188 protein-coding genes, 3 tRNA genes, 1 other RNA gene, 1 pseudogene and 1 riboswitch (1 of these 194 cut by a window edge) are annotated in these 230,686 nt (G+C 62.1%); of the genes and pseudogenes, 73 read left to right on the plus strand and 120 right to left on the minus strand.

What is annotated here, in order from left to right:
• The first annotated feature begins 88 nt into the window (after positions 1-88).
• Complete coding sequence (locus Q5H92_RS12410) at positions 89-439, plus strand: ankyrin repeat domain-containing protein (RefSeq protein ID WP_440137020.1); 351 nt, start codon at positions 89-91, stop codon at positions 437-439.
• 121 nt (positions 440-560) lie between these two features.
• Here the strand turns inward: Q5H92_RS12410 and Q5H92_RS12415 are convergent, their stop codons facing one another.
• From Q5H92_RS12415 to Q5H92_RS12425, 3 genes are all read right to left on the minus strand, one after another.
• Positions 561-2,801 carry a xanthine dehydrogenase family protein molybdopterin-binding subunit gene (locus tag Q5H92_RS12415; protein WP_305011850.1) on the minus strand — a complete coding sequence of 747 codons (2,241 nt, stop codon included), beginning with the start codon at positions 2,799-2,801 and terminating at the stop codon, positions 561-563.
• A 167-nt stretch (positions 2,802-2,968) separates the two neighbouring features.
• On the minus strand, positions 2,969-3,994 hold the full coding sequence (locus Q5H92_RS12420; RefSeq protein WP_305011851.1) for an FAD binding domain-containing protein: 1,026 nt from the start codon (positions 3,992-3,994) through the stop codon (positions 2,969-2,971).
• A 25-nt stretch (positions 3,995-4,019) separates the two neighbouring features.
• Positions 4,020-4,613 (minus strand): (2Fe-2S)-binding protein, encoded by a 594-nt coding sequence (locus Q5H92_RS12425; protein WP_305011852.1) that lies wholly within the window; start codon positions 4,611-4,613, stop codon positions 4,020-4,022.
• A gap of 468 nt (positions 4,614-5,081) precedes the next feature.
• On the opposite strand from Q5H92_RS12425, the gene Q5H92_RS12430 reads away from it, so the two are divergent.
• The 5 genes from Q5H92_RS12430 (at position 5,082) to Q5H92_RS12450 (ending at position 10,564) form a co-directional block, all read left to right on the plus strand.
• Positions 5,082-5,270, plus strand: a complete 189-nt coding sequence (locus tag Q5H92_RS12430) for a hypothetical protein (protein WP_305011853.1) — start codon at positions 5,082-5,084, stop codon at positions 5,268-5,270.
• A gap of 113 nt (positions 5,271-5,383) precedes the next feature.
• Positions 5,384-6,064, plus strand: a complete 681-nt coding sequence (locus Q5H92_RS12435) for a response regulator transcription factor (protein WP_305011854.1) — start codon at positions 5,384-5,386, stop codon at positions 6,062-6,064.
• A gap of 159 nt (positions 6,065-6,223) precedes the next feature.
• Complete coding sequence (locus Q5H92_RS12440; RefSeq protein WP_305011855.1) at positions 6,224-7,618, plus strand: sensor histidine kinase; 1,395 nt, start codon at positions 6,224-6,226, stop codon at positions 7,616-7,618.
• 325 nt (positions 7,619-7,943) lie between these two features.
• On the plus strand, positions 7,944-9,593 hold the full coding sequence (locus tag Q5H92_RS12445; RefSeq protein ID WP_305011856.1) for a SulP family inorganic anion transporter: 1,650 nt from the start codon (positions 7,944-7,946) through the stop codon (positions 9,591-9,593).
• 242 nt (positions 9,594-9,835) lie between these two features.
• Positions 9,836-10,564 (plus strand): carbonic anhydrase, encoded by a 729-nt coding sequence (locus Q5H92_RS12450; RefSeq protein WP_305011857.1) that lies wholly within the window; start codon positions 9,836-9,838, stop codon positions 10,562-10,564.
• 96 nt (positions 10,565-10,660) lie between these two features.
• Here the strand turns inward: Q5H92_RS12450 and Q5H92_RS12455 are convergent, their stop codons facing one another.
• Positions 10,661-13,138: a M1 family aminopeptidase gene (locus Q5H92_RS12455; protein WP_305011858.1), complete on the minus strand. Its 2,478-nt coding sequence runs from the start codon at positions 13,136-13,138 to the stop codon at positions 10,661-10,663.
• Between the two features lie 242 nt (positions 13,139-13,380).
• Here Q5H92_RS12455 and Q5H92_RS12460 point away from each other — a divergent pair, with 242 nt between their 5' ends.
• The gene (locus Q5H92_RS12460) at positions 13,381-15,345 is read left to right on the plus strand and encodes a TonB-dependent receptor plug domain-containing protein (protein ID WP_305011859.1); all 1,965 of its coding nucleotides are present in this window, start codon (positions 13,381-13,383) and stop codon (positions 15,343-15,345) included.
• Between the two features lie 229 nt (positions 15,346-15,574).
• Positions 15,575-15,666: riboswitch (SAM riboswitch) on the plus strand.
• Positions 15,667-15,920: 254 nt separating this feature from the next.
• Positions 15,921-17,375 carry an amino acid permease gene (locus Q5H92_RS12465; RefSeq protein WP_305011860.1) on the plus strand — a complete coding sequence of 485 codons (1,455 nt, stop codon included), beginning with the start codon at positions 15,921-15,923 and terminating at the stop codon, positions 17,373-17,375.
• A gap of 156 nt (positions 17,376-17,531) precedes the next feature.
• On the opposite strand, the gene Q5H92_RS12470 is transcribed toward Q5H92_RS12465, so the two are convergent.
• The 3 genes from Q5H92_RS12470 to Q5H92_RS12480 form a co-directional block, all read right to left on the minus strand.
• A complete protein-coding gene (locus Q5H92_RS12470) occupies positions 17,532-18,005 on the minus strand; it encodes a hypothetical protein (RefSeq protein WP_305011861.1) in 474 nt (157 codons plus the stop codon).
• Between the two features lie 67 nt (positions 18,006-18,072).
• Positions 18,073-18,570, minus strand: a complete 498-nt coding sequence (locus Q5H92_RS12475) for a hypothetical protein (RefSeq protein ID WP_305011862.1) — start codon at positions 18,568-18,570, stop codon at positions 18,073-18,075.
• Entirely contained in the window at positions 18,567-21,215 is a 2,649-nt protein-coding gene (locus tag Q5H92_RS12480; RefSeq protein WP_305011863.1) for a T9SS type A sorting domain-containing protein, read from the minus strand. Before Q5H92_RS12480 ends, Q5H92_RS12475 begins: the two co-directional genes overlap by 4 nt.
• A gap of 218 nt (positions 21,216-21,433) precedes the next feature.
• Between Q5H92_RS12480 and Q5H92_RS12485 the strand changes: the two genes are divergently transcribed.
• Positions 21,434-22,138, plus strand: coding sequence for a hypothetical protein (locus Q5H92_RS12485; protein WP_305011864.1), 705 nt, complete (start codon positions 21,434-21,436; stop codon positions 22,136-22,138).
• Positions 22,139-22,416: 278 nt separating this feature from the next.
• Here Q5H92_RS12485 and Q5H92_RS12490 read toward each other — a convergent pair whose 3' ends face one another.
• Positions 22,417-23,136: a hypothetical protein gene (locus Q5H92_RS12490; protein ID WP_305011865.1), complete on the minus strand. Its 720-nt coding sequence runs from the start codon at positions 23,134-23,136 to the stop codon at positions 22,417-22,419.
• 284 nt (positions 23,137-23,420) lie between these two features.
• Here Q5H92_RS12490 and Q5H92_RS12495 point away from each other — a divergent pair, with 284 nt between their 5' ends.
• The 3 genes from Q5H92_RS12495 to Q5H92_RS12505 all read left to right on the plus strand — a co-directional run bounded on the left by Q5H92_RS12495 (position 23,421) and on the right by Q5H92_RS12505 (position 25,891).
• Positions 23,421-24,206, plus strand: a complete 786-nt coding sequence (locus Q5H92_RS12495) for a hypothetical protein (RefSeq protein WP_305011866.1) — start codon at positions 23,421-23,423, stop codon at positions 24,204-24,206.
• A 165-nt stretch (positions 24,207-24,371) separates the two neighbouring features.
• Positions 24,372-25,094, plus strand: coding sequence for a GAF domain-containing protein (locus Q5H92_RS12500; RefSeq protein ID WP_305011867.1), 723 nt, complete (start codon positions 24,372-24,374; stop codon positions 25,092-25,094).
• Positions 25,095-25,252: 158 nt separating this feature from the next.
• Positions 25,253-25,891, plus strand: coding sequence for an HD domain-containing protein (locus tag Q5H92_RS12505; RefSeq protein WP_305011868.1), 639 nt, complete (start codon positions 25,253-25,255; stop codon positions 25,889-25,891).
• Between the two features lie 78 nt (positions 25,892-25,969).
• Here Q5H92_RS12505 and Q5H92_RS12510 read toward each other — a convergent pair whose 3' ends face one another.
• On the minus strand, positions 25,970-32,935 hold the full coding sequence (locus Q5H92_RS12510; RefSeq protein WP_305011869.1) for a GEVED domain-containing protein: 6,966 nt from the start codon (positions 32,933-32,935) through the stop codon (positions 25,970-25,972).
• A gap of 327 nt (positions 32,936-33,262) precedes the next feature.
• Here Q5H92_RS12510 and Q5H92_RS12515 point away from each other — a divergent pair, with 327 nt between their 5' ends.
• The gene (locus Q5H92_RS12515; protein ID WP_305011870.1) at positions 33,263-35,827 is read left to right on the plus strand and encodes a type IA DNA topoisomerase; all 2,565 of its coding nucleotides are present in this window, start codon (positions 33,263-33,265) and stop codon (positions 35,825-35,827) included.
• Positions 35,828-35,842: 15 nt separating this feature from the next.
• Here Q5H92_RS12515 and Q5H92_RS12520 read toward each other — a convergent pair whose 3' ends face one another.
• From Q5H92_RS12520 to Q5H92_RS12580, 13 genes are all read right to left on the minus strand, one after another.
• Entirely contained in the window at positions 35,843-36,565 is a 723-nt protein-coding gene (locus Q5H92_RS12520; RefSeq protein WP_305011871.1) for a peptidase associated/transthyretin-like domain-containing protein, read from the minus strand.
• Between the two features lie 31 nt (positions 36,566-36,596).
• Positions 36,597-38,480 carry a prolipoprotein diacylglyceryl transferase family protein gene (locus Q5H92_RS12525; protein ID WP_305011872.1) on the minus strand — a complete coding sequence of 628 codons (1,884 nt, stop codon included), beginning with the start codon at positions 38,478-38,480 and terminating at the stop codon, positions 36,597-36,599.
• Between the two features lie 179 nt (positions 38,481-38,659).
• Complete coding sequence (locus Q5H92_RS12530) at positions 38,660-40,159, minus strand: SDR family oxidoreductase (protein ID WP_305011873.1); 1,500 nt, start codon at positions 40,157-40,159, stop codon at positions 38,660-38,662.
• Between the two features lie 182 nt (positions 40,160-40,341).
• The gene (locus Q5H92_RS12535) at positions 40,342-42,057 is read right to left on the minus strand and encodes a T9SS type A sorting domain-containing protein (protein WP_305011874.1); all 1,716 of its coding nucleotides are present in this window, start codon (positions 42,055-42,057) and stop codon (positions 40,342-40,344) included.
• A gap of 169 nt (positions 42,058-42,226) precedes the next feature.
• Entirely contained in the window at positions 42,227-42,991 is a 765-nt protein-coding gene (locus tag Q5H92_RS12540; protein ID WP_305011875.1) for a slipin family protein, read from the minus strand.
• 132 nt (positions 42,992-43,123) lie between these two features.
• Entirely contained in the window at positions 43,124-43,825 is a 702-nt protein-coding gene (locus Q5H92_RS12545; RefSeq protein ID WP_305011876.1) for a carboxypeptidase-like regulatory domain-containing protein, read from the minus strand.
• Positions 43,826-43,991: 166 nt separating this feature from the next.
• Positions 43,992-45,350 carry a M20/M25/M40 family metallo-hydrolase gene (locus Q5H92_RS12550; protein WP_305011877.1) on the minus strand — a complete coding sequence of 453 codons (1,359 nt, stop codon included), beginning with the start codon at positions 45,348-45,350 and terminating at the stop codon, positions 43,992-43,994.
• A gap of 165 nt (positions 45,351-45,515) precedes the next feature.
• A complete protein-coding gene (locus tag Q5H92_RS12555; protein ID WP_305011878.1) occupies positions 45,516-46,454 on the minus strand; it encodes an enhanced serine sensitivity protein SseB C-terminal domain-containing protein in 939 nt (312 codons plus the stop codon).
• A 231-nt stretch (positions 46,455-46,685) separates the two neighbouring features.
• Positions 46,686-47,084 carry a c-type cytochrome gene (locus Q5H92_RS12560; RefSeq protein ID WP_305011879.1) on the minus strand — a complete coding sequence of 133 codons (399 nt, stop codon included), beginning with the start codon at positions 47,082-47,084 and terminating at the stop codon, positions 46,686-46,688.
• Between the two features lie 143 nt (positions 47,085-47,227).
• Entirely contained in the window at positions 47,228-47,926 is a 699-nt protein-coding gene (locus Q5H92_RS12565; RefSeq protein ID WP_305011880.1) for an SCO family protein, read from the minus strand.
• An 8-nt stretch (positions 47,927-47,934) separates the two neighbouring features.
• Positions 47,935-48,393 (minus strand): hypothetical protein, encoded by a 459-nt coding sequence (locus Q5H92_RS12570; protein WP_305011881.1) that lies wholly within the window; start codon positions 48,391-48,393, stop codon positions 47,935-47,937.
• 52 nt (positions 48,394-48,445) lie between these two features.
• Positions 48,446-49,045: a class I SAM-dependent methyltransferase gene (locus Q5H92_RS12575; protein ID WP_305011882.1), complete on the minus strand. Its 600-nt coding sequence runs from the start codon at positions 49,043-49,045 to the stop codon at positions 48,446-48,448.
• A gap of 287 nt (positions 49,046-49,332) precedes the next feature.
• The gene (locus Q5H92_RS12580) at positions 49,333-50,781 is read right to left on the minus strand and encodes a diadenylate cyclase (protein WP_305011884.1); all 1,449 of its coding nucleotides are present in this window, start codon (positions 50,779-50,781) and stop codon (positions 49,333-49,335) included.
• A gap of 190 nt (positions 50,782-50,971) precedes the next feature.
• Between Q5H92_RS12580 and Q5H92_RS12585 the strand changes: the two genes are divergently transcribed.
• On the plus strand, positions 50,972-51,244 hold the full coding sequence (locus Q5H92_RS12585; protein ID WP_305011885.1) for a hypothetical protein: 273 nt from the start codon (positions 50,972-50,974) through the stop codon (positions 51,242-51,244).
• Positions 51,245-51,387: 143 nt separating this feature from the next.
• On the opposite strand, the gene Q5H92_RS12590 is transcribed toward Q5H92_RS12585, so the two are convergent.
• Positions 51,388-52,614 (minus strand): BaiN/RdsA family NAD(P)/FAD-dependent oxidoreductase, encoded by a 1,227-nt coding sequence (locus Q5H92_RS12590; RefSeq protein ID WP_305011886.1) that lies wholly within the window; start codon positions 52,612-52,614, stop codon positions 51,388-51,390.
• A 115-nt stretch (positions 52,615-52,729) separates the two neighbouring features.
• Here Q5H92_RS12590 and Q5H92_RS12595 point away from each other — a divergent pair, with 115 nt between their 5' ends.
• Positions 52,730-53,920: a cation:proton antiporter gene (locus Q5H92_RS12595; RefSeq protein ID WP_305011887.1), complete on the plus strand. Its 1,191-nt coding sequence runs from the start codon at positions 52,730-52,732 to the stop codon at positions 53,918-53,920.
• 86 nt (positions 53,921-54,006) lie between these two features.
• Here the strand turns inward: Q5H92_RS12595 and Q5H92_RS12600 are convergent, their stop codons facing one another.
• The 6 genes from Q5H92_RS12600 to Q5H92_RS12625 all read right to left on the minus strand — a co-directional run bounded on the left by Q5H92_RS12600 (position 54,007) and on the right by Q5H92_RS12625 (position 62,208).
• Complete coding sequence (locus Q5H92_RS12600) at positions 54,007-55,794, minus strand: chloride channel protein (protein ID WP_305011888.1); 1,788 nt, start codon at positions 55,792-55,794, stop codon at positions 54,007-54,009.
• A 213-nt stretch (positions 55,795-56,007) separates the two neighbouring features.
• Positions 56,008-56,550 carry a TetR/AcrR family transcriptional regulator gene (locus Q5H92_RS12605; protein WP_305011889.1) on the minus strand — a complete coding sequence of 181 codons (543 nt, stop codon included), beginning with the start codon at positions 56,548-56,550 and terminating at the stop codon, positions 56,008-56,010.
• A 600-nt stretch (positions 56,551-57,150) separates the two neighbouring features.
• A complete protein-coding gene (locus Q5H92_RS12610; RefSeq protein ID WP_305011890.1) occupies positions 57,151-57,612 on the minus strand; it encodes a nucleoside deaminase in 462 nt (153 codons plus the stop codon).
• Positions 57,613-57,646: 34 nt separating this feature from the next.
• The gene (locus Q5H92_RS12615; protein ID WP_305011891.1) at positions 57,647-58,663 is read right to left on the minus strand and encodes a hypothetical protein; all 1,017 of its coding nucleotides are present in this window, start codon (positions 58,661-58,663) and stop codon (positions 57,647-57,649) included.
• A 20-nt stretch (positions 58,664-58,683) separates the two neighbouring features.
• On the minus strand, positions 58,684-61,704 hold the full coding sequence (locus Q5H92_RS12620) for a PD-(D/E)XK nuclease family protein (RefSeq protein ID WP_305011892.1): 3,021 nt from the start codon (positions 61,702-61,704) through the stop codon (positions 58,684-58,686).
• 51 nt (positions 61,705-61,755) lie between these two features.
• Entirely contained in the window at positions 61,756-62,208 is a 453-nt protein-coding gene (locus Q5H92_RS12625) for a BLUF domain-containing protein (protein WP_305011893.1), read from the minus strand.
• A gap of 155 nt (positions 62,209-62,363) precedes the next feature.
• On the opposite strand from Q5H92_RS12625, the gene Q5H92_RS12630 reads away from it, so the two are divergent.
• Positions 62,364-63,308 (plus strand): DUF3078 domain-containing protein, encoded by a 945-nt coding sequence (locus Q5H92_RS12630; protein ID WP_305011894.1) that lies wholly within the window; start codon positions 62,364-62,366, stop codon positions 63,306-63,308.
• A gap of 68 nt (positions 63,309-63,376) precedes the next feature.
• On the opposite strand, the gene Q5H92_RS12635 is transcribed toward Q5H92_RS12630, so the two are convergent.
• The 9 genes from Q5H92_RS12635 to Q5H92_RS12675 form a co-directional block, all read right to left on the minus strand.
• A complete protein-coding gene (locus Q5H92_RS12635) occupies positions 63,377-63,868 on the minus strand; it encodes a TlpA family protein disulfide reductase (RefSeq protein ID WP_305011895.1) in 492 nt (163 codons plus the stop codon).
• 36 nt (positions 63,869-63,904) lie between these two features.
• The gene (locus Q5H92_RS12640) at positions 63,905-64,939 is read right to left on the minus strand and encodes a Gfo/Idh/MocA family protein (RefSeq protein ID WP_305011896.1); all 1,035 of its coding nucleotides are present in this window, start codon (positions 64,937-64,939) and stop codon (positions 63,905-63,907) included.
• Between the two features lie 172 nt (positions 64,940-65,111).
• Positions 65,112-66,260 carry a DegT/DnrJ/EryC1/StrS family aminotransferase gene (locus Q5H92_RS12645; protein WP_305011897.1) on the minus strand — a complete coding sequence of 383 codons (1,149 nt, stop codon included), beginning with the start codon at positions 66,258-66,260 and terminating at the stop codon, positions 65,112-65,114.
• A gap of 41 nt (positions 66,261-66,301) precedes the next feature.
• Positions 66,302-67,195 (minus strand): glycosyltransferase family 2 protein, encoded by an 894-nt coding sequence (locus Q5H92_RS12650; protein ID WP_305011898.1) that lies wholly within the window; start codon positions 67,193-67,195, stop codon positions 66,302-66,304.
• A 54-nt stretch (positions 67,196-67,249) separates the two neighbouring features.
• Positions 67,250-67,933, minus strand: coding sequence for a cell division ATP-binding protein FtsE (locus Q5H92_RS12655; protein ID WP_305011899.1), 684 nt, complete (start codon positions 67,931-67,933; stop codon positions 67,250-67,252).
• A gap of 5 nt (positions 67,934-67,938) precedes the next feature.
• On the minus strand, positions 67,939-68,142 hold the full coding sequence (locus Q5H92_RS12660; protein ID WP_196288256.1) for a fructose-6-phosphate aldolase: 204 nt from the start codon (positions 68,140-68,142) through the stop codon (positions 67,939-67,941).
• Positions 68,143-68,251: 109 nt separating this feature from the next.
• Entirely contained in the window at positions 68,252-68,908 is a 657-nt protein-coding gene (fsa, locus tag Q5H92_RS12665; RefSeq protein ID WP_305011900.1) for a fructose-6-phosphate aldolase, read from the minus strand.
• Between the two features lie 93 nt (positions 68,909-69,001).
• Positions 69,002-69,099, minus strand: an RNA gene (gene ffs / locus Q5H92_RS12670) — signal recognition particle sRNA small type.
• Positions 69,100-69,249: 150 nt separating this feature from the next.
• Positions 69,250-70,086, minus strand: coding sequence for a T9SS type A sorting domain-containing protein (locus Q5H92_RS12675; RefSeq protein ID WP_305011901.1), 837 nt, complete (start codon positions 70,084-70,086; stop codon positions 69,250-69,252).
• 159 nt (positions 70,087-70,245) lie between these two features.
• Between Q5H92_RS12675 and guaA the strand changes: the two genes are divergently transcribed.
• From guaA to Q5H92_RS12690, 3 genes are all read left to right on the plus strand, one after another.
• The gene (gene guaA, locus Q5H92_RS12680; protein ID WP_305011902.1) at positions 70,246-71,781 is read left to right on the plus strand and encodes a glutamine-hydrolyzing GMP synthase; all 1,536 of its coding nucleotides are present in this window, start codon (positions 70,246-70,248) and stop codon (positions 71,779-71,781) included.
• 155 nt (positions 71,782-71,936) lie between these two features.
• The gene (locus Q5H92_RS12685) at positions 71,937-74,150 is read left to right on the plus strand and encodes a T9SS type B sorting domain-containing protein (RefSeq protein ID WP_305011903.1); all 2,214 of its coding nucleotides are present in this window, start codon (positions 71,937-71,939) and stop codon (positions 74,148-74,150) included.
• Positions 74,151-74,227: 77 nt separating this feature from the next.
• Positions 74,228-74,959, plus strand: a complete 732-nt coding sequence (locus tag Q5H92_RS12690) for a type 1 glutamine amidotransferase (RefSeq protein WP_305011904.1) — start codon at positions 74,228-74,230, stop codon at positions 74,957-74,959.
• Here the strand turns inward: Q5H92_RS12690 and Q5H92_RS12695 are convergent.
• From Q5H92_RS12695 to Q5H92_RS12710, 4 genes are read right to left on the minus strand one after another with little or no spacing between them, the layout of a single operon-like run.
• Entirely contained in the window at positions 74,952-75,290 is a 339-nt protein-coding gene (locus tag Q5H92_RS12695) for a hypothetical protein (RefSeq protein ID WP_305011905.1), read from the minus strand. The genes Q5H92_RS12690 and Q5H92_RS12695 overlap by 8 nt on opposite strands.
• 29 nt (positions 75,291-75,319) lie before the next feature.
• Positions 75,320-76,687: a dGTP triphosphohydrolase gene (gene dgt, locus Q5H92_RS12700; RefSeq protein WP_305011906.1), complete on the minus strand. Its 1,368-nt coding sequence runs from the start codon at positions 76,685-76,687 to the stop codon at positions 75,320-75,322.
• Positions 76,688-76,700: 13 nt separating this feature from the next.
• Positions 76,701-76,973 (minus strand): hypothetical protein, encoded by a 273-nt coding sequence (locus Q5H92_RS12705; protein WP_305011907.1) that lies wholly within the window; start codon positions 76,971-76,973, stop codon positions 76,701-76,703.
• Positions 76,974-76,997: 24 nt separating this feature from the next.
• Entirely contained in the window at positions 76,998-80,009 is a 3,012-nt protein-coding gene (locus tag Q5H92_RS12710; protein ID WP_305011908.1) for a M1 family metallopeptidase, read from the minus strand.
• A 278-nt stretch (positions 80,010-80,287) separates the two neighbouring features.
• On the opposite strand from Q5H92_RS12710, the gene Q5H92_RS12715 reads away from it, so the two are divergent.
• Both Q5H92_RS12715 and Q5H92_RS12720 read left to right on the plus strand, forming a co-directional pair.
• Entirely contained in the window at positions 80,288-80,713 is a 426-nt protein-coding gene (locus Q5H92_RS12715) for a DUF1810 domain-containing protein (RefSeq protein ID WP_305011909.1), read from the plus strand.
• 86 nt (positions 80,714-80,799) lie between these two features.
• Positions 80,800-81,315 (plus strand): DUF1648 domain-containing protein, encoded by a 516-nt coding sequence (locus tag Q5H92_RS12720; protein WP_305011910.1) that lies wholly within the window; start codon positions 80,800-80,802, stop codon positions 81,313-81,315.
• Positions 81,316-81,446: 131 nt separating this feature from the next.
• On the opposite strand, the gene Q5H92_RS12725 is transcribed toward Q5H92_RS12720, so the two are convergent.
• Complete coding sequence (locus Q5H92_RS12725; RefSeq protein ID WP_305011911.1) at positions 81,447-82,124, minus strand: DUF1361 domain-containing protein; 678 nt, start codon at positions 82,122-82,124, stop codon at positions 81,447-81,449.
• Between the two features lie 144 nt (positions 82,125-82,268).
• Here Q5H92_RS12725 and Q5H92_RS12730 point away from each other — a divergent pair, with 144 nt between their 5' ends.
• The 5 genes from Q5H92_RS12730 (at position 82,269) to Q5H92_RS12750 (ending at position 87,905) form a co-directional block, all read left to right on the plus strand.
• On the plus strand, positions 82,269-84,005 hold the full coding sequence (locus Q5H92_RS12730; RefSeq protein ID WP_305011912.1) for an ABC transporter substrate-binding protein: 1,737 nt from the start codon (positions 82,269-82,271) through the stop codon (positions 84,003-84,005).
• Between the two features lie 155 nt (positions 84,006-84,160).
• Positions 84,161-85,462, plus strand: coding sequence for a glutamate-1-semialdehyde 2,1-aminomutase (hemL, locus tag Q5H92_RS12735; RefSeq protein WP_305011913.1), 1,302 nt, complete (start codon positions 84,161-84,163; stop codon positions 85,460-85,462).
• 162 nt (positions 85,463-85,624) lie between these two features.
• Positions 85,625-86,521, plus strand: coding sequence for a hypothetical protein (locus Q5H92_RS12740; protein ID WP_305011914.1), 897 nt, complete (start codon positions 85,625-85,627; stop codon positions 86,519-86,521).
• Positions 86,522-86,683: 162 nt separating this feature from the next.
• A complete protein-coding gene (dcd, locus tag Q5H92_RS12745) occupies positions 86,684-87,223 on the plus strand; it encodes a dCTP deaminase (protein WP_305011915.1) in 540 nt (179 codons plus the stop codon).
• A gap of 133 nt (positions 87,224-87,356) precedes the next feature.
• Positions 87,357-87,905: a DUF4890 domain-containing protein gene (locus tag Q5H92_RS12750; RefSeq protein ID WP_305011916.1), complete on the plus strand. Its 549-nt coding sequence runs from the start codon at positions 87,357-87,359 to the stop codon at positions 87,903-87,905.
• Positions 87,906-88,028: 123 nt separating this feature from the next.
• Here Q5H92_RS12750 and gldC read toward each other — a convergent pair whose 3' ends face one another.
• Positions 88,029-88,364: a gliding motility protein GldC gene (gldC, locus tag Q5H92_RS12755; RefSeq protein WP_305011917.1), complete on the minus strand. Its 336-nt coding sequence runs from the start codon at positions 88,362-88,364 to the stop codon at positions 88,029-88,031.
• A 137-nt stretch (positions 88,365-88,501) separates the two neighbouring features.
• The gene (gene dnaN / locus Q5H92_RS12760) at positions 88,502-89,626 is read right to left on the minus strand and encodes a DNA polymerase III subunit beta (RefSeq protein ID WP_305011918.1); all 1,125 of its coding nucleotides are present in this window, start codon (positions 89,624-89,626) and stop codon (positions 88,502-88,504) included.
• Between the two features lie 335 nt (positions 89,627-89,961).
• On the opposite strand from dnaN, the gene Q5H92_RS12765 reads away from it, so the two are divergent.
• The 3 genes from Q5H92_RS12765 to Q5H92_RS12775 are packed head-to-tail and all read left to right on the plus strand — an operon-like array spanning position 89,962 to position 93,009.
• Positions 89,962-90,765, plus strand: coding sequence for an N-formylglutamate amidohydrolase (locus Q5H92_RS12765; RefSeq protein ID WP_305011919.1), 804 nt, complete (start codon positions 89,962-89,964; stop codon positions 90,763-90,765).
• A 46-nt stretch (positions 90,766-90,811) separates the two neighbouring features.
• Entirely contained in the window at positions 90,812-92,146 is a 1,335-nt protein-coding gene (gene hutF, locus Q5H92_RS12770; RefSeq protein ID WP_305011920.1) for a formimidoylglutamate deiminase, read from the plus strand.
• Positions 92,143-93,009: a DUF7003 family protein gene (locus Q5H92_RS12775; RefSeq protein WP_305011921.1), complete on the plus strand. Its 867-nt coding sequence runs from the start codon at positions 92,143-92,145 to the stop codon at positions 93,007-93,009. Before hutF ends, Q5H92_RS12775 begins: the two co-directional genes overlap by 4 nt.
• An 8-nt stretch (positions 93,010-93,017) precedes the next feature.
• Here the strand turns inward: Q5H92_RS12775 and gldG are convergent, their stop codons facing one another.
• The 4 genes from gldG to Q5H92_RS12795 all read right to left on the minus strand — a co-directional run bounded on the left by gldG (position 93,018) and on the right by Q5H92_RS12795 (position 97,387).
• The gene (gldG, locus tag Q5H92_RS12780) at positions 93,018-94,742 is read right to left on the minus strand and encodes a gliding motility-associated ABC transporter substrate-binding protein GldG (protein ID WP_305011922.1); all 1,725 of its coding nucleotides are present in this window, start codon (positions 94,740-94,742) and stop codon (positions 93,018-93,020) included.
• Complete coding sequence (gene gldF, locus Q5H92_RS12785; RefSeq protein ID WP_305011923.1) at positions 94,742-95,467, minus strand: gliding motility-associated ABC transporter permease subunit GldF; 726 nt, start codon at positions 95,465-95,467, stop codon at positions 94,742-94,744. The genes gldG and gldF overlap by 1 nt, the downstream gene beginning before the upstream one ends.
• A gap of 143 nt (positions 95,468-95,610) precedes the next feature.
• Positions 95,611-96,519, minus strand: a complete 909-nt coding sequence (gene gldA, locus Q5H92_RS12790; RefSeq protein ID WP_305011924.1) for a gliding motility-associated ABC transporter ATP-binding subunit GldA — start codon at positions 96,517-96,519, stop codon at positions 95,611-95,613.
• A 175-nt stretch (positions 96,520-96,694) separates the two neighbouring features.
• Positions 96,695-97,387, minus strand: a complete 693-nt coding sequence (locus Q5H92_RS12795) for an SDR family oxidoreductase (RefSeq protein WP_305011925.1) — start codon at positions 97,385-97,387, stop codon at positions 96,695-96,697.
• Between the two features lie 105 nt (positions 97,388-97,492).
• Between Q5H92_RS12795 and Q5H92_RS12800 the strand changes: the two genes are divergently transcribed.
• Both Q5H92_RS12800 and Q5H92_RS12805 read left to right on the plus strand, forming a co-directional pair.
• On the plus strand, positions 97,493-98,212 hold the full coding sequence (locus tag Q5H92_RS12800; protein ID WP_305011926.1) for a GIN domain-containing protein: 720 nt from the start codon (positions 97,493-97,495) through the stop codon (positions 98,210-98,212).
• 15 nt (positions 98,213-98,227) lie between these two features.
• Positions 98,228-98,677, plus strand: coding sequence for a hypothetical protein (locus Q5H92_RS12805; protein ID WP_305011927.1), 450 nt, complete (start codon positions 98,228-98,230; stop codon positions 98,675-98,677).
• A gap of 3 nt (positions 98,678-98,680) precedes the next feature.
• Here Q5H92_RS12805 and Q5H92_RS12810 read toward each other — a convergent pair whose 3' ends face one another.
• Complete coding sequence (locus Q5H92_RS12810; protein WP_305011928.1) at positions 98,681-99,403, minus strand: SDR family oxidoreductase; 723 nt, start codon at positions 99,401-99,403, stop codon at positions 98,681-98,683.
• A 100-nt stretch (positions 99,404-99,503) separates the two neighbouring features.
• On the opposite strand from Q5H92_RS12810, the gene Q5H92_RS12815 reads away from it, so the two are divergent.
• Both Q5H92_RS12815 and Q5H92_RS12820 read left to right on the plus strand, forming a co-directional pair.
• Complete coding sequence (locus Q5H92_RS12815; protein ID WP_305011929.1) at positions 99,504-100,235, plus strand: MlaE family ABC transporter permease; 732 nt, start codon at positions 99,504-99,506, stop codon at positions 100,233-100,235.
• Positions 100,236-100,359: 124 nt separating this feature from the next.
• Entirely contained in the window at positions 100,360-101,175 is an 816-nt protein-coding gene (locus Q5H92_RS12820) for an ABC transporter ATP-binding protein (protein ID WP_305011930.1), read from the plus strand.
• A gap of 142 nt (positions 101,176-101,317) precedes the next feature.
• On the opposite strand, the gene Q5H92_RS12825 is transcribed toward Q5H92_RS12820, so the two are convergent.
• From Q5H92_RS12825 to Q5H92_RS12840, 4 genes are all read right to left on the minus strand, one after another.
• The gene (locus Q5H92_RS12825; protein WP_305011931.1) at positions 101,318-101,854 is read right to left on the minus strand and encodes a YfiT family bacillithiol transferase; all 537 of its coding nucleotides are present in this window, start codon (positions 101,852-101,854) and stop codon (positions 101,318-101,320) included.
• Positions 101,855-101,929: 75 nt separating this feature from the next.
• Entirely contained in the window at positions 101,930-102,562 is a 633-nt protein-coding gene (locus Q5H92_RS12830; RefSeq protein ID WP_305011932.1) for a bifunctional nuclease family protein, read from the minus strand.
• A 219-nt stretch (positions 102,563-102,781) separates the two neighbouring features.
• Positions 102,782-103,759, minus strand: a complete 978-nt coding sequence (locus Q5H92_RS12835; RefSeq protein WP_305011933.1) for an electron transfer flavoprotein subunit alpha/FixB family protein — start codon at positions 103,757-103,759, stop codon at positions 102,782-102,784.
• A 124-nt stretch (positions 103,760-103,883) separates the two neighbouring features.
• Positions 103,884-104,624: an electron transfer flavoprotein subunit beta/FixA family protein gene (locus Q5H92_RS12840; RefSeq protein WP_305011934.1), complete on the minus strand. Its 741-nt coding sequence runs from the start codon at positions 104,622-104,624 to the stop codon at positions 103,884-103,886.
• A gap of 153 nt (positions 104,625-104,777) precedes the next feature.
• Between Q5H92_RS12840 and Q5H92_RS12845 the strand changes: the two genes are divergently transcribed.
• From Q5H92_RS12845 to Q5H92_RS12870, 6 genes are all read left to right on the plus strand, one after another.
• Positions 104,778-105,116, plus strand: a complete 339-nt coding sequence (locus Q5H92_RS12845) for a tetratricopeptide repeat protein (RefSeq protein WP_305011935.1) — start codon at positions 104,778-104,780, stop codon at positions 105,114-105,116.
• A gap of 253 nt (positions 105,117-105,369) precedes the next feature.
• A complete protein-coding gene (locus tag Q5H92_RS12850; RefSeq protein WP_305011936.1) occupies positions 105,370-106,200 on the plus strand; it encodes a DUF937 domain-containing protein in 831 nt (276 codons plus the stop codon).
• Between the two features lie 125 nt (positions 106,201-106,325).
• Positions 106,326-107,627: a TolC family protein gene (locus tag Q5H92_RS12855; RefSeq protein WP_305011937.1), complete on the plus strand. Its 1,302-nt coding sequence runs from the start codon at positions 106,326-106,328 to the stop codon at positions 107,625-107,627.
• A 129-nt stretch (positions 107,628-107,756) separates the two neighbouring features.
• A complete protein-coding gene (locus Q5H92_RS12860; protein WP_305011938.1) occupies positions 107,757-108,836 on the plus strand; it encodes an efflux RND transporter periplasmic adaptor subunit in 1,080 nt (359 codons plus the stop codon).
• Between the two features lie 156 nt (positions 108,837-108,992).
• Positions 108,993-112,157, plus strand: coding sequence for an efflux RND transporter permease subunit (locus Q5H92_RS12865; RefSeq protein WP_305011939.1), 3,165 nt, complete (start codon positions 108,993-108,995; stop codon positions 112,155-112,157).
• Between the two features lie 206 nt (positions 112,158-112,363).
• Positions 112,364-115,507, plus strand: a complete 3,144-nt coding sequence (locus Q5H92_RS12870; RefSeq protein WP_305011940.1) for an efflux RND transporter permease subunit — start codon at positions 112,364-112,366, stop codon at positions 115,505-115,507.
• 126 nt (positions 115,508-115,633) lie between these two features.
• Here Q5H92_RS12870 and Q5H92_RS12875 read toward each other — a convergent pair whose 3' ends face one another.
• The 5 genes from Q5H92_RS12875 to pseI all read right to left on the minus strand — a co-directional run bounded on the left by Q5H92_RS12875 (position 115,634) and on the right by pseI (position 123,055).
• Positions 115,634-117,121 (minus strand): lipopolysaccharide biosynthesis protein, encoded by a 1,488-nt coding sequence (locus Q5H92_RS12875; RefSeq protein ID WP_305011941.1) that lies wholly within the window; start codon positions 117,119-117,121, stop codon positions 115,634-115,636.
• A gap of 89 nt (positions 117,122-117,210) precedes the next feature.
• Positions 117,211-118,719, minus strand: a complete 1,509-nt coding sequence (locus Q5H92_RS12880) for a DUF7033 domain-containing protein (RefSeq protein ID WP_501991676.1) — start codon at positions 118,717-118,719, stop codon at positions 117,211-117,213.
• Positions 118,623-120,680: a LamG-like jellyroll fold domain-containing protein gene (locus Q5H92_RS12885; protein WP_305011943.1), complete on the minus strand. Its 2,058-nt coding sequence runs from the start codon at positions 120,678-120,680 to the stop codon at positions 118,623-118,625. Before Q5H92_RS12885 ends, Q5H92_RS12880 begins: the two co-directional genes overlap by 97 nt.
• 42 nt (positions 120,681-120,722) lie before the next feature.
• Positions 120,723-122,027: a glycosyltransferase family protein gene (locus Q5H92_RS12890; protein WP_305011944.1), complete on the minus strand. Its 1,305-nt coding sequence runs from the start codon at positions 122,025-122,027 to the stop codon at positions 120,723-120,725.
• The gene (gene pseI / locus Q5H92_RS12895) at positions 122,012-123,055 is read right to left on the minus strand and encodes a pseudaminic acid synthase (RefSeq protein WP_305011945.1); all 1,044 of its coding nucleotides are present in this window, start codon (positions 123,053-123,055) and stop codon (positions 122,012-122,014) included. The genes Q5H92_RS12890 and pseI overlap by 16 nt, the downstream gene beginning before the upstream one ends.
• An 88-nt stretch (positions 123,056-123,143) precedes the next feature.
• Here pseI and Q5H92_RS12900 point away from each other — a divergent pair, with 88 nt between their 5' ends.
• Positions 123,144-124,505 (plus strand): hypothetical protein, encoded by a 1,362-nt coding sequence (locus tag Q5H92_RS12900; protein ID WP_305011946.1) that lies wholly within the window; start codon positions 123,144-123,146, stop codon positions 124,503-124,505.
• A 68-nt stretch (positions 124,506-124,573) separates the two neighbouring features.
• Here Q5H92_RS12900 and Q5H92_RS12905 read toward each other — a convergent pair whose 3' ends face one another.
• From Q5H92_RS12905 to pseB, 9 genes are all read right to left on the minus strand, one after another.
• Entirely contained in the window at positions 124,574-125,248 is a 675-nt protein-coding gene (locus tag Q5H92_RS12905; protein ID WP_305011947.1) for an HAD family hydrolase, read from the minus strand.
• Between the two features lie 108 nt (positions 125,249-125,356).
• Positions 125,357-127,285 (minus strand): NAD-dependent epimerase/dehydratase family protein, encoded by a 1,929-nt coding sequence (locus Q5H92_RS12910; RefSeq protein ID WP_305011948.1) that lies wholly within the window; start codon positions 127,283-127,285, stop codon positions 125,357-125,359.
• On the minus strand, positions 127,269-127,859 hold the full coding sequence (locus Q5H92_RS12915) for a GNAT family N-acetyltransferase (protein WP_305011949.1): 591 nt from the start codon (positions 127,857-127,859) through the stop codon (positions 127,269-127,271). The genes Q5H92_RS12910 and Q5H92_RS12915 overlap by 17 nt, the downstream gene beginning before the upstream one ends.
• Before the next feature lie 96 nt (positions 127,860-127,955).
• Complete coding sequence (locus Q5H92_RS12920; protein ID WP_305011950.1) at positions 127,956-128,702, minus strand: class I SAM-dependent methyltransferase; 747 nt, start codon at positions 128,700-128,702, stop codon at positions 127,956-127,958.
• Positions 128,703-128,793: 91 nt separating this feature from the next.
• Positions 128,794-129,543, minus strand: coding sequence for a cytidylyltransferase domain-containing protein (locus Q5H92_RS12925; protein WP_305011951.1), 750 nt, complete (start codon positions 129,541-129,543; stop codon positions 128,794-128,796).
• Between the two features lie 5 nt (positions 129,544-129,548).
• Positions 129,549-130,355, minus strand: coding sequence for an SDR family NAD(P)-dependent oxidoreductase (locus tag Q5H92_RS12930; protein ID WP_305011952.1), 807 nt, complete (start codon positions 130,353-130,355; stop codon positions 129,549-129,551).
• Positions 130,337-131,242, minus strand: a complete 906-nt coding sequence (locus Q5H92_RS12935) for an aldo/keto reductase (RefSeq protein ID WP_305011953.1) — start codon at positions 131,240-131,242, stop codon at positions 130,337-130,339. The genes Q5H92_RS12930 and Q5H92_RS12935 overlap by 19 nt, the downstream gene beginning before the upstream one ends.
• A 1-nt stretch (position 131,243) precedes the next feature.
• The gene (gene pseC / locus Q5H92_RS12940) at positions 131,244-132,431 is read right to left on the minus strand and encodes a UDP-4-amino-4,6-dideoxy-N-acetyl-beta-L-altrosamine transaminase (protein WP_305011954.1); all 1,188 of its coding nucleotides are present in this window, start codon (positions 132,429-132,431) and stop codon (positions 131,244-131,246) included.
• Positions 132,432-132,504: 73 nt separating this feature from the next.
• Positions 132,505-133,524, minus strand: coding sequence for a UDP-N-acetylglucosamine 4,6-dehydratase (inverting) (pseB, locus tag Q5H92_RS12945; RefSeq protein WP_305011955.1), 1,020 nt, complete (start codon positions 133,522-133,524; stop codon positions 132,505-132,507).
• Between the two features lie 185 nt (positions 133,525-133,709).
• Between pseB and Q5H92_RS12950 the strand changes: the two genes are divergently transcribed.
• A complete protein-coding gene (locus Q5H92_RS12950; protein WP_305011956.1) occupies positions 133,710-135,182 on the plus strand; it encodes an MBOAT family O-acyltransferase in 1,473 nt (490 codons plus the stop codon).
• Positions 135,179-136,114 (plus strand): hypothetical protein, encoded by a 936-nt coding sequence (locus tag Q5H92_RS12955; protein WP_305011957.1) that lies wholly within the window; start codon positions 135,179-135,181, stop codon positions 136,112-136,114. The genes Q5H92_RS12950 and Q5H92_RS12955 overlap by 4 nt, the downstream gene beginning before the upstream one ends.
• A gap of 6 nt (positions 136,115-136,120) precedes the next feature.
• Here the strand turns inward: Q5H92_RS12955 and Q5H92_RS12960 are convergent, their stop codons facing one another.
• Positions 136,121-137,848, minus strand: a complete 1,728-nt coding sequence (locus tag Q5H92_RS12960) for a DUF6044 family protein (RefSeq protein WP_305011958.1) — start codon at positions 137,846-137,848, stop codon at positions 136,121-136,123.
• Between the two features lie 33 nt (positions 137,849-137,881).
• Entirely contained in the window at positions 137,882-139,192 is a 1,311-nt protein-coding gene (locus Q5H92_RS12965; protein WP_305011959.1) for a glycosyltransferase family 4 protein, read from the minus strand.
• Between the two features lie 156 nt (positions 139,193-139,348).
• On the opposite strand from Q5H92_RS12965, the gene ffh reads away from it, so the two are divergent.
• The 3 genes from ffh to Q5H92_RS12980 all read left to right on the plus strand — a co-directional run bounded on the left by ffh (position 139,349) and on the right by Q5H92_RS12980 (position 142,645).
• On the plus strand, positions 139,349-140,716 hold the full coding sequence (gene ffh / locus Q5H92_RS12970; protein ID WP_305011960.1) for a signal recognition particle protein: 1,368 nt from the start codon (positions 139,349-139,351) through the stop codon (positions 140,714-140,716).
• Between the two features lie 364 nt (positions 140,717-141,080).
• Positions 141,081-141,809, plus strand: coding sequence for a cytochrome b/b6 domain-containing protein (locus Q5H92_RS12975; protein ID WP_305011961.1), 729 nt, complete (start codon positions 141,081-141,083; stop codon positions 141,807-141,809).
• Between the two features lie 11 nt (positions 141,810-141,820).
• On the plus strand, positions 141,821-142,645 hold the full coding sequence (locus Q5H92_RS12980) for a molybdopterin-dependent oxidoreductase (RefSeq protein ID WP_305011962.1): 825 nt from the start codon (positions 141,821-141,823) through the stop codon (positions 142,643-142,645).
• Between the two features lie 152 nt (positions 142,646-142,797).
• Here the strand turns inward: Q5H92_RS12980 and Q5H92_RS12985 are convergent, their stop codons facing one another.
• Both Q5H92_RS12985 and Q5H92_RS12990 read right to left on the minus strand, forming a co-directional pair.
• The gene (locus Q5H92_RS12985; RefSeq protein ID WP_305011963.1) at positions 142,798-143,106 is read right to left on the minus strand and encodes a hypothetical protein; all 309 of its coding nucleotides are present in this window, start codon (positions 143,104-143,106) and stop codon (positions 142,798-142,800) included.
• Between the two features lie 79 nt (positions 143,107-143,185).
• Positions 143,186-143,359, minus strand: a complete 174-nt coding sequence (locus tag Q5H92_RS12990) for a DUF2256 domain-containing protein (protein WP_305011964.1) — start codon at positions 143,357-143,359, stop codon at positions 143,186-143,188.
• Positions 143,360-143,496: 137 nt separating this feature from the next.
• Between Q5H92_RS12990 and Q5H92_RS12995 the strand changes: the two genes are divergently transcribed.
• On the plus strand, positions 143,497-144,231 hold the full coding sequence (locus Q5H92_RS12995; protein WP_305011965.1) for a class I SAM-dependent methyltransferase: 735 nt from the start codon (positions 143,497-143,499) through the stop codon (positions 144,229-144,231).
• A 147-nt stretch (positions 144,232-144,378) separates the two neighbouring features.
• Entirely contained in the window at positions 144,379-144,807 is a 429-nt protein-coding gene (locus Q5H92_RS13000; protein WP_305011966.1) for an acyl-CoA thioesterase, read from the plus strand.
• A gap of 97 nt (positions 144,808-144,904) precedes the next feature.
• Here Q5H92_RS13000 and Q5H92_RS13005 read toward each other — a convergent pair whose 3' ends face one another.
• The 3 genes from Q5H92_RS13005 to Q5H92_RS13015 form a co-directional block, all read right to left on the minus strand.
• Positions 144,905-145,483, minus strand: a complete 579-nt coding sequence (locus Q5H92_RS13005; RefSeq protein WP_305011967.1) for a DinB family protein — start codon at positions 145,481-145,483, stop codon at positions 144,905-144,907.
• Between the two features lie 255 nt (positions 145,484-145,738).
• Positions 145,739-146,722 carry a pyruvate dehydrogenase complex E1 component subunit beta gene (locus tag Q5H92_RS13010; RefSeq protein WP_305011968.1) on the minus strand — a complete coding sequence of 328 codons (984 nt, stop codon included), beginning with the start codon at positions 146,720-146,722 and terminating at the stop codon, positions 145,739-145,741.
• Positions 146,723-146,805: 83 nt separating this feature from the next.
• The gene (locus tag Q5H92_RS13015) at positions 146,806-148,617 is read right to left on the minus strand and encodes a tetratricopeptide repeat protein (protein ID WP_305011969.1); all 1,812 of its coding nucleotides are present in this window, start codon (positions 148,615-148,617) and stop codon (positions 146,806-146,808) included.
• A 162-nt stretch (positions 148,618-148,779) separates the two neighbouring features.
• Between Q5H92_RS13015 and Q5H92_RS13020 the strand changes: the two genes are divergently transcribed.
• Positions 148,780-148,998, plus strand: coding sequence for a PspC domain-containing protein (locus tag Q5H92_RS13020; protein ID WP_046242767.1), 219 nt, complete (start codon positions 148,780-148,782; stop codon positions 148,996-148,998).
• Positions 148,999-149,004: 6 nt separating this feature from the next.
• Here the strand turns inward: Q5H92_RS13020 and Q5H92_RS13025 are convergent, their stop codons facing one another.
• The 4 genes from Q5H92_RS13025 to Q5H92_RS13040 form a co-directional block, all read right to left on the minus strand.
• On the minus strand, positions 149,005-149,952 hold the full coding sequence (locus Q5H92_RS13025; RefSeq protein WP_305011970.1) for a hypothetical protein: 948 nt from the start codon (positions 149,950-149,952) through the stop codon (positions 149,005-149,007).
• A gap of 60 nt (positions 149,953-150,012) precedes the next feature.
• On the minus strand, positions 150,013-150,324 hold the full coding sequence (locus tag Q5H92_RS13030; protein ID WP_305011971.1) for a hypothetical protein: 312 nt from the start codon (positions 150,322-150,324) through the stop codon (positions 150,013-150,015).
• 136 nt (positions 150,325-150,460) lie between these two features.
• A complete protein-coding gene (locus Q5H92_RS13035) occupies positions 150,461-151,471 on the minus strand; it encodes a glycosyltransferase family 2 protein (protein ID WP_369811143.1) in 1,011 nt (336 codons plus the stop codon).
• A 28-nt stretch (positions 151,472-151,499) separates the two neighbouring features.
• Complete coding sequence (locus Q5H92_RS13040) at positions 151,500-151,838, minus strand: YbaB/EbfC family nucleoid-associated protein (RefSeq protein ID WP_198070429.1); 339 nt, start codon at positions 151,836-151,838, stop codon at positions 151,500-151,502.
• A gap of 117 nt (positions 151,839-151,955) precedes the next feature.
• On the opposite strand from Q5H92_RS13040, the gene Q5H92_RS13045 reads away from it, so the two are divergent.
• The gene (locus Q5H92_RS13045; protein WP_305011972.1) at positions 151,956-152,831 is read left to right on the plus strand and encodes a hypothetical protein; all 876 of its coding nucleotides are present in this window, start codon (positions 151,956-151,958) and stop codon (positions 152,829-152,831) included.
• A gap of 199 nt (positions 152,832-153,030) precedes the next feature.
• Positions 153,031-153,681: a hypothetical protein gene (locus Q5H92_RS13050; protein WP_305011973.1), complete on the plus strand. Its 651-nt coding sequence runs from the start codon at positions 153,031-153,033 to the stop codon at positions 153,679-153,681.
• A 311-nt stretch (positions 153,682-153,992) separates the two neighbouring features.
• Here Q5H92_RS13050 and Q5H92_RS13055 read toward each other — a convergent pair whose 3' ends face one another.
• The 9 genes from Q5H92_RS13055 to Q5H92_RS13095 all read right to left on the minus strand — a co-directional run bounded on the left by Q5H92_RS13055 (position 153,993) and on the right by Q5H92_RS13095 (position 164,414).
• Positions 153,993-156,878 carry a bpX3 domain-containing protein gene (locus Q5H92_RS13055; RefSeq protein WP_305011974.1) on the minus strand — a complete coding sequence of 962 codons (2,886 nt, stop codon included), beginning with the start codon at positions 156,876-156,878 and terminating at the stop codon, positions 153,993-153,995.
• Between the two features lie 3 nt (positions 156,879-156,881).
• Positions 156,882-159,356 carry a hypothetical protein gene (locus Q5H92_RS13060; RefSeq protein ID WP_305011975.1) on the minus strand — a complete coding sequence of 825 codons (2,475 nt, stop codon included), beginning with the start codon at positions 159,354-159,356 and terminating at the stop codon, positions 156,882-156,884.
• Positions 159,349-160,071 (minus strand): hypothetical protein, encoded by a 723-nt coding sequence (locus Q5H92_RS13065; RefSeq protein ID WP_305011976.1) that lies wholly within the window; start codon positions 160,069-160,071, stop codon positions 159,349-159,351. The genes Q5H92_RS13060 and Q5H92_RS13065 overlap by 8 nt, the downstream gene beginning before the upstream one ends.
• Positions 160,068-161,216 (minus strand): AAA family ATPase, encoded by a 1,149-nt coding sequence (locus Q5H92_RS13070; protein WP_305011977.1) that lies wholly within the window; start codon positions 161,214-161,216, stop codon positions 160,068-160,070. The genes Q5H92_RS13065 and Q5H92_RS13070 overlap by 4 nt, the downstream gene beginning before the upstream one ends.
• On the minus strand, positions 161,217-161,852 hold the full coding sequence (locus tag Q5H92_RS13075) for a conflict system bpX4 domain-containing protein (protein ID WP_305011978.1): 636 nt from the start codon (positions 161,850-161,852) through the stop codon (positions 161,217-161,219).
• A 175-nt stretch (positions 161,853-162,027) separates the two neighbouring features.
• Positions 162,028-162,276, minus strand: a complete 249-nt coding sequence (locus Q5H92_RS13080) for a hypothetical protein (RefSeq protein WP_305011979.1) — start codon at positions 162,274-162,276, stop codon at positions 162,028-162,030.
• 478 nt (positions 162,277-162,754) lie between these two features.
• Positions 162,755-163,285 (minus strand): hypothetical protein, encoded by a 531-nt coding sequence (locus Q5H92_RS13085; RefSeq protein WP_305011980.1) that lies wholly within the window; start codon positions 163,283-163,285, stop codon positions 162,755-162,757.
• A 116-nt stretch (positions 163,286-163,401) separates the two neighbouring features.
• Positions 163,402-163,797 carry a hypothetical protein gene (locus Q5H92_RS13090; protein ID WP_305011981.1) on the minus strand — a complete coding sequence of 132 codons (396 nt, stop codon included), beginning with the start codon at positions 163,795-163,797 and terminating at the stop codon, positions 163,402-163,404.
• 83 nt (positions 163,798-163,880) lie between these two features.
• Entirely contained in the window at positions 163,881-164,414 is a 534-nt protein-coding gene (locus Q5H92_RS13095) for a hypothetical protein (protein WP_305011982.1), read from the minus strand.
• A gap of 201 nt (positions 164,415-164,615) precedes the next feature.
• Here Q5H92_RS13095 and Q5H92_RS13100 point away from each other — a divergent pair, with 201 nt between their 5' ends.
• Positions 164,616-164,993 carry a hypothetical protein gene (locus Q5H92_RS13100; protein WP_305011983.1) on the plus strand — a complete coding sequence of 126 codons (378 nt, stop codon included), beginning with the start codon at positions 164,616-164,618 and terminating at the stop codon, positions 164,991-164,993.
• 34 nt (positions 164,994-165,027) lie between these two features.
• Here Q5H92_RS13100 and Q5H92_RS13105 read toward each other — a convergent pair whose 3' ends face one another.
• Positions 165,028-165,366 carry a hypothetical protein gene (locus Q5H92_RS13105; RefSeq protein WP_305011984.1) on the minus strand — a complete coding sequence of 113 codons (339 nt, stop codon included), beginning with the start codon at positions 165,364-165,366 and terminating at the stop codon, positions 165,028-165,030.
• Positions 165,367-165,615: 249 nt separating this feature from the next.
• On the opposite strand from Q5H92_RS13105, the gene Q5H92_RS13110 reads away from it, so the two are divergent.
• Both Q5H92_RS13110 and Q5H92_RS13115 read left to right on the plus strand, forming a co-directional pair.
• A complete protein-coding gene (locus Q5H92_RS13110; RefSeq protein ID WP_305011985.1) occupies positions 165,616-168,003 on the plus strand; it encodes a T9SS type A sorting domain-containing protein in 2,388 nt (795 codons plus the stop codon).
• Positions 168,004-168,505: 502 nt separating this feature from the next.
• Positions 168,506-168,637, plus strand: coding sequence for a hypothetical protein (locus tag Q5H92_RS13115; RefSeq protein WP_305011986.1), 132 nt, complete (start codon positions 168,506-168,508; stop codon positions 168,635-168,637).
• Positions 168,638-168,720: 83 nt separating this feature from the next.
• Here the strand turns inward: Q5H92_RS13115 and Q5H92_RS13120 are convergent, their stop codons facing one another.
• The 10 genes from Q5H92_RS13120 to hutH all read right to left on the minus strand — a co-directional run bounded on the left by Q5H92_RS13120 (position 168,721) and on the right by hutH (position 181,434).
• On the minus strand, positions 168,721-169,584 hold the full coding sequence (locus Q5H92_RS13120; RefSeq protein WP_305011987.1) for a hypothetical protein: 864 nt from the start codon (positions 169,582-169,584) through the stop codon (positions 168,721-168,723).
• 95 nt (positions 169,585-169,679) lie between these two features.
• Complete coding sequence (locus Q5H92_RS13125; RefSeq protein ID WP_305011988.1) at positions 169,680-170,294, minus strand: hypothetical protein; 615 nt, start codon at positions 170,292-170,294, stop codon at positions 169,680-169,682.
• A gap of 427 nt (positions 170,295-170,721) precedes the next feature.
• Complete coding sequence (locus Q5H92_RS13130) at positions 170,722-173,301, minus strand: RCC1 domain-containing protein (RefSeq protein ID WP_305011989.1); 2,580 nt, start codon at positions 173,299-173,301, stop codon at positions 170,722-170,724.
• 603 nt (positions 173,302-173,904) lie between these two features.
• Positions 173,905-174,111 carry a hypothetical protein gene (locus tag Q5H92_RS13135; protein WP_305011990.1) on the minus strand — a complete coding sequence of 69 codons (207 nt, stop codon included), beginning with the start codon at positions 174,109-174,111 and terminating at the stop codon, positions 173,905-173,907.
• 241 nt (positions 174,112-174,352) lie between these two features.
• Positions 174,353-175,036 (minus strand): energy transducer TonB, encoded by a 684-nt coding sequence (locus tag Q5H92_RS13140; protein WP_305011991.1) that lies wholly within the window; start codon positions 175,034-175,036, stop codon positions 174,353-174,355.
• Between the two features lie 626 nt (positions 175,037-175,662).
• Positions 175,663-176,352, minus strand: coding sequence for a hypothetical protein (locus Q5H92_RS13145; RefSeq protein ID WP_305011992.1), 690 nt, complete (start codon positions 176,350-176,352; stop codon positions 175,663-175,665).
• 72 nt (positions 176,353-176,424) lie between these two features.
• The gene (locus Q5H92_RS13150; protein WP_305011993.1) at positions 176,425-176,748 is read right to left on the minus strand and encodes a hypothetical protein; all 324 of its coding nucleotides are present in this window, start codon (positions 176,746-176,748) and stop codon (positions 176,425-176,427) included.
• Positions 176,749-176,817: 69 nt separating this feature from the next.
• Positions 176,818-177,303, minus strand: coding sequence for a hypothetical protein (locus Q5H92_RS13155; RefSeq protein ID WP_305011994.1), 486 nt, complete (start codon positions 177,301-177,303; stop codon positions 176,818-176,820).
• 506 nt (positions 177,304-177,809) lie between these two features.
• Positions 177,810-179,426: a T9SS type B sorting domain-containing protein gene (locus Q5H92_RS13160; protein WP_305011995.1), complete on the minus strand. Its 1,617-nt coding sequence runs from the start codon at positions 179,424-179,426 to the stop codon at positions 177,810-177,812.
• Between the two features lie 520 nt (positions 179,427-179,946).
• Positions 179,947-181,434, minus strand: coding sequence for a histidine ammonia-lyase (gene hutH, locus Q5H92_RS13165; protein WP_305011996.1), 1,488 nt, complete (start codon positions 181,432-181,434; stop codon positions 179,947-179,949).
• A 286-nt stretch (positions 181,435-181,720) separates the two neighbouring features.
• Here hutH and Q5H92_RS13170 point away from each other — a divergent pair, with 286 nt between their 5' ends.
• The 6 genes from Q5H92_RS13170 to Q5H92_RS13195 all read left to right on the plus strand — a co-directional run bounded on the left by Q5H92_RS13170 (position 181,721) and on the right by Q5H92_RS13195 (position 189,041).
• Positions 181,721-182,443: a helix-turn-helix transcriptional regulator gene (locus Q5H92_RS13170; RefSeq protein ID WP_305011997.1), complete on the plus strand. Its 723-nt coding sequence runs from the start codon at positions 181,721-181,723 to the stop codon at positions 182,441-182,443.
• 155 nt (positions 182,444-182,598) lie between these two features.
• Positions 182,599-183,405 carry a hypothetical protein gene (locus tag Q5H92_RS13175; RefSeq protein ID WP_305011998.1) on the plus strand — a complete coding sequence of 269 codons (807 nt, stop codon included), beginning with the start codon at positions 182,599-182,601 and terminating at the stop codon, positions 183,403-183,405.
• A gap of 120 nt (positions 183,406-183,525) precedes the next feature.
• Positions 183,526-184,689 carry an aminoglycoside phosphotransferase family protein gene (locus Q5H92_RS13180; protein WP_305011999.1) on the plus strand — a complete coding sequence of 388 codons (1,164 nt, stop codon included), beginning with the start codon at positions 183,526-183,528 and terminating at the stop codon, positions 184,687-184,689.
• Between the two features lie 50 nt (positions 184,690-184,739).
• A complete protein-coding gene (locus Q5H92_RS13185) occupies positions 184,740-185,744 on the plus strand; it encodes a T3SS effector HopA1 family protein (protein WP_305012000.1) in 1,005 nt (334 codons plus the stop codon).
• Positions 185,745-185,762: 18 nt separating this feature from the next.
• Positions 185,763-187,061, plus strand: a complete 1,299-nt coding sequence (locus tag Q5H92_RS13190; protein ID WP_305012001.1) for a lanthionine synthetase LanC family protein — start codon at positions 185,763-185,765, stop codon at positions 187,059-187,061.
• A gap of 276 nt (positions 187,062-187,337) precedes the next feature.
• Complete coding sequence (locus tag Q5H92_RS13195; protein WP_305012002.1) at positions 187,338-189,041, plus strand: T9SS type A sorting domain-containing protein; 1,704 nt, start codon at positions 187,338-187,340, stop codon at positions 189,039-189,041.
• Positions 189,042-189,047: 6 nt separating this feature from the next.
• On the opposite strand, the gene Q5H92_RS13200 is transcribed toward Q5H92_RS13195, so the two are convergent.
• Positions 189,048-190,193 (minus strand): hypothetical protein, encoded by a 1,146-nt coding sequence (locus tag Q5H92_RS13200; protein ID WP_305012003.1) that lies wholly within the window; start codon positions 190,191-190,193, stop codon positions 189,048-189,050.
• Positions 190,194-190,240: 47 nt separating this feature from the next.
• The gene (gene hisS / locus Q5H92_RS13205) at positions 190,241-191,674 is read right to left on the minus strand and encodes a histidine--tRNA ligase (RefSeq protein ID WP_305012004.1); all 1,434 of its coding nucleotides are present in this window, start codon (positions 191,672-191,674) and stop codon (positions 190,241-190,243) included.
• A gap of 219 nt (positions 191,675-191,893) precedes the next feature.
• Between hisS and Q5H92_RS13210 the strand changes: the two genes are divergently transcribed.
• Complete coding sequence (locus Q5H92_RS13210) at positions 191,894-192,472, plus strand: helix-turn-helix transcriptional regulator (RefSeq protein ID WP_305012005.1); 579 nt, start codon at positions 191,894-191,896, stop codon at positions 192,470-192,472.
• Between the two features lie 66 nt (positions 192,473-192,538).
• Here the strand turns inward: Q5H92_RS13210 and Q5H92_RS13215 are convergent, their stop codons facing one another.
• From Q5H92_RS13215 to Q5H92_RS13240, 6 genes are all read right to left on the minus strand, one after another.
• Positions 192,539-193,156, minus strand: a complete 618-nt coding sequence (locus Q5H92_RS13215) for a hypothetical protein (RefSeq protein WP_305012006.1) — start codon at positions 193,154-193,156, stop codon at positions 192,539-192,541.
• 251 nt (positions 193,157-193,407) lie between these two features.
• Positions 193,408-195,942: a TonB dependent receptor gene (locus tag Q5H92_RS13220; RefSeq protein WP_305012007.1), complete on the minus strand. Its 2,535-nt coding sequence runs from the start codon at positions 195,940-195,942 to the stop codon at positions 193,408-193,410.
• 576 nt (positions 195,943-196,518) lie between these two features.
• Positions 196,519-197,973: a toxin-antitoxin system YwqK family antitoxin gene (locus Q5H92_RS13225; RefSeq protein ID WP_305012008.1), complete on the minus strand. Its 1,455-nt coding sequence runs from the start codon at positions 197,971-197,973 to the stop codon at positions 196,519-196,521.
• 242 nt (positions 197,974-198,215) lie between these two features.
• On the minus strand, positions 198,216-199,400 hold the full coding sequence (locus Q5H92_RS13230) for an acetyl-CoA C-acyltransferase (RefSeq protein WP_305012009.1): 1,185 nt from the start codon (positions 199,398-199,400) through the stop codon (positions 198,216-198,218).
• Positions 199,401-199,539: 139 nt separating this feature from the next.
• Positions 199,540-200,556, minus strand: coding sequence for a tetratricopeptide repeat protein (locus Q5H92_RS13235; protein WP_305012010.1), 1,017 nt, complete (start codon positions 200,554-200,556; stop codon positions 199,540-199,542).
• Entirely contained in the window at positions 200,553-201,518 is a 966-nt protein-coding gene (locus Q5H92_RS13240; protein WP_305012011.1) for a VWA domain-containing protein, read from the minus strand. Before Q5H92_RS13240 ends, Q5H92_RS13235 begins: the two co-directional genes overlap by 4 nt.
• Before the next feature lie 164 nt (positions 201,519-201,682).
• On the opposite strand from Q5H92_RS13240, the gene Q5H92_RS13245 reads away from it, so the two are divergent.
• The 11 genes and pseudogenes from Q5H92_RS13245 to ppk1 all read left to right on the plus strand — a co-directional run bounded on the left by Q5H92_RS13245 (position 201,683) and on the right by ppk1 (position 213,687).
• A tRNA-Ser gene (locus Q5H92_RS13245) sits at positions 201,683-201,770 on the plus strand.
• 80 nt (positions 201,771-201,850) lie between these two features.
• Positions 201,851-201,924 (plus strand) — tRNA-Pro (locus Q5H92_RS13250).
• A gap of 22 nt (positions 201,925-201,946) precedes the next feature.
• Positions 201,947-202,020 (plus strand) — tRNA-Arg (locus Q5H92_RS13255).
• Positions 202,021-202,317: 297 nt separating this feature from the next.
• On the plus strand, positions 202,318-203,811 hold the full coding sequence (locus tag Q5H92_RS13260) for a T9SS type A sorting domain-containing protein (protein ID WP_305012012.1): 1,494 nt from the start codon (positions 202,318-202,320) through the stop codon (positions 203,809-203,811).
• Between the two features lie 227 nt (positions 203,812-204,038).
• Positions 204,039-206,033, plus strand: coding sequence for a DNA topoisomerase (ATP-hydrolyzing) subunit B (gene gyrB / locus Q5H92_RS13265; protein WP_305012013.1), 1,995 nt, complete (start codon positions 204,039-204,041; stop codon positions 206,031-206,033).
• Positions 206,034-206,153: 120 nt separating this feature from the next.
• Positions 206,154-206,564: pseudogene (locus tag Q5H92_RS13270) on the plus strand (RidA family protein).
• An 82-nt stretch (positions 206,565-206,646) separates the two neighbouring features.
• Entirely contained in the window at positions 206,647-207,243 is a 597-nt protein-coding gene (locus Q5H92_RS13275) for a biliverdin-producing heme oxygenase (RefSeq protein ID WP_305012014.1), read from the plus strand.
• On the plus strand, positions 207,225-209,531 hold the full coding sequence (locus Q5H92_RS13280; protein ID WP_305012015.1) for an ATP-binding protein: 2,307 nt from the start codon (positions 207,225-207,227) through the stop codon (positions 209,529-209,531). The genes Q5H92_RS13275 and Q5H92_RS13280 overlap by 19 nt, the downstream gene beginning before the upstream one ends.
• Before the next feature lie 9 nt (positions 209,532-209,540).
• Positions 209,541-209,987, plus strand: coding sequence for a response regulator (locus Q5H92_RS13285; RefSeq protein WP_305012016.1), 447 nt, complete (start codon positions 209,541-209,543; stop codon positions 209,985-209,987).
• 10 nt (positions 209,988-209,997) lie between these two features.
• On the plus strand, positions 209,998-211,218 hold the full coding sequence (locus tag Q5H92_RS13290; RefSeq protein ID WP_305012017.1) for a sensor histidine kinase: 1,221 nt from the start codon (positions 209,998-210,000) through the stop codon (positions 211,216-211,218).
• 114 nt (positions 211,219-211,332) lie between these two features.
• Positions 211,333-213,687 (plus strand): polyphosphate kinase 1, encoded by a 2,355-nt coding sequence (gene ppk1, locus Q5H92_RS13295; protein WP_305012018.1) that lies wholly within the window; start codon positions 211,333-211,335, stop codon positions 213,685-213,687.
• A gap of 137 nt (positions 213,688-213,824) precedes the next feature.
• Here ppk1 and Q5H92_RS13300 read toward each other — a convergent pair whose 3' ends face one another.
• The 7 genes from Q5H92_RS13300 to purU form a co-directional block, all read right to left on the minus strand.
• The gene (locus tag Q5H92_RS13300; protein WP_305012019.1) at positions 213,825-214,814 is read right to left on the minus strand and encodes a Ppx/GppA phosphatase family protein; all 990 of its coding nucleotides are present in this window, start codon (positions 214,812-214,814) and stop codon (positions 213,825-213,827) included.
• A 78-nt stretch (positions 214,815-214,892) separates the two neighbouring features.
• Entirely contained in the window at positions 214,893-218,615 is a 3,723-nt protein-coding gene (locus Q5H92_RS13305; protein ID WP_305012020.1) for a BamA/TamA family outer membrane protein, read from the minus strand.
• A 53-nt stretch (positions 218,616-218,668) separates the two neighbouring features.
• Positions 218,669-219,235, minus strand: a complete 567-nt coding sequence (locus Q5H92_RS13310; RefSeq protein ID WP_305012021.1) for a metal-dependent hydrolase — start codon at positions 219,233-219,235, stop codon at positions 218,669-218,671.
• 173 nt (positions 219,236-219,408) lie between these two features.
• Positions 219,409-219,651 (minus strand): hypothetical protein, encoded by a 243-nt coding sequence (locus Q5H92_RS13315; RefSeq protein WP_305012022.1) that lies wholly within the window; start codon positions 219,649-219,651, stop codon positions 219,409-219,411.
• Between the two features lie 171 nt (positions 219,652-219,822).
• Positions 219,823-220,509 (minus strand): SIR2 family NAD-dependent protein deacylase, encoded by a 687-nt coding sequence (locus Q5H92_RS13320; RefSeq protein ID WP_305012023.1) that lies wholly within the window; start codon positions 220,507-220,509, stop codon positions 219,823-219,825.
• Between the two features lie 203 nt (positions 220,510-220,712).
• The gene (locus Q5H92_RS13325) at positions 220,713-221,129 is read right to left on the minus strand and encodes a pyridoxamine 5'-phosphate oxidase family protein (RefSeq protein WP_305012024.1); all 417 of its coding nucleotides are present in this window, start codon (positions 221,127-221,129) and stop codon (positions 220,713-220,715) included.
• 168 nt (positions 221,130-221,297) lie between these two features.
• On the minus strand, positions 221,298-222,131 hold the full coding sequence (purU, locus tag Q5H92_RS13330; RefSeq protein ID WP_305012025.1) for a formyltetrahydrofolate deformylase: 834 nt from the start codon (positions 222,129-222,131) through the stop codon (positions 221,298-221,300).
• Between the two features lie 273 nt (positions 222,132-222,404).
• Between purU and Q5H92_RS13335 the strand changes: the two genes are divergently transcribed.
• Positions 222,405-223,895, plus strand: a complete 1,491-nt coding sequence (locus Q5H92_RS13335; RefSeq protein WP_305012026.1) for a T9SS type A sorting domain-containing protein — start codon at positions 222,405-222,407, stop codon at positions 223,893-223,895.
• Positions 223,896-223,955: 60 nt separating this feature from the next.
• Here Q5H92_RS13335 and Q5H92_RS13340 read toward each other — a convergent pair whose 3' ends face one another.
• From Q5H92_RS13340 to Q5H92_RS13350, 3 genes are all read right to left on the minus strand, one after another.
• Positions 223,956-224,666: a pirin family protein gene (locus Q5H92_RS13340; protein ID WP_305012027.1), complete on the minus strand. Its 711-nt coding sequence runs from the start codon at positions 224,664-224,666 to the stop codon at positions 223,956-223,958.
• Positions 224,663-225,256: a nitroreductase family protein gene (locus Q5H92_RS13345; RefSeq protein WP_305012028.1), complete on the minus strand. Its 594-nt coding sequence runs from the start codon at positions 225,254-225,256 to the stop codon at positions 224,663-224,665. Before Q5H92_RS13345 ends, Q5H92_RS13340 begins: the two co-directional genes overlap by 4 nt.
• Positions 225,257-225,436: 180 nt before the next feature.
• Positions 225,437-226,153, minus strand: a complete 717-nt coding sequence (locus Q5H92_RS13350; protein ID WP_305012029.1) for a pirin family protein — start codon at positions 226,151-226,153, stop codon at positions 225,437-225,439.
• A gap of 153 nt (positions 226,154-226,306) precedes the next feature.
• Here Q5H92_RS13350 and Q5H92_RS13355 point away from each other — a divergent pair, with 153 nt between their 5' ends.
• The gene (locus Q5H92_RS13355) at positions 226,307-226,969 is read left to right on the plus strand and encodes an HAD family hydrolase (protein ID WP_305012030.1); all 663 of its coding nucleotides are present in this window, start codon (positions 226,307-226,309) and stop codon (positions 226,967-226,969) included.
• 12 nt (positions 226,970-226,981) lie between these two features.
• Here the strand turns inward: Q5H92_RS13355 and Q5H92_RS13360 are convergent, their stop codons facing one another.
• The 3 genes from Q5H92_RS13360 to topA all read right to left on the minus strand — a co-directional run.
• Complete coding sequence (locus Q5H92_RS13360) at positions 226,982-227,848, minus strand: DUF4846 domain-containing protein (protein WP_305012031.1); 867 nt, start codon at positions 227,846-227,848, stop codon at positions 226,982-226,984.
• Between the two features lie 78 nt (positions 227,849-227,926).
• On the minus strand, positions 227,927-228,493 hold the full coding sequence (locus Q5H92_RS13365; RefSeq protein ID WP_305012032.1) for an NUDIX hydrolase: 567 nt from the start codon (positions 228,491-228,493) through the stop codon (positions 227,927-227,929).
• A 99-nt stretch (positions 228,494-228,592) separates the two neighbouring features.
• Positions 228,593-230,686 carry the 3' portion of a type I DNA topoisomerase gene (topA, locus tag Q5H92_RS13370; RefSeq protein WP_305012033.1) on the minus strand. The gene runs 420 nt beyond the window's last position, so only the last 2,094 of its 2,514 coding nucleotides appear in the window; its start codon lies off the right edge, out of view — the gene reads right to left on this strand; it ends in the stop codon at positions 228,593-228,595.

Genomic DNA, 230,686 nt, shown 5'->3' on the forward strand with positions numbered 1-230,686 from the left:
TTTTATGACCCCCACCGAATTTAAACAAGTCGCTTAGCCTCTGCTAACGACTGGCTTACCGAATGGGGAAGCGTACAGAACTGCTCTTATCAGTGCGGTGATTGAATGCAAAGGAGAATTTATAGAGTGGCTACTTCAAAATGGAGCTAACATCAATCATCAGGACAGGATTGGTTATTCAGCCTTGCATTTTATTGCCCAGAACAAGCAGGTAAAAATAGCGGCGAAGTTTCTCAAAAGTGGAGCAAACCCTAATGCGATAGATGTTCACGGAAATACGCCACTTTGGACAGCTATTTTCAACTCAAAGGATGAAAAAGGTGTGGTGAAGTTGCTATTGGAGTATGGAGCCAACCCTAACATCGTTAACAAGCATGGTAAGTCTCCTAAAGTGATGTTTGAAACGTTTTACAAGAACGATATATCCGACATTGTATAGTGCAGCTTGTAGACTGTCTACAACATGACGCCTCTAAAATGTTACTATACAGAAACGCCCCGCAACCAACCGGTTGCGGGGCGTTTCCATGTCACTCTAGCAGCACTAGCCGCCGGAGTTGCTACAGCAGCTTGTCAATTGTCACGGGCAGGTCACGCACGCGCTTGCCGGTGGCGTGGTAGATGGCGTTGGTTACTGCGGCGGCTACGCCCAGCAGGCCCACTTCGCCCAAGCCTTTAATGCCAAGGGGGTTGACTTTGTCGTCTTCCTCGCTAACGAAAATCACGTCGATGTCGTGGATGTCGGCATTCACGGGAACGTGGTATTCGGCGTAGTTATGGTTCATGTAGCGGCCGAAGCGGTGGTCCATCACCGATTCTTCCATCAGGGCCGAGCTAATGCCCCAGACCACCGAGCCGAGCACTTGGCTGCGGGCCGTTTTGGGGTTGATGATACGGCCGGCGGCCACGGCGTTCACCACGCGGGTGACGTGCACGGTCATCAGGTCGGGGTCCACTTTCACTTCCACGAACACGGCGTTGTGGGCGTGCATGGAGTATTTCGGGGGCTTTAGCATTTCCAGCTTGGCCAGCACCGTGGAGTTTTCGGCCTCCATTTTGGGCTCGCCGCTGGCTTGCACGATGTCGCGTAGCACAACGGCCTGGGTGTCGTCGGAGTGCAGGCGCAACTGGCCGTTGGCAAACTGCACGTCGTCAATTTTGGCGTCCTTGAAGGCAGGGTGGTCCATTTTCTGGGCCTGTTTCAGCAGGGCCTCGCCGAGCTTGGTGCAGGCTTCCACCACGGAGTTACCAACGGAGGCGGCCGTCCAGGAGCCGCCTTGCAGCGGCGACTCGGGCAGGGTGGTATCTCCCAATACGAAGGTCACAGCTTCTATGGGCAGGCCCATGCTTTCGGCCGCAATCTGCGTCATGATAGTGTAGGTGCCGGTGCCGATGTCGTTGGTGCCGCTGCTCACGGTGAGGTGGCCGTCGGCGTCGAGGCTGGCTTTAACGGTGGCGGGCATCTTGGAGGCATCCCAAATGCCGCCGCCCATGCCCCAACCGACGAGCATTTTGCCGTCGCGCATCGAGCCGGGCTCGGCGGTGCGCTTTTCCCAGCCGAATTTGGCCGCGCCCTCGGCGTAGCACTTGCGCAGGGCCTTGCTGGAGTAGGGGAGGTCTTGGGCCTGGTCGAAATCGGAGTAGTTGCGAAGGCGGAATTCGAGCGGGTCGAGGCCGGCGGCGTAGGCCATTTCGTCCATCGCAATTTCCAAGGCAATGGAGCCCGAGGCCGCGCCGGGCGCGCGCATGTCGAGCGGTGAAAACACGTCGAGCTTGCTGATGCGGTAGCCCAACTCCACGTTTTTGCAGTCGTAGAGCGTGCCGCTCCAGCCCACCACGTTTTCGGTGAAATCCTCAAACTGCGAGGTTTCGGCCACGGCGAAGTGGTTGATGCCGGTGAGCGAGCCGTCTTCGGCCGTGGCCAGGGCCACGTGCTGCAAGGTTTCGGGCCGGTGGCCGAAGCTGAACATCTGCTCACGGGTGAGCGACACGCGCACCGAGCGTTCCAACTCCAGCGAGGCCAGCACCGCCAGAAACAGCTGATATTGGGGTCGCAGTCCCGAGCCGAAGCCGCCGCCGGTGTACTTCGACACCACTCGCGCCTGCTCCTTACTCAGCCCAAAAATCTTGCTGATGTACTGCTGGCTGTTGAAAACGCCCTGCGTTTTGTCGTACACTGTCAGCTTCTTATCCCCGAGCCATTCCACCGTGGTGGCGAACATTTCCATGGGGTTGTGGTGCTGGGCGTGGTGCGAATACTGCGCCTCCATGTGGGCCACTCCTTCTTTCCAGCCCTTGCCAAAGTTGCCGCGCGACTTCGGCGGCTTGTAGCCGGTTTTGCCGCGGCCAGGCTCGAAGGCGTCGTCGAGGTGCTTGGCCAGCTCGGTTTCGTGCGCTTCCTGCTCGTATTCGATGCGCAGGATGGAGGCGGCGTAGCGGGCCAGTTCAAACGTGTCGGCCACCACTAGCGCCACGGGCTGCATGCTGGATTTGATTTCGGCGTCGTGCAGCGGGCGGAAGGGCGAGCCGCCAGGGGCCACGTCATCCTTGTAGCTGCGGTCGAACCAAGCCAGCGAGGGCACATTTTCGTGCGAGAAAACCTGGTGCACGCCGGGCAGCGCCAGCACGGGCGCGGCGTCGATTTTCGTAATTTTGCCCTTGGCAATGGGGCTGTTCACCACGTAGCCGTACAGCAGGTTGGGCACGCTGAATTCGGCGGCGTACTTGGCGGTGCCGGCCACCTTGGCCGGGCCATCGACGCGGTTGGTGGGTTTGCCGATGTAGTCGGTTTGGTGCGTCATGTGATTTGGAATGGATGTAGAAACGCGACACTTCACGTCTCGGCGTTCGCGTCGCTGAACTTCTTTGCGGGTGGGGTTGCGGCGGGTGTCGTTCAACGGGGAGACGCGAAGTGTCGCGTCTCTACATCGCTCGGCCGCTGCTTAATGGCCGTAGCCGTTTAACTCGGTTACGGATTAGAATTCTGGAAAGCGTTGGTATCAATTTCCTGATTCATCTCGGTGGCTTGTTTAAGGGCGCGCACAATGGCGCGCTTGGCCAGCTCAATCTTAAACGTATTGGCACCGTAGCCTTTGGCGTTTTCCAGCACCTTGGCCGCCACGCGGCGGAAGGTGTCGACGGTAGCGCGCTGACCAATGAGCATGGTCTCGGCCTCTTTGTCGCGCCAAGGCTTGTGGGCCACGCCGCCCAGCGCTAGGCGGGCATCTTTGATGAGGGTGCCTTCAAGCTCCAGTGCCGCCGCCACGCTCACCAGGGCGAAGGCGTAGCTGGTGCGGTCGCGCAGTTTTAGGTAGCTGAAGTTTTTGGAGAAGCCTTTCTCCGGCAGGTCGAGGCCGGTGATGAGCTCGCCGGGCTCCAGGGTGTTGTCGCGCTCGGGGTGGTCGCCGGGCAGGCGGTGGAAATCCTCGAATTTGATGGTGCGCTCGCCGTTGGGTCCACTCACGCGCACGGTAGTGTTGAGGGCAGCCAAGGCCACGCACATGTCGGAGGGGTGGGTGGCAATGCACTGGTCGCTGGTGCCCAGGATGCCGCACACGCGGTTGTAGCCGCCGATGGCCGAGCAGCCGGAGCCGGGCTCGCGCTTGTTGCAGGGCGTGGCCAAGTCGTAGAAATAATAGCAGCGGGTGCGCTGCATCAGGTTGCCGCCGTCGGTGGCCATGTTGCGCAGCTGCGGGCTGGCCCCGGCCAGAATGGCCTGGTTGAGCAGCGGGTAACGCTTTTCTACTTCGGGGTGCCAGGCGGTGTCGGCGTTGGTGGCTAGGGCGCCGAGGCGCAGGCCACCGTCGGGCAGGTTCTCGATGGTGTCGAGGCCCAGCTTTTTGAGGCCGATGAGGTGCGTGGGGCGGGCCACGTTTTCCTTCATCAGGTCAATCAGGTTGGTGCCGCCGCCGATGTAGGCCGAGTCGTCGTGCGCAGCTTTGTCCTGCACGGCGCCTGCCACGGCCGTGGCTTGGGTGAAAGTGAAACTGTTCATCTTTTCTGGATTGAGGCGTGCAGGATTATTTCTTCGGCGGTTCGACCGGGGCCATGTCGGGCTTTGTCGCGCCGGCCGACCAGGCTTTGTCCTCAATGATTAATCCTTCGTTGTTAAGCACTTCCATTACGGCGCTCAGGATGTTGCTATAGGCGCCGCAGCGGCAGATGTTGCCGCTCATCAGCTCACGTACTTCGGCTTCGGTTTTGGCCTTGCCTTCGTTGATGAGGCCCTGGGCCGAGCAAATCTGGCCCGGCGTGCAGTAGCCGCACTGGAAAGCGTCGTGGTCGATGAAAGCCTGTTGTAGCGGGCTCAATTTGTCCTCGGTGCCCAGGCCTTCGATAGTCTGGATGTGCGAATCCTCATGCATCACGGCCAGCGAGAGGCAGGAGTTGATGCGTTTGCCATCGACCAACACCGTGCAAGCGCCGCACTGGCCGTGGTCGCAGCCCTTCTTCGTGCCGGTGAGGTCGAGATACTCGCGCAGGGCATCGAGCAGGGTGGTCCAGGGCGCGATTTGCAGCGTGTGGGCCTGGCCGTTGATGTTGAGGCTGACGGGCTGGGTGGGGGCCAGGGCCACTGGCGGCGGGGCCAGCGGGGCTTGGGTAACTTGGCTCATAGAGAAAGAATAGCTAAGTGTGCAGGTACTGCTACTGCCTACGGGCGCTTTTTCCTTCGTGTTTTGCCAAGGATGATGTTTCAAAGAACTGCCGCCTGACTTAAGCACAACCGAGTTCTGCAGAGATGCTAGCAGTCAGGCGAAAGGAAGCTATAACGTTTTTTTGACACCATTTTAAAAACCCTTGCCGGCGTCAGGTCTTGCAATAATAAATGGTTGTATTGCCAGAAATACAACGCCTTAGCCGTTGAGCTTATTTTTGCGAGCCCATCGGAAATCTGATGCCTTGTGAACCTTGCTTTTTTATGGTTTGGCTGGCCCGTTTCGTTCAACGAGGAATACGCAGGATTCGCCCGGCAAAAATTATAACTAAGCCAGAAATGGCGCCCTGTTGTCCGGGAAAAGGTAATTTTGTATCGAAAAAGCAATAGGCTTCGGAATGGCCCTTATTGCTTTTGGACCTGAACGATGCTTAAAAATTTCCAACGCTACTTCCGTTTCTATCTGGCCACTTTCCTGTTCGGCTTGCTGTTGGTGGGCATCCGCTGGCAGGCGGCACCCCTGGGTGAGAAGCTGGTTCCGCAAGAGACGCCAGACTCTGAGCAGCAGGTGGTTGCGCCGTCGCATCGGGTGACGGGTGATATGGCCATGCGCTAACGACTGCAACCCGGTAGCCGGTCCGGTGCTGTTCTTTCGGCCCCTTTTCCAGCGCTTGCGTTGAAGAAGGGACCGGCGGCTTTTTTCGGTCGGCGGCGCTACCTTCCGGCCCCATGAAAATCCTTTTAGTTGAAGACGAGCCCTCCGTGGCGGCTTTCCTGCACCAGGGCCTGACGGAGCAGGACTACACCGTGGACCTGGCCGCCGACGGCCTGCTGGGCCTGAGCCGCGCCCAAACCACGCACTACGACTGCCTGATTCTGGACCAGATGCTGCCCGGCCTCAGCGGCTTGGAAGTGTGCCGGCAGGTGCGCGCCCACGACCCCGGCGTGCCTATTCTGATGCTCACGGCCCTTGGCGAAACCGACGACAAAATCCGCGGCCTCGACGCCGGAGCCGACGACTACCTCGTCAAGCCCTTCGCCTTCGATGAGCTGCTGGCCCGGCTGCGCGCCCTCGTGCGCCGCCGCACCGAGGCCCCCGCGCCCAAAGCCCCCCTGCGCCTCGCCGACCTCACCCTCGACCCCGCCGCCAAGCGCGTGGAGCGGGCCGGGCAAGCCATTCAGCTCACCGCCCGCGAGTTTGCCCTGCTGGAGTACCTGCTGCGCAACCAGGGCCGGGTGGTGTCGCGGGCCGATTTGCTGGAGCACGTCTGGGATTTGAGCTTTGACACCGGCTCGAATGTGATTGACGTGTACATCAACTTTTTGCGCAAAAAGGTGGATAAGGGTTTTGAGCCCAAGCTGATACACACGCTGGTGGGGATGGGCTACGTGATGAAGACGGAGGGGTGATTGGTGCAGAAGGGCTGGAGAAAACGTCATGCAGAGCGCAGCGAAGCACCTTTACTGTTGTAGTAAATCAATGCAGGAGAACGAATAGGATTTGTGACTGCGGGCAAGATGCTTCGCTGCGCTCTGCATGACGTTCTGCTAATTCGCAAGCCACCACCTATGACCATTCGCCTTCGCCTTGCGCTGCAGTTCGGAACCATTCTGGCCGTTACGCTGGTGCTGTTTGCGCTGGCCATTTATTTCGCCACCCAGGAGTCGCGGCGCGAGCTGTTCACTCAAAGCCTGTTCCGGCGCACGCTGGTGGTGGGCCATGCTTACGTGGCCGGGCAAAACGGCCGCGACAACGCCGGCGACGAAGCATCTTACCGCAACTACCTGCGCCAGCTCTACCGCACGCTGCCCGCCGAGCAGGGCCGGGTGTACGATGCCCAAAACCGGCTGGTGTTTCGGGAAGGACAGGGGAATTCGCGGCCCGTGCCCATTGCCTGGCTGGCCGAAGTGCGCGAAAGCGGCCGGGCGGTGCTGGAGCCCGAAACCAACTACCACGAAACCGTGGGCCTGCTCTACCACGACGCCCGGCTGGGGCCGCTGGTGGTGGTGGCCTCGTCGGTGGACGAGGACAGCCGCCAGCAGCTGCGCGAGCTGCGGCAGCTGCTGGCCGGCGGCCTGCTGGCGGCCGTGGCCGTGATGGGCCTGGGCAGCTGGCTGTTTGCCGGGCAGGCGCTGCGGCCCCTGCGCCGGATGGTGCGCGAGGTCGACGGCATCACGGCCACCGACCTGAGCCAGCGCCTGACCCGCGCCGGCGAAACCACCGACGAAATCGGCCTGCTCACCCTGCGCTTCAACCGCCTGCTCGACCGCCTGGAAGCCGCTTTCGTGGGCCAGCGCACCTTCGTGCGCGACGCCTCGCACGAGCTGCGTACGCCGCTTACGGCCCTCATCGGCGAGCTGGAAGTGTCGCTGCTGCAGGCCGAGCGCCCGCCGGCTGAGTACCGCCGCGTGCTGCAAAGCACCCTCGATTCGGCCCGGCAGCTCAACAGCCTCACCAACGGCCTGCTGCAGATTGCGCGCGCCTCCGACGACCCCTCGCAGGTGCCCATGGCCGACGTGCGGCTCGATGAGCTGCTGCTGCAGGCCCACGAGCAGCTGGTGCGCCGCCACGCCACCTGCCGGGTCGATTTGGATTTTGGCGAAGCCGATTTCTTCACCGTGCGCGGCAACGAGGCGCTGCTGCTCTCGGCCGTGCTCAACGTGCTCGACAACGCCTGCAAGTTCTCAAAGGCTACCGGCGGCACCGTGACGGCCACCCTGGCCCGCACCCGCGAGCACCTCACGCTGCTGGTGAGCGACGAGGGGCCTGGTCTTTCGGCCGCCGATTTGGAGCAGGTATTCGTGCCGTTTTTCCGGGCGGCATCGGCGCGGGCGGTGCCGGGGCACGGCATCGGGCTGCCGCTCACGGCGCGCATCATGGCCCTGCACGGCGGCATGGTGCGCGTAGAAAGCGAGCCCGGCCAGGGCACCCAGGTGTGGCTGGAATGGCCGGTGCCGGTTTGATTAAGAGCGTTATAAAACAACGTCATGTCGAGCGCAGCCGAGACATCTCGCGTGCGTCGTCTGTCATCCTGAGCGCAGCGAAGGACCTTATCACGGCTGATTTGCGCCCCTGACGAACTCAGCCGTGATAGGGTCCTTCGCTGCGCTCAGGATGACAGACGACGCATGTGCCACAACCGGCTTTTTTATCGGATTGAGCTCAGAAACCGCTTTTAATTTCCTTTTAATTCGCCTTTAACTCGGTCTTAATAGGGCTGGGTTAACCTTGTGTCTGTGTTCCCTGTCGGTTCCTTGGTGGGGCTGTGGGGGAATAATCACGCAAGTCATGACCCAGGTAATTTCCTCCCCGTCCCGCACCGGGACGCCCATTGCGGCCCCATCGCCCAGCCCGGCCGCATCCACCCCGCCCAGACCTTCGTTGTTCAGCACCATTGGGCAGGATGCGCCCTCGGGGCTGGTGGTATTTCTGGTGGCGCTGCCGCTGTGCCTGGGCATTTCGCTGGCCTCGGGGGCGCCGCTGCTGGCGGGCGTTATCGCGGGCATTGTGGGCGGGGTGCTGGTGAGCTTGCTCAGCGGCTCGGCGGTGAGCGTGAGCGGGCCGGCGGCCGGCCTCACGGTGGTGGTGCTGTCGGCTATTTCCACGCTGGGCTCGTGGCCGGCGGTGCTGGCGGCCACGGCCGTGGCGGGCGTCATTCAGATTGGACTCGGGCTGGCGCGGGCGGGCATTATTGCCTTGTACTTCCCGGCGGCGGTTATTCGTGGAATGCTGGCGGCCATTGGCATTATCTTGATTTTGAAGCAGCTGCCGCACTTCTTTGGGGCCGATGCCGACTATTTTGAAGACATGAATTTCCTGCAGTTCAATGGCCTGAACACGTTCTCGGCCATTGGCGCGGCCATGAAGGGCCTGAGCCCCGGCTCGGTGCTGGTGGGCACGGTGTCGCTGGTGATTCTGCTGCTGTGGAACACGGCGCCGATTAAGCGGCAGCCGTGGTCGCGGCTGGTGCCGGGCGCGCTGATTGCCGTGTTGGCCTCGGTGGGCATCAACGAGCTGCTGAAAGCCTTCGCGCCCGACATCCAGGTGCGCCCCGAGCACCTGGTGAAGCTGCCGGTGCTCTCGTCGCTGGGCCAGCTGGCCAGCGAGATGACTTTTCCGGATTTCAGCGCCCTGCGCAAGCCGGCCACCTACGGCGTCGCCTTCACCATTGCCGTGGTGGCCTCGCTCGAAACGCTGCTCAGCGTGGAGGCCGTCGATAACCTCGACCCGCAGAAGCGCCACACGCCCACCAACCGCGAACTGCTGGCTCAGGGCGCCGGCAACCTGGTGAGCGGGCTGCTGGGCGGCTTGCCGCTCACGGCGGTTATCGTGCGCTCGTCGGCCAACATTGCGGCCGGCGCGCAAACCAAGCTGTCGGCTTTTATTCACGGCCTGTTGCTACTCACGAGCCTGCTGTTTCTGGGCGCGGTGCTGAACCTGATTCCGCTGTCGGCGCTGGCGGCGGTGCTGCTGCTAGTGGGCTATAAGCTGACGCCGCCGGCCCTCTACCGCAAGCAGTGGAAGCTGGGCCGCGAGCAGTTTGTGCCTTTCATCATCACCATCGTGGCGGTACTGTTCACCGATTTGCTCAAGGGCGTGACCATCGGGCTGGTGCTGGGCTTCTTCTTCATTCTGCGCGACAACGCCAAGGCCGGTTCCTATTTGCGCCGCGACGATGCCGACGACAATGCCGAAACCCCCGACGCGCCGCTGCACCTGCGCTTGCCCGAGCACGTTTCCTTCCTCAACAAAGCCAGCATCGTGACCACGCTGGAGCAGCTGCCCCACAACAGCCGCGTCATCCTCGACGGGTCGCGCTCCGACGTCATCGACCACGACGTGCTCGAAGCCATCGAAGCCTTCCGGCAGGCGGCCCCGGCGCGCGGCATCGCGCTGGAGTTGCGCGGCATCCGGCAGGTGGCGCTGGGCACGCATTAGGCCACAATAGAACGACGTAGGGGCGGGGCTTGTCCCCGCCCGCTCGTTGAACGACTCCAGCATTACGGCGCGAATAGCCGGGCGGGGGCAGGCCCCGCCCCTACACCGATTCCCTCCCAATTCAGGCGGTATTTTAGCCGTCCTCAACCCGTGACCGACAGCCTAATTGGGCCGCGGCGCGTATAGCCTGCCTTCGGCTTCCCGCAGCCGGGTGGGCCCTCAACTTACCCTCTTTCACGCTTATGGCTGGAATCAGCAAAATTCTCGAAAACAATAAAAAATGGGTGTCGGACCGCAATGCGACGGACCCCAACTTCTTTAAAAACCTGGCCAATGGCCAGAAACCCAAGTACCTGTTCATCGGCTGTTCCGATTCGCGGGTACCGGCCTCGGGCATCACCGGCACGGGCCCGGGCGAGATGTTCGTGCACCGTAACATCGCCAACCTGGTGGTGCATTCCGACATGAACCTGCTGAGCGTGCTGCAATACGCCGTGGAAGTACTGGGCGTGCAGGACATTCTGGTGGTGGGCCACTACGGCTGCGGCGGCGTGGCCGCGGCGGCCGCCAACAAGCAGTACGGCCTGATTGACAACTGGCTGGTAAACATCCGCGACGTTATCCGCCTGCACGAGGCCGAGTACCTGCGCATCAAGGACGACGGCCAGCGTGCCCGTCGCCTCGTGGAGTTGAACGTGATTGAGCAGGTGCGTAACCTCGCCAAAACCAACATCATCCAGAACGCCATGCGCGGCGACAACCCGCCTCGTCTGCACGGCCTCGTCTACGACATTGCCGACGGCGTGCTCAAGGACCTCGACGTGCACGGCGACGACATGATGACGGACATGGAACACATCTACGCCACCGAAGCCGTGACCAAGGCCCCCGACAAGGACGCCAGCTCCTACGAAGGTCCCAAGCACGACCCGGCCAAAGAAGCTGCGGCCAAGGAAGCCAAAGCCAAATAATTCTGACGATACCCTTTCTGAGCTACGATAACAAAAAAGGCTCGCATCAATTGATGCGGGCCTTTTTTGTTGGTTGAATAACCGCAGTAGCAAATGCTACTTGGCCGCTTCGATTTCGGCAATGGCTTTGTCGGTTTGCTCTTTGGCCAGGGCGGCGTTGGGGCCTTTGGCTTGCTTGTCGGCAATGGCCTTCAGCTGCTCAATGACGGGCTTGTCGGCCCCGTACATCTTGTATTTCACGCCCATGGTTTTGAGGCGGGTGACGCCTTCGGTGATGGCGGTGGCATCGTTGAGGCGGCCGGCCATGGTGCCAATGGGCTCCATCATCCCAAACTGCGCTTGCGGGCGGGCGGCGTCGAACTTATCGCGCACGTAGGCCCACTCGGCCACCCCGCCGCCCTGGGCGTAGGCCTGCATCACGGCCTGAGCCAGAGCGCCATTGCTTTCTTTTTCCAGGGCTTTGGCACGGGTCAGGGCCTGCGCGGGCTGCACGGTGGCCAGGCCCCGCAACGCGGCGGCCTGCACCGAATAAGACTGGCTGTTAAGATTCTGATTAAACAGCTTCTCGTCTTTCTTGTCCTTCAATTGCGCCAACGACGTAAGTGTTTGGGCCAGCACCATGGTGTTTTTCTCGGTGGCGGCCAGCTTGCGCAGGGCCGGCGCAACGGCTTTGGCCACGGTCTTGTCGTCCAGTTTCATGGCCTGCGCGGCCGCGCCGCGAATGGCGTAAAACTTGTCGTTGAGGGCGGCCAGCAGCACGGCGCGCGAGGCGGCGTTGGTGGCCTGGTCTTTGGCCGCGGCGGCCACGGCCTCGCGGCGGTCTACATACAGCGGCGCGTGGCCGTACTGGTAGGCCAGTTCGGCGGCCGACTTGTTGTCGGTTTTATTCCAGAGCAGCTTCTTACTGGCGTCCACGTTCACCAGCTCGGGCTTGGCCGCGAGGGGCATGGTGAAGGTCTGGGTAGCCTCGGTCATGGTCACGGGCTGGTGCATTATCTTGCCGCCCACGTAGTAGTCGATGGTGAAGGGCAGGCGGAAGGGCGTGCCCGGCTGGGTCTGCTTCACCGTCACGGACTGCACCTTTTTGGCCGCGTCCCAAGCGTAGTCGATGGTCACGACGGGGTGGCCGGGCGAGTAGTACCACTGGTTGTAGAACCAGTTCAAATCCTGGCCCGACACCGCCTCGAACGCCAGGCGCATCTGGTGCGCCTCGCCGTTTCCGAACTTGTTGTCCTGAAGGTATTTCTGCAGGCCAGCAAAGAATACATCGTCGCCCAGGTAGGTGCGCAGCATGTCCACGATGGCGCCGCCTTTCTGGTAGCTCACCAGGTCAAATACTTCTTCCTGCTGGTCGTAGTGGAAGCGCACCAGCGTTTTGGCGGCGTCGCGCGGGCTCATCAGGTAGCGGCGCAGGTAGGTGTAGTAGTGGGCGTCGGCGGCGTCTTTGCCGTACTTGTGCTCGGCGTAGAGACCCTCCGAGAAGTCGGCCATTGACTCGTTCACGGTGATATTGCTCCAGCTTTCGGCCGTCACGTAGTCGCCGAACCACTGGTGAAACAGCTCGTGCGCAATCACCGATTCGCTGCTGTAGGGGCGGTCCAGCAGCTCGCGGTCGGTCATTTGCACCTGCTCGCCGTGCAGGGTGGCGGTGGTGTTTTCCATGGCGCCGCTCACGTAGTCGCGGGCCACAATCTGGGCGTACTTATTCCACGGGTACTCCACGCCGAGGCGGTTGGAGTAGAACTCCAGCATGTCGGTGGTGTTGCCGAAAATCTGCTTGGCGAAGGGCGCGTACTTGGGCTCCAGGTAGTAGCTCACCTCCTTGCCGCGCCAGGTGTCGGTGGTTTTTTTGAAGTCGCCCACGGCCATCATAAACAGGTAGGGCGCGTGGGGCAGGTCCATTTTCCAGGTGTCGGTGCGCAGGCCGGGGCCGGCGGGCGTGCTGCTCACCAGCTTGCCGTTGCTGAGCGTCACGTACTTGGCGGGCACGGTCATCGAGATTTCCTCGGTGGTTTTCTGGTTGGGCCGGTCAATGGTGGGGAACCAGGCCGAGGAGCCTTCCGTCTCGCCCTGCGTCCAGATTTGCACCGGCTTACCGGCGGTGGCCGAGTCGGGATTGATGAAATACAGGCCCTTGGCATCCGTAATGGCAGCTGAGCCTTTCACCTTCAGCTCGTCGGGCTTCGACACGTAGTCGATGTAAATGGTGTACTCCTCGCCCGGCTTAAACATGCGGCCCAGGTTGATGCGCAGGTTCATGCCATCGGCGTAGTCGTACTTGAGCGGAGTTTGCTGGCCGCCGTTCATCATGGCCACGGCCTTGATGTCCATACCCTTCGCGTCGAGGCGCAGCGTATCAGTGGGGTAGGCGTGAGGCTTTAGCGTGACCCACTCTTTGCCGTAGAGGTAGCGCTTTTTGTAGTCGAAGCGCACATCGAGCTTGGTGTGCACCAGGTCGTTGACCTTGGTGGCCGAGGCGCGGTAGGGTGATTCCGGCTTGGCGCCGGGCGCCTGGGCGTAGGCGGCGCTGCTGGCTACAAGGCCGAGCAGGCCCAGCAGGGGAAGGTATTTCATCAAAAAGCAGTGGTGAGTGAAATGGTGAGTTCGCGCGAAGGACCAGACTAGGAGCCGAGGGTTGCGCCGCTACGAAAGTAGCGTGGACTCTGTGAGTCCGCGTCTCGCCGCGACGCGGCGAATGTGGAAATGCGCGACATCCGGGCGACGACGGCAGACGATTATTCGCTGCTTCGCAGCAAGGCGCGGACTCGCAGAGTCCACGCTACAGTAAGTTTGTGGCCTCATCAACTATCCGCTAAATGCGACTTACGCGCTACGCCGCCCCGTTTTTCTGCTCCTTCCTCACCTTTAACTCCCTGGCCCAGACGCCCGCCGACAGCGCCCGCAGCCTGCGCGAAGTCACGGTTTTTGCCTCGCGCCTCACCCAGCCCGGCAACCAGACCGGGCACGCCGTCACGGTCATTTCCGGGGCCAGCGTGGCGCGCTACCCGGTCAATTCCATCGATGATTTGCTGCGCTGCCTGCCGGCGCTCGAGATTCAGAGCCGCGGCAGCTTCGGCGCGCAGGCCGACGTGAGCATGCGCGGCAGCACCTTCAACCAGGTCCTTTTCCTGCTCGATGGCATGCGCCTGAATGACCCGCTGACGGGACACTTTGGCGCTTACATGCCCATCACGCCGGCCGAGATTGAGCAGATTGAAATCATCCGCGGCGCCGGCGCGGCCCTCTACGGCCCCGATGCCGTGGGCGGCGTCATCAACATCGTCACCAAAACCTTCGCCGCCACCGAGCGCCGCCACGAGGCTGAGCTAACCAGCACGACTATGCGCGGCGAGTACAACCTGTGGCACACCAACACCGGCGGCTTTCTGGCCACGGGCAAGCTGCGGCTAGGCGGTGGCATTTTGCTGAACAAGACCGACGGCCAGCTGCGCGACTTCCCCGGCACCCAGCGCAGCGACGTCGACCTGAAAACCTACTCGCTCTCGGCCGCCTACGAGCTGACGCCCAAGCTCAGCGCCGCCGCCCGCGCCAGCCTCGACCGGCGCGACTACAGCGCGCAGTATTTCTACACCACGGCCATCAGCGACCAGGCGCGCGAAACCACCAACAAGGACTGGTACCAGGGCCAGCTGCGCTACCAGCACAACGAGCGCGCCCGCACCGAAGCGCAAGTGTCGGCCAGCCGGGGCACCGACTATTATCTGTTTACGCCCACCTCGGTGGCCAGCGACCACCTCACGCACTACACCAACGTGCTGCTCAGCCACCAGCAGCAGTTTACTGACAAGCTGCGGGCCACGCTGGGCGGGCAGGCCGACCACCGCAGCGTGGTGAGCAACGACCGGGGCACCCACGACCAGTGGCACTACGCTGCCTTCGGGGTGGTGGCCCTCACGCCCACGGCGGGCCTGGCCCTCACCGGCGGCCTGCGCCTCGACCACGACCAGGCCTACGGCACCGAAATCGTGCCCCAGCTCAACGTGAGCCAGCAGCTAGGAGAGGAGTTGACCGTGCGCGGGGCCATTGGCCGGGCCATTCGTGCCCCCGATTTCACGGAGCGCTACAACGCCAACGGCCGGCCCGGCACTGTGCCCAATGGCTTCAACGTGGGCAACGCGGGCCTTCAGGCCGAGCGCACCATGAACTACGAAGTGGGCGCCGACTACCGCCCGCTGCCCGGCTTCACGGTGAAAGCCACCGGCTTTTTGCGCAAGGGCAACAACCAGATTGACTACGTGCCCACGCCCGGCGCCCGCGTCATCGAGGCCAGCGGCCTCGCCAACCTCAACCCAGCCGCCACCTACCGCTACGCCCAGAATCTGTTCGACGTGACCACCCGCGGCCTGGAAACGGAGCTGGCGTATCAGCGCCAGTTCACCGCCACCACCCGCTTCGACGGCAGCGTGGGCTACATGCTGGTGAAGGTGAGCAACGCCGACAACATCGCCTCGCAATACCTCGCCAATATTGCCCGGCAGGTAGTGTCGGGCACGGTCAGCCTCACTTCCAAGCGGGTAAATGGCAGCCTCAGCGGCCTCTGGAAGCAGCGCGACGCCAGCGCGGCGGCGGCCATCAGCCGCGTGAATAATACGGAATACACGGTATTCAACGCCCGGCTGGAAGTGGCGCTGCTGCCCCAGCGCCTCTGGCTCACGGGGCAGGTGCAGAACCTGTTCAACGAGAAATACTCCGACCTGCTGGGTGCGCAGATGCCTACCCGCTGGCTGATGGGCGGCATGCGGGTGGCGTTGCGGCGGTAGAGGCTGGGCGTTCTGCCGAGTATTCTCGCCCAGGGTCGTCTGTCATCCTGAGCAAAGCGAAGGACCTTATCACGTGAGCGCAAGTCGTTCGGCGGTGATAAGGTCCTTCGCTTTGCTCAGGATGACAGACGTCGCCCAATGGCTATTCCAACTTTGCTCGGCATGACGCTCAAGTTCGCGGCATCCGGCCCTACCTTTGCCCCATCAATTCCTCTCATTTGAAGGATTGTTTTTATAAAGAGGCGCTGAGAGACAGGCTCAACGACGCGCCGGCAACCACCCGCAACCGCGGCCCGGTGCCAATTCCTGACCATATAAAAACAAGCTGCCGTGCCTGCTGCCAACCGTTTCCTGCTTCTTCCTGCCACTGTTTCTGCCCGCCACGCTAGCCGCGCGGGCGCCGGCCGGGGCTGTTGTTGCTGTTGCTAGCAGGCTGACGAGGCGGGCGTAGGGCCCGCCACTCGCGGGCGGCGCTGACGGGCGGCTGCCCCGTATTTTTTCATCTTCTGGGTTGGGGCGCGCCTTGTGGCGTGGCTTCGCTTGTGATGCGCCGACGGGGGCATCGGCCAACTTTTATGCTTAAAAAATCACTGGAGTTGCTTCGACAGGAAGCAGCCGAAACGGGGGGGAACACCCTCAAGCGCAGCCTCAACGGCGTGAGTTTGATTGCCATTGGCATCGGCGTCATCATCGGGGCGGGCCTGTTCTCGCTCACCGGCATTGCGGCGGCCAACAACGCGGGGCCGGCCGTGACGCTGTCCTTCGTGGTGGCGGCGGTGGGCTGCGCGTTTTCAGCGCTGTGCTACGCCGAGTTTGCGGCCATGGTGCCCTTGTCGGGCTCAGCCTACACGTATTCCTACGCCACGATGGGCGAACTGTTTGCCTGGATTATCGGCTGGGATTTGGTGCTGGAATACTCCGTGGGGGCGGCCACGGTGGCCATAAGCTGGTCGCAGTACCTCATCAAGTTTCTGGGGAAGTACGGGCTGCACATCCCGGCGCGCCTGGTGATGTCGCCGTTTGAAAGTGCGAAGCTGGCCGACGGCTCCACCGTGAGCGGCTTCGTGAACGTGCCGGCCATGCTCATCGTGCTGGCCATTACGGCCATCGTCACGCGCGGGACCAAGGGCTCGGCGTGGTTCAACGCGCTGGTGGTGGCGCTGAAGGTGGCGGTGGTGCTGGTATTCATCGCCCTGGGCTGGCAATACATCGACCCCGCCAACTACCAACCCTACATTCCGGCCAATACGGGCACGTTTGGCGAGTTCGGGTTGAGCGGGATTCTACGCGGGGCGGGCGTGATTTTCTTTGTTTTCATCGGCTTCGACATCGTGGCCACCATGGCGCAGGAAACCAAGAACCCGCAGCGCAACATGCCCGTGGGCATCCTCGGCTCGCTGGCGGTGTGCACGGTGCTGTTCGTGCTGTTCGGGCACGTTCTCACGGGGCTGGCCAACTACACGGAGTTTAAGAACAGCGCCGCGCCGGTGGCCATTGCCATCGAGAAGACACCTTATGCCTGGCTGTCGTCGGCCGTGATTCTGGCCATTCTCATTGGCTACACCTCGGTGATTCTGGTCGATTTGCTGGGGCAGTCGCGGGTGTTTTTTTCGATGTCGAAGGACGGGCTGCTGCCGCCGGTGTTTTCGCGCATCCATCCCAAATTCAACACGCCCGCGCAGTCCAGCTTGCTGCTGGGCTTGTTCATTGCGCTGTTTGCGGGCTTCGTGCCCATCTCGGTGGTGGGCGAGATGACGAGCATCGGCACGCTGCTGGCCTTCGTGATGGTGTGCCTCGGCGTGCTCATCATGCGCCGCACCAACCCCGACGCGCCGCGCCCGTTCCGCACGCCGTGGGTGCCGGTGGTGCCCATTCTGGGCATTGTGGTGTGCCTCGTAATGATGGCCTCGCTGCCCTGGGAAACGTGGCTGCGCCTCGTGGTGTGGCTGGCGCTGGGTATGCTTATCTATTTCGGCTACGGCCGGAAGCACAGCAAACTGCGGCTGGCGCAGGAGAGGGAGCGAGCTTAGGAAAGAGTTTAAAAAGGAACGTCATGCTGAGCGCAGTCGAAGCATCTCGCGTGTGGTAGTAATCCAATCGACAGGAATTACTGCTGCGGTAGAGATGCTTCGGCTGCGCTCACCATGACGTTCTTTATTTTGATGCCGATACTGATACCAGCGCCGTTAGTGCGTAGTCAGCCCATTATCATCCAACTCGTCATCGTCTCGCACGCGGCTTAGGCTACCTTCCAAATCTACCACGTCGTCGCCCGCGGCGCGGTTAGGCGCTTGCGGCGCGGCTTGCTTATACACATCGATGGCGCCGTTGCTGTCCAGGATGGTGCGGGCGCGGTCGGCTTGCTCGTCGGTGGCGGTATTCGCAGTGACGACGGCGTGGTCGGGGCCGGTGGCGGCGATGTGGGCTTCGGCGTCGTCGTTGTTAGAACCGGCAAAAACGTCGCTGAAAAACCGGACCAGGCCGTCTTCGAAGGTTTCGGGAACCGGGTTGCCAATCTGGCCGGGCAGGTGCTCGGCCCGCAGCGTGTCCTGAGTGGCCAGGTTGAGGTTGGTGCGCTCGAAGCCGGCGGCCAGCAGCCGCTCGATGGCAAACTGGGCTTCGGAGGCACTGGTGAACAAGCCGACGACGGTACGAGGCATGGCAATAGGAGGGACGGTGTGCCGGGTTCTACGGCGGGCCGGGCCCCTGGTTTCCGGGCGGCGTTGGTTACTTCAGCACCTTGCAGCGGGTGGGCAGGCGGCCAGCCACTATCAGAGCGTTCAGGTCGGTGGCGGGGTTGGCGTAGGCCGTGCGCGGGCCGCAGTCGCAGAGGGCGGTGAGTGGGTCGCGGTCCAGAATGAGCGTTTCCAGCTCGGCCAGCGTGGGCGCGGCCGTGAGTTGTGCATAATCGGCATAGGTGAGCTTGAGGAAGGCCACGTGCGGCCCGATGCCCCGGTTGTCGAGCCAGTAGCCGTCGGCCAGCGCCGTGGGCTGCGGCAGGTGCCCCGACACATCGGACGGCGCCGGGTAGCTCACGATGCTGCGGCCATCGGCCGAGAGCAGCACCGGCACCCGGTCGTGGTAGTCGGCGCGGGTTTTGTAGAGCAGCGCGGGCGCGCTGGCCCCGGCGGGCTGGGCCGCCGGGGCCGCTGTGGGCGGCGCGGCCGGGCGGGTGCTGTGGCAGCCGGCGGCGGCGGTCAGCAGCAGGAGTAAAGCAGTTTTCATGGGTTCACGGCAATTTTGCGGGTGATGCGGCCGGCGCTGGTTTCGAACTGCACCAGGTAGAGGCCGGCGGCTAGGCCGCGCAGGGGCAGCGCGAGCGGGGCGGCCGTGCTCAGCCGGTTGGTTTCGTAGGCCACCTGGCCGGTGCTGCTGAGCAGGCGCAGGGCCGTGGCCGTGCCGGCAAAGCCGCGCAAATCCACGTTCACTAGGTCGCGGGCGGGATTGGGGTAGAGGCCGATTTGGGCGGCCAGCGCGGGCGGGGCGGTGGCGCTCACGTTGCTGCGGCTCAGGGCCATGTCGAAGAGGTAGGTGCCGATGTTGCCGGCAAAATAAGGCGCCACTTTCACCATGAGCTGACCGCCGTTGGGCAGCACGATGGGAGCCGGCATCACGTCGTCGTAGGTCGTCGACCAGGTGGTGCCGCCGTCGGTGGAGTAGGAAAACAGGGCGTCGAGCGAGTAGGTCTGGCCGTTGGCACTGTTGTAGGAATCGTGCAGGCGGGCCGTGATGCTGTAGCGGTAGCCAGCCGGCAGGTTCACGGCGTAGTAGTCCACATCGGAGGTGAGGTGGCAGTTGGAGCCGGCCGTGCTGCGGGCGGCGGTGCTGCCGCTGAACGTGACGGGCAGCACCGCGGCCGCCGCGGCCGAGTTGTTGGGCTCAAAGGCATCGGCGGCCAAGGCGGCGGCCTGCACCGTCACGCGCACGGGGTTCTGGAACGTGCCGCTGCCGGTGAGCTGGAAGGCGGTGGCGCCGGCCGGCTTGTGCAGCACGGCCAGCAGGTAGGTGCCCGGCGCGGCCGTCACGGCCGTGGTGCTCAGCGTGAGGTAGGGCGCCGAGTAGGTGTAGCCGGCTGGCAGCCCGGTGGTTTCGGTGTAGGTGTTGATGGTCTGCACGAAGGTGCCGTCCAGGTTGTACAGGCCCACGGCGTACTGCCCGGTGAAGGTGGTGGTGCCCGCGTTCAGGATGTTGAGGTTGACCGCCGCGGCCTGGCCCTGCGTGAAGGTGGTTGGCGTGGGCGTGATGGCTGAATTCAGCCGGACGGCGTTCACGTTGCCCACCGTAATCTGGGGCAGGTTGGTGTAGCTGTTGCGGTCGCCCACCAGCAGCCAGTTGCCGCCGCTGGGGCGGTAGAAAACGCCCACCCGGTAGGTGCCCGGCAGCACGCTGAACAGCCCGGTGGTGCTGAAGCTCAGGTTGCCGGTGTAGGTGTAGCCGGCGGACAGGTTCTGGCCGGTTTTGGTTTCTACGTAGTCCACCAGCGCGTTGTTTAGGTCAAACACCGCCGCGCAGTAGTCGCCGGCAAAGGCGGCCGTGCCGGTGTTGATGAGGTTGGTGCTGATGGAAAACGCCTGCCCGTAGGCCAGCGTGGTGGCCGAGGGCGCCACGGTGTTGTTGAGGGCGATGGTAGCGGTGGGCGTGGTGGTGCCGCCGCCTGGGGTGGTGCCGGCCGGCGGCTGAATGCCGATGATGGCCTGCTGATTGCTGTTGTAGCCGCCGCTACCGCCGCCGGTGCCCAGCCCGGCGGGGTTGAGGGCGTTAATCTGGAAGTAGCCGTCGTAGGCGCCGCCCCAGCCCCAGTTGAAGTGCAGGAAATTGTTGTTGTCGTAGCCGTCGGCCACGAAGCAGTGCCCGCCGCCGGTGCCAAACCCGGCGTACACCACGGGCCGGCTGGCATCGAATTCGGCCTTCATCAGCGCCAGCCACTGGGCGTCGGTGTAGGCCGAGCGCAGGATGCCCTGCATGGTGGGCCGGTAGCCGAAGTAGGTTTTCAGGGCGTATTCGGCGCAGTGGGGCACGTTGGTGGCGGCCGAAATCACGTAGGCGTTGCTCGAATTGGCGCTGTAGCCCATGTCCACGCTCACGCCGGCGTGGTACATGAGCGTGGCCACGGCGGGGTTGGCCGCCGTCACGGCATTGGGCATGGCCGTCCACTGGTAGGTGGTGGTGCCGAAGTTGGCCGAGAGCGTGCCCAGGCTGGTGGTGTTGTAGGAATGGAAGCCCGCGCCGGTGGCCGGGTAGTTCCAGAATTTCATCACCTGGGCCATGGCCGTGGCCACGCAGCCGGTCACGGAGCGGCCGCCGCCGGCGTTGTCGTAGGGGCAGAGGTCGTTGTAGTAGGGCGACTGGTTCCAGCGGGTGGCCACCAGCGGGTTCACGGCGGTGCTGCTGGCCGAGCGCCCGGCCGGGGCCGGCGCCCCGCCCAGCAGCTCCTGCCAGGCGGCGCGGATGTCGGCCGTGGCGGGCACGTGGTTGCTCACCACGCGGCCGATGTCGGCGCGGTAGCCTTCCAGCCACTTGGCCACCTGCGGAGCCAGGCGGGCAGGGTCGAAGCCCGACTGGTCGGAGTAGCCGAGGATGGGCGTCACCTGGTCGTCGCCGGCCACCAGCACGAAGCCGGGCGCCGCGCCGCTGAGGGTGAACACGTAGAAGGCCGGCGCGGGCTTGGGCGCGCCCGGCGCAAAGGCCGCAGGGGCCAGCTCGGCCCGGTAGGCCAAGGCCAGCCCGGCCGCCGCGGGCAGGCCGCGCTCGGTGTGGGTGGCCAGAAACGCGCGGCCCGCGCGCTGGGCGGTGGCCTCGTCGACGGGGGCCGCGCCGGCCCGGCCCAGCAGCGTCAGTAGGGCCCACAGCAGGAGTAAGGTTTTTTTCATCAGAAATGATATGAGGCGGGAACTGGCGCGGAAACTAGCACGCACTTGGCGGCGGCGGCCGGGCAAGTCGAGCGGGCCCCGTGAAAAGTCTACCAGGGCGCCACCGGGTCGGCCAACGCGGAGCGGGGCCGCACCAATGCTGGCCGATTTCGGCTACCTTACGGCCGTGCTGGGCAGGGTGCCCGGCTTCTATTGCCCACCCCCTTATCATCTACCGCATGGCCCAGCCCAAATACGCCGCCCGGTTCGAGAATTTCTTCGCCAACCTGCGCCTCAACCGCGACCAGTTTGCCGACATGGCCGCCTTCACCCTGCAGGCCCTGCAGCAGGAAGCCAAAGGCAAGTACGACGCCGTGGCCGACCCCCTCGAAGTGGCCCTCACCGACTACCGCGCCGCCCACGCCGGCCAGCTCTCGGGCGAGGGCCAGGCCGCCACCGTCACCGTGGCCCAGGCCCTGGCCGACTTCAAGGCCTACGTGAAAAAGGTGGAGCGCAAGGTCATCATTCCCACCTACGACGCGGGCAGCCCCGACCTGCTGGCCATCTTCCCCAAAGGCCGCGGCGCCCTCACCAAGAGCAACCAGGCCAAGGTGGAAGACGCCTTCACGGCCTTCCTCGACGCCCTCGATGCCCGCCCCACGGCCTTCACCTCGCCCGTGCGCGTCGAGGGCCGCAAGGTGCTGGCCGCCCTCACGGCTGCCCTGCGCCGCGCCGACGGCATCGCCAAAACTGCCGACACCCAGCGCCTCGACCTGCACGACGGCCGCGAAGCCACCTGCCTGGCCCTGTTCCGCGCCTACGCCACGCTGCTGCTTGAGTTCGCCGAGAAGCCCCAGCGGGTAGCCGCGTTTTTCGATTTGAGCCAGGCCGATACGGGCTCGAAAAAGAGCAGAACTACCCTGCCCGGCACTTCGAAAGCCTAGCAGAGCTGCTTAAGCCTAGCAGAGCTGCTTAAAAACGAAAAAGCCCGTTCCGGCCCGCCGGAACGGGCTTTTCCATGCGGCGGAGGCTACTCCGGCCTTCTGGAACGAACGTCGCTGAACAGCGAAGAGTACTCCGGCCGGCCGGAACTACTGTTGCCAGATAGCGAAGCCCATTCCGGCCATCTGGAACGGGCTTCGCCACACGGCAGAGGGCGTTCCGGACGGCCGGAATGGGCTTCGCTATCTGGTGGCGGGCATTGCAGCCGTCGGGGAGGGGACTAGGGCACCCGGTCCCATACTTCGCCTGCGCCACTTACCATCCGCACCAGGCCGGCCCGGCGGTCGTAATACAGCTCCTGCATATAGGCGGCTGAAACCGGCTTGCAATCGGGGCCCCGCGAGGTACCGATGAAGGTAACGACATCCGTATAAGTCCGGCCGCGCACGGTTAGCTGCCCGAAAGGGCCATTCAGGGCGCCACGGCTGGGAAATTTCAGGCCCCGACAGCTATAGTAGTCGGTGTGAATGTCCGTGTTGCCCACGAAGTCGTACCATTCGCCGGCGGCGTACAGCTGGCTGGTGCCTTCGTCGTAGCCTTCCGAAATGAGGGTGCCAAGCTGGGCGTGGTCCCTAGTAAAACGAATATCGGCCGCCCCAAGCAAGCTGTCCGTCCGGTTCAGTCGGAGGGTTATCTGGTCGTAATAGCGCTCCAGTTTCGAAGAACTGGGAATGCCTGAAGAGGTGCTTTTGAGGGCACCTTTATTGACGGTAATAACCCAGGCTTTGTACACCCGCTGGTAACCTTGGCGGTTCTCCATTCGCCACACATCGTTGTCGCGGGTTTGCAGCCACGCCCGGTCGTCGTCAGTGAAATGATAATAGGGCACGCCGTCCACGTAGGAAAGCCCTTCCTTGTCAGCGGGGCCGTCTTTCTTACAGGAAGTACTGCCGAAAAGCGTTGCGCTGGCAAGCAGCAGGAGGAAGTAACGTTGGAGCATATAGCTGGGGGAAGTAGTTGCGAAAAGGTAGGTCCTTCCGCTGTCGAAGCGCAAATTGATATTTGGCTTTATCGGACTTCGTGAAGGACTGAAATTGGGCCTTTTTATCCACCGCACACGGGCAACAGCCCACATTTTTAGAGACATTAGGAATTGAAAGTATCTCAATAGATAACAGCCCTGCCAGAGTCGCGAAGCCCGCGCCTCACCCGCGTCAGCCTGTAGCAATACGGCCGTGACAGGGAGGCGGTAGCCGTCGGGGCCGCCCACCGCTATATTTAGCCATGCGATTTACTTCCCTGGCCGCCTGCGCTGCCCTGGCCGCTGGCTTGGCTGCCTGCAACCCCGCCCCCAAGCCGCCCGCCGCCCGCCCCGGCCCCCTCAGCCCCGCGCAGAAGCAAAAGCAGCTCGCGCAGTTGCAGCTGGAGTACGCCGGCCCCGAGCAAACCGACAGCTCGGCCTACGTGATTTACCCGCTGGTGCTCGACAAAACCACCGGAGACGAGGACAGCTACAGCAGCAGCAGCGGCCGCTATGAAGTGAAACGCTACTGGAACCTGGCGTTTTACAACCCCGCCACCCGCGCCGTCCACCTCCTCGATTCGACCCGGCGCATGGCCATTTACGGCTACGAGTCCGCGGCCGGGGAGAAAGGCGCCGCCGTGTCGGGCGCCGTGTTTGCGCGCTACGTGCGCGGCAGCTTCCAGCGCGTCGACAAGCTGCTGTACTACTCCGTGCGCACCCTCGACTACAACCGCGACGGCCAGCTCACCCAGGCCGACCCCAACTACCTGTTCATTTCCGACAAAGCCGGGCGCGGCTTCCGGCAGGTGTCGCCCGACAATTACCACGTGGTAGGCCGGCAGCTACTGCCCGCCACCAACCAGCTCCTGCTGCAGGCGCAGGTCGATGCCAACCACGACCTCCGGTTCGACGACCTAGACCCCACCGTGCAGCTGGTGTACGACCTGGCCACCGGCGGCCCGGCCCGGGCGGTGTTTCCCCCGTCCGTTCAGCTGGGGCTCAAGAAGGCCTTTCAGGCGCAGTGGCCGGCTCCGCCCACCCCATAGGACCGGCCGCGTTCCGGCCGGCCCAGTGGTGTACGCCCCTGACATCTCCGGAGCTTCTTCTCCCGCTGCCGTGCATTCACCCAGCGCCCGCGGCCATTCGCCGGGTCGCCCGAACCATTCGCCAACCACCGCAGTTGGCCGCACGACGCTAGCTATTTTCTTTGCATGATGGATTCTATGAAGTACCCGGGCCTGATACCTTCCAATGAACACAAACGGCTGGAAGCCTTGCAGCCTTACCAAGTGCTGGGTACCCCGGGCCAGGAGGTATTCAACGACTTTGTGAGCGTGGTGGCCCGGCTCTTCGACATGCCCATTGCCCTGGTGAGCCTCGTGCGGGCCGACGACGTGGTGTTCATCGGCAACGAGGGCCTGCCCGAAGCCCTGGTGGTGGCCCGCGAAGACAGCATGTGCTCAGTGGCCATTCTCAACGATGGCCTCACCGAATTCCGCGACGTGGTAACCGACCCCTGCGAACTGGTCAACCCTTTTGTGGCCCAGCAAATGCACCTCGGCTTCTACGCCGGCCAGGCCCTGCGCACCCCCGATGGCCTGGCCGTGGGCAGTCTCTGCGTGATGGACCGCCGTCCCCGCCAGCTCTCCGCCCAGGAAGGCGAATTGCTGAAGGAACTGGCCCTCGTGGCCCAGGAGCTGCTGCGCCTGCAAGCCGCCCATGCCACCAACCCCACCCTGATGGCTACCCTGCGCACCCGCCTCGACGGGCCGGTGCAGCAGTCGCTCAACCGCCTCACCACCCTCGCCGAGCTGGGCCAGTGGGAAGAAACCACCGACACCGCCGACGCCCAAGGCTACACTGCCTCCCGCCTCGACGAAGCCCGCTACCTGGCCCAGACGCTCTACCGCGAGCTGCAGGCCGCCCGGGGGTAGGAAGGCGCGGGTCTAAACAGAAGAACGCCTGCCGTCCTGCGCGGAGCGAAGCACCTTACCACGTCGGCATCACCTGACTTGGCAAGGTGCTTCGCTCCGCGCAGGATGGCAGGCGTTTTTTCAAGCCGCTTCGTTAGCCGCACGCTTATTTAGCAGCTATGAACGACCTCGCCGCCCGCTGGCACCGCCTCACCGCCCCGCTCATGCCCGACGCGGCCCGGCGCGCCGCCGAGTTCCAGCGCTTGAGCGCCGCCTACCAGGCCCCCACGCGCCACTACCACAACTTGCAGCACATCGAAAATCTGCTAAACCGAGTGGAAGCCGCCGACCTGCACGACCCCACCGTGGTGCAGCTGGCCGTGTGGTTTCACGATGCCGTGTACAACGCCCTAAAGCACGACAACGAAGCCCGCAGCGCCGCCGAGGCCATGGCATTTCTTCGGCACTCAACCCTGGAGCCGACCCGGCAGCAGCGCGTGGCCTTCCTCATCGAGCGCACCGCCGACCACACCCAGCCCCAGCCGCCCCACGACGCTGACCTGCTCCTGTTCCTCGACGCCGACCTCAGCATCCTCGGCGCCCCGGAAACCGCATATTGGGCCTACGCCCGTCAGGTGCGGCAGGAATACCGCCTCGTGCCCGACCTGCTCTACCGCCCCGGCCGCCGCCAGGTGCTGGCCAAGATGCTGGCCGCGCCCGTGCTCTTCCGCACCCCCGCCCTGTGCGCCGAGTTCGACGCCCCCGCCCGCCGCAACCTGCAGGCCGAAATCGACGCCTGGGACCGGGGCGGACTGTAATCGGCCTCATTGTACTAAAAAAAGAAAGCCTGCCGCAGTGCGACAGGCTTTCTTTTTAACAAAACCGCAGGTCGTCCGCTATTCGCGCACGATGCGGCGAACATCCATGCTGCCGCTGGCCGTGCTGGCTTGCAGGATGTAGACGCCGGTAGCCAGCGCGCTCAGGTCGAGCGCCTGCTTCTGGCCCAAGGCGTTGGCCGCCACAGTGCCTTCGTACACCCGCTGGCCCACGGCATTGAGCACCCGCACCGTCACCGCCTCGCGGTAGCCGGTGAGCTCTAGCGTGAGGTGGCCGTTGGTGGTGGGGTTGGGGTACACGGTGAGCGAGGTACCGGCCGCCGCCTTGGCGCCCGAGGTCACCACCAGCGGGTTGGAGGGCAGCGAGGTGCAGCCCGGCCCGCTACTGGTCGTTACCACAGTATAAGAACCCAACTGCGATGGCAGGCCGGTGAGCACCAGCGTCTGGCCGGTGGCGCCGGGCACTATGTTGGGGCCCAAGTACCACTGGTTGCCAGTAGTAGCGCTTGAAGTAAGCGTAGTAGTTGTGCCGTTGTAGGTCGCCGAGATAGTAGGCGTAGCTGGCCGAGCGGTGATAAAGAATGGCGCGGTGGCCGTCACCACGCTGCATCCGCTCGAAGCAGCTATTGTATTAGTCACTGTGTAGGCACCAGGAACAGAAGTGCTCAGGTTAACGGCTCCCGTCGCAGCATTAATCACGAGCCCGGCAGTGGAAGTGAACGTGCCCGCAGTAGCGCCCGTAAAAAGAATAGCCGGGATGGAAGCACCGGCTCCCTGACAGTTTGTACCAGTTGTGTAGCCGAACGTAGCCAGCGGCGCCGCCGTGATGGTTACCGTCGTCGTGGCCGTAGTAGCGGCGCAGCCGCCGGCAGCGGCCACCGTGTTGGTCACCGTGTAGGTGCCGGGCGTCGAGGTGGAAAGCACAATCAGGCCAGAGGGAAGAAGCGTCAGGCCCGCTGGGGCCGAATTGAACGTGCCCCGCGTAGCACCTGGGACTAAAATCACCGTCGGGTCTGTGGTGCCGCTCACGCAGAACGTCGATGCCGTGCCGTAGCTGAACGTGGCCACGGCCGGGGCCGTGATGGTTACGCTCTGGGTGCTGCTGCTGCCGCAGGCACCGCTCACCGTGTAGGTCACGGTGTAGGTGCCGGCCGTGCTGCCGCTCAGGTTGATGGCGCCGGTGCTGGCGTTGATGCTCAGGCCCGTAGTCGAGGTGAACGTGCCACCCGTCGTGCCCGTGATGGTAGCGGTGGGGTTGGTGCCACTCAGGCAATACGTAGCCGCCGGGTAGCTGAACGTAGCCGTGCTGGGCGCCGTGAGCGTGAACGTAGCGGTGGTGGTCACGGCCGCGCAGCCGTTGGCGGCGGCTACCGCGTTGGTCACCGTATAAGTGCCGGCGGTGGCTGTGGCGCTTACGGTGACAACGCCCGTGGTGGCGTTTACCGAGAGGCCGGCGGCCGTGGGCAGCGAGTAGGTACCAGCGGTAGCGCCCGTACCCAGCGTGGGCGTGAGCGTAGCGGCGCTGCCCGCGCAGGTCGTGGCCGTGGGGTAGGTGAAGGCAGCAGTGGGCGCGGCCGTAATGGTCACGCTGGCGGTGCTCGTCACGGCGGCGCAGCCATTGGCAGCGGCTACGGTGTTGGTCACCGTGTAGGTGCCGGGCGTGCTGCTGCTGAGCGTGATGGCACCAGTCGTAGCGTTGATGGTCAGGCCCGTCGGTGCGGCTGTGAACGTGCCCGCCGTGGCGCCCGTACCGAGGGCAACGACCGGAGCTAAGGTGCCGCTCACGCAGTACGAAGTCGAGCCGTAGCTGAATGCGGCCGTGGGCGCGGCGTTGATGGTCACGCTAGCCGTCGCGCTCGAACCGCACTGAGTGGCCGTCGCCGGCACCGTGTAGGTTACGGTGTAGGTGCCGGCCGTGCTGGCGCCCAGGTTGATGGCGCCGGTGTTGGCGTTAATGCTCAGGCCCGTGGTCGAGCTGAAAGCGCCGCCCGCCGTGCCCGTGATGGTGGCCACCGGGTTGGTACTACCGCTCACGCAGTAAGGCCCGGCGGCGTAGCTAAACGTGGCTGTTGTGGCCGGCGTCACCGTGAGGGTGGCCGTGGCCGTAGCAGCAGCGCAGCTGCCGCTGGCCGCGATGGTGTTCGTTACCGTGTAGGTGCCGGCCGCCGAGTTGCTCAGGTCGACCACGCCGGTGCTGGCGTTGATGGTCAGGCCCGCCGGGCTGGCCGTGAAAGTGCCGGCCGAGGCGCCCGTGCCCAGCGCAGGCGTCACCGAGCCGGTGCTGCTTGCGCAATTGGTGCCAGCCGGGTAGCTGAAGGCCGCCAGCGGAGCCGCTGTAATGGTGACGCTCTGGGTGCTGCTGCTGCTGCAGGTGCTGCTCACCGCGTAAGTCACGGTGTAGGTGCCGACAGTGGAAGTGCTGAGCGTGATGGCGCCGGTGGTCGGGTTCAGGCTCAGGCCGGTGGTCGAGCTGAAGGTGCCGCCCGCCGTGCCCGTGATGGTGGGCACGGGGTTGGTGGTGCCGCTGGCGCAGAACGTGCCCGCCCCGTAGCTGAACGTGGCCGTGCTGGGCGCCGTGAGCGTGAACGTGGCCGTGCTCGTCACGGCGGCGCAGCCATTGGCCGCCGCTACCGTATTGGTCACGGTGTAGGTGCCGGCGGTAGCGGCTGCGCCCAGCGTCACCACGCCCGTGCTGGCGTTAATAGTCAGGCCGGGAGCCGTCGGCAGCGAGTAGGTGCCAACTGAAGCGCCGCTTGCCAGCGTCGGGGTCAGGGTGGCCGACGTACCGGCGCACAGGGTCGCGGCGGGGTAGGAGAAGCCGGCCGTGGGTGCGGCATTGATGGTCAGGGTTTGGGTGCTGCTGCTGCCGCAGGTGCCGGCCACCGCGTAGGTCACGGTGTAAGTGCCGGGCGTGCTGCTGCTCAATGTCACCGCGCCAGTGGTCGGGTTGATGGTCAGGCCCGACGTTGAGCTGAAGGCGCCCCCTGCCGTGCCGGTGACAGTGGGCGTCGGGTTGGTGCTGCCGCTCACGCAATACGGGCCGGCGGGGTAGCTGAAGGTGGCCGTCGTCTGCGGTGTAATCGTGAACGAAGCCGCGCCTATTACCTGGGCGCAGCCGTTGGCGGCAGCCACGGTATTCGTCACCGTATAAGTGCCGGCGGCGGCCGTGGCTCCGATGGTTACTACCCCGTTGGCGTTCACGCTCACGCCGGTAGCGGCGGGCAGCGAGAACGTGCCCACAGTAGCACCCGTGGTCATCGTCGGCGTCAGGGTAGCGGCCGTGCCGGCGCACAGGGTCGTGGTGGGGTAGGAGAAGCCAGCCGTGGGGGCCGCGTTGATGGTCACCGTAGCCGTGCTCGTCACGGCGGCGCAGCCGTTGGCGGCTGCTACCGTGTTGGTCACGGTGTAGGTGCCGGGCGTTGAAGAGCTCAGCGTGATGGCACCCGTCGTGGCATTCAGCGTCAGACCCGCCGTCGAGCTGAACGCGCCGGCCGTGGCCCCGCCCGCCAGCGTGGCCGTGGGGTTGGTGGCGCCGCTCACGCAGTAGGGGCCGCTGGCGTACGAGAAGCCCGCCGTAGGCGCGGCATTGATGGTGATGGTCGTGGTGGCCGACGAGCCGCACTGCGCGGCGGTGGCCGCTACCGTGTTGGTCACGGTGTAGGTGCCGGGCGTGCTGCTGCTGAGCGTGACGGCGCCGGTGCTGGCGTTGAGTGTCAGCCCGGCCGGGGTGGCCGTGAAGGTGCCGGCCGTGGACCCGCTGGCCAGCGTCACGGTCGGGTTGGTGGTGCCGCTCACGCAGAAGGGCGCCCCGCCGTAGCTGAAGGTGGCCGTCGAGGGCGTGCAGGGGGCTACGATGTTGATGAGGTAGTCCTCCGTTTCGCCGTACCAGGTGGTGGCGCCGCCGGTGCAGGCGTCGGTGGCCGCGAAGCTGCCGTTGCGCCAGCGCACCCGCACGCGGGCCGGGCCCAGCAGCGCCGTGGCCGGCACGGTGACGCTGACCGTCAGCGGCACGTCGGTAGCGAGGGCGCTGGAGGTGCCCAGCAGCGTGTACTCACTAGCGTCGAAGGTGCCGCTGTGGTCGTAGTCAATCCAGATGCCGCCCTGCGAGCCGCCGTTGTTGGAGCGCACTACCACGGTCACCGGGTAGCTCACACCCTGGTTGAGGGTGGTGGTCAGGCCCGGGGCGGTGGTGTAGTCGGCGTAGCCGCCGGGGGTGTTCACGAGCGAGCTGTTGGTGAAGCCATTAAAGCCCGGCACCGTCACGCTCTCGATGTACTCGTTGGTGCCGGTGCTCACCGGAGCGCAGTAGCAGGTGGCCTGCTGGCCCACCGTCACCGGGCTCGACGTAGAGGTGCTGCCGGAGGCCGTGCAGGTCACTACCACGCGGTAGTCGGTGCTGGCCGTCTGGCTGGCCACGGCGTAGCTGGGCGTGGCCTGGGCACTGCCCAGGTTGGTGTAGTTGTTGGTGCCGGCCGGGCTGCTCTGCCACTGGTAGGTCAGGCCGGTGGTGCCGGCCGCCAAGCCTGTCACGTTCAGCGTGAAGCTGGCCGTGGCGGTGCAGGCGGCGCTGGTGGTGGCCGTGGCCGCCGTGGCCGGCAGTGTGCCGCCGCAGGCCGTGGCCGTGCCGATGTTCACCAGGTAGTCTTCCACCTCGCCGTAGTTGCTGCTGCTGCTGGCGGCCGTGCAGGCCTGCGAAGCCAGCAGCACCACGTCGTTGCCGCCGCGCACGCGTATCTTGGTCAGGCCCGTGAGCGCCGAAGCCGGCACCGTAATCGGGATAACCGACGTGCCGCTGGCCCCGGCGTTGGTGCCCAGCGTGAAAAACTCGCTGGCGTCGAAAGTGCCGCTGTGGTCGAAGTCAATCCAGACCCCGCTGTACTGGTTGCTGTCGCTGCCCATCTTCACCGACACCATGGCCGAGCCGCCCGTCGTCAGCACCGGCGTGGGCAGGGCCCCGGTCAGTTGCGCCGACGAGTAGTCGGTGTAGTAGGGCGAGGCGTTGGTAGTCGAGGAGTTATTATTCAGCGCCCCCAGCGTCACGTTGGTGATGCCGTCGGTGCCGGTGCCCGAGGTGACGGGTGTGCAGGTGCAATAGTAGAAGGGGTTCTGGCCCACCGTCAGCACGTTAGAGGTGGCGGTAGCGGCCGAGCCACCGGCCGCGCACAGCAGCAGCACCCGGTAGTCGGTGGCCGCCGTCTGGGTGGCTACCGCGTAGGTGGTGGTGGTTTGGGCGGTGCCCAGGTTGGTGAAGGTATTGGCACCGGCCGGGCTGCTCTGCCACTGGTAGGTGTAGCCGTTGAGGCCAACCGGCGGCATGCTGGCCGTCAGGGTGAAGGCCGTGCCGGCGCACACCGAGAAGGCCGTCGTGGAGATGGAGGGGGCCGGCGGGGCGCTGGTGCAGGGCGTGGCCGTCACCGTCACGGTATAGTCGAGGGCCTCGCCGTACACCGTGGTAGCGCAGGCGTTGGTGCCGGTGTTGAGCACCGTGTTGCTGTAGTAGTCGCTGCGGATGCGCAGGCGCGTGGCCCCGGTCAGGGCGCCCGGCGGCGGCACGAGGGTGGCCGTCAGGTTGCCGGCCGAGGAGCCGTACACCGCCCCGCTGGTGTTTTTCAGGATGTAGAACTCGCTGGCGTCAAAGGCCCCGTCCTGGTTGTAGTCAATCCAGGCCGAGATGCGCTGAAAGGCAATGGCCGCCACCGTCAGCGTGTAGTTGCCGTTGACGCTCAGTGCGGTAGTAGTGGTGCTGGCCGGGTAGATGGCGTAGTAGGGGGCCGCGTAGCCCGGCGAAGTGCTGGTGAGCAGGCCCGGCGCGTTGGTCAGCGTCGCGCCGCCGTCGCCGGGCAGCGTCACAGTCGTCACGCTGGTGTAGCTGGTGCTGGTGCTGCTGTGGGTGGGTACGCAGTAACAGCTCGTGATTGGGTTCTGCGTCACCTGCACCGCCGAGGAGGGCACCGCCGTGCCGCCCGCCCCGTCGTAGAGGCAGCTCACCAGCACGCGGTAGTAGGTGGTAGCCGTCTGGTTGGTAGCCGTGTAGGTGGCGCTGGTGGCGCCGCTGATGTTGGCGAAGCCCGTCGTGGCGCTGGTGGTGCTGGCCTGCCACTGGTAGGTATAGCCGGCCGTGTTGGCCGGCAGGCCCGTCACCGACAAATAGATGCTGGTGCTGGCGCATGCCGACGTGAGGGCCGTGCTGCCGCCGCTGGTGGTAGTGGCCGCGGCGCTCAGGTTGCTGGGCGCGGCCGCGCACACCGGCACGGTAGCCGTCGATACCGCAAACACGTCGATAACGCCCGTAGCCGTCACCGTCTTGCCAAACGTGATGCTGGCAATTGGCTTGGTCACATTGGCCGGCAAAATACTGTAAGCCAGCTGGTACAGGTTAGGCGTGGTGGCGCTGGTGTTGTCGATGCCGCTGGCCGCCGTGCGGGCCACCCGCCCGAAGCCCTGGTAGGCCACCGTGGCCCCGGCGGGCGTAAACCAGTCGGGCAGGGTCTGGCTGGAAAATACCTGCGTGGTACCGTCGCTGAAGGTGATGGTCACGGTCATGCCGTTGGTGATGGCACCGCCGCCGCCCGTAGCCAGCACGTACACCGTGGAGGCCGCCGAGGGCGTGGCAAACGTGATGGTGCCCGCGTCGGCGCCCGTGCCGGTGCCACCGCCCGTGTTGCCGGTGGCCGGCACGCGCAACACGTTGTTGGCCCCGTAGCTGGCCAACTGGTAGGTAAGCCCCGTGGTGCCCGCCGCAATGCTGGTAATGAGGCCGTTGTTGGGGATTTTATTGGTGGCCCCGTTGGCCGCGTTAGAGGGGTTGACATAGTTGGCACTCATGAAGGAGTACCCGGCTCCGTTCGAGCCGTCCACGTCGTAGGTGGTCAGGTTGGGCACCGCGCCGGTGCCCTCGGCTATCACGTCCTGGTTGTAGCCGGTGAGGGCCACCGGGGTGTAGGTCTGGGCCCGGGCTGGCAGGGCAAGCATCCCGACCAGGGCCAGCGGCACCAACCTGGATAAAAAAGTAAAAGGTTTTAGCATAAAAAAGGGGTGAAGGGGAAATAAGGTAATCGGATGAGTAGTCAGCGCTTAGGACGCCGTTGGCATTCACGTTGGAAAGCTATGCATGAAAGACGATTGATTTATACATAGCCTTAGAAAAGAAGTATTTTCCGCTCCGGATGGCTTGAAAAACGCCCTGCGTTCTATTGCTCAAGCGGCCGGAGCTGCGTCACTGCATCGGTGGCAGCGGCTTTAGCCTGGGCCGCAGGGATACCGGCGCAAACGACCTTTTTACCGCGTATTTTTGTTGATTCGACGCGCCCGGCGCATCTTACTCAATCCCAACATCTGCCTAATCTGCGGTCCATGATAGTTTGCATTGCCGAAAAGCCCAGCGTGGCCCGTGAAATCGCCAACGTGCTGGGCGCCACCCGCCGCATGGACGGCTACATGGAAGGCAACGGCTACCAGGTGACCTGGACCTTCGGCCACTTCTGCCAGCTCAAGGAACCCGACGACTACCAGCCCGAGTGGAAGCGCTGGAGCCTGCACAACCTGCCCATGATTCCGGACAAGTTCGGCATCAAGCTCATGCGCCGCGACGAGGGCGTGGTGAAACAGTTCCACACCATCAAAAAGCTGGTGGACGAGGCCACCGAAGTCATCAACTGCGGCGACGCCGGGCAGGAAGGGGAGGTGATTCAGCGCTGGGTGCTGCAGGAGGCCAAGTGCCGCAAGCCCGTGAAGCGCCTCTGGATTTCGTCGCTCACCGAAGAGGCCATCCGGCAGGGCTTCGCCAACCTGCGCGAGGCCAAGGAGTTTGATAGCCTTTACCAGGCCGGCAAGAGCCGCGCCGTGGGCGACTGGCTGCTGGGCCTGAACGCCACGCGCCTCTTCACCCTCAAATACACCACTTACCAGGACAAGCAGCTCCTGAGCATTGGGCGGGTGCAAACGCCCACGCTGGCCCTGCTGGTGGAGCGCTGGCACGAAATCCAGAACTTCCGGCCCGAGCCGTACTGGGTGCTGAAAACCGAATACCGGGGCACGCTCTTCAGCCACATGGCCGCGCCCGACAAGGCCAAAGACGCCGACGCCGCGCCCGACACCAAGAGCCGCCTGCGCGCCCTGGGCTACTTCGTGACCGAAGAAGAGGCGCAGCAAGCCCTGGAAGCCGTGCGCCCCGCGCCGCTGCGCGTGACGGACGTGGAGATTAAGAAAGGCCGCGAATCCCCGCCGCGGCTGTTCGATTTGACCTCGCTGCAGGTGCAGTGCAACAACCAGCTCAGCCTCTCGGCCGAGGACACGCTGAAAATAGTGCAGGCGCTGTACGAGAAGAAGGCCGTGAGCTACCCGCGCGTTGATACCACGTTTCTGCCCGACGACCAGTACGTGAAAATTCCCGGTATTCTGCGCGGCATTGGCTACGACGCGCTGACCAAGCCGCTGCTGGCTGCCAAGATTCCGAAGACACCCAAGGTCTTTAACAACAACAAAGTCACCGACCACCACGCCATTATTCCCACCGGCGCGGCCGGCCCCGGCGGCGGCATGGAAACCAGTGTGTACGACATCATCGCGCGCCGCTTCATCGCCGCCTTTTACCCCGATTGCGAAGTGAGCAACACCACCGTGCTGGCCGAAGCCGCCGAGCGCCCCTTCCGCGTGCGCGGCCGCCAGATTCTCAACCCCGGCTGGCGCGTGGTGTACGGCGACCCCACTCAGCAGGCGGCCCCCAAACCCGCGCCCGCCCCGGGTGCCGCCGGTGCCGCGGCCGAAGCCGATGACGACGCGGTTTCGACGGTGCTGCCCAATTTCGTGAAGGGCGAAAGCGGCCCCCACGACCCGCGTCTGGAAAGCAAGATGACCCAGCCACCCAAGGATTACACCGAGGCCACGCTGCTGCGCGGCATGGAAACGGCCGGCCGCAACATCGACGACGAAGAGCTGCGCCAGGCCATGAAGGAAAACGGCATCGGCCGCCCCAGCACCCGCGCCGCCATCATCGAAACGCTGTTCAAGCGCAACTACATCAAGCGCGAAAAGAAGCGCATCGTGCCCACGCCCACCGGCGTGGAATTGATTGGTCTGATTCGCAACCCGACCCTGAAATCGGCGGAGCTGACCGGCCAGTGGGAGCACAAGTTGCGCCAGATTGAGCGCGGCGAGCTGTCGTCGGAAGGCTTTCTGGGCGAGCTTTCGGGCTTGGTGAAGGAAATGGTGGCCGAAGTGAAGAACGACGGTCGCGGCCGCATGGTGACGTCGGGCAGCGCCGAGCTGGCGGTGCAGGCGGCCCAGGGCGGCAGCAGCAAAGTGCCCGCCGGCATGACCGGAGGCAAGGCTGTCGGCTCGGCTCCGCTGCCCGGTGCCAACGGCCTGGGCTACTGCCCGGCCTGCAAAACCGGCCACGTAGTGCGCGGCAAAACCGCCTTCGGCTGCGTGCGCTTCCGCGAGGGCTGCACCTTCCGGCTGCCGGCCGAGGTGCATGGCAAAAAGCTCAGCGACCCGCAGGTGAAAGCACTGCTCGCCAAGGGTCGCACGCCGGTGATGAAAGGTTTTGTGGGCGCCGACGGCCAAAAGTTCGACGCCGCCATCGGCCTCGACACCGGCTTCCAGCCCATCCTGCTGCAGGTGGCCGAAAGCAAGCCCGGCGCCGCCCCCGACTCGGGTCTGATTCCGTGCCCGGTGTGCAAGCTCGGCACCATGCTCAAGGGCAAGGCTGCCTACGGCTGCTCACGCTTCCGCGAAGACTGCCAGTTCCGGGTGGGCTTCGAGTGGGGCGGCAAGCAGCTCACCGAAACCCAGCTCAAGCAGTTGCTGCGCAAGGGCGAAACCAGCGTCATTAAAGGCTTCATCTCCGCCAAAACCGGCAAGAAGTACGACGCCGCGCTGAAGGTGGAGGAAGGACGCGTGGTGCCGGTATTTGGGTAGAGTAGCAATGCACCGCTACCTCACTTGGATGATAGTGGTGTCACTGTACCCAATAAAACGGTCAAAACCACTCAGTACTTCGTTGCTCAAACTGACACTGCCATTGGGTGCGCGTATCTTATTATAGCGGTTTAGCCAAAACCGATACCTTCGGTTTGGGACTACGCGCACTATCCGTGTTGCCGTTATTCGTTGCCTCGTCCTGACCGTATCCGTCAGAACATATCCCCAAAAACCATCGCCATTATCGGTATATGAATAAATGCTAAAAAAGCTGATATCCAGTGAGGTTTTTCCGCCTTTATTAGTGTCGACTACTACCTGTACAGGAACAAATGGGGTGGCTTCGAAATTTACGTGGTTGGCTTGGCCTAGCACCAGGGAGGCGCCATCGGAGGATGATTTGTAGTCGAAAGGTCGATAATCGGTTAGGTCGAATAAATTACGGTAATCCCGAAACCGTACGCGGTAAGTAGCGCCTTTTTCATTGGCATCGAAAGCCAGTTGAAATCTTCCATCTGCATCAGTTCGTGTACTGATGACTGAATCAACCCTCGTGTTGCCATATAACCCATATCGCCAAAGTTTTAGCTCAATAGGTACGCTGGCTATTGGCTGACGGGTGTATTTGTTGATTAGGCTTCCATCGACCGTCGTCAGAGTTGGGTCTTGCTGTGCCTGACATGCGGTTAGCAAGTTGAGAAAGCCAAGAGCGGCCATGCAAAAAGTATATTTCATCGGTTTAGCCATTTAATTCCATGATGGTGAATTAGCGCCCAAGCCGATAGTTGAGCTTCAGACTGAAGCTGTTGTGCCGGCCGAAATTGGTGGCCACATAGGGCTCCAGGGCGAGTTCGGGGCGGCTGGGCAGGCGCAGCAGGGCGCTGGCAAAGCCCATGCCCGGGGTGGGATTGTGCGGCGAATGCGCGTAGCCCAGCAGCAGCTGCGGTCCGTTGCCGATGCCCAGGCCGGAGCCCAACCCCAGGCGCGAGGTGTAGCCACCCAGCACATTTTCGGCCCCGTAGCAAAAGTCGGCCTGCCCAAACAGCGCCTCCGGCTTGCCCACGCGAACCATAAATTCCGGCATCAAGAAGGCGCTTTCCTTCGACTCGCCGTCGCCGAAATAGCTAAAGTAGCCAAGCTGTCCGAAGTGCAGGCCAAAGCGGGCGTCGACGCTGCGCCAGCCATTTTCTCGATGAATCTGCTTGTAGATGTGAATATCAACCAGCGTGCGGTGGAAAGTTGTGTCCCGGTCGGTGATGGGCGCGTAGCCGTTGGGTTCGGGCAGGGGCTGGGCGTTGACGCGCTGCTGGCCCACCCAGATGCCGCCGCCCCAGGTGTTAATTTTGCCGGTGGGCTGGCCGAAGACGTTTTTTTCGCCGGCTGTTTCAACGGCCACTTCGCCACCCGCGGCTTGCACTTGCTGTTGCAACGCCAGCCGCTGGCTGCCGCTACAGCCGGAGTTGTTGACCAAAATTTTCTGGTCTGCATCGTGATGGTTCTCCAGCACGCCCCCGGTTATCGTCACGGCGCGGGTAGGGCCGGCACCGGGAGGCGGGGTTTGTTCAGGGGCCGGGGCCTGTGCGGTGCTGATGGCAATGAGGCCCACCAGCAGCAGGCTGAGTGGCAGCCTGGCCAAACGCAAGGCGCGGACATTGGCCACCGGCGCCAGGGCCGTGCTGGCTTCCGCCAGCAGCACGGCCAGCAGCAGGGCCTTCACCACCAGCACTTCCGGAAGCGTGAGGGCCGCCGGACCCAGCAGCGCCGTGACGCCCAGCATGCCCGCCACCGTGATGAGCCGCGGCCACGGACCGGAGGAGGAAGCAACGGGTTCGGCCGAAGCGCTCGAATTGCCCGAAGCGCCGCCCCGCACGCGCCACGCCCACAGCCCCAGCGCCAGCACCGCCAGCGTCAGCAGCCACAACTGCAGCTCCAGCCACCGCCCACCCATCACCAAGTGTGCATCGCCCGCCACCGGCTCGCCGGTGGCATCGCGCCAAAAAGCCAGCGCAAAGCGCCCCAGCAGCAGCAGGCCCGTTTGCAGCAGCAGCCACGAGCCCACCGGCCAGCGCCGCCGCCGGGTGGCCAGCAGCACGGTGCCCACTGCCGCGCACAGCGCTAGCGCCAGCACTTGCGTGGGCACCACCGGCAGGCTGTGGGCGGCCGTGGCGGGCAGCAGTCCGGCCTGCACCTGCGCCGCCCAGGGCAGGGTGCCAGCCGCGTACGTCAGGCCCCAGGCGGCACCAGTAGGCTCACCAAAGCAGCAACCCGTGAGCCCGCAGCCCACGCACTGCACCATCAGGGCGGCGCATAGCGGCAAAGCCAGCGCATCAAGCACGGCCCAGCTCAGCCCCAGCCAGCGCCGCAGGGCCACCACTGTGAGCCCCGCCGCCAGCCCACCGCCCAGAATGGAGCGCGCCGTATCGGTTGGCGCGTTGGTGAAAAGCAGGCTGGCCCATCCGCCTATTGGATGGGTAATCAGCTTGGTGCCCAGGATGAGCGCCAAGCTACTCGCAGCCACCAGTGTAAGCCAGGGCCGTAGCGGGAAACCGCGCCGCCAGCCTTCCCACAGCAACAGCAGCACGTTGGTGAGCGTGGCCAGCAGGTAGAACGGGGCGTAGGAGTCGTGACCTGGTGCGTAAGGTATTGTCATCGTCGGTAGGTGTTAGGAAGCGCTGCGGATAGCGGCTCCTAAACCTACCTTCTTGCCCAAAAGGAATGCAAGCTGACTTTTGCGCTTGTCGGACTTCCCTGTCAAGCACAATGCCATTCAATCCTATGTTAATCAGCGAATAAAGATGAACAATTCAGACTTTGAATTGAGCATGAATGTTATTGCTTTGACGGTTCTGGTAGGCCGGCTGGCGTGGCTTCATTTGCCCGATACTCCACAATGTTCTTCACCATTCCCTTGAAGATGATGCCGTGGAAAGGCAGCACCGAATACCAATACAGCCGCCCGGCCAGCCCGCGCGGGCGGTAGGCGGCTAGCTGCTCCAGGGCGTGGGTGCCGTCGGACTGGTCCACGATGCGGAACTGTAGCCAAGCCTCGCCGGGCAGCTTCATTTCGGCGTAGAGCAGCAGGCGGCGGCCGGGCTTGTCGGCCACCAGCACGCGCCAGAAATCGAGCGGGTCGCCGGCGCGCAGGCGGGAGGGCGAACGGCGGCCCCGGCGCAGGCCCGGCCCGCCCACCACCCGGTCCATGAGGCCGCGGATGCGCCAGAGCCAGTCGGTTTTATACCAGCCCCGGTTGCCGCCGATGCGCCAGATATTGTCCAGCACCTCGGCCACGGGCCGGGTGAAGGGCACGCACTGCCGGTCGAAGAACATGCCGTTTTTCGGTATCTGAATGGCATCCATGTAGTTCTGGCGCAGGGTTCCGCTGCTGATGGCGTCGCTCCAGCTGCTCACCACCTCGTTCTGCTCAATGCGCTGGAAGGCCAGGGCCAGCGCCGCTCGGTAGCTCATGCACTCGTGCGGAATCACCTGGCTGATGCTCTTGGCCGGGTCGCACACGGTGTCGTTCTTCAGGCTTTCAACCAGGCTTTGGGCCAATGAAAACGTAGTGCTCGTGACCAAGTACAGCCACCACGACGACAGCCGCGGCGTGAGCACGGGCACCGTCACTATCCAGCGCCGGTAGCCGCGCTCGGCTGCCAAGCCCAGCAGCATCTCGCGGTAGGTCAGCACGTCGGGCCCGCCCACATCGAAGGCCCGGCCGAAACAGGCTTTATTGTCGAGCACCGCCGTGAGGTAAAACATAATGTCGCGAATACCAATGGGTTGGCAGCGCGAGTTCAGCCAGCGCGGCGTCACCATCACGGGCAGCTTCTCTACCAAATCCCGAATAATTTCAAACGACGCCGACCCCGAGCCGATGATGATGCTGGCGCGCAGCACGGTCAGCTTGGCTTTTTGTGACCCGCTTAGCACGTCTTCCACGGCGTGGCGTGAGCGCAGGTGCTTGCTCAGGCCGCTGTCGTTGGCGATGCCGGAAAGGTAGATGACTTGCCGGGCCGGGGTGGTGTCCAAAAACTTGGTGAAGTTTCGGGCCGACTGCTGCTCCTGCTCAAAAAAGTCTTCGCCGCCGCTCATCGAATGCACCAGGTAATAAGCCGCGTCGATATTGGTGGGCACTTCGGCCAGCGAATCTGGCTTGAGCAGGTCGCCCTGCGCCACCGTGACGCGGCTTTGCAGCGCCTCGGGCAGAATGTCGGCCAGCGCGAAGCGGCGGGCGTCGCGCACCAGGCACACCACGTCGTGGTCGGCGGCCAGCAGCGGGAGCAGGCGTTGGCCAATGTAGCCAGTGGCGCCGGTGAGCAGGATTTTCATGCGGTCAGGAAGTGGAACGGTTTCGCAACGGCAGCCAGCGTCGTAATTCGCAATGGCCACCTAACTCAACGGCTACCACCCGCAGTTGTTCGCCCCGGCTTTGCCAAAGCTTTGATTAATAGTAGCAAAAAGCCCCGCTGGATTTCCAGCGGGGCTATCATTGGCGAAGCACAAAGCGGCCGCTACGGCTTCACCCAGCGCCCGCGCCAGAGCTGGCCGGCCACCGTCGTTTCGACCATGTACACGCCGGCTGCCAGCGCGGGCGCCGCCAGCGAAACGGTGGTTTCGCCCGCCGCCGGGGTGGCTTGCAGGTGCACCAGCCGGCCAGTCAGGTCGCGCACCTGCACCGTGAGCAGCTGGGGCCGCGGCACGCTCAGGCGCAGGGCCGGGGCCGCGCCGGGGTTGGGGCTGAGGGCCAGCGGCTGGGCAGCCACGGCGGCGCGGGCCGCCAGCACGCCCAGCGCCCCGTTGTCGCCGATGCTTTGGGCGTAGATGCCGCTGTCCACGCGCTGGTCGGCCCACACGGTCACCAGCTGGTTGTTGGCGTAGGGCAGGGTGGCGTAGTTCTGCTTGCCACTCACCACGCTGCTGAGCGGGATGAAGCCGCTGCCCGTGGGAAAGGAGGATTGGCCCTGGTAGTTCACCTTGGTGGCCCACAGCGCCTGGTTGGTGCCGGCGGCGTTGAGGTTTTCGGTGTACACGATGATGAGGCCCGTGCCCGTATCGCGCAGGCTCTGAGCCGAATAATAGCTGGCGCCCAGGGCCTGCGCCGGCACGCCGCCAGTGCCCAGCTGCACGGCCCCGGTAGCCGGCGCCAGCCGCTGCACCGTGAAGCCCGAGTTGCTTTGGGAGCTGTTCAGCTCGTTCACCACGGCCCACACCTCGTTGCGGGCCGCCACGTATTGCAGCGAGCCCCCGATGCGGGCCGTGGCCGTGCCGGCCAGAATTTCGGTGCCCGTGGTGCCCCAGGGCAGGCTGCCATCGGCCAGCACGCGCTGCGCGTACATGTCGCCCAGAGTCGCGCTGGCCGGGTTGCCCGAGTTCAGCAGCGCGTAGAAGCCGCCGCTGCCGTCGGGCGTGATTTCGGGGAAGGCCGCGAAGCCGATGGTTTTGGTGCTCACCTGCACCGGGGCTGCCCACACGGGCGCGCCGCTGGCGCTGTAGCGCTGCGCATACATCGTCGAAACGCCCAGGCCCGAGCCGGTTTCCTCCACGTACTGCACCACCACGTCTTCCGCGCCCGGCACGGCTACCAGAGTGGGCCGGCTGAAGCGGCGGCTGGGCGCCTCAATGGCCACCGGTGTCGTCCACATGGCCACGCCGGCGGCCGAGTATTTCACCAGCGGCACAGCCTTGGTGCCGCGCGTGGCGCTGGCCGTGCCGCTGGCGCCCCAGCCTATCACCACATTGTTGCCGCTGGTGATGCCGATGGCGGGCGTCAGGCCCGACGTGGCCGCCGCGTCGAGCAACTGGATGCCATTGGCGCCCCACAACTGCTGCCCGGCGGGCGAAATTTTATACACCACGCACTGGTTGCCACCCGTGCGCGTGTCCTGAAACGCCAGGATGGCGTTGCCCAGGTTGTCGGTTTTGAGGTCGTAGCGGTACAGGGCCGAGCCCTGCGGCTGGTTGCTCACCAGCAGACCCGCGGTGCCCAGCTGCGGCCGGCCGTTGGCGTCGAGCAGCTGCAGGCGCATCTGGTAGTTGGTGGTGGCCACGGTTTCAAACCACGACACCCAGGTGCCACCGTTCGGGGCCGGCGAAATGCGGGGCGTGACCTCGCTCGTGCCGGCCGCGTCGCGGATGGCCAGGTTCTGGGCGGGGTTGGCGCTCCACTGGGCGCGCGCCGAAAAGGCGCTGAGCGTGGCGGCCAGCAACAGGAGTATCGGTTGTTTCATGGGAAGGTAAGTTGGATGGAAACAAGATAGAAAAGCAATGCGTGAATGTCGTTGAAAATTATGGCTTTCCCAACGGGGCACACCTACTTGGCTCCTCACGCGCCAAACCGGGCATGAAAAAGCCGCGCCGTGATAAACTACGGCGCGGCTTTCGCTGATTCAGAAACCGTTACTCTTTATCGTGCTCCTCCACCATCTTCGAGAAGCTCTTGGCCGCGTTGGTGAATTCCGACGGGATGAGTACCACCGTCGTCGTGTTGTTGTCGATGCCGATTTCCGAAAGCATCTGCATGCGGCGCAACTCCAGGGCAATGGGGCTTTCCTCCATCTGCTTGGCGCCCTGCGTGAGCTTGATACTTGCTTCCAACTCGGCCTCAGCCTTGATGATGCGGGCGCGCTTCTCGCGAATGGCCTCGGCCTCGCGCGCCATCGCCCGCTGCATGGATTCGGGAATTTCCACGTCCTTGATTTCGACCATCTCCACGCTCACGCCCCAGTTTTCGGTGGCCGCATCCACAATCTGCAGCAGCGCCAAGTTGATTTGCTGGCGTTCGCGCAGCACCTCATCCAGTTGGTGCTGGCCGATGATGTTGCGCAAGGCCGTGACCGACAGCTGGTAAACCGCCTGATTAAAATTGGCCACCTTAATAATAGCATCGGCTGGGTTGGTCACCCGAAACCACAGCACGGCGTTCACCTTAATGGTCACGCTGTCCTTCGTGATGGTTTCCTGCTGCTCCAAATCCACCGTTTTGGTGCGGATGTCGATGGTTTGCTGGCGCTCGAAAAAAGGAATTATCCAGAACAGCCCCGGCCCCCGCGTGCCCGTGAACCGGCCCAGCCGAAACACAATGGCCCGCTCGTATTCCTGCGCAATACGCAGGCCGGAGAGGAGCAGCGCAACAATGATGAGAAGAATGATGGACAGCGACATGATGGGTTGGGGTTGGTTCAGGATATTAATCGAGCCATTTCTGAATACATTACATCAGAGGGGACAATGAGATGAAAGCTGCTTTATAAATGCGCAATAGTATCGTTTAGCTTAGTTTTGATTAACATCTGATTAATCGAAGTTTACCACGCTTGTGTCATTATAGAATATTGTTCTGATTTTAGTTGTCCAGGTGTAATCTTCAAAGTGGTAGCGGTAGCCAAAGTCTTTAACCCGGTTACAAGTCTGTTTGCTAAAACAATACACACGGTTCGGCAATACTTGAATTTGTCGGCTAAAATTAAAATTTTGATTGGCTTTAACAGTGTCATAAAATACTGTGCCTCCGAACCAATCCCCCTGGTCATAATTAACGAAAGAAAAAACGATATCCGTTTTGCCTTTTTTGCTTGAATGAGCATTAATGATGACCGTTTTATACGGCGTCACCTCAAAGTTGACGACAGTGGATGCGCCACGCATAATCTGAAGACCATCGTAGTAGTCGTCATTGTTGCTATACTTGCTTAAATCATATAGTCGCTTATTGTGTCGCATTTTAATTCTGTACTGTCCGCTTTTTGAAGCATCAAATGAGAGGCGATAGCGACCTGCCGAATTAGTGTAGACTGTAATTACCGAATCGGAACTGGTGTTGCCATAACTACCATACAGATAGCGACGCACTGATACTGGAGCACCATCAACGGGCTGCTTGGTGTACTTGTCAGTAACAATACCTTCAACGATGCTTTCGCCCGGCTCTGATACCAGCTGGCAGGAAGCGAATGTGCAAAGGGACACCATCAGGGTTGCAGGAAACGCCGATTTCATAAGTTCGCGTATTTGAAAGTCTGAAGCTACTTCGCATCATCAGACCTGCAAAAGCAAAAAATCAGAACTTTAGACTTTGTTTTAACCTGTATTGTACTGGTAATATGCTTGTTGTTAAGCTTATGTGTGTATTAAATAAGGCTTTATAAGATGATTAAAAAGATAGTTACCGCCCCACCACCGGCAGCACCGCCACGCTCTCGTGCCCGGCCGCATCAATGCTGGCCACGCCGAAAATGAAATTATCCTTGCTGATGGGCAAATCGGCCGTGAGGCCCGAAACCGGGAAGCGTTGCTGCCACTGCGGCGCGCTGGTTTCGCGCACCAGCACCACGTAGCCGCTGGGTTTGGAGCCGGCGGCGGGGGCCTGCCAGCGCAGCTCGGTGCGATTGGTGAGGTTGGCGGTGAGGACTTCGACTTTGGCGGGCGCGGCCGGCGCCTGGGCCAGGGCCACCATGGTGGCGAGGTTGATGCCCGCATTTCGGCGCAGGTAGGCGAAGTCCATACCCTCAATCACGTCGCCGTAGGGGCGGCCTTTTTCGGTACGCAGGTCCTGGTGCTGGTGGGTGAAATCCTCGTTCATTTCGGTGAAGCGGACGGCCGCGAAGCCCTGCTGGTTGAAGGGCGTGTGGTCGCCGCCGCGCAGGAACCGGTCGGGGCGGTATTCCAGGGTGGCTTTGTGGCCGTGGCCGTAGAGCTGGGCCGCGCGGTTGATGAAGCGGGCCAACTGGCGGCTGGGCGCGTCGTTTTCGGAGCTGAGCTGGCGGCGCACGCGGGCCTGCTCGGGCGTTTCGTTGGCCGGCACGCCTTCGCTGAACACCCGCACCTGCGTAGCGTCGCTGATTTCGGGGTCAAAGCCATGGGAGTTGCCCACGATGTCGTTGTTGAGCATCGCAATCAAATTCCAGCCTTCCTTTTTGGCGCGCTCGGCCAGGTGGCCCGAGCCGTAGAGGCCCTGCTCTTCGCCCTGCACGGCCACGAATTTAAGGGTGCACGGAAACCGCTGGCCGGCCAGCACGCGGGCCAGCTCCATTACCAGCACGGTGCCGGAGCCGTCGTCGTTGGCGCCCGGGGCGTCGGCGGTGGCGTTCATCACGTCGGTCACCCGCGAGTCGATGTGGCCGCTCACTAAGATGACGCGGGTGTCCGTAGGGTCGGTCCCGGGTAGGGTGGCCAGCACGTTGGCCATCAGCACGGGCCGGTTGATGCGCCGGCCGTCGGGCTTCACCGTGAAGGTGTCCATCTCCACGGTCATACGGCCGCCGCCGGCTTTGCTGTACTTCAAAAACTCGTCGCGCACGTAGTTGCGGGCCGCCCCAATGCCGCGCGTGGGGCTCTGCGTGTCGCTCAAGGTGTGGCGCGTGCCAAAGGAAACCAGCTTGCGGACGTCGGCTTCGAGGTTTTTGGCTGAAATTTCATCCACCAGCTTTTGAATGGCGGGGTCGGCGGGTGGCAGGAGCGGGGCGGGCTTTTGGGCAAGGGCGGCGAAGGGCGCGAGGGCCAGGAGGACGGCGGCGAGTTTCATGCGGGAAGGTAGGGATATTGAATAAAAAAGAACGTCATGCAGAGCACAGCGAAGCATCTTGCCCGCCACCACTAATCCTAATGATTGGATTACGTTGCGCGGGCAAGATGCTTCGCTGCGCTCTGCATGACGTTCAAGGGAAGTCATGCAAACGCATACTAGCCGTTAGCCTTTCCGATAAAACGGTTCAATCGTTTTGAAGTACGGATTCACGCCCTCTTCCGAATTCAGGTCCAGCAGCATCAAATCCACGAACTGGTATACGTTGGTTTTGCCTTCGAGCACGGGGCCCAGCTCCTGCATGAAGCTCGGGTCGGGGTTGGTGCTGATGAAGGCGAGGAGCAGGCGCGGCACGTCGGGGTTGTCGGCGAGCTGCATCTGGGCCAGGTAGGCGGCTTCGATGTGGGGCTGGGTGGCGGCCCAGGCGGCAATGGCATCGGCCACGGCCTGCGGCGCCTCGGCGGGCTGGCTGAGCAGCACCTGAGCATCGCCGCCGCCGGGCGAAAGCGGGCCGGTGAGCTGCCCGTTGAGCAGGGCGGCCAGCTCGTCTTTGGGCAACAGCTTGCCGGCGGGCGAGAAGGGGTTCAGCACGCAGTCCTGGCCCTGAATCATCTGGAAGAAGGCGTGGCCGGGAATGCGCACGTAGGGCACGGGGCCGTTGTCCTGGCCGCCATCAGTGAGGCGCGGCACCGAGCTAAAAATGGGCAGCTTGCCATCGTTCAGCACCTGCAGCTGGATTTCCTGGCCTTCGCTGAGCACCACTTCGCCGGGCTCAATGCCTTCCATGGGGGCCAGAATCATCAGAATCTCCTCCTGCAGCAGCGCCTGGTAGAACGCGGGCCGGGCGTTTTCGTCCGTAGCGGCTAGCAGCAGCAACTGCTCCAACACGTTTTCGGGCTCGAAAGGCATCGGGAGGGGCTCCGGAATCTGGTAGACCGGCGGGGCCGGGGCCACGGGCTCAACGGGCGCTACGAACTTGGAGCCCTGGTAGCGGGGGCCACCGGCGGGTTTTTCGGCCGGGGCCGCGTTGGGGGCCGCGTTCGGGGTGGGAGGGGTAGCCGGCGTCTCGGCGGGTTTATTTTTCAGGAAGTCTAACAGGCCCATAAAGGATAAGCAAGCAAGTGAAATTGGGAGTGCAATCTACGGCGAAAACCGGGTTTTAAGCGGTTGAAATGCGGGGTGGTGAGGTTGAATTGAAAGAGCGAACCGTCATGCTGAGCTGGTCGTAGCATCTCGAACGCAGGAGTAAATTCAGTCGATTGGATTAGTTGCGCAGTAGAGATGCTGCGACCAGCTCAGCATGACGTTCTTAAGGCACGACGTGCTTCCAATCCTTCAATGGCACTTGTCCAGCTGGGCCTGCACATCGCTGATGGTGCGCGGCGCCGCCTCGTTGCCCCAGTGGCTTTCGATGTAGTTCAGCAAGTTCGTGACCTGGGCGGGGCTGAGGCTTTTGTTGCCGGGCATCACGTTGTGGTAGCCCACGCCGTTCACCACAATCACCTCGTTCTGGCCGTTGCGGAGCAGGCAGGGCAGCTCGGCGCGGTGGTCGGTGAGGTAGTCGGAGCCGGCAATGGGCGGAATGAGGCGGCCCAGGCCCTGGCCCTGCTCGCCGTGGCAGCTGGCGCACTTCTGCGCATAAAGCTTCTCGCCCTGGTGGCGGTTGTTGCTGAAGCAGCCGGTGAGGGTAATGCTCAACGATATGCCTAGCAAAAAGCGGAATTGAATTGACATGAATGGTACGTCATGCGGTGCGCAGCGAAGCATCTCGCGTGTGGCAGTAATTATTTTCTTGCGATTGAGTCACTATTGCACGCGAGATGCTTCGTCCTCTGCTTGATGCGCAGAATGCTCTGCATGACAGTCAGCATGTTCGACTACTGCTTCGCTGCGCCACCCTTGCGGCTGTCAATCTCGGCCAGCAGCACGGGCAGCTCTTTTTGCAGCCGCGCCACTTCGGTGGGGTTCAGGCTGTCGTAGAGGCCGCGGATGTGGCCCTGGTCGTCCACCAGCGCGAATGTGCCGTTGTGGGCGAAGCCGCCGGGGGCCTCTTTATCGGGCTGGGCGGCGGTGAAGTAGGCGCGAGCCAGTTGAAACACCGTGTCGCGGGCGGTGGGCTCGCCGTGGGCGCCGGTGGTGGCGAAGTGCCAGCGGCTGGCATCGGCAATGCCCAGGCGCTGGGCGTAGTCTTTCAGCACCGGGATGGAATCGTGGGCCGGGTCGATGGTGTGCGAGAGGAACACCACGCGCGGGTCTTTCTCAAACTGGTGGTACACCTTCAACAGTTCGCCCTGCATTTTGGGGCAGATGCCGGGGCAGGTGGCGAAGAAAAAATCGGCCACGTAGGCCCGGCCGGCAAAGCTTTGGTTGGTGAGCGGCTGCCCGGCCTGGTCGATGAGGCGGAAGCGGGGCACGGTGGCAAACACCGTATCGGCGGGGCCGCCGTCGGCGCGGGGTACCACGTCGCGCTCGCCCATAATGGGCAGGCGGGCCACTTCCTTGGGTTTTTCGGTGCAGGCTGGCGCGGCCAGCGTGGCCGCCAGCCCGGCCAGCAGCAAAAGGCGATTGAGAAGCATAGCGGTAGTTATTTGGCAGGCGTGGATTGCACTTCGCCAGCGGGCGGGTGCTGAGTGAGGAAGCGAGTAGCCGAGTCGAGCGACGACCGGAACTGCCGCTGCACCCCCAGCAGTAGTTGCTGCTGCTGCCGGAAGTACTCCAGGCGGGCTTCGGGCGTCGCCGTGCTGTCAGACGCCTTGTACTGGTGCATCCAGCTCATCATAGCCGCATCAGCGGCCTTCAGGCCCTGGATGTAGGGCGCCGGGGCCTCCGAGTGGTAGCCCGAGAGCTTGGTTTTGAGCTTGTAGAGCTGGTCGGTTTGGGCCATCAGCGAGTCGTGCTTGCTCATCAGGGCTATTTCGGCGGCGCTTGTCGGCGAGGGCGCGCCGTTTTCCGTGGTGGGCTTGTTGGGCGAGGAGCAGGCGGCCAATAGCGGAATCAGGGCGGCCAGCACCACCCGCAGCGAGTTTTTGCAGGAATTTTTCACGCCCCAAAGGTACAGCCGGCGCGGAGCACGGGCACAGCTGGCCGGCGCCTGTTCAGCTTTTAAACTCAACCAGCCGGTCGGCCCGAATCTCCGCTGCATCGGCGCAGTGCAGCCAGGGTTGCCGGGCCACTTCCAACGTGCAGGGGCCGTAGGTAAAAAGCCGGATTGCGCGCCGACGCGCTTCGGCCCGCAGCCGTTCCAACACTGCAGCCAGCATGCGTCCCCCAAAGGGCGTGTAGAGGAAGAAAACCGTGCCGTCGGCATAATCGGCATAGCGGGCATCGGCTTCCACAAAATTCACTTGTGACAGCCCCAAATCGGCCGCCCAGCCGGTAGCCAGTGCGCAGTAAATAGGCTCAATTTCAATGCCTTGAGCCGGCACGCCGCTGAGCAGATGCACCAGCAGCGCTACGTGCCCCAGCCCCGCGCCCACATCCACCAATACATCGTTGCGGGTGAGAGCCGCACTTTCCGCCAGCTCGAAAATGACGCGGGCCGGCGTTTTCTGGTAATGCACCATCTCCGGCTCGCGGGCCGCGGTTTCCTGCGGCAGTACCGGCAGGGGAAACAGGCCGTTGGTAAACACGTCGAGCAAGTCGTACCCGGCCTGCGGCTTGGCATCGGCCGAGCGCCCCACGAAGGTTTTCGCCATCGCCCGAAATGCCGCGCCCCGGTATTGCCCCGACCGAATCCCAGTCCGTAGCCGGTCAAAAAGCGCGGTATCAATAGCTTCCAGCTGCTGCTTCAGTAACTCTGCGCGGCGGTTCAACGCTGGCCAATCCGAGTTCGGCGCCTGCGGCAGGCTCGCGAGCTGGTCAATTATGTGAAAATCCAGGAAATCCAGTGCTTCGGCCCGGCCGGCAAAATTCAGCTCTTCGCGCAAGGCCGAATTCTGCTCAAGCTCGGCCAAGTCGGCTGCAATGGCCTGGGCCGGCAGCATTAGCTGGGCAGTAGGTCAATCCAGCCGTCTTCGCTCACCACCACGGCTAGCACTGGGTATTTGCTGCTGTGGGCGTAGCGCAGGGCCGAGTTATAGCGCGACCCGCGCGAGGAATCGCCCTTCTCCGTGGCCAGCCCGTCGAGAATGGCGCCAATGGCGTGGCACATGCCGTTGGGCTCAATGAGCACGGCCCCGTCGATGTTGGTGACGAGGCGCAGCACCGAAGGCGTCATGATGCGCGGCACCACCCGGAAGCACTGCCGGGCCAGCCGCTGGGCCTCCTGCGCCGCCCCAGTGGTGATGACCAGGATGGTGCCATTGGGCTGGGTAGTAGCCTTTTGGGCCAAATCCCAGAGGTAATCGGTGCTGTCCACGTCGAGGCTGGGAAACACGATGCGGATGATGCGCGCAAAGTTGTCGGCCGCCACCCGGCCCTGAGGCAGGCGCGGCGTGTTGCTCACCACGCGCATCAGCACCTGGCCGTTGTGGCTCATTTCCCAGCTGTAGTGGTTGGTGAAATGCACCGTCACGAGCGGCTCAAACTGCGCGTCCGATTCCGGCACGAGTTGGCCCAGGCCAAACACGTGCGAGGCATCCGAAATCAGGGCCGTGTGGCCTTCGCTCAGCTCCAGCAGCTTCCGGATGGAGCGGTGGTCGCGCATGGGCACGGGCGTTTCCAGCGTGAGCACCGGCACAATGGCCGGGTGCAGGCGCCGGCTCACCAGCATGGTGCCGATGCCTTCGTCGCCCTCGTGGCGCAGGGCGGCCACGCCGTTGCAGGCGTCGTAGAGGCCGTGGGTGCCGGCCGGGGCCACGCGCAGCATCAGCCGGCGGCCGGCCGAGCGCAGCAGTTCGTTGTAGTCGCGGTCGAGCACGGGCTGGTCGTTGTCGGCCGTGTCGGCTTCGCGCAGGGCGCGGGCGCAGTCGTGCAGAAACTCCATCACCGTGGCGTGGGGCAGGTTGGCGGGGCGGCCGCTGCTGGGCTTGGGCAAGGAGTAGTAGCCGTCGTAGCAGTCGGCCGAGAGCTGGAGCACCACCGTCACCAGGTAGCCCTGTAGGCTCACGGGCACCGAGCAGAAGGAACGGCGGTTTTCGTGGCGCGCGGCCGTGAGGCTGTTGAGCGTGGTTTCGGTGGCGCGGCACATCAGTTCGTACCAATGCTGCTTCTCAAACCGGTCGTGGTCGTTGGGGTGCAGGTGGTACACGGAACCTTGCGGGCCGTTGTCGGCTTCGAGGGCAGCGGCATCGATTTTTACCTGCCGGAAATCGGTGGGCGCGTAGCGCGCCGTGGGGGGCTCCACCACCACGGCGTCGGGCTCGTCGCCCTCTTTAGCCGAGGCAAAGCCCAAAAGAAAAACCTCGGGCCGCAGGTTGCGGTCGAGTAAGTTAAATACCCCCTCGGCAAAGAGTTGGGCCGAAACGCGAAACAGACTTTGGTGTTCCCACATGGGCAGATTCAAGACGGCCGGGCCACGTTGGGGCCCCGACTTCGCCCCGAACTACGGAAAAAGCCGCCGGAAAGTGGCACTTTTAAACAAATTTCCTGATTTAGGGCTTCTTTGCCGGCCCAGAAAATCGTATCTTCGGGCTACCACCGGTCCGTCTGCCGGCCCCTTCCACCGCCAACCTCGCAAGCCTATGCTCTTTGTCGACATGCTCTTTGTGGTGGCGCTGGCCATTTCCTTCATCCCCATCCTCACGGGCTACTGCGCCCAGAGCCGCGGCCGTTCGTTCTGGCTGTGGTTTGCCCTGGGCTGGCTGGTGCCCATCGCCTCGTTTTTCCTGCTCTTCGCCCTCATTGCCCGCGACGAGTTGAACCCCGGCCGCCGCCTGCTCGGCGAAGCCCGCCAACTCCTGCGCGAAGCCGAGGAGCGGGAAAAGGCACTGCGTTTGGCAAAGAAAAAGGAATAAGTATTGTAGAAAACAACGTCATGCTGAGCGCAGCCGAAGCATCCCTACTGCAGCAGTAAATATGATTACCTGCGCAATAGAGATGCTTCGATTGCGCTCAGCATGACGTTCTGGCTCAGTATGACATTCTATTTATTCTCTTTTCATCGCAACCGCCGCGCCACACCCCGCGCCACCCAGGCGCCGGTGCTGAAGCAACCCTGCAATAAGTAGCCGCCCGTTGGCGCCTCCCAGTCCAGCATCTCGCCGGCTACGAACGTGCCAGGCCGCTGCCGCAGCATGAGGTGCTCATCGACGGCGGCGAAAGGAATGCCGCCAGCCGTGGAAATGGCTTCGTCCAACGGCCGCAGGGCCACCACGGGCAGCGGCACGGCCATGAGCAGCGCCGCCAGCGCTTCCGGTTGCCAGGCAGCAACATCGGGCGCCAGCTCGCGGAGCAATGTGGGTACCGGTGGCGCCAGACTCAGAGCTTTGCGCAGAAAATCGGGCAGCGATGCGCCGCTGCGCCGCTGTTGCAGCTTGGCCAGCAGTGCGGGCGCGGGCAAGTCAGGTTTCAGGTTCAGAAACAGGGTGGCCGGCCTGCCGCTGTGCAGCGCTTGCCGCACCTGCGGCGTCAGGGCATACACCGGTGTGCCCTCCACACCGTAATCGGTAAGCATGATTTCGCCGCGCACTTCAGGGCCGTTGTTCACGCGCAGGCCGATGTTTTTGAGCGGTGCGCGGCCCACTTTCTCTTTGAAAAAAACCGACCATTCTACTTCAGCCCCGCAGTTGGCCGGTGCGAAGGGCGCTACCGGCACGCCAATTTCCTGTAGCAACGGCACCCAGGCGCCATCGGAGCCGGTTTTGGCCCAGCTCGCGCCGCCCAGGGCCAGTACCGTGGCGGCGGGCTCAAGCATTATTTCTTCGCCCGAAGCCTCGTTGCGCAGGCGCAGGCCGGTGGCCCCCGCAAAGCCCAGCCAGCGGTGCCGGGTATGAAGCTGCACGCCTAGTTCCCGCAACCGGTTCAGCCAGGCGCGGAGCAAGTCGGCCGGTTTGTGCGCGGCCACGGGGAAGATGCGGCCGCTGGTGCCCACAAAGGTTTCGATGCCCAGGCCGGCGGCCCAGGCGCGCAGGTCGGCTGGCGAAAAGTGGCTCAGTAAAGACCGAAAGCGCGACTCTTCCGCTCCGTAGCGGCTGGCGAAGCGGCGGCTGTCCTCGGCGTTGCTCAGGTTGAAGCCGCCGTGTCCAGCCACCAGAAACTTGCGCCCCACCGTGGCCTGGGCCTCAAAAAGCTGCACCGCATAGCCGGCCTCGGCTAAGCGGTGGGCCGCCATAAGCCCCGCCGGCCCACCGCCGATAATTGCTACGTATTCGCGGCGCTTATCCATAGTAAATAGAAGGAAAAAATGACCATTGCGCGCTTCAAAACCGGGCCGCCAAAGGTACGGCTCCGGGCAGCCGAGCTCAACCCCGGCCCAAGCTCGGCCGTTAGCCAGAGCACTTATGGGACCATATACCATTCTAATCGGCCTGAGCCTGGCGGTTCTGCTGTCCTACGTTTTCGACCTCGCCGCGCGGGCCACCAAGGTGCCTTCGGTGCTGCTGCTGCTGCTCTCCGGCATCGCCCTTAGCCAGGCCGCTACGTACTGGGGCGTGGCCGTGGCTGTGCCGCCGGTGCTGCTGCAGTTGTTTGGCATCGTGGGGCTTATCCTTATCGTGTTGGAAGGCTCCCTCGACTTGCGCCTTACCCGCGATAAGGCTCCGCTCATTCGGCGCTCGTTTCTGGCGGCGGTGCTTATCATGGGGGTGCAGGTGGCCGCTATTGCGGCGTTGCTGCACTTTTATGTGGGCGCGCGCTGGCAAAGCTGCCTCCTCAATGCCGTGCCGCTGGCCGTGGTGAGCAGCGCTGTGGCCATCCCCAGCGTGGCCGGCCTGGGCGGTGCCAAGCAGGAGTTCATCATCTACGAAAGCACGTTTTCCGACATCGTGGGCATCATGCTCTTCAATTTTATCCTGCAGGATGATTTCGCGCAGGGCTGGTCCATCGTCACCTTCGGGCGCGATGTGCTGGCTGTAGCCGTGGTTGCGGTGCTCAGCACGGCGCTGCTGGCCTGGCTGCTGGGGCGGCTGCGCTCGCACGTCAAGTTCTTCCTGCTGTTCGCGTTTCTGGTGCTTATCTACAGCATTGCCAAGAAGCTGCACCTCTCGTCGTTGGTGCTGGTGCTGGCCTTCGGCCTGGCCGTCAACAACGCCGACCAGCTGCTGAAACACCCGCTGCTGCGCCGCTTCCTGCACCCCGAGCAGCTGGCTGGCGAGCTGCACCAGCTCAAAAGTATCACCGCCGAATCGGCGTTTCTGATTCGTACTTTTTTCTTCCTTCTCTTTGGTTACTCCATCACCCTGAGCAACTTAGTGAGCGTGAACCTGCTGCTTCAAGGCGTACTCATCGTGGGCATGCTCACGCTGGTGCGCTACGTGTACCTGCGCTACGTGGCCCGCACCGACCTCATTCCCGAGCTGTTCATCGCGCCCAAAGGCCTCATCTCCGTGTTGTTGTTCTACAGCATTCCTGCCCGCTTTCTGATTGGCGAAGTCAGCGAAAACATCCTTTTCGTGGTCATTCTGCTCACCGGTCTGCTCATGATGGTAGGCCTGCAGCTGGCCCGCAAAACGCCGGAATTGGGCGAATATTGACAATGGAATAGAAAACTGAAGCTTAAGAACGTCATGTCGAGCTTGCCGAGACATGACGTCTGTATTATTTCTCATCAAGCGAAGCATCACGCCTCGCTCTCCTGGATAAGCTGCCGACGATAACGGGCCAGGATATCAGTTTTCAGGATGAAGCCTAGGTAGCGGCCGTCCTCCTCGCATACCGGCAGCGCCCAGTAGCCGTAGCGGTCGAGGAGGGTGAGGGTATGTTCCAGGTCGTCGTTGGGACCGGCCACGGCGGGGGCGGGCTTCATCAACTCACGCACGCGGGTGGTGGCGTAATGGGCATCGTCGAAAAGGGCATCACGTACCGAATTCAAGCTGACCACGCCCAGCAGCCGGCCACCGGCCGCCACCACCGGGAATAAGTCGCGCGACGAATGCCGGAAAATATCCACCAGCTCGCCCAATGTGGTGTTGGGTCGCACCTGGATAAAATCGGTGGCCAGCAGCTTGCGCGGGTCGAGTTGGGCCAGCAGGCCCCGGTCGCGGTTGGCGTACACGTCCACACCCTTGAGCGTGAGCTTGCGGGTGTACACCGAATATGGCTCGAAGTATTTGGTAATCAGATAAGAAGAGCTGGTGACTACCATCAGCGGCACAAACAGCGCGTAGCCGCCCGTGATTTCGGCAATGAGGAAGATGGCCGTGAGCGGCGCGTGAATGACGCCCGCCAGCGTGCCGGCCATGCCCAGCACAATGAAATGCACCTCCGGGATGTGCACCAGCCCGCTCAGGTTTATCAATCGGGCGAAGAAGAACCCCGCCAGCGCCCCCGCAAATAGCGACGAGCCGAACATACCGCCGTTGCCGCCGCTGCCCACCGTGATACTGGTGGCCACCACTTTCAGCATCATACTGAAGAGCACGAGAACCAGCAGCAGCCAGGGGTTATTGTCCTGATACACCGAGAAAATACTGCCGTCGGTGATGTGCTCGGGGTGGCCGCGCAGCAGCAGCTCCACCGTGTTGTAGCCCTCGCCATACAGCGTGGGGAAAAGGAAAATCAGCCCGCCCAGCGTGACGCCGCCCAGCAGCACCTTGCGCCAGTCCAGCCCCGGCCACCGCTCGAAAAAATGGTCGAACCAATGGTAAGTCCGAATCATGTACACCGAGAAAAAGGCCGTGAACAAGCCCAGCAGCACGTAAAACGGCACCGCATCGACTGGCCAGCTGGTGGTGATGAGCACGAACGGCTGCCCCTCGTACAGGGCCTTCGAAATCACGGTGGCCGTGGCCGACGAAATGAGCAGCGGGATAAAATACTGCGCCGGCAGCTCCAGCAAGATGGTTTCGACGGCAAATAGCACGCCCGCGATGGGCGAGTTGAAGATGGCCGCCACGCCCGCCGCCGCCCCGCAGCCCGTGAGCAGGCGCCGCCGCCGCCTGTCCAGATGCAGCACCCTGCCCGCGTTGGAGCCCAGGGCCGCGCCCGTCACGGAAATGGGCGCCTCGGTACCGGCCGAGCCGCCAAAGGTGACCGTCAGAAAAGCCGTCACCAGTTGCGAATACAGCTTGGAGCGCGGCACCACGCTGCCCTCGCGGGCCGTGTTGTAGATGATGGGCCCGATGCCCCGGCCCAGCTGCCCGCCCAGAAATAACTTCGTGAAAAAGACCGTGAGCGTGATGCCCACCACCGGATAAATGGACAGGGCGAACACCCGGCTCGGCTCCGAAATGCCATCACGCAGCATCTCCTGGCCCCAATGCACCGACGTTTTCAGCAGCACGGCCGCCAAGCCGGCGCCGGCGCCCACCAGCACGCTCAGTAGTATCATGTACATCCGCTCGCTGATGTGGCGGGCCCGCCAAACCAGCAGCGGACGCAACAATCGGTGGACGGCGTGGTGGGGCATAAGGGGCTGCAGAAGGTGAGCGCTAGGGTACCAACGCAAAACAAATGCCGGCAGATGTGCGCCTTGTGAAAAGCTGCGCTTTCGGGCGGCTCAAAACGTCATGTCGAGCTTACCGAGACATCTCGCGTGCTGTGAATAATCCAATCGTTGAAAGGGTTAGCGGTGGCACGCGAGATGCCTCGGCAACCCCGACATGACATTCAACAACAGCCGCTACTTTGCAGCGGCCGGGCGTTGCAGGTAGGTGCGCTTCAGGTGGTCGCCGAGCTTCATCAGGTTGGCGTCGTGCTCGTAGAGCAGGTTGCGCCAGAGGCTCTGAATCAGGAGCAGCAGCAGCTGCGTGGTCATTTCCACCTCCTCGGCGCCCACGTCCTTGAAGGCTTGCTGCAGCAGGCTGTCAATCGGACTCATGAAGCGCTGAAAATATTTCTGCACCAGGGGCCGGTTAAACTCCTTGTCCTGCATTTTCCAGAAGTCGGGCTCGTCGTGTACCAGCTTGTAGGGCAGGTCGATGACATTTTCGATGAGCACGCGCGGGTTCTGCTCGGTCAGGATGCCGCGGTTGGCTTCCACGATGCGCCGGAAACCCTGCTTGATGAGGTATTCAAACAGCTTCTCCTTGCTTTGGAAATACTTGAACAGCAGCGCCTCCGACACGCCGGCACTTTTGGCAATCAGCAGAGTGGAGGTGCTATCGTAGCCTCGCTCTCCGAAAAGCTGCAGGGCCGCCTGCTCTATTTTGGAATGACTGGTCATAGCCCAACCGAATAATAATAAACTGCCAAAAATCAGCGCTCAGGCCATTTTTTGGCCCGGAACTGCGGCAAGATAAGGCCGACAGCAGGCATTTGCCGCTTCGGCCGTGCCGCTAGATGTGTGGCAACTGCTGAAGGCCCGTTTACTTTATCATGTCATTCCACCTTGCTCAACGCCCGCTGCACCGTACCACGCTGCTTGGGAACAGCAGCTATCAAAATGCACCAAAACAATACAGCCGGTTAAATCGAACGGATTCGACTTAACCGGCTGTAGCATGTTGAACGCTGTGTGCCGTAGCTCCTAGGACGGAGACCCGAACAGATTCAACCGATGTTTTCCTAGGTGGGGTGGGATACACCTAGTGAAAGAGGACGTGGGAATTGGTTATCAGGGCAACCAGTCAATTTGTGCTCCGATAACAATACAAAAGTAGGTGAGGATGTACTAATGCCGTATGAGTGTTAGCTCACTATCGGTAAGTGTATGCTCACCGAGCTCATTTCCAATTCTATAAATTCAGTATTTTGACTTGGCCTCAAGCGGTTTTGGGGACAATTGGCGGGCAGCACGGCCACCCAAAGCTGGCTAAGCTGAACGCTACAGCTCCATGATGTCCTCGTTCCAGAGCGTGGGTTCGGCTTCGATGAACTCGTTCATCATATCCACGCACTCCTGCAGGTCGAGGTCGATTACTTTGACGCCGTGACTTTCGAGGAAAGCGCGTGATTCGCCGAACGTACGGCTTTCGCCCACCATAACCGTCGGGATTTTGAACTGCACGATGGTGCCGGCGCACATGTAACAGGGCATCAGCGTGGTGTAGATGACGGTGTCGCGGTAGCTGCGCTGGCGGCCGGCGTTGGTGAGGCAGTCCATCTCGCCGTGTTTGATGGCGCTGTCTTCCTGCACGCGCTTGTTGTGGCCCTGGCCGATGATTTTGCCATCGCGCACGAGCACGGAGCCGATGGGAATACCGCCCTGCGAGCGGCCCAGCCGGGCTTCGTCGATGGCGGCTTGCATGAATTCGTCTTTGCGGGCGACGGTGTCTGTGGTTTGCATAAGTGATTTAGAGAGTGGGAGTTGGTGATGCTGTTCAGCGGTTGCGTTGCAGGTAAAGGAGGGTGGTGCGGTAGGGACGGCTGGGCGTGTATTTGTCGTTGATGACGAAGTAGCCCTGCTTGTAGGCCGCAAGGCCTTCCCAGTTGTAGCCCATGTATGCTTCGGGGAATTCCCACAAAGGCTGCCAGGTAAAACGGTTGCTTTTCAGGGTAATATCTACCAGCCGGCAGTAGTTCTTAAAGCCACCCGGCCCGGTGATGAGCCGGGTGTTGGCTACGTCGGTGGCGGGAGGGCGATAAATTGTGTCGCCGCCCGCGCCTTTGAAAAAATAATTAATCGCCGTGAAGTGGTTGCGGCCCACTGGCGTGATATCGGTGATACGGAACGGTAAAGAGCTGAAAGGCAAAGAGTGGGAGCTGGAACTAGCCGTGAGGTGGGGCTTGCGAAAGGCGTAGGCGTAGTTCTGGTCCGGAAAGGAATTGTATTCGAAGAAAGCTACCAACTCCCTTTTGGCCGTGACGGTGGCCTCAAAACCCGCGTTGTAGATGTGCGAGCCATCAGCGGCGGGCGGCTTGGGCAGCGCCAGCAAAAAGGTGGTATCCAGCGCTACGGTGTTGGCGTGCAGGCGGCCCTTAAGCAGGTAGCAATTGGCAGAAGGAGTGGCGGTTTCGACGGACAAATAGACGATGTCTTTGGCAATCATCAGCGCCTCAAGGCCCTCGTATTCCTGGCCAGCGGCTTTCATTCGGGCTTGCAGCGCCGTCAGGCCCGTGAGCTTAACTTTTTGATACGGCAAGACATAAGTGGAATCCCGGAGCTTGCGGTCCAGGTCGGACAGCGGCACGGTGTAGAGTTTAGCTTCGGCTTTGTCCTGCAGCCGGCTTTCCGAGAGCAGGAACAGCTGGCCGCGGCTGATGGCGAGCCCGGAAAACTGGTTGTCGTAAAATTCCAGCTCTTTGGGCAGCGAAAGCGGGCGCACGGTGAACGACGGTTGCTGTGCCAGCGTCAGCAACGCGGGTAGGCACAGCAACGAACTCAGGAGGTACTTCATGCGGAGTAAGCGGGCGGGCGCTAGCGGGCGCAAATGCCTTTGTAGGGGCAGTATTCGCACTTGGTGAAGTCGTCGGTTTTGCGGATGGGCTCGGTGGGGTCGAGGATGCGCAGCACAATTTTACGCACCAGCTCCTCGGAAACGGCCACGAAGTCCTCGCCGCCTTCGGTGAGAAAGCTGAGGTCGGCGGAGAGCAGGCCTTCGTCGATGTTGCGGAGGGAGAGGATGGCGGTTTCGGCGGTTTCGCGCTTCGCCGTGTGGGCCAGCATGAGGCGGTAGAGCCAGAGCTGGCGCACCTTGTCGACGCTGCTGCTGGCTTCGTGTAGGAGGCGGTCGACGGCTTCGGCGGGGGTGAGCTTGTCGCGGTAGCCGCGCAGCTGCAGGTCGCTGCGCTTCACGAGGCCGGACTTGTAATCGACCACGCGCAGGCGGCCGTCGGGCAGCTCGTCCACGCGGTCGGCATAGCCGAACAGGCGCACGGCCAGCGGCTCGGGCTGGCCGGGCACGTCCACGAACACCGTGGCAGCCAGCTCTTTTTCAAGGCCGAAGAGGCGAATGGGGAGCAGGCCGGGCTGCTCGGTGAGGCTTTCGAGCAGGCGCACCACGAGGCGCGTCGCCACCTGGCCGTACACGTGGTTGAGGCCTTCGTCGGCGCGGGCGTGCTTTTCGGTTTCTTCCTGGCGCAGGGCGCGCTGCACCTCGGCCGGAGCCTGGCGGACGAGCTCGGGAATGTCCTCGGCCGTGATGGAGCGCGCATCCTGCTCGAAGGGCAGCATCAGGTTCTCCAACGCTTCGTGCACCATGGTGCCGAAGCTGCTGGCTTCCAGGGTTTCTTCCACGGCGTCGTTTTCGTGGAAGCGGGCCACTTTCGAGAAGTAAAAGCGCAGCGAGCAGGCTAGGAAATCGTTGAGGCGCGAGGGTGAGATGTTACGCTCCAGCACGCCGCGCAGGGCGGCCAGCATCTCGGGGTCTTTTTCCAGAATCAAGTCCCCTTCGTAATTATCTACGCCGACTTCCACCTCCGGTCCCGCCACCGAAACCGTCAAATCTTCCAGCGTGAGCTGCGGGTTTTGGGGCAGCAGGTCGTTCTGCAACTGCAGCAAAAAACGGCTGCGCTCGCCGCTTTTCATGCCCTCGGCCCCGGGCAGCACGTGCACCAAATCCACGCGCTGAGCGCGCTGGAGCAGGCGCCAGAAGTTGTAGGCGGTGATGGCCTCCGCATCAGCATAAGTGGGCAGGCCGGCGGTGGTGAGGACGTCATAAGGAAACAGCGACTGCTGGCGCTTGGGCGCGGGCAGCACGCCCTCGTTGCAGCTGAGGATGATGAGGTGGTCGAAATCGAGGGCGCGGGTTTCGAGCAGACCCATCACCTGCACATCGGCCAGCGGCTCACCCGAGAAGGGCAGGCGGGTGCGGCCCATCTGCTCATAGAGGAAACGGCGGAACGAGCGCACCGACAGGCGCTGCTCGCGGCAGTCGAAGGCCGAATCGAGCTGCTTGACGAGGGTGTAAAACAGGTACAGGTACTCGGCCCCAATGCTGGTTTCGCGGTCAGAATCGGCCACTTCGGCGGAATACACCTGGCGCAGCAGGTCAATCAGCGTATGGCAGGCCCGGATAATGTCGTCGCAGTTGTCCCAGGTTTTGAACAGCGCCTCGATGAGCGGGTGGTGCGCGCCCATCTTTAACAGCTCCTCGGCCGGCAGCAGCACGGCATTCACCCGCACGATTTCGCGGCAAATCTGGTCGAGAATGTTGTGGTACTGGGGCTGGTCGGCCTGCTGGTCCTGCCAGTTTTGGTAGCGGCGCAGGAAGGGGTGGCTCAGCAGCTTCGTGACGGCCAGGTGGTGGTAGCGGGGCACGCCGTAGCCGGTTTCCTGGCTGCCTTCGCGGATGCCGGTGAGGTGCACCTCGAACAGTAAATCGACCAAGTTGAACAGGGGCGTGGCCTGGAAACTCAGGCCCATGGTCACGTTGTAGTCGGGCACCTCGTCGGGCGGCAGGCCGTGGAGCACGGGCAGGAGCAGGGTTTCGTCGGGCAGCACCACGGCCACGGTGGCGTCGGGGTAGCGCTGGCGGGCTTCGGCCAGGAGCTGGCCGGCCAGCTTGCCCTGCATGCTGGGGTTGGCCACGCCGAGGTAGCGCACGTGGTGGGGCCGGCCGCGCAGGTATTCCACGCCGCCGCCGAAGTTGTCGAGCGGCAGCTTCCACCGCTCGAAGTAGCGGCGCAGGTGCTGGCCGGCGCGGTTGGGCGAGTCTTTTTCGAGGTAAAAAGGGTCGGCGTCGAAGCGGATTTCGGCCCGGCCTACGTTGAGCAGCAGCCGGATGAGCTTTTCTTCCGACGCCGACAAGTTGCCCAAACCCACGAAGACGTGCATGGCCGGGGCGGATGCGGCGGGGTCTTTCAGGGTCTTTTCCAGCTTTTCTACGGCGCGGCGGTAGGCCAGGCCGGGGTAGGCGAGGTGGTTGGCCAGCATGCGCTTTTTGAGCTGGTGGTACACGCGTTCGAGCTGGTTCCAGAAGCCGAAGGAATGGGCGGCGGCCTGGCTTTTGGGCGGCAGCTCGGCCAAGTCCCAGCGTTCCAGGGCCTTGGCTTCGCTCAGGTATTCGAAGACGGCGTGGGTGTCGGCCAGGTTCTGGTCGAGGTTGGAGAAGTCGCTGAGCAGCAAGCCGGCCCAGCCCACAAACTGGTCGAAATCGAGCTTGGTGTCGATGCCCTTCAGGATGTCGTAGAGCAATAATTGCAAGGCAATGGGCTCTTCTACTTGCACACCGGCCAGCTCCACCATGTAGTCTTCCATGGCCGCCACGCGCGGGGCCCACAGGGGCGCGCCCATTGGCAGGTTCATCGCCAATTCGTTCTTCAGATATACCACGGCGCGGCGCGTGGGCACAATCACCACCAGGTCTGACAGCTCATCGAGCGGGCCTGAGCCGTAACGGTCGAGCAGGTCGCGGGCAACGCCGGCCAGAAACGAAACGGGGGCGGCTTGGGCAGCGGCGGTGGCCGGGGAAAGGGCAGGGGTGGCGTGGGCAGACATCGGCGTAAAGATACCCGCCGGATGCGCGGCGGCCGTAGCCAGGCCCGGCGCTTAAAGAGGGTCCAGCCACGGCAGAGGCTCGTGCTCAATGAGGAAATCGAGCAGCAGGGCAATCAATTCCAGCTGCGTGTGGGGGCGGGGCACCAGCCGCGAAGGGTCGTCGGGCGCTAGGTAACCCAGTAGCTTCCGGAAATCCTGCCCTTGGGCGGGCCGAAAGGCCATGGCCCAGGAGCCGAACGTGCGTTCCTCGCACGGACCTTCGCGCAGCACCCGGCAGTCGAAGTGACGCGGGTCGTGAGCAATACGCTGGTAGTAAAGAGTATGCACCGCCGTTTGGTCGCCTTCCAGCATCTGCAAAAACCGGCCGTCGGCGGTGTAGAGCAGCAGGCCGGTGATGTCGTGGGCCGCGTTGTGCGTGCGGCACTGGTGCAGCAGGGCCAGCAGCTCCGGCGTGTCGAAAGCCATGAGCGCCTCACTTTGATATAAAAGTTGATAAAGTGCCATGCGTGCTGGAACGACAGTTTGAGCAAGAGTCAGGAGGCTGTGCCAGACTGATAGCGTTACTGCTATCTTTCGGCGCAGAACCAGCAGCGAGGGCGACCGGTCTCGTCTTGTTAGTGTTATAGCGTTTTTCCGGTATAAAATGTTCTGTCTCTGATATGAAACAATTCTCGCCGGTCTGTTTGGGCATTCTGCTGCTGGCCGCACCTGCCCGCGCCCAAACCACGCCCACCGTCATCCCCGACCCCGTTCCGGTGGCCCCCGCACCCGAACCGCTTTGGCGCAAAAGCCTCAAAACCGGGCTGGGCCTGAACGAGTCGCTGCTGAGCACCAACTGGCGCGGCGGGGGCGTGAGCACCATCGGCTTCAACGCCCTGGCCAATGCCCGGGCCAACCGCAAAACCGGTGCTCACAGCTTCGACAACGAGGCCGATTTCCTGTTCGCCTTCGCCCAAACCAAGGGCCTGGGCTACCGCAAAAACCAGGACCGCCTCTACCTCGACACCAAGTACGGCTGGACCATGAGCCCCAAATGGGACATGTTCGTGTCGCTGAACCTGCTCACGCAGTTTGCCCCCGGCTATAAGTACGACACCGATGCCGCCGGCCTCGACCGGGCCCGTATTACGTCCGATTTGTTCGCGCCCGGCTTCCTCACGGCCGCCTACGGCTTCGAGTACCGGCCCGCGCCCTACTTTCACCTGCGCCTGGCGCCCTTCGCCCCGCGCCTCACGGTGGTGAACCGCGCCGACCGGTTCGTGGCGGCCCTCGGCGACACGCCCTACGGCGTCAGCCCCGGCCACAGCACCCGCTGGGAAGTGTTGGCCGCCCAAATCCTGGCCGAATTTGATAAGAACATCAGCCCCAACGTCAACCTCAAGGCCCGCTACCTGCTCTTCGCCAACTACCGCAACATCAACCCGCAGGAAGTCGACCACCGCCTCGACCTGGGCCTCACCGCCAAGGTGGGCAAGTACGTGAACGTGGCCCTCAACGGCATCGCCCTCTACGACTACGACCAGGACCACGGCCTGCAATACTCGCAAGGGCTGACGATTGGGGTGGCGTATGCGGTGCAGAATTTCGCGGATGCGAAGAAGTAGCGCCTTTGCAAATCGAGTAGCTTAAAACGCGCCGGGACCGGGAGATGCCGGCGCGTTTTTGGTTGAGGCTATTGTTGCTGTTTCAATAACTCGTCGATTTTGCTCAGCATCTTGTTGAATTCACCTTGCTCAAAGCCCACGGATGTGTAGGCAATTTTGCCCTTGGCGTCAATGAGGTAGTTTCGAGGAATGTATTGCGTGGCAAAGAGCGAATAAACCGTTCGGTTTTCGTCCGGGTACATCGGCAGTTCAAATCCTTTCTTTGCCTTAAAAGCCGTTATCTCGCTTTGCGTGTGCTCGCGCCCGATTACCAAGACAACCAGGTTCTTGTTGCTTTTATGCGTAGCCCAAAACTGCTGCATCTGAGGTAACTCCTGCATGCAGGGGCCGCACCAGGTGGCGAAGAAATTAATCAGTACAACCTTGCCCTTTAAATCCATCGATTTTATCGTCTGCTGGTCGTTGCTGACGGTAAACGCGGGCAGATGCTGGCCAACGGCAAGGTCCTGGCAAAAAGCGGGAGAGCTCACCAGCAGCAGAATAATCAGGAAATGTTTCATTTCGGACAAGGTGTAAAGGTGGTTTGCTGAAACAGGTCAGGCAGGCCGCAATGCGTAAATGCGCTCAATAATCTCTACCACTTTCAGCCCTTCCAGCGCATTCGTCGTGGCGAAGCTGCGGCGCTGCACGGTGTCCACCACGTTTTCGATGACCTGCACGTGGTTGGCGGCCGAGCCCTGGAAGGCGCCGTAGTTATTGGCCGGATTGGTGGGAGCCAGCTCGGGCATTTCGTAGCCGGCGAGGTGGCAGTATTCCACCTTATCCATGTACTGACCGGCGATGCGCAGGCTGCCGCGCTCAGCCACCACAGTGAGGGAGCTTTCGAGGTTGCGGTCCCACACGGCGGTGCTGTAGCTGAGCGTGCCGCTGCCGCCGCGCACGAGGTCGAAGGTGACGAGGCCGCTGTCCTCAAATTCGGTCAGGCCGGCGTGGGTGAAATCGCGAAAGCGAGCCGAAATATTGGTGATGTCGCCAAACACCCAGTAAAGCAAATCGACGAAATGGCTGAACTGGGTGAAGAGCGTGCCGCCATCCAGCGCTTGGGTGCCTTTCCAGCCGCCGGGCCGGTAGTAGCGTGCGTCGCGGTTCCAGAAGCAATTCAGCTGCACCAGAAACACCCGGCCCAGGCGGCCTTCATCCACAATCTGCTTCAGCCAGGCGGCGGGGGGCGAATAGCGGTTTTGCATCACCCCAAACACCAGCCGGCCGGTTTGCAGGGCCGTATGCACGATGGTTTCGGCATCGGCCTTGTGCAGGGCAATGGGCTTTTCAATGACGACGTGCAGGCCGTGGCGCAGGCCGGCCACCGCCTGCGGGGCGTGCAGGCCGTTGGGCGTCGCCACGGTGAGGACGTCGGCAGCGGGGCCGGCTTGCAGGTATTCTTCGAGCGAAGCGAAGAAGGGCACGCCGGGAAACTCGGCGGCTAGGCCGGGCTGCAAGTCGGCGCAGGTATCAATCAGGGCCGCTAGTGCGGCGCCGTCGTGGCGCGTAATCAGCGCGGCGTGGCGGCGGCCGATGTGGCCCACGCCGCAAATGGCGAAACGAACGGGGGTACCAGAATTATTACTCATCAAAAGCGAAAAATTTGAGCCGCAAAGGCTACGCAAATCGTCGTGAATAATTGCGCCTCAGCACCAAAAAGAGAATAGATACCGAAACCCAAACCAACCTAAAAAGAAAAGCCCTATAACCGCTAACAGGTAGAGCAAATACATGCGCTGGTATCTTTTCGTTAGGTCTTACTCAACCCATAAACGACTTAACGCAATCGATAATATATTCCTGCTGCTCCACCGTCAGCAGCGGATGAATCGGCAGCGACAGCACCGCCCCACACAGCCGCTCCGCCACCGGAAACTGCCCCGCCCGGTAGCCCAGGTAAGCATACGCCGGCTGCGCGTGTACCGGTAGCGGGTAATAAATCATGGTGGGCACGCCGCAGCTTTTGAGAAAATGCTGCAAGTCGTTGCGCCTTCTGGTGTCCGTTACCTGAATGGTGTACTGATGAAAAACGTGGGTGCTACGCGAATCCCGGGCCGGAATAATGACTCCGGCCACGTCAGCCAAAGCGGCATCGTAGCGGGCGGCCACGGCCTGGCGGGCTGCCGTGTTGTGCGGCAGCTGCTGCAGTTTCACGCGCAGCAAGGCGGCTTGCAGCGTGTCGAGGCGGGAATTGAGGCCGATACGCTGGTGGTAGTATTTCCGGCTCTGGCCGTGGTTAGCGAGTTGGTGGAGCAGGGCGGCGCGGGCCGAGTCGCGGGTGAGCAGGGCGCCGCCGTCGCCTAGGCAGCCGAGGTTTTTGGATGGGAAGAAGGAGGTGGTGCCCACCGCGCCCACGGTGCCGGCCATGGCCGTTTCGCCATTCTGCATTTGAAAAGTGGCACCAATGGCCTGCGCGTTGTCCTCAATCAGCGCCACGCCGTGCCGGGCGGAAATGGCCCGCAACGCCTCCAAATCGGCGCATTGCCCAAACAAATGTACCGCCACGATGGCGCCGGTGCGCGGTGTGATGGCGGCCTCGGCTGCCGCCGGGTCGATGTTGAACGTGTCGGATAACACGTCAACCAGCACCGGGCGCAAACCCAGCAGCGCGGCCGCCTCCAGCGTGGCCACGTAGGTGAAGGCGGGCACGATGACTTCGGCGCCGGCCGGCAGTTCCAGGCTCATCAGGGCCAGGGTGAGGGCGTCGGTGCCGTTGGCGCAGGGCACCACGTGCGCGCCGCCCAGGTACTCGCCCAGCTCCGCCGCAAACTGCCCCACGGCCGGCCCCTGAATGAACGTCGCGGCATCCATTACTTCCTGCATGGCGTCGTTAAGCGCGGGTTGCAGCGCGGCGTGTTCGGCCGCCAAATCGAGCAACAAAACAGGAGTGGGAGGGGCGGGAAGTATCAAAGCAGCGCAGGAAACGGGGGCGCCAAAGATACTGGGCAAACTCAGGCCAACTCGCGCAACAGCCAGAACAGTTTCAATAGGTCGAAAAGCCGTAGCCGTGGCCTGGGCGATAGCAGCTGGCGGCGGAGTGCCGGGGCCGCCGCGCCCAGCGTAGCACGGGCCGCGGCAGCCAGTCCCAGCCGGCGCAGCCGCAGGGTCGTTTGCAGTAATCGGGAGTCCATACCCAAGCCGTCGGAGCGAAACACCTGGGCCAGGTTGCGCACCGCCTGCTCGCTCTTCAGCAGGAAAACGGCGGCCGTTTCCAGCCCTTCATGCAACACAGGGTTGTCCAAATGCACCAGTGGAATACCGGCCGCTGCTAGCGCCGCGCCAAATTTCGTGTCTTCATGCCCATAGCCGGTCAGGCTTTCGTCCAGCAGGAAGCGCCGAAATACGTCGGCCCGAATGAGTGCGTTATTAATAGTGAGCTGGCCGTAGGGCGCTGCTTGGCGCACGGCGGCGGGCCGCGCCTCGCGGGCCTGCCCATAAAGCCAGCGCAGGTACAGCGCGGCTTCGGCCGGCGGGCTGGCCCGGTAGCTGGTGCCGCCAATGAGCACCGGCGCCTGCTCACAGGCGGCCGCGTATCGGCCCAAGAACTGCGCATCGGGTGGCAGGCTGTCGTTGTCGAGCAGCAGTAGCCATTCGTGCTGCGCGGCGGCGGCCAGTTGGTTGCGGATGGCAGCGCGGCCCACATTGCGCGGCAGCTCCTGGTAGCGCACGCCGGGCAGCGTGCCCAGTGGCCGGTTAGCGTTCAGAAATTCAGGCCGGGAGCCGTCGTCCAGCAGCCGGATTTCGACCGGGCCGGGCCAATCAGTCCGTTGGGCGAGCAGGGCCTGCACCAACGCCGTGACATTCCAATTGTAAACCGGAATCAGCACGGAGAGGCCAACGGTCATCGCAATTGAAGATGAAGTGAGCAAAGGCAGGCTGGCAGCCAGATGCAAAATCAGTTACTGCGGCTGCCGAGTAGAATCCAGCAGTTCGCCATCCTTGCAAGTGAGCACGCGGTGCGGGTATTTCTCCAGCAACTGGAAGTTGTGCGTGGCCATGAGAATGGCGGTGCCGGCATTATTTATCTCTGCAAACAGCCGCATGATGCTGTCCGACACTTCCGGGTCGAGATTGCCGGTGGGTTCGTCGGCCAGTAGCAGCACGGGCTCGTTGAGCATGGCGCGGGCAATGACTACGCGCTGCTGCTCGCCGCCCGAAAGCCGGTGCGGCATGCGGTTGGCCGCGCTGTTGAGGCCCACCTGGGTCAGCACGTCGCTCACGCGCTGCTGCTTTTGGGCCTTGCCCTTCCAGCCCGTGGCGTTGAGCACGAACAGCAGGTTTTCGGCCACCGTGCGGTCGCTCAGCAACTGAAAATCCTGAAACACAATGCCCAGCCGCCGGCGCAAGTAGGGTACCTTGGTGGCCGGCAATTTGGGCAGCGGAAAGCCCGCCACGGTACCCATGCCGCTTTGCAGCGGCAAGTCGGCGTACAAGGTTTTCAGCAGCGACGACTTGCCCGAGCCGGTGCGGCCCACGAGGTAGCAAAAAGCCCCTTTTTCCAGCGAGAAAGTTACGCCTTGCAGCACCGCCTGCTGTTCCTGCATGATGGTGGCGTCGTGCAGCTCAATCACGTTTTCAGTCATGGTCCTTACAAGCTCAGCGGCTGCAGTTTGCCAAATTCGAGCCCGGAAATCACGGCCGCCAGCTCGGTTTCCTTGCCCTCCAGGCCGTAGCGGTGCAGGTCCTTCAGCGGCCGGTCGGCCCGGAAGTATGCAATCAGCACGAAGGCCTCGTCCCGCAGCTGGATGTAATCGGGAATTTTGGCCTTGCCTTTTACTTTGATGATGTACATTCCTTCGAGTTATGAGTTTTGAATTATGAGTTAGGAGTTGAGGCTAAAAGTTTCGCCGCGAAACAACGGAGCAACTCCTAACTCATAATTCAAAACTCATAACTAAAAGTTAAGAATTAACTTTTTTATGGTCGGCCAGGAACGTGGCCAGACCCTTGTCGGTGAGCGGGTGGTTGAGCAGGCCGGTGATGACGTTGAGCGGGCAGGTCACCACGTCGGCGCCGATTTCAGCGCACTGAATGAGGTGCGGCACGTGGCGCACCGAGGCGGCCAGCACTTCGGTGGGGTAGCCGTAGTTGCTGAAAATCTGCACAATCTGCTCGATGAGCTGCAGGCCGTCGTGGCCGATGTCGTCGAGGCGGCCCACGAAGGGCGACACGTAGGTGGCGCCGGCTTTGGCGGCCAGCAGAGCCTGCCCGGCGGTGAACACCAGCGTGCAGTTGGTTTTGATACCCTTGTCGGCGAAGTACTTGATGGCCTTGATGCCTTCCTTAATCATGGGCACTTTCACCACGATGTTGGGGTGCAGGTCGGCCAGGGCCTCGCCCTCGCGCACCATGCCGTCGAAATCGGTGGCAATGACTTCGGCCGACACGTCGCCGTCCACCAGCTCGCAGATTTGGCGGTAGTGGGCCATCACGGCATCGAGGCCTTTGATGCCTTCTTTGGCCATGAGCGAAGGGTTGGTGGTCACGCCGTCGAGGACGCCCAGCTCTACGGCTTCGCGGATTTCGTCCAGATTGGCGGTGTCGATGAAGAATTTCATGCAGTCGGAGAATAAAAAAGTCGGCCCCAAAGCTACTCATACGCCCGCCAAAAAGCAGAACAGAGCAGCAACGGGGCCGACCGGAAAGGGCAAAAAAAAGCAAGCCAAAATCGCACCGCTACAACCACCTACCCTTGCTACCTTCCGGTCCTGGGGGAGTTCAGCAGGAGCTGGTCGTTCTGACTTGCCGTTGCAAAGATAAGCACGGATGCGTCGGATTTATCGAGTTGCGTGGTTTTTGTGGGGCAGGCGCGGGTAGAAGGCTGATTCAGTGGTTTAAAAAAATGCGCAGGGCCGTGGTCGGGAGGGCGCCGCGCCGGCGCCCTCCCGACCACGGTGGCTTATTCCCGCATCAGCCGCTGCACCAAGGTGGCGCTGCCCTGCGTGAGGTGCAGCAGGTAGGAACCCGCGGGCACGCCGGCCAGCTGTATGGTAGCGGTGCCGCTGGCATCGGGAGCCAACTGGCTGGCCGACTGCACGGTGCGACCCAGCATGTCGGTGAGCTGGTAGTGGGCCGGCTGCGCGTTGGGCAATTGCACCCGGCAGGTGGTGGTGGCCGGGTTGGGGTACACGTCGGCCAGCAGGGTGGCGGCGGCACGGGCGGCCGTGGCGGTGCCAAACGTCAGGCGCAGGTTCAGCAGCGCGTCGCTCGTGGATAGGGGCGTGGTGTTGGAAATAGCCGTGCCCGATGTGTTGCGCCGGGCAATGTTGGTGCCCATGAAGTTGTAGTTCCACAGGGTCGAGCCCGTGTTGCCGCCGTTGCGGACTACCAGCAGCGAGAGGTTATCCGTGTTGTTGTAAGTAAACGGCTGTGTCAGCACCACTTCCTGAAAACCGGAGGTACCGCTGTTGGTGAAGGCGCCCGCCCACACGCGCTGGTAGCCGGTGGTGTCGAGCGTGCCGGCGGTGAAAACGGTGGCCGTGGTGTGCTTCAGGTAGATAACGGTGCGGGTAAGCGGGTCCTGAAACGCGCCGCTGTTTTTCTGGAAAGCCAGCCGGCCGATGCTGCCGGCCTGATTGAGCTGGTTTTGCTTGTAGATGGCCTCGTAAACACTATTGGCCTGGGTGCTATTGAAGGGGCTCAGCGCCGAGCCGCTGGTGCCCACGGAAACGGTGACCACCTGCGCGCGCGCCGAAAAACTGCCCAGGACAGCCAGCATAAGTAAGAATTTTTTCATAGGAACCAAGATGAAGAAAGGGTGAAGAACATTGGCAAGGTACGCAAACTTGCGCGTCTGTTGGTGATTGACAATGATATAGCTACTGGCCGGACAGCGGCGTAGGATTATTCGGCGCAGGTGTGGTTTTGCGCTTCCCACGGTGAGTAACTTTGCGGCATGGAACGACTTATCATCCTTGATTTCGGCTCGCAGTACACGCAATTGATAGCCCGGCGCATCCGCGAATTGCACGTGTTTTGCGAAATTCACCCCTACACCCACGCCTCGAACCTCGTCCTCAGCGACGATATTCGGGGCGTTGTTCTTTCCGGCTCGCCCTGCTCGGTGCGCGATGCGGAGGCGCCCAACCCCGACCTGAGCCACCTGCTGGGCCACGTGCCGGTGCTGGGCGTGTGCTACGGCGCGCAGCTGCTGGCCCAGCAGGGCGGGGGCGAGGTGCTGCCCGCCACCATCCGCGAGTACGGCCGCGCCCGTCTCACCTCGCTGGATAGCGGCTCACCGCTGCTCACCGGCATGCACACCGACTCGCAGGTGTGGATGTCGCACGGCGATACCATCAAGGTGCTGCCGGCCGGCTACGACATCATCGCCAGCACGCCGGAAGTAGACGTGGCCGCCTTCAAAATCGAAGGCCAGGAAACTTACGGCATCCAGTTTCACCCCGAGGTGACGCACTCCACCGAAGGCAAGCAGCTGCTGCACAACTTCGTGGTGGGCATTTGCCAATGCGCCCAAAGCTGGACGCCCGACCACTTCGTGGACTCGGCCGTGGAAGCATTGCAAAACACCATCGGCCCCGACGACCAGGTGATTCTGGGCCTCTCCGGCGGCGTGGATAGCAGCGTGGCGGCCCTGCTGCTGCACCGCGCCATCGGCCCGCGTCTGCACGGCATTTTTGTAGACAATGGCCTGCTGCGGCAGGACGAGTTTGCCACCGTGCTCAAAGCCTACGAAGGCCTGGGCCTGAACGTGACCGGCGTGAACGCCGCGCCGGAGTTCTACGCCGCGCTGGCCGGCATCAGCGACCCGGAGGGCAAGCGCAAAGCCATTGGCCGCACCTTTATTGAGGTGTTCGACCGCGAGGCGCAGAAGGTGCAGGGCGCCCGCTGGCTGGCCCAGGGCACTATTTACCCCGACGTCATCGAGTCGGTATCGGTGCACGGCTCGTCCGTCACCATCAAGAGCCACCACAACGTGGGCGGCCTGCCCGAGAAGATGAACCTGAAAATTGTGGAGCCGCTGCGCATGCTCTTCAAAGACGAGGTGCGGGAAGTAGGCGCGGCACTGGAATTGCCGGCTGAAATCCTCAACCGTCACCCCTTCCCCGGCCCCGGCCTGGGCATCCGCATCCTCGGCGACATCACGCCCGAGAAAGTGGATTTGCTGCAACGCGCCGACGGCGTGTTCATCAACCTGCTCAAGCAGCACGGCTTGTATGAGCACGTGTGGCAGGCGGGCGCCATGCTGCTGCCCGTGCAGAGTGTGGGCGTGATGGGCGACGAGCGCACCTACGAGCGAGTAGTGGCCCTGCGCGCCGTGACTAGCGTAGATGGTATGACCGCCGACTGGGCGCACCTGCCCTACGATTTCCTGGCCGAGGTAAGCAACAAGATTATCAACCAGGTGCGCGGCATCAACCGCGTGGTGTACGATATTTCGAGCAAGCCGCCGGCGACGATTGAGTGGGAGTAAAATAATTATTAATTGCATAGAAAAGCAGTAGTGTGCGAGTCACGCTACTGCTTTTCTATTTATTTGTATTGCGTGGGGCATTACGCATTGCGCTGGCTAATTTATTGCTGCAGTATTTTTTATATTTCTTGCAAAGCCACGAACCTGTGTGAGCCATGTATTATTCGTCTTTTTGCAACTGTTGTATAAAACGCTTTCTGCCCGGGTTGTTGCTGAGTTGTTTGCTGCTACTGCAGTATGCACCCACGCTGGCCCAAGCCGACTATAGCCGTTGGTATTTTGGGAACCGGGCAGGAATTGCCTTTCTCGTTGGCACACCGCCCGTGACGCTCACCGATGGCGTGATGACGAGCGGCGAAGGATGCGCGAGCATTGCAGATGCCCAAGGCAATTTGCTTTTCTATACCAACGGCATTCTGGCTTGGAATAAATTGCACCAGCCGCTGGCCAATGGCTTTGGATTGGGAGGTTTTGGAGGTGCTTCGGAACGCACGCCTTCGTCGGCTACGCAAGGAGCCGCGATTGTGGCCAAGCCCGGAAGCGCAACGGAATACTATATTTTTGCGCTTGATGCGGCCGAAAACGGCCTTCGCAATGGGTTGGTCTATTCGGTGGTAGATATGAGCCGGCAAGGTGGCTTGGGTGAAGTGGTTAGCAAGGCAATGCCGATACCTGTGCCGGTAGGTGACGGGCGAATTACCGAAAAAATGGCCGTTGTTCGGCACGCCAACCAGCGTGACATCTGGGTGATTGTCCACGCGTGGGGCAGCAATATGTTCTGCAGCTTTTTGCTCACTGCCAATGGCATATCAACGAGTCCGGCCCTCTCTGCTGGCGGGAATATGCATTGGCCAAACGGTCGCTCCAATGTGAATAGCACCAATAATGGCGGAAACTTTGCCAGCAATAACTACGATGCCATTGGGTATATGAAGGTTTCACCGGATGGGCGCCGTCTGGCGTTGGCTCAATATCAAGCCGGTCAGGTTCAACTGTTTGATTTCAATTGTGGAACCGGAACAATCTCCAATCCTGTAGCGCTCGATGCAGCTTTTCCCAACAGCTATGGCGTAGAGTTCTCCCCCAATAGCAACCTGCTTTATGTGAGCGGTGGGGCAGGCGTGCGGCAGTATAATTTGCTCACCGCACAAACGGTCGCAATAAGCTCTACCATTACCTTGGGAGCCTTACAGCTTGGCCCTGACGGACGGATTTATCAGGTGTCGAATTCTGCCAGTTTGCTCAACGTCATTGCAGCCCCCGACAGGGCCGGGCTGGCGTGTAATTATATGCTCCAAGCCATTTCGTTGGCGCCCAACCGGGCCGACCTGGGCCTTCCAAACCTATTGGTGCGCCCGCCGGCAGCTTCGCAGCCGCTAGTTACGTTTAGCGTTATCGGCACCGAGGTTTGCGTCGGAGAAACAACCGATTTTACGGCCGCTATTTTCCCGGTCCAGCCCGGCGCTGCCATTAGCTGGGATTTTGGGGAGGCGAGTTCGGGCCCTTTGAACGTCGCAACGGGACCTACTGCCTCGCACCGCTACGCAAGTGTGGGTACCTACACGGCCACCATGCACGTCCGTACCGCAAGTGGCAGCCAGTACAGCTATTCGCAACCGGTGCATATTTTAGCCCGATTTTCCGGACATGTTACGTTGTTCAATGCAGCGGCCATGCCCTTCTGTGCGGGCACGTCCGCGCTGCTTTCGGTTCCTCCGGCGTTCTGCGACGCTAATTTGACCTGGCAGGATGGTTCGCATGGAATTTCTTTCTCAACCCGTACACCGGGAGTTTATTGGGTCGATGTTGCCGTTTCGCCGCAATGCGTAACCCGGGACTCGGTGGTCGTTCGTTTCCAGCCCGATGTTGTGGTGCGGCCACTTGGGCCCGACCGTGAAATTCCTTGCAATGGCTCGGTGGTGTTAGATGCCACCTCAGCCGTCGCAGGTACTACCTACCGTTGGCAAGACGGCAGTTCCCAACCTACCTTAAGAGCGAGGCTGCCGGGCAAATATTTTGTCACCCTCACCAGCCCAAATGGATGCACGGGTAATAGCTCCGTTCAATTAAGAGCGGCTGCTTGTCCGCCCGGAACCACATCAGGTGGTATAACTGCGTCCGATTTGCTTATCCCTAATGTGATAACTCCTAACGGCGACGATTTGAATGAAGCATTCATCATTCAGGACCTTCCCCCAAGCTCTTCGTCACTGCATGTCTACAACCGTTGGGGCAAGGCCGTGTTTGAGACAGAGAATTATAACAATAATTGGGATGCTACTGGGCAGCCCGCGGGCCAATACTATTACTATCTTTTTGTGCACGCAAGTAAGCAGTCTTACAGAGGGTGGGTTGAAGTAATTCGATGAGCCATCAACTAGCTAATTTCTCCATTAATCACAAATCCCAATACTTAAATTAAGTAGATTACAGCCAATATTTTATAATGCACTTCCACTGCCTCCAACACATGCCCGACGAAGGCCCCGGCCACGCGGCCGACTGGCTGGCGGCGCAGGGCCACGCACTCACGTTCACGAAGCTATTTGAGCCAAATCCGTCGTTCCCGGCCCTAGCTGATTTCGACGGGCTGCTGATTCTGGGCGGGGCCATGAGCGTGCACGACGAGGACCGGCTGCCGTGGCTGCGCAACGAGAAAGCCTTCATTCGCAAGGCCTTGCGGGCGGGCAAGATTACGCTGGCCATTTGCCTGGGGGCGCAGCTGGTGGCTGGGGCGCTGGGCGGCGAAGTGCGGCCCAACCACGCGCCGGAAATCGGCTTCTGGACGGTACGGTTTTCGGCCAAGTCGCTGGAGCATCCGTTGCTGCGCGGGTGGCCGGAGAAAGCCGCCGTGCTACACTGGCACCTGGACACGTTTACGGTGCCGCCGGGCGCGTTGCGCGTGGGCATGTCGGCGGCTACGGCGACGCAGGGGTTCGTGTGGGGAGACGGGGTGATTGGCCTGCAGTTTCACCCCGAGATGACGGTGGCTATGGTGGAGCAGCTCATGGCCGATGAGGGGCACGAGCGGGCGGAAGAGCAGGAGTTTGTGCAAACGGCGGAGCAGATTCGCAGCCGGCTGAAATCGGTCTGGAAGGGCCGCAAGCTACTGGAGGCGTTGCTAGAGAATCTGGTGGCGCTGCATGAAAGTGAAGCCGCACAGCCGACCGTTAGCTGAGCTTCACTTGCTCAAAAGTGAACGACCATTCGGTGCCGGGCTGGCCGTGGCCGGTGAGTAGCGCAAAATGAATGGTGTGGGCATTGCCCCGCTGTGTCACCGTATGGCTGTACACGTCCAGGTGCTCAAACGTTTGGGCGGTGAGTTGCAACGGGCCCAGGTTGAGTTCGCCAATGCCCTGAAACTCCAGTTTCAGCGTGTCATAGCCGCGGGTGTCTTCGTTGTAAATGCTGAGCTGCAGGGTGAGGCGGCGATATTGGAAATCAATGGTTAGGTCATTGATGCCCATGTCGTGCAGCGAGGTCTGCGTGAGGTTTTCGAGGTCAGTCATAAAGCCGTGTGCAAGTGAGAGTGGTTTAATCAGAACCCCTTCGGCAACTCAATCCCCTTGATGGTCTTGTACAAGCTCAGCGCGTTCTGGTCGGTCATGCCGGCCACAAAATCGGTGAGCAGCAAAATCTTTTCATAAGCCGAAACGTGGGCCTGGTGGCCTTCGGCGCGGAACTGCTCGGGCAACAGCAGGAGCAGCTTGCGGCTGCGGTGGCCCTGACCGGCGTCGAACACGGCGGCGAGAAAGGCATCGAGCAGGCCGCCGAGGACTTCAAATCCTGCCGCTTCGATTTCGAGCACCGGGCGGCTGCGGTAGAGCTGGTTGATGCTCAGGCGCTGCACTTCCTGCAAATCGGCCCAGCAGCTGAGCTCTTTGATGAGAGACTGGTCGTACTCGCCGCGCAGGATGGCGGGGGCGTGCTGCCCAAACAGCCCGGCCAGCTCGGCCACCAGCTTGCCGATGAGGCGGGCGCGGATGTATCCCAGCTCCTCGCGCCAGTCGTGCCACTGCACACTGCCCACGCGCCCGGCCGGGTCGTTGAGCATCTTTTTGAGCAACGGCAGGCCGGTTTCGGGCGCGATGAGCCCCAGCTTGAGGCCGTCCTCGAAGTCGATGATGCGGTAGCACAGGTCGTCGGCCGCTTCGACCAGGAAGGCCAGCGGGTGGCGGTGGTAGAAGCCGGCTGTGGCGTCTTTGGCCAGCAAACCCAGCTCAGTGGCGACGTGTTGAAAGCGGGCCGCTTCGGTCTGGAAATGGCCGTATTTCTTTTCCGAAGCGCCGCCAACTTTGGCGGCCTCGGGCACCAGGCTGGGGCGCGGGTACTTGGTGAAGGCGCCCAGCGTGGCGTAGGTGAGGCCCAGGCCGGCGGTGCCGCTGCTGTGCGCCGCGTAAGTGTGCGTGAGGATGCGGAAACCGGCCGCGTTGCCTTCGAAGTGCTGTAAATCGGCTACTTCGGCAGCACTCAGCTGCGCCAGGTACGGGGCGGCGGCGGGGCTGAGGAAATAGCTGCTGATGGCGTCTTCGCCGGAGTGGCCGAAGGGTGGATTGCCGATGTCGTGGGCCAGACAGGCGGCGGCCACGATGTCGCCGCAGTCCTGGTCGAAGTTAGGGAGTTGTTGGGCCAGGGCGGCGTCGGCTTCGAGGAGGTGGCGGGCGGCGAGGCGGCCCAGGGAGCGGCCCACTACGGCGGTTTCGAGCGAGTGGGTGAGGCGGGTGTGCACGAAGTCGGTTTCGGGCAGGGGCATCACCTGGGTTTTGCGCTGCAGGCGCCGGAAGGCCGAGCTGAATACTACCCGGTCGTAGTCGCGCACGAAGTCGCCGCGCTCGGGGAGCACGTTCGGGGTCGTGAGCTTTTGGTCGGGGAAGCGGCGCGGCGAGAGCAGGCGCGGCCAGAGCATGGGTTCAAACATATTACTGCACAGTGCAAACGATGTTGACCAACATCAATGCCCCTCGAATGATAAAGGTGGTACACCAAACGTTTTGCAATCCATTCAAAGGCGCTGGTAGATTATCTGCCTCGGCGATTTCTTGAAGCAAGCGCTGCTGCGATGCAGGGCCTAAACCGGGAATACTGAAAATGTGGGGAGTGTGAATCCACTTGGTAAGTGCATCGACGGCGTCTTGAGCCAAAACCTGCTGGACATAGGCTCCACTCTTGTAGTCGATGACAATAGTGTACAAGCCGCTCATTACAAAAAGGCTGAATTACCGCGACAAGTTCTCGTCCAGCAAACGGAACGGGCTGAGCTTGTTCAGGTTCAGCACGAAGCGGATGCCGTCGGTGAACTCCTGGCGGCTGCCGGGCAGGCCGTCGGCAAACTGCGAGCCGGCCACGGGCACGTAAATCTCGAAGATTTGCCGGGCGATGGGCAGCGTGAAACCGGCATCGTAGAACACACGCTGCGAGGTGCGGCCCGCAAGAAACTGTCCTTCGCTGGTGGCGCCCAGGTCGCCGAACACGGCCAGCGGCAGGCCCGGCACGTCAATCTGGGCGTTGAGGGCGCTGAGCCAGCGCTGGCTGGCGACGGGCACGAAGGCCTTGAACGCACCGTCGCGGTTGTCGGTCTGGTGAAGTTGGGCGGTGAGGGCGTGGGAAATTTGCTGGCGGTCGAGGAAGGCGGTTTGGCGGCGGTAGTCGGGGCTGCCGCTCAGGCCCAGCACGAAGCCGGTGTTGGTGCTGCTTTGCAGGAAGCGGCCGCCGAACAGGCGCAGCTGGATGCGCTTGTCCTTGGCGTAGAAGTGCTGCAAGGCCGCCGAGGCCCGCAGCAGCACGGCGCCCCGGTCGTTGCTCTCAACGGAGTTGGCCAGCAGGTGGTTAAGCTCCACGTTGGCGGTCCAGCTGTTCAGGGCATTGTCGTGGCGCACCGAATATTCGGCCGTGGTGATGTTGCTGGTGCGGTTGCGGTCCTGGTCCGTGACGGATGTAAATGCCACCTGAATCTGGTGCTGCGGCATGTAGCCGATGCGGTGTGGCAGTATAAACGTGAAGCTGGGCTCCGTCTTGAAATAGCGCTCGAAGCGCTGCACGGTGAGGGCCGTGATAAACTGCCGCGCGCCGCGCTGGGGCCGGGAGTTGAGCTGCAGGCGGCCGATGCCGTTCACTTCGTTGCGGTTGAAGCTGTACATGGGCATGGCCAGGTATTGCAGCTTTTTGGGGGCGATAGGGTTATTGTAGAACGCGGCGCCGAGCATGAACTTGTCCGACGTGTTGGCGCCCACCACGGGCAGCCAATTGATGGTGGCCTTGTCCCAGCGCTCCACGCTGAAGAGCGGGCGCAGGCGCACCGGCTCCGACCGGTCGCGCGGGCCGTTTTCGAGGCGCAGGCGGTCGTTGCGGCGGTTGAGTTGGGGGGTGAGGTAACCGGCATCGACCACCACGGCCGCCACGTTTTCGCGCTTGAAGTTGAGCTGGCTCGTCACTTCCTCGTCGGCGTTGGGGTCGGTGTTGCCGAAGGGCGCGGTCCAGAGCGTTTCGAGGATGTTGTTTTGCGCGTCCACCGTCGAGACGGGCACGGCCCACGGCCGTTCCGACTCGGTGCGGACCAGCACCTTCACCACGTCGTTGAACACGGCCACGGCGCTCAGGTCGGCCTCGTAGGGCTGGGCGGTGGTCAGAAAATCGCGGAAAAACCAGCCCAGCTTCTGCCCCGTGCTTTCCTCAAACACGGCCTGCATGTCTTCCGGGTAAGGATGCTTGAACTGCCAGCGCGTGTAGTACAGGTTCATGGCGGCGTCGAATTTCTCCTGGCCCAGGTAGCCGGCCAGGTATTTCAGCGACACGCCGGTTTTCTCGTACACCGTGGCCGCGTAGTTCACCTGCGTGTAGTCGGCCGAGGTGGGCCCCTGCACCGCCTGGGCTAGGCCGCGGGTGGCCAGGGCCTGGTAGGGCAGCAGGCTCAAAGCGGTGCCGGGCAGGTTTTCGAGCCCGAAGGTGTTGGCCACGGGCTTGATTTTTTGAAGCGCGGCCAGCATGCCGGCCTGCGGGTTGGTGAGTTCCTCGACGCGAATTTGCTCGTAGGTGTTCACGCCCTCGTCCATCCACGGGAAGTCGCGCTCATTCGAGCCCAAAATGCCGTAGAACCAGTTGTGGCCCACCTCGTGCACAATGGCGTCGGGCTCGGTCACGGTCACCATCGGGTACTCCATGCCGGAGCCGGCCGAGAGGGCGCCGTCCACGGCCGTGGCGCTGGCGTAGGGGTATTCGCCCACCCATTTCGAGTAGTTGCGCAGCGCGTCGTTCACTTCCTGCAAGCCCTTAATCCACCGCTCGGCCTGCCGGTTGGTGAAGAGTACCCACGACGTCACCACCCGCCCCGAGGGCAGCTGCACCGAGTCGCGCAGCACGTTGAAGCGCTTGTCGGCGAACCAGGCGAAGTCGTGCACCTGGTCCTGCCGGTAGCGCAGGGTTTTAGTGGTGGGAGCCGAGGCCGGGAAAGCCAGGTCCTTGCCGAAATCGTCGGTCGTTTTTTTGCGGGCGGTGGCGGCGGCCAGTCCGGCCATCCGGGCCTGCTCGTCGGGGTTTTGGAGTACGCCGGTGGCGCCCACGGTGTAGTTGCTGGGCAGGGTGATGCTCACATCAAACGAGCCGTATTCCGAGAAAAACTCGCCCTGGCTCAGGTAAGGGATGGGGTGCCAGCCGTGCCGGTCCAGCACCGCCGGCTTGGGGTACCACTGCGAAATCTGGTAGCTCTGCCCCACGTGCCCCAGCCGTGAAAACGAGGCCGGTAGTTTCACCCGAAACGGCGTTGCGATGGTGGCCGTGGCGCCGGGCGCCAGCGCCTGCGGCAGCACCAGCTTGGCGATGTCGGGGTTCTCGGGGGCGAATTCGAGCTTGGCCGGCTGCCCGTTCACCTGAAAGGCGAGGCTGTCGATGAAGCCCCGGTCAGCGGCTTTGGCAAATAGAAACTTGCGGTTGCCCTGCCGCAGTTGCTCCCGCCCGAAACCGGTGTTGTTGTCGCGGTAGGCGTTGGGCCAGAGGTGAAACCAGATGAAGCTCAGCGCTTGGGGCGAGTTGTTGAGGTAGGTCAGCTCCTCGTGGCCGCGCAGCTGGTGCGCCTTGTCGTCCAGCTTTACGTCAATTGAATAATTGACTTCCTGCTGGAAGTAGGGGCCGGTAGCGGCTTTAGGCGGCGCGGCCGGCTTGGGTTTGGGGGCGCGTTGGGCCAGGGTGAGGCCGGGTAGGAGGGCCAGGAGGGCGAAGGGTAGTAGTTTATTCATGGGAGCGGCGGGTGGGCCAGTAGGGAAGCCTAATATCAGGCACGAAGCTACGGGCTGCCGCCGGAGTGGTTTGGCCATTCGGAATAATAAACCAAGCGCCGCCGCCGCTGTGAAGCAGTTAGGGGCCTTTGTTTCCGTTTGTCGCGGCTATTTTGCAGGCACCGGCGAAGAAAAGCAAAACAGCGCTTTCCGAAGTTTTACCGTTTGGCGTTCCAAGCAGAGCGAACGTTGAGCGGACACATATCGAACGGCCAATCATTTTCAACTAATAAGCCAAGATGGACAGCAAAAGCAGCTTAACCCGATTCCTCGAAGCGCAGGCCGGCAACTACCACGATGCCCTCTCGGAAATCAAGTCCGGCCGCAAGCGCACGCACTGGATGTGGTACGTTTTCCCCCAAATCCAGGGACTGGGCCTGAGCGAAACCGCCCGGTTTTATGCGATAACAGACCTGCGCGAAGCCGAGGCATACGCCAAACACCCCGTGCTGGGCCAGCGGCTGGTGGAAATCAGCGCGGCCCTGTTGGCGCTGCAATCGAACGACGCGCACGCCATTCTCGGCAGCCCCGACGATATGAAGCTGCAATCCTCGATGACGCTATTTGCGTCGTTGCCCGGCGCCCCGGCGGTGTTTCAGCAGGTGCTGGATAAATTTTACGGCGGTGAACAGGACGCGAAAACCTTGCGCATCATGGCCGGCTGAGTGAAATTTGGTGGGGCTGCCGTAATGGCTGCCAGGCTACGGCGATAAATCGCACAGCCAGAATCTTTCTGATTCAGAACCACAGAATGGAGCAAAGACCAAAAATCGAAGTACCGTTATTGCCAGCCGACAAAGCCGCGGAAATAGCCGCTTGGGGTGCCCTGGCTGTGCTCTGGGCCCTCACCATCTGGTACCTCATCCGGTTGCCTGACACCATCCCGGTGCACTTCAACGGCGCCGGCGAGCCTGACCGCTACGGCGAAAAAGGCAGCTTGGGGGTGGTATCGCTGGTGGCCACGGCCCTGTTCGGGGCCATGACGGCAGTGACCAATGCCGTGAGCAAATACCCGCACATGCTGAATTACATGGTCACTATCACGCCCGCCAACGCGCTCAGGCAGTACCGGGGCGCCATCCGGGTAGCTCGGAGCTTCAGAATCGGGCTGGTGCTCGTGTTTCTGCAATTGCTATACGAAACGGCGCGGGTAGCCACCGGGCAGGCCGCCGGCCTGGGAGCGTGGTCGATGCCTGTTGACTTCGGATTGCTGTTGCTGCCGCCGGCGCTCTGGTATTGGTGGACGGTGGCGCGGGCGCGGAGTTAAACCGGAACGTCATGCAGCGCGCAGCGAAACATCTCGCGTGCCGCCACTAAACCTGACGATTGAAATGCTACCACGGCCGTTATGCTTCGCTGCGCTCAGCATAACGGCCCTTTAAAACCAAAGCTTCAATCCTATGCCTCCTCCTGCGCCCGGCCCATGAGCCGCACCGTGCCGTAGCCCAACAACAAAAACAGCCCGAACACCAGCGTCACGCCCCAGGTGCCGGGGAAGGAAAAAGGGTGCAAAATGCGGTTCACGATGTCGTAGAACAGCGTGAGCGGGTTGGTCAGCACGTCCCAGGAATTGAAGCGCAGGTAGCGGCCCAGGTAGATGCCGAAGCTGCTGAGCAGCAGCGCCACCGTGGCAAACACCCACCCCGGCCAGAACCCCAGCCGCGCCTGCACCAGCCGCTGCATGTCGGACAGCGACGCGTAAGCCAGCATCAGTCCGTTCCAGGCACAGCTCAGGATAAGGGCCAAATCGTACCACAGCGGCACGCCGGGGCGGGTATCGAGGTGAAAGAGGTCGGTGAGAATGTAGGGCGCATTGGGGAAGAACAGCAGCCACGCCGCACCCACCGGCACCAGCATCCGCGTTTTGAGCGGCCCCTGGGCGATGCCGAGCAAAGTGCTTAGGGCGAAGGGAATAACGGCCAGGAACAGGTTCCAAATCAGGAACAGAAACGTAAAGTGGCCCGTCATCAGCACACGCCCCACTATCAGCAAAAAGCTAAGCGTGAGCGAGGTGCCGAGCACGAACATGAGCGTGAGGCGGGTGCGCGAGAAGGGGAGGGCGGAGGTGAGCAACACGGCAGGCAGTACTGGTGAGTGAGGAAAGATAACGCCCCGCGCCGCGGGTTGCGTATACGCCGCGACCTTGCGGCGGAATGGACGCCCGCTTTTATGGCTAATTTTGCGTTGCTTTCTACGCAGGAAAGCGCTTTCCCTGCCTTGATGTTATTTTCTTTTACGCGGCATAATTCGTTTCGGTGGCTGGTGGCCGGCTTGCTGCTGAGCGCGCCCTCCTTGGCTCAGACGCCGGGCAAGCCGCGCCCCGCCGCGCCCCCGGCTGCCGACCCCGCCGCCCGCTACCGCACCGCCAAAACCCAACTCGACCAGGGCAACAATGCCGCCGCCCTGGCCCAACTGGAGCCATTGGCCCAGCCCAGCGCCCGTTTCGCCCGCGCCGCCGATGCCGCTTACCTGGCCGCGGTAGCCGCCGCCCGCCTCAAGCAGTGGCCCGAAGCCGAACAGCTGCTCAACCTGCTGCGCACCGAGTACCCCACCTATCCCAATATGCCCGATGCCCTGCTGCTGCAGGGGCAGGTTTCCTTCGAGCAGGAAGACTACGACACGGCCCTGAAAACCCTGGCCGCGCTGCCCGCCGGCAAGTTTGCCGCCGAGCGCGAGGGCATGAAGGCCACCTACCTGCCCCGCATAAAGGAGCGCAACACCTGGCTGCGCAACCTGCGCCGCTACCCCGACGACGCCACCCTGGCCCGCGCCTACGCCGACCGCCTCGTGTTCGGCGGCGCCTACACCGACGCCGACCAGGGCCAGCTCAACGACCTCATCACTAAGTTCGGCCTCGACCGCAACCGCTACACGCCGCGCCCCCGCACCGTCGCCAAGAAAAGCAGCTACAACGTGGCGGTGCTACTGCCCTTCGAGCTGAATGACCCGAGTTGGCAGACGGTGCGCAAAAACCAGTTCGTGACCGACCTCTATGCCGGCCTGCGCCTGGCCCAGGACAGCCTGCAGCGCGCCGGCCGCCCGCTCCAGCTCTTCGCCTACGACACCGGCGCCGACACCCTGGCCCTCAAGCAGGTGCTGGCCCTGCCCGAACTGGCCGGCATGGATTTGCTCATCGGGCCGGTATACAAGTCGGGCGCCAAGCTGTTGGGCCGCTACGCCCGCGAGCACCAGATTGTGTGCGTGAATCCGCTGTCGCAGGATGCTGATTTGGTGGTGGATAATCCTTGGCACTACCTGTTTTCGCCCAGTACGGCCACGCAGGGCCGGGTGGCCGCGCAGTTTGCCCTCACCTCCTTCGGCGGCGGAAAGCCTGGCGTGCTGCTACACGAAGACAGTAAGGACGACGCCGCTTTTGCTAACACATACAAGGTCGAATACGAAAGCCAGGGCGGCAAAATCGGCCTGCTCCGGCGTTTCAACCCCGACGTGGACGAAAGCCTGAGCGCCGCCTTCGCCGCCCTCGACCTGCCCAACGCCAGCCACCTGATGGTGTTTTCTGACAACCGCCGCCTCGGGCCCTACACCTTCACGCAGTGGCAGCAGCAGCCCGCCGCCACGCGCGTGCCCCTGCTGGCCCCCGGCTCCTGGCTCGAAAACCCGCGCCTCGACGTGTCGCAGCTCGGTATGGCGGGCGTTTACTTCATTCAGCCCAAGTACTACGACGAGCAGGGGCCGGGCTTCCGCCGGTTTCGGCAGCTGTATTTGCAAAGGCAGCACCTGCCGCCGTCGCTGTTCGCCAGCCAGGGCTTTGAGCTGCTGATGTATTTCGGCACGGCGCTGTTCCAGTACGGCCCGGCCTTTCAGGCCAACTTGTCCAGCGCCGGGGCCACACCGGGCGTCATTTTCGACGGCATGAACTACAGCGGCGGCGCCCACGACAACCAGGTGGTGCCTATTGTCAAGCTCAGCAACCTGGAGCTGCAGGTGCTGCGGTAGGTTCTTTTTTTGACTTTCTAACAATCAAACAGAACGTCATGCTGAGCGCAGCCGAAGCAGCTCTACCGCAGTTGTAATTAATTACTCTCGTGGTAGAGCTGCTTCGGCTGCGCTCAGCATGACGTTTATTTCTCTTCAATTCTGATAACCACCACATGCTTAACCTCACCACTTCCGCCGCCCTCTTCGAACGCGCCAAAACGCTCATTCCCGGCGGCGTCAACTCCCCGGTGCGGGCCTTTCGTTCGGTAGGCGGCTCACCGGTGTTCATGCAAAGCGCCAACGGTGCCTGGCTCACCGACGTGGACGGCAACCGTTACGTGGACTTCATCAACTCTTGGGGACCGATGATTCTCGGCCACGCGCCGCAAGTGGTACTCGATGCTGTAAAAGAGGCCCTGCCGCACTCGCTCAGCTTCGGCGCGCCCACCAGCCGCGAAGTCGACATGGCCGAGTTGATTCGTCAGATGGTGCCCAGTATTGAAAAGGTGCGCCTCGTGAATTCCGGCACCGAGGCCTGCATGTCGGCCATCCGGGCGGCGCGGGGCTACACCGGCCGGGCCAAAATCATCAAGTTTGAAGGCTGCTACCACGGCCACGGTGATGCCTTCCTGATTGCGGCCGGCAGCGGGGCGCTCACCGCCGGCGAGCCCGACTCGGCCGGCGTGACCCAAGGCGTCGCCCAGGACACCCTCACCGCGCCCTACAACGACCTGCCCGCCGTCGAAGCCCTCATCGCCGCCAACCCCGGCCAGATTGCGGCCCTCATTCTGGAGCCCGTGGTGGGCAACATGGGCCTCGTGGCCCCGGCCGAAAACTTCCTGCAGGCCCTGCGCGACCTGTGCACCGAGCACGGTATCGTCCTCATTTTCGATGAGGTGATGACCGGCTTCCGCCTCGCGCAAGGCGGCGCGCAGGAGCTATACGGCATCAAAGCCGACATGACGACGCTGGGCAAAATCATTGGCGGTGGCCTGCCCGTGGGCGCCTACGGCGGCCGCGAAGACATCATGAACTGCGTGGCGCCCGCCGGCAAGGTGTACCAAGCCGGCACGCTCTCCGGCAACCCCATGGCCACCGCCGCGGGCATGGCGCAGCTCCGCTACCTGCACGAGCACCCCGAACTCTACACGGCCCTCGAAGCCAGCAGCGCCCGCCTCGCCGACGGCACCCGTCAGATTGCCGCCGAGCTGGGCCTGAACTACACCGTGAACCGCGTGGGCTCGATGTTTAGCCTGTTCTTCACCAGCGAGCCCGTCACCAACCTCGACGACGCCAAAAAATGCGATACCGCCGCGTTTGGCCGCTATTTCCACGCCATGCTGGAGCGCGGTGTCTATCTGGCGCCCTCGCAATTTGAAGCTCTGTTCGTGTCCACGGCCATCACTGATGAGCTGGTGGAAATGTACCTGAAAGCCTGCCGCGAGTCGCTCATTGAGGCCCATCGCGCCCAGTAGCGTCCGATAGAACGTCATGCAGAGCGCAGCGAAGCATCTTTACCGCAGTAGTAATTGATTTTACTTCCGCGGTAAAGATGCTTCGCTGCGCTCTGCATGACCGTTTCTTCGCGAAACTCAATTTTTCAAACTTCGCGAAACCTTGCGCTATACCTTTGCCCCATGTTGAAACAGCTTTTTCTAGCGCTGCTGCTATTACTTGGGCCTCTTGCTCACGCCGAAACGCCCGCCCAGGCCAACAAGCGCCTCTTCGATAAAACCATCGACGAGCTGAACTTCCGCACCATGGAAACGGTCTACGACAAGTCGTTCACCCGCGGTAAGTTTCCGCTCACGCTGCGCACCGCCGCCGCCCGGCGCCAATTTGATGGCTTCGGCACCAACGCGGCGCTCAAGCAGCTGTTTATGAACTACAACGGCATTGCCGAGCGGTATAAAAACCGTTTCGGCAACGGGCCCATGACGTTGGCCGAGTTCGACAAGCAGCTTAAATCGGTGCTGCTGGATAAGAACTTTGAGTTCTTCATCCACAACCTGCCGCGCGACGAGCGGGTGGCCCTCATTCGGGCCGAGCAGCGCCTCATTCAGCAGGCCAGTGCCCAGTTCAACGACTCCGGCCAGTCCGCCGGCCCGGCGGCTGAAGCCGCCGAAACCGAAGCCCAGCCCGAAGCTCCCATGTCAGCCCCGCTGACCACCACCAATTCCGGCAGCCCAGAAGCCGAAAGCCCTGCCGCCTCCGAAGAAGCCCCGCTCACTAGTGCGCCCGTGGCAGTCGAGGCGCCCGGCCCGGCCCCCCGCCACGATTGGCTCGATTACTTTACGCTGCTCTTCAGCCTGGGTAGCCTGCTGACGCTATTGTATCTCACCACCAGCGTGTTGCCGGCCATGAGCCGCCGCATCAACAACCTGTCTGCCGACCCCGAGCCCGAATCGGAGCCGCGCAGCCTCGTGAGCAGGCTGCGGCCCACCCGCTCGCCCGGCCTGCGCGAAGACCGTTACGACGAGGACGAAGACGACGACTTCGAGCCCGCCGGCCCGTCGCGCCACGACGACGACTAGATTGAACAAGCTCAAGAAAAACGTCATGCAGAGCGCAGCGAAGCATCTTTACCGCAGTTGCTAACCCAATCGAAGGTTTACTGGTAGCGGGCAAGATGCTTCGCTGCGCTCTGCATGACGTTTTAATAAATAAGACGTTCTAAAAAAAGCCCCCACCATTACATGATTCTGACCGACCAGCAAATCCTCGCGGAAATTGAAAAAGGCACCATCGTCATCGAGCCTTACGACCGCGCCTGCCTGGGTACCAATTCCTACGACGTGCACCTGGGCAAGTACTTGGCCACCTACCGCGACGCGGTGCTGGACGCGCGCAAACACAACGAAATCGAAACCTTTGAAATCCCGGAGGAGGAAGGTTTCGTGCTGGAGCCCGGCAAGCTCTACCTGGGCGTGACGCAGGAGTATACCGAAACCCACGCCACCGTGCCTTTCCTCGAAGGCAAGAGCAGCGTGGGCCGCTTGGGTATCGATATTCACGCCACTGCCGGCAAGGGCGACGTGGGCTTCTGCAACCATTGGACACTGGAAATCAGCGTGTCGATGCCGGTGCGGGTGTACCGCAATATGCCTATCGGCCAGCTAATTTATTTTGTAGTGCAGGGCGACGTGGCCACCTTCTACAACCGCAAGCAAAACGCCAAATACAATGACCGGACCGACAAACCGGTAGAGTCGATGATGTGGAAAAACCAATGGTAGCATATTTGGCTGGGGCTATGTATGCGGGCTGATTCCGAACCGGAACCGCGTTTGGTGCGTTTAAACCTATAACTGAGCCTCCTTTCCTCTGGCCCGGTCCTTGCGTACGAGTATTACCAAAGCCCCTACGACGATGACTACGAAAATCACTTTTGCTTCTCTGATTTTGGCTCTGTTGGCTGGCTCGGCCAGTGCTCAGCAGGCGCCCCGCACCTCCACCGTGGCCCCGCAGGACAAAACCCAGTCCAGCCCGCGCCTCAATCCCGTGGCCGAGCGCGCCGACCGCCTCAGCAACCACATGGTGCGCGACCTGCACCTGAACAACTACCAGGCCACCAAGCTGCGCGCCATCAACGCCGATAAAGTGGCCAAGATGGCTGCTATTGAGCGCAAAAACGCGGGTAATCAGAAGCTTATTGACGAAGAGTGCAACGGCGTGTGCAAGGAGCGCGACAAGGAGCTCATGGCTGTGCTCAGCAACGACCAGTATAGCAGCTACTTCGGCTCCCGCGCTACTTACTATCGGTACGACAAGGATTACGCCTCGCAGTCGGCCAGCATCCTGCTGACCAACTCGGTGCAGAACCCCAGCCCCGCTCGCGCCAACGACGCCACTATTTCACCAACGCCCGAACGCCCGACTAACCGCCCGGCCGGCAACCTGGGCCGCAACGCCCGCTAGTTCTGTAGCGCACACCTCAGCCTGCGCAATGTAAATGCAAAAAAGCCCTGCTGGTATTGCCAGCGGGGCTTTTTACTTTCCGGCGCGTTTGTAATCGCACAAGCAGAAGCCTGTGCTACAGGATTATTGGCCCTGTTCCTGCTTGTCCAGATACTCCGACAGTTCCTTGCAGAGCGCACGCATCTTGTTAGCCATTTCCTTGTCGTCGGTGGCCGTCACAATGTTTTCAGCCATTGAGCCGATGTTATCCACCACGAAGCGCTTCATCTCGTCCACGGGCATGTCCTTGGTCCAAAGGTCAATTTTCATGGTGCCCACCTGTTCCCGGTCCCACAGCGCGATGTTGATGGCCTTGGCGAAGTGAATATCCGGCCCCGCATCGGTGGCCGACCAGCTGATGGCCTCGGGTACTTTGTTGTCGTCGAGAGCAATGCTGAAGCGGATTTCTGATTTTTTCATGGGTTGTGAAGAAGAAAAGCAGAACGTCATGCTGAGCGCAGTCGAAGTATCTCGCGTGCAGCAGTAATTAACTTACTTGCGCGGTAGAGATGTTTCGGCTGCGCTCAGCATGACGTTCTGAGTCAGTGCGATAAAAATTATACGTAGTTGTTCAGCATCACCGGCATCACCAGCATCAGGATGCTTTCGTTGTCATCGGGCGTGGTGGGCATGAGCAGGCCGGCACGGTTGGGCGTGCTCAGCTCCAGTGTGATTTCCTCGGAGTCGATGTTCGACAGCATTTCGAGCAGGAAGCGGGCGTTGAAGCCGATTTCCATGTCCTCGCCGTCGTACTGGCACGTCAGGGTTTCCTTGGCTTCGTTGCTGAAATCCAGGTCCTCGGCCGACACCACCAACTCCGAGCCGGCCAGGCGCAGGCGTACCTGGTGGGTGGTTTTATTGGAGTAGATGCTGATGCGGCGCACCGAATTTAGTAGCTCCGAGCGGTTGATGATGAGCTTGTTGGGGTTGCTCACCGGAATCACGTTCTCGTAGTCCGGGTACCGCTCGTCGATGAGGCGGCACACGAGGCGCATCTGGTTGAAGCTGAAGAAGGCGTTGCTCTGGTTGAACTCCATCTTCACCGGCGTGGCCTCCGAGGGCAGGGTGCCTTTGAGCAGGTTGAAGGCTTTGCGCGGGATGATGAGGTTGGCGGTTTGGCCGGCGCCCACATCCTGGCGGCGGTAGCGCAGCAGGCGGTGGCCGTCGGTAGCCACGAAGGTCACCTGCGAGTCGGCCAGCTGCACCAGAATGCCGGTCATGGCCGGGCGCAGCTCGTCGGTGCTCACCGCGAAAATGGTTTTGTTGATGGCGCGCGCGAGCGACGACGAGGGCATCTCAATCGGGGCCGAGCCCTTCACCACCGGCACGCGGGGGAAGTCGGCGGCGTTCTCGCCCGCCAGCTTGTAGCGGCCGTTCGAGGAGCTGATTTCGATGGTATAGGTTTCCTCGTCCAGCGTGAAGGTCACGGGTTGGTCGGGCAGGTTTTTGAGGGTATCGAGCAGGATGCGGGCGGGGGCGGCAATGCGGCCGGTGTCGCGGGCTTCCACGGGCAGCTCGGTAATCATGCTCGTCTCCAGGTCGGAGGCGGTGATGGTGAGCTTACCGGCCTCAATCTCAAAGAGAAAGTTCTCCAGAATGGGCACCACGGGGTTGTTCGTAACCACGCCGTTGATGCTTTGCAGCTGCTTGAGCAGCGCGGAGGACGAAACAATAAATTTCATAAGAGGGCCTGGGCTTTGGTTGGGGGAGGGCAAAGATACGCGGCGGGGTTGGGCTTTGGAAAGGGGAAGCGGGCCGGGGCAATACTTCTTTTGGCGGGCAGGAGCAGCGGGTTTAATTGGTGTCGCGCTGCTACTGGCTTCGCAGATTTCTGCGTTGGTAGAATGTCCCCCAAAGCTATGTTTCGGCACGCGCCTGCCTCGCTCAACGAGCCGACGCGCCGCTTCGGGATACATCCCAAGCGGCAAAAAACCGGCTTACCTTCGCTCACTGATTGAAAAGACCCTTGTTTTGCCCCAGAAACGAGGCAACAACCTGGCTGGCTCAACCAAAACCCATGAAGCTTTTCGAGATTATGCCCCTCACGGCGCCGCGCGTGCCCATTGTCATCAGCGTGCCGCACGCCGGCACCGAGTTTCCCGACGACATCCGGGCCGAGCTGAAGCCCGGCCTGCTGCCGCCCGATGATACCGACTGGTTCGTGCATCAGCTCTACGATTTCGCCACCGAGTTGGGCATTCCCATCATCAAAGCCAATTACAGCCGCTGGGTGGTCGACCTCAACCGCAACCCCGACAGCAGCCCGCTCTACCACGACGGCCGCGTGCTCACCGGCCTCTGCACCAGTACCACCTTCCTCGGCGAGCCCATTTACGCCGATGAGCGGCAGGAAGTAGCGCCGGCCGAAGTGGCCCGGCGCAGGACTATGTATTTCGAGCCTTACCACCAGGCGCTGCAGGAGCTGCTGGACGATACCCACGTGCTTTTCGGGGAAGTATTGCTCTGGGACTGTCATTCCATCCGACGCTCGGTGCCGGCTATTCACGCCGGGCCGTTCCCGGATTTGATTCTGGGCAGCGCCGATGAAACCTCGGCTTCAGCCGAAATCATCGGCGCGGCATTGCAGCAATTGGGCGCGGGGCCGTATTCGCTCAGCCACAACACGCCCTTCAAAGGCGGCTACATCACACGGCACTTCGGCCGGCCCGAAGCCCGGCAGCACGCGCTCCAGCTCGAAATGTCCAAGGACCTGTACATGGACGATGCCGAGCAGGCCTACGACGAACAACGGGCCGGGCAAGTCCAGGCGGTGCTTCGTCAAACGCTGCTCACGCTGAGCCAGATGCTCAAACCTTATTAAAAACTACCATCCGGCTGCTTCGCCAGCCCCATCCGGCCGTTTGCTCATGGTGTACTATCGGTTTTCTTCCCTGCTTTTAAAAGATGGCTGGCTCAGCCCGGCCTACGTTGGTGTCGACGAGCAGGGCCTGATTGGGTACCTCGCGTCACAGCCGCCCGCCGAAGCCGGCGCGGCCGTGCAGACGGTGGCGGGCGTGGCCTTGCCCGGCTTCCAGAATGCCCACTCGCACGCCTTCCAGTACGGCATGGCGGGGCAGGCCGAGCAGCACGCGCCCGGCACGCGCGACGATTTCTGGAGCTGGCGCGAGGCCATGTACGCCTGCGCCGAAACCTTCAGCCCTGAGCAGAATGAGCAGGTAGCCACCACCTTGTACCGCCACCTGCTACGCAACGGCTACACCTCAGTGGTCGAATTTCACTACCTGCACCACGACCCCACCGGCCGCCCATACACCAACCTGGGCGAAATGGGCGAGCGCCTGGTGGCCGCCGCTCGCACGGCCGGCATCAAAATCACCTTGGTGCCCGTGTTCTATCAAAAAGGCGATTTCGGCCGGGAGCCCCAGCCCCGGCAGCGCCGGTTTATTTTACCAACGCTGGATGACTACCTGCGCCTGCTGGATGCCAACCGCGAAGCGGTGAAGCACTACGAGCGTGCCAGTCTGGGATTCGGCGTACACTCGCTCCGGGCCGTGGAGGCGGGCGATGTGCTGGCCACCCATTCCCAAGGCCCCGCCGACCTGCCTTTCCACCTCCACGCCGCCGAGCAAACGCTGGAAGTGGAGCGCAGCCTGGCCCACCTCGGCGCCCGTCCCGTAGAATGGCTGCTCGACAACCTCCCGCTCAACGACCGGTTCCACCTCGTGCACTGCACCCACATGACCACCGATGAAACCACGCGCCTAGCCCGCTCCGGCGCGCAGGTCGTGCTCTGCCCCGGCACCGAGGGCAACCTGGGCGACGGCATCTTTCCGCTGGTGGAGTACGCCGAGGCCGGCGGCCGCTGGTCCATCGGCACCGACAGCCACATCAGCCTCAATCCGCTGGAAGACCTGCGCTGGCTCGATTACGGCCAGCGTCTCATCCACCGCCGCCGCAATATCTTCGCCGACGGCGCCTCCGTACTGGTCGATAAGACCTTTTTCGCCGGCCACAAAGCCGCCGGGCGCACCCCCAAGGATTATTTCGCCCTCGGCCAGCCGCTCGATGCGGTGGTGTATGACAGTAGCCACCCGCTACTGGCGCAGGCCGGGCCGCAGCACCTGCTGCCCGCCGTGGTATATACGGCCGACCCTTCGGCCATTCTCGGCACGCTGGTGGATGGGCAGTGGGCGTATTGGGCTGAGGAACTAAAACAGGGAAAAACTGCGCTTAGAGCATGATTTTAGAACAGAAAATTCTCAATTCGCTCGACCATGCGAATGATGGCTACTACTGCAATTTTATTCCGCTAAATCATCCATACTCCTACCTGATTGATACAAGGTTAAATGTGTTTCGTGGTGACGGGCAATGGGCAATAGCTGCTGAAATCCTTGGCTATAATCCGAGAGGCAGCCGCATAGAATTGAATATCTTCTACTATGGGAACTGTCTGATTAATCTGGAGAGGTATAATAATCGGGATACCAATTACTACGATGCCGCCCCGATTGACGAAGATTCCTTCAGCGCAGCCACTACTGATGGTTTGTTGAATCCTGAAGCAACCACCTTATTGGTGCACGGCGCCAAATTGGCCTTAAGCCATAACAAGGATGATTATGAACGCGCCGGGATTGGCTTGGTAGAATATGAGCCGGGCAGCATAAGCATGGAAGAAGTAGGCCGGCTGCTGATTACGCAAAATCAAGCAGCGTTTCGAGCTACTGATGCTGAGTTATATAAATCGATTCCTGAGCATCTAAGGAAGCTTCTAGTACTGGACCATTGGTACCATAAGGACTTTACAGTTGGTCCGCCCAAAATTATGTCTGATGAGGACATTTTTAGGGCATACGAGTTAAATCGGGGTATAGGAGGGCTGCACGGGATGAGTGTGGAAGCATTAACTGCGACTATTCGAGCCCAGGAGCGGCGCATGGGAAAGTTTGAACGGGAGCAGTGGAATACTGACCGTCCCAGCAGCTACGAAACTTGGCAGCAGCTTGCAAAAGTGCTGCAAACAGGTGACACCAGCCATTACAAACCCACGCTGGCACCAAATACCCACTGGTCGAATTGGCCTGAGTCTGGCTCGTTATAACGGCCCCTCTAACTCCCAAACGCCGCGTAGCGCCGCTTGCGTCGCCACGCCCGCACGGCCCCGAACGCGCCCAGCAGCGCCAGCGGCACGCCGAGGTTGAGCAGTTGCCAGCGGCGGCGCTGTTCGGCCAGCTTTACTTTGTCGAGGGGGCGGAGGGTGATTTGCTTGCCGCGCACGGCGATGAGGCCGGTTTCGTCAAGCAGGTAATCGGTGGCGTTGAGCACCAGCTCGCGGTTGGCGAATTCGGTGTTGGCCAGGCGGTCGAAGCCCAGGCGGTAGGGATTGCCGGTTTTGGGGTCAATGTCGGAGCGGATGAAGTCGCCGTCGGAAATGACCAGGATTTTGCTGGGCTTGGCGTTGGCCGGCTTTTCGGGCTGGAACTGCAGGGTGCCGGGCCGGGCACGGTTGGCGAAGAGCGAAGTGAACTGGCCTTCAAGTAAGTAGCCCACAGGCTGAAAACTCTTTTGGTAGAGCTTGGGGTTGGGCTCCAGGCGGGCATCGTTGAAGTTGATGGGCACCGGGGCAGGCAGTACGCGGGTGTAGCGCGAGGTGCTCATGAGCGCCGTTTTGCGGATGCCGGTGGCTTTCACCGTATCCATGTTGCCCGTGAACTTGAGGTACACCGCATCCAGGTTGCGGGTGATGGGGTGGGGGCTGAACTTGTTGATGAGCGGGTAGAGCTGCCAGGGCATGGGCTCGATTTTGGGCTTGTTGCCATCGAGGCCGGTCACGAGCGGAATCTGGCCGCTGTTGAGGTCGAGCAGCAGATTCTGGTTTAGGCGCAGGCCGTATTTGAAGAACAGGTCGTCGAGGTTGAGGTCGTAGGGCGTCGCCAGGGCCACGCCGTTGCGGCTCACGCTGTCGAGGTCCACGCGCAGCGCGTCCACGAAAAACATGGCCTTTCCGCCTTGGGTGATGAACTGGTCGAGCTTGAACTTGTCGTCTTCAGAATAGGGCGTTTTGGGCTGGGCCACCACGATGGCATCGAGCGCGCTCAAATCCTTCACCTTGCTCAGCGTGACGCGAAACACGTCGTACTGTTGCTGCCAGGTGCCGAGGATGTCGCCAGCCTGCGCGTTGGTCAGCTCGCCGTGGCCTTCCACCACACCGATGCGCTTGCGCAGCGTCGGCACTAGCGTGCGGATGGTGCTGGCCAACTCGTATTCCAGCCCTTCGATGCTTTGGTTGAGGCGCACGTCGGCTGGGGCGGCTTGGTTGCCGCGCAGCAGCAGCACGTTTTTGTCTTTGCCGCCCACGCTCACCACAGCGTAGGGAAAAATGATTTTCTCCACGCGCTTGCCGTTTTCGGTGGCGCCAAGGTTGGTGGGTTTCAGCCCTTTCTTGAACAGCGAGGTATAGAAGGCGTTGCGCGCGGCTTCGGTGCTGCCGGCGCTGGGGTCGATAAAAATGTAGTTCAGGTTAGCCCCACCGTATACCTGGAATTCGGTCAGCGTCTCGCGCACACCCTGCTCTAAGCGGCGAAAAGCGGGTGGGAAGTCGCCGGTCAGGTACACCGTAATGGTGACCGGCTGCTTGAGGTCGCGCAGCAACGTTTTAGTAGCCGGCGACATCGTGTAGCGCTTTTCTTCGGTCAAATCAAGCCGGAAGAAGAAGCGCTGGGCAATAAAGTTAAACAGCAATAGTCCGCCTAAAACGGCGGCAAACGTGAGCAAATCGCGCTGCTTACGCGATGCAGGAACCGGAGCCGGAGGAGTAGTCAACGTATTTTCCATTACCAATTACGACTCCGTAAGGCCAGGCGCGTGGCTTGTAGCGCCACGGCCACCACACTGAAGAAATAAACCAGGTCCCGCGAGTCAACCAAGCCCTTGCTTAGGTCGCGGTAGTGCGCCGCTATGCCCAGTTGGCTCACGTAATAAGCCGAACTGCCTTGCAGCACCGAGGCCAGCGAATCGAATCCCGAGTAAACCAGAAAGCAGCCCACCACCGCTACCAGAAACGCAATAATCTGGTCGCGCGTGAGGGCCGAAGCCAGCACGCCAATGGCCGCAAATACCGCCGCCAGCAACGCCAGCCCCAGATAAGACCCCACCGTGGCGGCCGAGTCGATGTTGCCCTCGGGGCTGCCCAGCTTATACACCGAATAATAGTAAAGCAGCGTTGGAACCAGCGCCAGTAATGCCAACAGGAAACACGCCAGATATTTGCCGCCAATTATCTGCCCGTCCGTCAGCGGGCGCGTCAGCAGCAGCTCAATGGTGCCGGCCTTTTTCTCCTCTGCAAAGGTCCGCATGGTGATGGCCGGAATCAGAAACAGGAAAATCCACGGCGCCAGGTTAAACAGCGTTTGCAGGTCGGCGTAGCCGTAATCGAGCACGCTGCTATCGGGGAAAACCCAGACGAACAGGCCCGTTGCAACCAGGAAAACCCCCAGCACCACGTAGGCCACTGGGGAATTCAGGAAGGCATTGAATTCTTTTCTTAAAATGGTGAGCATAGGCTGGGACGTCCACCAAAGAACGTCATGCTGAGCGCAGTCGAAGCATCTCTACTGCGCAAGTAATTAATTTAGTATAGCGGTAGAGATGCTTCGGCTGCGCTCAGCATGACGTTCTTTTTAGTTGGGGCTTTCATTCACTTTTATTTCGTCAATTCCCCAAATACCTCCTCCAGGCTCTGGTGCTCCTGCCGCAGCCCCAGCAGAATCCAGCCTTCCTGCCCGGCCAGGCGCGAGACAGCGGCGCGCACGTCCACGCCCGGCGCGGTTCGCAGCAACACGGTGCCACCCGGCGCGGCCTCTACGTGGCGCACGCCGGGGAGCTGGGCCAGCTTGGCCGCATCCACCGCGCCTTCAAACTCGGCGCGTACCACGGTTTCGCCGGCGGCGCGGGCGGCCAGCTCGGCCACCGGGCTGTCGGCCACCAGCTTGCCCCGGCTTATGATGAGCACGCGTGAGCACAAAGCCGTGACTTCGGGCAGAATATGGGTGCTGAAAATGACGGTTTTGTCCTCGCCCACCTCGCGGATGAGCTGGCGGATTTCCAGAATCTGGTTGGGGTCGAGGCCGGTGGTGGGCTCGTCGAGGATGAGGACGTCGGGGTCGTGGATGAGGGCCTGGGCCAGGCCCACGCGCTGCCGATAACCCTTGCTGAGCGCGCCAATCTGCTTGTTTTGTTCGCGGCTGAGGCCCACGCGGCGCACCAACTCGGCTACGCGGGCGCGCAGGTTTTTGCCGCTCAGGCCGTGCACCGAGCCGATGAATTCGAGGTACTCGTGCACGTACATGTCGAGGTAGAGCGGGTTGTGCTCGGGCAGGTAGCCCACGTGGTGGCGCACGGCCAGGCTGTCGGTAAGAACGTCGTGGCCGGCCACGCGCACGGTGCCGGCGGTAGGAGGAAGGTAGCCGGTGGCAATTTTCATGGTGGTGCTCTTGCCCGCGCCATTCGGCCCGAGGAAGCCCACGATTTCACCCTTGCCCGCCGTGAAGCTGATATTGTCCACGGCATTCTGGGTGCCGTAGGTTTTGGTCAGGTGCTCGATTTCTACCATATATCAATTCTTTAAACAACTAACAGGGCTACAGCCAAAGGTGCAATTTGGATAATTAGCCAAATAATGGCTATCCATACAAAAAGCCCTTTTGTTCCTTTCCAGCGAGGTTCTGAAGCACGCCATTGGCGAACGGAATACCACAGTAAAACAAGCCCGGGAATGAAGAACATGGCTACTTCACCTGCGCCGGCCGCAACTGTATTTCTGAAATCATGGTCGTGTCCGGCGCTTCCACAGCGTGCACAATAGCGGCGGCAATGTCTTCGGGCTGCATCTTGTGCGGGTCGGGCGCGGGGCCGGGTTCTTTGCCGTTGAAGTTGGTTTCCACCGAGCCGGGCATCACGCACGTCACGCGGATGCCGGCCGGGCGCAATTCCTTAAATAAGGCATCTGAAAAGCCGCGCACCGCAAACTTAGTGGCGCAGTAGCCCGACATGCCGGCCGTTCCCGCCGTGCCGGCCAGCGACGCCACGTTCACGATGTGGCCTTGTTTCTGGCGCTTCATCTGCGGCAACACGGCGCGGGTGCAGAGAAAAGTGCCCAGCACGTTGGTGTCGAACATCGTCTTCCAGTCCTCGGTTTTGAAGCCGTCGACGTCGCCCATGATGCCCAGGCCGGCGTTGTTCACCAGCACGTGGATTTCGGGGCCCAACTCGCGCTGGGTGTTGGTGAAAGCTTCGGCAATGGAGTGCTCGTCCTGCACATCGCACTCGAAAAACTGGAACCGGTCGTGCGCCAGCCCCTCGGGGGCGGTGCGGGCCCAGCCGGCCACGGCAGCGCCTCGCGCCAGCAGCGCTTCGACGGTGGCCCGGCCAATTCCTTTGCTGGCGCCGGTCACGATGGCAACTTTACCGGTAAGGTCCATTTATCTTTGGAAAAAGTAAGGAAGCAAATGCGCAAGATGAGTTTGCGGCCGCAAGTTAGCGGCCCGGGAGGGTTAAACGGAATGCGTAGCCTGGGACGTTGGGCAATGGGAACGACGCTGGCTGCCGGATTGAGCACCTGCGGGCCCGGCCACGGCACCGATTGCCTGAAAAGCACCGGCACCATCATCACCGAGCGCCGCGAGGTGGCTGCCGGCCTCACCACCGTCACGGCCTTCGACAACGTGGACCTGCGCCTCGTGCAAGACACCCAAACCTACGCCGAAGTGCGCGCCGGTGAAAACCTGATTGGCGACATCGAATTCACCCGCAAAGGCGATGCCCTCGAAATTGCTAACACCAGCCGCTGCAACTGGGCCCGCAGCTACGACTCGCCCCGCGAAGTGACATTGCACCTGCCGCGCGTCACCAGCGTGTTCCTGCGCGGTCAGGGCAACGGCAGCACCGTGGGCGAGTTCGCGCAGGATACCATCTTCTTCCACCTCATCGGGGCCGGCGACTACGACTTGACCGTGCGCGCCAAGCAGTTGTTCCTCGACCAGTACGAGCTGGGCGACCTCACCGTGCGCGGCTCCACCACCGAAGTGAATTTCACCCTCGGCGGCTCCGGCCGTTTGTTTGCGCAAGGCCTGGCTACCCGCCGCTGCTACTTCAACATGACCCGCGACAGCGACGGCAGCGCCCACGTGCGCGCCACCGACATCGTGGGCGGTACCGTGGCTGGCAACGGCACGCTCTACTACGGCGGCCCGCCCGCCACTACCGACATCCGGGTGACGGGCAAGGGCGGTAAAAAAGCTGAGTGAATCTCACGAAATCCCATGAATCTACCTGATTACTCCTCGTTGAATTTGGGGTTAGCGTACCAAATAATAAAGTGGGCGGTGCTGCTGATGCTTATCATCACTGCCTCCTTCTGGCGCAAAGGTGGTTTGTTGCTGAATTTGCTGCTTGTGGCAGGCGTTGCGTTCACAGCCATCGGTTCATTGTTTAAAATATCGCATTGGGCATTTGCCGACGTGCTGATGCTATCAGGCGCTGCGCTGCTGGCTGTAAGCTATACTTGGTGGTACCGCGCCAAACCGCAGTGCTATTTGCTCGACCATCTTAAGCTGGCTTGGGTGCTGGCCACCGGTGCCGCCGTGGTAGCCGTCGTTTTTCATGGTTTCATAAGGCCAATAGCTGGCATTGCCGAAGTGCTTTTCTGGGCAATGGCTTTGCTGTATATCTACCAACGATGGATTCAGCGCCCCACCCAAATGGCCGACTGATGCCTACAAATCCCCCAGCTGCGGCCGAATTAGCAGCTCCTCCACCACGGCGTGGGGCGAGAGCGAGTAGGTGCCAAACACGGCTTCGGCCACGTCCTCGGCCTGCACAAATCGCTCCGGCGGCAGCTCCACGCCGGCCCAGCTGGCCGTGAGGGTGGGGCCGGGCAATACGGCCGTCACGCGCACGCCGCTGGGCTTCAGCTCCTCGCGCAGGTTTTTGGTGAAGCCCAGCAGCGCGTGCTTGGCAATGCCGTAGGAGCCGCCGTTGGGGTAGGCCGTGATGCTGGCCGTGGAGCAGATGGTGAAAATGTGGCCGCGCCCGCGGGCAATGAAGCCCGGCAGCAGGGGCAGGGTCACGTCGTAGGCGCTGAGCAGGTTCACGGCCAGCATCTGGCGCAGTTGCGAGCCATCGACGGGCTCGTCTTGCAGGCGGCCGGGCACGAATGCACCGGCATTGTTCACCAGCACCTCCACGGGTAGGCCTAGGCCCAGCACGAAGGCGGCGAAGCGGGCGCAATCGGCGGGCTGGCTGAGGTCGGCGGCTTGGGTGTGCAATATCGCGCCGGGAACATCGTCTGCCATTTCGGTTGTGAGGGCGGCCAAGTCGGCGGCCGAGCGGGCGCAGGTGGCCACCGGAAAGCCGGCCCGCAAAAAGCGCGACACTAGGGCGCGCCCAATACCTTTGCTGCCGCCGGTCACGACAATTAATTTTTCGTTCGTTTGCACTGTTTTCGCTGGTTTTTACGTAAAGTCCCGGGCTGCCGTAATCGGCCCTGCTAGTAACTCTACGGCCCAAACTTCGGTTTTTAATTCTCAACAATATCGTATGCTCACAACATTAGGCTCGTTCGTCCTCTTCCTGCGCGGCATGGTCACGCGCACCGAGCGGTTTCGGGTGCTCTGGAACCGCACCATCGACGAAGCCATCCTCATCGGGGTCGATTCCATCGTCATCGTTTCCATCGTGTCGGCCTTCATCGGGGCCGTAACCTGCGTTCAGATTGCCTACAACCTCACCAACCCGCTCATTCCGCAGTCGACTATCGGCTACATGGTGCGCGAAATGACCATTCTGGAGCTCGCGCCCACCATCACCAGCATCGTGCTGGCCGGCAAAGTCGGCTCCAGCATCGCCGGCGGCCTGGGCACCATGCGCATCACCGAGCAGATTTCAGCCCTTGAAGTAATGGGCATCAATTCCACGTCTTATCTCGTGCTGCCGCGCATCCTGGCCGCCCTGCTCATGTTTCCCATGCTGGTGATTCTGGCCATGCTGCTGTCCATTCTGGGCGGCTACCTGGCCGGCACCCTCACCGGCGTGATGACGGCCCAGGATTACATTGAAGGCATCCGCACCGATTTTATCCCATATAACATCGTGTTCGCCCTCATCAAAGCCACCGTGTTTGCTTTCCTCGTGTCGGGCATTTCGGCTTTCAAAGGCTACTTCACCACTGGAGGCGCCCTCGAAGTAGGCGCAGCCAGCACCGGCGCCGTGACCAACTCCATCATCGCCATCCTCATCGCCGACTTCGCTCTGGCGGCGCTGCTGCTTTGAGTTAAATGGTTGAATTGTCGAATGGCTAAACGGTTGAATTGAAGGGTTGATTTTGTTACAACCTCCAGTTCACTCAGCTAGCAATTCAACCATCCACCAATCCCAACAATTCATCAATCAAAAAATGATTGAAGTATCAAATATTGAAAAGTCGTTCAACGGCACGCCCGTGCTCAAGGGCATTTCGTGCGTGTTCGAATCGGGCAAGTGCAACCTGCTGCTCGGCGGCTCGGGCACGGGCAAAAGCGTACTGCTACAGTGCATCGTGGGCCTGATGAAGCCGGACATCGGCTCCATCACCTTCGATGGCACTGTGTACACCAACAGCAAGATTGATATCCGGCAGGAAATTCGCCGCAAAATCGGGATGCTGTTCCAAGGCTCGGCGCTATTCGACTCGATGACCGTGGCCCAAAACGTGGAATTTCCGCTCCAGATGCTGACGCCCGAAATGAGCCCCGAAGAGCGCCGCGAGCGGGTCGAGTTCTGCCTCAAGCGCGTGGGCCTCGAAAAAGCCGGCGACAAAATGCCCGCCGAAATTTCGGGCGGCATGAAAAAGCGCGTGGGCATTGCCCGCGCCATCGCGCCGCAGTGTACCTACTTGTTTTGCGACGAGCCCAACTCCGGCCTCGACCCCGCCACCAGCATCAAGATTGACGAGCTGATTCACGAAATTACGCACGAATACAACATCACCACCGTCATCGTGACTCACGACATGAACTCGGTGATTGAAATCGGTGAGCACATCATCTTCCTGCACCAGGGTAAGAAGCTTTGGGACGGCACTAAAGATGAAATTCTCAACGCCACCGTGCCCGAACTGCGCGAATTCATCTTCAGCAGCAGCCTGGTGCGCGCCGCCAAACGCGTGGACGAAGAAACCGAAGGCGGCATGGCTGCCTTCGCTGAAGAAAGCGAATCCGGCGGCGGCATCTGAAAGTAGCCGGAACGGCCAAAATATAGAACGTCATGCTAAGCGCAGTCGAAGCCTCTCTACCGGGGAAGTAAATAATTACTCCTCCAGTAGAGAGGCTTCGACTGCGCTCAGCATGACGTTCTGGTTTTATAAAGCAGCGATTTTACCCCTTCGCCAACAGCAGATTCAAATGCCCCAAATGGTGTCGCCCGTGCCAGGCATACAGCGCCAGCGTCTGCTCCAACGTCGAAGTCCGCTGGTTGCCGGGATGGTAGAACGTGCGCTGCCACTGCTCATCGGTGAGATGATGCAGCAGCGTCACAAACCGCGAATGCAGCGCCTCTAGTAGCGTGAGCGACACGGTGATAGGCGTAGCGGCCACATCCGGCAGCTCGGCCCAGGCGCTTTCCTCGTAGGGTTTGATGGTGGGGTTATCCTCCGTCAGGGCCAGCCGGAAGCGCACGTAGGCGTTCATGTGCGAATCAGCGACGTGGTGGATGACTTGGCGGCCATTCCAACCGCCAGGGCGGTAGGGCTGCTCTAGGCCCACACCACCCACCGCCTTGGCCGCGGCCGTGAGTTGGGCCGGCAAGTCGGCAATCTGCTGAATGAGCGTCGTGCGCTCGGCGGCCGTTAGCGGCTGGGTGGGCAACTGCGGCCGGCCGATGGGGTATTTCAGGGAGTCGTTGGCTTCGTTCATGGCTGCAAAGGAAATAAAAAGCGCTGCCTCGAATAGAGGCAGCGCTTTTTGAATAATTATTATTGGCGAAATGGCTTAGCCGTTGCGCTTATTGAGCTCGTCGCGGATTTTGGCGGCTTTCTCGTAGTCTTCTTTTTCGAGGGCCTGGGCCAGCATCTTGGTTAGCTCATCGAGCGACACCTGGCCGCTGGGGTCGCGCGGCTCGGGCTGGGCCCGGCTGGGCCGGGGAGTGTCCGAATCGTCATCCTCGTCGTCTTCATCCTCCTCGTCCTCAGCTTCCGATTCGGCCTCGTCGAGGTCGGATAGGATAATGCCGGCTTCGCTGAGCACGCTTTCGACGGTATAAATCGGCACGCCGAAGCGCAGGCCGATGGCGATGGCATCGGAAGGCCGGGCGTCGATTTCGAACGTCGTGGCGCCGTCGGAACACACGATGCGCGAATAAAACACGCCTTCCTTCAAATCGGAAATCACCACTTCCAGAATCACCACGTGCACGTGCTCGGCAAACGACTTAAACAGGTCGTGGGTGAGGGGCCGGTTGGGGCTGATTTTCTCGATTTGTATGGCGATGCTCTGGGCTTCAAACATGCCAATAATGATGGGCAAGCGGCGATTACCGCCCTTCTCGCCCAAAATCAGCGCGAAGGAGCCAGACTGCGACTGGCTGGACGACAGGCCCAGGATTTCAAGCTGGATTTTTTTCAAGGGAATGGTACTGTGTGTCTTGGGTGGCTTTGGATAGGAGGGCAGGCAGCCCGGCCGCAGCCGGTGGGTAGGATGTACGTGCAAATAAAGAAAAGTCCGGGCATTGGCCGCCCAAAAACTGCCTTCTATTACGCGAATGCCAAAAAAAGATTGGGGGCCCAAGCCCTGAATTTCTCCCGAAACGCAGCGACCCAAGCCCCCAAATCCATCAAACTCAATTTAATTCAGCGCCTTAACCGCGGCCGTCAGCTTGGGCAATACGTCAAAAACGTCGCCCACAATGCCGTAATCAGCCGCCTTAAAGAAAGGAGCTTCGGGGTCTTTATTGATAACCACGATGACCTTCGAGCTGTTCACGCCGGCCAGGTGCTGGATGGCGCCCGAAATGCCGCAGGCAATGTAGAGGTTCGGCGACACGGTGATGCCCGTCTGGCCCACGTGCTCGTGGTGAGGGCGCCAGTCGACGTCCGACACCGGCTTGGAACAGGCCGTCGCCGCGCCCAGGGCTTTGGCCAGGTCTTCAATCAGGCCCCAGTTCTCGGGGCCTTTCATGCCGCGGCCACCCGATACCACGCGCTCGGCTTCGGGCAGCAGTACGCCGCCGGCCTGGTCCTGCATCACCACCTGCTTGGGGGCGTCGGCAAAGTCGGCATCCGACAGCTGGGCCGAGAAGCTGGTCACTTCGGCCGTTTTGCCGGCATCGTGCTGCGCCTCGGTCGAGTTTTTCTTCACGGCAATGATTTTGCGGTCGCCGCTCAGCACCACGTCCGAAAACGCCTTGCCCGAGAAAGCACCGCGCTTCACCGTGAACTGGTCGCCGCTGATTTTGGGCATCTCCACCACGTTGGTGGCCAGGCTGGCTTTGATGCGCACCGAGAGGCGCGAGCCCACGGCCGCACCAATGTTGCTGTTGGCCAGCACAATGATTTTGGCCTGCTCTTGCTCGGCCGCCGTGGCGATGAGCTTGGTGTAGGCGTTGTTCACGAAGTCTTTGAGGCGCGGCTCGGCGTCGTACAGCACTTTCGTGATGCCCTGCTCACCCAGCTTGGCCAGGTTGGCCTCATTGGCCTCGCCCACGGCAATGGCCGTGGCGGTGGTGCCCAGCTGCGCGGCCACCTGCGCCCCGTACGAGGCTACTTCCAGCGACGACTTTTTTACTTCGCCGTCGGCGCATTCAACTACAACTAATACAGACATGGTTTTTGCTTTTTTGTCATCCTGAGCGCAGCGAAGGACCTTATCACGCTGGCGCCGTTGGGTTAGTTAAAACAGACGAAAGCCGCCGTGATAAGATGCTTCCTTCGTCAGCATGACAGGCGATTTAGATAACCTTAGCTTCGTTGCGGAGCAGCTTAATCAGCTCGCCGGCGTTTTCGGGGTCGATGAGCTTCACGCCCTGCTTTTTGGGCGGCAGCGCAAACTCGGCCACCGTGGTGCGGGCGGGCTCGCCCACGGCGGGCACCACTTTCAAGGGCTTGGTGCGGGCCGTCATGATGCCGCGCATGTTGGGGATGCGGGGCTCGCACATGGGCTGCTGGCACGAGGCCACGAAGGGCGTGTTCACGCTCACAATTTCCTTGCCGCCTTCAATCTCGCGCTCCAGCGTGGCGGTGTTGCCGCTCATGTCCAGCTTCATGGCCGGCGCTACGGTCGGGATGCCCAGCATCTCGCCCACCATGCCGTGCACCTGGAAGCCGTTGTAGTCGATGCTTTCCTTGCCCATCAGAATCACGTCGTAGGCACCTTCTTTGGCGATGGCGGCAATCTGCTCGGCCACGAAGTAGGCGTCCGAAGGCGCGGCATTCACGCGGATGGCGTCGTCGGCGCCGATGGCCAGGGCCTTGCGGATGTTGGGCTCGGTGTCGGCTTCGCCCACGTTGAGGACGGTGACGGTGCCGCTGCCGGCCGCTTCCTTCAACTCGATGGCGCGGGTGAGGGCGTATTCGTCCCAGGGGTTAATCACGAACTGCACCCCGGCCTTGTTGAACTCCTTGTTATCGGGCGTGAAGGTGATTTTGGTGGTCGTGTCGGGCACGTTGGAAATACAAACCAGAAACTTCATTGAAAGAGGGTTTGGGTGGCGAAATCAGTGAAAAAAGGCTGCATGCATAACAACCTATAGAAGCTTGCCGGTTTCCGGAAGCGCATCAATTAGAACCAAATGCCGCAGAAAAGCCGCAATTTTGCCCCAAAGGTAAACAAAACTCCCTCCCTGATGAACACTCCGGCCACCCGTTTGCAGCAGCTACTCGCTTTCTACGAAGACGACCCTACCGACGCCTTCACCATCTACGCGCTGGCCACCGAATACCGGGCCCAAGAACCGGAGCGGGCCTGGGAATATTATCAGAAGCTGCTCAGCGAACACCCCGATTACGTGGGCACTTACTACCACGCCGGCAAGCTGTTGGAGCAGTTTGGGAAGAAAGACGAGGCCGAAAAGGTTTACCGCACCGGCCTGACCGTGGCCCGTAAAGCCGGCCAGCAGCACGCCGCCAGTGAGTTGCTACAAGCGCTAAACAGCTGCCTGGGACTCGACTATGAGGACGACTAACAGCTTATAGAAGTCGGCTTACATGGTTAATAGCCGCGTAAATGCAGCCAGATAGCAAGGCTATGTTAGACTGTAGGTTGTTTTTAACCGGAGCATTACGATGTTAAACTGGCAGATTCATTTGTTGGGCTGGTAAATGCCATAATTCGGCGTTAATATCATAAGTCTGCGTTTTTTGTGTGGTTATTTTGCTTGAAATAAGATTGGTTAAAATTAATCCCGGTACATTCTCTTTTTCTGCTGGATGCCTAGCGTGCTCGACACCGTCAAAGCTGCCTTCTCGCGCGAATTGGTGCGCCACGTGGCGAGCCGACTCGGGGAGGCAGAGTCGGGCGTAGGCAAAGCGGTTGGTGGTATTGTTCCGATGGTGCTGTGTGGGCTGGTAAACCAGGCAGGCAGCGGGGCCAGTCAGGCCGTTTTCAACCTTAGCCGTCAGGCGTGGCTGGGCACGCATTATAATGTGAGCACCACCACGGGCGTGCTGGGCGTGCTAGGCAGCAACTTTGCCAGCGGCAACAGCCTGGTGCAAGGGCACGATGTGCTGGAAAAACTATTCGGTATCGGCAGCCACGTCCTCATTGAACCCATCAGCGCTTTTGCGGGCATCCGGGTAGAGTCGGCCGACACGTTGTTGAAGCTGGCGGGGATGGTATTGCCGGCCTTGCTGGGCCAATACGCCGCCAGCCGCCAACTGCAGGCCGTGGGGCTGGCATCGGAGTTGGCGGCCATTAAAGGGCCGGTGCGGGCCATGCTACCTGCTGGCTTGCAGGGCCTGGTGGGCCTGTTGTGGCTGAGTGGCATGGCTACCGGCACAAAACAGCCCGATGCGCCTACCCGCAGCCTGACGTCGGTGGTGCGTGCCCGGGCCGTGGCTGCCATGGAATGGACCGTGCGGCGCTCCAGCATGTTGGTAGTTTTGGTGGGTGGGGTGGTGATGCTTTGCTTTATGCTGGCCGAAACGGCGGGCAACGAAGCACCCGTGCGCCCGGCCGCGGTGCAGCTGCCGGCCACCGCCGTGAGCTTGGAAATGGAAGCCGATTCGGGGCCCCGCCCGCTCGAAACAAAAGAACTGGGCTTATTCTAAGCGCGGCGCTGGCCCGGTGAAAACCACTGTTCACCGAGTATTCGTATTCGTTCGTAGCCTTGAAAAATCATTCATTTTATCCTCATGCGGCTCCCTTCATCTTTGTCGGGTAATCAACGCTGAGTATGTTCCGTCTACGCTTTATCGCCCTCCTGGGGGCCGGGTTGCTCACCGCCGGCGCGGCCGCAGCCCAAACCCCGGCCGCTGCCCCGGCCGATACCATCCGCCTGACGCTGCCGCAGGCCGAGCAGCAGTTCTTTCAGAATAACCTGGCCGTGCTGGCCCAGCAGTACAATGTGACGGTGGCTCAGGCACAGGCCGTGCAGGCCCGCCTGATTGACAACCCGACCCTTTATGTAGAGCAGGACGTGCTGCGCCGCCGCATCAGCCGGCCCGTGGTGCCCGAGGGCACGGCGGGCAGCGAGGCCGTGGTGAGCGTGCAGCAGTTGTTTTCGCTGGCCGGGCGCCGCAAGGCCGCCGGCCTTGCCGCCCAGCAGGGCGCCGTGGTGGAACAGTACAACCTGCAGGACCTGCTGCGCAACCTGCGCTACCAGTTGCGCACCACGTTTTATGACGTGTACTTCAAGCAGCAAACGCTGAAGGCATACGCCACCGAAATCAGCTCGCTCACCCGCACTGTGGGGCTGTACCAAACGCAGTATGAGAAGGGCAACGTGGCGCTGAAAGAGGTGATTCGGCTGCGGGCCTTTCTTTTTACGCTGCAAAGCGAGCGGCAGACCTTGCTGAATGACGTGGCCTCGGACCAGACCGACCTGCACGTGCTGCTGCGCGACGCGACCGCCAGCCAGTTTGCGCCGCAGGTGGATACGCGCCGCACCCGCGACCTCACTTTGACCGGATACCCGGAGCAGGCGCTGATTGATACGGCCCTGGTGCGCCGCACCGACCTCAATGCCCGCCGCGCCACGCTGCAACAGCAAAACCTGAACCTGAAGCTGCAGCAGAAGCTGGCCGTGCCCGACCTGGCCGTGGGCTACACCTACGACAAAGCCGGCTCCTACATCAACAACTACAATGCCCTGACGCTGGGCATGGCTGTGCCACTCTTCAACCGCAACCAGGGCAACATTCAGGTGGCCAAGGCCCAGATTGCCAGCAGCCAGTTGCTGGTGGACCAACAGCAACTGGTGGTGCAGAGCGAAGTACATCAGGCCTACCAACTGGCGGCCCGCAACGACGAGCTGTTCCAGAACACCGACCGCGACACGGCCCCCTTTGCGCGGCTGATGGTGGGCATCGAGCAGAGCTACGCCAAGCGCATCCTGAGCGTGGTAGAATACCTGGATTTTTTCGAGTCTTACAAGAATAACCTAGTGCAGCTGAACACCTTGCGCGCCAACCGCGTGCGGGCGTTTGAGCAACTGAACTTTGCCGTGGGCAAGCCGGTGTTCCGCGCCGACCAATAAGACGAACGTCATGCAGAGCGCAGCGAAGCATCTCGCGTGCCGCCACTAATCCTGACGAATTGAATTACTACCACAGGCGAGATGCTTCGCTGCGCTCTGCATGACCCGCCTTTTAGCATTAAAAACCCAATGAACCGTCCTTTCCTGGCCTTGCTGGCCGCCGTGGCCCTCGCCGGCTGCTCCAAACCCGAAGTCAAAGAAGAAAAGAAGGAGGGCTTCAAGCTTTCCGACACCATGATGTCGCAGATTGTGCTGGATACGGTACGCCTGCGCCCGGTGCAGGACGAGCTGGTGCTGACCGGCGAAATCCAATCGGACGGCGATAATACCGTGAAAGTGTACCCGCTGGTGGGCGGCGTGGTGGAGCAGCTGAAAGTGCAGCTCGGCGACAAAGTGACCAAGGGCCAGGTGCTGGCCGTCATCAAGTCGAGCGAGATTGCCGACGTGCAGAACCAGACCACCGCCGCGACTTCCGACTATGACATTGCCCGGAAAAACCTGGCCGTGGCCGAAGACATGTACAAAGCCGGCCTGAACTCGGAGCGCGATGTGGTGCTGGCCCGTGCGGAGGTGACCAAGGCCCGCGGCACGGTGGGCAAGAACATCAAGCAGTTGAGCGTGTACGGCGTGGGCAAGGACGGCGTGTACGAGTTGCGGGCGCCCATCTCGGGCTTCATTACCGAGAAAAACGCGACGGAACACGAGCAGTTCAACAACGACAATGTGGGCAACCTGTTCACGGTGAGCAACCTGGACGATGTGTGGATTATGGCCAACGTGTTTGAGTCGGACATCTCAAAGGTGAAAGTGGGCTACTCGGCCGACGTAACCACGCTGAGCTACCCGGACAAGCATTTCCGGGGCAAGATTGACAAGGTGTTCAACGTGCTCGACCCCGACAGCAAGGTGATGAAGGTGCGCGTGCGCCTCGAAAACCCCGGCTATCTGCTGAAGCCGGAGATGTATGCGCAGGTGCGCGTGGAGAACACCGAAGGCGCCAAGGCCCTGGCCGTGCCCGCCAAATCGGTGGTGTTTGATAAGGACCGCAACTTCGTGATGGTGTACAAGGACCGCACCCACGTGGAAACCCGCCCCGTGACCCTGACCAAAACCGTGGGCGACTACAGCTATGTGAGCACCGGCCTCAAGCCTGGCGACGTCGTTATCGCCAAGGACCAACTGCTCGTGTACGACGAGTTGAACGACTAGGTCATTTAACAATTAACATTTATCATTTAACATTTTTCAATCAGCCTTTACGAGGCTGGGCTGGCCGCGCCTTGCGCTTGTGGCTGATGAAAAAGCAGAATGGTGAAGGTTGATTATGAGTTGTTAAATGATAAATGTTAATTGTTAAATGACATCATGAATAAGTTCATTCAAGGCATCATTGCTTTCTCGCTCAAGAACAAAGGCTTCATCTTCCTCATGACCTTGGTGGTGGTGGTGATGGGCGTGGTGAGCTACCGGAACACGCCCATCGAGGCTTTCCCGGATGTGACCAATACCGAAATCACCATCATCACGCAGTGGCCCGGCCGCTCGGCCGAGGAGATGGAGAAGTTCGTGACCGTGCCCATCGAAATCGCGCTGAACCCGGTGCAGAAAAAGGCCTCCGTGCGCAGCACTACGCTGTTTGGGCTGTCGGTGGTGAAGGTGATTTTCGACGACGGCGTGGACGACGCCTTCGCCCGCCCGCAGGTGAACAACCTGCTGCGCGAAGTGGATTTGCCCGACGGCATCACGCCCGACGTGCAGCCGCCTTACGGCCCGACCGGCGAAATCTACCGCTACACGCTGGAAAGCAAAACCAAAACCGTGCGCGAGCTCAAAACCCTGCAGGACTGGGTGATTGAGCGTAATCTGAAAGCCGTGCCCGGCGTGGCCGACGTGAACAGCTTCGGCGGCGAGGTGAAGGACTACGAAATCGCGGTGAACCCCGGCAAGCTGCAAGACTTCGGCCTCACGCCGCTCGACCTGTATAACGCCGTGCAGCGTTCCAACATCAACGTGGGCGGCGACGTCATTAACCAGGGTCAGCAGAACTACGTGGTGCGCGGCATCGGCCTGCTGAACAACATCGGCGACATTAACAACACAGTGATTCGCAACGTGAACGGCGTGCCCATCCTGGTGCGCGACGTGGCCAAGGTGACCGAAAGCGCCCTGCCGCGCCTGGGCCAGGTGGGCCGCGGCCTGCAGGACGACAAGCTCGAAGGCATTGTGGTGATGCGCAAGGGCGAAAACCCCTCGGAAGTCATTGCCCGCCTGCATGATAAGGTGGACGAGCTGAACAGCAAAATTCTGCCGCCCGACGTGAAGATGAAGACCTTCTACGACCGGCAGCAGCTCATCGATTTCTCGACAGAGACGGTGATTCACAACCTGATGGAAGGCATTGTGCTGGTCACGCTCATCGTGTTCCTGTTCATGGCCGACTGGCGCACCACGGTCATTGTGTCGGTGATTATTCCGCTGGCGCTGCTGTTTGCCTTCATCTGCCTGCGCCTGCGCGGCATGAGCGCCAACCTGCTCAGCATGGGCGCCATCGACTTCGGCATCATCATCGACGGCGCGGTGGTGATGGTGGAAGGACTGTTCGTGGCCCTCGACCACCGGGCGCACGAGCTGGGCATGGAGCGGTTCAACAAGCTCTCCAAGCTGGGGCTGATTAAGAAGTCGGGCCGCGACATGGGTAAGTCGATATTTTTTGCTAAGGCCATTATTATCACGGCCTTGCTGCCGATTTTTTCCTTTGAGAAAGTGGAAGGCAAGGTGTTCTCACCGCTGGCCTGGACGCTGGGCTTTGCCCTGTTGGGCGCGCTGATTTTCACCCTCACGTTGGTGCCGGTGCTGGTGAGCATCCTGCTGAAAAAGAATGTGAAGGAGAAAGACAACTTCTTCGTGCGCGGCGTGAACCGGGGCGCCGAGCGGTTCTTCGCCTTCACCTACGCCCGCAAAACGGCCAGCCTGGTCATTGCCTTTGCCGTGACGGCGGTGGGGCTGTACTCGTTCTCCTTCTTAGGTTCAGAGTTTTTGCCGGAGCTGAACGAGGGCTCGATTTACGTGCGGGCGCAGCTGCCGCTGAGCATCAGCCTGCAGTCATCGAACGAGCTGTGCAACCAGATGCGGCGCGACTTCCTGAGCTTCCCTGAGGTGAGCGACGTGGTGAGCCAGACCGGCCGGCCGAACGACGGCACTGACCCCACGGGCTTCTACAACAACGAGTTTCTGGTGCAGCTCAAGCACACGCCAGAAGTAGAGAAGAAGATGAAATCCAAAGCCTATCGCGAGGATTTGGTGGAGCGCATGAAGGCCAAGCTCGACAAGTTTACGGGCGTCGATTTCAACTTCTCGCAGCCCATCACCGACAACGTAGAGGAAGCCGCCTCGGGCGTGAAAGGCTCCATCGCCGTCAAGATTTACGGCACCGACCTGGCCACGCTCGAAGCCAAGGCCCGCGAGGTGTACGAGGTGCTGAAAACGGTGAAAGGCATTGACGACCTGGGCGTACTCCGCAACATCGGCCAGCCGGAGTTCCACGTCGACCTCGACGAAAGCCGGATGGCCAGCTACGGCGTGAGCAAGTCGGACGCCGCGGCGGTGCTGGAAATGGCCGTGGGCGGCAAGGAAGCCACCCAACTCTACGAAGGCGAGCGTAAATTCCCCATCCGCGTGCGCTACGAGCCCCAGTTTCGCCAGACGCCCACCGAGATTTCGGGCCTGATGGTGCCCACGCAGTCGGGCAAAACCATTCCGCTCACGGAAATTGCCAACATCGGCTCCGTCACGGGCCCCAGCCTGATTTACCGCGACGACAACCGCCGATTTGCCGCCGTGAAGTTCAGTATCCGGGGCCGCGACATGGGCTCTACCATCAAGGAAGCCCAGGAAAAAGTGAACCGCCACGTGGCCCTGCCCAAAGGCTACGAGCAGAAATGGACCGGCGACTTCGAGAACCAGCGCCGCGCCACGCAGCGCCTCACGCAGGTGGTGCCCATCTCGCTGGGCCTCATCTTCTTCATCCTGTTCATCCTTTTCGGCAACCTGAAAGACGCCGGGCTGGTGCTGCTCAACGTGCCGTTTGCCATCATCGGCGGCATCGCGGCCCTGCTGATTACGCACACCAACTTCTCGATTTCGGCCGGCATTGGCTTCATCGCGCTGTTCGGCATCTGCATTCAGAACGGCGTGATTCTCATCTCGGTCTTCAAGCAGAATCTGGTGAAAAAGCACACGCTCGACCACAGCATCAACGAAGGCGTGATTTCGCGGGTGCGCCCCGTGGTGATGACGGCCCTCATGGCCACCATCGGCCTGATGCCGGCCGCCATCAGCACCGGCATCGGCTCGGAAACTTCCAAGCCGCTGGCCATCGTGGTGATTGGCGGGCTGATAACGGGTACCATCCTCACACTCTTTATCTTCCCGCTGGTATTTGAGCGCTTCTACCGCTCCGAGCACACGCACTACGGCGACGATTTGGCCGCTGAGCGTGCCGGCAGCCGCCAGACGGTGGGGGCGCATTAATTTAGCGTGGACTCTGCGAGTCCGCGCCCGAACGAACGACCCGACATCGCGCGGACTCGAAGAGTCCACGCTACACAACCAAAGGCCCGCTGCCCCATCCGGCAGCGGGCTTTTTCGTGCCTGCTTACTTCATCTAACCCTCACCGATTATTCACCAACTTTTCACCAGATTCTCATTTTCTGCCTCGTCCCACCCGATTTTATTCATGAATAAGTTTATTTCCGGCATTGTTGGCTTCTCGCTGAAGAACCGCTTCTTCATCTTCTTCATGACGGCGCTGCTGGTGGCCGGGGGCTCCTACAGCTACATGCACACGCCCATCGAGGCGTTTCCCGACGTTACCAACACCCAGATGATTATCGTGAGCCTCTGGCCCGGCCGCTCGGCCGAGGAGGTGGAGCGGTTTGTGAGCACGCCCATCGAGGTGGCCATGAACTCGGTGCAGATGAAGAGCAATATGCGCAGCATCAGTATGTTTGGCTTGTCGGTACTCAAGATAAACTTCGAGGACAACGTGGAGGACTTCTTCGCCCGACAGCAGGTGAACAACCTGCTGAGCGGGGTGAACCTACCCGCTGGCTGCGACTCGCACGTGCAACCGCCGTACGGGCCGACGGGCGAGATTTTCCGCTACACCGTGCAGAGCCGGACCCCGCGGAGCACCAACGAGCTACTGGCCATTCAGGACTGGACGGTGGAGCGGCAGCTGAAATCGGTGCCCGGCGTGGCCGACATCGCGGCCTTTGGCGGTACTCGTAAAGTGTACGAAATCAGCGTGAATCCCGCCATGCTGGCCAAGTACGACATGACGCCGCTGGAGGTGTACGACGCCGTGCAGAAGTCGAACCTGAACGTGGGCGGCGACGTGATTGAGAAGAATTCGCAGAGCTACGTGGTGCGCGGCATCGGCCTGCTCACCAAGCCCGAGGACATCGGCAACATCATCGTCAAGGACGTGAACAACGTGCCCATCTTGGTGCGCAACGTAGCGAAAGTGACGGAGAGCAATGCCCCGCGCGTGGGCCAGGCCGGCCTCGACGACCAGGGCGACGTGGTGGAGGGCATCGTGATTATGCGCAAGGGCGAAAACCCCGCCGAGGTGCTGGGCCGGGTGAAAGCTAAAATCGCGGAGCTGAACGAGAAAGTGCTGCCCAACGGCGTGTACCTCAAGACGTTCTACGACCGCGATGTGCTGATGGAGCACTGCACGCACACCGTCATTCACAACCTGATTGAAGGCATTGTGCTGGTGACGCTCATCGTGCTGCTATTTATGGCCGATTGGCGCACCACGCTCATCGTGGGCGTGGTGGTACCGCTGGCGCTGCTGTTCGCCTTTGTGTGCTTGCGGCTGAAAGGCATGAGCGCCAACCTGTTGAGCATGGGTGCCATCGATTTCGGCATCATCATCGACGGGGCGGTGGTGATGGTGGAGGGCATCTTCGTGGTGCTCGACCACAAGGCCCAGAAGGTGGGCATGGAGAAATTCAACAAGCTGGCCAAGCTGGGGCTGATTCGGAAGACCGGCGGCGAGCTGGGCAAGGCCGTCTTCTTCGCCAAGCTCATCATTCTGACCTGTTTGCTGCCAATTTTTGCCTTCGAGAAAGTTGAGGGCAAGATGTTCAGCCCACTAGCCTACACGCTGGGCTTCGCGCTGGTAGGCGCGCTGATTCTGACGCTCACCTTAGTACCGGTGCTGTGCTCCCTGCTGCTGAACAAGAACGTGAAGGAGAAGCACAACCCCATTGTAAGCTTCTTTGACAACATCGTGACCAAGGCCTTTGGCTTCACCTACCGGCACAAGCTGCTGAGCTTCGGCGTGACGATGGCCGTGGTGGTGGCGGGCCTGTATTCGTTCAATTTCCTGGGCTCGGAGTTTCTGCCGGAGCTGAACGAGGGCGCGCTGTGGGTGGAAACCAAGCTGCCGATGTCGTCTTCTTTGACGGAAACTAATAAGATGGCGGCCAATTACCGGCGCATCCTACGCTCGTTCCCGGAGGTGACGTCGGTGCTCAGTCAGACGGGCCGCTCGAACGACGGCACCGACCCCTCGGGCATTTACTACGTGCAGGCCCAGGTCAACCTCAAGCCCAAGGAGGAGTGGAAGCGCAACATCACCAAGGAGCAGCTGATTGAGGAGATGGACAAGAAGCTGAAGGAGTACCCCGGTATCATTTTCAACTACTCGCAGCCCATCATCGACAACGTGGAGGAGGCCGTGGCCGGCATTAATGCGGCGCTGGCGGTGAAGATTTTCGGCAACGACCTCAAAGAGCTCGACGGCAAGGCCAACGAGGTGATGCGCGTGCTCAGCGGCGTGCGCGGCGTGAAAGACCTGGGCATTCTGCGCAACCTGGGCCAGCCCGAAATGAGCGTGCGCCTCGACCAGACCCGCATGGCCGCCTACGGAGTCCAAACCGCCGACGCCCAGACCGTGGTGGAAATGGCCGTGGGCGGAAAGGCTGCCACCCAGATTTATGAAGGCGAGCGCAAGTTCGACGTGACCGTGCGCTACCCCAAGCAGGACCGCGACACCGAGGGCAAAATTGGCGAGCTGCGCGTGCCCACCATCCGCGGCAGCAAGGTGGCGCTCAAGGAGATTGCCGACATCGGCACGAGCAATGGCCCCGCCTTCGTGTACCACGACAATGGCCAGCGCTTCATCGCCGTGAAGTTCAGCATCCGCGACCGGGACATGGGCTCCACCATCGCCGAAGCGCAGAAAAAGATGGACCAGGCCATCAAGCTCGGCAAGGGCTACCGCATCGAGTGGGCCGGCGAGTTTGAAAACCAAGTGCGGGCCACCAAACGCCTCTCGCAGGTGGTGCCGGTGTCGCTGGTCATCATTTTCATCCTGCTCTTCATCACCTTCGGCAACGGCAAGGACGCCGCGCTAGTACTGGCCAACGTGCCGTTTGCCCTCATCGGCGGCATCGCGGCACTGCACCTCACGGGCGTGAACTTCTCGATTTCGGCGGGTATCGGCTTCATCGCCCTGCTCGGCATCTGTATTCAGAACGGCATTGTGCTCATCACCGTGTTCAAGGAAAACCTGCGCAAGAAGATGAGCCTGACCGACAGCCTGCGCCTGGGCGTGGCCTCCCGCGTGCGCCCCGTGGTGATGACGGCCCTCATGGCCATGATTGGCTTGTTTCCGGCGGCCCTCAGCACCGGCATCGGCTCCGAAACGCAGAAGCCGCTGGCCATCGTCGTCATCGGCGGGCTCGTGACGGCCACGGTGCTCACACTGCTGATTTTCCCGCTCATCTTCGCCTTCTTCTACCGCGAAATGAACCAGAACGGGCCGTCGCCGAAGCGGCGCCGGAAAGCGGAGCTGGTGGGAGCGTGACCTCACCCTGCCGTCCACCTCACCCCTGACGCCTCTCCTGTGGAGGGGGAACCGGTTCGTAAATTCGACTCCATCATTGAGTTCGTCAAAAGCAAAACCGGTGCCCCCTCTTTTTTGGAGAGGGGGTCAGGGGGTGAGGTTACGGCCGCGCAACTTGCCCAGCAGCGCCACCGCCTCTGGCGCCGTGCCCGTGAGCAGCACGCCCGCGCCGTAGAGCACCGTGAGCACGCCGCCGCGCATGAGCAGCGTGAGCCAGATATTACCCAACTCCGGCAGCGCCCATGCGGCAAAACCAGCCACCGCGGCCACCGCCAGAATACGCGGAATGCGGGTATCGAAGGGCTGCAGGCCGTAGGTATGCCATACAAACCAGGTGCGGATGGAGTTGATGCCGACCAAGGCAATGCAATAAGCCAGGGCGGCGCCTTCGAGCCCGTAGCGCGGAATCATTACCCAGTTCAAGCCCACGATAAGCAGGGCCAGCGACACGTTGAACCCTAGGTCGTAGCGGTAGCGTGGGGAAGTGACGACGATGGTACCGTTCACTCCGGTGATGCCGTCGAACAGCCGGCCGGCCAGTAGCAGAAGCACGGCCCCGGCCCCAGCTGCGTATTCGGGCTTGTGGATGAGGCCGAAGATGAAATTTAGATTCAGGCCGATGCCAAGGGCCAGATAGCAGCCCAACAGCGTGTTCAGGCGGGTGACGCGCTGGTAAAACAGGCCCATCTTCGGCAGGTCGCCTTCTTTCCAGTATTCGGCAATGAGCGAAAAGGCCGTTTTATTGAGGGCACGAAAGGGGAGGGTGAGGGCCGTGCTCACGTTGGTGGCCAGCAAGTAGATGCCGCCCGCGGCCAGGCTGAGCTGGGTGCCCACCATAAAGTTATCGACTTGTAGCAGCACCGTGCCTGAAATGTTGCTCAGCAGCGCGAAGCCCCCAAAGGCCAGCATTTCGCCCAGCGGTTTCACGCGCAAAGCGGCGCGCGTGGGCCGCAGGTGCAGCTCGCCAATGGCCGCCAGATATACGGCCAGCAGCAGCGCCACTACGGCGTACGCCCCGGCGTACGCTGCCACGAAACCCGCGAAGCTGAGGTAGTGTGCGCTGTAGGCCAAGGCGGCGGCCACAATCAGTAACCGCAACAGAATTTCCTGGCAAAAGGAAGCAAACGAGGTGTGAAACAGCGACTTCAGGTAAGCATCCTGCAGCGCGCCGAGCATGATGACGCCCGCCAGCGCAATGGCTACGCCGTAGTGCGGCGCCACCAGCGCGGCATCCTCGGCTTCGTACCAGCTCAGCACCAAGGGTTTGCCCAAAGCCATGAGCACCGCCACCACCGCAAAGCCCAGCAGCGGCAGCCCCAGCAGTAGCGGCAGAAACCCAGCGTGGTTGCGCCCTTGGTTGCGGAAATATGGGAAGTAGCGCAGCCCCGCACTGGCAAACCCGAACATACTCAGCTGCGCTCCGATGGTGGCCAGGAACACCAACACCCCCACCAGCCCGAGCTGGCTGGTAGTTATTAGCCGCGGCAGCACGAAAACGGTGTTGGCGAAACCGATGGCCAGACCGATGTAGGAAATCAGGGTGTTGCGGATGCCCTGGCGCTGAACAATGCCCAAATGGTGAATGCGTAAATGAGTAATGAGTAACGTGGGCTTGCTCTTGATATTGAGTTGGCACGGCAACTATGGCAGCCGCGAAGCAGAGGTTACCGGCCGCAAAGTTCGGCCACAATCTGGCGTCCGGTGAGAAAAACGGCGCCGCGGCGGCGCAGGTCGTTCATGATTTCGGCAAACTGGTGCGGGCCGGTAGTGGTATTGGCCGGGTCGAAATGGTCGTTGTGCCACAGCACCGTGGCCACGCCGCCGAAGCGCTCAATTTCCTCAAACATGGGCTTGATAGCTGGAAGGATTTCGGCCGGGCGGAGCTGCAAATAGTTGGGGTGGTGCAAGGTGGCATCCATCACATTCAGCGGAATTTCCAGGAAAGAATGGGCCTGGGCGCGCTCAAAATCAAACGGATAAAAGGGCAGACAGTATGAATTTCGAAACCCAAAATGTTCGGCAAAGCCCAAGGTCGAATCGTAGCGAAAGCCGGCCGCGGCCACCACGCCGGGCGTGCGCCGCGGCTCCCAGCAGAGGTAGTGAAACCGGTTGCCCGCCAGCCCTGCTGAGCCGTATTGCCCCACTTCTTCCCGCAGCCGTGTTACATCGGCCGCGGTACCGTAGCTGCCGTGGCTGGCCGTTTCGGCGCCATTGGCTTCTAGCTGGCGAAGCCGTTTCAGCAGGGAGGAATCGATTTTGTAGTCGGCGTTGGCCGTGCCGTTGGGGGCGGGCTGGGAACTGCTCAGCATGAAAAACGTGGATGGTGCTCCCAAACGGGTGGTTTCGGCCTGCACGTGCTCCAGGTTGTTCCAAGGGGCGGGCCGGCCTGTGGCCTTGCCAAGCAGCGCACGGCCGGCGTCGAACAGCTTGCCGTGCCTCAGGTCGCGCCGGATGGCCGTCCCCCAACCGCCGTGCAGGCTGTCGATGTCGTGTGTAATAAAGCTGGCGAAAGCCGCGCCTTGCCAATGGCGCGGCTGCAAGGCTTGCCCGCTCACGTGTTCCACGGCAGTTTTCAGCACGTCGAAGTAGTAGTTAACCACTGGCAGGGCCACGAAACTGTATTGCTGCTGCACACTGGCGGAGTAGGGGAAGCGCCCGTGCCGGTCGCGCTCCACGGAGAAAAATTCCTGCCAGCCGCTGAGCAGGTAGAAAGCTGCCGAAACAACGTCCGCATTGATGGTTGCGGCTCCTTTTGCCAGCGCCAACAGCGGAGTTGCCGTCTCGGAATCAAAGAAGAAGGGGATTTGCCGGCCGGCCCAGCTGCGCCAGCTGGGAGCCGGCGGGTGCGGGATGGTTTCTGTAAAAAAAGCTCCTGCTTTATCCGCAACTGTTACGCCGGCTGGCGTTGGCTCATAGCCAATGGCCACCCTCTGCGCGGCTGGGTAGGCTTGCCAGAAATGCTGCAACACGTAAGCCAGCCGCACCGCTGGCGTAATTGCCGGCCAAGCTTGGATTGAAGATGCGGAAAATGCCGGAGCTGCCATACACCGCGAAGATAGCCGCCGGGCCCACGCGGCTAGCGCATCACCTCCAGCCAGCCTTTGTAGATGAAGCCGGTGGCCGGGCGGCGCAGCAGCACGTAGTACACGCCGGGCGCCGCGTCGGCGCCCCATTCGTTGTGATAGTTGGCGGTTTGGAAAACAGCCCGGCCCCAGCGGTTATACACCTCAAGCGCCCAGCCTTCGCCCTTCAGGCCCTGCACCGTGAACTGGTCGTTGCGCTTGTCGCCGTTGGCTGTCACGATGTTGGGCACTTTTAGGCAGGAGGCCACGACCACCGTGCGGCTGGCGCTTTGCTCGCCGCAGGCCGTCATCACCCGCAACGCGTAGCGCCCCGTAGTCTGAACCGTGAGTTGGCGGTTGGTCGAGCCATCTGACCACTGGTAGCGCAGCGCCGCCCCGGCGGGGCCTTGCAGCAGCAACTGGTCGCCCTCGCACAGGGTCGTATCGGCGCCCAGGGTGAAAGCTGGGGGCAAGCCGGCCGCGTTGAGGCGCACCGTGCGGCGGGCCGCAATGGTACAGCCTGTGCCGTACGTTACCGTCACGGTATAAGTGCCGGGCTGGGCGATGGGGGCGGTAGCGGTGGTGGCGCCAGTCGACCACAAAAACGCCGTTGCCCCGGGAGCCGCCGCGGTTAGGGCAGTGCTAGTACCGGCACATACCACTGAGTCGCCCGTGATGGCCAGAACGGGAGCGGCCACCGTGCGCACCGTGCGCCGCAGCACCCGCGTGCAGCCCGAGGCGAAGTTCACAGTCGCCGTGTAGGTGCCGGGGGCCAGATTGGTGACGGTGGGGGTCGTCGCGCCGTTGCTCCATTGCACCGTGAACGTAGCTGGCGAAGTTAGTGTCAATTGAGTGCGGGTTCCGTTGCAAATGATGGAGTCGCCGGTGATTTCGGCCGCCGATACAATGCCGGGGCTCAGGATGTATTCGCCGCGATAAGTGGCATTCTGAAGCAATGAGGAATTGCCGGATATTGGCAGCTGGCCGCTCGATATCCAGCCCAATTCGTTGCTGATGCGCGAGTACGCACTTCGACAATAAGGGCCGGCAACCGGGCGAATGCGGATGGCATAAGTATTGGCGGTTGCCGTGGCTCCAACCGTGAATACTCCGACGTAATTGGTCGTTGCTGCTCCCGGCGGAGCAATTGACGGAGAACTGTTTACCGTGTAAATCTGCACTCCCCGCGCCAACGCCGAAACTCCGCTGACCACGGCCGAATCGCCAGAAATAGTAGCCAGGGCCACTCGGCTGCCGGCCGGCCAGGAACTCTGGTATAAGTTAGCGCTGGCATCGCCGAGCGGTGCGCCGGAAAGATGCCAGGTGCCGCTGATATTCAGCAGGGTGGCGTTGGTGGGCACGGCGCCGTTGTCGAGGGCGACGAGGCCGCTGCTTTGGTCGAGGCGGTAATAGGCCACGAGGGCGGCGGGTGCCGTGGCAAATTTGCGGCACATGTTGTCCCGGATTTCGGTTGCCGTGCGGGCCGTACGCCACACCCGCACCTCATCGAGGTCGCCGTTGAAATACTGGCCGCTTTGCACGTCGTAGCTGCCAATCACCATGGGCGTGCTGGTGGTGAGGTCGGATTGGGACGCCGAGTAGGTGCCCGTGTTTTCCAGCACACCGTCCACATAAATCTGCCAGGTGCTGAAGTTGCAGACGCCAGCCAAGTGGTGCCACTTACCGTCATCGATACGGGCAAGGGAAGCGCCCGAGGACATGTATTGCCCGATGCCAATGCGGCCGTTGAAATAAGCGTTGCCGCCCAGAATGGCGAGGTGGTAGCCCTTTTCTTCGAGCAGCGAGTTATAATATTTCCCCAAAATCCACTGGTAGGCGCTACTCGATGTTTTTATCCACGCCTCCACCGTGACCTGCTGGGTGATGCCCCGGTTGCTGGTGCCACAGCTGAGGTAGCTGTTGTAGCCGTTGAAGGTTAAGGAGTTGCCGGAGCCGGGCAGGGTTTGCGCGTGCGCAGCCGGGAAGTCCCCGGCCAATAGGGCCAAAGCCAGCAGGGCGTGGCAAAAGTAGCGGGCGAAACGGGAGAAGAATGGGGTAGAGGATGCCAGCATAAGCGCGAAAGAAATAATCCGAAAGGAATCAAAACAGCAATATTACACCAGCCAGCCGGATAAATGGCGAAGGGCCAAAGCCTGACTATGCCCTTCGTAGTCGGTGCCCAATGTGGCATTGTAATAATTGGCTCGCCGGAAGAGGCTGGCCGGCTTGGCCGCTTGGTACCGGAGCAGCAAAGCCTTGAGCGTGGCCAGGTCGCGGGCCTCGTCAATCAGGCCATGCGCCACGTAGCCGTAGTAGTCGTTGACGGCAGCATTGTCGCTGAATTGGTAGTAGATGCTCACCAGATTGAGCAAGGTCGCCTCCAGATGGGTGGAGGTGTCGGCCGCAATCAAAGCATCGTGCTGCTGCAGGAACGCAAACACGTTTTCCTGCCTCGAATCGGACCACTGCAAGGCGGGCAGCGCCCGCTGCAGCGGCTGAAAATCCCGGGTGTCGCTCGGGTGCGGCCGCAGCGTGAAGGTGAGGCCCGGTAACTCCTGCATCAGGTAGGTGAGGGTGGCGGCCAGGGCCGGCAGCGGGTCGTGCACGTTGCAGGCCAAGCCCACGCGGGCCACGGCAGGCTGCATGTTCTTGCTCCCCAGGAAAGCATCCGCCTTGGGCATGCCCACCAGCTCCACCTGGCCCCGCACCGGGCCGCACTGCCGGTACTTGTCCAGCGCGTCCTGGCCTTCGAGCAAGCTCAGGTCGAAGCCCAGGGGCGGGAAGCTGGTGCTCACGCTGGCGTGCTGGATGTAGGCCGTGGGTACGCCCTCGGCGCGGCAGGCCAGTAGCAGCGAGCGGGTGTCGTCGTTGTGGTCGTTGGAGAACACCACGGCGCGCGGCCGGTAGTGGCGCAGGGCCCGGCGATACACTTCGTAGTAGCCGATGGCGTAGAAAATAAAATCAAAATACCGCCACGCCCGGCGCCCTTCCGAGCGCAGCAAGCCAATGAACACTATGGGAAATTGCCAGTAGTACAGCAGCTTGCGCCGCAGCGACAGCCGATTTACCTGCCCGGCGTAGCGCCCGATGTTCTTGGCCTGCCCGGCCAGCAGCACGGCATCGGTGCGGGCATCTTTGATAAAGGCCAGCGCATCGTAGTTGTTGGCGCTCACCACGTAGAGCCACACCTTGCCGTGTAGGTTTTCGCGGTTTTTGATGGGTTGGAAAATATTACCCACCAGCCGCAGGCCCGCGTAGCCCAGCACCCGCGCCAGCCGCTTGAACGGATTGGCCGGCGAAATACTGGCCATGGCCGCCGCTGGTAACGACGCATACACGTCAGAGAACCGCAGTTGCAGAATGTCGCGCAACCGCGCCAGTAGCGGCAGGGTGCGCGGCGGCACTACAGGGCCTCCCACGTGAGCGGAGTGCCGGGCTTGAGGTCCTTTACGGCTTTGCGGCCCAGCACCGTTTCCCAGTGCCGGGGCCAGAGGCCGTCGCCGGGACGAATGATTTTCAGGTTATCCGTCGTGAGTTCTTCGCCGGCTGCAATGGGTTTGGCCACGTAGATGCTGCGTTTGTAGAGGCGGCTTTTTTCTTCGCCCGTCTGGATGCAGAGCTGCACCCCGCCCAGCGCTTGGTGGGCGCGCTCGGTTTCTTCCACCAGCAGCTTCAGCTCGTGCGGTTCCAGCGAAAAGGCCGAATCCACGCCACCCTCGGCGCGGCTGGTGGTGAAGTGTTTCTCGATGACGCAGGCGCCCAAGGCCACGGCGGCCACGCTGGCGCCCACGCCCATGGTGTGGTCGCTCAGGCCGATGGGGCAGCCGAAGGTTTCGGCCAGCACCGGGATGGTGCGCAGGTTGGTGTTGGCCGGCGAGGCAGGGTAGGTGCTGGTGCATTTCAGCAGCACCAGCTCGCGGCAGCCGGCCTCGCGCAGCACTCGCACGGCGTCGTCAATCTCGGCCAGGGTGGCGGCGCCGGTGCTCACAATCACGGGCTTGCCGGTGGCGGCCACCTTGCGTAGCAGCGGCCAATGGGCGTTTTCGAAGGAGGCGATTTTGTAGGCCGGCACGTCCAGCGTTTCCAGAAAATCCACCGCCGTTTCATCAAACGGTGAGCTGAAGGCCAGCATGCCGTGTTGCCGGGCGCGGGCAAACAGCTCGGCGTGCCACTCCCAGGGCGTGTGCGCTTCCTGGTAGAGCTGGTACAGGTTCTTGCCCTCCCACAGCGACTGCCCTTCCTCGTCGATGGCAAAGCCGGTGTCCATCGTAATAGTATCGGCAGTGTAGGTCTGTAGCTTCAGGGCATCCACGCCGGCGGCGGCGGCGGCATCCACGAGGGCCAGGGCGCGTTCGAGGCTCTGGTTGTGGTTGCCCGACATTTCGGCGATGATAAACGGCTTGTGCGCGGGACCCACGGGGCGGCCGCCAATGTTGATTTCAGTCATGTGCAGGTAAAGCCAAGAGGCGGCGTAAAGGTAATGCCTCGGACAGGCAAGCCTATTTCGCTGCGCCTTTACTTTGCGGTCCCCTGCTATGGCTCTCCGTTTTTTCTTCCGTCAACTGGCCCGTGTGGCCCGCGCCCACCCGCACACCGTGCGGTGGCTGGCGGGCGGCGGAGTGGTTTGGGTGGGGCTGTGCTTCGCGCTGGGCTACCGCCTGCCGGCTTTCGACCGGCATCCGGACTGGCGCGGTTTTCCGGCGCTCAACAACCCGCATTTGGTGGTAGAGGAAATTCCCGACTCCATTTTCGGGCACCGGTACAGCCACCGTTTCCCCTACCCAAGCGAAGCGGCCACGGTTGTCAGGCGAGGTACATTGGCGGGGATGGACCCTGACTCAACGATGGAAATAACCAGCGGCTATGTGGTCCGAAAAGGATGGCTGGCAGGGCGGGACAGTGCCGTGGATTTAGAGATAACCGACGGTTTGGAATTTTATGACGACTACCGCCGCAATCTGAAAAACTTCCGTTCGCTCGGCTTTCAAGTAACTGAAAACGAATTTGAATCTGACATTCACATGCACCTCTGGACAGGGGGCAACGACCCAGGCCGGCCCAGTGAGCCCTGGAGCCCCGGATTCTACCAATTGGGCTACGAGTATTTGCAGTTGAATTTTGGAGGCGAAACCGGGTTTTTCAAGGACCGGCAGTCCTCCATGTCCACTTCGCTCGACGGCTTCTACCAATACAACCACCCCACCTCCCGCCAGGACACCCTGTACCTGCGCTACGGCCCCGACAACACCAATTACCGGGTGTACGTGAGTGCTCAACCCCAGCCCCGTGAGCTGGAATGGGCCGTGACCAATAACTCGCCCGATGAGGTGCAGTTCACGGTTCGCTACGCGCTGGATTCGCTGCCGCTAACCCAGGCAGAGCAAGCCCGCTTCACGCAGACGCACGAAGTCAGCCCGCCGGTCAACACCGCGGGGCGCGTCAGGGGATGGGGGCCCGTCGACCATGTAAGCTGGCACAACGGCCGGTGGTACCGGGTGTTCGCTGTGGGCAGCGTAAACCCAATTTTCGGCTCGGACCCGCGCAGCCGGGTGGAGGTTATCGACCTGGCCGCCGGTGTCATCACCTACCGGCTGCCGTCGCATAGCTCACAGGGGTTGCTGCGCACCCCGGTGCTGGGCCGCCCCCCGAAATGGTGGTCGTGGGGCCTAAAATTGTCGCCGCCCATCATGAGCACCTGGCTTCGCGGCGAGGGAATGTACACGGTGCGGTGGCAAGGCGACCGATTAGCCGATATGTTCCGCCCCGACCGCTCCGTGCAGGAATACGACCTCGCTGCTCCTGACCGCTTCACCATTACAGTCGGTCCTAAGCTGAAGCCCGAACTCAGCCCATGGATGAGTTGTAAGTACGCCTTCCGCGACTTGGTTGGTCGGTGAGCAGCCGCAGCCCTTGCTCCCGGCAACGCTGGCCGCACCAGTTTGCCATAGTCAGTAACGGGGGCGGGTTAGCTTGCTAAATCAGCTATAAATTCCGCCGTCAGTTCATCCAAGGAATGAATGCTACGGTCGGCCGCGTGCGCCGCATCGGCTTCGAGGTGGGCGTAGTTGCCCCGCAGAATACGCACCGTTTTGAAGCCCAGCGGCTTGATGCCTACAAAATCCTTGCGCACGTTGTCGCCCACATAAATGACTTGGCCCGGCGCCACCCGCTCGCGGCGGCAAATCAGCTCGAACACGTGCGGGTCGGGCTTGGCGCGGTGGCGGCCGTAGCGGTTGGTGAGGTAGGCGTGGCGCACCCGGCCGCCTAGGTTCAGCGCCGCCACCTTGCGCGCCTGCACTTCCTTGTGCCCGTCGGTCACGATGTAGAGCGGCCATGCAACAAAGCGGGTGAGGCAGCGCTCGGCGTCGGGGTACAGGCTTAGCTCAGGCTTGTGCTGGCGGTATGCGCGCAGGCAGGCGGCCACCAGCGTCTTGCTCCAGCGCCCATAGCGGCGCAGCACGTTATCGAACACCTGGCCCCGTCCCTGCGCAGCTTCTTCGGCAATCATGCCAGCGGCCAATGTTTCGGCAGGTACACTCAGCAGCGGGCTCAGAAATACCGCCACCGCCCGGAAGCCGCTGTGCACGTAGCTCAGCTCGGGGTAGAGCGTGTCGTCAAGGTCGAAAACGAGAACGGGCATGGGCGTAAAGACGCAACATTTTGCGTCTCGTCGTTGAACGATAACGCTTGGAATATTCGAGCGGCGCGGTTCCGCTCGTTCAACGACGAGACGCAAAATATTGCGTCTCTACACCGCTGTTACCACATCCGCGGCGGCGCGCACCTGCCGCAACGGTTCCGCCGCCGGCCGGAACGGAAACTGCTGTAAATCAGCTCCCGCTGCTTCCTGTAAAAACCAGAAAAACGAATCGACCCCCGCCGCGATGCCCAGCGTGGACGCCCCGCCGAAACGGCAGTTGCACTCGATAAGGTGTAACTCGCCATCCGGCGTGAGCAGCGCCTGCAGCACCAGCGGCCCGTACAGGCCCAGCTTTTCCACGATGGGCAGGAGTCGCGCCGTCAGGGCCGGGTCGGGCAGAGTGGTGGTCACCTGCGACTCGCCCCGCACAATCACGTCGCGGGTGCGGGGCACCAGGCCGCGCACCCGGCCCGCACGGTCCACATAGACATCCACGCTGATTTCCTGGCCTTGGATAAAGGGCTGAAAAACCGGCTCGTCCAGGGTGTGGGCGTGGGCCAGGGCGGCGGCTTCGGGCAGGTTCAGACCTAGGCTCAGGGAGCCGGCGCCGTGCCGCTCCTTCACCACGAAGCCCGTGGTGGCCGGGGTACCGGCCAGGGCATCGAGCCCCAAGGCAGTCGGAATAACCGGCAGGCCGTGCTGCTGACCAAAAACGGCAAACTCCACTTTGTCGAGGCAACGATGCACGGCCTCGGGCGTGCTCACCAGCACGGCAATGCCGGCCTCGGCCAGCGCGGTCCGGTGCCGGCTCCAGAAGGCCAATTCGCCGTCGCGCGTGGGGATGATGTGCCCGATGCCGTGGGCCTGGCAATAGCTGATGATGTCGGGCAGGTGCTGGTCGTTGGTGGCGGGCATCAACCAGAAATCGTCGGTGAAATGCCGGGCCAGGCAGGCCGGGTTCATGTCGCCGCCAATGACTTTCACGTCGGGGTGCAGGCGCTGGGCGGCGGACCGCACGGCCTGCACCATCGGCACCTTGGCCGCTACGCTGCTGATGAGAATATGACCCGGTGCCTTGGCGGCGGGCACCTCCTGACGGCCGCGCTCGAAGGCAATGATTTCGGGAATGGCTACTTCCAAAGTAGTTGAAGGCAGCCAATCTATCTGGCTGGACCAAAGGGCCATATCAGCCTGCGAAGCCTCGAAGGGAATGTCCGATGCCACGTAGTTGGCCTGCATCCCGGGGAAGTTTTGCCTGAGCACTTCCACTACATCGGCCACCCGGCGGGCCCGGCCGGTGCCCAGGTTGATGATGCCCGTGACGGCCTCAGCCGCCGCCAGCCGGAGCAGGCCCTCGGCAGTATCGGCGGCGTAGAGGTAGTCGAAAAACGACTCGGCGCCATACACCGTGATGGCCTCGCCGGCCAGCAGCATGCGCACCCAGCGCGAGGTGATGTCGCGGCCGTTGCGCCCGTAGCCGCGGTAGATGCGCGGGATTGCCGTGCTGAACTGCGCGCCCCGGAAGGATTGCAAAAAGCGTAGCTCGATTTCGTGGGCCAGCTTGGCCATGCCCGTCAGGTTGCGGGGCAGGATGGGGTCGGTTTCGCGCAGGCAGCGCGGCTGGGCCGGCACCTCGGTGAAGTTGTACAGTTCGGGGTCGTAGATGAGGTAGCTGCTGGCAAACACCACGCGCCGCAGCGAGGGCAAGTCCTTCTGTACCGTCATCAGGTGGTGACTGAGCTGCACGTTGTGCCGGAAGTTCTCCTCCCAGAAGCCGTAGGTTTCCGTCGAGCGCTCGAAGGTGGCGGCCAGGTGAATGAACACCTCGGGCGCAAACACGCCGATTTCCTGCTCGGTGAGGAAGTTCAGGTCGCCTTGCCGGTACTGGAAGCGGGCCGGAAAATCGGCGGGCCGGGGCTTGAGGTCGCCCACCAGCACCTCGATGTCGGCGGGCAGGGTGGCCAGCAGCCGCACCATTTCCTGGCCGATGACGCCGGCGCCGCCGCTGATAAAAATTCGTTTAAAGGGCAGAACCAAAGGCTGTGGCATAGTCGGCGGCCAACTGGCCGTGCATCAGTGAGTCGGCAAAAGTACCCGGCGCGAGCTGGATGTGCTGCCGTAGGCGCCCTTCCAGCCGGAAGCCGCTCTCTTCCAGAATGGCCACGTGCGCCGGCCGGATGTCGTAGGTTTCGGTAAACAAGCGGTTGAATTTCAGTCCTTCAAACGCCACTTGCCCCAATAGCCGCAGGTGGGCGAGAAAATCCTGGCGGTAAGTGGCGGCGTCGGCGGCTCGGGCAGGCTCTACCAAAAAAGACACTTCAGCGCGCTTATCTTGCCAGGAAAGGTACACGAGCCCGCCATAGGCCACCAGCTCACCCCGGTGCAGCAGCGAAAACAGCAGCTGCCCGGGTTTCTCCTGGTCGAACAACGGCAGTACAACGCGCTGAAAATATGTATCTTGCTGCTCAGCGGTAAGCGGCGCGGCCTGGCGGAGTACTTCGAGCTGGGCATTGCGCCAGGCCCGGATGGGTTCCCGGTCTTCGTAGCGGATAGGCACGAGATGGTAGTTTTGCCAGCGGTATTCGGCGGGCGGCAGGGGGCGGTAGTTCATGGTTAGTTGTCAGTTGCTCGTTGTTAGTTGTCAGGTCACAAATCAACCAGTTGTCATGGCGCTAACAACTGACAACGAGCAACTGACAACTAAAGCCTACACTACTAAGTACGAAATCAGCGGGTTGAGCGGGCTGCGGCGCAGGGCGTAATTGGCCACGCCAAATACCTCATCGAAGGCCAGCGTCTCGCCCGGAAACTCGGGGCAATTCAGTTCGTCGAAGGCCACGATGGCGCCTTTGGTGAGGCGGGGCCGGATGGCTTCGAGGCAGGCCTTGGTGGGGGCGTAGATGTCGAAATCGAAGTAGGCGAAGGCGATGACGGTTTCGGGATGGTCGCGCAGGTAGCGGGGCACGGTTTCGGCGGCGTCGCCGGCCACCAGCTCAAACTTGCGCTTGTGCGGAATGGGGCTGTCCTGCTCGTGCTGAGCCAGAATCTGGGTGAGGTAGTCCTGGTAGTTCTCGGTCACGCCGTAGTCGCCTTCTTTCACCCGGTCACCGTCCTTGGCATCCACGGACGGAAAGCCGCCAAACGTGTCAAAGCCAATGATTTTGCGGTTGTAATTAAAGGGCTCGTAAATGCCGCGCAGCGCGTGCATCAACGCCAGGTTCTGCCCCCAGCGCACGCCAAACTCCATGGCCACGCCGTGCACCGGGATGATTTGCTGGTACAACTCGGTGAAAAACAGCAGGCGCGAGAGCGTTTGCCGGTTCAGGTACAAGCCCAGGTTGTTGGGCAGCTCGGGGTTCGGAATGGGCGACTCGCGCAGGGTTTGGGCGAAGTTTTCGCGGCGCGTCTGTTCCTGCACGGGCGCACCGCTCAGAACGTTAATCGGGGAGGACATAAGGGCGGAATCGGGGTGAATCGGGGTGCAAAAATGCCACGATATTCTGGGCCATCGGGCATTGGGCCTAAGCGCCTGGCTTGAACAGGGGCTAAGGCTGCACTTGGGTATTGCCGTTGTTGATGCCTGCAAGCCAGGGGTGCCGGGTTAGCAGACCGGGCAGGCCCGTTGGGTCGGTCAGTGAAAAATCGGCAGGAAGCTGCGAATAAAGCAGGTGCAGCAGGGCGTAGTCGCTGGGATAATCCACGGTAAGGCGAAGGCCGGCCACGGCGGCCGGTATATCCAGCGGCAGCGTTTCGAGTCGGAAAAGCTCGGGGTGGCGGCGCAGGTAGGGCGTCACGTGTTCCCGCTCTTCGGGGCGAGTGGCCTCGGCGGCGGCCCGGCGCAGGGCTGCCGCCGCTATTACTTCAACATTGGTGCCCAGTGGCAGACCAGTAGTCAGCGTATAATCGGCCTGGCTTGCCAAATGGTGCGCCACGGCTGCTCGCATAAAAGCCGGGTCGAGAGCGGGATTATCGGCGGTGATGCGCACGACAACGTCGGCATGGTGAGCCTCTGCCGCGCCCATAAAACGTTCCAATACATCCTGCTCATCACCCCGAAACACTGGCGCCTGCAGCGCCTGGGCGGCGGTTGCCACGGCATCGTCGGCGGCCAGCGTAGAGGTAGCCACTACCACCTGCGGGCCTGGCACCACTTGCCGGGCGCGGGCTATCACGTGACTCAGCACCGTAGTTTCGGCCGAAAGCGGCAGGGGCAGCAACACCTTGCCCGGCAGGCGCGAGGAGTTCATGCGGGCCTGAATGATGACGACGACGCGCACGGGCCAGGTTGGAAGCATAATGTTCAGCGAATGGTCCAGCCCCCGTCCACCACGAGGTTGTGGCCGGTTACAAAATCGGAAGCGGCGGCGCTCAAATACACAAAAGCCCCGGCCAAATCTTCGGGCCGGCCAATGCGGCCCAGCGGGTTACGCCGCTGCAGCTCAGCCACAAATCCACCCGTTTCCTGTACGCTCTCGCTCGGGAAAGGGCCCGGCGACACGCAGTTCACCTGAATATTCTCCGGCCCGAGGTACGAGGCGAAGTACTTGGTGAGCTGAATGACAGCCGCTTTGGCCGCGCCGTAGTGCGGCGGGTTGAGGAACTGCGGGTACTCGTCGTAGGCCGAAAAGTCGGGCGCCACCAGGCCGTACATCGACGCCACGTTGATGATTTTGCCGCCGCCGTTTTCGCGCAGGTAGGGCAGCACTTCGCGTAGGCACCGGTAGGCGCTGCCCGCCGAGCCGTCGAGGTTGCGCGCGAATTGTTCATCCGTCAGGGCATCGGGCTGCTGGCCAGCGCCATACACGGCGTTGTTGATGAGAACGTGGGGCAGGCCGTGCCTCTTCCGGCAGGCCGCCAGCGCCGCCTGCACCGACGGCGTGGACGCCACGTCGCAGCTTTCAAAATGCAGGCCACCGACGCCCATCACCTCGGCAAACGTGGTCTTGAAACGGGCTTCATCGCGCCCCAGCACCACCACAGTAGCGCCGTGGGCCAGCAGGCCGGCCACCATGCCGCGGCCCAGGTGCCCGTAGCCGCCCGTGATGAGCACGAGGCGGCCCGTCAGGTCGAACAAGTTGGCGTAAGGAGCTAGGAGCGAGGTGGCCATGCGTAGGGCAGGATAAAATCGGTGGTCGTTTCGGCCAGCTTCTGTAGCTCCGGTCGCAACTGTTCGGCTTGGGCAGCGTGGGTACCAGCCGCCAGGTTTTCGCGTAGATTGGCGGCCGTATCAACGCCAATGACGGCGCGGCTTACCCCCGGCGCGTAAGCCGCGAACAGCAGCAACAGACTAGTCAGCGGCATACCGGCATCCCTAACCAAAGCCCGAAGCGCGCTGATTTTGGGAGCCAGCGGGGCGAAAAAAGCCGGCAAAGTGGTTGGGTCGCGCAGCAACAAGCCTTGCAGAAAAGCCGACCGCACGTGCACCTCGATGCCCGCCTGCTGCAAAGCCGGCAGCAACGAGCCAAACCGCTGGTCAAATACGTTGAAAGGCAGCTGCACCAAACCCACGCCCATCGGTTTGGCCAGCAGCCACTCGGCTTCCTCGGGGTGGTAGAGCGACATGCCGATGCGCTGTACCGTGCCCGCCGCCTGCGCCTCGCGCAACACCTCCCAGGCCGCCGGCTGGTCCCGAAACCCCGTAAACTGGTGGAACATCACCCCGTAAACCGACGGCTGCCGCAGGCGCGCAAGCGACTCCTGTAACGCCTGCCGTACCACCCCGGCCGGGCCGGCTGCCAGCTTGGTCACTATCTCAAACTGGCGCGGCCAAGTGTCGCCGCGGTCCAGCCAGCGGCCCAGGCGGGTTTCGCTGTCGCCATAGGCAGCGGCCGTGTCCAGCAGGTTGATGCCGGCGGCCTGGGCGGTGTTCAGAATCTCGGCTACCGTCGCGTCATCGGGCCGGCCGGCAGCGTTGTTGATGCCGTAGTCGAGGCCAAACTGCACGGTGCCCAGCGCCAGCCGGCCGACAAAATCCCGGGTGTCCGGCAAGGTCATATCAGCGGGCATGAGGTGCTTCAACAAACTCCCGGATGCAAGCCACCACGTAGTCCTGCTCTTCGTCGGTCAGCGTCGGAAACATGGGGATACTGAGGCAGTGCGCGTAGTATTCCTCAGCCAGTGGGAAGTCGCCCGCCCGCCAGCCCAGAGCCTCATAGTAGGGCATACGGTGTACTGGGATATAGTGCACCTGCGCGAATATCTGTTTGGTTTTCAGAAAGTCATACAGCTCGCGCCGATTCTCTACTTGAATGACGTAAAGGTGGTAGGCATGGCCGGTTTGGCCGGGGGCCAGCACCGCTACGCCGGGCACTTGGGCAAAGGCGGCATCGTAGCGGGCGGCGAGTTGGCGGCGGCGGGTTAGTCCTTCCTCGGCGCGGGCGAGCTGGCTCAGGCCGAGGGCGCAGTTGAGGTCGGGCAGGCGGTAGTTGTAGCCGAGCTCCTGCATTTCCATGTACCAGCCGCCGTCGGGTTCGCGTACGAGGTCGGCCGGGTCGCGGGTAATGCCGTGGGTGCGCAGGCGCAACAAGTGGTGGAACAACTGCTCCGAGTTGGTGGTAATCATGCCGCCCTCGCCGGTGGCGATGTGCTTCACTGGGTGGAAGCTGAAAATGGCCAGGTCGGCAAAGTTGCCGTTGCCGCAGTGCTGCTCCCGGCCCTCGGAGTCGACGAAAAAGCCGCCGGGCGCGTGACAGGCATCCTCAATAATCCAGAGACCAAACTCGTCGGCCAGCCGGCGCGCTTCTTCCAGATTCACAGCCAGCCCGGCAAAATCCACCGGAATCAGCCCCGTGAAATAGCCTTTCGGATGCGCTTCGAGTAAAGTCCGAACTTTGGCCAAGTCAATGAGCCCGGTCTTTGGGTCGATGTCGGCAAAATGCACCTCGCCGCCGCAGTAGCGCACGCAGTTGGCCGAGGCCGAGAAGGTGAGGGGCGTGGTGATGACGCGCTGCCCCGGCTGCACGTTCAGGGCCAAGGCGCACAGGTGCAGGGCGGCCGTGCCATTGCTGACGGCCACGGCGTACTTGGCCCCGATGTACTGCGCGAACTGCCGCTCAAACTCGGCCACGGTGGGCCCCTGGGTGAGGTAGTCGGCGTGCAGGCTGGCCACCACGGCGGCCACGTCGGCCTCGCTGATGAACTGGCGGCCGTAGGGCAGGGGACGGGTTGGTAAGCTGTTAGCCATTGGCTTTTAGCTGTTAGCTTGGTTTATGAAGGAAGGCTATTCGCTAACAGCTGTCAGCCAATAGCTTGGGAAATTACACCGCAAAGTCGGCGTCGACGTGCAGACGGATTTCCTCGCGAATCTGCTCAGCATCGAGCCATTCCTCGTTGTTGGCCGAGTCGTAGTAGAAGCCCAGCGGCACGCGCTGCCCGTTAAATTCCTTGATGAACTTCTCCACGTCCCAGGTCGGCATCGAGGGCAGGATGACGTAGTAGCGGTCCAGCTCCACGGTGCTCAGGGCGTCGGTTTCGGTTATCATGGCTTCGTGCAGCTTCTCGCCGGGGCGGATACCCACGATGCGCTGCTCGCAGTCCGGGCCGATGGCGCGGGCCACTTCCGTGATTTTGTAGCTGGGAATTTTCGGTACGAAAATCTCGCCGCCCCAGGCGTTCTCCAGCGCATAGAGCACCAAATCAACGCCTTCTTCGAGCGAAATGTTGAAGCGCGTCATGTCGGGATGGGTGATGGGCAGCACGCCCTTGTGCCGCTCCTGCAAAAAGAAGGGCACCACCGAGCCGCGCGAGCCAATAACGTTGCCGTAGCGCACCACCGAGAAGCGTAAATCGCGGGCGCCCTTCATATTGTTGGCCGCCACGAAGAGCTTATCCGAGCACAGCTTGGTGGCGCCGTAGAGGTTGATGGGCGCGGCGGCCTTGTCGGTGCTCAGGGCCACCACGTCCTTCACCCCGGAGTCGAGGGCGGCATTGATGACGTTTTCGGCGCCGAAAATATTCGTCTTGATGCACTCCATCGGGTTGTACTCGGCGGCGGGCACCTGCTTGAGAGCGGCAGCGTGAATCACGATGTCGATGCCCTCACAGGCGCGGTGCAGGCGCTGCGGGTCGCGCACATCGCCAATGAAATAGCGGATGGCCGGGTACTTGGCCGGGCTGAATTCCTGGCTCATCTCGTACTGCTTCAGCTCGTCGCGCGAGAACACCACGAGGCGCTTCACCTGCGGAAATTTTTCGAAAACGGTGCGGACGAATTGCTTGCCGAACGAGCCGGTGCCGCCCGTGACGAGGATGGATTTGTGGTTGAGGTCGAGAGCCATGAAAAAAGGGGAAGCCAAAACAGGACTGCAAAAGTAGTTGGCAGGAATGTAGCATGGACTCTGCAAGTCCGCGCAGGGGCGTTCCGTTCAGCAGAAGCGCGGTTCGGCGCTCATCCAGGCGCGGACTCGCAGAGTCCACGCTACATTCCCGACCTTCGCCCTGCGGAGCACCTGCCGCGTTGCGCATGCTATTCAATTCTCTTCATTTCCTCGTCTTTTTCCCGCTGGTGGTCGGGCTCTATTTCGCCTTACCGCCGCGATGGCGCAACCCGTTGCTGCTCATTGCCAGCTACTATTTCTACATGAGCTGGCGGGCCATCTATGCGCTGCTGCTGCTCGCCACCACCGTCCTCGACTACTACAGCGGCTACCGCATGAGCCAGCTGCCCACCAAAGCGGCGCGGCGGCCCTGGCTCGGCCTCAGCCTGGCCAGCAACCTAGGTACATTGTTCGTTTTCAAGTACTTCAACTTTTTCCGGGATTCGGTTTTGCAGCTGGCCGAGGCTTTGCACCTGCCGCACACGGCTGGGCCGGCGCTGGGTTTGCTGCTGCCGGTGGGCGTGTCGTTCTACACGTTTCAGTCGGTGGGCTACATCATCGATGTGTACCAGGGCCGGCTGGAAGCGGAGCGGAGTTTTGGGCGGTTTGCCTTGTTCGTAGCGTTTTTCCCGCAGCTGGTGGCTGGGCCCATCGAGCGGGGCGGGCACATGCTGCCGCAGTTTCGGCGGGAACATACGTTTGATTATCAGCGGATAGTAAGCGGCTTGCGGCTCATGGCGTGGGGTTTGTTCAAGAAAGTAGTGGTGGCCGACCGCCTGGCCCTGCTCGTCAACCCGGTGTTCAACAGTCCGCGCCAGCACCCCGAGGGGCCGCTGCTGGTGCTGGCCACACTAGCCTTCACCTTCCAGATTTACGGCGACTTTTCGGGCTATACCGATATGGCCCGCGGTGCCGCCCGGGTGCTGGGCTTCGAGTTCAACCTCAACTTTCGCCAACCCTACCTCTCGGCCTCCGTGCCCGAGTTCTGGCGCCGCTGGCACATTTCGCTCTCCAGCTGGTTCCGCGACTACGTATACATTCCGCTGGGTGGCAGCCGCGTAGGCCCGGCCCGCGCCTATGCCAACCTGCTGGCCGTGTTCCTCATCAGCGGCCTCTGGCACGGCGCCAACTGGACGTTTCTGGCCTGGGGCGGCCTGCACGGGCTCTGCCTCGTGCTCAGCACCTGGGCCCGGCCGGCGCGGGAGCAGCTGGCACAGCTCACCGGGCTGGCTGCGCACCCGCGCCTGCGCCGGGCCGGGGGCGTGCTGCTCACGTTTGGGCTGGTGGCTTACGCCTGGATTTTCTTCCGCGCCAACAGCTTCGGCGATGCCATGTTCATCAGCCAGCACCTGCTCAGCGGCTGGGGCAACCTGGGCGGGCGGGGTACGGCCACGCTGCTGCTCGAATTCTCGCAGCACTACCGGCCCGAGCTGGCCGTGGCGGCCCTCGGCGTGGGCCTCATGCTGTGGCTTGAATATTTCGGCCGGGTGCGCAGCCTGCAAACCTGGGTTTCAACTCAAACGGCAGCCGTGCGCTGGGCCGGTTATGCCGGGCTGACAATACTGATTCTGTACTTGGGGGTATTCAATAGCACCTCATTTATCTATTTCCAGTTTTGAAGGGGCTCGAAAAAACTGCGGTTCTAAAGCTGCTGGGGCGGCTGGCGCTGCTGGCCGGGGCCGTGCTGCTGGGCGCGCTGGCGCTGGGGCCGGTGCTGTGGCGGGGGCAGGTCGATGCTTTTTACGGGCGCTTCACCAGCCCGCCGGCCGGCTCGCTGATTTTGGGGACTTCGCGGGCGGCGCAGGGCATCCGGCCGGCGGTGCTGGCGGCGCGGCTGGGCGGGCGGTTCGACGGGCCGCTGCTGAATTACGCCTTCACGCTCACGCACTCGCCTTACGGCCCGCCCTACCTGCGCAGCATCCGGCGCAAGCTGCGGCCGGAAGTGAAAAAGGGCCTTTTCATCATTGCCGTCGACCCCTGGTCGCTGTCGCTCACGGGGCCGGAGGTAGCTTTCCCCGAAGAGCAGTCCTTTATCGGCCAACTCCACCAGGTCAGCCAGAATCCCAATCTGCCCTACCTCACTCGCTACCAGACCAAGCCGCTCTACCGCCTGCTGCTCGACTACGCCACCGCCACCGAGCGCCTGCACCCCGACGGCTGGCTCGAAGTAAACATCGGCACCGACAGCGCCCAGGTGCGCGCCCGCACCGCCCGCAAGCTGCAGGACTACCGCCAGCTAGCCGCCGCTCAGCACCTTTCTGCGGGCCGCCTGCAGGCCCTGCGCCAAACCATCCAGTTCCTGCAGCCGCACGGCCGCGTGGTGCTGGTGCGCCTGCCCGTGGGGCCTTCGCTGCTGCAATTGGAGCAAGTCGACCAGCCCAATTTCGATTTGCTCATGCGGAAACTGGCTTCCAATTCGGCCGTGCCCTATTTCGATTACAGCGCCCAACCCTACGCCACCACCGATGGCAACCACTTGCAGCGCGACGCCAGTGCGGCTTTCAGCCAGCAGCTGGCGAACGACTTAGCCCGAATACTGCCCGCACGGTAGCGGTTGTTACCGGGCGGCTGCCGCCACTTCGTACACGTAAATATGCCAGTAGGCGTCGGGGTGGGCGAAATCGGCCACCGGCTGCAGGCCGCTGTGGGCGGGTGTGGCCAGCCGCGCCGCGCTCAGAATGAACCGGCCGCCTAAGCGTTGAAACGCCCGGGCATCGAGGGCCCATGCCTGCACGGTGCGCACGGGCGTAGCCGGCACTAGGAAATTGCGCCCCAACTCGTGCGAGAAAAAATAGCAGCGGTTGCCCCAGGCATCGAAGTAGGAGCGCAAGGCATCGTCTTTGGCCAGCTCGCCGGCGATGAGGGGCCGGAACTGGTGCTTGTAGGGCAGCGGGTAGCTGTTCTGGTTGCTGTCGAGGGTGTAAAAATCGTTGAGCTGCGCCACGGCCGGCGCAAAGCCTAAGCAGCCTACCCGGTAGCCGCTCGGCGGCAGCCCGGTGCGGCGGGCGAGGTATGTTTTGATGGTGTTGAAAAGCGGCGCGGCCACGTAGCGGGCATAGTTGGGCTCGTGCGGCTTAGGCCGGCCGGCCAGCTCGCGCAGATTGTTGCTCCATTCGGTATTCATGGCCAGGCCGGTAAGCAACTGCAGGCCAACTAACCCGGTGGTAACGGAATGCCGGCCGGCCGGCAGCAGACGCAGGCACAGCGCCAGCACGCCAAAGCACGCCAGCGGCAGCAGAAACCCCAGCCGCGTGAGATTGAAGGCGTGTAGCAAAGGCAACTGATGTTGCACCAAGGCCACGCCCTGCAATACGAACCCGCAAAAAATACTCACGCCCACGATGCCCAGCAGCCATGGCGCCAGCTTACGCGCGGCCGGCCGCCAGCCGCCCGGTGCCCACGCCAGCGCCGCCATCACCGCCAGCGCAACAGCTCCCCGAAAAAACTGGCTGGAATGGTATTGGCCTAGCACTAGGAAGTTAAACGACTGTCGCAGGCCAGAGATGAGTCCCAACTGAGTTTCCTGCAACAAGTCGTGCTCGACGCGGTGCGAAACAAACTGCTGCGCTACTAGCAAAGAGTAGAATAGCGGCCATTCAACCACCACATACATCGCCATCAGCAAGCCTGTAGCCAGGCCCACCTTAAGCGCCGCCGCTTGCCGCCCGTGCCAAAAATCGTAGAGCGCTAGCCCGGCCAACGCGGCCCCAACAAATGGCCCCACGAACACAAAAAACGACCACACCGGAAATGCCGCCACCAGCAACCAGTCCCACCAGCGCCCGCGACCAGCGCGCAGGCGCAGCACGGCCAGCAGTAGCGCCGGCTGGCCCAGTACCGTCAGCCCATAAATGGAGTAGATGGGCAGCGTGGCCCAGGCCAGGGCCAGTCCGGCCGCCAGCCCGCGCTGCCCCGGCTCCGGCAGCCAGCGCCTCCGTAATAGCGCCCACATGCCCAATAGCCCCAGCAGCCGCACTAGCGCCTGATTGACGAGGTACGCCGCCCACGGCGGCAGTACCCCAAACAGCCACACCGTCGGGCTCAGGCCCGAGCGCAGGGCGTTGCGCGGCAGCCCGTTCATGATGCTGGGAATCAGCGTAGTGGGCCGGTAATCGAACACGACATGAAATTTATTCAGCAGGTAGGGGCTAGCAATTTCGGTGTCGAGGTTGTCGTGAATGATGAGGTAGCTGTGGCTGCCCAGTAGCAAAAAAGTCAACAGAAACAGCAGCAAGCCCGCCAATGCCAGGGGCAGCGGCCGTAGGAAAAGGCTTCTGCTTATCATCGTGGGTCGTCCAAATCGTGCATCGTCCAAAATTTAGCTGCGGGCAATGTCGGCCAGCCGCCCGGCCAGGGCGCGGCGCGAGTAGCGGGAGTGGCTTACGGCGGGCAGGTCGAGGTTGGAATTCTGGCGCCACTGGGCCACCAGCGCTTCCAAGGTTTCCAGCATCAAAGCTGAGTTGCGGTAAGGCAAAGCCTGGCCCGCCTCGCATTCCTGGAGTAGGTTGTCGGCGTCGGAGCCGGCCGGGCCCACGCACAGAATGGGCTTGTTGGCCGCGAGATACTCAAAAATTTTGCCCGGCAGGATGCCAAAATTGCGCGGCACGTCGGGAATGGCCATCAGCAGCACCGAGGAGCTGAGCAGGTATTCCACCGACTGGTCGTGCGGCACGAAAGGAATAAACTCCGTGGCCGCCAACAGTCCGGCCCGCTCAACCTGCTGGCGCAGCTGGGCCGATACCTGACCCACGAAGCGCAGCCGCAGCGGCACGTCAGGGTGGCGGGCGGCGCAGCTGGCCAGGGCTTCCAGCAGGCAATCAATATGATATAGCTCCGTGATGGTGCCCGTGTGCGTGATGCGCAGGCAGTCCGTGGGCGGCTGCGAGGGTAGGCGAAAATCCGTTTCGTCGTAGCCGTTGGGCAGCACTTGGAATTTGGTAGACGCCAGTTCCGGCAGCTTGGCCATAAACAGCCGCTTGGTTTCGGGCGAGGTCACCAGCACGGTATCGGCCTGCGTCAGCACCTGCCGCTCGTAGCGCGCATCGAGCCAGGCGGCAAACGGCATGTGGTGCAGGTCCTTGTAATAGTAAATGTCCGTCCAGGGGTCGCGCATGTCGGCCAGCCAGCGCAGGCCGTGGCGCTTCTTCAGTTCCAGCCCGATGAGCTGGGTAGAGTGCGGCGGTGAAGACGTGAGCACGGCGTCGAATTGCTCGCCGGCGGCCAGCAGTTGCTCCACGGCGGCCAGCGCATGGCGGTTCCAGCCCCGGCGCGGGTCCGGAATGAACAGGTTGCCGCGCACGAAGCGCAGGGCCTTTTGCATGGCGCCCGGCTTGCCTTCGTTGGCGAAGCCGCCGTAGGGTACGGCCCGGCCAGTCAGCTTCTTATAGCTCTCAAACGGTTCGGTGGTTCCCGTGCGGATGACGCGCACGCCGGGCGGCACCTCGGCCAACAGGCTTTCGTCGCGCACGGGGTAGCTGGCCTGGGCCGGGTCCACGGTTATCACGGTGGGCTCCACGTTGAAATGGCCCAAATGCTTCACGAACTTGAGGCAGCGCTGCACGCCAGCCCCGCCCGAAGGCGGCCAATAATAGGTGATGACAAGCAGGCGCAGCGGACGGGAAGCGGACACGGAACAGCAGGGGAGGGCAGGCGGGCCGCGAAGGTACGTGCTTTGCCGGTTTTCGGCCTTTTGTGGTTACTTTTGGGGTTCAATAACTGCCTGATTTGGCGCGGCTCGGTGCCCGCGGTCAGCTTCCCCGTCTTTCCCGCTCAACCCAGCGAATCAATGTTCGATAGTCTCTCCAATAAGCTCGACCGGGCGATAAAAACCCTGAAAGGTCAGGGCAGCATCTCGGAAATCAACGTCGCGGCCACCATCAAGGAAATCCGCCGCGCCCTGGTCGATGCCGACGTTAACTACAAGGTTGCCAAAGAGGTAACCGACAAAATCAAGGATGCAGCCATGGGCCGCGACGTGCTCACGGCCGTGTCGCCGGGCCAGCTCATGGTCAAAATCGTCTACGATGAGCTCACCGAGCTCATGGGCGGCGAGAAGAAGGACATCGTCATCAAGGGCGACCCGGCCGTGATTCTGCTCTCGGGCCTGCAGGGCTCGGGCAAAACCACCTTCGCCGGCAAGCTGGCCAGCTACGTGAAGAAGCAGGGCCGCAACACGTTGCTGGTGGCCTGCGACGTGTACCGCCCCGCCGCCATCGACCAGCTGAAGGTGCTCGGCGAGCAAATCGGCGTGGAAGTGTACTCGGAAGTCGAGAACAAGAACCCCGTTGAAATCTCGCGCAACGCCATCGACTACGCCCGCAAAAACGGCAAGAAGGTGGTGATTATCGACACCGCCGGCCGCCTGGCCGTGGACGAGCAGATGATGCGCGAGATTGAGGCGGTGAAGTCGGCCATCAACCCCAGCGAAACGCTGTTCGTGGTGGACTCCATGACCGGCCAGGACGCCGTGAACACCGCCAAAACCTTCAACGACCGCCTCAATTTCGACGGCGTGGTGCTCACCAAGCTCGACGGCGACTCGCGCGGCGGCGCGGCCCTCTCGATTCGGGCGGTGGTTGAGAAGCCCATCAAGTTCATCTCGACGGGCGAGAAGATGGACGCGCTCGACCTGTTCTACCCCGACCGCATGGCCCAGCGCATCCTGGGCATGGGCGACGTGATTTCGCTGGTGGAACGTGCTCAGCAGCAGTTCGATGAGGACGAGGCCAAGCGCATTGAGAAGAAAATTCGCAAAAACCAGTTCGACTTCAACGACTTCCTCGGCCAGCTCGAGCAAATCAAGAAGATGGGCAACATCAAGGATTTGATGGGCATGATTCCGGGCATGAGCAAGGCCATGAAGGACGTGGAAATCGACGACGACGCCTTCAAGCCCGTCGAGGCCATCATCCGCAGCATGACCAAGCAGGAACGTGCCAACCCCGACCTGCTGAACGCCTCGCGCAAGCGCCGCCTGGCCAAAGGCTCGGGCACGGAACTGCAGCAGGTGAACGACCTGATGAAGCAGTTCGACCAGATGCGCCAGATGATGCGCAAAATGAACAAGCTCAGCCAGACCAAGGGCGGCCTGGCCCAGATGCAGAAGATGATGGGCGGCATGCGCGGCGGTGGCGGCGGCATGATGGGCCGCTAGGCGCGCCCGTTTCCCTCCGATACCTGAGTCAATAAAAAAGCCCCGGCGCATGCCGGGGCTTTTTTATTGGGCCGAATTATTTTCGGCAATTTAGTTAATATGGCGAGGACAAACTGCACATTTCAAATGGGTTGAAAGAAAAGTAAAAACCCGTGGAATCTTTTGGTGCAATTCTTGTTAGCCTCATCGTGAAAGAATAGTTTTTTAAGGTGTTTTGGTATGGAAAGGGACGGCGCGCTGCGTCGTCCTTTTTTTATTTGCCAAAACCGGGTGTAAGGCGGCGCGGTTGGGAGCGTCTGAAAAGGCGGGGCTGGCTGGCCCGCCGACGTACCTTGCGTTCTATTTTTCCGCCTCCCCGCCGCGTATGAAGCAACTCGTTGAAAAGCACCCGCTGGCCATTCGCTGGTTTCACTGGGTCAACTTTCCCGTTCTCAGCCTGATGATTTGGAGCGGGCTCTGGATTTATTGGGCCAACGACGTGTACCGCCTGGGTTGGGGCAAAACCACGCTGCTTAAGTTCTTCCCGCAGTCGTTCTACCAGGCCTTTCACCTCGAATACAAGCTGGCACAGGGCATGAGCTGGCACTTCGTGTTGATGTGGGTGTTCTTCCTGAATGGCCTGCTTTACGTGGGCTACACGCTGTTTTCAGGCGAGTGGCGCTACCTGCTGCCCAACCGGCACTCGTTTAAAGAAGCCATCCAGGTCACGCTCTTCGACCTGGGTTTGCGCAAGGAGCACCCGCCGGTGCGCAAGTACAACGGCGCCCAGCAGATTGCCTACACCAGTGTGATTATCATGGGTTTGGGCTCGTTGCTCACGGGGCTGGCTATTTATAAGCCGGTGCAGTTTGGCTGGCTCACGCAGCTGCTGGGCGGCTATGAGTTTGCCCGCATCATCCACTTTGCGCTCACCATTGGCTATGTGCTGTTTTTTATCGTGCACGTCGCCCAAGTGGTGCGGGCCGGCTGGAATAATTTCCGCGCCATGGTGGCCGGCTTCGAAATAGTAGAAGTCGACCCCGCCACCCACGAAATCAAGGCCGGCCCCGCCGCGCTGCCCGCCGCCGACGCTTCCCTTTCGTCAACCAAGTAGCTGCATTCGATATGACTGACGAAACTCCCGATACGACTACGAACCAGCCGCCCCTGCGCCCCGAGGCCGAGGTACTGGCCGAAGCTCGCCGCCGCTCGCGCCGCTCCTTTATCGGCCTGGGCCTGGCCGGGCTGGCGGGCTTTGGGGGCTGGCGCTGGCTGTTTTCCGAGCCCAATGATGAGGGCATACCGCACCGTGTGCGCAAGGTGCTTGATGCCAACGCCCAGCTCAGCCACGCCTATTACAAGCAGACGCGGCTGGCGCCCGAGTTCGCCCGCAGTCGTGCCCGCACCCCGCGCAAAAACGGCACCTACGGCCTTAAAAGCGAGCTGGACCCGGCCACCTGGCGCATGCGCGTGCAAAGCTACGGCTCCGACACAACCCAGGAATTCACCTTGGCCGACATTCAGGCGCTGCCCAAAGTGCAAATAGTGACGGAGCTTAAGTGCATTGAAGGCTGGAGCGTCATCGTGCATTGGGCCGGCGCCCGGTTGTCCGATTTCCTGGCCAAATACCCCTTGGCTACTCGTAGCGGCCGCCCCGCTGACCCACTCAACCCGCCGGCCGACCTGGCGCCCTACGCCGCCGTCGATACGCCCGACGGGAAATACTACGTCGGCCTCGACATGGACACCGTGCTGCACTCCCAAACGCTGCTGTGCTACGAGATGAACGGCAAACCGCTTACGCCCGAGCATGGCGCCCCGCTCCGCCTCGTCACACCCCTCAAATACGGCATTAAGCACATTAAACGCATCGGCACCATCGCCTTTGTCGATACTCAGCCGAAAGACTACTGGGCCGAAATGGGCTACGACTGGGATTCGGGGCACTAACGCCTGCGGCTCAATGAGGGATTTAAATAAAACGTCATGCTGAGCGTAGCCGAAGCACCTCTGCCACACAAGTAATTCATTTACTATTGTGGCAGAGATGCTTCGGCTACGCTCAGCACGACGTTCTTCAGGTAAAGCTTAAACCTAATTCCTTAATGAATAACACGCAGCTCGTACCGCTCCTGGGCGCCGTTGAGCGCGGGCACGAGCCAGGCGCCTACACGGCTGGGCCCGTAGCCGAGATTAACTTTGAGCCATTCGTCGCGGGTGGGCAGTAGGGCGATAATTTCCTCTTCCAAGCGAGCTAAATCGGCTTGTAGGCCGGCTACATCCTGGGTGGCTTCGCCATTTTGATGCGCTACTTCGGCGCGGTTGAGTGCCTTTTGGGCTTCCAGGTAAGCGTCTACTTTTTGTTCCAGCGGAACGAGTGCAGGGTCCAGGTAATCGAGGTTGGAGGCCATGAGTGGGTAAGCTAAGCGGAATGATTTGATGGCAAAACGGGGCGACTGACTAAAAAGATGCGGGCCGGAGCGGAAGAGGTCAGGCGGCCGGTACAGCCGGGCTACTGGCCGGGCGGTTGCGCTGGCACTTCTCGCCGCAATATTTTACGTCGTCCCAGTTGGCGCGCCATTTTTTGCGGTACTCGAATGGGCGGCCGCAGGTGACGCAGATTTTGGTGGGCAACTGGCCTTTACGAAGTTTGGCAGGGAGCATGGGCAGCGAAAAATAGACGAGCTACCAGGCAAACGGCCGGCGCCCCCGCGAAGTTTTGGGTACTTTTCGGCTTAAACGCCGTAAGTGGCCCCGGCCGTCGCTCCGGCGCCGTGTCGCTTGTTCGGCCCCCCTTCTTTATGACCAATACCTCCGCTCCCGACGTCCTGGGCCAGGCCCTGCTCGACTACCACCACGGCCACGACCAAGCTGCTACTGTCACGGTGCATTGTAGCGCGGCCGACGACGAGCCGCTGCCCGCCGCCTACTTCTTCCGCACCGTGCTGCAAATGCCCGAGCTGGAGCGCCAGTCCCTCGACGAAAGCCGGGGCCGCGTGCTCGACCTCGGCGCCGGCGCCGGCTGCCACAGCCTGGAACTGCAAAGCCGGGGCTTCGAGGTGAAAGCCGTGGACGTGTCGGCCGGCGCTGTGCAGGTGATGTCGGAGCGCGGGGTGCAAAATGTAGCGCGCCACGACTTATTCAGCGCCAGGCCCGCTGCCGAGCTGCCCTACGACACCATTCTGCTACTCATGAATGGCCTCGGCCTCACCGGCACGCTCGAAGGCCTCGACAAATTCCTGGCGCACGCCCGCACGTTGCTGGCGCCCGGCGGCCAGATTCTGGCTACGTCCTCCGATATCCGCTACCTCTACGAAGACGAAGATGGTGCCCTGCGCATCAACCTCAACGGCCCATATTACGGCGAAGTAGTGTACCGCCTGACCTACAAAGGCCACGACGGCGAACCCTTCCCCTGGCTTTTCATTGATGCCGCCCTGCTCAACGACGCCGCCGAAGCCGCCGGCTACACCGCCGATTTCATTGGCGAAGACGACAACGAACAATATCTCGTACGCCTAACAATTTCAAATTAAGGAGGAAAGGAGCACCTAACCCGTCATGCCGAGCGCAGCCGAGGCCTCTCGCGTGGGGTAATAATCCAATCGAAAGAACTACATCGGCCCGCGAGATGCCTCGGTTGCGTTCGGCATGACCATTTCATTTTCATTATTCATTAAAACATGACCAACGAAGTCACTTACCGTACCCGCTGGGCCGATATGGACCCCAACGGCCACATGCGCCACTCCGCCTACGCCGATTTTGCTGCCGACCAGCGCGTGGTACTCCTGGCCCAGTGGGGCTTCGATGTGAAACGCTTTGCTGAGTTGCGGCTCGGCCCCATCCTTTTTCGGGAGGAAACCAAGTACCTGAAAGAAGTGAACATCGGCGAAGAAATTCGCGTCAACGGCCACCTCGCTTCTGCTAGCGCAGATGGCTCGCGCTGGACCATTGTGCATACCATTTTCAAAGCCGATGGCCGGGTAGCTGCCACCGTCACCGTCGATGGCGCCTGGCTCGACCTCGACCGCCGCAAGCTCACCGTGCCGCCCGCCGAGCTGGCCGCGGCCTTTGGCTCGATGCCGGTGTACGAAGCCCCAACCAAGTAGCGCCGCATGGCACGAGTACCCCGAAGCTCCTGCTTCGGCCCGAGCGAACACCAGTTGTTCAAGCGGGCCGAAGCGGGAGCTTCGGGGTACTCGTGCTTTAGGCCTGCGCGTCGGCCGTTGCCCGCACGGTGGCACCTGGCCGCAACACCTTCGTAATGCGCCCCAACTGCTGCTGGTGGTGTAGCAGGTGGTCGAGCAGAAAGTCCATCACCTGATAAATAGTGATACGTCCCGACCGGGGGTGCGGAAAAATGGCCCGGTTCAGGTGCCGGCCCGGAAACTCGTTCAGCACGCGCTCAAGCTGGCGGCGGGTGGTGTCCCAGGTTTGGCGCAGCTCAGGCAGGCTGGGTAGGTTGCCGGCGTCGGTGAGCGTAGCTACGCCGCGCGGGGCCTTATACTTGAAGCCCGGGAGGCGCAGCAACAGCCGCACCAGGCGGGCGCGCAGCCGCGTCAGCAAGCCCACTTTGGGCAGCATTTCCTCGGAATTCATCTTCTTCTGGATGTACTGAACGATGTTGCCCTCAATGAATAACAAGTGGTGAACCACCTGATTGGCCGACCAGCTTCCCGGTGCAGGCGCCTTGCCGCTGTCCGGTCCCAGCGCTTCGGCCGACGCCAGCAGGCGCTCGGTGGCGCGTTCCAGCTGTTCAAGTTTGAGGTGCAGGCGGTGGTTCATGGCGGTGGGAATTGGAATTGGTGGGAGTGCGGAAAAGGTACGTCAACTTTCGAAATAGGTACGGGCGCTAGCCATTTACCAAAAGCTGGCGGTCAATAGCGCGGACTTTGTAGTCCGCGTCCCCGGCGGAAATCCTAACGATTTTCACGGTACCGACCCGCGGACTACAGCGTCCGCGCTACAGTCTCGACTAGCAAAAGAAAAAGCCCTGCTGGCAATACCAGCAGGGCTTTTCGCAGGGTGCTAGGGACAAAATTAAGCCTTGGCGTAGGTTACTTCTTTCACGGCCTTCACCACACGGGCCACGTTGGGCAGCGAGGCTTCGATGAGCGTGGGGGCGTAGGGCAGGGGCACGTCGGCGCAGGTGATGCGGATAACCGGGGCATCGAGGTGGTCGAAGGCGCGGCGCTGCACGATGTAGGCCAGCTCACTCGAAATGCTGGCCAGCGGCCAGGCTTCCTCAATCACCACCATGCGGTTGGTTTTCTTCACCGAAGCAACCAACGTGTCGTAGTCTATCGGACGCACCGAACGCAGGTCAATTACTTCGGCCTCAATGCCTTCCTTGGCCAACTCGTCGGCGGCGGCATAAGCAATTTTCATCATTTTGCCGAAGCTCACCAAGGTCACATGCTTGCCCTGGCGCACGATGTTGGCTTTGCCGATTTCAAGTATGTACTCCTCCTCGGGCACTTCGCCCTTGTCGCCGTACATCAGCTCCGATTCCATGAAGATGACGGGGTCGGGGTCGCGGATGGCGGCTTTCAGCAGGCCCTTGGCGTCGTAGGGGTTCGAGGGAACCACTACTTTCAGGCCGGGCGTGTTGGCGTACCAGTTTTCGAAGTTCTGCGAGTGCTGGCTGCTGAGCATGCCGGCGTTGCCCGTCGGGCCGCGGAATACGATGGGGCAGGAGTACTGCCCGCCCGACATCGAATACAGCTTGGCGGCCGAGTTAATCACCTGGTCGATAGCCACCAACGAGAAGTTGAAGGTCATGAACTCAATGATGGGAATCAACCCGTTGGCGGCGGCGCCCACGCCGATGCCGGCAAAACCCAGCTCGGCAATCGGGGTATCAATCACCCGCTCCGGCCCGAACTCGTCGAGCATGCCTTGGCTCACTTTGTAGGCACCGTTGTACTGGGCCACTTCTTCGCCCATGAGGAACACCCGCGGGTCGCGGCGCATTTCCTCGGACAGGGCCTCGCGCAAGGCCTCACGAAATTGAATTTGACGCATGGTTTTCTTTAGGGTAAAGCCGGTTTTCAGCCGTTTGGCAAAGCTACGACAGGCGGGGGCGTCGGGCCAAAGCTAATTCGGGCTTACTTTAAGGCTTCCCGGAATACCTTGCCCTGCGCGTAGTCCTGAAACTCCAGGTCCTCGACGGCGCGCTGGGCGTAGCTGCGGTCCAGCGCAATGGCTTGCTTGAGTAGCTGGCCCATCTGGGCTTCGTTCTTCTGGCGGGCGGCCACCACGGCCATGCCGTAGACGGGTGCGGCGGCGGTGGGGCGCAGGGCCTGGGCCAGGCGGTACTGCTCCAAGGCCAGGTCGTAGCCCTCGCGACCCACCAGAATCAGGCCTTTGTTGAGGGCGTTTTGGTAGGAGGGACCGGCGTATTGCAGGTTGCGCAGGGCTTCATCGGGCTGGCCTACTTCGATTTCCAGCGCGGCGCGGTCGGAGAAAATCTTGCGCAGCAGCGGGCGCGGGCCACCCAGCTTGATGGCGTAGTCGTAGTTCTGCAGGGCTTCGAGGCGGTCGCCGGCGCGGTGGTAGGCCGTGGCGGCGTGGTAGAAGAACTCGGCCGTGGGGTTGCGGTGGGCGGCCAGGGTGAAGTTGACGGCGGCGCGGTGGTAATAGGCTTTCTGGGTTTTGACGGTAGGCTCTTTCTCGCCGCGCTGCAGCAGCACCACACCCAGGTTGTGAAAGGCTTCCCAACTGTTGGGGTTGTTGGCGGCGGCCACTTCGTAGATGCGCTGTTTTTCGGCCAGCAGCGGCGTGAGCGTGGCAGAATAGCGCAACTCCTCGGGCGTGAGGGCGTCGGCTTCTATTTGCTTTTCGACAATCTTTTTCGATAGCAGGTACACCTCTGAATCGTAGCGCTTGGGGGCCGTGTAGGTCACAGCCACGGTGCCGAAGCGCAACACGGGGTAGATGTAATCTTCGATGTAATCGAAATACGTGAGCTTGTGCAGCGCCTTTTCTTTCTGCTCAAACGTGCCGCGCGTGTCGTTGATGATGGAAACCACCGAATCTATCTGGTCGGGCTTGAGGGCCGAGGACGTGACCTTGCTCAGGAAGGTGTCCCACTTGCGCACGTAGGCCAGGGTGTCGTAGCGAATGGCCTCGTTCTTATTGAGATACGAGAAGGTTTTCACGCGCTGCTTGTAGTAATAGAGCAGCATGCGGACGCGCTTGCTGGCCAGGGCGCGGTTGTGCGCGTCGGTCGAGTCGGGCGAGTGGCCGGCGATGATGAGGACTTGCTTGGTGTGCTGGTTGGCATCGATGAGGTCCTCCAGCGCCTGCACGTTCGTGCCCAGGTAGCCGCGGATAAACCACTTATCCTCATCGAAATAGAAGGGCAGCACCCGGGTGCCGCTCATGGTATTGTTGGCGCGCTCGGGCAGCAGCGTCAGCACAGTGTCTTCGCGGGTGACGAGGCGGGCGGGGTCGGCGATGCCGCGGGCCACCAGCACGTCGGCGTCGGCGCGCAGCACTTTGCCGTTTTTTTTCAGCTCGCGCACTTGGGCGTGGGCCAGCAGCTCGCCGGGGTTGCGGCCAGGCGTGTTGGGGATGCTGAATTTTTGGGTGGCGATGAGCTGGCCTTTGTGCTCGTCGTCGTACACGTAATTGCCCGACGTGAAGGTGAGGCGGCCCAGCGTGTCTTCGCGCAAGCCGTGCTCGTAGCGGTAGCGCAGCAGCAACTCGTAAGCGACGCCTTTGTGCAGGTGGCTGGCTGGCACCCGGGCGATTACCTCGAACGGGACGGCCTCGCCCGAAGCCAGCAGCGGGGTGGGCCGGGCCACCACGGTGCGGCCGGCTTCGGCCTGCTTCAGCACCCGCGGCAGGGCGCAAGCCGACAATAACAGCGTGGTTGTCAGCAGCCCGTGGGCCACTGGCCGCAAAAAATAATTCATCAAATTATGCAACAACGGAAAACGAAAGTCTGCCCTTTCAACGTACAAGGCGCTCAATTAGTCGAGCCCGGGCCGGCGAAATTACGCGGTCGAGCTTGCCCTCGGCCCGCCAACGCCTTATCTTAGCCCAGACAATCTGTATTTCGCCAGCCGCTACCGCCCATGAAACGCTTCACCGACTACCTCGAAACGCAGTCTTTTGGTTTGTGTTCGGCCTTGGCCCAAAAGTGGGGGTTCAGCACGCGTAGCGTACGGCTCTCGTTCGTGTACGCCTCGTTTTTCACGTTTGGCTCGCCCATCGTGCTCTATTTCGCGGGGGCTTTCTGGATGAACGTGCGCCGGGCCATGCGCCAGCAGCGCAGCACCGTGTGGGATTTGTAGTCTATTTTATCTCTTGTTTATCTCTTGACGCTCTGAGGGTTGGCGTTGCCACAGCACTTTGCCGCGCCTCAAGTCGATGCAATAAATAATGGGCCAGGTATCCTGGAAAGGAGCACAAGAACGCACCTCGTTGTGCACGACGGTGACGTAGAGCCGTCGGCCGGGTGCCATGCTTACCAATGGAGCCGTGAGGTCGATGTAGCCATCCAACGTCAGTTGCCAGTTCGGGCCTTGCACCAGCCAGTTGGCGGGTGGTGTTGGGTTGTTATCCGGCTGGGCTGGGGCGGCAGGCCGCAAGTAAGCGGCATCGCCGAGCAGCAGAATGCGGTCGGGCCCAGCTAAAGTGAAAGTTGGCACGGTGGGCTTGAGATAGGGAAACCGCTGGTCGAGTAGCCGGCGCGGAAACGGATTGCGCACGAAGCCCGGCGGGAGGCTGGCCCGTTGGCCTACGTCGCGGGCTTGCCAACTCAGGATGGGGCGGCCCGTAACGGGCATCATCGGGTCCCAGACAATTTCCAGTTTGGTGAGCCGCCGGGCCTGGTTCCAGCCGCCTCGGTAGCCGAGGTCGATGGCGCGCCAGGTCAGGGCCGAAAGGTAGGCCTCGTGCAGGCCGCCGACAGTGTCAGGTGTCAGCAGGGGTTGGCTGCGGCCCAAGGCGGTATCGGGATGCCAGGTGTAGTGGTATTTCCATTCGGGCCATAGCAGGTGGCGCACGGAGTCGTGGCGGGTCTGGCCATCTGGGCCCAGGTTCAGTATGTGGAGTTCCAGCTCGTTGCCGGCCCCGTAAGCGTACAGCATGTAGAACGGGCCCACCTGGGTTTGCATGAGCAGCAGCCCGCCATCATGGGTCACTATCTGCCGGTCAAACAGCCAGTTGTGCGGAACACAGCGCTGCGCGTGCGTGAGGTGGCTTAGCAGCAGCGGAGCAAGCAATATCCAGCGCAACTGACTCATCAGCAAGTGGAAAAATAAAGGAGAAAACAGCAGTGGATAGCCATCCAACCAAGATAGCGGCTATTCCTCCTTCTTCCCTGGCTCAGCGGCCTTTTCTGGCTCAACGGCCTCCGACGGGACGCTTCCGCCTTCGGCGCGGCGTTCCTTTTGCAGCTTGGCTTCTTTGCGGCGCCGGCTCTTGTCGTTCTCGGGCTTTTTCTTTTTGACCTTTTTCTTGTCGCGGTGCTTGACGTGTTTGTTGGAGTGCTCCGCCTTTTTGGTGTGGGAGCGGTTCGCGTGGCCGAAGCGGTGGAAACTCTGCGCGGACGCGGGGCCCAGCGAAATCAAAACCAGCAACACGCTGGCCAGTAGCAGAAGTAGCGCTTTTTGCATCGCAAACAGGAGGGAAGTGGAGTGGCGTTGGTGAAGCCGAGGTGTCAAATATAAATGCGGTTCAGTAGCAAAACGGCCAGCTTGAGCCGAACCTCAAAACACGACCCTCCTAAAAATCCCTAACTAATACGCCGCCTTAGCGCAGGCCCAACTCGCTGAACTTGCGCTTGCCCCGCGCAAAATAAGCCCATACCAAGCTGCCGTTGTACACGCCCGCCCGCTGGGCCACGCGCAGGTGCGGCCGGGCTGCCCGCCGCCGCTGGCGCCAGTAGCCAAAGCTGCCGTAGAAACTGAAGTGCGCCCGCAGTACCGCCCAAAAGTTGCCAAACTCGCCGCTGGCCAAGAACTTCAGGCCGGCTACGCCGTCGAGGACCAGGCGCTGGCACATGGCCCAAAGCAACTCGCCGGGAGCGGCGTTTTTGTAGAGCAGGGCGAGGCCGTTGCGGAAGTTGAGGTAGGTTTTGCGGGGGTTGGTTTTGGGCAGGGTGCCGCCGCCCACGTGGTGCACGGCGCTGCCGCCGTGGTACCACACCTCGTGCCCGGCATTCTGAAGGCGCCAGCAGAAGTCGATTTCTTCCATGTGAGCGAAAAAGGCGGGCTCTAGGCCGCTCAAGGCTTGCCAGGCGCTGCGGCGCACCAGCAGACAGGCGCCACTGGCCCAGGCCACGGGGCGCGGGTCGTCGTACTGGGCGTGGTCTTTTTCGAGAGTGTCGAACAGACGGCCGCGGCAGAAGGGGTAGGCCAGGCGGTCGAGGTAGCCGCCGCCGGCTCCTGCGTATTCAAAATACGTGGGGTCGGATGCGGCCAGGATTTTGGGCTGCACGGCGGCAATGCGCGGATTGGCTTCGAGCAGGGCGCGCAACGGGCGCAGCCAGCCCAGGGTCACTTCCACATCAGAGTTGAGCAGCACAAAGAACTCGCTGTCGACCTGCGCCAGCGCCTGATTGTAGCCCTCACAAAAGCCGAAATTGCGCTCCAACAGCATCATTTCCACCTGCGGGAAGTCGCGCGAGAGCACCTCGGCCGAGTCGTCGGTCGAGGCGTTGTCGGCCACGATGACGCGGGCGCCGTCGGCGTGGGCGAGCACGCCGGGCAGAAAACGGCTGAGGAAGCTGGCCCCGTTCCAGTTCAGAATGACAATGGCCACATCGGCGCATGCACCAACAGGCCCCACGTTAGGCGCCAAAGCCACTCAGGTCGAGGCCGGGCACGTTGGGCATCAGGCCGCTGGTTTTGCGTTGGAGCTCCTGGCGGGCCAGCTCGGCAGCTTCGTCGAGGGCTTTGTTCACGGCGGCTACCACGAGGTCGGCCAGCATGTCGCGGTCCTGCGGGGTGAGCAGGGTTTCGTCGATTTCGAGCTTGAGGATTTTGCGGTGGCCGTTCGCGGTGGCGCGCACCATTCCGCCGCCGGCTTCGCCCGTGGCCGTGATGTGTTGAATTTCCTGCTGGGCCTGCTGCATTTTGTCTTGCAGCTCTTTCACTTTGCCCATCATGCCGGTGATGTCGAATGCCATGCTAAAATATGCTCTCAGAGCGTTTAAACGCGGTTTGTGTTTATAGTTTCGTACAGCCATCTGACGAGATTGGCGTGTTTGAGTCTTTCTTCGTCAGACTTCTTAACGCTTGATGTGATGACCGACCGTTCGCCCGCCACGATTTCCTACTACCTGCGTACCACGAGCCCAAACGCGCCAAAGACGATTTGTGTTCGCCACTACTTCAAAACCAAAGATAGCGAGTTCGTCAGGGCGACGGGTGTAAAGGTGGCGGACGAGTACTTCGACCAGGAGGTTACTCAGCCCATGGCCGCGGGCGTGGAAAAGCCAAGTGCGCGGCACTTGGATAGTATTCCCTGGGTTTGGCCCCCGCTCGTGGGTCGGTTTGCCTTTGCGCGGCGCATTGCCATAGACAGGCCCGATTCCTTGGGCGGGGACCTCTGCATCCAGGGGTATCCCAGCTGCCGAGCCCTTGACCACGCCGACTCCTTAGGAACTGACGGGCTGGAACTCGTGGCCGACTACGCCCGCGAGGTGGTTTGCCCCACCCCCGGGGCCTGGCCCGCTCATGCGGCGTACCCGGTGTACGTGGCCAACGCCACGGCCCGCACCAAGCTCCTGTACGGCAACGGTAGCAGTGTTTTTGCTGTGCAAGAGGCCCGCGACCGCATGAGCCAGTGGCGCCCCCTCGAGAGCAAGGGACTTTTATCGGGCAACGGGCACCGGGCGGTCAAGCTCCGGCCGCAGCAGATGGTCATGTTTTTGATGGAGAAGTACGCTGGGGACTTTGCCACCCAGCTGCGGGTACGGGTGCAAAACGGCAATAGCCGGTACGTATCAACTCCCTTTGCCGGGCGCATCGACGAGCCGCAGTTTCGGGTGCCAACGCTCGATTACCCTTCCTTGCAGGAGAACCCAGCCGCTGCCGTAGATGGACTGTACTACGGGGCGGTCCCAGCAGAAGGGGATTCCATCCTATTGCCTAAGGACCGGAGTAGCACCACTCAGTAGTCCTCCTAGCGAAAGTATTCCCTCCTTTCGCCTATTCGGCGCCGAATCGGCGACGGTAACGTTTTTAACTATTCCGACCGTTTTTTTGAATCGAAGCTGCCTAGCTGGTCAAGCATGGAATCCGGCGGGTTACGTTTGGCTGCGTGGGGAATCAACCTTGCCCCCCTATGCGTCACCAACGACCTTTATACGTATTTATATGCGCCTGCTGACCGGCTTACTAGTGGCCTTCTCTGTGGGCCTGCTGGCCTGTACGCCAGCCCGCTATCCCCCAATGGATGCGATAGAATCGTACGTGACGAACCGCACCGCCGACACGCTTCTTGTGAGCGTGGGCTACTCTTCCGACTCAAGCTTAGTGGCCCCGGCAGATGTGCCCCGGCAGCGCCAGGCGCAAACAGCTGATTCACTGTTACTGGACTCGACCGTTCAGCGAAGCCCTAAACGCTTATTCTTTTACTTAGCTTGGTACCGCAGACGCTGGTACTGGGTGTATAGATATGCACCGCGCGACCCCACCTGGTGCGACGCAGCAGGAAACCTGCACGCCGCCACGGTGAATGACACAACTGGCGAGGTTACCTACCAAGTAATGCCCGGCGACACGCTCCAGTTGGCAAAGTATTGGTCATCCTCCCCACCCGATGACACGGACCCTCTCGAACTCCCGGCTATCGTAAGCCTGCGCCTACGCCAGGGCCAAGCCCGCCGCTCCCTGCCCCGGGGCCCGGAACTCAACCAGCTGTTCCAGGCGCAATTCGGCTTTTGGCAAGGCTGGTTGGAATGGGGCCCTACGACGTACCGCTACGAACTGCGCGTGGGCCCCGGCCTCACGCTCAACGACGACTAACCGGCAGTACGGGGCTGCGACACCCAAAATGTCTGCGTCTACGAACAAATGAATAACGCTCCTTTAACTGAACCGCCAGGCTAGCAGCTGCCGCGCTCCTTTCAAGGAGAAGGAAAGGACTTTTTTGGCCATGGTCGAGTTTAAGAAACTCGTCTACGATTCAAAGTTTACGAAATGGGCTGAGGAGATGAGTTTCTTAAACTCTAACGAAGGAGTGCGACCGTGGCCTCCCCGGCGGGAAAATCAGCCGAACTTAGACCTCTACCATTTGCGCCATTACATCTAAAAAACAGCGTAGGGGCACTTGTCGCTTAGCCGTTATTAATAAGATGCAGCGAAATACGCCCCGTACTTTCCAGCAGGGCGAACTGTTGGCGGTTAATGGTGGGCAAAACGGCCACCGGCGTATTTTCCAATTCGATGGACCGGACCTGCTCGTAGCGGTTTTCGTGCATTTGAAGCAGCTCGGCTGTGGAGTCATCCAATAGAACCAGGTGTTCCGCGCTCACGAATTTCATGTCGCCGGTCACCATGAAATTGGGGGAGTAAACCGATAGCGGCTCGTTGCTGATTCGTTGCTGCGGCTCCCACAGCAGCAGGTCGAATTGCGTGAAAACCGCCAGTTGCAACTTCGGCGTGTAGGGGGAGGCGGCCAGTTGAAATCCGCTGGCGCCTTCCTCGATTCTGTGTAGCCGGCTCCGACCACCCTCGGCCCACTGCACCAGTGTATCGCCCCAATAGCTGTAGTAGTCGCCATCCCGAAACAGCAGTTCCGCCGGCCATTCTTCCGCTTCGGCACTGATGGGGGCCATTAATTCATTTATGAAGGGTGCCAACGGCTGACCACCTGCCAAGTACCGCTGCACGGTGATGGTCGTGCCCTCCCGCCAGGCCGCAGCCGTAACTCCACTCGGCAGCAGCGCCACGCGCACGGGCCAGCGGGGCAGCCAAGCGGGGCATTCCACGGTGAGGGCGATGGGGAAATGCTTGTTTTTGGGCAGATACTTGGTTTCCAGGGCCAGCGCCGCCGACGTCCGGAGGAGCATGCGGTTGCCATGCCGCTCGTCGGCGATGAGCAGCACGTATACCCCGTTCATATCGGCCAGCCAGGAGTAGTACTCCACATTGCCATACCAGTTGCCGCGGGCCAGGTGCAGCCGGTCGTCGCGCGTGCCGATGGCCACCCATTGGTGGCCGTGCGTCACCGCGCTTATCCATTCAATGGTGGCATCGAGCTGCGCGCTGACCCCCTGAACCGACGGGTTGCTTACGGACGCCGCCGGACGCGGCTGGCGCGTGGCGTAGCGGCTGCAGTCGGCGGCAATGAGCCGGTCGTCGGGCAGGAAGTTGCGCAGCAGGGCCAAGGGGCTGGCATTGCCAGCTTCGGCCTCGGCGCTCACCACTTCGTAGGCAATTTCCAGCGTGGCGGCCCGCAGCTCCGGCGTGGCGTGCTTTTCGTTGACGGTGGCGAGGACGTGCAGCAGGGGTACGCGCCGCCCGACGGCCGTGTGGTTGCGGTAAATGTTCTGCACGTGCGGGCGCAGGTCGGCTTCGGGCGCAGCAGCCAGCACGTCGAAATACTGCCGGAGGCACACCTCCGGCTGTTTCGGGCTGGCCCAGCCCTGCAGCAGCACCTCCTGGGCGCGGGCGCGGGCGGCCAGCTTGTCGGCCAGCAGGCGGGCGGCGGCGGGGTGGTCGTCGTTGTCGAGGAAGAGGTTGACGCCGCGCTCGTAGTGGCGGGCGGCTAGCACGGGCTGCTCCAGGCGCTGGTGCAGGTCGCCGGCTTTTTCGTGCTCTTTGAGCTCGGCGTAAAGCTCAGCGGCTTCGAGCAGCAGGCCACCGTTTTCGAGGCACTTGGCGGCGGCGGGCAGGTTGTGCAGGTGGTCTTTGAAGAGGGCGGCAGCTTCGCGGCAGAACCCGCCCTGGTCCAAGGCATTGGCGGCGGCTTGGTAGTCGCCCAGCAGGTGCGCGTAGATGTAGGCGGCTTTTTTGAAGCGGCCAGCCTCTACTTCGCGGGTGGCGGCGGCGCGGTATTGCAGGCCCAGGTTGTGGCGGTAAGCCCCCAAATCCCACGCATCGACCCGGCTGCCCCCGCCCAGGCCACCGAGGTTGAAATCGGTGAGGCGCCGGCCCAGCCAAGCCGACTGGGGCGCTTCGCCCCGGTTCATATAGGGGCTGTTCAGCGGAATGGCGTATTTCAGCGCCTCGTCCATGTTGTCGCCAAACAGGCGTAGCAGCCGCTCAATCTCGTTCTGCCGATTCTGCTCCAGGTCGTGGATGCGGCCGCCCAGCCAGTTTTCCAGGCGCTGAAACACGCCCGGCTGGCTGGATACCGGTCGGTTCGTGGCCGGTGGGCGCGACCCGCTGCCCGCGTTGTTTTTGGCGCGCATCAACAGGCGCACCAGCAGAATTGTCAGGGGCACAATCAGGCCGCCTCCACCACCGCTCCCCATCCGGCCCAGCAGCCCGACCACCAGCACAATGCCCAGCACCGCCAGCAGCACGGCGCCGATGGCACGCCCCGCCTGGCCCAGCACAGGAGCAGGCCCCCATTGCAGAAGAGCTAGGAAAAATTTCAGCAGTCCCCGCCGCACGCTATCGAGTGCCCGTTTCAGTAGGTTGGGGCGGGCATCGGCCGCGCCCGGCAGCGCCGTAAGTGGCACGGTGCCAATTTCCTGTTGAAACGACTCCACCACCTCGGCCACCGTGGGCGCCAGCACGCGCACACGCTCCAGTCGGGGCTTGGGGGCGAGGCCCGGCTGGGCTCGGCTCCAGTCGGTGAGGCGCGGCGCGGCGCAATCGAGCAGACTCGTCAAGTCAATTTCATCGGTACTATCGAACCCGACTAGCCCGATGGCGGGATGCAGCAGCTGGCGGGGCCAGAGCAGGGCTCCGGCCAGCTCGGCCGCCGTGGTGGCAGGCCAAAGCGTGGCCTGCACGGGCACGTAGAGCCGCCCGGCCACCGCGCCGTAGGGCTCAAGCAAATCGGGGGGCAATGGGCTGCCGTCCTTCACTATCACAAACAGGCCCGCTGGCTGCACCGAGCGAATGGACTCGGGCACCAGGTAGCAGCTCAACTGCCCGGCGGTCAGGTTCCAACGCCCGATTTCGCGCAGCCAGGCTGCTGCATCGCCGCGCAAAAGAGTTGCGCACGCCGGCCGCTGGGCCGTTTCCTGGTAGCGAAGCGTGAGGTGCATGGGTTAGCCGAGTTGGGCAATGAAACGCTGAAGATAGTTCTGGTTGAATTCCAGCACGGAGAGCTGCCGGGCCGGATGGGGGCCGGTGAAATAGGCTGAGCCGCACACCGTGCCATCGGAAGCCCAGGCGGCCGTGGGCTGGCCCAGCACCAGCACCAGCGTGATTTCGGGCACGCTAGCATCGGCGCTGCGCAGGTGCAGCAAGCCGCGCGGGTCCAGGATGGCTTCGCTGCCCTCGTGCCAGGTGAAGCGCCGGAAAAGCAACTCTTCGTTGGCTGTAAGCGGAAAACCCTTGGGGTCAACTGAAACCAAGCCCCGAATGTCATCTTCTCTGTTGCTGCTGACGTTCCTGCTCAGCAGGGTGAGCTCGTGGCTCAGTTTGTTCGGATTGCTGGCCAGGACCAGCAAATGCCCCTCAATTACCAAGGCTTGTCCATTAGCAACGAAGCCAAGTTGGGTAACGCGGCGCAGCACGTTGTATCCGTTGTTGATGTGGCGCTTGATATGGCCAAAATCAGGGCGAAAAGTAGTAGCGGCGTGGGCGGGGAAAATGGAATTGCGGCGGCTCTGAATTTCCCAGCTTCGACAATTGAATACCAACGTGCCCTCCGCCCATTTCACATAGAAGCAACCGTCTTTAAATACCGTTGGCAAAGCTTCACTGGGTTGCCCCACCTCCGCCGCTAAATCAATCATCTCGGCCTCGGCCGCAACGGTCACAAAGGCGTAAATCCGCAGCAGCCGACGCCCGCTCACGAGCACATAGACCGTATCCACGTCGTTGCTACCGAAGTAATAAATACCCGATTCGATAACCGGCAGCAGCTCCCGCGCCCCGGTATCCTTGCTGGGCCAAAACAGCACGCGCTGCCGGTCGACCACGCTCAGCACGCCAATGGCTTTGGCGTAAAAAGTGTTTTTAATTGAGGCCCGCAAGGCCGTAACCGGCAGATACAACGGCACTGGTACCTGCTGCAGAAAGGCTGGGCCGGCAAGCGGCGCCTGGAGCGGCAGCGGCTGGCGCATTCTGTTGGCCTTAAACAGCAGTTCCTCCAAATCGTGGCGCGCCGCGCTGAGCGGCACCCGGTGGCCGTTTTGGTACTCGTAGAGCTGCCATTCGCCGCTACGGTCCACCGTAAGCAGGAAGTGCAGGGACGATTTGGCCTCGGCCAACGCCTGGGCAAATTCGGGCTGGTGCAGCAACTGCGCATGGGTGATGAGCAAATTGTCGGCAGCTGCCTGCGTTTGCGCAACCCGCGCAAAAGCCTGCAACGCCACGCCGCCGTGCGGGCCCACGTCGAGTAGTTCTAGTGCCGCTACCACGCCCTCAAACGACTCCAGGTCGAGAGTTGAAAACGCCTGCCCGCCCAGGGCCACGGCCGCTACCGGCACCGGTGGGCGGGCCTGGCCCGAGTGGCGGGCCCAGGCCAATGCGGCGGCTAGGGCAAACACGCGGGGCACGCCCCACATGCGCAAAGTGGTGTCGAGCAAGATGAAGCGTGGCCGCGCATCTTGGCGCGGCGGCTCCTCGCGGCGCAGGTACAGCGCCTCGTTGTTCACCAGCCGCGCCATCAGGGAAAGGTCGTCGTGGGCCAACTCGCTGAGCAGCAACCGGTCGAAGTTACCCCGGTTGGTCACGTCCGACACGCCGCCCAGGGGCCGGTCGCTGGCGCCCTGCGCGTGCATGGGAATGCGCAGCGCCGCCCCCAGGTGCTGGGCGAGGCGGGCCAGGCCAGCCGTGCGCGGGTCCTGCGCCAGCTGCTCCAAAAGGTCAAGGGGCTGCGTGGGGCTTGCCGAGGCGGGCGGCGCGGGTTCGGGCAGCGGCAGCGGCGCGGGCAACTGGTCGAGGCCGGTGCGCAAGTGCAAAGCCAAGCTTTCGGTGGTGGGAAAGCGGTTGAGGACTTGGGCCAGTGCCGCCATCTCATTCAGGTGCTCCCGGCGGGTTATCTGGCCCCGACTAAAATGCAGCGCTACGTCGGAGCGGCCACTTTCCCATTCATCAAGTAAAGCGGAGGCCAGTTCAGCGCCTATTTGCGGAGCCTGGGCGTTGAAAACCTCCCGGAACAAATGCAGCTTGGGTTGCCCTGTTCGCAGGTTGGTAGGCAATGCCCGCACCACGTCCAAGAACATGAGCACATGGCGCATCTGGCGTTCAAGCTCGGCATTACTGGGGGCATCAGGGCCAGCGGGCATTTGCTGCCATAGTTGCTTGAACTCCACTGCGGCGCCAGCAGGCTCGGGCCACGTATCGGCACAGGCTGCCAGCAGCAACAGCACCGACGCGAGCGGCGGCAGGCCTTGCTCCGCCAGGCCCCGCAGCACGCGCGCCAATTCTTCGCGGTAGCAGACCGTGTCGCCATCGCGCCACTCTACAAAACGGCCCTTCTCCACCCACCGCCAGAAGTAGTCCTTGGGGTTACGGAAATAGTCGGGCGTGAGCTCGCGCACCGTTTTCACGTCGTCGTCTACCTCACTCATCCCGAAAGCCCTCCATGGTAAGCCGCACCGCACTGCGCGTCACGGGTACTAAATCCGCTTTCGAAATTCGCTCCCAGCTGCCATCGGCAGCGAAAAGCAGCAGGGCATCCGCATTGGCATTGAGCTGCCGGGCCAGCAGCAGGGCTAGCAAGGGCGCTTCGAAATCGAAGCCGGCCGGCAACAGCAGTCCCTCCCGCAACCAGTGCTCCTGGCCCGGAATGGGCGGCAGCGGCGTGCCCAGCAGCAGCACCCGCTGGTCGGCTGCTACGGCGAAGCGCAAGCTTTCCAGCCGAATTGCGGGAGCGGTTTCGGCGTATTCGCGCCAGACTGCCAGCGTGGTGAGCAACGCCGCCCCGCCCTCGGCCCGGTCCGACGGTACCAGCCGCACGCGGTAGCGGGGCGCGCCCTGCGCGGGTAGGGCGGCCGTGGGCAATTCCAGCGGCATAAACGCCCGAATGGGCTGCCAGGACAGCGCCGGCAGCTGCGCCGTGGGCGTACGGCTGCCCGCCGGAAACAGCCGGCCCTGACCATCCAGCGTGTAAGCGGCCGCGGCGGGCAATGCCCGCACGGCCAGCGGCAACTCGCCGGCGGCTGGTAAGCCGCGCAGCCATACCTCGCCGGCCGCTTCGGCAGCTTGCAAGCCGGGCACGGCGCGCACCCCGCCGAGGGCTTCGCGGTCAGAAGCGGCCAACACAAGCACGCGCTCCGTCATCATGCTTGTAGCACCTTTTGCCAGAGCGCATCGAGCGGCTCCTGCACATAGCCGCGCTGCACCTCGTTGGTAAGCCACTGGGCACGGCCGTGCAAATAGCGCAGCTGGTCTTTGATGGCGGTGCGCTCGGCGGGCGAAGTTTCGGGCAGCTCCCATTGGGCGGCCAGGGTACCGATTTCGCGCAGCAGCGCGTCGGCATCGGGGGCGTCGTGGCCGGCGGCGCGGGGGTGCCGGGCGGGCTGCGCATCGGCGTGCACCACGGCATCGACGATGCCGGCCACTACTTCGCGCTGCTCGTCGGTGTCCCAGATGTAGCGTAGCACCCACATATCGGAGGGGATAACCGTGGTGCGCTGGCAGAGCAACGCGCTGGCCGCCAGCAGGCGCTGGAGCTTCACGGCCCGGCGGTCGGACACGGCCACGCCGGCCAGGCGCAGCTTGCGCACGAGGTCGGTGTAGGCCGGGCGCACGGGGCCCAGGTCGACCAGCGGCAAGGCGGCCTGCAGGCGCAGGATTTCCTCCGCCGTGATGGTGGGCGCGGCTTCGTCGGCGCGGCGCTCCAGATTCCAGCCGGCTTCCAGCACTTCGGCCAGGGCATCGGGGGCCACGTAGTCGCAGTGCACGCGCACCAGAAACCGGTCGAACAGGGCTTGCAAGGCTTCGTCTTCGGGCAGGTGGTTGCTGGCGCCCACCATGAGCAGGGCAGGCAGGGCGCGGGTTTCACGGCCGCGCCGAAACACCCGCTCGTTCAGCACCGTCAGCAGGCTATTGAGGATGGCGCTGTTGGCGTTCAGCAGCTCGTCGAGGAAGATGAGGTGGGCTTCGGGCAGCATGCCGTCGGTATTGGTCATGAGGTTGCCCTCGCGCAGCTGGCGGATGTCGAACGGCCCGAACAACTCGTTGGGCTCGGTGAAGCGGGTGAGCAGGTACTCGAAGGTTTTGCCTTGCAACCGCTGGGCCAGGGCGCGCACCAAAGCGCTTTTGGCCGTGCCGGGCGGGCCCAGCAAAAACAGGTTTTCGCGCCCCACTAAGCACAGGCTCATCAGGTCGATGATATCGTCCTTGCCCACGAAGGTGCTTTTGAGGTGGCGGGCCACGCGGTTGAGCTGCTCAACCAGTTGCCATTCTTCGGTCAGTTGATGTTCCATTTAGGCAAGGATAGTGAAGGCCGCAAAATCGGGCCACAAGGTAGCCGCGTGGCCGCCCAGCGCCGCCTGCACCAGCGGCGCCAGGTGCGGCTGACCGGCCCGGGCCCGGTCCTTCATTTGGATGATGCGGTCGATGTAGGCCGGCCGCAGCGCCGGGTGCGCGAGCACGACGGCCTCGGCCTCGGCCTCCGTCGCATCAAGAGCGGTGCCTACGAATGATAGAGGCCACTGCTGGGCCACGGCCAGCAGCCGGGTTACCAGCGCATCGCCGGGTGCCAGCCCTTTGGCCAGCCGCAGTAAGTCGGGCAGGTAGCGAAAGGTGAGGTCGGCCGAATAAATGGCTTCCGGCGTGATTTCGCCGGCAAAATCCTTCAGGCACTGCCCGATAACCCTTTCATCCAGTTCGCGCAGCAGCGCCAGTTGCACGGTGTGGTATAAGAATTGGGTAGCCCAGAGCGCGGCAGGAGCATCGAAAGCCGGCGCCACCTGCGGCAACTCCAGCGCATCTTCTGCATGATAGGCCCGAAGGGAAGCCTCGGCAGCGTGCAGGTCGGTGGGTTCGAAGGGGCTGGGCTGGCCAGCCAATGTAACGGCGCCGGTAGTCAGGATGTCATGAAGAAAGGCAGTCAGTAACATGGGGTATGTGAAAACCCATGCGGCGAGCTACTAGGCTCGTCCGTACAAGGCCATTCGGTAGAATATCATGCAAATTGCTCCTCAAATGGCGAACCATCCCTATCGAAACGCAATTGGTTGCACTACCCAACACGATTCTTCGAATCAGGTACTTAGGTCAGAGTCCTTATGCCGTTCAATTTAACGGTTGTTTGTGTTCTGCTTTGAGGCGCTGAATCGGATTGCATAAAGTGAACACACCCTGCCACTCCTGACTATTCCTGGCAACGGCCACGGCGTCTGGATGCTCAACCAAGTAGGTGACGCGCGCCGAAACGTCGCGGCAACGCGCCTGAATCTCCTCTGTAATCAGCCCCCCGTCGAGCAACTTACTCAGGTTGTCGGGGGTAAAAGAAGCTCTGGATGTATAGGGCAAAATCTTCATAGAGCACGCCGGCTAAGCTCTCTTCCGAGTCTTGCGGCGAAACCCCGCACAGGTTGGCCGTGTCATCAAACCAGTCCTCCAAAGCAACTAAGTCGTTCGGCATGGTAGAAGGGGAAGCAATGGATTTACCTTAACGGTCCGAATAGAATAATGAGCGTATTTAGTCGAATGGAGTCCAATGCACTAAGTTGTCTTTCCTGTCGAGGGTCTATAGAAAGCACACGGAGTGCCTCCTTGTGTTATGCCTGCCTATTCAATGGGCTCAGTCCGGAATCACAAAAAGTCGTGGATGACTCACTTTATAATCGATACTTTTTACCTGGAATTAAAGAACTCAAGGACAACCTGCCGATAGATTTCGCTGATAGCACCTTTATGTATACTTGGAGATACCATCTCCTCCGGAAATTGAAACCTGATGGTTTTTCTTACCCAGACAAAGAAAATTGGAAAGTTTAACTGTCCGTTTAAACGGTGGTTAGCGAGGCCACTGGTTTCGGCGGCGGTGCCATTCGTTCCAAAAGAGTACGTATCCTGCCGCATCGTCCGCATCGGTGGGCATTTTTTTGGGCGCGCTCCGCTGGTAAAAGGCTTCGACTTCGTCGACAAACGCGAGTACGTGCGCTCGGTACGCGTCGAACGGCAACTGGACTGTTTCGCCGCCGGGGGCTGTGAGCAGTACCTGCGGGCCCTGGTGCTCGACCCACCAATCGGCGCCGTTCGGGCAGCCCAACACCAACGTGTTTTCGCTCATGGCATCGGGCCACATGGTGAAACCACAGCAGGGCAATAGCTGGTCCCCCACGGGGCGTGCCGCCGTGTGGTCGGCCGTTAAGGTGCGCAACAAAAACAACGCGGCGGCGCTCACCGTCCAAGTGTCTGCTTCGTCGGAGAGCACTCGCTCGCCCAGTCGAACGGCGACCCGGCCGTGCGCGCACAAGTCTTCTTCGGCGAGCATCCCCTCCATCCACTGCAGGCTCAGCAGGCGTAATTCAAAAGGCGGCTCCATGGATGACGGCTAGTTGTTTTAGGCGTTGGATATTACCGGTGCAAGGTCACGCTTTCAATTTGTAATTGGTCGTGCCATAAATACCATCCGTTCATCGAAAGGAGGGACTAGAGGGACTAATGGTCAAAGCCGTTCACCGCCGATTGGTAGAAGTTGAATACGCCGAGCATAAAGAGTGCCGTGACCACTAGACGGCAACTCACGCGAAGCCAAGGCCGTTGCGGTTTGAAGTAAGAGGAGATAATCAACCATAAGACTAGCCCCGCCGCAGCGAACAGCAGAAGGTTTCGTTGCACGTACTGCCCCTCCCAGTGCGGCTGGGTAACGTCCAGATGTTGCCCGATAGCATACCCGTGGGGCTCTTGCAGAAAGCCCCAGGTATCAAAAGGCAAGACTAGGAGGAACATCACACTGAAACCGCCCACCAGCGGGCGTAGCAGACCATCGGCCAGCCCACCCACCACGGTGCTGAAAAAGGCGACAAAGCGCTCAGGAAAGGTAGCGGGTGACATAGGCGTGGGCAATGTGCTCAAAGTTCAGCCAAACGGTTGGAATAGAATAAGGAGCGTTCTTAATGGGCCTTTGCTTGGGTGTACTAAAGGCTGGCATGGGCACTAGGACCTTGCGCTTGAGCAATTGCATCGGCCCGCTGAATAAGGCCCCATTCTTCCTGGGTCCACAACTGCTGAAACCATTCGCTTTTGGCCGCGCACAACGAAAGCCAGTTTTCTACTGCGCGAGGGTCCGGTGGGGTGAAAGGCCTGGATTCTAATCGTTCCACCAGCCACACGATTCGTGCCTTGAGCAAGACTTGCTGCGCTGGATTTAACCGACCGCGCTGCTCTTCCACAATGAGTTCCAGGGCAAGGCGTCTGAAAAGAATCAGCCAAGTGGAGGCCTGTTTTTGGGCTAAGCGCTGAAGTTGCCCCCACCACCCGTCGTTGCTATAAGACAGCCGGTACTGGCTCGTGAGCCGTTGCCGGAGCTGTTTCGTGAGGTCGCATGTACCCCGTGTGCCCGCTTCGTAGCCGTGAATAAAATTGATGGCACTTTCCGTCGTCACCGGGTGAATGTGCATGTCGATACACACGACAAAATGCATTAGCAGCTCTCTATCCGCTGTAGTCATGGAAAACTGGCAAGATTCAATTGTAGAGCAACCGTTCAAAAGGGAAAACAAGGTTTACTCCATTGTCACTCTGGAGGCGGCATCGATGAGAGAAGCAGCTTTGCTAAGCTCACACACTTTTCGTTTAGTGAAAGGGTGGCAAGTTAGAACGCGCTCTTTTCAAAATAAGGAGCGATAGATTTACTACACACTCCTGCTCAGATGTGCTTCCTGCGTACCTGCCCTCGCTACGTTTGCACGGCCACCGGCATTCACTTGCCCGGTGGCCGGTGCCTGGCCAACTGGTCGGAAATCACCTGCGTCGAAGCGGCCAAGCGCGCAGGTGGGGACGAAATTAATGACAACACCTACTTCTTGTTCGTGCACGCTCGCCGCACCGTCATCAAAACCGATACAGCTTGGGAAAACGTCGAGGGGTACGCGGCCCTGCTTCAGGGGCTGTTGGCCTATTTACCAGGTTTTCCTCCGGATTGGCAACAAGTGGTTGACCGCCGATTTGTCCAAACCGCGCGCTGGAAACAGGAGCTGTTTGCCACTTTTTACTACAAGGATAGAGTCGTCGTTTATCCGCTCTCATAGTCCACGAAAAGGGTCCAATTGAGTACAAGGAGCGTTAATTTTTCTTCATCAACTGGCGACGTCGGCGCTTCGACAATGGCTCGGGCAATCCTTCGGGGGTTGCGGCCAGCGATTTAAGCAGAAAATAGCGGTTGATTTGGCGGTACGCCACGTACTCGCTCAGCACGCACCAGCGGGCATCCACATACCCGGTCACCGTTACCCGCTCGCCGGGTTGATAGACCCATGGCGCAGCATGCGCCGTATCGGCCAAGCTGGGATAAACCGGCAGCGGTAAGAGTAACCGCAACCGCTGTGTATCGGCAAAAGGCGTGTATTGGGCCGTTGCAACCAATGGTCCGGTACACGTCCACCCGACAAGCAGGCATTCCATTAGCCTAGAAACCATTGCAAGCGGTGATTAAGGGAAACCAGCGGCACGGCCTAACGGAACTTGCTTGAGGGGCCACGAACGCGTGCATTAAAAGGGTTTCATTACCAAAATTATAGTCTGGATATACTTTTACATTTCAGCAAGCTGCTCACTCATTGCACTCATATGACGATTTCTGCCCTTATTCGCCTGGCTGCTTGCGTTCACCGTTTCAGCGCACTTACCTTTCTGTTGCTGGTTGTGACACTCGTGAACACCGCCTTTGCCGCGGGCCGGCCTGACGCCACTGCTTCCCTAACGGATGCCTTAAACCCGGACGGGACGTTGCGGGCCGGCCTGCGCGGCTCGTTTGACGCCAAAGGCTACCGCCTGTGCACGGCACCAGACGGGCGCCCGACCTTTCGGCCGACGGGAACGCGCGGGGCGGGCGACGAAAAATGGCAGGACGGATTTGGGTATCCCGGAGCCAACGGCCCGGTTTCGGCCGTGGTATTCGATGGCGCGAATATGTACGTCGGGGGCGATTTTACCGTCGTGGGCAACGCTTCAGCCAGCTGCGTGGCCAAGTGGAACGGCACAACGTGGAGCGCCCTGGGCACCGGCCTCAACAACCGCGTGAACGCCCTGGCCGTGGACGGCACGGGCAACGTGTACGCCGGGGGCAGCTTCAGTCAGGCCGGGGGCGTGGCGGCCAGCCGCGTGGCCCGGTGGAACGGCACGGCCTGGAGTGCGATGGGCACCGGCGCAAACGGCGCGGTGCTGGCCCTGGCGGCCCAAGGCACGCGCGTGTACATGGGCGGAGCGTTTACCCAGGCCGGGGGCGCGGCAACGGGGGCCGTGGCCCAATGGGACGGCACCGCTTGGCGAAGCCTGGGCACCGGCGTGGCCGGCCGGGTGCTGGCGCTGGCCGCGACCGGGACTGACCTGTACGTCGGCGGCGATTTCAGCGCGGCAGGGGGCGTGGCCGCCAGCAACGTGGCCCGCTGGAACGGCAGTGCCTGGAGTGCGATGGGCCTGGGCACGAACGACATCGTGGTCGCCTTGGCCGTGAGTGGCACCGACGTGTACGCCGGCGGTAGCTTCACCACGGCGGGCATCACGCCGGCCCGGTACGTGGCCCGTTGGGACGGTGGGGCGTGGAGCACGCTGAATCTCGGCACCGACGACGCCGTGGCCACGTTGGCCGTGAGCGGCAATGACCTCTACGTGGGCGGCTACTTTCAGCGGGCGGGCAACGTCGCGGCCGCGCACGTGGCCAAGTGGAGCGGCGGGGCGTGGAGCAGCGTCGGGAGCGGCATGGGCGGCGTGGCCGTAAACACGCTGGCGGCATCGGGCACCACGGTATTCGCCGGCGGAAACTTTGGTAGGGCCGACGCAACGGTGGCCGTGGGCCTGGCCCGGTGGACCGGCGCGGCGTGGCAGGCCATCGCCGAAAGCCCCGACGACTGGGTCACGTCCGTGGCCCTGGTGGGCACCGATGTCTACGTTGGGGGCTTGTTCGGCGGCGTTGGGAACGTGCCGGGCACCACCGGCATTGCCAAGTGGAACGGCCGCACCTGGAGCAGCGTGGGCGGGGGTGCCGACCCCTACGGCTACGTCTGGGCCCTGGCCGTGTCGGGCACGACGGTGTACGCCGGCGGGCTCTTCACGAACATGGGCGGGGTGGCCGCGCGCAACATAGCCCGGTGGAACGGCACGGCGTGGAGCACCGTGGGCGGCGGTTTGTCGGGCGAGGTGCGGGCGTTGGCCGTGTCCGGCGCCGACGTGTACGCCGGGGGCTACGGGGTGCAGAAGTGGAGTGGAACCACCTGGACAACGTTGGCGCCCGTCCCCAACGACCTCGTGTTCGCCTTGGCCGTGCAGGGCACCACCGTGTACGCCGGTGGGCAGTTCGAATACATCGGCTCCTTGGTCGTGAACCGGGTGGCCAAGTGGAACGGCAGCGCCTGGAGCGCCCTGGGCACGGGCCTCGACGGCCCGGTGAATGCCCTGACCTTAGCTGGCTCCGATTTGTACGTGGGCGGCAACTTCCGAAACGCGGGTGGAATCACCGCCCGGGGCCTGGCCGTGTGGGGCGGCACCGCGTGGCGGGCCTTCGGCACGGGCGGGACTGGGCTCGATAGCCAGGTGAAAGCCATTGCGGTGCAGGGCTCCAATGTGTACATCGGCGGCGGGTTCTTCTCGGTGGACGGGGTGCCAACTTCCCGGATAGCGGCGTGGAACGGCACCGCGTGGAGCAGCCTGGGCACCGGGCTGGACAGCGAAGTCCATGCCCTGGCTATCACGAGTGTCGGGGATGTCGTGGCCGGCGGTATATTTCGAACGGTAACCGATGGGTCCAAAGTGAGCGCGCACTTCGGCATCTACCGGCCCAACTTCGTGCTGAGCAGTGCCGCCACCGCCGCGCGCCACGCGCTGATGCTGTACCCCAACCCGGCGGGCGGCGAAACCACCCTGACGCTGGCGAAAGAGCCTCAGCCCCGCACGGCCCAGGTGCTCGACGCGCTCGGGCAGGTGGTTCGCGTTCAAGACGTCCCCGGCAATGCATCGTCGGTGACGCTCAACCTCGCCGGGCTGCCCGCTGGGGCTTACACCGTGCGCTGCGGAACCGCCTCGACGCGCTTGGTCATCAATTAACCTAGCGCACGGCGGAGGGACGTCTCCGGAGGTACTTTCGAGCCATGATGTGGCCCTTCTTGCTCTCGCCGATTCTCACGGGTGACTTATTTGGGGCTCCCTTGCTACTGGTCATGCTCTTGGCCTTTGCGGGCGGGGCTTGGCTGTTGCGGTGGGGACTGCGCTTGTGGCGGGAGGGCCAACGGACCAATGGCCTGCTGATGCTGTTCTTAAGCGCAATCGGCTTGGCATTTCCCTTTGCGGTCTTTTTCTTAATTGGGAGCTCGCTCTAAAGGGAATAGACAGCCGACTTATAAAGTTGAGCCAAAGGGTCCGAATAGAATAAGGAGAGTTTCAATGTCCAGTTTCAGCAAGAGCACACGTCCGGTAGGCTGCGACACGCTCAGCCCGTTGCGGCTACTGCACTTTGCGGTAACAGTTCTGCCCTTCGTAGTCTCCCACACAAAATTGGATGCGCGAATAACTTCCTTTCCATGCGACAAGCTACGCTTTACCTTCGGACATGCTGCTATTCATGATGAGTGTCGATTGGCTCGGCCTGCTACTCCTGTTCGCCCTGTTGACGGGCATCTTAGCCGCCGCGTTCGTGCTCTTCCGTTACCTCTTCCGCTTGGTAAAAGGCAAGAAAAAGTAAGCTCCTCGTCTGCAACATCGCGAATCCGTTGCGTTCACGCATAGTGTGGGTCGGTGAACACGGTCCGTTCAAAAATAGGAGCATTATGGACATCCACCTAACTTCCGGCCACGGACGTATGAGCTTTTTAGCTGTTCGCTGTGTGGGAGTTGTTCCAAGCGGTAAGTACATTCGTTGAGGAGCCAATCATTTGAAATCCTTTCAATGTCCAGGTGCTGGCCTTGGTCTAGCAACACCGTCACGTAGGAGGACAAGTATTTTCGCTTGCTGGTGAAACGAACCTTGCCATCGGCGGGGACTTTGCCGAAAATCCGCGTGCAGACCGTCAGTTCGTACCGGTCGGCGCCTGCTTTTTTTACTTCCCCGTAGACCAAAAGGGCAGTCTTCGTCACCATAGGATGCCGCACCCGACTGCGCAGCACGCCGGACGTGGCGTCGAAGGTGAGCGTGTTTAATTCGTAGGTGTTGAGCACCAGTTCGCGCCGCGCCGCGTGGTAAGCCAAGCCTGGCAGCCAATCAAAATGACTGGCAGACTCGCTGATATTGAAGGAAGAACAGAGCAGGTCCGCTAAGCGGTACGCCTTAATTTTCTCCCCCAACCGGTAAAAGCTGACGACCTCCAGCGTGTCTACCGCATTGGCTTCACTCCAATCGTCGACCACCGCCAACGAACGCCCGTCGTTCGCGACGTAAACAGTCTTGGAATCGAAAAAGCCGGTAACGGAGTAATGCGTTTGGCCCGTTGACTGTTGAAAAAGCTTCCAGGTGGTGCTAATCGGTACTCGATATTCCTCCGAACCGTCCTTGATGGTGGTGTACTTGGTATCCGTTAGGCGAAATGCGTACTGGCCATTGACACTGGTAAACACGTCGCGGCTCCTTGGTTCATCGGCAAAAGCCACATGGGCCATGGTCACCAGCAAAAGGAGGAAATAGAGTCGTTGCATCAGGCCAAAATACCCATTCCTAATAATCCCTGTACTGTTCATCTAAAGGGTGCTGGTGTAAACGCGCTCCGTTCAGTCGAAGGAGCGGTCCAGAACTACTGGTCACTTCGCGCCCACGCATACCAAGGGCCTTCCAGATGACGCCACTGGAAAAAGGCCCCTCCCAAAGTGGCTTCTTCCTCCCGGCTGGGCTGTTCCCCAGCGGGGGAATAGGCATAACCCCAGTACCGTTCGCTGTTGGCGCCTCCAGTAGTGCACAGGATGATTCGCGATGGCAGCACGTCGTAGCCCGCGACCCCTTCGCTCAAGCCGGGGTACCCGCGATACCGAACGGTTACGGTGGCTGCCAGAGCCGCTGCCCGCGCCGTGGGGCTCGTTTGGAGCGCGGCCACGTGCGCCTCTATCCGCGTTTTGCGGCTTCGGAAATCCAGGTACTCGCCGCCGTGTTGCAGCGCGTCCTGGCTGCGGAAATACCCCACGATGGCCAACACGGCAACGGCCGGGTACAGCAGGCCCCGGCCGGGGTATCCACGCTGTTTGGCCGCCACGGCTAACGCAACGGCGGCGCCCGTCAGCACCAGGAGCGCGACAAAATCGGTGACCAGGGGCATCGCCGAGAGCGTATGCGGCACCAGCAGCGTTTGCACATACGGCGCGACGACGCCGAAGCAGAACAAGACCACAGGCACAAACGGGGCGTCTTTTAACATGCGCTTCTGGCGAGTGAAAGGGGGAAATGACGCCGTTTGTCTGGCAAACGCCCCGGCACTAAGCGAGGACGATACGCAAAGAAACTGCCCAATTACACCGGCTACTTTTAAAGCAAGCTGCGTTCACAATAACGGTCCGAATGGTATCCGACTCGGCGTGGTGCTGGGTGAGGCCGGTGAGCAGTAGCTGCGGCTGATACCAACCGTGGCCAGGTCCTGAGGCAAAAGAAAGCGCAGTCCGCCCAACCAGACAACGCCGGGCAGTGACTACTCCGTCAGGAGCTCGGGGGGGCAGGGGCCCCACGCAGGCTTCCTCGTGGCGCACCGGCAGCAGGGCGGCGATGCCCCGTTGGCGGTGCCGGTGGGGGAATCCCCGCTCCCGCTGCCCCACGGCTGCTTCCCCTGGTGGGGGGCGGCTTCAGCCCCCTTAATCCACCGCCAGGCGTAGGCTGCCGGCTCCGGCCCGCACCACATACAGGCCGGGGGCCAGCCCAGCCAGGGCAGCTGTGCCAAGGGCGTCAGCCGTGGTGGTGGCCGCCACCCGGCCCAGGGCGTCGAACACCTGCACCGGGGCGCCGGGGGCAGCCCCGCGCAGCGTGGCCGTGCCGCGGGGGGCGGGGTTTGGAAACAGAGCCAGGCCCCCTTCGCTCCGCGCCCCAGGACGCACGGGCAGCGGCTGCAAGCTGGTGAGCGGGCTGACGCGGTCGAAGCGGTTGGCGTCGGTGGCGGTGCCGTCGCCGAGCTGGCCGCCGCCGTTCTGGCCGGCGCTGGCGAAGCTCTGGGCCGAGGCCGTGCGCACCAGCGAGAAGACACCAGCGCCGGTGCCCAGCGTGGTCCAGCCCGTGCCCGCGGTGGCCTCCTGGGTGGGCATGGGATTAGCCCCAAAGGTGATGGTGGATATGCCCAACTCGCCGGAGCCGTTGGAGCCCCAGGCCCAGAGGCTGCCGTCGGCCCGCAGCCCCAGGCTGTGGAGATAGCCGGCCGCCACCTGCGTATAGACGCCCGCCACCTGTGTGGGCGTGGGGTTTGGGGTGGGGGTACCGTTGTTGGTAGCATTGCCCAGCTGTCCGTAGTCGTTGCGGCCCCAAGCGTAGAGGGTGCCGTCGGCCTGCAGCCCCAGGCTGTGGCTATAGCCGGCCGCTACCTGCGTGTAGGTGCCCGCTACCTGCATGGGCGTGGGATTAGCGCTGTTAGTGAGATTGTTGCCATTGCCCAATTGGCCGGAGTAGTTAGAGCCCCAGGCGTAGAGGCTGCCGTCAGCCCGTAGCCCCAGGCTATGGGAGCTCCCGGCCGCCACTTGGGTGTAAGCCCCCGGCACCTGCATAGGCGTGGGGTTCGCATTGTTGGTGCCGGTGTTGGTGGCGGTGCCCAATTCGCCGGAGGAGTTAGAGCCCCAGGCGTAGAGGCCGCCGTCGGCCCGCAGGCCCAGGCTGTGCCAGCTTCCGGCGGCCACCTGCGTATAGGTGCCCGCTACCTGCGTGGGCGTGGGATTAGCGCTGTTGTTGCCGGTGTTGGTGGCGTTGCCCAGCTGGCCGAACTGGTTGTAGCCCCAGGCGTAGAGGCTGCCGTCGGCTTTCAGCGCCAGGCTGTGGGACTGCCCGGCCGCCACCATCACCCAGTCGGTGGCGGTGCCCACCTGCACGGGGCGGAAGGCGCGGGCCGTAGTCGTTGGGAGGCCCAGCTGGCCGTAGGTGTTGCGGCCCCAAGCCCAGAGGGTGCCGTCGCCGCGCACGGCCGGGCCGAAGTCGCCGCCCATCGCCAGGCTGCGCGTGACTAGGGCCGTGCCCGTGGCCGCGGGTGTGGGGCTGCCCGCGTAGGGGCCGCTTGTGCTGCCGTTGCCCAGCTGTCCGTAGTCGTTGTGGCCCCAGGTGTAAAGGTTGCCATTGGCCCGCAGCCCGAGGCTGTGGTTCAACCCGGCCGCCACCTGCGTATAGACGCCCGCCACCTGCGTAGGCGTGGGGTGAGCCGTGTCGATGCCGTTGTTGGTGGCGTTGCCCAGCTGGCCGTAGTAGTTGTTGCCCCAGGCCCAGAGGCTGCCGTCGACTCGCAGCCCCAGGCTGTGGCCGCTCCCGGCCGTCACTTGGGTGTAAGTGCCGGGTACCAGCAGCGGCGTGGGGTTGGCGGTGGCGGTACCGCTGTTGGTGGCGTTGCCTAATTGGCCGTAGCCGTTCCAGCCCCAAGCGTAGAGGCTGCCGTCGGCCCGCAAGCCCAAGCTGTGGAAGTCTCCGGCCGCCACCTGGGTGTAGGTGCCGGGCACTTGCGTAGGCGTGGGGTTCGGGTTGTAGGTAGCGTTGTTGGCGGCGTTGCCCAGCTCGCCGAAGCGGTTCCAGCCCCAGGCCCAGAGGCTGCCGTCGGCCCGCAGCCCCAGGCTGTGGCTGGCGCTGGCCGCCACTTGGGTGTAGGTGCCGGGCACTTGCGTAGGGGCGGGGTTGGCGGTGTAAGCACCGTTGTTGGTGGCGTTGCCCAATTGGCCGTAGTAGTTGTAGCCCCAGGCGTAGAGGCGGCCGTCGGCCCGCAAACCCAGGCTATAGTAGCTTCCGGCCGCCACTTGGGTGTAGGTGCCGGCCACCACGGTAGGCGTGGGGTTGGCCGTGTAGGTACCGTTGTTGGTGGCGTTGCCCAGCTCGCCGTATTCGTTGCGGCCCCAGGCGTAAAGGGTGCCGTCGGCCCGCAGCCCCAAGCTATGGAAAGTTCCAGCCGCTACTTGCACCCAGTTGGTGGCCGTGCCCACCTGCACCCAAGCCGAGTTGCTGGTGGTGCTGCCCGTGCCCAGCTGGCCATAGCTGTTGTCGCCCGTGGCCCAGAGTGTGCCGTCGGCGTGGATGCTGAGCGAGTGGCCGGTGCCCGCGGCAAAGGTGCGGGCCAGCACCTGCGCCCGCAGGCTGGCAGTGGGCAACGCCAGCAGCAGCGCCAGTAGCCCCAGGGCCGCTACCAGGGAGGAAAGGGGGCCGGCACGCCGGCCACCCAGGGGTCGCCGGCCACGGCAGCAAGAGTAGAAATGCGTCATAAGAGAGCAGGGCGTAAATAGGGGCCGGAAGCAAGTTGCTACAAGGTACAGCGCTGCCGCCCGGTGGCGGGATGACACGTTCGCACTGTGCCTCCCCCAGCCGCTTCCCCCAGCCTCCCCGCCCCGGCTGGTCCCGCTCGTGCGGTGGCGCATGGCCAGCGCTGCACACACACTGCCTCCAACCAGGCAGCCGGGGCCGATAGGAACTAACAAAACGAAAGCAGGCGTGCCGGTTACTTGTGGGCTTGCACATCGGCTCCTGCAAGGTGCCCAGACTGCCCTGCTGCCGGTCGAGGCGGGAAGCCTGCGACTGCTGCTGAAGCTGGCCGTTGCGGGTTTGCTGGGCGGCGTTCTGGGCTTCGAGGGTGGCCACTTTGCGGGCCAGTTCCTAGGCGGCGCTCACGTTGAGCACCGAGAGGGCTTTGTAGTCCACAGTGCACACGTCGGGGCACTCCAGGCCGTACACGAATGCCAGCTGGCCGGCCAGGGCCTGGGCGCTGCGCAGCAATAGGGTGCGGGCGCCAGCGGCGGCGGGCTAGGCCAGGGTGGCGGTCGAAAAAGCAAAAGGCACGTATCTTCTGCAAGCCGTTTATTGCCGTTGCTTTAAGGCAGCGAGGTATAGGAAACCGGGCCCGCAGAGTCAACGAAGAACGTATTCGTGGACACGATGGAATCGCCGTTGTCCCACACGGCGCCGCAGGTGTGCTGCATCTGGTGGCGCATGCCGGCCCGGCCGGAGAATTCGACGAGCCGCGTGAAGGCGCCGGGCACGTGCCGCCAGCGGCCTGCACTGGTACCTTGCCCTTCCACGCGCCGCTACACGTAGGCTTGGAACGCTTGCCGGGCCCGCGCTTCGGCGTGGGGGTGGCCGGACTCGCACGCGGGAAATCCCGGCAGCAAAGCTAGCCCCGCTCAGGTGCGGCAGGCGTATAGTGAAACGTTCATGCGACAAGATACACCCTGCCCTTGCAGCAAACTCAGCGTTCAGCCAAACGGTCCCAATTGCTAAAAGGAGGATTTTCTGGACAACTCTTAGTTAACGCCGCCACCTTCACCGCTCCTCTGGAGGCAGCCGCACCCGGACCGTCAGGCGAACGGCCACCGCTTGGCCGTTTTGCTTGCCCGGCCGCATCCGCGGCAGGTGATGTACCGTCTCCAGTACGGCCGCATCAACGGCGGGGGAGAGCCCTTGTTCAATGGTCGCTAAAAAGAGGCTTCCCCGTGGGCCCACCACGAAACTTACCAGCACCTGGCCCTCCACCGGCGGTTGAGGGGACCCCAAGCGGCGCCACGTTCCGCGGCGTAACGTGTCGGCCAGCGCGGCGATGCCCCCGCCGGCCGGCAGTTCGGGCATTTGTTCGACGAAGGTGTAGACCCGCGCGGAATCCGTTCCTGGGTACAGCGCCGCGGCCGGCTCGGGCGGCTGGGACGGGTACGGCGTGGCCGGCCGGGGCTTCGGCGCCAACACCGGCCCCCAGCCTTCGGTGCCGTGCAGCATCCCCGCCAGTAATAGAACCGGCAGCAGCCCCAATAAGACCGCGCTTGCATGGCGGAAGCGTTTGCTGAAAACCAGCCCCAGGAGAACGAGCAGGCCCAGCAGCAAACTGCCGTCCAGCAGCGCGAAACTCTCTTTTACCAGGCCGGAATTGCTTTTGGAATAGTGCGTGAATTCGGTCACCAGAACGCCCACTACCACCCCGCAGCTAAGCAGGAAAGTGCCGGCAAGGAGCGCCAAACTGCGCCAGGCGGTCCCAGTAGCTGGGGTGATGGGGGAAGGGTGTGGAGGTACAGGTCTCGGACGCGGACCAGATTCAGGTAAGACTTCGGGCACAAGCGCTAAACTACGGTACGTGTGAGCTTCAACTAATGGGGCTGTGCAACAGCATCGGATACAAGTGCATCCTTCAAATGCTCCCTCTGTTCACGAAAACAATCGGAATCGGGCAAAGGGGCGTTAATTTCTGCTGCGGGCGTACCCAGGTCCAAAGGCTTCGGAAAAGGTTTGACCCACCGGTCCCACCTCCACGTTTGTTAGCTCTGGGGCTGCTCGCAGCCAGGCGTCAATATCATTCCGCGTTTGGTGGGCACTCGGCAGCGGGGTATGCGGCAACATACCTAAAAAATACCACGCTTTGCCCTCAGCGGTTCCGCCCGTTAGGCCAAGCCCTTGCTTCGCCACCATTGCGGCAAAGGCATGCACCAAGGGAATGACCCGATGCGGGTCAATCTGGGGAACGAACCGAAACCGCACTGCTAGCCCAACCGCCCGTTGTAAAGTGCGGGTGTAAGAATCAACTCGGCGTATCCATATGCGCTTCTTCATGAGGTTTACTGAAACGGTCCCAGTGGCAAAACGAGAGATTATAAAATGCCGATGCCCTGCAGGGCTTTGATTATCAACAGGTCGGCCCTGTCATCGTTATAGGGTAGCGGCCAGCCGGGTGCAACACCTCTGCTCGCAATGAATTCGCCGCTGCGCACCGGGGTGTAGCACAAGCTGTGTTGCAATACGGCCTGGAACGTGGGATTATTCACCCGAACAAACTCGAATTCCGTGCTCGTGTGGCCGCGTTCCGGTCCCGAGCCGGAAAGGCCCAGCAGGAAGCCCCCTTCCACGGCCGGCCCCAGCCAGTCCAGGCACTGGCACGCGCGGGTGGTCCCGCACGGGCTCGTCGCCGCGAAGGGTTCGCCCGCGGGCTTTACCGGTTGCAGGTCCGCGTAGAAAGTGCCGGCCGGCTGCAGGTCGTGGGCGAGTTCGAGCACGCACACCCGGAGGGGACGCGACAGGTGGCCGGCGGAATCGACCACGGCCCCGTGGCGGATTTCGACAAAGGCCCGTTGGGTGAGGCGTTGCGCGGCGAGGGCATGCAAGCGGTCAATGGCCGGCCGATTGCGGCAGAGAGCGTAATAGGCCCAACTGAAACGGCCGTTGAGTTGATAGGTCCGGTACACATCGGCTTGGTGGCCCGCTTCGGCCATCAGCCACAGCAGCAGTCCGCCCAGGATGTGTTTTTTCATCGTTGCGATGGCGTCCGTTTCAAAGGAACGCACAAAAGGCAAAAAGAGCGAGTTGCGGAGGCCTGTTCATTCAAAGGGTCCGATTAGAATAGCGAGCGTAAGTGTTTACCTCTGCTTATTTAGGCGATTCTGGCGGAAACGAGCGAGTTGTTTGGGAGTGGGCGATGTTGGATAAGTCAGTCCTTCAAGAAGGTTTTCAAGTTCATCTAAGTCTCCCCCTTCTGCCAGTTTCGTGTTGTATTTGCTGAAGAGCATCCGGCGCACTTTTGCAGCCTCATTTACCAGTTTGGGCTTAAACATGTACAACAGTGCCCAAGCCAAGTTTTCGTCGTTGTCGGAGTAGTGTCGCCCAAGACTGCCTAAGCCGACGACGAGCTTTTCCATGAAGGCCACTGCTTGCAATGCCTCCTCTTCTGTCAGTTCTCTCATAGAAGAGCGGTTTTACACAATACCAGTGGAGTTCATCTAAAGGGTCCGACCGGCAGAAGAGAGATGCTGCTACAGAAACATCTGGTCACTGCCCGCTGCGCGCTTGACTTCTGCTTTTTCCTCGACAATGCGCATGATGGTGTACAAGAAGGTTTTCGTTCTTTTCCCGTCCTCTGTGTACTCCCCGCAGGCGGTCCGGATGAAGAGCTTTTGCGTGCGTGTTCCCCTGACGACCCGCAACGTCCGGCACGGCATGGGAATCTGCCCACATTCCTTCTCCAGCACGCTCGCCTTATCGACGCGCTCCATGCCCAGTTCGTCGTACTTATTTTCAATGGTCTCGCGCTCGGCGGCGGTCAACGTAAAGCGAATCATGGCATCTGGCTTCTGGCTGTTGTGGACCCGCATCGTTTGCGTGGTCAGGTCGTATTCCTGCGTGGGAAATCCATCGACGCACTCCGTGACCGTAATCTGCAGTGGTTCCCGCTTGGAGGAAGAGCAGGAAGCGCAGCATGTACTGCTGACGGCTAGCAGAAAAGACCACTTGGCAAGCATAGGCGAGAAAGGGTTTCGTACGGGCTTAACGTCGGCCACAGAAGCGTAGTATCTCCGGGCAGAAGCAGGGCGCTGGGGGAGCAATCAGTGCCGCGTAGCCGCTGCCAAAACCCAACTGGTTCATTCAAAGGGTGTTTTGGATGATATAAGAAACCATTTTATCCACTTCAGACGATAGACTGTAGTGGGTAAAGGGAGTAGTAATCCATCACCTCGTGGCTCAACAAGGTACAGTGGTTGTTGCAGAACTCGGTTCGTAAAAGGCAGATGCAAAGCAAGAAGCTGTTTCTTGACAAAGAGGTGGCCCGCTTTCGGTTCTCCGAGCGGGTCCCGCCGCATAATCTATACCGTCGGCTGGCCGAACTCGTGGCCATGGTTTCAGTTAACAGTTATCAGTGAGCAGTGAATAAAAAGGCGGTTGGAAAGATTGCCGCCGCGCCCATCGTATTGCAAAGATGCCTAAATGGGCCACAAGATTGGTTGTGCCAACAGGCTGGCCCGCTTATTTACTTTAAAATAGTGACCGCGCCCGTGGCCGTAAAGGGCGTGCCGTCTTCGTTGGTCTGGCTGAAGCGCCACACGTAGGCGCCCAGCACCGGCGCGTGGCCCCGAATGGTGCCGTCCCACACGTCGGCCCGCTTAGCACCCCGAAAAACCTCCTGCCCGTTGCGGTCCACCACCACGAAAGTGTAGTTATCCAAGTACTTGCCTTTCACTTCGAGCACATCGTTCAGGCCATCGCCGTTGGGCGTGAAGGCCGTGGGGATGGTGAGCGACAACTGCCGCGTGACGGTGGCAATGTTGGAGTAGCTGAACGTGCCCGCCGGCAGGCCCGCGCCGCTGATTTGGAGGCGGTAGCGCAGCACCTGCCGGTTGGTGGGCGGCACGAGGTCGGTGTAGCTGCCGCCGCTGACGGATACACTGCCGGGCAGCACCGCGTTAGCAGGGTCGAGGCGTTGGAGCACGTAGCTGGCCGGCTGGCTGGGGTCGGGGCCGGTGAAAGGCGTCCAGGTCAGCGCGGCGGTGCTGCCGTCGGCGTCGGCCGGTCCGGCGCTGAGCAGAGCCGGGCAGGTGCTGGCGCTTTCCGGCGAGTTGTTGCCGCACACATCCGCCTGGCGCAGCGAGTAGCAGGGCGGGGCGGCCCGCAGGTCGGCCAGGGCGGTGGAGTCTCGTTGGGGGCGCAGGGTGGTAGTGGTGGTAAAGGCCGCCGGGGCCCTGCCGCCGCTGGCTTTGCTGTAGTACAAAGTGCTGCCGCTGGGAAGGGGAGGGATGGGCCGTAGTGGTGTAAGGACTACCACGTTGCGCTCGTTGAAGCTGGCCAGCAGCCGCGGCTGGGCCGGCAGCAGGGTGGACTGGGTGAGGATGGAGAATTCGTTGGAAATCGACTTGCCGCCGCGTGGGTACGTGGCCGTCACCTGGTAGCGGTATCTGGTGCCACAGGTGCCGGAAGCGTCTTCCAGCCCGCCGGGGATGACCGTGACGGGTATGGTCACGCCGTCGCGCGTCACGGTGTAATTTGCTGGATTGAGTGAGGAACCGTCGCTGAACAGCAGCTGATTGCGGTTCTGGGCGGAGGTGCCGCTCAAGCTGATGGGGTAGAGCTGTTCGGAGGCTGCCGTCGGCCCGTTACAAGTGTCGGCACGGAGCAGGCGGTAGCCATTATTGGCTAGCACGGTGCCCAAGGGGAAGCTGGTGCTGCCGGCCCGCACCCGGGCCACGGTGGTGTAGACGCCGGGCGCGCCGGGGGCTTCCCGCTGTAGGGTGTAGATATAGCCGACCGGCAGCTGGCCAATGGCCAGCGTGGCCGTGCCGCTGGGCAAAGGTGCCTGCAGCGTGAACGTCGTAAGGAGAGGCGTTTGGGCAGGCAGTAGTGGGGCAATGGTCTGCGTCGAGGGCAGGCTTTCGCAGAGGTTGGGAGCAGTATAGAAGCCCCGTACGGTGATGGTGGTAGCGCCAGCCAGCGGGACAGCCCTGCTCCTGGGTTGCCCTGGTTGAATAGTTATTATTGTGCCGGTGCCGGCTTGGATTTCGTACCGGGCGTAGATAACATCGGTGATGGTAACCAGCGCGTTGTCGCTTGGGCACGGCGCCACGGTGAAGGCAGGCGCCGCGTTGTCGTACACCTGAAATGTGCGGATGTAGTAGGTGGTCCCAATGCCTGAGCCAACTGGCGCAGTTGTTAGCTCCGCTACAGTGACGGTGCCAACATCAGCCCGAGTAGGCGTGTATACGAAGGGGGCATTCGGCGTAGCTGACGGGGTGCAATTGGGAAAGTCGGCGGCAGCCCCGGTACCCGCCTTGACGCCGTAATAGAGAAAGTTGTTAGGAATGTTGCGGCCAACCGTTTGTACAAACCTTACGGGCACCCCCACACAAAAGGAGCTGACCCTCCTGCCATTTGATGCATCAACGGCGTAGAAAGTGCTGTCGGGCTGTGGCGTGCTGGCGCATCGGGATGGGGCTTGGGCATGTGTGCGCGTCAGGCAACTTAATCCCAGCAACACCAAGCAGCAAAAACGGTACACCCATGTCATAAGCAGCATTCAATTTGCAGGAAAAGCACAACGAGCCCGCAACGCACAAAATTCAGGCCGCGTCGGATTGTTCAGTGAAACCCGCCCCATTACGAACAAGCCCACCCGCTTATTGCCAATCAAACTTACGGACGAAGGCCGCGGCTTTGTGCAAGTCGGGGTAAAGCACCCGGTCGCGCACCACGAATTTCACCTCCTGCCCGAAGGCCTCCACCACGCGCTCCAGCGCCTCGGAGGTGCGGCCCGGCCGGCGAAACGCCAGCGCCTGCACGGCCGTCAGCAGTTCAATGCCCAGCACCTGCTCCACGTTGTCGAGCACGCGGCGGCTTTTGGTGGCGGCGTTGGCGCCCATGCTCACGTGGTCTTCCTGGCCGTTGCTGCTCACAATACTGTCCACCGAGGCCGGCGTGCAAAGCTGCTTGTTCTGGCTCACGATGCCGGCGGCGGTGTACTGCGGAATCATCAAACCCGAATTCAGGCCGGGCTCGGCCACCAGGTAGGTGGGTAGGCCGCGCTGGCCGGAAATGAGCTGGTAGGTGCGGCGCTCCGAGATACTGCCCAGCTCGGCCACGGCCACGGCGAGGTGGTCGAGGGCCAGGGCCAGGGGCTGGCCGTGGAAGTTGCCGCCGCTCAGAATCAGGTCTTCGTCGGGGAAGATGTTGGGGTTGTCGGTCACGGAGTTGCACTCGGTTTCCACTACCTGGGCCACGTAGGCCAGGGCATCGCGCGAGGCGCCGTGCACCTGCGGCTGGCAGCGGAAGGAGTAGGGGTCCTGCACTGCGTGGCGCGGCTGGGTTTGCAGCTCCGAGCCGGTCAGTAGCTCGCTGAGCCGCTTGGCCACCAGCACCTGCCCGGCGTGCGGCCGGATGCGGTGCAGGTTGTGATTGAACGGGTCGGTGCAGCCCCCAAAGGCTTCCGTCGAAAGCGCGCCGATGACGTCGGCCGCGTTGGCCAGGCGCTGGGCGCGCAGCACGCCGTCCACGGCGTAGGCCAGCATGAACTGGGTACCGTTGAGCAGGGCCAGGCCTTCCTTGGCCTGCAGCTCCAGCGGCGCCCAGCTGAACAGGCTCATGGCGTCGGCCGCGCTCAGGCGGTAGCCCTGGTAATTCACTTCGCCCAGGCCCAGCAGCGGCAGACAGAGGTGGGCCAGCGGGGCCAGGTCGCCGGACGCGCCCAGCGAGCCCTGCTCGTACACCACGGGCAGCAGCTCGCGGCTGTACATGGCCAGCAGGCGCTGCACCGTGGCTACCTGCACGCCGCTGTGGCCGTAGCTCAGGCTCTGGGCCTTGAGCAGCAGCATGAGGCGCACCAGGTGCTGGGGCACTTCGGCGCCGGTGCCGCAGGCGTGCGACATCATCAGGTTGACCTGCAGCTGCGCCCGCTCTTCGGGGGCAATGCCGACATTGTACAGGGACCCAAAGCCGGTGTTGATGCCATAAATCGGCTGGTCGTCGTGGGCCAGGCGCTGGTGCAGGTATTCGTGGCACTGCCGGATGCGGGCCTCGGCGTCGGCTGGCAGCTGGAGGGGGGCGGGGTGGGCCAGCGCGGCCGCTAGCTCCGGCAGGGTGAGGGGGTGGGTGGGGGAAAGCAGGGGCATGAAAAAGCAGTAAGCAGGGTGGGTGCGCGGCAAAGTTCGCCAACAGCGGCCCGGCAAAAAATAAAAGTAGCGGGACCACCCGCCCGGCCGCCGTTTTTCAGCTCATCAGCCCGAGTAAAGCTCCGGTATACAAGTATAAATACCTGATTTTTAAAGCCGGGTAATTCTACGCTAAAAAAGCCGCGGCTCCAGCCCTCCCTTTGCTGCTCCTGACAGTATGCGGGCCGGCGCGCTCACCAGGCGCGCCGGCCCACCCAAAACGAAACCCCTACCACTTCGTTTTACCATGAAAGAACAGTTGGCTGCGTTCGATTCCCACGATGCCCGGGATTTACTGTGGCAGTGGCTCCAGAGCCCGTTGTTGCGGCAGGCCCCGCCCGCCCACGAAATGCTCCCCGAGTACCGGCCCGGCGCCGCCGTCAGCGTGGAGCTGGAGGGGCTCACCAGCGTCGCGCTGGGCGCCTTGCCGCCCGGCCAGCTGGTGATGGCGGTGAAAGCCGGGCGCCTGCAGCCGGTGCGCTGCGTGCTGGTGCCCTGGAGCGTGGCCGCCGGTACGCCGCCCGCGCCACCCGAACCCACCGGAATACCAGCCGCCGGGCCCCCGCCACCGCCCGGCGCGGCCGGCGCCCCCGCCGACTGCCCAACGGCCAGCTGGCTGCGCAAGCTGCAGGGCGTGCTCGAAAAAAACCTCGAAAACCCCGCGTTCACGGTGGCGCAGCTCGCCGATGGCCTGGCCATGACGCCCAAAAGCCTGCTGCGCAAGCTGCAGTCCCTGCTGCGCATGTCACCCAAGGAGTACATGCAGCACTACCGCCTGGACCGGGCCGCCCGGCTGCTGGCCGAAGGCTACCGGGTGGGGGAGGTGTCGGACCTGATAGGCTTCAACTCGGCTACGCATTTCGGGCAATGCTTCAAGAAAGCCTACGGGGTGTCGCCCGGCCAGTATGCCCTGCAGCACAGCGCCGCCAGTGCCACCCGCCCAAGCAGAGCACTAGTGGCTGTAAAGTGAGGTTTTTTGTCTTAAAAGTGAGCAGGATATGGGGGCTGGCCGGCGGAACATTGCACTGTCGAATCTGCGCTAGCTAGCCATCCGATTTCCGACGGGCGTGCGCCGAAAAGCCCTTCCAGAGTAGGCACCTTTCCCAACCATTTTTCAGTATTTTTATGGCAAATTCTTCCACTTCCAGCCAGTGCGGCGAGGTACTGGGCACGCTCGCCTGCACCTACAGCGAATCGTTCATCGCCGATGCCAAAGGCGGCTCCGGCAACCTGGCCGCTGACTCTGCCTCGGGCTGTAAAGACGTGCTCTGGACGGCCGGCTGTACCTTCAGCGAAGCCTTCGTGGCCGATGGCAAGTCCGGGGCCAGCGCCTCGAATGCCGGCGCGGCCGCTACCTGCGGCAACGTGATGTTCACGGCCGTGTGCACGTTTGGCGAAGCCATGGTGGCCGATGCCAAGGCCAAATTCGGCGCCTCGAACGCGAGTGCTTCGCTCGACTGCCACTACTACGTCTGGACGGCCGGCTGCACCTTCAGCGAAGCCACGGTGGCCGACGCCAAAGCCAAGTACAGCAGCTCGGCCGCCAAGTCGACCGCCGACTGCAAAGACGTGCTCTGGACGGCCGGCTGCACCTTCAGCGAAGCCCAGGTGGCCGACGCCATGAGCGGGGCCAGCGGGACCGTCGCCGCCGACTGCAAAACCGTTCTCTGGACCATTGGCTGCACCTTCAGCGAGACGGCTGTGGCCGATTCGCTGACGAAAGTTCAGTCTGGCGGTTCGGGCGCCAAAGCGGCTGCCGACTGCAAAACCGTGCTCTGGACCATCGGCTGCACCTTCAGCGAGGCCCAGGTGGCCGATGCCAAGCCCAGCGCTGCGAAGGCCAGCGCCGCCGCCAGCTGCGGCGACGTGATGTGGACGCTCGTGTGCACCTACGGCGAAGCCATGGTGGCCGACGGCAAGAACGGCAAATAAGGCCGGCCGCCGGTAAGCCGCCCGGGCTGCCCGGGCCTTCAACCATTAGCTGACTGCTGCTGCGGCGGGCCGATTCCTGATAATTGGCCCGTCGCAGCATGCTTTTTCTCCCCCTCGCCTATGCTTACCGTCGAAACGGCCGCCGCCCGGCTGCTGGCCCTGGGCCTGCTCACCCCCGAAGACCTGCTCACCGGCGACGTGGAAATTACCACCATCAACCGCCGCAACCGCAACCTGCGTATCACCCGTCGCACGGGGGCCAACTACCTCGTGAAGCAGGCCGCCGTGCCCACCGGCGAAGCGGCCCGCACGCTGCTCACCGAAGCCCGGCTGTACGCGTATTGCTTTCAGCCGGCGCGGGCCCGGCAGTTTGCGGCCTTCATGCCGGAGGTGGTGCGGGCCGCCCCCGACGAGAACATGCTCGTCATCCGGCTGTTTGAGGACGCGGTGCCGCTGTGGAAATACCATCAGCAGCGCGGCATTGCCCACTTTCCGCTAGCCACGGCCGCCGAAGTGGGCCGGCTGCTGCGCCGGTTTCACGAGCTGGGCCGGGCCGAAGCCAGCCGGGCCGACCCCGCGCTGGACTTCCTGCGCACCGAGCGGCCCTTCGTGTTCGACCTGCCCGAGCCGGCCGTGAAGATGATGAGCTACCTGACGCCCGGCGCCTACCACGTCATGCAGGAAGTGCAGGGCAATCCGGCGCTCGTGGCCGCCCTCCGCCAACTCAAGTCGGAATGGCAGCTCAACTCCCTGATTCACGGCGACATCAAAATGGATAATTTCCTGGTGCTCGACCCCGAAGCCGCGCACGAGGAAGGCTCCACCCAGGTGCGCCTCATCGACTGGGAAATGGCGCAGCTGGGCGACGTGGCCTGGGACGTGGCCGGCCTGTTTCAGGATTTTATCTTCTGGTGGGTGGCCTCCATGCCCCTCGACGACGAAGCCATTGCCAACCCGGCGGCCCGGGCCGCTTTTCCATTGGCGGCTATGCAGGCCGGGGTGCGGGCCTGCTGGCACGGCTACTGCCAGCACGACCCCGCCACGGAAGCCCTGCTGCCCAAAATCATCAACTACGCCGCCTGCCGCCTGCTTCAGAGTGCCTACGAGCTGTCCTGTCGGTACAATTACATCCCGCGCCCGGCCAAGTTTCTGCTGTGGATTGTCGGCAACCTGCTCCGCGAGCCGACGCGGGGCGCGCGGGAGCTGCTGGGCCTGACGCTGCCCCCGGAGCGCCACCCGGCGGCCCGCCCCGCCCCGGTCCCGGCCGAAGCCGCGCTGGCCTAAAGGCGCCCGCTTTGTCGGCGCTTGTTCACTGTTCTCATCTTTCCCGCCTTATGCTTCCGGAAATGCACCCCGATTTTTTGACGGTTATCGACGCTGTTCGTTTCGAAGCGCCCGACCACTACCGCTTCCGGGGCCAGCCGCGCAATGTGCACAACATCAGCGTGTCCATTGCGGGTATGCCCCCCAAGCCCCTCGACGCCCACTACACCAAAGTGGTGCAGGTGCTGGAAAGCGACATTTACGCGAACCTCTACAAAAACCAGCAGGCGCTGCCGCCCGCCGCGCCGCCCCCCACGCATGCCGATTTTATTCTGGCCGTTTCGGCCGCCAACAACGGCGGCGGGACCTGGGACGATAGTTGGGAATTCGTAGGCTTGGCCGCCGACCAGCGCGCTATCGTCACCAATAAGCAGCTCAACTTCTGGGTGCCGGCCGCCGACGTGCGGCCCCGCCCGGGCCAGCCGCTGCGCGCCGGCGAGCGGTGCCAGGTGCGCGTGGGCAAGGAAATCCGCAACCTTAACCCCCACTACTACATGGCCTACGGCGACGAGCCGATGAGCAAAGACCGCCAGGGCGTGCTGATGCGCTACTACTGGAGCCTGCTGCCCGCCGGGGTGGTGCCCTACATGGCCGGCATCACCACGCGGCTTAATGCGCAGGGCGTGCCCTTCCGCACCAAGGTGCTGGCCAAGCCGACCGAATACGGGGCGGCCGATGCCGGGGTGCTCTACGTGGAGAAGCAGCACCGCGCGGCGGCCGAAGCCGCCGTGCTGGCGGTGCACGAGGAGGTAGCCGCGCACCTGCTGCCTGGCGTGCCGCTGTTTACCCAGGCCCTGCGGCCGGGCCTGGCCTACGCCGAAGACCCCGCCGATGGCCTGAGCTTTGGCCTCTCGCGGGCGCGGCTGGTGGCGCAGGCCCTGGCCGCGTGCGCCACGCGCGGCCAGGACGCCACCGCCGACAAGCTGGCGGCCATTGCGGCCGCCTTCCGGGCAGCGGGTTTCGACCCCGACCACCCGTACTACCACGGCGGCGTCCCGGCCGCCTTCACCAGCTGATTTTAAACGATGCAACCCATGCCCACTACGCTGCCGGTTACCACAACCAGCCTGCTGGATGCCGCCTGCCGGGCCGGCGACTACTTGGCCGAAAACGCTTTCTGGAACGAGGCGCGCACCCAGTGCAACTGGCTGAGCTACCGAGAAGTCAGCGACCCGGAAATGGCCCCTTACGCTACCCGCATGGCCACCCTCAGTGCCGAGATATACAGCGGCAGCGCCGGGGTGGCCTTGTTTCTGGCGGAGCTGTTTGGCGTGAGTGGCCGGCCCGAATACCGCGAGCTGGCCCTGGCGGCCTGGAACCGCTCGGCCCATTACTTCCGGCATTTTCCGCCGCCGGTGCCGCCGGTGTCCTTCTACGCCGGCAACCTGGGCCTGGCTTACGTGGGCGGGCGCCTGCTCGCGCACTGCCCCGAGCTGCACGCCCAGCTTCAGCCCGAAATAGCCTGGCACCTGGCGCAGGTAAAGGAAAAATTTGCCGCGCCGCACGGCCTCGACGTGATAGGGGGCAATGCGGGGGCCATTGCGCCGCTGCTGGCCCTGGCCGCCCAGCCCGCCTACGCCTATTGCCGGGACCTGGCCCGGGCCTGCGGCGACGAGCTGGTGGCCGAGGCCGTGTGGGAGGGCGAAAAGTGCTGCTGGCCTTCCGAAAAAGCGCTGGCCATGCCCACCAAAACAGCCCCCATGACGGGCTTTTCGCACGGGGCAGCGGGCATGGCGCTGGCGCTGCTGGAACTATACCAGGCCACCGGCCAGCCCGAATACCTGCGCACGGCCCGCGGCGCTTTCGCATTCGAGGATGACCATTTCAGTCCGGCGGCCGGCAACTGGATTGACACGCGCAGCCCCCACCGCGTGGACAGTGGCGAGCCCCAGGGCACATTCCGCCACGCCTGGTGCCATGGGGCGCCGGGCAGCATGCTCGCCTACCTGCGGGCCAGCGCCCTCGACCCCGGGCGGGCCAACTACTACCTAAGCCGGGCGGACGCGGCGGCCCATACCACGCAAACCCACCTGCAGGAACTGGCCGTGCTGCCCCTCGACGATGCCACTCTGTGCCACGGCCTGTGCGGGCTGGCCGACGTGCTGCTGCTCTACGGCCAACTGCGGGGCGATGAAGCCGCCGTGCGGGCCGCCCTGGCCGCTACCGGACAGTTTGTGGCCCGCTACCCCAACCCGGCTCATTGGCCGTCGGGGCTCAGCACCCACGCGCCCTGCCCGTCGCTGCTGACGGGCAACGCGGGCATCGGCCTGCACTTGCTGCGCGCTCACACGCACGGGGCGGTGCCGTCGGTGCTGTTTCAGCTGCCGCACTGAGGCCACCGGATTCATCAACGCCACGGCCCGGGCTCAGTAGTTTGTTTTCTTACAAACCGCTGAGCCCGGGCCGTCGGCGTTAGGGCGACCGGCTGCTGCGGGCAGGCCAGACTAAATGCAGTAACGGTCGCATGCTGTCGCGCCATCCCAGAGTGGTCTGCCGCCAGCAAATCCTGGGTGGTGGTAATGTAGATAATATAGTAGCTATTATATTGTATTTGATTTCGTGCTCATTCTTCAAGCCATCATTCCTTATTCCTTTCCCTCTTTCTTCTTATGAAAACACGTTTACTACAACTGGCTGCCGGGTGGGCCCGGTGCTGCGGGCTGCTGTTGCTACTGGCCGGTTCGGCCCGCGCTCAGTTCTCTACCGTTCCCTCGCAAACGCAGTTTGTATGCAACGCCACTGGCAACCAGGTGGGCGTGCAGGCCTTTGCCGATGGCGCGGGTGGCTCCTACAGCGTCTGGATTGACAAGCGCAACGGCAACAACACCGGCCTGGGCACGGCCATCTACGCCCAGCACCTCAGTGCCGCCGGCGTGGCGCTGCTGCCTGCCAACGGCCTGCGCCTGTTCCAGACCGGCAGCCGCGAAATATTTGGCTTACGCGCCATTGCCTGGCGAAGCGGGATGCTGGTGGCCTGGGTGCAGGGCGCATTCGGGGTGGGCGGCGACACCGTGCGCTGCCAGTACTACAGCACCGCCGGCGTGCCGCAGTGGGCCACGCCCACGCTTATCGCCGCCCGCGTGCTGCCCGGCATCATCTACGAGAGCGAGCAGGGGCTCAACATCATTCCCACCAGCACCGGCGCCACCATCACCCACGCGCTGGCCCTGAACGGCGGCAGCGCCCGCTTCACCTTCAACCAAGTAAATACGGCCGGGGTACGCGCCTATCCAAACAACGACCGGCAAATCCAGGTGCTGCCGCAGAGCATCTTCGCCCTGGACTACTACCATACCGTAGGTGACGGGGCCGATGGCTTCTATATGGTGGCCAGCGCCGGCGGCTTTGGCCGGGAGATTTACGCCCAGCGCTTCAACGCGGCGGGCGTGGCGGCCTGGGCCAGCTACGCTATTGTTTCGGCCGGCGGGGCCTCGGGGCGCGGCTCCGACTGGCAACTGCTCACCGACCCGGCCAACAACCTGTACGTGGCCTGGACCTCGAACGGCGGCGACCCGCTGGTGGCCAAAGTGCTGCCCGGCGGCGCGCTGGGCTGGGCCAGCCCCGGCTACGTGGCCCTCAGCACCGACCCCGCCTACCAGACCAACCCCTACGCCCTCTGGCACGACAGCGCGCTCTGGATGATATGGGAAGACGCCCGCGGCGGCAGCGGCAGCTTCGATTACAAGTGCTATGCCCAGAAAATCGACGCCGCCGGCACCCTGGCCTGGGCCGCCAACGGCGTGCCGGTCTATGCCCTGTCGGCGGGCTACCCACGCCCCAAGCTGGCGCCCTCCGACAACGGGTCCGTGATGGCCTTTTACGCTACCGACACCAACGCCGCCAACTTCCGCGTCCAGAAGCTGCTGCCCACCGGCGCCTTGGCATTCACGGCACCCGGCGTCATCCTGCATTCTGTGGCCGATAACCGGCCGCATCTGCTCGACTACGTGCCCGTGGGCCAGCCTAACGGCTCGGTGCAGGTGTACTGGGCCTCGCCGGGGGCCGCGCCCACGGGGAGCGACATCTGCGTGGGCCGCATCCAGAGCTCGGGCACGCTGCTCAGTACCGAAAAAGCCGCCGAAGCACTTGGCTTCGCCGTGTATCCCAACCCCGCCACGAGCGGGTTGAAGCTGCAACTCCCGAACGGTGCGCGGCCCACCGGCTTGCGCCTGTACGACGCGCAGGGCCGGCTGGTGCGGGCGTTTGCCGACGGAGCTGCGTCGCTGCCGTTGCGCGGGCTGCCGGTGGGGCTGTATGTGCTGCGGGCCACCCTGGCCGGGCAGGAGGTGAGCCGGCGGGTGGCGGTGGAGTAGCGACCCCTACAAGCCCCGCGCCGCCAGCATGCGGGCCAGTGGGGTGCCGGGGCGCACCAGCGGGCGCAGTTCGCGGTAGGAGACATGCAGGGTTTGCGGACCACAGACTTGGGCTGCCCCGTAGGTAGCTTCCAGGCCGGTTGCGGTCAGGCACATGTCTATATCGGGCAACTCGGCCAGCGTTGGGTCGTCGTGGGTGATATAGGCCAGACACAAGTTCTCCTTGGCATCGGCTGGGAGCTGTTTGGCCAGCAGGCGGCGCAGGGGCAGTTCGTAGCTAGGCCGCAACTGGCTTTCCACCGCCAGAGGCCGGCCGCTGACGAGGTCGAAGAGAAAACTAGTCTGGTCGTCCTTGCGCCCGCCGTGGCCATCGGTTTGGCGCGACTCAAATGCGAGCCGGTAGCTAAACAGCCCAAAATCGTTGAGCAGCACCGACAGCCGATTGGTGGCGTCGCACAGGTCTTCCCTGGCTTCATTCATGAGTTGAATACGCGCCTGGGGACCGGGATTAAGCAGCGGACGTAGCCGGGGATGCACGCTGGTCGGAAACGGCAGCGTGAGGAAGTCCTGTAAAATGCTGCCGGCTGAGTCAGCAGAATAAAAGGAGGTGCGGACGCCGTACCGAACCGCCCCCACGTAGCTCTCGCGCAGGGCCACGGTGCGCTGCCGGTGGCCGTCGCGCCAACGGGCATTGAGCACGGCCGTGCCCGGCCGGCTTTGCAGGTGCCATTGGCCAATCACGTCGTAATCGGCCGCATCTACCGTGAGCACAATCGGCCCAGGCTTCTGGCGGATGCCCTCCAGCCGGTAGGCTGGCCCGGTTTGGTGCAGGTAGAAGCTGCCCATTATTGAGTCGGGGTGGTACCACTGCAACTCGGCCGTGGCGGGCTGGCCGCCGATGGTGCCCACGTAGCGGTGTACTTGCAGCACGCGCCGGGCTGGGCTATTTACCACCCGCCACACGGGCTCCACTGGTTCAGTGTCGGCCGGGTGGGCCGGGGCTGGAAGCTGCACCGTTTCAGCTGAAGCTTTTGCCGCTGCTGGTGCGGCGGGGCCGGCTTGCGCGGCAGCGGGCGGCGCGGGCGGCAGAGGTTCGGCATCGCCTGGATGCTCCTTGGGCCGTTCGGGCTGGCAGCCGGCCAAAGCAGCCACCAGAAGTAAGCCGCTGGCCCACCGCCAGCCCGCGCCGCGCCGTTTCATTACTCTGCCGTGAGGGCCGCCACCACTTCGCCCATGGGCAGCACGCGCTCCACGCCGGTTTGCATGATTTTGATTTTCACCACGCCGGCTGCCGCTTCCTCAGGGCCCATGATGATGACCAGCGGAATGCCCTTGGCATCGGCGTACTTGAACTGCTTTTGCAGCTTGCTGGCGTCGGGATACAGCTCACTGGGGATGCCGGCGGCGCGCAGTTCGGCCAGCAGGGGCAGGGCGGCCCGGCCGCTGGCCACGTCGAAATGGGTGATGAGGCAGCGCGTCGGCGTTTCGCCCGTCACGGTGAACAAATCCAGCGCCTCCAGGCAGTCGTACAGCCGGTCGACGCCAAACGAGAAGCCCACGCCCGACACGCCCGGCAGCCCGAAGGAGCCGGTGAGGTTGTCGTAGCGCCCGCCGCCGCTCACGCTGCCCATCTGCACGTTGTTGATTTTGACTTCGAAAATGCAGCCCGTGTAGTAGGAGAGGCCCCGCGCCAGGGTGGGGTCAAATTCCAGCCGGTCGAACTGCCGGAAACCGGAGGCCGTGAGCAGGTCGCGCACCTGGGCCAATTCGGTAAGGCCGCGGTAGTTGGCCAGCGGCTCGGGCGAGTCGGCTTCCACGTCGGCGGTGGTGGGGCGCACGCCGTCGGGCTCCACGCCGGCCGTCACGAAGCCCGCCAGCAGGCGCTGCAGCTTCTCCTCGTAGGTGCCTTCCACCGTCAGCAGGGCAAAGAGGGTTTCGATGGTCGGCTCCGAGAAGCCGCGTTCCAGCAGCTCCTTGCTCACGCCGTCGCGCCCGATTTTATCGAGCTTATCAATGGCCACGAACAAATCCGTCTCGCGGCCCTCGCCGCCCAGCGCCTGGTAAATGTTGCGCAGCACCCCGCGGTGATTGATTTTGATGGTGAAGTCGTGCAGGCCGAGGCCATCCAAAACCTGGGCCATCATGAGCACGATTTCGGCTTCGCAAAGCAGCGAGTCTGTGCCCACCACGTCGGCGTCGCACTGGTAAAACTCGCGGTAGCGGCCGCGCTGGGGGCGGTCGGCGCGCCACACGGGCTGCATCTGGTAGCGCTTGAAAGGGAAGGTGAGCGTGCCCCGGTTCATGGCCACGTAGCGGGCGAAGGGCACTGTGAGGTCGTAGCGCAGGCCTTTTTCGGCCACTTTGGGCAGCAGGGCTTTCGAGCCGGTGGCCAGGTCGTCGGCCGTCACGTCCTTGGCAAAATCGCCGGAGTTCAGCACTTTGAACAGCAGCTGGTCGCCCTCGTCGCCGTACTTGCCGGTGAGCACCGATAGGTTCTCCAGCGTCGGCGTTTCGAGCGGCGCAAAGCCAAACGACTCGAACGTGCGGCGGATGACGTTGAAAATGTGCTGGCGGCGCGCCACCTGCGCGGGGCCAAAGTCGCGGGTGCCCTTGGGAATACTCGGTTTTTGCATAACGCAGGCAAAGGTAGCCGCTGCGCTTAATGAGGAATGAAGAATGGCCCTGCATCGGCAGCGATGCATTGTCACATAAAAAAACAGAGGGGAAATTTTTGTGACACTTATTGTCACAAAATTAAAGAGTGGAAACAAAAAGGTGACAATCATTGTCACCTTTTTTGCAGAGCAAATAAAAATGTGACACGTTCTTTCCAGTCGTTTTCCTCCTTATCCATGCGCTACAGTGATTCTACCCTGCGGGCCGTCCGCAAGCATTTCGGACTTAGCCAGGCCGACCTGGCGGAGTACCTCGGCATCGACCGGAGCCTCCTCACGCACATTGAAGCGAACCGCCGGCCACTGCCGCTGGGGGCCACCTGGCGCTTGCTGCCCTTGCTGAGCGTGATGCCCCCGCCGCACGGCACCGCCCCGGCCGAGCTACCGCCCGACCCGGCCGAATCGACCGCCAAGGCCCTCAAAGAGCTGCAATGGCGGCTAAGGGTGTGCCGTGTCGAAGTCCTGAAGCTTGAACTGGCCCTCGACCAGCAGCTGCCGCGCCTCAAGGCTGCCCGGCACCGGCGGGTGTTGCCAGCGCGGCTGGCGGTGCTGCCCCCCCGCGCCCCGCTGCCCGGCCTGTCCAACGAGCCCACCATGCCCGACCTGGGCTGGGCCACCCGCATGGCCGAAAATGCGGTGGCCGATTTAGCTAAGTTCGGGGTGCCGGCCCGTGCGCTACTCGAGGCGCGTTTGGCGGGCCTGCGGGCGGAAATTGCCAGCCTGGAAGGCGCATTGGAGCCGCCGCAACCGCAGTAGTTTTCAAACCCGCCCCGCCGCCGGACGAACCGACGACGGGGCTTTCGCAGCTCCGTTCTAAATATCTTAGTGCAGAAACAGCCCGCCAAATGCCACTTTCACCAGCTTCAACACCTCACCCGCCTGCGTCGGATTCAGCGTCAAGCTGGTGATGGCACTGATGAAGCCCCCAATAATCCAGTTTTGCCAGTCTTTCTTGGTTAGCCCTTCGGCTTTCACGGCAGCGGTTTCAGTCAGTTCAATCAACTTTTGCTTGGCCGCTTCAGGCAAAGCCGATTGAGAGAAACTCAGTTGCAACAGCCGCAATTGGCCCTGCACTTCGGCCAGCTCGGTACGGGTGAACTTATCGTCGGATTGTTCGGTAGTGGAAGCGAAGAGTTGGGCGGTTTTAGCGGCTTCGGCCCAGAGGTCGGGGGCTGAATATTCCTTTTGAAACCAGTGTATCCAGTTTGAAAAAAACAAGTTTATTTCGTTCCAATTATCCAAGCCAGATAATGTAACTCTAGTATCCTGCTGAATAATTGGTCCCAGAAAATCAGGCGAAAAAGTTAAACGCAGATAGTGTTTCTCTTTAAAATCAGTTGGTTTCTTTTCAGAGTGCACATCAATTTGAAAATTAAACTTGCTGGGCAAATGAGTAATTACTATTTTATCGTTGTCCTCATTAAACCAGAAGTCAGACACTGATTGGTTACTAGATTCTAGGACGCGGTATAGTTTGTTCTTTTCAGATTTTGGGAACATTTTTGATTGGGTTTTTAGGAGGGTTCCAACTATGAATTAGCAGCAAAGGGGCAAATAACAAAATGTTCGAGTAGAAATTATTGTTTCTGGGTTGAACCACAAAACCCCGCCGCCGGACCAAACCGACGACGGGGCTGCTTGCAGAAAGAAGGAGAGAAAAGCGGGGTGGTATCAGGGGAAACTCAGACAACTCAGCCGCCGAAGCCGCCGCCGCCCTGGGGCGCGGCCTCGATGCGGCCCGGCTTGGCCTTGCTGGCGCCGATGTACCAGGTGAAGCCCAGCCAGCCCACGCGGGTTTCGTCCTTGCTGTAGCGGGTGCTGGCCAGCGCATCGGTGGCGATTTCGGTGCGGTAGGCGTTGGTGTTCAGCAGGTCGGAGATGCGCAGGGTGAGGGCGGCGCGGTCGGAGAAGAGGCGCTGGCGCAAGGCCAGGTCCAACTGGCCCCAGGCCAGCTGCCGGCCCTGGGCCGTGAGCGAGGCCGAGCGCACGTTGCCGCTCAGCTGCATTTCCAGGGTGGGGCGGAGGGTGAAATTGTTGGCGAGGCGGGCGGTGCCCACCAGGGCGGTGCGGTTGTTGGCGATGCCGTTGCCGGCAATCTGGGCGCGGTAGAGGCTGGTGCTGGCCGTCAGGCGCCACCACTTGGCCAGGGGCTGGTTGAGGCTCAGCTCGGCGCCGAGGTTGGTGGTGGTGCCGAGGTTGTCGTAGGTTTCGGCCGTCACCAGGCCGGCGTTGCCGGCGAGGCGGGTGGCGGTGGTGTCCACGAAGCGCAGGCGCTGGATGCTGTTGGTGGTGATGCGGGCAAACACGGTGCTCGTGATGGTGGCCTGGCCCACGGTCAGCTGGTGGCCCAGCTCGATGTTGTTGCTGAACTCGGCCTGCAGGCGCGGGTTGCCGAGGCGGTAGCTGCGCGGGTCTTGGTAGATGGCCAGCGGCAGCTGCTGCATGAAGTTGGGGCGGTTGAGGCGGCGGGCGTAGCTCAGCTGCAGGCGGTTCTGGCCGGGCTCCTTGCCAAAGTCGCGGCTGATGAGGGCCGAGGGGAAGAAGCTCAGGTAGTCTTGTTGCAGGTTACCGCGCTGGCTGATGCCCACGCCGCCCGCAATGCTACCGCTCAGGTAGGTGTATTCGGAGCGCAGGCCCACCTGGGCATTCCACTTCTGCCCAAAGGAGTGCTGGGCCGTGACGTAGGCAGCGGGCACCAACTGGTCAGAAGCGTAAGTAAGCGAGCGGGCGGGGTCGTTCACGAAGTCGTCGGGGCGGCTTTCGTTGGCCGCGAAGCCGAAGCTGTTGCTGCCGTGGTTGCCTTGGTGCTCCAGCTTGGCGCCCATTTCGAGGCGGCCTTTGCCGTCGGCCAGCGGGTGGGTGTAATCAATCTGTCCGTACTGGATGTTGGCCAGCAAATCGAGCTGTTGCCGGGTGCCGGGCTGCGGCACGCCCGCCGAGCCGGCCTCGGCGTACTGGCGCTGCACCACCGGCACGTTGGCGTCAATGACCACGCCGCCGAAGTTGGCCGTCAGCTCGCGGCCTTTGTGCGCCTCCCAGGTGCGGCGGTAGTTGCCGCCGAAGTTCAGCATTTTCACCTGCACGTCGAGGTCCTGGCGGCCGCGGGCGCGCTGCACCGGGCCGTTGTTGGTTTGCTGGGTCAGCTCCTGGCCTTCGCCTTCAATGTTGCGCTCGGTGCCGCCGCTCACGTTCAGGCCCAGCGTCTGGCTTTTAGGTAGTTCCAGCTCCACGCCGGCCCGCAGGTTGTGGTTGCGGTGAATTTCGTTGCCGACGCCGACCTGCGTGGTTTGCACCGTTTCGGTGCCCACCCGGGCCGTTTGCTCCGAGTGGCCTTTGCTGCCATAGGTCACGTCGCGGCCGTCGTAGCCGCCGCTCCAGGTGGCCTTGCCCACCTTGCGGCTCAGGCTGAGGTTGCCGCTGTACTTGTCGTTGGTGCCCAGGTTGATAGTAGCGGTGCCGTTGGTGCCGGAGCGGGTTTCTTTCTTCGTAATCAGGTTGATAACCCCGCCGCCACCGGCCGCGTCGTACTTAGCCGAGGGGTTAGTAATCACCTCCACCTGGGCAATGCGCGAAGCCGGAATCTGGTCGAGGCGCTGGCCGCCGCCGTTGCCGCCGTTGCTCACGCCCGCCGGCTTGCCGTCGATGAGGATGGTGACGTTCGAGGTGCCGCGCATGCTCACCGTGCCGTTCACGTCCACACTCACCGAAGGCACGTTTTGCAGGATGTTGGCCGCCGTGCCGCCCACGCTGGCCAGGTCTTTTTCCACGTTAATCACGCGCTTGCCCAACTCTTCTACCACGGCCGCTTTTTGGCCCGTCACCACTACTTCGTTCAGCTTGGTAGCCGTGGCCGCTGTCATTTTCATGCCCGCAAACTGCGCCGTTGGCGCGGCCTCCGTTAGCGTAAAGCGGCGGCGCACCACCTGGTAGTTCAGGTCCTGCACGCGCAGCAGGTAAGTGCCCAGCGGCAGCGCCGCGGCCTTAAAGGTGCCCTGCTCCGTGGTCTGGGCCGCGGCGACAAACGTGGAATCGGCGGCGCGCAGCAGCAGCACATCCGAAAAAGGTACGGCCTTGCCCGAGCCGGCTTCTACCAGGCTGCCGCTCACAGCGCCGGGGCCGCCGGTTTGCGCAGCAGCGGCGAGTGGCAGCGCCAGCCCGGCAACAGTCAGGCCGAGCAAGGCACGGCCCACGCGGAAAATCGAAGCGGAGGTGATAAAAGTTTTCATGGTGCAGAAAAGAGGATTGGGAAGGCGAGAGGACTGCTCAGGTCGGGCAGCGGCCGCGGTTCCGCTGCGGGAGGAAGAATAGCCGTCGCCCGTTTTTCCCAGTGGATGGGAGGTTGTTGGGTAGTAGCGGGCCGTCTTTGGTACACGCTAAAGGCAGCTACTTGGTGTTGTATGGAACAAATGTAAGACAGGTACTTTGTAACGCAAGGTACTGTTTCAAATATTTTGCCTTAAGCATAGCTTTTGTTGTCATTACCCATTGATTAACAGAAAGAAAAATTTGTGGCCTGTAGCGGCTTTGATTCTTTTGAAGCAGTATAGTGGCTGAGTGTAGCGCTCGGTCAATAGATGCAGGCCTCACGATGGCGGTTGCCCGGTGCCTCAATTTTTTCTTTTGAGCACAAAAAAAGCCCTGACCGTTGGGTCAGGGCTTAAGGCTTTCGGTTCAAAGGGTGAACGTCATGCAGAGCGCAGCGAAGCAACTCGCTCGAATCATTGCAGGAGCCTGATTACTACCCCACGCGAGTTGCTTCGCTGCGCTCGGCATGACGTTCTACAACGCTGACCAACTCACAGCTACCGCCGTTTCACTGGTGCCTTGGGTTTCGGCTTGGCCTTGGGCTGGTGCACAGGGTCGGTCACCGCCTGGCCGTTGCGGTAGGTCACGGTGCGGTCCACAGAGGTGCCGTCTTCCTTGTAGTAGGTCCACACGCCGCTTTGCTTGCTGTTGCGATATAGCCCGTTCACGGCCAGCGTGCCGTCCTCGCGGTATTCCTTGAAGGGACCCTGAATCATGCTGCGCACGTAGGTGGTTTCCTTGCGCACCTTGCCCGACGGAAAATATTCCTGCCCCACGCCGGCCATGAAACCACCCAGGAACGGCTGCCGGCTCTGCACCGCGCCGTTCTCAAAGTAGGTGAGGCGCTCGCCCTGCAGTTTGCCCTGCGGGCCGTAGGTTTCCACCTTGCGCGGGGTCTTGCCGTCGGGGTAAAATTCGCGCCAGGTGCCGGCCGGACGGGTGCTTTTGTACTGCTCTTCGGCCTGTTTCACCTGCCCGGCCACGTCGTGGTAGCGCGTGATTTTGCGGTCTTTGCCGCCGTTGCTATAGTCAGTTTCCTCGCGCAGGTGGCCGTTTTCGAAGTATTCGAGGCCGTGGCCGGTGAGAACACCGTTCTTATAGGTGAGCTTGGTTTTGATTTGGCCGCTCTCGAAGTAGCTGGTGGCCGGCCCGTCAAGGTTGGCCGTGCCGCTCACCGGGGCGGCGCGCTTGGTCAGGTCGTCGCCCAGCTGGTTCTTCACCGCGCGCTGCACCAGCAACGCGGGCACGTAGGTGCTCTCCGTCTGCAGTTTGCCGCTTTGGTAGTAGCTGCGGTAGCGGCCGCGGCCGTTCTTGTCGGCTAGCACCTCCACCTCAATCTGGCTGTTGGGGTAATACGTTTTGTAGGGCCCCGACAGCAGTCCTTTTGTGAAGCTGCCTTCGCTCTGCACCACGCCGTTGGGGTAGTAGAATTTCACCGCGCCATTCGGCTGGCCCTCCACGTAGGTGATTTCGGCCTGGGTCTTGCCGTCGGGGTACAGCGACTTAAGCGGCCCATTCGGCTGGCCTTTGGTGAGCGTGGTGCGCAGCTTCACCGAGCCGTCGGGGTGGTAGTAGGTAATTTCGCCATTCGGCACATCGTTTTCAAAGAAGCCAGCCTGGGCCACTTTGCCATCGTCGTAGTAGGTCTTGAAGGGGCCTTCGCGAATGCCGTCTCTGTAAGTAGCCTCCAGCCGCCGCGTGCCAGTAGGGTGAAATTCCACGTAAGCCGAGTCGCGCTTGCCCTGGTTGAAGCTGGTCTGTTGCTCCATCTTCCCATTGCGATAAAACCGCTTGTAAGTGCCCTGCGGCACGGTATCAGCCGCCACTAGGGCCGTATAAACTTCGCGTTTGTTGGTCTTGAGCGAGTCGTAATAAGAAATAAAACGCTTCAGCCGCTGCCCGTGAGAGGGCAGGGCTAGCAGCAAAAAGAAAAAAGGAACCAAGTATTTCATAGGCGCAAGAACGCAGGAAATGCTATTTCCGTGCAGTGTAAGGGTGGCGCTTAAAATTCGGGCCAAAAAAAGCCCCACCGAATTAACCGATGGAGCTTTTTGATAATCACAGAACAATAACAGAACGTCATGCTGAGCGCAGCCGAAGCATCTCGCGTGTGGTAGTAACCCAATCGTAAGGAATTACTATTGCACGCGAGATGCTTCGACTGCGCTCAGCATGACGTTCCAGCAACAGCAAACTACAACGCCTCTACCACAATGGCGCTGGCGCCGCCGCCGCCGTTGCAAATGCCCGTCACGCCGATTTTGCCGCCCTCGTTCTTGAGCACGTTCATCAGCGTGGTCACGATGCGCGCGCCGGAGGCGCCCAGCGGGTGGCCCAGGCTCACGGCCCCGCCGTACTTGTTCACCTTGTCGCCTTCGAGGTTCAGCAGCTTGTTATTGGCCAGGCTCACCACCGAGAATGCTTCATTGATTTCGTAAAAATCAACATCGGCGGCCGTCTTGCCAGCGTTTTTTAGCGCCTTCGGAATGGCCAGCGCGGGCGACGTGGTGAACCACTCAGGCGCCTGCTCGGCATCGGCGAAGCCCAGGATGCGGCCAATGGGCGTTAGGCCCAGCGCGTCGGCTTTCTCGCGGCTCATCAGCAGTACGGCGGCGGCACCGTCGTTCAGCGTGGAGGCGTTGGCGGCAGTTACGGTGCCGTTTTCTTTGATGAAGGCAGGCTTAAGGCCGGGCACTTTGGCGAAATCCACCTTCAGGTATTCCTCGTCGTCTTCGATAACGGTGGTTTTGCCGCGGCTCTCGATGGTCACGGGCACAATTTCATCTTTCTTCTTGCCAGCCTTGGCGGCCGCCGCGCTCCGGGTGTAGCTCTCGATGGCAAAAGCGTCCTGCTGCTCGCGGGTGATGCCCATTTCCTTAGCCGTGTTCTCGGCCGCGTTGCCCATGGCGTAGTCGTGATAGGGGTCCCACAGGCCGTCGCGCACGAGGCCGTCAATCATCTGCCCGTGCCCGTACTTGGCCCCGAAACGGGCCTTGTCGAGGTAGTAGGGCACGTTGCTCATGCTCTCCATGCCGCCGGCCAGAATTACGTCGGCCTGCCCCAGCATAATGGCCTGGGCGGCAAACATGATGGCCTTCGAGCCCGAAGCACACACTTTATTAACGGTCGTGCATTCCACCGTGTCGGGCAGACCGGCTTTCTTGGCGGCCTGGCGGGCGGGCGCCTGGCCCAGGTTGGCCGAAATCACGTTGCCCATAATTACCTGCTCGACTTCCAAAGGCGCAACGCCGGCCTTTTCCAGGGCTCCTTTCAGCGCAATCGCGCCCAGCTCCGTGGCCGACAACGACGCCAGCGCCCCGCCAAACGACCCAATGGGCGTGCGGACAGCGGAAATAATGACAACTTCTTTGGTTTGCATACCGATGTTAAATGAAGTGGGGTGGGAGGTTGAATCTGGCCGCAAAAGTACGGATTTACCGGCCCCGAACACGTAGTCAGACTAACAGGCGTTAGCCAGATTAGGTTGCCAGGCCAGCCGGCTGGTTATCAGTCGGAAATTACCAGGTGGGCTTATTAGGGTCCGGTTTCTGCGCGGCCGGGCGGGCCAGCTGCTGCAGGTACTGCTGCTCCTGGGCCCGCAGGGTTTCCAGCAGCTGGCGCGCCTGAGCGGGGCTGAGGTTCATGGCCTGCAGGCGCTCGCGCTGGGTTTGGAGCTGCACATCGGCCGACGTGGCGGCCTCGGTTCCGGGCCGGTTGCTGCGGGCGTTGGGAGTAGGAGAGGAAGCGCCGGCGCTGCGGTCGAGGCCGCGCTGCTGGCCCGGTTCCTCACCCGTGGGTATCGGCTGCCGGTTACCATTGCCCAGCGTACGCCCGCCTGCAGCTGTGCTTCCCGGGGCAGCGCTGGGCTGGCGTGGGTTGGGCTGGCCGGCGGCATCAGGCCGGGCTGCGGGTGGGCCGGTGGGCAGTGCGGGGCTGGGCTTTTGGTCGTTCACCTCGCCTTTGCGGTCGGTGCCGGCTTTCTCGGCGGGCTGGTTCTGAGCAGTTCCGGTTTTTTCCGGCGACGTCTTTTCGTCTTCCGGTTTCTTTTCCTTGGAAGGCCCGGGTGGCGTTGGCATTTGAGGGGCGTTGGGCCGCTTGGCCAGGTACTCGCTCAATACTTCATAGTCGAAGCGCGCGCCGGCGTTGCGCGGGTCCAGCAGCAAAGCCTGCCGCAGCAGCCCAACCGCCTGCGCCAACTGGCCTCGCTGGGCCGCCTGCACGGCCAGCTGCTGCCGCGCCACGCTGCTCAGCGCCGCCGGGCTGCCCGTGAGCAGGCGCTCGTAGGTGGCGTGGGCAGGCGCCAGCAGGCCCGCCCGGGTTTGCGCGTGGGCCAGGTTCAGCAGCAAGCGGGGGTCGGGCGTGCGGCGAGATTTTGCCGCCAATGCATTCTCAAAAGCATACACGGCCACGGCGGCGTCGCCCTTGCGGTAGGCCGCCGTGCCCGCCGCCACTGCCACATTACGGTCGCGCACGCTCGTGAGCAGCCGCAGGCCAGGCCCACTTAGGAGTAATATGGCTAGGCCCAGGTACTTCACAGCTTGATGGTAGTTATGGTGAGGGCAACATCTAGGGCCAGCAGCAGCAGCGCCGCCGCCAGGGAGTAGCGGTAGCGGTTGTCGGCCACGGCCACGGTGCGCACCTGCTCGGCCAGGCCGGGCATGTTGCGCAATAAGCGCAGCAGCGGGTCAAACCCGTTTTGCTGGTCGTTCAGCTCCACGTACTGCCCGCCGGTTTGGGCCGAAAGCTGCAGCAGGGCCGCTTCCCGCAGGCGCGTTTCCACCACTTGGCCCCGGCCGTCGCGCACAAAACCACCGCCCGGTTTGGGGATGCGCGCGCCTTTGGCCGTGCCCACGCCCACCGTATAGATGCGGGCGCCGGTGCGCCCCAGTTCCCGCAGCACCGGCTCCAGGTTCTCGCCAAAGTCTTCGCCGTCGCTCACCAGCACCAAGGCCGTGGCCCGCGGCGTGGCCGCTGTGGTGCTCAGTCGCTTCAGCACCAGTTCTAGCGGCTCCCGCAGGGTGGTGGGGCCGGGCGGCAGCAGGCTGGTGCGCAACGTGCGAATGAATACCTGCACCGCCGCCTGGTCGTACGTGAGCGGGCATTGCACCGTGGCTTCGGCCCCAAATACCACCAGCCCCAGCCGGTCGGCCGGAAACTGCGCCACCAGTTCTTCCAGCTCGGCCTGAGCTCGCAGCAAACGCGAGGGTGTCACGTCGGGCGCGTCCATCGAGCGCGACACGTCCACCAGCAGCCACACGTCTTTGCCCGCCGTGCGCACCGGGCGCTGGCTCACGCCCAGAGACGGGCCCATGGCCGCCACCAGCAGGGCCACCCCAGCGGCCATGCGCAGCGCCAGCTTCCAGCCGCGGCGCCGGGCGCGGCTGCCCAGCGCCCGGCCCGCACGCCCCACCCGGGCCCAATGCCGGGCCAGCAGCAGCAGCGCCAGCCCCAGTGCAATGCCCACGGCGATAAAATCAGGATAGGCCCAGGTCAGCAAAAGCAGGAGGTAAAGGTCAGAAAAGCAGCGCCGCCCCAAAGCAACAACACGAAACAGCAACAGTGGCAAGCAGGCCTCAAAGATAATTTTTTTCGTTTGACGTATGGTCAATTCAGTTCGGCTAGTATATTTGCACCCGCTTCGGACGGAAGCGAAACCAGCCTGGAGAAGTGGGTGAGTGGCTGAAACCAGTAGTTTGCTAAACTGCCGTAGCTCTAAAGGTTACCGGGGGTTCGAATCCCCCCTTCTCCACTAATAATGTTGGGTTGCGAAAGCATCCCGTTGGGGCTCCACCCAGTAGGACGTTTTCTAAGCCCAACATTATTTTTTTTCGGGGTGTAGCGTAGCCCGGTATCGCGCCTGCTTTGGGAGCAGGAGGTCGTAGGTTCGAATCCTGCCACCCCGACTTATTTTCCCGCCCCGTTTTCGACCCCGTAGCTCAGCTGGATAGAGCAACTACCTTCTAAGTAGTCGGTCTTTGGTTCGAATCCAAACGGGGCCACTGTTCAAGCCCTTTCCTGGTTTCAGGAAAGGGCTTTTGCATATTCAGGGATTTGCCAAGGCAACTGGCACAAACTGTTACTGGATAATAGCAAGATTTTTTATTTGGGTTTGGGTTTAACAACCAAAGAGGCAGAACCTGAGGGTGGGCACCAACGTTTTTATTATGACAAAAACCGGCCATCGTCCGTATCTTGGGCCCCAAACGCGGCTAGTGACACCCAACCAGCGGCGGATTTTGGTAGTCAATTTTTAATACACCCCTCTTCTTTCAGCCACCCCAAACACATTTTCAATCATGAATAAATGCTTACTTTTCCTGGGTTTGCTCGGTGCTGCGGGCAGCGCTCAGGCCCAACAGGGCCCCTGGGCGCTGGTAAACACCACCAACCAAGCGTCTTTCTCCCCGGGCTATGATGTAGTGCACGTTAGCACGGTGTCGGCCAACGTGGCATGGGCCGTGGCCCAGGACGCGACCAACAGCAAAGCCAACTACTTTTTCAATACCAACAACGCCGCTGGCACCGAATTTTATTTCGACGCCATCTCGGCCACCGGTGGCAACACCGCTTACGAAACGGCTAACATCTCCGCCATCTCAGGCACCACGGCGGTAGCGGCCAAATACGGCGCCCAAGGCGGCGGCGACATCCTGCGCACCACCAACGGCGGCCTGAGCTGGACCAAAACCACCAACACCACCACACAGTTCGTGGCCGCCAACGGCGGTTTCCTCGACTTCGTGCACATGTTCGATGCTAACGAAGGCGTGGCCGTGGGTGACCCCACCAACGGTTATTTTGAAATTCTGCGCACCACCAACGGCGGTGTGACCTGGACGCGCATTCCGCAAACCAGCGTGCTGACGCCTTTCGCCGGCGAAGCGGCCTTGGTTCGCTCGTATTTCGCGCTGGGCAACACCATTTGGTTTGGCGGTGCTTCGGGCGGCGCCAACGAGCAGGAGTACATCTACAAATCGGTTGACCGCGGTGTGAGCTGGACCAAGAGCGCCCTGACGCCGCTCACCGAAACCATCAGCAAGATTGCCTTCAAAGACCCCCTGAACGGCATTGCCTACAACGTGAAGGTGACGGGCACGGCCGTGTCGGCCGTGAACCTCATTCGCACCAATGACGGTGGTGGCACTTGGTCGACCATCACGCCGGCTGCGGCCACTGCTGGCGCTGCCGGTGACTTCTTCCGCTACGACATCGATGCCGTAAACGGTTATTACTACAGCGTAGGCGTTCGTTTCCCCATTTCCACGGTTGTACCTGGCACGGGCGGGCAGAACTACGGTAGCTCCTACAGCACCGATGGCATCAACTGGAGAAACATCAGCACGATGCAGGCTCCTCTGACCAACCAGAAGGTGTTCTCGGCCCTCGACTTGGTTTCCAACGGCCAGGCAGCACCCGCTGGCACGGGCGCGGTTGGCTACATTGGCTCGATTACCGACTCCTTGGGCGTAGGCGGCATGTACAAGGGCACTTATACTCCTCCTCTCGGCTCGGCCACGCGCGATGCTGCTCTGCAAAGCACGCTGAGCGTGTACCCCAACCCCGGCGCGGCCGGCGTGTTCAACGTGAACGTGGGCACGGCCATGAAGTCCGGTGCGCTAATCACCGTGGTTGACGCCATGGGCCGTGTGGTGAAGTCGCAGACGCTGAACGCGACGACGGTGGGCTCGAAGAACTTCACCGTGGACCTGACCGGCGAAAAATCCGGCGTGTACACCGTGCAGCTGCGCGGCGAAGCTGGCATTGCTACCCAGAAACTGGTTATCAACTAGCCACTGATTTCAGGCTTGCTGAAAAAGGCCTTTCCTAAGCGGGAAAGGCCTTTTTTTGTGCGTGTTGGAGCGCGCTTCCGGCAGCTGTTTTGGCAGCGGTGGAAATGAAAAAATCCGAGGATTAAAACCGCGAAAATTCCTGAAAATGGGATTAAATATGTACTTTTGAGTGTTCAGTACCTAGCGGCCCGATGGGCTGTTTTATGACCTGATTTAATCCCGCCCACATGAGCGAAACAACCGCAAAAACCGCGCAGCCAGATTACACGGCTGACAGCATTCAAGTACTCGAAGGATTGGAGGCCGTGCGCAAGCGGCCCAGCATGTACATCGGCGATACCGGCCTCAAGGGTCTGCACCACTTGGTGTGGGAGGTGGTCGATAACTCGATTGACGAAGCCCTGGCCGGGCACTGCGACCTGATTAACGTCACCATCAACGAAAACAACTCCGTGACCGTGCGCGACAACGGCCGCGGCATTCCCGTCGACTGGCACGCCAAGGAAGGCAAGTCGGCCCTGGAAGTGGTGCTCACCGTGCTGCACGCCGGGGGCAAGTTCGACAAAGGCTCCTACAAAGTGTCGGGCGGCCTGCACGGCGTGGGCGTGAGCTGCGTGAACGCGCTCAGCACCGACCTGAAAGTGACCGTGCGCCGCAAGGGCCACGTGTACGAGCAGGAATACAAGATTGGCTTCCCGCAGTACCCGGTGAAGGAAATCGGTGACACCGACGAGCACGGCACCGAAGTGCAGTTTCTGCCCGACGCCAGCATCTTCTCCGAAACCGAGTACCGCTACGACACCGTGGCCGGCCGCCTGCGCGACTTGAGCTACCTCAACAAGGGCATCCGCATCACCCTCACCGACCGCCGCGAGAAGCTGGAGAACGGCGAGTTCCGTGGCGAGGAGTTTTACTCGACCGGCGGCCTGCGCGATTTTGTGCAGTACCTCGACGGTGAGCAGCGCCCCTCGTTGCTGTCGGAGCCGATTTACGTGGAAAGCGAGAAGGGCGGCACGCCGGTGGAAGTGGCCCTGCAGTACAATACCTCGTATCAGGAAAACGTCTATTCCTACGTCAACAATATCAACACCATCGAGGGTGGCACGCACGTGGCGGGTTTCCGCTCGGCCGTGACGCGGGTGCTGAAAACGTATGGCGACAAGAACAAGCTGTTTGAGAAAGCCAAGGTGGAAATCACCGGCGACGACTTCCGTGAAGGCTTGACAGCCGTTATCTCGGTGAAAGTGCAGGAGCCCCAGTTCGAAGGCCAGACCAAAACCAAGCTGGGCAACTCCGAAGTGAGCGGCGCGGTGAACTCGGTGGTGGGCGAAATCCTGACGCAGTACCTGGACGAGAATCCCAACCAGGCCAACCGCATCATGGAGAAGGTGATTCTGGCCGCCAAGGCTCGCATTGCCGCCCGCAAAGCCAAAGACATGGTGCAGCGCAAGGGCGTGCTCTCCTCCAACAGCCTGCCGGGCAAGCTGGCCGACTGCTCGGAGTCGGACCCGGCCATCTGCGAACTGTACCTCGTCGAAGGTGACTCGGCTGGTGGCACGGCCAAGCAGGGGCGTAACCGCGCGTTCCAGGCCATTATGCCGTTGCGCGGCAAAATCCTGAACGTGGAGAAGGCCCAGGAGCACCGCATTCTGGAGAATGAAGAAATCCGGAACATGATTACGGCGTTGGGCGTGAGCTTCAACGAGCGCAAGTCGCTGGCCTTCACCACCGATGACACGGGTGTGGAAACCGGCCCGCTGAACTTCGACAAGCTGCGCTACCACAAGGTCATCATCATGACTGACGCTGATATCGACGGTTCGCACATTCGCACGCTGATTCTGACCTTCTTCTTCCGCTACATGCGCGAGCTGGTGGACCGGGGCTACATCTACATCGCCCTGCCGCCGCTTTACCTCGTGAAGCGCGGCAAGGAAGAGCGCTACTGCTGGACCGAGGAGGAGCGCAGCCAGGCCCAGGAAGACCTCGGCCGCGGCAAGCCCGAAACCGTGAATGTGCAGCGCTACAAAGGCCTGGGCGAGATGAACGCCGAGCAGCTTTGGACGACGACCATGCAGCCCATGACCCGTACCCTGAAGCAGGTAACGGTAGAGTCGGCCGCTGAGGCCGACCACCTGTTCTCGATGCTGATGGGCGACGAGGTGGCCCCGCGCCGCGATTTCATCGAGCGCAACGCCAAGTACGCCAAGCTGGACGTCTAGACCGCAGGTTTAACGGATTTAGTGGATTTAGGAAGGGCAGCCGCTTGCGGTTGCCCTTCTTTTTTGGTTTGTTTTGCAGCGGCACGCTTCGGGTGAAGCAGATGCAACTTGCAGGAAATGATGCGACAACTGATTTCTTCCGGTGCTCCGTGGGAGCCGCTAGTGGGTTATTCCCGTGCCGTGCGCGTGGGCAACGTGGTGGAAGTGGCCGGTACCACGGCGCAGGATGGCGACGTGATAACGGGTGAGGGCGATGTATATGCGCAGACCCAGCGGGTGTTGGAAAAGATTGGCTAGGCGCTGGCCGCGGCCGGGGCTTCATTTGCCGACGTAGTGCGGACGCGCATCTTCGTGACCAATATTTCGGAGTGGGAGGCGGTGGGCCGGGCACACGGCGAAATATTTCGGGATATTCGGCCGGCTTCATCAATGCTGGAGGTAAATGCGCTGATTGACGCGCGCTTACTGGTTGAGATTGAGGCCACAGCCATCATGGCAAGTCAGGCGGCGGCTTTTCCAACCGGAAATTAGTGGCTCCGGAAAAGCCGAACCGCCAGCCCGTGCCTATTTTTGGCTACTGCATATCTTGTTGCCCTACGCTTGCCCGCTTTAAATGTCCGACGTTCCCAGTACGCCCGAAAACCCAGCCGCGCTGACCATCCTGGCCCGGTTGCGCGCCGAAACCCGCCCGTACCACGATGCCCTGGAAGCTGGGGCGTTCAACGAGTCGCTGCGGGTGGGGGCGCCCACGGCAGCCGGCACGGCACAGTTTCTGGAGCGAATGTATGGGTTTCTGCAGCCGTATGAAGCGGCATTGCGCGCGCATGAGGGCGAGCTGGGTGCCGCCTGGGAGCTGCCGCAGCGCTACCGGGCGCACCTGATTCCGGAAGATTTGGGGCGGTCTGCCGACGACCCCGGCCTGCCGTTGTGCCCAACCATGCCACCGCTGCACACGGTGCCGCAGCTGCTGGGCGCCCTCTACGTGATGGAGGGCTCGACGCTGGGCGGGCAGGTGATTAACCGGCAACTGGAGCGGGCGGGCATTCCGTTGCGGCGGTATTTTTCGGGCTACGGCGAGCGAACCGGTCCAATGTGGAAGACGTTTGGCCAGTTGCTGACCGCCGCCGCTACTCCGGCCACGGCCGACGAAATCGTGGCTTCGGCCGCGCGAACTTTTCAACACCTTGATGCGTGGATAAACCAACCGTGAGCTACTCCGACGAGCACCTGCTCGGCACTCCCATCACCCTGACGAACTGCGACCGGGAACCCATTCACATCCCAGGCGCTATTCAGCCCTACGGCTTCCTGCTGTGCCTCGATGAGCATACCCAGCGCATTGTGCAGGCCAGCGCCAACACCGAAACCTACCTGGGCCAGCCGGCCGAAAGCCTGATTGGCGCCGGCCTGGACCGCGTGCTGACCCCCGAGCAGCAAGCCAAAGTAGAGGCCGTGCTGGGCTCGCTCGGCACCGCGCCGCAGCTGCTGGGCGTGCAGCTCGACGCTGGGGCCGGGCGACCGTATTTCAAGCTCATCATGCACCGCTACGACGGGGTGCTGTGGCTGGAGTTTGAACCCGTGGACCAACTGGAGGCAACCACGCCCGACCTGGGCTTCCTGAACCAAGCCATGGGCCAGATGCTGGCCGCGGCCACCGTGCTGGAGTTTTGCCAGCACACCGTGGACCAGGTGCGGGCCCTGACGGGCTTCGACCGGGTGGCCATTTACCGCTTCGCGGCCGACGAGAGCGGCGAAGTCATTGCCGAAGCTAAGCGCGATGACCTCGCCCCCTGGCTGGGTATTCATTACCCGGCCACCGACATTCCGCAGCAGGCGCGGGCCATGTACCTCAAAAACTGGCTGCGCTTCATTCCCGATGCCGGCTACGCGCCGGTGCCGTTGGTGCCGGTGCGCAACCCCACCACCAGCCGCCCGCCCGACATGACCTACGCCGTGCTGCGGAGCGTGTCGCCCATCCACTTGGAGTATCTGCGCAACATGGGCTCGGGCGCGACCATGACCATCTCGCTGATTCAGAACGGCAAGCTGTGGGGCATGGTGACGTGCCACCACCTCACGCCGCGGCTGGTGAGCTACGAGCTGCGCGATTTGTGCCAGTTTATCGGCAAGACGTTTTCGGCGCTGCTCAGCAGCAAGGAGCTGCTGGACGATACGGAGTACCAGCTGCGCATCAGCGAGCGGCAGGGGCAGCTGTTTGAGCACGTCACCGTGTCGGGCCCGGCCAATTTTGTGGATGGCCTGTGCGGGCATTTCCCCACGCTACGCGACGTGTTCGACTGCGGCGGGGCGGCGGTGTGCTTCAACGAGGAAATCACCACGGTGGGGACCACGCCCACGCCGGCCCAAATCAGCGAGCTGCTGGCTTGGCTGCAGGAAAACGCGCCTGAAGACGTGTTTTCAACGTCCTCGTACGCCGCGCTCAACCCCGCGGGGCTGGAAATCCGGGCCACGGCCAGCGGCATCATTGCCGCCTCGCTGGCCGATGCGCCCGGCAACTACCTGCTCTGGTTCCGGCCCGAGCAGGTGCGCACCGTGACCTGGGCCGGCCAGAACGAAAAGCCCCAGACGCTGGCCGACGGCCAGATTTTCCTCTCGCCCCGGCAGTCATTCGAAGCCTGGAAGCAGTTCGTGGAAAACACCGCCGCGCCCTGGAAAACCGTGGAGCTGGAAGCGGCCAAGGACATCCGGCTGCGCATTTCCGACATTCGGCTCAAAGTGTTCAACGAGCTGCAGACTCAGGCCCGCAGCCTCACCCGCCTCAACGCCGAGCTGGCCCGCAGCAACGACGACCTCGACTCTTTCGCCTACGTGGCCTCGCACGACCTGAAGGAGCCCTTGCGCGGCATTCACAACTACGCGCTGTTTTTGCTGGAAGACTATGCCGATAAGCTCGACGAGGAAGGCGTGCACCGGCTGCAGACTCTGGTGCGGCTGAGCCAGCGCATGGAGTCGCTGATTGAGTCGCTGCTGCAGCTCTCGCGCGTGGGCCGCGCCGAATTGGAAGTAGAGAAAATCGACCTGAACGACTTACTGGAAGAAGTGAGCGACCTGCTCCAGCTGCGCTTCGAGGAAACCCGCACCCAACTGCTGGTGCCCGACCAGTTGCCCACCATCATGGGCGACCGGATACGGATGCAGGAGGTGTTCAGCAACCTGCTCTCGAACGCCATGAAATACAACGACCGGCCGGAAAAGGTCATTCGCGTGGGCGAAGCGGCCACTGACATTTTTCCGGCGATAAATCGCGCCAAATTTTACGTGTTTTACGTACAAGATAATGGCATTGGCATCGACCCGCGTCACCAGACCAACATCTTCAAATTGTTTAAGCGACTGCACACCCCGGATAAGTACGGAGGAGGTACAGGCGCAGGCTTGGCCATCGCCAAAAAGATGGTCGAAAAACATGGCGGCGCTCTGTGGGTTGATTCTCAGCCCGGCCAGGGCTCTACCTTTTACTTTACTATTCCTAAATAGCCGGTCATCGTGCTTTTATCGCCCCTCAAACCCATCCTCGTCGTCGAGGACAGCGCCGAAGATTTCATGGCCCTAAGCCGTGTGTTTCGGAAGCACGCCCTGCAAAACCCGGTGCTGCGCTGCGAAGACGGCGACCAGGCCCTGAACTACCTGCAAGGCTACGGCAAAGCCTCGGGCTGGCCCCAAACGCTACCTGCCTTTGTGCTGCTCGACCTGAACATGCCCGGCACCGACGGCCGCACGGTGCTCGAAATCATGAAGGGCGACCCCCGCCTGCAATCCATCCCGGTCATCGTGTTCAGCACTTCCACCAGCGCCGGCGACATCTCCGATTGCTACCAGTTGGGCGCCAACAGCTACCTTTCCAAACCAATTGAGTACGCCGCGCTGGAAGAGAAAGTCCGGCACGCCATTCAATACTGGCTGGAAACCGCTGAACTGCCGAAGGCTTTGTAGGAGGACATAAATGAAGAAGATTTTACTCGTTGACGACAACGAGCAAGACCGGGCCCTGTACCGCCGCTACCTGGGCCGGCATCTGGGTTTTGAAAGTATTGGCTTCGAGGAGGCCACCACGGCTGTGGAAGCGCGCGACCAGTTTCTGGCCTACCGCCCCGACTGCGTGCTGCTCGACTACAACCTGCCCGATGCCGATGGCCTCGACATTCTGGCCGAGCTGAAAACCCTGACACCGCCCGACAGCCTGTGCGTGGTGATGGTGACGGGCGGCGGCAGCGAGGAACTGGCCGTGCGGGCCCTCAACAACGGCGCCCTCGACTACTTAGTGAAGCAGCAGTTCGACCAGGAGCTGCTGGTGAAAACGGTGCTGCACGCCATCGAAAAAAACGAGTGGCGCCAGTACGTAGCTAGCTACCACGACGAGCTGCGCGCTGTGAACCAGCAGCTGCGCGAGTCACTGGACGCCCTTACCGAAACGCGCCACGAAATCACGCTAAAAAACGCTCAGCTCACGGCCGCCAACACCGACCTGGCCCGTGCTAACCTCGACCTCGACAACTTTGTGTACGCGGCCTCGCACGACCTGAAACAGCCCGTCGACAACCTGCGCGGGCTGTTTGAGGAGCTGCGCAGCTCGGCCACGTTTCACGACCCGGAAGCGGACGTGGTGCTGGGCCTGGTCGATTCCTCCTTGCAAGACCTTAGCAAGACCATTCAGGACCTCTCGGCCGTGGTGCAGGCCGAGCGCATGACCGGCGGCCAGCCCACCGAAAAAGTGGCGCTGGCCGACCTCACCAAGGAGGTACTCACCCTGCTGCAACCGCAGGTGGCCGCGGCGCAAGGCACGGTGAAAACGGATTTTGCTGCCCTGCCCACCTTGCAGGTGGAGCGCGGCAGCCTGCGCACCATCCTGCTCAACCTGCTGAGCAATGCGCTGAAGTACCGCTCCCCCGACCGGCCGGCGCAGGTGCAGGTGCGGGCCTGCCTCGACGCGGGGCAGCCGGTGCTGGAAGTGCGCGACAATGGCCTCGGCATCGATATGGAGCGGCACGGCACGGAGCTATTCCAGCTGTTCCGGCGATTCCACCCGCAGGCCTCGTCGGGCACGGGCGTGGGGCTGTTTCTGGTCAATCGGCTGGTGCAGGCCCAGGGCGGCCACATCGAAGTAACGAGCAAGGAAGGCGAAGGCACGCTGTTTCGGCTGTATTTGGGGCCGAACGCGGGCTAAAAAGGGCCAGCAGTGCAGGTTTGAAGCGTTGGCGGCCGTTAATTTGCTGGCCAGGGATGAGCGGAATGCCGAAAAATCCGTTCAATCCGTTAAAATCCGTCCAATCTGTGGTCCATGAAATTATTTAAGTCCTCCGACCTCATCCGCAAAAGCAAATACATCAGCCGCGATTTGAGCTGGCTGCGCTTCAACTACCGCGTGCTCGACCAAGCGCAGGATGCCGGTCGGGGCCTGTTTGATAAGCTCAAGTTTCTGGCCATCACGAGCTCGAACCTCGACGAATTTTTCATGATTCGCGTGGGCTCGCTCTACAACTACCTCGACTACGGCAAGGAGCGGATTGACTATTCCGGCCTGCGCGAACTGCCCTTTCGGCGCAAGCTGCTCGATTTCGCGCACCGCTTCGTGAACGACCAGAGCCTGACCTACCTGAACGAACTGAAGCCGAATTTTGAGAAAAACGGCTTTAATATCCTGAAGATGAGCGACCTCACGGAGCTTGAAATCAAGAAGGCCGACGGGTATTTCAAAAACACCGTGTTTCCGCTGCTCACGCCGATGGTGTACGATTCGTACCACGGCTTCCCGCTGATGATGAACCAGATGCTCATCTTCGGCGTGGTCACGCGCATTGGCAACGGCTTAGCCGTGGGCCTCGATGGCGAGGCCGAAAAAGGACAGGAGCGCCTCACCTTCGTGCAGATTCCGCAGAACCTGACCCGGTTTTTTGAGCTCACGCGCAAGGATAAGGTCATTTTCGTGCCCATTGAGGAGGTGGTGCGTGAGTTTCTGCCGCGCTTGTTCCGCAACGTGGAGATTGTGTCGGCCGACCTGTTCCGCATCACCCGCAACGGCGACTTCACGCTGGAAGAATCCGACGACATCGACAACGACTTCATTAAGGAAATTCAGGTGGGCCTCAAAACCCGCAAGCGCGGCCGCGTGGTGCGCGTGGAGGTTGAGCCCAACGCATCGCCCAGCCTGATGTCGGTGCTGCGCGAGCGGTGGAATATCGACAACGGCAACGTCTTCGTCATCAATTCATTGATTGACCTCAAAGGCCTCTGGCAGATAGTGCGGCACCCCAACTTCCGGGGCAAAACCGCTAAGATGCCCGCCGCCGTGCAGCCCCTGAGCCTGCCCGAAGGCGCCGAGGAAAACCTCTTCGAGTACCTCAAGCACCACGATGTGCTGCTGCACCACCCCTACAACAGCATCGACCCCATGGTGCGGCTGCTCGAACAGGCCGCCGTCGACCCGCACGTGCTGGGCATCAAGCAAACCATCTACCGTCTGGCCGACGACTCCCGCGTATCAGCTGCGCTGCTGAAAGCGGCCGAGAATGGAAAGCACGTGTCGGTGCTGTTCGAGGTGAAGGCGCGCTTTGATGAGGAGAAGAACATTCGGGAAGGCGCGCGGCTGGAAAAGGCCGGCTGCTTCGTGATTTACGGCGTGAGCAAGTACAAGACGCACACCAAGCTGCTCATGATTATCCGCAAGGAAGGGGAGAAGGTGACGCGCTACGTGCACATCGGCTCGGGCAACTACAACGAGCAAACCTCGCGCCTCTACACCGACGTGAGCCTGCTCACGACCAACGACGTGTACGGCCACGACGTGTCGGAATTCTTCAACGTTATCACCGGTCACTCGCAGCCTGACGACTACGAGTACCTCATCACGGCGCCGAAGGATATGCGGCAGCAGCTCATCCACCTCATTCGGGAAGAAGTAAAGCACGCCAAAAAGGGCCTGCCCAGCGGCATCGTGATGAAGATGAATTCGCTAGAGGACAAGGAAATTATTGACGAGTTCTATCGCGCGGCCAAGGCGGGCGTGCCCATTCGGTTCATCGTGCGCGGAATCTGCTGCCTACGCCCAGGCCGGCCGGGGCTGAGCGAAAACATCGAGGTACGCAGCATCGTGGGCGACTATCTGGAACACACGCGCCTGTTTTATTTCCACAACGGCGGCGACGCCAAAGTGTATGCCGGCTCGGCAGATATCATGGTGCGCTCTTTCGACCGTCGCATCGAGGCACTGTTTTTGATTGTTAATCCGCAGCTTAAACGCGAGGCCATCAATATTCTGATGATGAATATGATGGATAATCAAAACAGTTACCTGATGCGGGAGGATGGTGCCTACATTCGGCAGCGCCCGGCCCCCGGCGAACCCGTGGTGAACGTGCACCGCGACTTCTTCAAACGCGACGAAGCACAGCTGGCTACAGCCACGCCGGAAGGCATGTTGTCGCTGCTGGGTGTGCAAGCCCAACGCCGCCTCGACCAGGCCGCCGCGCTGGAAGCGGAGGCTGAAGCTGCGGCCATCGTCGTAGCCGAAGCCCAGGAAGCCGCGGCTGATGACGCCTTTGGGGAAGGTGATGCGGAGGATGTCTGCGAGGACGATTCCACCCCGGTTGGGCACGTGGATGAGAATGCGGTACCGCCAGTTGCGGCGCGGGTGTAGGAAGTGATTTAGCTTTAAATTAGAACGTCATGTCGAGCTTGCCGAGACATCTCGCGTGCCAGAGTAATTAGTTACTGCTGCACGCGAGATGTCTCGGCAAGCTCGACATGACGTTCTTGTATTTCAGCGATAGTGTCCTATTCCAGCTCGGCGGGCGAGTTCTGCACATCGGGGATGGGCAGGTGGGCGGGGTGGCTACCGTCGGGGCTGAGTTCATCGAAGAAATCTTCGAACAGGGCTTGCAGCATGCCGTCCTTCAGGCCAATGTCGGGCACGACCATGTTGTTGACGTTGGCCCACTGCATGGCGGAGAGGTAGATGTGGCCGGCGGGCACGATGACGTCGGCGCGGTCGGGGTTGAGCATGGCCACGTTCACGCGCTCGTTCATGGTGAGGCCGGCGAGGCGGTCGAGGGTGGTGACGAGGCTGCGGCGCGTCACAGGCTTGTCGGGCGCCGCGGAGGTGAGGCTGTAGAGCTTGTTGATGTTGCCGCCGGTGCCGATGGCACGCGTGACGTGGTACTGGCGGGCATTGACGCGCACCCAGGCTTCCATGCGGGCCCAGAGCTCGTTTTGGGCCTCGGTGCCGGCCTCGCCGCTTTCTTCCTGCTGCATGCGGCGAATGGAGCCGATTTCGAACGACTGCGCGGCCACCTTGCGGCGGTCGTGGTAGATGTTGAACTCGGTGCTGCCGCCGCCCACGTCGATGTGCAGGTAGTGGCGCTTATCTTCCAGTACGTGCTCGATGACGCGGTTGATGTAGAAGGCTTCATCCTGGCCGTCAATCACCTTGATTTCCATGCCCAGCTGCTCGCGCACGCGGGCCACGATGGCCGCGCCATTGGCGGCTGAGCGCATGGCCGAGGTGGCGCAGATGAGGTAATGCACCACGCCATGCACCTCCATTAGCAGCTTGAGCGAGTGCAGGAACTTGACGAACTGCTCCTCTTTGGCGGGTGAAATCTCGCCGGTGGCAAACACGTCTTCGCCCAGACGCATGGGGAAGCGCACGTATTCCACGCGCTTGAGGCGGTAACGCCCTTCGTAATACAAAACCGCCGAAATCTGGCACCGCACGGCGTTGGACCCAATATCAATGGCGGCGAGCTTACGGAGGGGGAAATTCATGCAGGAGATGACGGGGTTAAATGGAGGCCCAAAGGTAAGCCCAGCGTTGCGTTTTGGCTGCCAGGGCTGGTTATGGGCTTATTTATCGATGCGGAAGCCCAGGCCGAACTGAATGAGCGTGCTTTCGGCTGACTTCTGGTAGGAGACGGCGAAGGCCAGGGTTTCGACCACCGGAGCAATGTAGAAGCCGCCGCCGTAGCCGCTGTGCCAGCCGCCGGGCGAGGCGCCTTCGTAGTACACGCGGCCCTGGTCGTAGAAGCCGAACACGCCGTAGTAGAAGGGCAGGAAGCCGTTGTTGACGCGGCCCAGGGCGAGGCGCAGCTCGGTGTTGTAGTAGAGGCTGGCGTCGCCGCTGAAGCGGTTGCGGTAGTAGCCGCGCAGGCCTTCGCGTAGGCCGAGCGAGGCGAATTTGTAGAACGGAATGTCGGCGTCAGGGCCGTAGTTTTTGGCGCCGCCACCCTTTAGGACGAGCGTGACGGGAATACCGATTTTGGCGGTGCCGTAGTATTCGGCGAAGCCCTGGGTGAGGCCGAAGGTGCTCTCGTTGCCATTGAGTTGGCGGTAGGTGTCGTGCTGAGCGCGGAGGCGCACGCCGCGCCGGGCAAAGGCCTGGCGGTCGCGCAGGTCGAGGTCGAACACGCCATTGAGGCCGATGAGGCGCTGGGTGCTGCTGTTGGGGCGAATGTCGGCGGCGCCGGGCGTCTGGTTGAGCACGCCGAGGTAGCTGTCGTTGGCAAAGTCGGTGACGTAGTACTCAAACGTCGGGCCCACGCGCAGCACGCTGCGCTGCAGAAACACCCGCTCCAGGAAGCCGTTCAGGGTGACGCCGCGGTAGCGGGCGCGGTAGAATTTCACGTCGTACTTATCCTGGTCAAGCGGCGTGTTGTTGCCCAGGCCGAAGAAGTTGTAGAACGGGAAGTAGTTGCCGTAGCTGACGGCCGCACCCGCGTCAATCTTGCCGATGGCGTAGCGGTGCCGGGTGCTGAACGTGAGCTGGCGCTGGCCGCCGGTGCTCACCTCGCCCAGAATGGAATACTGGTTTTTGAAACCGGGCTTGCGGAAGCCCTGGGTGAGGAAGGTGATGCCCGCGCTGGCCGTGAAACCGTCGTTGCGGTTGTAGCCTAGGCCGATGGTGGGGCGGTAAGAGTTGAATTCGAACTGCTCCCGGTCGTAGGCATTTACGCCGGGGCGGGTGCTGGTGTGGTTGTCGGCTTCCTTGCCGAGCTGCAGTTCGGTATCGGGCAGGTCGTACACCTTGGTGAGGGTGCGCAGGCCGCTGGCGCTGGAGTTGTCGGTAATCTTGTCCTTGCCGTCGCCACCGATGACGCGAACCAATATGCTGTGGCTGCCGCCGTCGCCGGTGACGGTGAAAATGTCCTTGCCATCGAGGCCGTAAAGGCACACTTCGTTGGTTTCATTCGGCTTGAAAGTGCGGTCGAACAGGGCCGCGCCCTTGGGATTCTCGGTGTCGCCGGCGCGGTCAAACATCTGCACGCGCACCTGCCCGTCGGCCAGCCGGTTCACCTGAAATACCTCGCCTTTGTTCGAGCCCACCACGTCCACGCGCCGGGCCAGCAGCAGGTAGTACTCGTCAATGGCTTTGGGTAATTCCTGGATACGGGCCTTCAACTTGCGGTTGATGTCGTTGCCGGATTTATCCTGAATTTCAGCGGGTAGCTGGGCCGTGGCGCCGTCGATGACGGTGGGCGTGATTTTGGCTTGCAGGTACTTGGCGGCCGTCTGCCAGTCTTCGCGGGTGAGGCTTTGGAGCAGGAAGCGGTCGAGGTGGCGGGCGGGCCAGTTCAGGCTCTTCATGTCCTCAAACTCGGTGTTGAAGCCCTCGATGCTGGGCACGGCCCACTCGCGGTTGGCGAGGTAGGTAAGCAGGCCGTTCCACTGCGTGAAGCTCTGGTCCCGGTCGCGCGGAATGGGCCGGTAAAGGGTGCCCCCGTCCTTCTGCTTGTAGCCGGCCCATTTCCAGTTGTCCTCGTGCTTGCCGAAGTCGGCCACCAGCATGTCGAAGGCGCGGGCGCGGGCCAGGGCGGGCGCGTCCACCTTATTGTCATGGTCCTTGTAGAGCTTGCGGAACAGGCCGAAACTGCGCGTTACCTCATCGGAATTGCCAAAGCCGGGCAGATTCTTCTTGGGGTCTTTAGGCGAGTCTTCGAGGGTGCCGAGCAGGCCAGCATATTCTTCGCGGTAGGCGCCAAGCTGCTGGTTGTCGGGCAGGCGGAACAGGCGCGGACGGGCGTGCAGAATGTCCGTCTGGTCCAGCATGTAGCTGATGGGGAGGTTGGAGTACGGGTTGGCCGTGGCCGTCACGTCGCGCAGAATATCCGAGGCAATAGAGTTGCGCAGCTCCGGCGGCAGAATCTTGGTCACGTCCTTGTCCACGGAGCGGAAAACGTACTCCGAGCTGTCGGCCGCAATGAGCTTGAGCGAGGTAGTCTGGCGCCCGCCGCCCTTGCCGGTGGGGCGCAGGCCGCCTTTCTCAGTGTTCAAATCCAGCGTTTTCACCGTGACGGGCTGCAGCCACGACGAGCGGTAAATTTTGCCGATAAAGAAGTTCTTGCTGGCCGTAGGCTTGTATTCCGGGCCGGGCACTACCGCAGTGGTGGCCTGGAATGGCGCGTCGGGCTTGGCGGCGGCGGTTTGCGACGTCCCGGGGCAGGTAGTAATAAACGGGTTTTGCGGCGCCGACGACTCGGCTGTACCGGCGCAGGCCGAGCGGAAGAGGGTGGCCGTGTAGGCGTCCTTCGCGGCCTGGTCGCCGCTGCCGAAAGTGAAAACGTGCGTTTTCACGGTGCCATCGGCGAAGTATTCGAGGGTGGTGTAGCCTTCCTCGCTTTTGCTGTAGAGCGAGGGGCCTTTGGCGCCCACGTGCTCATCCTTCGCAAAGCTGCCGCTGACAATATGGTAGTTGCCCTGGAAGGGGGTTATTTGCAGGCTGTAGTCGTGGGCGGCGGCGTAGATGACGCCGGGGTTGCTTTGCAGCGTGTTCAGCAGCTCCTTGCGCAACTCCTGGTAGCCGGGGCTGGCCAGGTCGCGCGGGGTGCCCACGTTCTGGCGGTAGGCGGCGTAGATGGTGCCGAAAACCGGCGGGCTGAGGTGGCGCGAGAGCGGCTCGTGGCCTCCGTACACGCCGTTTGTCACCACGGGGTGGTGGCCCAGCAGCAGCACGTTTTTATTCTTAGTATCGTCAATCAGGTCCTGAATCTGCTCGCGAAACTCCTCCTTGGTAAGCGTCTTGCAGTCGGTGTCCGGCGCTTCGGGCCGGTCAAAGGGGTGGGTGAACCAGGGGGTGTTGATGGCTACGAGGCGCACCAGCGGGGCCACGTCCACCACTTCGGGGCCGGGGCAGCCGTTGGTGGGGATGAAAGCGTTCTGGCCGGGCAGCTGCTTTTCGATGTATTTCTCCAGACGGCGCACGGCTTTCAAGCCGTCGCGGCCGGAGTTGGCCCAGTCCTTATCGCCGGGCAGGAAGTATATTTTTCCTTGCGGCAGGCCCTTTACCAGCGCAATAAGTTGGTCGGCGCGGTCACGCTCAGCTTGGGCCAGGGCAGTATCTCCCTTGGAAACCAAGCCGGTATTGCCCACAATGTCGCCGAGGTGAACTACCGTGAACGGGCCGGTTTGCTGCTCCAGTGTGGCGCGCAGCAGCTTGAGGCGGGCGGCCGGCAATTCGGCCTGGGCGGTGTTGCCCAGCAGGAAAACGGTGTGTGCTGGCGGCGCGGTTTGGGCGGAAAGCGTACCAGCGGTAAGTCCGAGCGCGGCCAGCGCGGAGAGAAATTGTAGGCGCATAATGAATGAGTATGCACCGGAATACGCAGAACGCGGGGTAAAGTATGCGTAACCTAGCCGCGTACCTTATTTTCGGCGGAGGCCGGCGTATTTGCTGCCCACCACCGCTGGCCCAGCAGCAGCAGCAGACACGGCAGGCCCACCCAAATGGCCTCACTGGCCAGCACCCGCAGGCCCTTCGCCCCAAAAAAAGCCCGGACGCTCAGCGGCGAAACCTTGATGGGCCGGAAAGGAAAAAAATACCGCTCCAAGTGCCAAGGGCTGAAGAATGCCACCCCTAAACCACCCGACGTCATCGCATCCAAAAAGCCGTGCGAGGCAGTGGCCAGAAACAGCAGCAACGCCAGCCGCCCGGCCGCTGGTCGTTGCGCCGGGCGCCCCATTCGGCTCAGCAGCGTGCCCACTGCGGCTACCAGCGCCGCCGCCAGCAGCGAATGCGTTAGCCCCCGGTGGCCCCAGAGGCTGTCGTAGGGCACGCCCAGGCGGTAGCCGACGGAATCCACATCGGGCAGGGCGGCGCAGATACCGGCCGCCACCCAATAAGGCCAGTGTCGGCGCTGGGGCAACAGGAGCTTGCCGAGGGTGGCGCCCAGCGCGGCGTGAGCGAAGGCAGAAGCCATGAAGCAGGTTCAGGAATAAAAGCCGCTGGTCCGCCTGCCCGAAGACAGGCGGACCAGCGCTAAATAGAATTTACCAGCGGCGGATGATGCCGTAGTGTTCGAGCAGCCAAAGGGCCGCGATAATGGCGACGATGACAAGGGCTTTGGGCCAGAATTCGGCCCAAAAGCCGCCCTTATTTGGGGAGGTCATCGGGCTGCCAGGTGAGCACCATGTGATGCACCGGCAGCACCACAAATTCGGGGTGGTGGCGCAGGTCTTCGTGGTTGCTCAGGGCCCAGTCGAAGGCGGCTTTCTCGGTGTCGAAGGCTTCGGGCACGCCCGGAATGGGCCTTAGCATCATGTGGTTGTGCTGATGGGCGGCGTCGTGCTCGTTGCGCAGGCCGAGAAGCTGGTATTTGGTGACGATTCTGTACATGGCGCTAAGGTAGAAAAAGCAGGGGTTTTGTGGATGATTTTTTGGTAAGGGGCCGCATCCGTCATGCAGAGCGCAGCGAAGCATCTCGCGTGGGGTAGTACTCAATCGTAAAGAAATACTGCCCCACGCGAGATGCTTCGCTGCGCTCTGCATGACGTTCTTCGTTATTCCCTATTCCCCCGCCAGCCCCCGCAGCACCTTGGGCACGCCGGTGCTGGCGGGCTCGGCCACGTAGCGCACGCCGCGCCGGCCGGCTTCGGGCTGGTGCGGGTCGATGACGAAAACGGGGCAGGTGGCAGGGGCGTAGTGCAGCAGCCCGGCCGCCGGGTACACCTGCAGGCTGGTACCCACGATGAGCAAGGCATCGGCGGTGCTCACAATTTCGGCGGCTTCCTCGATGGCGGGCACCATCTCGCCAAACCACACGATGTGGGGGCGCAACTGGGAGCCGTCGGGGGCGAGGTCGCCGAGGTGAATGTCGCCGTCGCAGTGGTATACGGTAGCTTCGTTGGCCACAGAGCGCATCTCATTCAGCATGCCGTGCAGATGCAGCACGTGGCTGGAGCCGGCGCGCTCGTGCAGGTCGTCCACGTTCTGGGTGATGATGCTGACGCGCCAGCCGGGCGCTTCCTCGAAGCCGGCCAGGGCCAGGTGGGCGGCGTTGGGCTGCACGGTGCGGGCCTGGGCGCGGCGCTGGTTGTAGAAATCGAGCACCAAAGCCGGGTTGCGGGCAAAGCCTTCGGGCGAGGCCACGTCTTCGACGCGGTGCTCTTCCCACAGGCCATTGGTATCTCGGAAGGTGCGGATGCCGGACTCGGCCGAGACGCCGGCGCCGGTGAGGACGACGAGGTGTTTCATTTTTTTAGGGTAGGAGGGTATGGGGGGGGGAGGGCAAGAGGAAGGGTATGGATTAAAAAGAACGTCATGCTGAGCGCAGCCGAAGCATCTCTACCGCGTAACTAATCCAATCAACAGGGTTTACTATTGCGGTAGAGATGCTTCGGCTGCGCTCAGCATGACGTTCTTCATTCAGCGAGAATTTAATAAAAGCAGCTCCCGCCCTACAGTGTCACTTCCCCGTCTTCTTCGCCGTGCCAGAACTTGATGCGCTTGGCTTGCACGCGGATGAGCACAATGCCGGGCGTATCGATGCCGTCTTTGAACCAGCGTTTGAGCTCGGGCAGCCAGTGCTTTTCGAGGGTGGCCTTTTGCCGGATGAGGGTGGCGGTGCCTACCACGGACACATACAGGTAGTCGGGGCCCGAGAAGCCGAGGCTTACGTGGGCATTCTCTTCAATATCCGAAACGGTGCGGGAGCCTTCGTAGGTGAAGTAGTAGGAGTTGCCGTCGTATTCCACGTCGCCGTTGTTGCTCATGGGGCGGGTGCTGAGGTGGCCGCGGCTGGTGTGGGTGGTGAGCATCGTGATGTCGAGCTTCGCCATTTTGGCGGCGACGGCTTTGAGGGTGGTTTCGGCCATGAGGGGTGGGGTTGAGGTACGGGCGGCTTACGGCTGGGTGGGAGCGGTAGTTATGGTCCAAGGGCCAGTTGGGGATTGAACAGCACCCGCTTGTAGTGCGTCTGGCTTGTACTAAAAACACCTCCAGCCCGTCATGCTTCGCTGCGCTCTGCATGACGTTATAATGCCTCAGTCGAAAATGACCGTTTTGTTGCGGTTCACGAAGACGTGGCCATCGAACACCAGCTTGAGGGAGCGAGCGAGCACGATTTTCTCCACGTCGCGGCCGGCCTGGGCCATGTCGCGGGCGCTCTGGGTGTGGTCGATGGGAATGACGCTTTGGAGAATGATGGGGCCCTGGTCGAGCTGCTCGTTGACGAAATGGGCGGTGGCGCCGATGATTTTCACGCCCCGCTCGTAGGCCTGGGCGTAAGGGTTGGCCCCCACGAAAGCGGGCAGAAAGGAGTGATGAATGTTGATAAGCCGGTTGGGATAGTGGGCCACGAACTCCGACGAGAGGATGCGCATGTACTTGGCCAGTACAACGAATTCGGGCCGATACGGGGCCAGGGTGGCGAGCACGGCGGCCTCATGGGCCTCGCGGGTGAGGCCTTGGTGCGAGACAAAATGGAAGGGAATGTCAAAGCGCCGGGCCAGGTCGCCGAGCTCTTCGTGGTTGCTGATGACGGCCAGCACGCGGGCATTGAGCTCCCCGTAGGCGTGGCGCACCAGCAGCTCGCTGAGGCAGTGGTGCTCCTTGGTGGCCATGAGCACGATGTCCTTGGGGTGGTTGTCAGAGAATCGGATGCTGGCGCCGGGCGGCAGCAGTTCCGTGAGCTCGGCCAGCAGCTGGGCGGGGTCGAAGTCGCCGGCAAACTCGGTGCGCATGAAAAACCGGCTGTTTTCGCGCTCTACAAATTCGCCGTTGCGCAGGATGTTAAGGCCGTGCCGGAAGAGCACGCCCGTGATTTTATACACCAGCCCCGGCTCGTCGGGGCACTGAATGAGGAGGAAATGGGCCATGAAATAGGGTAAAGCGAGAGGCGTAAATGTAGCCGCTGGCGGGGGAGGGTGGCGGGGGTGGCCGCAAAAAAGCCCGCTGCGTTGGCAGCGGGCTTTATCATTCGGAGGGATGGGCTGGGTCAGGAGTTGGCTGGGGCCACCTCGCTGCTTTCTATTCCCGGAATCAACGGGCCGCCCTGGCTGTCAATCGAAGAAAGGGAAAACAGGTAGGAACCCGCTGCCTGTGAGGCACAATTATTGCGCGAGAGCCGGCGAACTTTTCCCTTTCGCCCTATGCCCTTTGCTACTCGTGTTTCAGTGTTGGTGGCCCTGCTGGTGGGGCAGGCCGTGTGCTTCCGCCCCACGCTTTGGGCGCAGCAGCTCGACCCCACTTTTCATCCGCCGGTGTTTGCACCGCTGCCGGGCTTCCCCCGGCCAAGGCTGACGAACGTGGTGCAGCAGAACGATGGACGTTACGTGGTGGCAGGCCTATTTCGGGCCGTGGATGGCCACCCCACCGACGGCCTGGCCCGCCTGCTGGCCGATGGGCACGTGGACACCACCTTCACCTACCGCTCCGCGCAAGCGGTGACCGGGCAAGGCGGGTGGACGGCCCTGGCCGTGCAGGCCGATGGCAAGGTGCTGGGGGCTTCGCGCACCACGGGCGACCTCGTTCGCCTGTTGCCATCGGGCCGGCCCGATGCCTCGTTTCGGCCCGCCTGGGGCAGCCGCGCGAACGGCCAGCTCATCACCCAGCTGGTGGTGCAGCCCGACGGCAAGCTGCTGCTGGCCGGCAGCATCACCGATTCGCTGGGGCACAACGGGCTGGTGCGCCTACTGCCCACGGGGCAAGTCGACCCGGCTTTCAATCCGCCCACCTTGCCGGCCGACCCCGGGGTGATAAGCGTGGCCCTGGAACCCAGCGGCCGGATGGTGTACAGTCGTTGCATGTTCAACATCCAAAGCCCGCCGCCCACGGTGAGGCGGTTGCTGGCCTCGGGTCGGGTCGACTCCACTTTTTCTTGCACCATTCCCCCGGCCACCCCGCCGCCGATGGTGAGCAAAGTGGCGCGCTGCCCTGACGGGAGCTACGCTTTGGCCGGCATCTTTGCCGGCAAGGCCGTGGCGCACCTCACGCCTACCGGCGCATGGGATACAACTTTTCCCCCCTCGGCAGAATGCTTTGCTATTATTTTGGGCTTCCAGGTAGGCAACCCCATTAGTGCCCTGGTGGTGCAGCCCGACGGGCGCATGCTCGTAGCGGGGTCGCTTTTGACGGCCGCTAACCTAGATGCCCCCCTGGCCCGCACCTTGCGCACGGGTGGAAGCGACGGCTCTTTCGGCCTTGACTTCATTTTTACCCTCTACCAGAGCCCCTACAATCCCGCCATCACCAGCAACAACGCCCGGGTGTATGACCTGCTGATGGAGCCCAGTGGCAAGTTGCTCGTAGCCGGCGAATTCGTCCAGGCCGGTACCGTGCCGCACTTCGGCCTGGCGCGCTTGCTGGCCGCGGCCCCGCTGGCTGGCCGGGCCGTAGCCGGTGCGGCGCCGATGCAGGTGTGGCCTGTGCCCGCGCATTCGGTCTTACACGTTCAATTGCCCACCGGCGCCCTGCCCCGGCAAGTGGCCCTGCTCGATGCAATGGGTCGGACAGTGCTCACGCACCAACCCTTGGCGACTGCCCTTGCGCTGCCCACGGCGGCTTTGCCCGCTGGCCTGTATGTGCTCCGAGTGCAGCAGGCCGATGGTTCGGTGGCTTCGCGGCGGGTGGTGCTGGAATAAACAGAAAGCGCCGCCCGTGCCAAGTGGCGGGCGGCGCTTTGTTGCAATCAAACCTGCCAATCAGTGGTTAATCGGGCACTCAATGAGCAGAAACCGGGTATCAGCCGCTGCCTCAATGCGCACACTGTCCGTTTCCCAGATGCCAAGGCTGTCGCGCTCCTGCACTTCCTGGCCAGCTACCGTGACTGAGCCGGTGATGACGAACAGAAACAGCAGCTTATTTAGCGGCCGGAAGGCATAGTCCACGGTTTGCGCCTCCGTGTAGTAGCCGAGCGAGAGCTTGGCGTTCTGGTTTATCCAGCAGTGGGCTTGGCCTTCCTCGTTGCTCACAATGGTGGTGAGCTGGTTCTCGCGCTTCGCTTCCGGGAACTGGCGGCGCTGGTAGCGCGGGCCGATGTTCTGGAGTTTGGGCTCAATCCAGATTTGCAGGAAGTTCACGTCGGTGTCGCCCACGTTGTGCTCCTCGTGGCGCAGGCCCGAGCCGGCGCTCATGATTTGCACCCAGTCCTGGTGCACCACTTCGGTGTAGCCGAGGGTGTCCTTGTGGTTCATGCTGCCGGCCAGCATCACCGAGATGATTTCCATGTTGGCGTGGCCGTGGATGCCAAAGCCGCCGCCGGGCTGCACCACGTCGTCGTTGAAGACGCGGAGCAGGCCGAAGCCGCTGCGCTCCGGGTCGGGGTAGGGGCCGAAGCTGAGCGAGAGGTGGCTTTTCAGCCAGCCAATGTCCTTGAGGCCGCGCTCGACGGCGCGGGTGAGGCGGGTTTTCATTGGGCGGGAGCGGCGGCGGGCAGCTCGTTGCGGAAGGCAAACTCGGCCACCGGCTTGCGCGAGCGGGCGCCTTTTTCGCGGCTCAGGTAGGGCTCTTCGAGCTGCTCCGCCTCGCCGATGTAGCCGAGGGCCATCACCACGGCCGGGGTCAGGTTGTCGGGCAGGTGGAAGTCGCGGCGGGTTTTGTCGCGGCCGAAGCCGCCCATGAGGTGGCCGTGCAGGCCCAGCGCGGTTGCTTCCAGCATGAGGGTGGCGTTGGCGGCGCCCAGGTCGTGCATGGCCGCGCCGTTGGGTTGGCCGTCGGCGTTGGCCGTCTGAGCCAGGGCGATGATAAGCACGGGGGCGTTTTTGGCCCAGGGCTGATTGCCGGGCACCAGGCAATCGAGGATTTTCTGGAAGGCTTCGGTGTCGGCCTTGTGGGCGTAGATGTACTGCCAGGGTTGCAGGTTCATGGCGCTGAAGGCCCAGGAGGCGGCTTCAAACACTTGGTTTAGCTTGTCCTGCTCTACGGGCTGGGCCGTGAAGGAGCGCGGGCTCCAGCGGTTGCGGATGAGTTCGTGGACGGGGTAGTGGGTGGTGGCGGGTTTCATTGGGGATGTTCTGGTGGGGCACATCACCCCCCGGCCCCCTCTCCCAAAGAAAAGGGGAAGCCGAGGCGGCGCGGCTGGGTTGTTGATGACTTTTATCAAAGATGACAGAGCAAATGTTCAACTGGCACCCCCTCTACCTGAGGAGAGGGGGCCGGGGGGGTTAGGCGCCCGTCAGCACGATTAAAACTCCATCGGTACTTCCATCAGCAGCAGCTCGGCGTTGCTGTCGGCGCTGATTTCCAGCTTCCCGGTTTCCCAAATGCCGAAGCCGTCGCGGCGGTGCAGGGCCTGGCCGTTGATGGTCACGTCGCCTTCCAGCACGAAGGCGTAGACGCCGTTGCCCGCTTTTTTCACGGCGTAGTCGGTGGCAAAGCCTTTGTCGAGGTTGCCGATGTGGAACCAGGCATCTTGGTTGATTTGCGGGTTGGTGCCCTCGCCAGCGGGCGACACTACCTGCAGCAGCTGGTTGTGGCGGGCCTGCGGGGCGAAGGTTTCCTGGCCGTAGGCGGGCTTGATGCCGCGCTCTTTCGGGAATACCCAGATTTGCAGGAATTTCACTTCCTGGCTGGCGTTGTGGTTTTTTTCGGAGTGGGCCACCCCGGTGCCGGCGCTCATCACCTGCACGTCGTGCTGGCGGATGACGGTTTTGTTGCCCATCGAGTCCTGGTGCTCCAAATCGCCCGAGAGCGGGATGGAGATGATTTCCATGTTGTCGTGCGGGTGCTTGCCGAAGCCCATGCCGCCGGCCACGGTGTCGTCGTTCAGCACGCGCAGGGCGCCGAAGTGCACGCGCTCGGGGTTGTTGTAGCCGGCGAAGCTGAATGTGTGAAAGGAATTGAGCCAGCCGTGGTTGGCGTGGCCGCGGGTGTTGGCGAGATGCAGAACGGTGCGGGCCATAAAATAGGCGGTTGTTTAGGTGCGTTGATAATACAAATGTACATACATTTAATGTCTATACATCATTCGTTAGAAAAATGTTCCAACATATTCTTCGCCCCGCTGTAGTTGGGGCCGATACCTTTGCCCACGGCCACCCTTGTGCCCCATCCCATGATTCGTACTGTCATTTTCGATATGGACGGCGTCATCATCGACACCGAGCCGATTCATCACCACGCCTTTTTCACGCAGTTTGCCGAGCTGGGCGCTCCCGTCAGCGAAGCCGAATACGCCACATTCCTGGGCAAATCGACCCGCAACGTATTCCAGCACCTGAAAGAGAAATACCACCTCTCGCAGGACGTTGAAGCCATGGTGCTGCGCAAGCGCGAACTATTCAATAAGTCTTTCGACGAAGACGCCAGCCTCGACCTGTTGCCCGGCGTGCGCGCCCTCATCGAAGACCTGCGGCGGCACGACGTGCAGCTGGTAGTGGCCTCCTCGGCGTCCAAAGCCACCATTTCACGGGTGTTCGACCGTTTCGGCTTGGGTCCGTATTTCACGCACCGCATCAGCGGCGAGGATTTTGAACGCTCCAAGCCCGACCCCGCCATCTTCCTGCGTGCCGCCGAACTGGCCGAAACGCCCGTCTCCGAGTGCATCGTTATCGAAGATTCGGCCAATGGCGTGGCTGCCGCCAAAGCGGCCGGCATCTACTGCATCGGCTACGCCAGCGAGCACTCCGCCGGCCAGGATTTAAAACTGGCCGACCGCGTTATTCAGCATTTCTCGGAGTTGAGCGCGCCGGAAATCGAGGCCATTGACGTGCGCTGATTCGGCGCTGCCCTATTCAAACCTTCCCAATTCCTGCCGCCCAAACGTCCATTCCGGCGTATCGAACTCTGCCTCGGCCGGACCGGGCACGGCAAACCAGGCACCCAGGGCCGGAGCATCCACATTGCGCAATACGTGGATGTTCTGGGCCGGCATGTAGCTCTGGGCCAGAAGTAAGTATTTCTGGTGCGTCGTAGCATTCTCAGCCACATCCACCACCAGCACCGCGTGGCCCGGCGCGCCGCCGTGAATGAGCACATCGCCTGGCTGGATAGCGGCAAGTGGCTTGGCCTGGAGCTCCCGGCTGAGCGAGAGCGTACCGGCGTAGCCAAACGTGGGGATGAGGTAGCGGCCCAAAGCCGCGTGCGTAGCCGGCTCGGCGGGCCGGTTGGCGGGCAACACTTCCTCTTTTGCTACGCGAAACGTCTTCCCAGCCACAAAGTCCGAAAACCAGAAGTCGTAGCCTGTGGTGAGGTGGAAATGCACCTTATTGGGGTCGTGGCTGAACAGGTACTCGGCCCGCAGGCGAATAACGGCATCGGCGCACTGCTGCAAATCCTGGGTGCCCACATCGATGTCGGCCACCGCGGCCACCACCTCCTGTCGGTTTTTTAGCGCGCCATTATACAGCCGGGCTTTGGTACCCGCCGGCTTGAGGGGCAGGTAGCGCAGCCACTCGCCCCACGAGCCCGGCGCCACCGCCACCCGGCGGCATCCACCCGGTGCCGGAAAGCGGGCGGCCAGTGCCTGCGCCGCCGCGCCGGGTTTGGCCAGCCACGGGTAGGAGGGGCCCGCGGGCCGGGGCGAATCTACCGGGGCCAGCGGTGCCGAAATAGCTGCGGGCAGTAGCCACGTCAAAAAGGGGAAAAGAAGCTTCATCAGAGCCGTATCGGAGTTGTGCTCAGATAACGGCCGCTCGTTCATTTTAGCATAATGCTGGTGATATAACCTGTTTTCTCAGCCCGCTGCTTCCTGCCGCAGGTGCCCGAGTGCGAGCAAACACAGCGCCACCGAGCCCGATACTCCGATGCTACCGTTCAGCACCAGCGCCTCTACATCGGCCAGCGGCACCTTCACTACCTCAATATTCTCGGTGGGGTCGAGGTGCTGGGCGGCAGTCCACTGCGCCCGGCGGGCCAAGAAAAAGTGCAGCCGGTTGGTGTCCTTGGTAGGATTGTCGAACACCGTGGTCAGGGGCGTGATGTCGTCGGCCAAATAGCCGGTTTCTTCCAGCAGCTCACGGCGGGCGGCTTCGGTCGGGTCGGTTTCGTGGGCGTCCATCACACCACCGGGCAGTTCCAGCAGGATGCGCCCGGCGCCGTGCTTGTACTGGCGCACAAACAGCACCTCCTCCGCATCGGTAACTGCAAAAGTGAGCACCACCTCGGGCCGCACACTCACGAAATAATCATTCAGCACCTGCCCATTGGGCAGTTCTACTTCATCGCGCCGCAGCTTGTACCACGGGTTATCAAAAACCAGCGTGGACTTCAGCGTTTTCCATGGCTTGATGAATGACAGCATACTCAGGCTAAAAATACGAGGCAGCAATAAGCCAGCCGCCGGGCGAAAAGCTAGCGCTTCTCTGCCCAACGGCTGGCCCATACTTTACTTATCAATTAATTACGCTTTAGCCGTCTTGGTTTTAGCCGCAGCGGTTTTGGCGGTGGCGGGTTTCTTCGCCGCCGGCTTTTTGGCGGCGGTTTTCTTAGCGGCGGGTTTCTTGGCCGTAGCGGCTTTAGCAGCCTTTTTGGTCGGCGCATCCGTGTCCTTTTCCTCCTTGGCTGGCGTCGCCTTCTTGCCGAAGCGGCCGCCTTTGGCGGGCTTGTCGGGCGTGGCGTCGGCCAGCTCCTGGCAGCGCTCCAGCGTGAGTTCGGTGGGCTCCTCGCCTTTGGGAATCTTCACGTTCTTCTTGCCGGCCACGATGTAGGGCCCAAAGCGGCCGTTCAGCACCTGGATATCCGGGTTTTCGGGGAATGCCTTGATGAGGCGCTCAGCGTCGGTTTTGCGCTTGTTCTCAATCAGCGCCACGCCCTCCTCGGCCGTGATGGTGTGCGGGTCCTGCTCCTTGGTGAGCGAGTAGAATTTGCTGTCGTGGCGGATGTATGGGCCGAAACGGCCGAGGTTGGCCGTCATGTCCTTGTCCTCAAACTGCCCTACGATGCGCGGCAGCTTAAACAAATCCAGCGCCTCTTCCAGCGTAATGCTCTCAATGAACTGACCCTTGCGCAAGTTGGCGTAGGCCGGCTTCACTTCCGGGTCGGTGGTGTCGCCAAGGGCTACGTAGGGACCGTAGCGGCCCAGGCGGGCAGTTATCTTTTCGCCCGTTTCGGGGTGCACACCGATTTCGCGGGTGCTGCCTAGCGTGTTGCGCTCAATGTCCTGCCCGGCCTCAATGGTCGCGTGGAACTTGCCGTAGAAGCCGTCCAGCATCTTCGTCCAGTTCTCGTGGCCGTTGGCAATCTGGTCGAACTCGTCCTCCACCTTGGCCGTGAACTGATAGTCCACAATCACCGGGAAGTGCGCCACCAGGAAGTCGTTCACCACCATGGCCGTATCCGTCGGGAACAGCTTGGCTTTCTCGGCACCGTAGTTCTCGGTTTTTACTTCGGTCTGCACCTGGCTGCCGTCCAGCGTCAGCACGTGGAACTTGCGCTCCTTGCCCTCGCGGGTGTCTTTTTCCACGTAGCCGCGCTTTTGCACGGTGCTGATGGTGGGGGCGTAAGTCGAAGGCCGGCCGATGCCCATTTCTTCCAGCTTTTTCACCAGCGAAGCCTCCGTGTAGCGCGGCGGCGGCGAGGAGAAACGCTCCGTGGCATTCAAGCGCTGCAGGGGCAACACCTGCCCCACGCTCAGCGGCGGTAGACCACGCGAGAAGCTCGATTCGCCATCCTTGGCGTCGTCTTCATCCTCATCGTCCTTGCTTTCGGCATACACTTTCAGGAACCCCTCAAACGTAATCACCTCACCCGTAGCCGTAAACGTGGTGCCCGGCTGCGTGCCGATGCCAATTACCGCCGTGGTACGCTCAATCACCGCCTCTGCCATTTGCGAAGCCATGGCCCGCTTGCGAATGAGGTCGTACAGCCGCTGCTCTGACGCATCCGAACCCGCCTTCACCGCGCCAAAGTCCGTGGGCCGAATGGCTTCGTGAGCTTCCTGCGCCGAGGCCGATTTGGTTTTAAAAATGCGCTGCTGGTGGTACTCGGCCCCATAAGCGGCCGTGATAGCGGCCTGCGCACCGGCCTGGGCTTCCTGCGAGAGGTTCACAGAGTCAGTCCGCATGTAGCTGATTTTACCGGCTTCGTACAGCTTCTGGGCCACGCTCATCGTCTGGGCCACCGAGAAGCCCAGCTTGCGCGAGGCTTCCTGCTGCAAGGTCGACGTGGTGAACGGCGCGGCAGGGCTGCGCTTGCCCGGCTTCTTATCAAGGCTCTCAATCTGATACGTCGCGCCCACGCAACGGCCCAGGAAAGCTTCGGCATCAGCGCGCGTTTTGTAGCGGGTGGGCAGCTCGGCTTCCAGCACGGCGCCGCGGCCAGCATCGAAGCGGGCCACTACGCGGTACGCGCTGGCGCTCAAGTGGCTGGCTACTTCGCGTTCGCGCTCTACCACCAGCCGCACGGCCACCGATTGCACGCGGCCAGCGCTCAGCCCTGGCTTCACCTTCTTCCAGAGCACGGGGCTCAGTTCGAAGCCCACGAGGCGGTCGAGCAC

This window comes from Hymenobacter mellowenesis, assembly GCF_030581005.1.
Classification (GTDB): domain Bacteria; phylum Bacteroidota; class Bacteroidia; order Cytophagales; family Hymenobacteraceae; genus Hymenobacter; species Hymenobacter mellowenesis.

Bases quoted from the DNA above. Each gene is read 5' to 3' on its own strand.
- Q5H92_RS12415 (WP_305011850.1), bottom strand. From the start codon at position 2,801: ATGACGCACCAAACCGACTACATCGGCAAACCCACCAACCGCGTCGAT.
- Q5H92_RS12420 (WP_305011851.1), bottom strand. From the start codon at position 3,994: ATGAACAGTTTCACTTTCACCCAAGCCACGGCCGTGGCAGGCGCCGTG.
- Q5H92_RS12425 (WP_305011852.1), bottom strand. From the start codon at position 4,613: ATGAGCCAAGTTACCCAAGCCCCGCTGGCCCCGCCGCCAGTGGCCCTG.
- Q5H92_RS12430 (WP_305011853.1), top strand. From the start codon at position 5,082: ATGCTTAAAAATTTCCAACGCTACTTCCGTTTCTATCTGGCCACTTTC.
- Q5H92_RS12435 (WP_305011854.1), top strand. From the start codon at position 5,384: ATGAAAATCCTTTTAGTTGAAGACGAGCCCTCCGTGGCGGCTTTCCTG.
- Q5H92_RS12440 (WP_305011855.1), top strand. From the start codon at position 6,224: ATGACCATTCGCCTTCGCCTTGCGCTGCAGTTCGGAACCATTCTGGCC.
- Q5H92_RS12445 (WP_305011856.1), top strand. From the start codon at position 7,944: ATGACCCAGGTAATTTCCTCCCCGTCCCGCACCGGGACGCCCATTGCG.
- Q5H92_RS12450 (WP_305011857.1), top strand. From the start codon at position 9,836: ATGGCTGGAATCAGCAAAATTCTCGAAAACAATAAAAAATGGGTGTCG.
- Q5H92_RS12455 (WP_305011858.1), bottom strand. From the start codon at position 13,138: ATGAAATACCTTCCCCTGCTGGGCCTGCTCGGCCTTGTAGCCAGCAGC.
- Q5H92_RS12460 (WP_305011859.1), top strand. From the start codon at position 13,381: ATGCGACTTACGCGCTACGCCGCCCCGTTTTTCTGCTCCTTCCTCACC.
- Q5H92_RS12465 (WP_305011860.1), top strand. From the start codon at position 15,921: ATGCTTAAAAAATCACTGGAGTTGCTTCGACAGGAAGCAGCCGAAACG.
- Q5H92_RS12470 (WP_305011861.1), bottom strand. From the start codon at position 18,005: ATGCCTCGTACCGTCGTCGGCTTGTTCACCAGTGCCTCCGAAGCCCAG.
- Q5H92_RS12475 (WP_305011862.1), bottom strand. From the start codon at position 18,570: ATGAAAACTGCTTTACTCCTGCTGCTGACCGCCGCCGCCGGCTGCCAC.
- Q5H92_RS12480 (WP_305011863.1), bottom strand. From the start codon at position 21,215: ATGAAAAAAACCTTACTCCTGCTGTGGGCCCTACTGACGCTGCTGGGC.
- Q5H92_RS12485 (WP_305011864.1), top strand. From the start codon at position 21,434: ATGGCCCAGCCCAAATACGCCGCCCGGTTCGAGAATTTCTTCGCCAAC.
- Q5H92_RS12490 (WP_305011865.1), bottom strand. From the start codon at position 23,136: ATGCTCCAACGTTACTTCCTCCTGCTGCTTGCCAGCGCAACGCTTTTC.
- Q5H92_RS12495 (WP_305011866.1), top strand. From the start codon at position 23,421: ATGCGATTTACTTCCCTGGCCGCCTGCGCTGCCCTGGCCGCTGGCTTG.
- Q5H92_RS12500 (WP_305011867.1), top strand. From the start codon at position 24,372: ATGATGGATTCTATGAAGTACCCGGGCCTGATACCTTCCAATGAACAC.
- Q5H92_RS12505 (WP_305011868.1), top strand. From the start codon at position 25,253: ATGAACGACCTCGCCGCCCGCTGGCACCGCCTCACCGCCCCGCTCATG.
- Q5H92_RS12510 (WP_305011869.1), bottom strand. From the start codon at position 32,935: ATGCTAAAACCTTTTACTTTTTTATCCAGGTTGGTGCCGCTGGCCCTG.
- Q5H92_RS12515 (WP_305011870.1), top strand. From the start codon at position 33,263: ATGATAGTTTGCATTGCCGAAAAGCCCAGCGTGGCCCGTGAAATCGCC.
- Q5H92_RS12520 (WP_305011871.1), bottom strand. From the start codon at position 36,565: ATGAAATATACTTTTTGCATGGCCGCTCTTGGCTTTCTCAACTTGCTA.
- Q5H92_RS12525 (WP_305011872.1), bottom strand. From the start codon at position 38,480: ATGACAATACCTTACGCACCAGGTCACGACTCCTACGCCCCGTTCTAC.
- Q5H92_RS12530 (WP_305011873.1), bottom strand. From the start codon at position 40,159: ATGAAAATCCTGCTCACCGGCGCCACTGGCTACATTGGCCAACGCCTG.
- Q5H92_RS12535 (WP_305011874.1), bottom strand. From the start codon at position 42,057: ATGAAACAACCGATACTCCTGTTGCTGGCCGCCACGCTCAGCGCCTTT.
- Q5H92_RS12540 (WP_305011875.1), bottom strand. From the start codon at position 42,991: ATGTCGCTGTCCATCATTCTTCTCATCATTGTTGCGCTGCTCCTCTCC.
- Q5H92_RS12545 (WP_305011876.1), bottom strand. From the start codon at position 43,825: ATGAAATCGGCGTTTCCTGCAACCCTGATGGTGTCCCTTTGCACATTC.
- Q5H92_RS12550 (WP_305011877.1), bottom strand. From the start codon at position 45,350: ATGAAACTCGCCGCCGTCCTCCTGGCCCTCGCGCCCTTCGCCGCCCTT.
- Q5H92_RS12555 (WP_305011878.1), bottom strand. From the start codon at position 46,454: ATGGGCCTGTTAGACTTCCTGAAAAATAAACCCGCCGAGACGCCGGCT.
- Q5H92_RS12560 (WP_305011879.1), bottom strand. From the start codon at position 47,084: ATGTCAATTCAATTCCGCTTTTTGCTAGGCATATCGTTGAGCATTACC.
- Q5H92_RS12565 (WP_305011880.1), bottom strand. From the start codon at position 47,926: ATGCTTCTCAATCGCCTTTTGCTGCTGGCCGGGCTGGCGGCCACGCTG.
- Q5H92_RS12575 (WP_305011882.1), bottom strand. From the start codon at position 49,045: ATGGCGAAAACCTTCGTGGGGCGCTCGGCCGATGCCAAGCCGCAGGCC.
- Q5H92_RS12580 (WP_305011884.1), bottom strand. From the start codon at position 50,781: ATGTGGGAACACCAAAGTCTGTTTCGCGTTTCGGCCCAACTCTTTGCC.
- Q5H92_RS12585 (WP_305011885.1), top strand. From the start codon at position 50,972: ATGCTCTTTGTCGACATGCTCTTTGTGGTGGCGCTGGCCATTTCCTTC.
- Q5H92_RS12590 (WP_305011886.1), bottom strand. From the start codon at position 52,614: ATGGATAAGCGCCGCGAATACGTAGCAATTATCGGCGGTGGGCCGGCG.
- Q5H92_RS12595 (WP_305011887.1), top strand. From the start codon at position 52,730: ATGGGACCATATACCATTCTAATCGGCCTGAGCCTGGCGGTTCTGCTG.
- Q5H92_RS12600 (WP_305011888.1), bottom strand. From the start codon at position 55,794: ATGCCCCACCACGCCGTCCACCGATTGTTGCGTCCGCTGCTGGTTTGG.
- Q5H92_RS12605 (WP_305011889.1), bottom strand. From the start codon at position 56,550: ATGACCAGTCATTCCAAAATAGAGCAGGCGGCCCTGCAGCTTTTCGGA.
- Q5H92_RS12610 (WP_305011890.1), bottom strand. From the start codon at position 57,612: ATGCAAACCACAGACACCGTCGCCCGCAAAGACGAATTCATGCAAGCC.
- Q5H92_RS12615 (WP_305011891.1), bottom strand. From the start codon at position 58,663: ATGAAGTACCTCCTGAGTTCGTTGCTGTGCCTACCCGCGTTGCTGACG.
- Q5H92_RS12620 (WP_305011892.1), bottom strand. From the start codon at position 61,704: ATGTCTGCCCACGCCACCCCTGCCCTTTCCCCGGCCACCGCCGCTGCC.
- Q5H92_RS12625 (WP_305011893.1), bottom strand. From the start codon at position 62,208: ATGGCACTTTATCAACTTTTATATCAAAGTGAGGCGCTCATGGCTTTC.
- Q5H92_RS12630 (WP_305011894.1), top strand. From the start codon at position 62,364: ATGAAACAATTCTCGCCGGTCTGTTTGGGCATTCTGCTGCTGGCCGCA.
- Q5H92_RS12635 (WP_305011895.1), bottom strand. From the start codon at position 63,868: ATGAAACATTTCCTGATTATTCTGCTGCTGGTGAGCTCTCCCGCTTTT.
- Q5H92_RS12640 (WP_305011896.1), bottom strand. From the start codon at position 64,939: ATGAGTAATAATTCTGGTACCCCCGTTCGTTTCGCCATTTGCGGCGTG.
- Q5H92_RS12650 (WP_305011898.1), bottom strand. From the start codon at position 67,195: ATGACCGTTGGCCTCTCCGTGCTGATTCCGGTTTACAATTGGAATGTC.
- Q5H92_RS12655 (WP_305011899.1), bottom strand. From the start codon at position 67,933: ATGACTGAAAACGTGATTGAGCTGCACGACGCCACCATCATGCAGGAA.
- Q5H92_RS12660 (WP_196288256.1), bottom strand. From the start codon at position 68,142: ATGTACATCATCAAAGTAAAAGGCAAGGCCAAAATTCCCGATTACATC.
- fsa (WP_305011900.1), bottom strand. From the start codon at position 68,908: ATGAAATTCTTCATCGACACCGCCAATCTGGACGAAATCCGCGAAGCC.
- Q5H92_RS12675 (WP_305011901.1), bottom strand. From the start codon at position 70,086: ATGAAAAAATTCTTACTTATGCTGGCTGTCCTGGGCAGTTTTTCGGCG.
- guaA (WP_305011902.1), top strand. From the start codon at position 70,246: ATGGAACGACTTATCATCCTTGATTTCGGCTCGCAGTACACGCAATTG.
- Q5H92_RS12685 (WP_305011903.1), top strand. From the start codon at position 71,937: ATGTATTATTCGTCTTTTTGCAACTGTTGTATAAAACGCTTTCTGCCC.
- Q5H92_RS12690 (WP_305011904.1), top strand. From the start codon at position 74,228: ATGCACTTCCACTGCCTCCAACACATGCCCGACGAAGGCCCCGGCCAC.
- Q5H92_RS12695 (WP_305011905.1), bottom strand. From the start codon at position 75,290: ATGACTGACCTCGAAAACCTCACGCAGACCTCGCTGCACGACATGGGC.
- dgt (WP_305011906.1), bottom strand. From the start codon at position 76,687: ATGCTCTGGCCGCGCCTGCTCTCGCCGCGCCGCTTCCCCGACCAAAAG.
- Q5H92_RS12710 (WP_305011908.1), bottom strand. From the start codon at position 80,009: ATGAATAAACTACTACCCTTCGCCCTCCTGGCCCTCCTACCCGGCCTC.
- Q5H92_RS12715 (WP_305011909.1), top strand. From the start codon at position 80,288: ATGGACAGCAAAAGCAGCTTAACCCGATTCCTCGAAGCGCAGGCCGGC.
- Q5H92_RS12720 (WP_305011910.1), top strand. From the start codon at position 80,800: ATGGAGCAAAGACCAAAAATCGAAGTACCGTTATTGCCAGCCGACAAA.
- Q5H92_RS12730 (WP_305011912.1), top strand. From the start codon at position 82,269: ATGTTATTTTCTTTTACGCGGCATAATTCGTTTCGGTGGCTGGTGGCC.
- hemL (WP_305011913.1), top strand. From the start codon at position 84,161: ATGCTTAACCTCACCACTTCCGCCGCCCTCTTCGAACGCGCCAAAACG.
- Q5H92_RS12740 (WP_305011914.1), top strand. From the start codon at position 85,625: ATGTTGAAACAGCTTTTTCTAGCGCTGCTGCTATTACTTGGGCCTCTT.
- dcd (WP_305011915.1), top strand. From the start codon at position 86,684: ATGATTCTGACCGACCAGCAAATCCTCGCGGAAATTGAAAAAGGCACC.
- Q5H92_RS12750 (WP_305011916.1), top strand. From the start codon at position 87,357: ATGACTACGAAAATCACTTTTGCTTCTCTGATTTTGGCTCTGTTGGCT.
- gldC (WP_305011917.1), bottom strand. From the start codon at position 88,364: ATGAAAAAATCAGAAATCCGCTTCAGCATTGCTCTCGACGACAACAAA.
- dnaN (WP_305011918.1), bottom strand. From the start codon at position 89,626: ATGAAATTTATTGTTTCGTCCTCCGCGCTGCTCAAGCAGCTGCAAAGC.
- Q5H92_RS12765 (WP_305011919.1), top strand. From the start codon at position 89,962: ATGAAGCTTTTCGAGATTATGCCCCTCACGGCGCCGCGCGTGCCCATT.
- hutF (WP_305011920.1), top strand. From the start codon at position 90,812: ATGGTGTACTATCGGTTTTCTTCCCTGCTTTTAAAAGATGGCTGGCTC.
- Q5H92_RS12775 (WP_305011921.1), top strand. From the start codon at position 92,143: ATGATTTTAGAACAGAAAATTCTCAATTCGCTCGACCATGCGAATGAT.
- gldG (WP_305011922.1), bottom strand. From the start codon at position 94,742: ATGGAAAATACGTTGACTACTCCTCCGGCTCCGGTTCCTGCATCGCGT.
- gldF (WP_305011923.1), bottom strand. From the start codon at position 95,467: ATGCTCACCATTTTAAGAAAAGAATTCAATGCCTTCCTGAATTCCCCA.
- gldA (WP_305011924.1), bottom strand. From the start codon at position 96,519: ATGGTAGAAATCGAGCACCTGACCAAAACCTACGGCACCCAGAATGCC.
- Q5H92_RS12795 (WP_305011925.1), bottom strand. From the start codon at position 97,387: ATGGACCTTACCGGTAAAGTTGCCATCGTGACCGGCGCCAGCAAAGGA.
- Q5H92_RS12800 (WP_305011926.1), top strand. From the start codon at position 97,493: ATGGGAACGACGCTGGCTGCCGGATTGAGCACCTGCGGGCCCGGCCAC.
- Q5H92_RS12805 (WP_305011927.1), top strand. From the start codon at position 98,228: ATGAATCTACCTGATTACTCCTCGTTGAATTTGGGGTTAGCGTACCAA.
- Q5H92_RS12815 (WP_305011929.1), top strand. From the start codon at position 99,504: ATGCTCACAACATTAGGCTCGTTCGTCCTCTTCCTGCGCGGCATGGTC.
- Q5H92_RS12820 (WP_305011930.1), top strand. From the start codon at position 100,360: ATGATTGAAGTATCAAATATTGAAAAGTCGTTCAACGGCACGCCCGTG.
- Q5H92_RS12825 (WP_305011931.1), bottom strand. From the start codon at position 101,854: ATGAACGAAGCCAACGACTCCCTGAAATACCCCATCGGCCGGCCGCAG.
- Q5H92_RS12835 (WP_305011933.1), bottom strand. From the start codon at position 103,759: ATGTCTGTATTAGTTGTAGTTGAATGCGCCGACGGCGAAGTAAAAAAG.
- Q5H92_RS12840 (WP_305011934.1), bottom strand. From the start codon at position 104,624: ATGAAGTTTCTGGTTTGTATTTCCAACGTGCCCGACACGACCACCAAA.
- Q5H92_RS12845 (WP_305011935.1), top strand. From the start codon at position 104,778: ATGAACACTCCGGCCACCCGTTTGCAGCAGCTACTCGCTTTCTACGAA.
- Q5H92_RS12855 (WP_305011937.1), top strand. From the start codon at position 106,326: ATGTTCCGTCTACGCTTTATCGCCCTCCTGGGGGCCGGGTTGCTCACC.
- Q5H92_RS12860 (WP_305011938.1), top strand. From the start codon at position 107,757: ATGAACCGTCCTTTCCTGGCCTTGCTGGCCGCCGTGGCCCTCGCCGGC.
- Q5H92_RS12865 (WP_305011939.1), top strand. From the start codon at position 108,993: ATGAATAAGTTCATTCAAGGCATCATTGCTTTCTCGCTCAAGAACAAA.
- Q5H92_RS12870 (WP_305011940.1), top strand. From the start codon at position 112,364: ATGAATAAGTTTATTTCCGGCATTGTTGGCTTCTCGCTGAAGAACCGC.
- Q5H92_RS12880 (WP_501991676.1), bottom strand. From the start codon at position 118,719: ATGGGGCGCCGACGCGGCGCCCGGCGTGTACTACGTGCTGCTGCGCCG.
- Q5H92_RS12885 (WP_305011943.1), bottom strand. From the start codon at position 120,680: ATGCTGGCATCCTCTACCCCATTCTTCTCCCGTTTCGCCCGCTACTTT.
- pseI (WP_305011945.1), bottom strand. From the start codon at position 123,055: ATGACTGAAATCAACATTGGCGGCCGCCCCGTGGGTCCCGCGCACAAG.
- Q5H92_RS12900 (WP_305011946.1), top strand. From the start codon at position 123,144: ATGGCTCTCCGTTTTTTCTTCCGTCAACTGGCCCGTGTGGCCCGCGCC.
- Q5H92_RS12905 (WP_305011947.1), bottom strand. From the start codon at position 125,248: ATGCCCGTTCTCGTTTTCGACCTTGACGACACGCTCTACCCCGAGCTG.
- Q5H92_RS12915 (WP_305011949.1), bottom strand. From the start codon at position 127,859: ATGAACTACCGCCCCCTGCCGCCCGCCGAATACCGCTGGCAAAACTAC.
- Q5H92_RS12920 (WP_305011950.1), bottom strand. From the start codon at position 128,702: ATGTCCTCCCCGATTAACGTTCTGAGCGGTGCGCCCGTGCAGGAACAG.
- Q5H92_RS12925 (WP_305011951.1), bottom strand. From the start codon at position 129,543: ATGCTTCCAACCTGGCCCGTGCGCGTCGTCGTCATCATTCAGGCCCGC.
- Q5H92_RS12930 (WP_305011952.1), bottom strand. From the start codon at position 130,355: ATGGCCACCTCGCTCCTAGCTCCTTACGCCAACTTGTTCGACCTGACG.
- Q5H92_RS12935 (WP_305011953.1), bottom strand. From the start codon at position 131,242: ATGACCTTGCCGGACACCCGGGATTTTGTCGGCCGGCTGGCGCTGGGC.
- pseC (WP_305011954.1), bottom strand. From the start codon at position 132,431: ATGGCTAACAGCTTACCAACCCGTCCCCTGCCCTACGGCCGCCAGTTC.
- pseB (WP_305011955.1), bottom strand. From the start codon at position 133,524: ATGGCTCTCGACCTCAACCACAAATCCATCCTCGTCACGGGCGGCACC.
- Q5H92_RS12950 (WP_305011956.1), top strand. From the start codon at position 133,710: ATGCTATTCAATTCTCTTCATTTCCTCGTCTTTTTCCCGCTGGTGGTC.
- Q5H92_RS12960 (WP_305011958.1), bottom strand. From the start codon at position 137,848: ATGATAAGCAGAAGCCTTTTCCTACGGCCGCTGCCCCTGGCATTGGCG.
- ffh (WP_305011960.1), top strand. From the start codon at position 139,349: ATGTTCGATAGTCTCTCCAATAAGCTCGACCGGGCGATAAAAACCCTG.
- Q5H92_RS12975 (WP_305011961.1), top strand. From the start codon at position 141,081: ATGAAGCAACTCGTTGAAAAGCACCCGCTGGCCATTCGCTGGTTTCAC.
- Q5H92_RS12980 (WP_305011962.1), top strand. From the start codon at position 141,821: ATGACTGACGAAACTCCCGATACGACTACGAACCAGCCGCCCCTGCGC.
- Q5H92_RS12985 (WP_305011963.1), bottom strand. From the start codon at position 143,106: ATGGCCTCCAACCTCGATTACCTGGACCCTGCACTCGTTCCGCTGGAA.
- Q5H92_RS12990 (WP_305011964.1), bottom strand. From the start codon at position 143,359: ATGCTCCCTGCCAAACTTCGTAAAGGCCAGTTGCCCACCAAAATCTGC.
- Q5H92_RS12995 (WP_305011965.1), top strand. From the start codon at position 143,497: ATGACCAATACCTCCGCTCCCGACGTCCTGGGCCAGGCCCTGCTCGAC.
- Q5H92_RS13000 (WP_305011966.1), top strand. From the start codon at position 144,379: ATGACCAACGAAGTCACTTACCGTACCCGCTGGGCCGATATGGACCCC.
- Q5H92_RS13005 (WP_305011967.1), bottom strand. From the start codon at position 145,483: ATGAACCACCGCCTGCACCTCAAACTTGAACAGCTGGAACGCGCCACC.
- Q5H92_RS13010 (WP_305011968.1), bottom strand. From the start codon at position 146,722: ATGCGTCAAATTCAATTTCGTGAGGCCTTGCGCGAGGCCCTGTCCGAG.
- Q5H92_RS13015 (WP_305011969.1), bottom strand. From the start codon at position 148,617: ATGAATTATTTTTTGCGGCCAGTGGCCCACGGGCTGCTGACAACCACG.
- Q5H92_RS13020 (WP_046242767.1), top strand. From the start codon at position 148,780: ATGAAACGCTTCACCGACTACCTCGAAACGCAGTCTTTTGGTTTGTGT.
- Q5H92_RS13025 (WP_305011970.1), bottom strand. From the start codon at position 149,952: ATGAGTCAGTTGCGCTGGATATTGCTTGCTCCGCTGCTGCTAAGCCAC.
- Q5H92_RS13030 (WP_305011971.1), bottom strand. From the start codon at position 150,324: ATGCAAAAAGCGCTACTTCTGCTACTGGCCAGCGTGTTGCTGGTTTTG.
- Q5H92_RS13040 (WP_198070429.1), bottom strand. From the start codon at position 151,838: ATGGCATTCGACATCACCGGCATGATGGGCAAAGTGAAAGAGCTGCAA.
- Q5H92_RS13045 (WP_305011972.1), top strand. From the start codon at position 151,956: ATGACCGACCGTTCGCCCGCCACGATTTCCTACTACCTGCGTACCACG.
- Q5H92_RS13050 (WP_305011973.1), top strand. From the start codon at position 153,031: ATGCGCCTGCTGACCGGCTTACTAGTGGCCTTCTCTGTGGGCCTGCTG.
- Q5H92_RS13055 (WP_305011974.1), bottom strand. From the start codon at position 156,878: ATGCACCTCACGCTTCGCTACCAGGAAACGGCCCAGCGGCCGGCGTGC.
- Q5H92_RS13060 (WP_305011975.1), bottom strand. From the start codon at position 159,356: ATGAGTGAGGTAGACGACGACGTGAAAACGGTGCGCGAGCTCACGCCC.
- Q5H92_RS13065 (WP_305011976.1), bottom strand. From the start codon at position 160,071: ATGATGACGGAGCGCGTGCTTGTGTTGGCCGCTTCTGACCGCGAAGCC.
- Q5H92_RS13070 (WP_305011977.1), bottom strand. From the start codon at position 161,216: ATGGAACATCAACTGACCGAAGAATGGCAACTGGTTGAGCAGCTCAAC.
- Q5H92_RS13075 (WP_305011978.1), bottom strand. From the start codon at position 161,852: ATGTTACTGACTGCCTTTCTTCATGACATCCTGACTACCGGCGCCGTT.
- Q5H92_RS13080 (WP_305011979.1), bottom strand. From the start codon at position 162,276: ATGAAGATTTTGCCCTATACATCCAGAGCTTCTTTTACCCCCGACAAC.
- Q5H92_RS13085 (WP_305011980.1), bottom strand. From the start codon at position 163,285: ATGGAGCCGCCTTTTGAATTACGCCTGCTGAGCCTGCAGTGGATGGAG.
- Q5H92_RS13090 (WP_305011981.1), bottom strand. From the start codon at position 163,797: ATGTCACCCGCTACCTTTCCTGAGCGCTTTGTCGCCTTTTTCAGCACC.
- Q5H92_RS13095 (WP_305011982.1), bottom strand. From the start codon at position 164,414: ATGACTACAGCGGATAGAGAGCTGCTAATGCATTTTGTCGTGTGTATC.
- Q5H92_RS13100 (WP_305011983.1), top strand. From the start codon at position 164,616: ATGTGCTTCCTGCGTACCTGCCCTCGCTACGTTTGCACGGCCACCGGC.
- Q5H92_RS13105 (WP_305011984.1), bottom strand. From the start codon at position 165,366: ATGGAATGCCTGCTTGTCGGGTGGACGTGTACCGGACCATTGGTTGCA.
- Q5H92_RS13115 (WP_305011986.1), top strand. From the start codon at position 168,506: ATGCTGCTATTCATGATGAGTGTCGATTGGCTCGGCCTGCTACTCCTG.
- Q5H92_RS13120 (WP_305011987.1), bottom strand. From the start codon at position 169,584: ATGCAACGACTCTATTTCCTCCTTTTGCTGGTGACCATGGCCCATGTG.
- Q5H92_RS13125 (WP_305011988.1), bottom strand. From the start codon at position 170,294: ATGTTAAAAGACGCCCCGTTTGTGCCTGTGGTCTTGTTCTGCTTCGGC.
- Q5H92_RS13130 (WP_305011989.1), bottom strand. From the start codon at position 173,301: ATGACGCATTTCTACTCTTGCTGCCGTGGCCGGCGACCCCTGGGTGGC.
- Q5H92_RS13150 (WP_305011993.1), bottom strand. From the start codon at position 176,748: ATGAGAGAACTGACAGAAGAGGAGGCATTGCAAGCAGTGGCCTTCATG.
- Q5H92_RS13155 (WP_305011994.1), bottom strand. From the start codon at position 177,303: ATGCTTGCCAAGTGGTCTTTTCTGCTAGCCGTCAGCAGTACATGCTGC.
- hutH (WP_305011996.1), bottom strand. From the start codon at position 181,434: ATGCCCCTGCTTTCCCCCACCCACCCCCTCACCCTGCCGGAGCTAGCG.
- Q5H92_RS13170 (WP_305011997.1), top strand. From the start codon at position 181,721: ATGAAAGAACAGTTGGCTGCGTTCGATTCCCACGATGCCCGGGATTTA.
- Q5H92_RS13175 (WP_305011998.1), top strand. From the start codon at position 182,599: ATGGCAAATTCTTCCACTTCCAGCCAGTGCGGCGAGGTACTGGGCACG.
- Q5H92_RS13180 (WP_305011999.1), top strand. From the start codon at position 183,526: ATGCTTACCGTCGAAACGGCCGCCGCCCGGCTGCTGGCCCTGGGCCTG.
- Q5H92_RS13185 (WP_305012000.1), top strand. From the start codon at position 184,740: ATGCTTCCGGAAATGCACCCCGATTTTTTGACGGTTATCGACGCTGTT.
- Q5H92_RS13190 (WP_305012001.1), top strand. From the start codon at position 185,763: ATGCCCACTACGCTGCCGGTTACCACAACCAGCCTGCTGGATGCCGCC.
- Q5H92_RS13195 (WP_305012002.1), top strand. From the start codon at position 187,338: ATGAAAACACGTTTACTACAACTGGCTGCCGGGTGGGCCCGGTGCTGC.
- hisS (WP_305012004.1), bottom strand. From the start codon at position 191,674: ATGCAAAAACCGAGTATTCCCAAGGGCACCCGCGACTTTGGCCCCGCG.
- Q5H92_RS13210 (WP_305012005.1), top strand. From the start codon at position 191,894: ATGCGCTACAGTGATTCTACCCTGCGGGCCGTCCGCAAGCATTTCGGA.
- Q5H92_RS13220 (WP_305012007.1), bottom strand. From the start codon at position 195,942: ATGAAAACTTTTATCACCTCCGCTTCGATTTTCCGCGTGGGCCGTGCC.
- Q5H92_RS13225 (WP_305012008.1), bottom strand. From the start codon at position 197,973: ATGAAATACTTGGTTCCTTTTTTCTTTTTGCTGCTAGCCCTGCCCTCT.
- Q5H92_RS13230 (WP_305012009.1), bottom strand. From the start codon at position 199,400: ATGCAAACCAAAGAAGTTGTCATTATTTCCGCTGTCCGCACGCCCATT.
- Q5H92_RS13260 (WP_305012012.1), top strand. From the start codon at position 202,318: ATGAATAAATGCTTACTTTTCCTGGGTTTGCTCGGTGCTGCGGGCAGC.
- gyrB (WP_305012013.1), top strand. From the start codon at position 204,039: ATGAGCGAAACAACCGCAAAAACCGCGCAGCCAGATTACACGGCTGAC.
- Q5H92_RS13275 (WP_305012014.1), top strand. From the start codon at position 206,647: ATGTCCGACGTTCCCAGTACGCCCGAAAACCCAGCCGCGCTGACCATC.
- Q5H92_RS13290 (WP_305012017.1), top strand. From the start codon at position 209,998: ATGAAGAAGATTTTACTCGTTGACGACAACGAGCAAGACCGGGCCCTG.
- ppk1 (WP_305012018.1), top strand. From the start codon at position 211,333: ATGAAATTATTTAAGTCCTCCGACCTCATCCGCAAAAGCAAATACATC.
- Q5H92_RS13300 (WP_305012019.1), bottom strand. From the start codon at position 214,814: ATGAATTTCCCCCTCCGTAAGCTCGCCGCCATTGATATTGGGTCCAAC.
- Q5H92_RS13305 (WP_305012020.1), bottom strand. From the start codon at position 218,615: ATGCGCCTACAATTTCTCTCCGCGCTGGCCGCGCTCGGACTTACCGCT.
- Q5H92_RS13310 (WP_305012021.1), bottom strand. From the start codon at position 219,235: ATGGCTTCTGCCTTCGCTCACGCCGCGCTGGGCGCCACCCTCGGCAAG.
- Q5H92_RS13315 (WP_305012022.1), bottom strand. From the start codon at position 219,651: ATGTACAGAATCGTCACCAAATACCAGCTTCTCGGCCTGCGCAACGAG.
- Q5H92_RS13320 (WP_305012023.1), bottom strand. From the start codon at position 220,509: ATGAAACACCTCGTCGTCCTCACCGGCGCCGGCGTCTCGGCCGAGTCC.
- Q5H92_RS13325 (WP_305012024.1), bottom strand. From the start codon at position 221,129: ATGGCCGAAACCACCCTCAAAGCCGTCGCCGCCAAAATGGCGAAGCTC.
- purU (WP_305012025.1), bottom strand. From the start codon at position 222,131: ATGGCCCATTTCCTCCTCATTCAGTGCCCCGACGAGCCGGGGCTGGTG.
- Q5H92_RS13335 (WP_305012026.1), top strand. From the start codon at position 222,405: ATGCCCTTTGCTACTCGTGTTTCAGTGTTGGTGGCCCTGCTGGTGGGG.
- Q5H92_RS13340 (WP_305012027.1), bottom strand. From the start codon at position 224,666: ATGAAAACCCGCCTCACCCGCGCCGTCGAGCGCGGCCTCAAGGACATT.
- Q5H92_RS13345 (WP_305012028.1), bottom strand. From the start codon at position 225,256: ATGAAACCCGCCACCACCCACTACCCCGTCCACGAACTCATCCGCAAC.
- Q5H92_RS13350 (WP_305012029.1), bottom strand. From the start codon at position 226,153: ATGGCCCGCACCGTTCTGCATCTCGCCAACACCCGCGGCCACGCCAAC.
- Q5H92_RS13355 (WP_305012030.1), top strand. From the start codon at position 226,307: ATGATTCGTACTGTCATTTTCGATATGGACGGCGTCATCATCGACACC.
- Q5H92_RS13360 (WP_305012031.1), bottom strand. From the start codon at position 227,848: ATGAAGCTTCTTTTCCCCTTTTTGACGTGGCTACTGCCCGCAGCTATT.
- Q5H92_RS13365 (WP_305012032.1), bottom strand. From the start codon at position 228,493: ATGCTGTCATTCATCAAGCCATGGAAAACGCTGAAGTCCACGCTGGTT.